General features: G+C 62.3%; 208 protein-coding genes and 2 pseudogenes (2 of these 210 cut by a window edge). 111 read left to right on the top strand and 99 right to left on the bottom strand.

The features are described from left to right. From ACZ1JV_RS02390 to ACZ1JV_RS02425, 8 genes are all read right to left on the bottom strand, one after another. Nucleotides 1–189 carry the beginning of a MaoC family dehydratase gene (locus tag ACZ1JV_RS02390; protein ID WP_465149452.1) on the bottom strand. Its footprint begins 201 nt before the window's first position, so the window shows 189 of its 390 coding nt (coding positions 1–189); the start codon lies at nucleotides 187–189; the stop codon falls past the left edge of the window. After that, a complete protein-coding gene (locus ACZ1JV_RS02395; RefSeq protein WP_465138714.1) occupies nucleotides 186–644 on the bottom strand; it encodes a hypothetical protein in 459 nt (152 codons plus the stop codon). The genes ACZ1JV_RS02390 and ACZ1JV_RS02395 overlap by 4 nt, the downstream gene beginning before the upstream one ends. An 11-nt stretch (nucleotides 645–655) precedes the next feature. Continuing rightward, nucleotides 656–1,819, bottom strand: coding sequence for an acyl-CoA dehydrogenase family protein (locus ACZ1JV_RS02400; RefSeq protein ID WP_465138713.1), 1,164 nt, complete (start codon nucleotides 1,817–1,819; stop codon nucleotides 656–658). A 63-nt stretch (nucleotides 1,820–1,882) separates the two neighbouring features. Further along, nucleotides 1,883–2,437: an NADPH-dependent FMN reductase gene (locus ACZ1JV_RS02405; protein ID WP_465149453.1), complete on the bottom strand. Its 555-nt coding sequence runs from the start codon at nucleotides 2,435–2,437 to the stop codon at nucleotides 1,883–1,885. Nucleotide 2,438: 1 nt separating this feature from the next. Next, complete coding sequence (locus ACZ1JV_RS02410) at nucleotides 2,439–3,215, bottom strand: SDR family oxidoreductase (protein WP_465149454.1); 777 nt, start codon at nucleotides 3,213–3,215, stop codon at nucleotides 2,439–2,441. Then, on the bottom strand, nucleotides 3,212–3,919 hold the full coding sequence (locus ACZ1JV_RS02415; protein WP_465149455.1) for an alpha/beta fold hydrolase: 708 nt from the start codon (nucleotides 3,917–3,919) through the stop codon (nucleotides 3,212–3,214). Before ACZ1JV_RS02415 ends, ACZ1JV_RS02410 begins: the two co-directional genes overlap by 4 nt. 38 nt (nucleotides 3,920–3,957) lie before the next feature. After that, on the bottom strand, nucleotides 3,958–4,914 hold the full coding sequence (locus ACZ1JV_RS02420; RefSeq protein ID WP_465138709.1) for a VOC family protein: 957 nt from the start codon (nucleotides 4,912–4,914) through the stop codon (nucleotides 3,958–3,960). A gap of 52 nt (nucleotides 4,915–4,966) precedes the next feature. After that, complete coding sequence (locus tag ACZ1JV_RS02425; RefSeq protein WP_133085045.1) at nucleotides 4,967–5,818, bottom strand: fumarylacetoacetate hydrolase family protein; 852 nt, start codon at nucleotides 5,816–5,818, stop codon at nucleotides 4,967–4,969. 130 nt (nucleotides 5,819–5,948) lie between these two features. Here ACZ1JV_RS02425 and ACZ1JV_RS02430 point away from each other — a divergent pair, with 130 nt between their 5' ends. Then, entirely contained in the window at nucleotides 5,949–6,656 is a 708-nt protein-coding gene (locus tag ACZ1JV_RS02430; protein WP_465138708.1) for a GntR family transcriptional regulator, read from the top strand. 7 nt (nucleotides 6,657–6,663) lie between these two features. Here ACZ1JV_RS02430 and ACZ1JV_RS02435 read toward each other — a convergent pair whose 3' ends face one another. Together ACZ1JV_RS02435 and ACZ1JV_RS02440 are read right to left on the bottom strand one after the other, a co-directional pair. Further along, a complete protein-coding gene (locus tag ACZ1JV_RS02435) occupies nucleotides 6,664–7,446 on the bottom strand; it encodes an SDR family NAD(P)-dependent oxidoreductase (protein WP_465138707.1) in 783 nt (260 codons plus the stop codon). A 29-nt stretch (nucleotides 7,447–7,475) separates the two neighbouring features. Then, nucleotides 7,476–9,140 (bottom strand): class I adenylate-forming enzyme family protein, encoded by a 1,665-nt coding sequence (locus ACZ1JV_RS02440; RefSeq protein ID WP_465138706.1) that lies wholly within the window; start codon nucleotides 9,138–9,140, stop codon nucleotides 7,476–7,478. 157 nt (nucleotides 9,141–9,297) lie between these two features. Here ACZ1JV_RS02440 and ACZ1JV_RS02445 point away from each other — a divergent pair, with 157 nt between their 5' ends. From ACZ1JV_RS02445 to ACZ1JV_RS02465, 5 genes are read left to right on the top strand one after another with little or no spacing between them, the layout of a single operon-like run. Further along, entirely contained in the window at nucleotides 9,298–10,500 is a 1,203-nt protein-coding gene (locus ACZ1JV_RS02445) for an acetyl-CoA C-acetyltransferase (protein WP_465138705.1), read from the top strand. A gap of 47 nt (nucleotides 10,501–10,547) precedes the next feature. Next, on the top strand, nucleotides 10,548–12,707 hold the full coding sequence (locus tag ACZ1JV_RS02450) for a 3-hydroxyacyl-CoA dehydrogenase NAD-binding domain-containing protein (RefSeq protein WP_465149763.1): 2,160 nt from the start codon (nucleotides 10,548–10,550) through the stop codon (nucleotides 12,705–12,707). Beyond that, on the top strand, nucleotides 12,704–13,861 hold the full coding sequence (locus ACZ1JV_RS02455) for an acyl-CoA dehydrogenase family protein (RefSeq protein ID WP_465149456.1): 1,158 nt from the start codon (nucleotides 12,704–12,706) through the stop codon (nucleotides 13,859–13,861). Before ACZ1JV_RS02450 ends, ACZ1JV_RS02455 begins: the two co-directional genes overlap by 4 nt. A 17-nt stretch (nucleotides 13,862–13,878) precedes the next feature. After that, nucleotides 13,879–14,757, top strand: a complete 879-nt coding sequence (locus ACZ1JV_RS02460; protein WP_465138703.1) for a MaoC family dehydratase — start codon at nucleotides 13,879–13,881, stop codon at nucleotides 14,755–14,757. Next, on the top strand, nucleotides 14,754–15,581 hold the full coding sequence (locus tag ACZ1JV_RS02465) for an SDR family NAD(P)-dependent oxidoreductase (RefSeq protein WP_465138702.1): 828 nt from the start codon (nucleotides 14,754–14,756) through the stop codon (nucleotides 15,579–15,581). The genes ACZ1JV_RS02460 and ACZ1JV_RS02465 overlap by 4 nt, the downstream gene beginning before the upstream one ends. 131 nt (nucleotides 15,582–15,712) lie before the next feature. Here the strand turns inward: ACZ1JV_RS02465 and ACZ1JV_RS02470 are convergent, their stop codons facing one another. Together ACZ1JV_RS02470 and ACZ1JV_RS02475 are read right to left on the bottom strand one after the other, a co-directional pair. Beyond that, nucleotides 15,713–16,489 (bottom strand): SDR family oxidoreductase, encoded by a 777-nt coding sequence (locus ACZ1JV_RS02470; protein WP_465149457.1) that lies wholly within the window; start codon nucleotides 16,487–16,489, stop codon nucleotides 15,713–15,715. Further along, the gene (locus ACZ1JV_RS02475; protein ID WP_465149458.1) at nucleotides 16,486–17,487 is read right to left on the bottom strand and encodes a zinc-binding dehydrogenase; all 1,002 of its coding nucleotides are present in this window, start codon (nucleotides 17,485–17,487) and stop codon (nucleotides 16,486–16,488) included. The genes ACZ1JV_RS02470 and ACZ1JV_RS02475 overlap by 4 nt, the downstream gene beginning before the upstream one ends. A gap of 228 nt (nucleotides 17,488–17,715) precedes the next feature. Here ACZ1JV_RS02475 and ACZ1JV_RS02480 point away from each other — a divergent pair, with 228 nt between their 5' ends. From ACZ1JV_RS02480 to ACZ1JV_RS02530, 11 genes are all read left to right on the top strand, one after another. Next, complete coding sequence (locus ACZ1JV_RS02480; protein ID WP_465149459.1) at nucleotides 17,716–20,397, top strand: LuxR C-terminal-related transcriptional regulator; 2,682 nt, start codon at nucleotides 17,716–17,718, stop codon at nucleotides 20,395–20,397. 81 nt (nucleotides 20,398–20,478) lie between these two features. Next, on the top strand, nucleotides 20,479–21,408 hold the full coding sequence (gene kce, locus ACZ1JV_RS02485) for a 3,5-dioxohexanoate:acetyl-CoA acetone transferase (protein WP_465149460.1): 930 nt from the start codon (nucleotides 20,479–20,481) through the stop codon (nucleotides 21,406–21,408). After that, a complete protein-coding gene (locus ACZ1JV_RS02490; protein WP_465138698.1) occupies nucleotides 21,408–22,520 on the top strand; it encodes a CaiB/BaiF CoA transferase family protein in 1,113 nt (370 codons plus the stop codon). The genes kce and ACZ1JV_RS02490 overlap by 1 nt, the downstream gene beginning before the upstream one ends. Nucleotides 22,521–22,710: 190 nt before the next feature. Continuing rightward, nucleotides 22,711–23,088, top strand: a complete 378-nt coding sequence (locus ACZ1JV_RS02495; protein WP_465138697.1) for a hypothetical protein — start codon at nucleotides 22,711–22,713, stop codon at nucleotides 23,086–23,088. 34 nt (nucleotides 23,089–23,122) lie between these two features. Beyond that, complete coding sequence (gene cofH / locus ACZ1JV_RS02500; protein ID WP_465138696.1) at nucleotides 23,123–25,459, top strand: 5-amino-6-(D-ribitylamino)uracil--L-tyrosine 4-hydroxyphenyl transferase CofH; 2,337 nt, start codon at nucleotides 23,123–23,125, stop codon at nucleotides 25,457–25,459. After that, complete coding sequence (locus ACZ1JV_RS02505) at nucleotides 25,456–26,286, top strand: SDR family NAD(P)-dependent oxidoreductase (protein ID WP_465138695.1); 831 nt, start codon at nucleotides 25,456–25,458, stop codon at nucleotides 26,284–26,286. Before cofH ends, ACZ1JV_RS02505 begins: the two co-directional genes overlap by 4 nt. Next, on the top strand, nucleotides 26,283–26,942 hold the full coding sequence (npdG, locus tag ACZ1JV_RS02510; RefSeq protein ID WP_465149461.1) for an NADPH-dependent F420 reductase: 660 nt from the start codon (nucleotides 26,283–26,285) through the stop codon (nucleotides 26,940–26,942). The genes ACZ1JV_RS02505 and npdG overlap by 4 nt, the downstream gene beginning before the upstream one ends. A 9-nt stretch (nucleotides 26,943–26,951) precedes the next feature. Further along, nucleotides 26,952–27,689: a coenzyme F420-0:L-glutamate ligase gene (gene cofE, locus ACZ1JV_RS02515; protein WP_465138693.1), complete on the top strand. Its 738-nt coding sequence runs from the start codon at nucleotides 26,952–26,954 to the stop codon at nucleotides 27,687–27,689. A 58-nt stretch (nucleotides 27,690–27,747) separates the two neighbouring features. After that, the gene (cofC, locus tag ACZ1JV_RS02520; RefSeq protein WP_465138692.1) at nucleotides 27,748–28,323 is read left to right on the top strand and encodes a 2-phospho-L-lactate guanylyltransferase; all 576 of its coding nucleotides are present in this window, start codon (nucleotides 27,748–27,750) and stop codon (nucleotides 28,321–28,323) included. 88 nt (nucleotides 28,324–28,411) lie between these two features. Continuing rightward, nucleotides 28,412–29,332, top strand: coding sequence for a TIGR03619 family F420-dependent LLM class oxidoreductase (locus ACZ1JV_RS02525; protein ID WP_465138691.1), 921 nt, complete (start codon nucleotides 28,412–28,414; stop codon nucleotides 29,330–29,332). Between the two features lie 68 nt (nucleotides 29,333–29,400). After that, on the top strand, nucleotides 29,401–31,059 hold the full coding sequence (locus tag ACZ1JV_RS02530; protein ID WP_465138690.1) for an FAD-dependent oxidoreductase: 1,659 nt from the start codon (nucleotides 29,401–29,403) through the stop codon (nucleotides 31,057–31,059). A gap of 175 nt (nucleotides 31,060–31,234) precedes the next feature. On the opposite strand, the gene ACZ1JV_RS02535 is transcribed toward ACZ1JV_RS02530, so the two are convergent. Then, entirely contained in the window at nucleotides 31,235–31,678 is a 444-nt protein-coding gene (locus tag ACZ1JV_RS02535) for a nuclear transport factor 2 family protein (protein ID WP_465138689.1), read from the bottom strand. A gap of 281 nt (nucleotides 31,679–31,959) precedes the next feature. On the opposite strand from ACZ1JV_RS02535, the gene ACZ1JV_RS02540 reads away from it, so the two are divergent. After that, entirely contained in the window at nucleotides 31,960–33,114 is a 1,155-nt protein-coding gene (locus ACZ1JV_RS02540) for an oxidoreductase family protein (protein WP_465138688.1), read from the top strand. Nucleotides 33,115–33,116: 2 nt separating this feature from the next. Next, on the top strand, nucleotides 33,117–33,932 hold the full coding sequence (locus ACZ1JV_RS02545; RefSeq protein WP_465149462.1) for an SDR family NAD(P)-dependent oxidoreductase: 816 nt from the start codon (nucleotides 33,117–33,119) through the stop codon (nucleotides 33,930–33,932). An 83-nt stretch (nucleotides 33,933–34,015) separates the two neighbouring features. Here the strand turns inward: ACZ1JV_RS02545 and ACZ1JV_RS02550 are convergent, their stop codons facing one another. Then, complete coding sequence (locus ACZ1JV_RS02550; RefSeq protein WP_465149463.1) at nucleotides 34,016–36,454, bottom strand: TonB-dependent receptor; 2,439 nt, start codon at nucleotides 36,452–36,454, stop codon at nucleotides 34,016–34,018. 387 nt (nucleotides 36,455–36,841) lie between these two features. On the opposite strand from ACZ1JV_RS02550, the gene ACZ1JV_RS02555 reads away from it, so the two are divergent. The 3 genes from ACZ1JV_RS02555 to ACZ1JV_RS02565 are packed head-to-tail and all read left to right on the top strand — an operon-like array spanning nucleotide 36,842 to nucleotide 39,189. Then, complete coding sequence (locus ACZ1JV_RS02555; RefSeq protein WP_465138685.1) at nucleotides 36,842–38,083, top strand: acyl-CoA dehydrogenase family protein; 1,242 nt, start codon at nucleotides 36,842–36,844, stop codon at nucleotides 38,081–38,083. A 26-nt stretch (nucleotides 38,084–38,109) separates the two neighbouring features. After that, nucleotides 38,110–38,475 (top strand): hypothetical protein, encoded by a 366-nt coding sequence (locus tag ACZ1JV_RS02560; protein WP_465138684.1) that lies wholly within the window; start codon nucleotides 38,110–38,112, stop codon nucleotides 38,473–38,475. 6 nt (nucleotides 38,476–38,481) lie between these two features. Beyond that, nucleotides 38,482–39,189 (top strand): TetR/AcrR family transcriptional regulator, encoded by a 708-nt coding sequence (locus ACZ1JV_RS02565; RefSeq protein WP_465149464.1) that lies wholly within the window; start codon nucleotides 38,482–38,484, stop codon nucleotides 39,187–39,189. Between the two features lie 336 nt (nucleotides 39,190–39,525). On the opposite strand, the gene ACZ1JV_RS02570 is transcribed toward ACZ1JV_RS02565, so the two are convergent. Genes ACZ1JV_RS02570 through ACZ1JV_RS02580 form a run of 3 tightly spaced genes read right to left on the bottom strand, consistent with a single transcriptional unit; the run spans nucleotide 39,526 to nucleotide 42,698 of the window. Then, complete coding sequence (locus tag ACZ1JV_RS02570) at nucleotides 39,526–40,605, bottom strand: LLM class flavin-dependent oxidoreductase (protein ID WP_465138682.1); 1,080 nt, start codon at nucleotides 40,603–40,605, stop codon at nucleotides 39,526–39,528. A gap of 60 nt (nucleotides 40,606–40,665) precedes the next feature. Further along, nucleotides 40,666–41,745 (bottom strand): aromatic ring-hydroxylating dioxygenase subunit alpha, encoded by a 1,080-nt coding sequence (locus tag ACZ1JV_RS02575; protein ID WP_465138681.1) that lies wholly within the window; start codon nucleotides 41,743–41,745, stop codon nucleotides 40,666–40,668. Between the two features lie 14 nt (nucleotides 41,746–41,759). Further along, nucleotides 41,760–42,698: a Rieske 2Fe-2S domain-containing protein gene (locus ACZ1JV_RS02580; RefSeq protein WP_465149465.1), complete on the bottom strand. Its 939-nt coding sequence runs from the start codon at nucleotides 42,696–42,698 to the stop codon at nucleotides 41,760–41,762. Between the two features lie 68 nt (nucleotides 42,699–42,766). Here ACZ1JV_RS02580 and ACZ1JV_RS02585 point away from each other — a divergent pair, with 68 nt between their 5' ends. Then, the gene (locus ACZ1JV_RS02585; protein ID WP_465138679.1) at nucleotides 42,767–43,432 is read left to right on the top strand and encodes a TetR/AcrR family transcriptional regulator; all 666 of its coding nucleotides are present in this window, start codon (nucleotides 42,767–42,769) and stop codon (nucleotides 43,430–43,432) included. 25 nt (nucleotides 43,433–43,457) lie between these two features. Here the strand turns inward: ACZ1JV_RS02585 and ACZ1JV_RS02590 are convergent, their stop codons facing one another. From ACZ1JV_RS02590 to ACZ1JV_RS02600, 3 genes are all read right to left on the bottom strand, one after another. Further along, nucleotides 43,458–43,961: an ester cyclase gene (locus ACZ1JV_RS02590; protein WP_465138678.1), complete on the bottom strand. Its 504-nt coding sequence runs from the start codon at nucleotides 43,959–43,961 to the stop codon at nucleotides 43,458–43,460. Nucleotides 43,962–43,995: 34 nt separating this feature from the next. Then, nucleotides 43,996–44,313, bottom strand: coding sequence for a 2Fe-2S iron-sulfur cluster-binding protein (locus tag ACZ1JV_RS02595; protein WP_465138677.1), 318 nt, complete (start codon nucleotides 44,311–44,313; stop codon nucleotides 43,996–43,998). A gap of 90 nt (nucleotides 44,314–44,403) precedes the next feature. Further along, complete coding sequence (locus tag ACZ1JV_RS02600) at nucleotides 44,404–45,693, bottom strand: sulfotransferase family protein (RefSeq protein WP_465138676.1); 1,290 nt, start codon at nucleotides 45,691–45,693, stop codon at nucleotides 44,404–44,406. Between the two features lie 148 nt (nucleotides 45,694–45,841). Here ACZ1JV_RS02600 and ACZ1JV_RS02605 point away from each other — a divergent pair, with 148 nt between their 5' ends. The 12 genes from ACZ1JV_RS02605 (at nucleotide 45,842) to ACZ1JV_RS02660 (ending at nucleotide 56,862) form a co-directional block, all read left to right on the top strand. Beyond that, a complete protein-coding gene (locus ACZ1JV_RS02605) occupies nucleotides 45,842–46,711 on the top strand; it encodes a helix-turn-helix transcriptional regulator (RefSeq protein ID WP_465149466.1) in 870 nt (289 codons plus the stop codon). Between the two features lie 119 nt (nucleotides 46,712–46,830). Beyond that, nucleotides 46,831–47,616: an SDR family NAD(P)-dependent oxidoreductase gene (locus tag ACZ1JV_RS02610; protein WP_465149467.1), complete on the top strand. Its 786-nt coding sequence runs from the start codon at nucleotides 46,831–46,833 to the stop codon at nucleotides 47,614–47,616. A 63-nt stretch (nucleotides 47,617–47,679) separates the two neighbouring features. Further along, entirely contained in the window at nucleotides 47,680–48,192 is a 513-nt protein-coding gene (locus ACZ1JV_RS02615) for a VOC family protein (protein WP_465138673.1), read from the top strand. 4 nt (nucleotides 48,193–48,196) lie between these two features. After that, a complete protein-coding gene (locus tag ACZ1JV_RS02620; protein WP_465138672.1) occupies nucleotides 48,197–48,961 on the top strand; it encodes a tyrosine-protein phosphatase in 765 nt (254 codons plus the stop codon). A 109-nt stretch (nucleotides 48,962–49,070) separates the two neighbouring features. After that, nucleotides 49,071–50,264, top strand: coding sequence for a DUF1214 domain-containing protein (locus ACZ1JV_RS02625; protein WP_465149468.1), 1,194 nt, complete (start codon nucleotides 49,071–49,073; stop codon nucleotides 50,262–50,264). Between the two features lie 12 nt (nucleotides 50,265–50,276). Continuing rightward, entirely contained in the window at nucleotides 50,277–50,732 is a 456-nt protein-coding gene (locus ACZ1JV_RS02630) for a nuclear transport factor 2 family protein (RefSeq protein WP_465138670.1), read from the top strand. 62 nt (nucleotides 50,733–50,794) lie between these two features. Beyond that, the gene (locus ACZ1JV_RS02635) at nucleotides 50,795–51,877 is read left to right on the top strand and encodes a TIGR03857 family LLM class F420-dependent oxidoreductase (protein ID WP_465149469.1); all 1,083 of its coding nucleotides are present in this window, start codon (nucleotides 50,795–50,797) and stop codon (nucleotides 51,875–51,877) included. A 2-nt stretch (nucleotides 51,878–51,879) separates the two neighbouring features. Then, nucleotides 51,880–53,007, top strand: coding sequence for a phosphotransferase family protein (locus ACZ1JV_RS02640; protein WP_465149470.1), 1,128 nt, complete (start codon nucleotides 51,880–51,882; stop codon nucleotides 53,005–53,007). 181 nt (nucleotides 53,008–53,188) lie between these two features. Beyond that, nucleotides 53,189–54,271 carry a sulfotransferase family protein gene (locus tag ACZ1JV_RS02645; RefSeq protein ID WP_465149471.1) on the top strand — a complete coding sequence of 361 codons (1,083 nt, stop codon included), beginning with the start codon at nucleotides 53,189–53,191 and terminating at the stop codon, nucleotides 54,269–54,271. Between the two features lie 22 nt (nucleotides 54,272–54,293). After that, a complete protein-coding gene (locus ACZ1JV_RS02650) occupies nucleotides 54,294–55,070 on the top strand; it encodes an SDR family NAD(P)-dependent oxidoreductase (protein WP_465138666.1) in 777 nt (258 codons plus the stop codon). Further along, entirely contained in the window at nucleotides 55,067–56,332 is a 1,266-nt protein-coding gene (locus ACZ1JV_RS02655; RefSeq protein WP_465138665.1) for a hypothetical protein, read from the top strand. Before ACZ1JV_RS02650 ends, ACZ1JV_RS02655 begins: the two co-directional genes overlap by 4 nt. Beyond that, the gene (locus ACZ1JV_RS02660) at nucleotides 56,332–56,862 is read left to right on the top strand and encodes a VOC family protein (protein WP_465149472.1); all 531 of its coding nucleotides are present in this window, start codon (nucleotides 56,332–56,334) and stop codon (nucleotides 56,860–56,862) included. The genes ACZ1JV_RS02655 and ACZ1JV_RS02660 overlap by 1 nt, the downstream gene beginning before the upstream one ends. A gap of 74 nt (nucleotides 56,863–56,936) precedes the next feature. Here the strand turns inward: ACZ1JV_RS02660 and ACZ1JV_RS02665 are convergent, their stop codons facing one another. Continuing rightward, nucleotides 56,937–57,209, bottom strand: coding sequence for a PRC-barrel domain-containing protein (locus tag ACZ1JV_RS02665; RefSeq protein WP_133085085.1), 273 nt, complete (start codon nucleotides 57,207–57,209; stop codon nucleotides 56,937–56,939). Between the two features lie 146 nt (nucleotides 57,210–57,355). Here ACZ1JV_RS02665 and ACZ1JV_RS02670 point away from each other — a divergent pair, with 146 nt between their 5' ends. The 3 genes from ACZ1JV_RS02670 (at nucleotide 57,356) to ACZ1JV_RS02680 (ending at nucleotide 60,041) form a co-directional block, all read left to right on the top strand. Continuing rightward, nucleotides 57,356–58,675 carry an MFS transporter gene (locus tag ACZ1JV_RS02670; protein WP_465149473.1) on the top strand — a complete coding sequence of 440 codons (1,320 nt, stop codon included), beginning with the start codon at nucleotides 57,356–57,358 and terminating at the stop codon, nucleotides 58,673–58,675. Nucleotides 58,676–58,824: 149 nt separating this feature from the next. Continuing rightward, nucleotides 58,825–59,649 (top strand): NAD(P)-dependent oxidoreductase, encoded by an 825-nt coding sequence (locus ACZ1JV_RS02675; protein WP_465149474.1) that lies wholly within the window; start codon nucleotides 58,825–58,827, stop codon nucleotides 59,647–59,649. Further along, complete coding sequence (locus ACZ1JV_RS02680) at nucleotides 59,646–60,041, top strand: carboxymuconolactone decarboxylase family protein (protein ID WP_133085088.1); 396 nt, start codon at nucleotides 59,646–59,648, stop codon at nucleotides 60,039–60,041. The genes ACZ1JV_RS02675 and ACZ1JV_RS02680 overlap by 4 nt, the downstream gene beginning before the upstream one ends. A 60-nt stretch (nucleotides 60,042–60,101) precedes the next feature. Here the strand turns inward: ACZ1JV_RS02680 and ACZ1JV_RS02685 are convergent, their stop codons facing one another. Continuing rightward, a complete protein-coding gene (locus tag ACZ1JV_RS02685) occupies nucleotides 60,102–61,394 on the bottom strand; it encodes a spinster family MFS transporter (RefSeq protein ID WP_465149475.1) in 1,293 nt (430 codons plus the stop codon). Between the two features lie 333 nt (nucleotides 61,395–61,727). On the opposite strand from ACZ1JV_RS02685, the gene ACZ1JV_RS02690 reads away from it, so the two are divergent. From ACZ1JV_RS02690 to ACZ1JV_RS02700, 3 genes are all read left to right on the top strand, one after another. Next, complete coding sequence (locus ACZ1JV_RS02690; RefSeq protein WP_465148495.1) at nucleotides 61,728–62,528, top strand: helix-turn-helix domain-containing protein; 801 nt, start codon at nucleotides 61,728–61,730, stop codon at nucleotides 62,526–62,528. Between the two features lie 159 nt (nucleotides 62,529–62,687). Beyond that, on the top strand, nucleotides 62,688–65,081 hold the full coding sequence (locus ACZ1JV_RS02695; protein ID WP_465149476.1) for a TonB-dependent receptor: 2,394 nt from the start codon (nucleotides 62,688–62,690) through the stop codon (nucleotides 65,079–65,081). 80 nt (nucleotides 65,082–65,161) lie between these two features. Further along, nucleotides 65,162–65,962 (top strand): SDR family NAD(P)-dependent oxidoreductase, encoded by an 801-nt coding sequence (locus tag ACZ1JV_RS02700; RefSeq protein WP_465138660.1) that lies wholly within the window; start codon nucleotides 65,162–65,164, stop codon nucleotides 65,960–65,962. A 36-nt stretch (nucleotides 65,963–65,998) separates the two neighbouring features. Here the strand turns inward: ACZ1JV_RS02700 and ACZ1JV_RS02705 are convergent, their stop codons facing one another. Further along, nucleotides 65,999–66,364: a hypothetical protein gene (locus ACZ1JV_RS02705; RefSeq protein ID WP_465138659.1), complete on the bottom strand. Its 366-nt coding sequence runs from the start codon at nucleotides 66,362–66,364 to the stop codon at nucleotides 65,999–66,001. A gap of 117 nt (nucleotides 66,365–66,481) precedes the next feature. On the opposite strand from ACZ1JV_RS02705, the gene ACZ1JV_RS02710 reads away from it, so the two are divergent. Next, the gene (locus tag ACZ1JV_RS02710) at nucleotides 66,482–67,714 is read left to right on the top strand and encodes a cytochrome P450 (RefSeq protein ID WP_465149477.1); all 1,233 of its coding nucleotides are present in this window, start codon (nucleotides 66,482–66,484) and stop codon (nucleotides 67,712–67,714) included. A gap of 200 nt (nucleotides 67,715–67,914) precedes the next feature. Here ACZ1JV_RS02710 and ACZ1JV_RS02715 read toward each other — a convergent pair whose 3' ends face one another. From ACZ1JV_RS02715 to ACZ1JV_RS02735, 5 genes are all read right to left on the bottom strand, one after another. Next, entirely contained in the window at nucleotides 67,915–69,405 is a 1,491-nt protein-coding gene (locus ACZ1JV_RS02715) for an aldehyde dehydrogenase family protein (RefSeq protein WP_465149478.1), read from the bottom strand. Next, nucleotides 69,402–71,264 carry a GMC family oxidoreductase gene (locus ACZ1JV_RS02720; protein WP_465149479.1) on the bottom strand — a complete coding sequence of 621 codons (1,863 nt, stop codon included), beginning with the start codon at nucleotides 71,262–71,264 and terminating at the stop codon, nucleotides 69,402–69,404. The genes ACZ1JV_RS02715 and ACZ1JV_RS02720 overlap by 4 nt, the downstream gene beginning before the upstream one ends. A gap of 201 nt (nucleotides 71,265–71,465) precedes the next feature. After that, the gene (locus tag ACZ1JV_RS02725; RefSeq protein WP_465149480.1) at nucleotides 71,466–72,689 is read right to left on the bottom strand and encodes a cytochrome P450; all 1,224 of its coding nucleotides are present in this window, start codon (nucleotides 72,687–72,689) and stop codon (nucleotides 71,466–71,468) included. A gap of 480 nt (nucleotides 72,690–73,169) precedes the next feature. Then, on the bottom strand, nucleotides 73,170–74,033 hold the full coding sequence (locus ACZ1JV_RS02730; RefSeq protein ID WP_465138654.1) for an NAD(P)-dependent oxidoreductase: 864 nt from the start codon (nucleotides 74,031–74,033) through the stop codon (nucleotides 73,170–73,172). 117 nt (nucleotides 74,034–74,150) lie between these two features. Further along, nucleotides 74,151–76,670: a TonB-dependent receptor gene (locus ACZ1JV_RS02735; RefSeq protein ID WP_465149481.1), complete on the bottom strand. Its 2,520-nt coding sequence runs from the start codon at nucleotides 76,668–76,670 to the stop codon at nucleotides 74,151–74,153. A gap of 481 nt (nucleotides 76,671–77,151) precedes the next feature. Between ACZ1JV_RS02735 and ACZ1JV_RS02740 the strand changes: the two genes are divergently transcribed. Genes ACZ1JV_RS02740 through ACZ1JV_RS02750 form a run of 3 tightly spaced genes read left to right on the top strand, consistent with a single transcriptional unit; the run spans nucleotide 77,152 to nucleotide 78,709 of the window. After that, on the top strand, nucleotides 77,152–77,853 hold the full coding sequence (locus ACZ1JV_RS02740; RefSeq protein WP_465138652.1) for a hypothetical protein: 702 nt from the start codon (nucleotides 77,152–77,154) through the stop codon (nucleotides 77,851–77,853). Then, on the top strand, nucleotides 77,850–78,440 hold the full coding sequence (locus ACZ1JV_RS02745; RefSeq protein ID WP_465138651.1) for a cytochrome c oxidase subunit 3: 591 nt from the start codon (nucleotides 77,850–77,852) through the stop codon (nucleotides 78,438–78,440). Before ACZ1JV_RS02740 ends, ACZ1JV_RS02745 begins: the two co-directional genes overlap by 4 nt. 11 nt (nucleotides 78,441–78,451) lie before the next feature. After that, nucleotides 78,452–78,709 carry a cytochrome C oxidase subunit IV family protein gene (locus ACZ1JV_RS02750; RefSeq protein ID WP_465138650.1) on the top strand — a complete coding sequence of 86 codons (258 nt, stop codon included), beginning with the start codon at nucleotides 78,452–78,454 and terminating at the stop codon, nucleotides 78,707–78,709. Between the two features lie 403 nt (nucleotides 78,710–79,112). Here the strand turns inward: ACZ1JV_RS02750 and ACZ1JV_RS02755 are convergent, their stop codons facing one another. Next, nucleotides 79,113–79,340 carry a hypothetical protein gene (locus ACZ1JV_RS02755; protein ID WP_465148548.1) on the bottom strand — a complete coding sequence of 76 codons (228 nt, stop codon included), beginning with the start codon at nucleotides 79,338–79,340 and terminating at the stop codon, nucleotides 79,113–79,115. Nucleotides 79,341–79,415: 75 nt separating this feature from the next. Here ACZ1JV_RS02755 and ACZ1JV_RS02760 point away from each other — a divergent pair. The 5 genes and pseudogenes from ACZ1JV_RS02760 to ACZ1JV_RS02780 all read left to right on the top strand — a co-directional run bounded on the left by ACZ1JV_RS02760 (nucleotide 79,416) and on the right by ACZ1JV_RS02780 (nucleotide 87,199). Further along, a pseudogene (locus ACZ1JV_RS02760) lies at nucleotides 79,416–80,233 on the top strand (IS5 family transposase). Nucleotides 80,234–80,891: 658 nt separating this feature from the next. Further along, on the top strand, nucleotides 80,892–81,467 hold the full coding sequence (locus ACZ1JV_RS02765; RefSeq protein WP_465138649.1) for an RNA polymerase sigma factor: 576 nt from the start codon (nucleotides 80,892–80,894) through the stop codon (nucleotides 81,465–81,467). After that, on the top strand, nucleotides 81,442–82,455 hold the full coding sequence (locus tag ACZ1JV_RS02770; RefSeq protein ID WP_465138648.1) for a FecR family protein: 1,014 nt from the start codon (nucleotides 81,442–81,444) through the stop codon (nucleotides 82,453–82,455). The genes ACZ1JV_RS02765 and ACZ1JV_RS02770 overlap by 26 nt, the downstream gene beginning before the upstream one ends. A 38-nt stretch (nucleotides 82,456–82,493) precedes the next feature. Then, nucleotides 82,494–85,103 (top strand): TonB-dependent receptor domain-containing protein, encoded by a 2,610-nt coding sequence (locus tag ACZ1JV_RS02775; protein WP_465149482.1) that lies wholly within the window; start codon nucleotides 82,494–82,496, stop codon nucleotides 85,101–85,103. Further along, nucleotides 85,097–87,199, top strand: coding sequence for an Atxe2 family lasso peptide isopeptidase (locus ACZ1JV_RS02780; RefSeq protein WP_465149483.1), 2,103 nt, complete (start codon nucleotides 85,097–85,099; stop codon nucleotides 87,197–87,199). Before ACZ1JV_RS02775 ends, ACZ1JV_RS02780 begins: the two co-directional genes overlap by 7 nt. A 132-nt stretch (nucleotides 87,200–87,331) precedes the next feature. Here the strand turns inward: ACZ1JV_RS02780 and ACZ1JV_RS02785 are convergent, their stop codons facing one another. The 7 genes from ACZ1JV_RS02785 to ACZ1JV_RS02815 all read right to left on the bottom strand — a co-directional run bounded on the left by ACZ1JV_RS02785 (nucleotide 87,332) and on the right by ACZ1JV_RS02815 (nucleotide 92,938). Then, complete coding sequence (locus ACZ1JV_RS02785; RefSeq protein WP_465149484.1) at nucleotides 87,332–89,086, bottom strand: asparagine synthase-related protein; 1,755 nt, start codon at nucleotides 89,084–89,086, stop codon at nucleotides 87,332–87,334. Then, a complete protein-coding gene (locus tag ACZ1JV_RS02790; RefSeq protein ID WP_465149485.1) occupies nucleotides 89,083–89,700 on the bottom strand; it encodes a lasso peptide biosynthesis B2 protein in 618 nt (205 codons plus the stop codon). The genes ACZ1JV_RS02785 and ACZ1JV_RS02790 overlap by 4 nt, the downstream gene beginning before the upstream one ends. Nucleotides 89,701–89,814: 114 nt before the next feature. Continuing rightward, nucleotides 89,815–89,934, bottom strand: a complete 120-nt coding sequence (locus ACZ1JV_RS02795; protein ID WP_465140244.1) for a benenodin family lasso peptide — start codon at nucleotides 89,932–89,934, stop codon at nucleotides 89,815–89,817. A 97-nt stretch (nucleotides 89,935–90,031) separates the two neighbouring features. Next, nucleotides 90,032–90,631, bottom strand: a complete 600-nt coding sequence (locus ACZ1JV_RS02800) for a GntR family transcriptional regulator (RefSeq protein WP_465140243.1) — start codon at nucleotides 90,629–90,631, stop codon at nucleotides 90,032–90,034. Beyond that, the gene (locus ACZ1JV_RS02805) at nucleotides 90,628–91,506 is read right to left on the bottom strand and encodes a phytanoyl-CoA dioxygenase family protein (RefSeq protein ID WP_465149486.1); all 879 of its coding nucleotides are present in this window, start codon (nucleotides 91,504–91,506) and stop codon (nucleotides 90,628–90,630) included. Before ACZ1JV_RS02805 ends, ACZ1JV_RS02800 begins: the two co-directional genes overlap by 4 nt. Next, nucleotides 91,496–92,110 carry an acyl-homoserine-lactone synthase gene (locus ACZ1JV_RS02810; RefSeq protein ID WP_465140241.1) on the bottom strand — a complete coding sequence of 205 codons (615 nt, stop codon included), beginning with the start codon at nucleotides 92,108–92,110 and terminating at the stop codon, nucleotides 91,496–91,498. The genes ACZ1JV_RS02805 and ACZ1JV_RS02810 overlap by 11 nt, the downstream gene beginning before the upstream one ends. A 75-nt stretch (nucleotides 92,111–92,185) precedes the next feature. Next, nucleotides 92,186–92,938 (bottom strand): LuxR family transcriptional regulator, encoded by a 753-nt coding sequence (locus ACZ1JV_RS02815; protein WP_465149487.1) that lies wholly within the window; start codon nucleotides 92,936–92,938, stop codon nucleotides 92,186–92,188. Nucleotides 92,939–93,240: 302 nt separating this feature from the next. Between ACZ1JV_RS02815 and ACZ1JV_RS02820 the strand changes: the two genes are divergently transcribed. Continuing rightward, nucleotides 93,241–93,435 carry a transcriptional regulator domain-containing protein gene (locus ACZ1JV_RS02820; RefSeq protein ID WP_465149764.1) on the top strand — a complete coding sequence of 65 codons (195 nt, stop codon included), beginning with the start codon at nucleotides 93,241–93,243 and terminating at the stop codon, nucleotides 93,433–93,435. Nucleotides 93,436–93,571: 136 nt separating this feature from the next. Next, nucleotides 93,572–93,940 carry a DNA -binding domain-containing protein gene (locus ACZ1JV_RS02825; protein ID WP_465149488.1) on the top strand — a complete coding sequence of 123 codons (369 nt, stop codon included), beginning with the start codon at nucleotides 93,572–93,574 and terminating at the stop codon, nucleotides 93,938–93,940. 35 nt (nucleotides 93,941–93,975) lie between these two features. Here the strand turns inward: ACZ1JV_RS02825 and ACZ1JV_RS02830 are convergent, their stop codons facing one another. The 4 genes from ACZ1JV_RS02830 to ACZ1JV_RS02845 all read right to left on the bottom strand — a co-directional run bounded on the left by ACZ1JV_RS02830 (nucleotide 93,976) and on the right by ACZ1JV_RS02845 (nucleotide 96,784). Then, entirely contained in the window at nucleotides 93,976–94,524 is a 549-nt protein-coding gene (locus ACZ1JV_RS02830) for a Ros/MucR family transcriptional regulator (protein WP_465149489.1), read from the bottom strand. 232 nt (nucleotides 94,525–94,756) lie between these two features. Further along, a complete protein-coding gene (locus ACZ1JV_RS02835; protein ID WP_465140236.1) occupies nucleotides 94,757–95,275 on the bottom strand; it encodes a lipocalin family protein in 519 nt (172 codons plus the stop codon). Between the two features lie 363 nt (nucleotides 95,276–95,638). Then, nucleotides 95,639–96,040: a hypothetical protein gene (locus ACZ1JV_RS02840; RefSeq protein ID WP_465140235.1), complete on the bottom strand. Its 402-nt coding sequence runs from the start codon at nucleotides 96,038–96,040 to the stop codon at nucleotides 95,639–95,641. Between the two features lie 66 nt (nucleotides 96,041–96,106). Next, on the bottom strand, nucleotides 96,107–96,784 hold the full coding sequence (locus ACZ1JV_RS02845; protein WP_465140234.1) for a heavy metal-binding domain-containing protein: 678 nt from the start codon (nucleotides 96,782–96,784) through the stop codon (nucleotides 96,107–96,109). A 97-nt stretch (nucleotides 96,785–96,881) separates the two neighbouring features. Between ACZ1JV_RS02845 and ACZ1JV_RS02850 the strand changes: the two genes are divergently transcribed. Further along, nucleotides 96,882–97,073 (top strand): DUF6771 family protein, encoded by a 192-nt coding sequence (locus tag ACZ1JV_RS02850; protein WP_465140233.1) that lies wholly within the window; start codon nucleotides 96,882–96,884, stop codon nucleotides 97,071–97,073. 603 nt (nucleotides 97,074–97,676) lie between these two features. On the opposite strand, the gene ACZ1JV_RS02855 is transcribed toward ACZ1JV_RS02850, so the two are convergent. Both ACZ1JV_RS02855 and ACZ1JV_RS02860 read right to left on the bottom strand, forming a co-directional pair. Beyond that, on the bottom strand, nucleotides 97,677–97,955 hold the full coding sequence (locus ACZ1JV_RS02855) for a hypothetical protein (RefSeq protein WP_465140232.1): 279 nt from the start codon (nucleotides 97,953–97,955) through the stop codon (nucleotides 97,677–97,679). A 214-nt stretch (nucleotides 97,956–98,169) separates the two neighbouring features. Beyond that, the gene (locus ACZ1JV_RS02860) at nucleotides 98,170–98,583 is read right to left on the bottom strand and encodes a hypothetical protein (protein ID WP_465140231.1); all 414 of its coding nucleotides are present in this window, start codon (nucleotides 98,581–98,583) and stop codon (nucleotides 98,170–98,172) included. Between the two features lie 588 nt (nucleotides 98,584–99,171). Between ACZ1JV_RS02860 and ACZ1JV_RS02865 the strand changes: the two genes are divergently transcribed. The 4 genes from ACZ1JV_RS02865 to ACZ1JV_RS02880 all read left to right on the top strand — a co-directional run bounded on the left by ACZ1JV_RS02865 (nucleotide 99,172) and on the right by ACZ1JV_RS02880 (nucleotide 103,002). Next, on the top strand, nucleotides 99,172–100,200 hold the full coding sequence (locus ACZ1JV_RS02865) for an ArdC family protein (RefSeq protein ID WP_465149765.1): 1,029 nt from the start codon (nucleotides 99,172–99,174) through the stop codon (nucleotides 100,198–100,200). Beyond that, nucleotides 100,197–100,601: a DUF2958 domain-containing protein gene (locus ACZ1JV_RS02870; protein ID WP_465149490.1), complete on the top strand. Its 405-nt coding sequence runs from the start codon at nucleotides 100,197–100,199 to the stop codon at nucleotides 100,599–100,601. Before ACZ1JV_RS02865 ends, ACZ1JV_RS02870 begins: the two co-directional genes overlap by 4 nt. 101 nt (nucleotides 100,602–100,702) lie before the next feature. Then, on the top strand, nucleotides 100,703–102,610 hold the full coding sequence (locus ACZ1JV_RS02875; protein ID WP_465149491.1) for a ParB/RepB/Spo0J family partition protein: 1,908 nt from the start codon (nucleotides 100,703–100,705) through the stop codon (nucleotides 102,608–102,610). A gap of 167 nt (nucleotides 102,611–102,777) precedes the next feature. Beyond that, nucleotides 102,778–103,002, top strand: coding sequence for a hypothetical protein (locus tag ACZ1JV_RS02880; RefSeq protein WP_465140227.1), 225 nt, complete (start codon nucleotides 102,778–102,780; stop codon nucleotides 103,000–103,002). Between the two features lie 72 nt (nucleotides 103,003–103,074). Here the strand turns inward: ACZ1JV_RS02880 and ACZ1JV_RS02885 are convergent, their stop codons facing one another. Further along, the gene (locus ACZ1JV_RS02885) at nucleotides 103,075–103,296 is read right to left on the bottom strand and encodes a hypothetical protein (RefSeq protein ID WP_465140226.1); all 222 of its coding nucleotides are present in this window, start codon (nucleotides 103,294–103,296) and stop codon (nucleotides 103,075–103,077) included. A gap of 112 nt (nucleotides 103,297–103,408) precedes the next feature. Then, nucleotides 103,409–103,609, bottom strand: coding sequence for a hypothetical protein (locus ACZ1JV_RS02890; RefSeq protein WP_465140225.1), 201 nt, complete (start codon nucleotides 103,607–103,609; stop codon nucleotides 103,409–103,411). 546 nt (nucleotides 103,610–104,155) lie between these two features. Between ACZ1JV_RS02890 and ACZ1JV_RS02895 the strand changes: the two genes are divergently transcribed. From ACZ1JV_RS02895 to ACZ1JV_RS02910, 4 genes are all read left to right on the top strand, one after another. After that, nucleotides 104,156–104,476 carry a DUF736 domain-containing protein gene (locus ACZ1JV_RS02895; RefSeq protein ID WP_465140224.1) on the top strand — a complete coding sequence of 107 codons (321 nt, stop codon included), beginning with the start codon at nucleotides 104,156–104,158 and terminating at the stop codon, nucleotides 104,474–104,476. Nucleotides 104,477–104,573: 97 nt separating this feature from the next. Next, nucleotides 104,574–105,479, top strand: coding sequence for a HEPN domain-containing protein (locus ACZ1JV_RS02900; RefSeq protein WP_465140223.1), 906 nt, complete (start codon nucleotides 104,574–104,576; stop codon nucleotides 105,477–105,479). A gap of 71 nt (nucleotides 105,480–105,550) precedes the next feature. Next, nucleotides 105,551–106,450, top strand: a complete 900-nt coding sequence (locus tag ACZ1JV_RS02905) for a nucleotidyltransferase and HEPN domain-containing protein (RefSeq protein ID WP_465149492.1) — start codon at nucleotides 105,551–105,553, stop codon at nucleotides 106,448–106,450. Between the two features lie 47 nt (nucleotides 106,451–106,497). Continuing rightward, entirely contained in the window at nucleotides 106,498–106,785 is a 288-nt protein-coding gene (locus ACZ1JV_RS02910; RefSeq protein WP_465149493.1) for a cold shock domain-containing protein, read from the top strand. Here ACZ1JV_RS02910 and ACZ1JV_RS02915 read toward each other — a convergent pair. Continuing rightward, nucleotides 106,757–107,428, bottom strand: coding sequence for a hypothetical protein (locus tag ACZ1JV_RS02915; RefSeq protein ID WP_465149494.1), 672 nt, complete (start codon nucleotides 107,426–107,428; stop codon nucleotides 106,757–106,759). The two genes, ACZ1JV_RS02910 and ACZ1JV_RS02915, sit on opposite strands and share 29 nt — an antisense overlap. 66 nt (nucleotides 107,429–107,494) lie before the next feature. On the opposite strand from ACZ1JV_RS02915, the gene ACZ1JV_RS02920 reads away from it, so the two are divergent. The 4 genes from ACZ1JV_RS02920 to ACZ1JV_RS02935 all read left to right on the top strand — a co-directional run bounded on the left by ACZ1JV_RS02920 (nucleotide 107,495) and on the right by ACZ1JV_RS02935 (nucleotide 109,540). Then, nucleotides 107,495–107,725, top strand: coding sequence for a helix-turn-helix domain-containing protein (locus ACZ1JV_RS02920; RefSeq protein ID WP_465140219.1), 231 nt, complete (start codon nucleotides 107,495–107,497; stop codon nucleotides 107,723–107,725). Next, nucleotides 107,722–108,306 (top strand): S26 family signal peptidase, encoded by a 585-nt coding sequence (locus ACZ1JV_RS02925; RefSeq protein WP_465149495.1) that lies wholly within the window; start codon nucleotides 107,722–107,724, stop codon nucleotides 108,304–108,306. The genes ACZ1JV_RS02920 and ACZ1JV_RS02925 overlap by 4 nt, the downstream gene beginning before the upstream one ends. A gap of 5 nt (nucleotides 108,307–108,311) precedes the next feature. Further along, the gene (locus ACZ1JV_RS02930; RefSeq protein ID WP_465149496.1) at nucleotides 108,312–108,944 is read left to right on the top strand and encodes a lytic transglycosylase domain-containing protein; all 633 of its coding nucleotides are present in this window, start codon (nucleotides 108,312–108,314) and stop codon (nucleotides 108,942–108,944) included. 233 nt (nucleotides 108,945–109,177) lie between these two features. Then, the gene (locus ACZ1JV_RS02935; RefSeq protein WP_465149497.1) at nucleotides 109,178–109,540 is read left to right on the top strand and encodes a hypothetical protein; all 363 of its coding nucleotides are present in this window, start codon (nucleotides 109,178–109,180) and stop codon (nucleotides 109,538–109,540) included. Nucleotides 109,541–109,692: 152 nt separating this feature from the next. Here the strand turns inward: ACZ1JV_RS02935 and ACZ1JV_RS02940 are convergent. From ACZ1JV_RS02940 to tnpA, 5 genes and pseudogenes are all read right to left on the bottom strand, one after another. Beyond that, nucleotides 109,693–110,103 (bottom strand): annotated as a pseudogene (locus ACZ1JV_RS02940) (IS66 family transposase); the annotation flags it as partial. Between the two features lie 88 nt (nucleotides 110,104–110,191). After that, nucleotides 110,192–111,394: an IS256 family transposase gene (locus tag ACZ1JV_RS02945; protein ID WP_465149753.1), complete on the bottom strand. Its 1,203-nt coding sequence runs from the start codon at nucleotides 111,392–111,394 to the stop codon at nucleotides 110,192–110,194. Nucleotides 111,395–111,470: 76 nt separating this feature from the next. Further along, nucleotides 111,471–112,601, bottom strand: coding sequence for an IS66 family transposase (tnpC, locus tag ACZ1JV_RS02950; RefSeq protein WP_465149498.1), 1,131 nt, complete (start codon nucleotides 112,599–112,601; stop codon nucleotides 111,471–111,473). A gap of 60 nt (nucleotides 112,602–112,661) precedes the next feature. Next, complete coding sequence (tnpB, locus tag ACZ1JV_RS02955) at nucleotides 112,662–113,015, bottom strand: IS66 family insertion sequence element accessory protein TnpB (protein WP_465149499.1); 354 nt, start codon at nucleotides 113,013–113,015, stop codon at nucleotides 112,662–112,664. Further along, nucleotides 113,012–113,881 carry an IS66 family insertion sequence element accessory protein TnpA gene (gene tnpA / locus ACZ1JV_RS02960; RefSeq protein WP_465149500.1) on the bottom strand — a complete coding sequence of 290 codons (870 nt, stop codon included), beginning with the start codon at nucleotides 113,879–113,881 and terminating at the stop codon, nucleotides 113,012–113,014. The genes tnpB and tnpA overlap by 4 nt, the downstream gene beginning before the upstream one ends. A 229-nt stretch (nucleotides 113,882–114,110) precedes the next feature. Here tnpA and rlxS point away from each other — a divergent pair, with 229 nt between their 5' ends. Next, complete coding sequence (rlxS, locus tag ACZ1JV_RS02965; protein ID WP_465149501.1) at nucleotides 114,111–116,078, top strand: relaxase/mobilization nuclease RlxS; 1,968 nt, start codon at nucleotides 114,111–114,113, stop codon at nucleotides 116,076–116,078. A 114-nt stretch (nucleotides 116,079–116,192) separates the two neighbouring features. On the opposite strand, the gene ACZ1JV_RS02970 is transcribed toward rlxS, so the two are convergent. Then, nucleotides 116,193–117,335, bottom strand: coding sequence for a Ros/MucR family transcriptional regulator (locus ACZ1JV_RS02970; protein WP_465149502.1), 1,143 nt, complete (start codon nucleotides 117,333–117,335; stop codon nucleotides 116,193–116,195). Nucleotides 117,336–118,018: 683 nt separating this feature from the next. Between ACZ1JV_RS02970 and ACZ1JV_RS02975 the strand changes: the two genes are divergently transcribed. The 12 genes from ACZ1JV_RS02975 (at nucleotide 118,019) to ACZ1JV_RS03030 (ending at nucleotide 129,937) form a co-directional block, all read left to right on the top strand. Further along, entirely contained in the window at nucleotides 118,019–120,085 is a 2,067-nt protein-coding gene (locus tag ACZ1JV_RS02975) for a conjugal transfer protein TraG (protein ID WP_465149503.1), read from the top strand. 2 nt (nucleotides 120,086–120,087) lie between these two features. Then, nucleotides 120,088–120,486, top strand: a complete 399-nt coding sequence (locus ACZ1JV_RS02980) for a CopG family transcriptional regulator (RefSeq protein WP_465149504.1) — start codon at nucleotides 120,088–120,090, stop codon at nucleotides 120,484–120,486. Then, a complete protein-coding gene (gene trbB / locus ACZ1JV_RS02985; protein WP_465149505.1) occupies nucleotides 120,483–121,484 on the top strand; it encodes a P-type conjugative transfer ATPase TrbB in 1,002 nt (333 codons plus the stop codon). Before ACZ1JV_RS02980 ends, trbB begins: the two co-directional genes overlap by 4 nt. A 76-nt stretch (nucleotides 121,485–121,560) precedes the next feature. Continuing rightward, nucleotides 121,561–121,842: a TrbC/VirB2 family type IV secretion system protein gene (locus ACZ1JV_RS02990; protein WP_465149766.1), complete on the top strand. Its 282-nt coding sequence runs from the start codon at nucleotides 121,561–121,563 to the stop codon at nucleotides 121,840–121,842. Continuing rightward, complete coding sequence (locus ACZ1JV_RS02995) at nucleotides 121,839–122,111, top strand: VirB3 family type IV secretion system protein (RefSeq protein WP_465149506.1); 273 nt, start codon at nucleotides 121,839–121,841, stop codon at nucleotides 122,109–122,111. Before ACZ1JV_RS02990 ends, ACZ1JV_RS02995 begins: the two co-directional genes overlap by 4 nt. Next, entirely contained in the window at nucleotides 122,105–124,543 is a 2,439-nt protein-coding gene (trbE, locus tag ACZ1JV_RS03000; protein ID WP_465149507.1) for a conjugal transfer protein TrbE, read from the top strand. Before ACZ1JV_RS02995 ends, trbE begins: the two co-directional genes overlap by 7 nt. Nucleotides 124,544–124,566: 23 nt before the next feature. After that, nucleotides 124,567–125,337, top strand: coding sequence for a P-type conjugative transfer protein TrbJ (trbJ, locus tag ACZ1JV_RS03005; RefSeq protein ID WP_465149508.1), 771 nt, complete (start codon nucleotides 124,567–124,569; stop codon nucleotides 125,335–125,337). 196 nt (nucleotides 125,338–125,533) lie between these two features. Beyond that, nucleotides 125,534–126,841, top strand: a complete 1,308-nt coding sequence (trbL, locus tag ACZ1JV_RS03010) for a P-type conjugative transfer protein TrbL (protein WP_465149509.1) — start codon at nucleotides 125,534–125,536, stop codon at nucleotides 126,839–126,841. 3 nt (nucleotides 126,842–126,844) lie between these two features. Then, a complete protein-coding gene (gene trbF, locus ACZ1JV_RS03015; protein WP_465149510.1) occupies nucleotides 126,845–127,648 on the top strand; it encodes a conjugal transfer protein TrbF in 804 nt (267 codons plus the stop codon). Then, a complete protein-coding gene (gene trbG, locus ACZ1JV_RS03020) occupies nucleotides 127,645–128,463 on the top strand; it encodes a P-type conjugative transfer protein TrbG (protein WP_465138138.1) in 819 nt (272 codons plus the stop codon). The genes trbF and trbG overlap by 4 nt, the downstream gene beginning before the upstream one ends. Continuing rightward, nucleotides 128,460–129,731 carry a TraB/TrbI/VirB10 family type IV secretion system protein gene (locus ACZ1JV_RS03025; protein ID WP_465149511.1) on the top strand — a complete coding sequence of 424 codons (1,272 nt, stop codon included), beginning with the start codon at nucleotides 128,460–128,462 and terminating at the stop codon, nucleotides 129,729–129,731. The genes trbG and ACZ1JV_RS03025 overlap by 4 nt, the downstream gene beginning before the upstream one ends. After that, on the top strand, nucleotides 129,728–129,937 hold the full coding sequence (locus tag ACZ1JV_RS03030) for a DUF2274 domain-containing protein (RefSeq protein ID WP_465149512.1): 210 nt from the start codon (nucleotides 129,728–129,730) through the stop codon (nucleotides 129,935–129,937). Before ACZ1JV_RS03025 ends, ACZ1JV_RS03030 begins: the two co-directional genes overlap by 4 nt. 788 nt (nucleotides 129,938–130,725) lie before the next feature. Here the strand turns inward: ACZ1JV_RS03030 and qatD are convergent. Genes qatD through ACZ1JV_RS03050 form a run of 4 tightly spaced genes read right to left on the bottom strand, consistent with a single transcriptional unit; the run spans nucleotide 130,726 to nucleotide 135,339 of the window. Beyond that, the gene (qatD, locus tag ACZ1JV_RS03035) at nucleotides 130,726–131,499 is read right to left on the bottom strand and encodes a Qat anti-phage system TatD family nuclease QatD (protein WP_207905100.1); all 774 of its coding nucleotides are present in this window, start codon (nucleotides 131,497–131,499) and stop codon (nucleotides 130,726–130,728) included. Then, a complete protein-coding gene (gene qatC, locus ACZ1JV_RS03040) occupies nucleotides 131,490–132,752 on the bottom strand; it encodes a Qat anti-phage system QueC-like protein QatC (RefSeq protein WP_465149513.1) in 1,263 nt (420 codons plus the stop codon). Before qatC ends, qatD begins: the two co-directional genes overlap by 10 nt. Beyond that, nucleotides 132,746–133,576 (bottom strand): hypothetical protein, encoded by an 831-nt coding sequence (locus ACZ1JV_RS03045; protein WP_132392835.1) that lies wholly within the window; start codon nucleotides 133,574–133,576, stop codon nucleotides 132,746–132,748. The genes qatC and ACZ1JV_RS03045 overlap by 7 nt, the downstream gene beginning before the upstream one ends. Then, nucleotides 133,576–135,339: a KAP family P-loop NTPase fold protein gene (locus ACZ1JV_RS03050; protein ID WP_465149514.1), complete on the bottom strand. Its 1,764-nt coding sequence runs from the start codon at nucleotides 135,337–135,339 to the stop codon at nucleotides 133,576–133,578. Before ACZ1JV_RS03050 ends, ACZ1JV_RS03045 begins: the two co-directional genes overlap by 1 nt. Before the next feature lie 555 nt (nucleotides 135,340–135,894). Between ACZ1JV_RS03050 and ACZ1JV_RS03055 the strand changes: the two genes are divergently transcribed. Further along, nucleotides 135,895–136,245: a hypothetical protein gene (locus ACZ1JV_RS03055; RefSeq protein WP_465149515.1), complete on the top strand. Its 351-nt coding sequence runs from the start codon at nucleotides 135,895–135,897 to the stop codon at nucleotides 136,243–136,245. Next, nucleotides 136,242–136,604 (top strand): hypothetical protein, encoded by a 363-nt coding sequence (locus ACZ1JV_RS03060; protein ID WP_465149516.1) that lies wholly within the window; start codon nucleotides 136,242–136,244, stop codon nucleotides 136,602–136,604. Before ACZ1JV_RS03055 ends, ACZ1JV_RS03060 begins: the two co-directional genes overlap by 4 nt. 104 nt (nucleotides 136,605–136,708) lie before the next feature. Here the strand turns inward: ACZ1JV_RS03060 and ACZ1JV_RS03065 are convergent, their stop codons facing one another. The 7 genes from ACZ1JV_RS03065 to ACZ1JV_RS03095 all read right to left on the bottom strand — a co-directional run bounded on the left by ACZ1JV_RS03065 (nucleotide 136,709) and on the right by ACZ1JV_RS03095 (nucleotide 145,023). Beyond that, a complete protein-coding gene (locus ACZ1JV_RS03065) occupies nucleotides 136,709–137,593 on the bottom strand; it encodes an SMODS domain-containing nucleotidyltransferase (RefSeq protein WP_465149517.1) in 885 nt (294 codons plus the stop codon). Between the two features lie 11 nt (nucleotides 137,594–137,604). Continuing rightward, entirely contained in the window at nucleotides 137,605–139,140 is a 1,536-nt protein-coding gene (locus tag ACZ1JV_RS03070; RefSeq protein ID WP_465149518.1) for a nucleotide-binding domain-containing protein, read from the bottom strand. A gap of 5 nt (nucleotides 139,141–139,145) precedes the next feature. Next, nucleotides 139,146–139,700 carry an SLATT domain-containing protein gene (locus ACZ1JV_RS03075; protein ID WP_465149519.1) on the bottom strand — a complete coding sequence of 185 codons (555 nt, stop codon included), beginning with the start codon at nucleotides 139,698–139,700 and terminating at the stop codon, nucleotides 139,146–139,148. 627 nt (nucleotides 139,701–140,327) lie between these two features. Next, on the bottom strand, nucleotides 140,328–141,368 hold the full coding sequence (locus tag ACZ1JV_RS03080; RefSeq protein ID WP_465149520.1) for an IS110 family RNA-guided transposase: 1,041 nt from the start codon (nucleotides 141,366–141,368) through the stop codon (nucleotides 140,328–140,330). Nucleotides 141,369–141,619: 251 nt separating this feature from the next. Next, nucleotides 141,620–143,269: an electron transfer flavoprotein-ubiquinone oxidoreductase gene (locus ACZ1JV_RS03085; RefSeq protein WP_465149521.1), complete on the bottom strand. Its 1,650-nt coding sequence runs from the start codon at nucleotides 143,267–143,269 to the stop codon at nucleotides 141,620–141,622. Nucleotides 143,270–143,306: 37 nt separating this feature from the next. Next, nucleotides 143,307–144,236 carry an electron transfer flavoprotein subunit alpha/FixB family protein gene (locus ACZ1JV_RS03090; RefSeq protein WP_465149522.1) on the bottom strand — a complete coding sequence of 310 codons (930 nt, stop codon included), beginning with the start codon at nucleotides 144,234–144,236 and terminating at the stop codon, nucleotides 143,307–143,309. 28 nt (nucleotides 144,237–144,264) lie between these two features. Then, entirely contained in the window at nucleotides 144,265–145,023 is a 759-nt protein-coding gene (locus tag ACZ1JV_RS03095; protein WP_465149523.1) for an electron transfer flavoprotein subunit beta/FixA family protein, read from the bottom strand. An 85-nt stretch (nucleotides 145,024–145,108) separates the two neighbouring features. Here ACZ1JV_RS03095 and ACZ1JV_RS03100 point away from each other — a divergent pair, with 85 nt between their 5' ends. Then, nucleotides 145,109–145,921 (top strand): FadR/GntR family transcriptional regulator, encoded by an 813-nt coding sequence (locus ACZ1JV_RS03100; RefSeq protein WP_465149767.1) that lies wholly within the window; start codon nucleotides 145,109–145,111, stop codon nucleotides 145,919–145,921. Nucleotides 145,922–145,990: 69 nt separating this feature from the next. Then, nucleotides 145,991–147,181, top strand: coding sequence for a CaiB/BaiF CoA transferase family protein (locus ACZ1JV_RS03105; protein WP_465149524.1), 1,191 nt, complete (start codon nucleotides 145,991–145,993; stop codon nucleotides 147,179–147,181). Nucleotides 147,182–147,228: 47 nt separating this feature from the next. On the opposite strand, the gene ACZ1JV_RS03110 is transcribed toward ACZ1JV_RS03105, so the two are convergent. Further along, the gene (locus tag ACZ1JV_RS03110; RefSeq protein ID WP_465149525.1) at nucleotides 147,229–148,368 is read right to left on the bottom strand and encodes an acyl-CoA dehydrogenase family protein; all 1,140 of its coding nucleotides are present in this window, start codon (nucleotides 148,366–148,368) and stop codon (nucleotides 147,229–147,231) included. Nucleotides 148,369–148,511: 143 nt separating this feature from the next. On the opposite strand from ACZ1JV_RS03110, the gene ACZ1JV_RS03115 reads away from it, so the two are divergent. Then, a complete protein-coding gene (locus tag ACZ1JV_RS03115) occupies nucleotides 148,512–149,744 on the top strand; it encodes a LysR family transcriptional regulator (RefSeq protein ID WP_395397922.1) in 1,233 nt (410 codons plus the stop codon). A 6-nt stretch (nucleotides 149,745–149,750) separates the two neighbouring features. Here the strand turns inward: ACZ1JV_RS03115 and ACZ1JV_RS03120 are convergent, their stop codons facing one another. The 5 genes from ACZ1JV_RS03120 to ACZ1JV_RS03140 form a co-directional block, all read right to left on the bottom strand. Continuing rightward, nucleotides 149,751–151,235, bottom strand: a complete 1,485-nt coding sequence (locus tag ACZ1JV_RS03120) for an aldehyde dehydrogenase family protein (protein ID WP_465149526.1) — start codon at nucleotides 151,233–151,235, stop codon at nucleotides 149,751–149,753. Nucleotides 151,236–151,263: 28 nt separating this feature from the next. Then, complete coding sequence (locus ACZ1JV_RS03125; protein WP_465149527.1) at nucleotides 151,264–152,892, bottom strand: GMC family oxidoreductase; 1,629 nt, start codon at nucleotides 152,890–152,892, stop codon at nucleotides 151,264–151,266. After that, nucleotides 152,889–154,244: an MFS transporter gene (locus tag ACZ1JV_RS03130; protein WP_465149528.1), complete on the bottom strand. Its 1,356-nt coding sequence runs from the start codon at nucleotides 154,242–154,244 to the stop codon at nucleotides 152,889–152,891. The genes ACZ1JV_RS03125 and ACZ1JV_RS03130 overlap by 4 nt, the downstream gene beginning before the upstream one ends. A gap of 78 nt (nucleotides 154,245–154,322) precedes the next feature. Beyond that, entirely contained in the window at nucleotides 154,323–155,255 is a 933-nt protein-coding gene (locus ACZ1JV_RS03135) for a PDR/VanB family oxidoreductase (protein ID WP_465149529.1), read from the bottom strand. 149 nt (nucleotides 155,256–155,404) lie between these two features. After that, on the bottom strand, nucleotides 155,405–156,718 hold the full coding sequence (locus ACZ1JV_RS03140; protein WP_465140185.1) for a Rieske 2Fe-2S domain-containing protein: 1,314 nt from the start codon (nucleotides 156,716–156,718) through the stop codon (nucleotides 155,405–155,407). 249 nt (nucleotides 156,719–156,967) lie between these two features. Here ACZ1JV_RS03140 and ACZ1JV_RS03145 point away from each other — a divergent pair, with 249 nt between their 5' ends. From ACZ1JV_RS03145 to ACZ1JV_RS03165, 5 genes are all read left to right on the top strand, one after another. After that, the gene (locus tag ACZ1JV_RS03145; protein ID WP_465149530.1) at nucleotides 156,968–159,283 is read left to right on the top strand and encodes a TonB-dependent receptor; all 2,316 of its coding nucleotides are present in this window, start codon (nucleotides 156,968–156,970) and stop codon (nucleotides 159,281–159,283) included. A 71-nt stretch (nucleotides 159,284–159,354) separates the two neighbouring features. Next, a complete protein-coding gene (locus tag ACZ1JV_RS03150; protein ID WP_465149531.1) occupies nucleotides 159,355–160,134 on the top strand; it encodes an SDR family NAD(P)-dependent oxidoreductase in 780 nt (259 codons plus the stop codon). A 138-nt stretch (nucleotides 160,135–160,272) separates the two neighbouring features. Then, on the top strand, nucleotides 160,273–161,319 hold the full coding sequence (locus ACZ1JV_RS03155) for a Rieske 2Fe-2S domain-containing protein (RefSeq protein ID WP_465149532.1): 1,047 nt from the start codon (nucleotides 160,273–160,275) through the stop codon (nucleotides 161,317–161,319). Further along, nucleotides 161,319–162,557, top strand: a complete 1,239-nt coding sequence (locus ACZ1JV_RS03160; protein ID WP_465149533.1) for a Bcr/CflA family efflux MFS transporter — start codon at nucleotides 161,319–161,321, stop codon at nucleotides 162,555–162,557. Before ACZ1JV_RS03155 ends, ACZ1JV_RS03160 begins: the two co-directional genes overlap by 1 nt. Continuing rightward, nucleotides 162,544–163,245: a MerR family transcriptional regulator gene (locus ACZ1JV_RS03165; RefSeq protein WP_465149534.1), complete on the top strand. Its 702-nt coding sequence runs from the start codon at nucleotides 162,544–162,546 to the stop codon at nucleotides 163,243–163,245. The genes ACZ1JV_RS03160 and ACZ1JV_RS03165 overlap by 14 nt, the downstream gene beginning before the upstream one ends. A gap of 34 nt (nucleotides 163,246–163,279) precedes the next feature. Here ACZ1JV_RS03165 and ACZ1JV_RS03170 read toward each other — a convergent pair whose 3' ends face one another. Beyond that, nucleotides 163,280–164,380 (bottom strand): NAD(P)-dependent alcohol dehydrogenase, encoded by a 1,101-nt coding sequence (locus ACZ1JV_RS03170; protein ID WP_465149535.1) that lies wholly within the window; start codon nucleotides 164,378–164,380, stop codon nucleotides 163,280–163,282. Nucleotides 164,381–164,594: 214 nt separating this feature from the next. Here ACZ1JV_RS03170 and ACZ1JV_RS03175 point away from each other — a divergent pair, with 214 nt between their 5' ends. The 3 genes from ACZ1JV_RS03175 (at nucleotide 164,595) to ACZ1JV_RS03185 (ending at nucleotide 169,913) form a co-directional block, all read left to right on the top strand. After that, on the top strand, nucleotides 164,595–165,896 hold the full coding sequence (locus ACZ1JV_RS03175; RefSeq protein WP_465149536.1) for a cytochrome P450: 1,302 nt from the start codon (nucleotides 164,595–164,597) through the stop codon (nucleotides 165,894–165,896). 83 nt (nucleotides 165,897–165,979) lie between these two features. Beyond that, entirely contained in the window at nucleotides 165,980–168,328 is a 2,349-nt protein-coding gene (locus tag ACZ1JV_RS03180) for a TonB-dependent receptor (protein WP_465149537.1), read from the top strand. 76 nt (nucleotides 168,329–168,404) lie between these two features. Next, nucleotides 168,405–169,913: an aldehyde dehydrogenase family protein gene (locus tag ACZ1JV_RS03185; RefSeq protein ID WP_465149538.1), complete on the top strand. Its 1,509-nt coding sequence runs from the start codon at nucleotides 168,405–168,407 to the stop codon at nucleotides 169,911–169,913. A 354-nt stretch (nucleotides 169,914–170,267) separates the two neighbouring features. Here ACZ1JV_RS03185 and ACZ1JV_RS03190 read toward each other — a convergent pair whose 3' ends face one another. Continuing rightward, nucleotides 170,268–171,158, bottom strand: a complete 891-nt coding sequence (locus ACZ1JV_RS03190; protein WP_465149539.1) for a LysR family transcriptional regulator — start codon at nucleotides 171,156–171,158, stop codon at nucleotides 170,268–170,270. A gap of 85 nt (nucleotides 171,159–171,243) precedes the next feature. Here ACZ1JV_RS03190 and ACZ1JV_RS03195 point away from each other — a divergent pair, with 85 nt between their 5' ends. Further along, nucleotides 171,244–172,206 carry an NAD(P)H-binding protein gene (locus ACZ1JV_RS03195; protein WP_465149540.1) on the top strand — a complete coding sequence of 321 codons (963 nt, stop codon included), beginning with the start codon at nucleotides 171,244–171,246 and terminating at the stop codon, nucleotides 172,204–172,206. Nucleotides 172,207–172,356: 150 nt separating this feature from the next. Here ACZ1JV_RS03195 and ACZ1JV_RS03200 read toward each other — a convergent pair whose 3' ends face one another. The 4 genes from ACZ1JV_RS03200 to ACZ1JV_RS03215 all read right to left on the bottom strand — a co-directional run bounded on the left by ACZ1JV_RS03200 (nucleotide 172,357) and on the right by ACZ1JV_RS03215 (nucleotide 177,519). After that, on the bottom strand, nucleotides 172,357–172,560 hold the full coding sequence (locus ACZ1JV_RS03200) for a helix-turn-helix domain-containing protein (RefSeq protein WP_465149541.1): 204 nt from the start codon (nucleotides 172,558–172,560) through the stop codon (nucleotides 172,357–172,359). Nucleotides 172,561–172,913: 353 nt separating this feature from the next. Then, complete coding sequence (locus ACZ1JV_RS03205; RefSeq protein WP_465149542.1) at nucleotides 172,914–174,635, bottom strand: TonB-dependent receptor; 1,722 nt, start codon at nucleotides 174,633–174,635, stop codon at nucleotides 172,914–172,916. Between the two features lie 188 nt (nucleotides 174,636–174,823). Beyond that, nucleotides 174,824–175,699, bottom strand: a complete 876-nt coding sequence (locus ACZ1JV_RS03210; protein WP_465149543.1) for a Coq4 family protein — start codon at nucleotides 175,697–175,699, stop codon at nucleotides 174,824–174,826. Nucleotides 175,700–175,773: 74 nt separating this feature from the next. Then, nucleotides 175,774–177,519 (bottom strand): N-acyl-D-amino-acid deacylase family protein, encoded by a 1,746-nt coding sequence (locus ACZ1JV_RS03215; protein ID WP_465149544.1) that lies wholly within the window; start codon nucleotides 177,517–177,519, stop codon nucleotides 175,774–175,776. 149 nt (nucleotides 177,520–177,668) lie between these two features. On the opposite strand from ACZ1JV_RS03215, the gene ACZ1JV_RS03220 reads away from it, so the two are divergent. Beyond that, a complete protein-coding gene (locus tag ACZ1JV_RS03220) occupies nucleotides 177,669–178,418 on the top strand; it encodes a helix-turn-helix domain-containing protein (RefSeq protein WP_465149545.1) in 750 nt (249 codons plus the stop codon). Nucleotides 178,419–178,424: 6 nt separating this feature from the next. Here ACZ1JV_RS03220 and ACZ1JV_RS03225 read toward each other — a convergent pair whose 3' ends face one another. The 9 genes from ACZ1JV_RS03225 to ACZ1JV_RS03265 form a co-directional block, all read right to left on the bottom strand. Continuing rightward, nucleotides 178,425–179,615, bottom strand: a complete 1,191-nt coding sequence (locus ACZ1JV_RS03225) for an MFS transporter (RefSeq protein ID WP_465149546.1) — start codon at nucleotides 179,613–179,615, stop codon at nucleotides 178,425–178,427. Beyond that, nucleotides 179,612–180,436, bottom strand: a complete 825-nt coding sequence (locus ACZ1JV_RS03230) for an SDR family NAD(P)-dependent oxidoreductase (RefSeq protein WP_465149547.1) — start codon at nucleotides 180,434–180,436, stop codon at nucleotides 179,612–179,614. Before ACZ1JV_RS03230 ends, ACZ1JV_RS03225 begins: the two co-directional genes overlap by 4 nt. A 5-nt stretch (nucleotides 180,437–180,441) precedes the next feature. Further along, nucleotides 180,442–180,894 (bottom strand): nuclear transport factor 2 family protein, encoded by a 453-nt coding sequence (locus ACZ1JV_RS03235; RefSeq protein ID WP_465149548.1) that lies wholly within the window; start codon nucleotides 180,892–180,894, stop codon nucleotides 180,442–180,444. A gap of 20 nt (nucleotides 180,895–180,914) precedes the next feature. Beyond that, on the bottom strand, nucleotides 180,915–181,988 hold the full coding sequence (locus ACZ1JV_RS03240; RefSeq protein ID WP_465149549.1) for an alkene reductase: 1,074 nt from the start codon (nucleotides 181,986–181,988) through the stop codon (nucleotides 180,915–180,917). A gap of 8 nt (nucleotides 181,989–181,996) precedes the next feature. After that, nucleotides 181,997–182,629 carry a nuclear transport factor 2 family protein gene (locus ACZ1JV_RS03245; protein ID WP_465140165.1) on the bottom strand — a complete coding sequence of 211 codons (633 nt, stop codon included), beginning with the start codon at nucleotides 182,627–182,629 and terminating at the stop codon, nucleotides 181,997–181,999. 25 nt (nucleotides 182,630–182,654) lie between these two features. Then, nucleotides 182,655–183,212 (bottom strand): flavin reductase family protein, encoded by a 558-nt coding sequence (locus tag ACZ1JV_RS03250; RefSeq protein WP_465149550.1) that lies wholly within the window; start codon nucleotides 183,210–183,212, stop codon nucleotides 182,655–182,657. 146 nt (nucleotides 183,213–183,358) lie between these two features. After that, entirely contained in the window at nucleotides 183,359–183,847 is a 489-nt protein-coding gene (locus ACZ1JV_RS03255) for an Lrp/AsnC family transcriptional regulator (RefSeq protein ID WP_465149551.1), read from the bottom strand. Between the two features lie 3 nt (nucleotides 183,848–183,850). After that, on the bottom strand, nucleotides 183,851–184,327 hold the full coding sequence (locus ACZ1JV_RS03260) for an Lrp/AsnC family transcriptional regulator (RefSeq protein WP_465149552.1): 477 nt from the start codon (nucleotides 184,325–184,327) through the stop codon (nucleotides 183,851–183,853). Nucleotides 184,328–184,574: 247 nt separating this feature from the next. Continuing rightward, complete coding sequence (locus ACZ1JV_RS03265) at nucleotides 184,575–186,719, bottom strand: oxidoreductase (RefSeq protein ID WP_465149553.1); 2,145 nt, start codon at nucleotides 186,717–186,719, stop codon at nucleotides 184,575–184,577. 189 nt (nucleotides 186,720–186,908) lie between these two features. On the opposite strand from ACZ1JV_RS03265, the gene ACZ1JV_RS03270 reads away from it, so the two are divergent. The 3 genes from ACZ1JV_RS03270 to ACZ1JV_RS03280 all read left to right on the top strand — a co-directional run bounded on the left by ACZ1JV_RS03270 (nucleotide 186,909) and on the right by ACZ1JV_RS03280 (nucleotide 189,751). Beyond that, nucleotides 186,909–187,727 carry an SDR family NAD(P)-dependent oxidoreductase gene (locus ACZ1JV_RS03270; protein ID WP_465149554.1) on the top strand — a complete coding sequence of 273 codons (819 nt, stop codon included), beginning with the start codon at nucleotides 186,909–186,911 and terminating at the stop codon, nucleotides 187,725–187,727. An 80-nt stretch (nucleotides 187,728–187,807) separates the two neighbouring features. After that, nucleotides 187,808–189,328, top strand: coding sequence for a flavin-containing monooxygenase (locus ACZ1JV_RS03275; protein WP_465149555.1), 1,521 nt, complete (start codon nucleotides 187,808–187,810; stop codon nucleotides 189,326–189,328). Between the two features lie 27 nt (nucleotides 189,329–189,355). Then, nucleotides 189,356–189,751: a VOC family protein gene (locus tag ACZ1JV_RS03280; RefSeq protein ID WP_465149556.1), complete on the top strand. Its 396-nt coding sequence runs from the start codon at nucleotides 189,356–189,358 to the stop codon at nucleotides 189,749–189,751. A gap of 47 nt (nucleotides 189,752–189,798) precedes the next feature. On the opposite strand, the gene ACZ1JV_RS03285 is transcribed toward ACZ1JV_RS03280, so the two are convergent. Continuing rightward, nucleotides 189,799–190,443, bottom strand: a complete 645-nt coding sequence (locus ACZ1JV_RS03285; RefSeq protein WP_465149557.1) for a TetR/AcrR family transcriptional regulator — start codon at nucleotides 190,441–190,443, stop codon at nucleotides 189,799–189,801. 211 nt (nucleotides 190,444–190,654) lie between these two features. Between ACZ1JV_RS03285 and ACZ1JV_RS03290 the strand changes: the two genes are divergently transcribed. Further along, complete coding sequence (locus ACZ1JV_RS03290) at nucleotides 190,655–191,599, top strand: alpha/beta hydrolase (protein ID WP_465149558.1); 945 nt, start codon at nucleotides 190,655–190,657, stop codon at nucleotides 191,597–191,599. A 33-nt stretch (nucleotides 191,600–191,632) separates the two neighbouring features. Then, entirely contained in the window at nucleotides 191,633–192,487 is an 855-nt protein-coding gene (locus tag ACZ1JV_RS03295; protein WP_465149559.1) for an SDR family NAD(P)-dependent oxidoreductase, read from the top strand. Nucleotides 192,488–192,608: 121 nt separating this feature from the next. Here the strand turns inward: ACZ1JV_RS03295 and ACZ1JV_RS03300 are convergent, their stop codons facing one another. Genes ACZ1JV_RS03300 through ACZ1JV_RS03315 form a run of 4 tightly spaced genes read right to left on the bottom strand, consistent with a single transcriptional unit; the run spans nucleotide 192,609 to nucleotide 197,023 of the window. After that, the gene (locus tag ACZ1JV_RS03300; protein ID WP_465149560.1) at nucleotides 192,609–193,508 is read right to left on the bottom strand and encodes an NAD(P)-dependent oxidoreductase; all 900 of its coding nucleotides are present in this window, start codon (nucleotides 193,506–193,508) and stop codon (nucleotides 192,609–192,611) included. A gap of 25 nt (nucleotides 193,509–193,533) precedes the next feature. Then, nucleotides 193,534–194,970, bottom strand: coding sequence for an aldehyde dehydrogenase family protein (locus ACZ1JV_RS03305; RefSeq protein WP_465149561.1), 1,437 nt, complete (start codon nucleotides 194,968–194,970; stop codon nucleotides 193,534–193,536). Continuing rightward, nucleotides 194,967–196,220: a CaiB/BaiF CoA transferase family protein gene (locus ACZ1JV_RS03310; RefSeq protein ID WP_465149562.1), complete on the bottom strand. Its 1,254-nt coding sequence runs from the start codon at nucleotides 196,218–196,220 to the stop codon at nucleotides 194,967–194,969. The genes ACZ1JV_RS03305 and ACZ1JV_RS03310 overlap by 4 nt, the downstream gene beginning before the upstream one ends. Beyond that, a complete protein-coding gene (locus tag ACZ1JV_RS03315; protein WP_465149563.1) occupies nucleotides 196,217–197,023 on the bottom strand; it encodes a crotonase/enoyl-CoA hydratase family protein in 807 nt (268 codons plus the stop codon). The genes ACZ1JV_RS03310 and ACZ1JV_RS03315 overlap by 4 nt, the downstream gene beginning before the upstream one ends. A 111-nt stretch (nucleotides 197,024–197,134) precedes the next feature. On the opposite strand from ACZ1JV_RS03315, the gene ACZ1JV_RS03320 reads away from it, so the two are divergent. The 3 genes from ACZ1JV_RS03320 to ACZ1JV_RS03330 all read left to right on the top strand — a co-directional run bounded on the left by ACZ1JV_RS03320 (nucleotide 197,135) and on the right by ACZ1JV_RS03330 (nucleotide 200,171). Beyond that, nucleotides 197,135–198,022, top strand: coding sequence for a LysR substrate-binding domain-containing protein (locus tag ACZ1JV_RS03320; RefSeq protein WP_465149564.1), 888 nt, complete (start codon nucleotides 197,135–197,137; stop codon nucleotides 198,020–198,022). 74 nt (nucleotides 198,023–198,096) lie between these two features. Next, nucleotides 198,097–199,251: an acyl-CoA dehydrogenase family protein gene (locus tag ACZ1JV_RS03325; protein ID WP_465149565.1), complete on the top strand. Its 1,155-nt coding sequence runs from the start codon at nucleotides 198,097–198,099 to the stop codon at nucleotides 199,249–199,251. Then, nucleotides 199,248–200,171, top strand: coding sequence for an acyl-CoA dehydrogenase family protein (locus ACZ1JV_RS03330; protein ID WP_465149566.1), 924 nt, complete (start codon nucleotides 199,248–199,250; stop codon nucleotides 200,169–200,171). The genes ACZ1JV_RS03325 and ACZ1JV_RS03330 overlap by 4 nt, the downstream gene beginning before the upstream one ends. Here ACZ1JV_RS03330 and ACZ1JV_RS03335 read toward each other — a convergent pair. Genes ACZ1JV_RS03335 through ACZ1JV_RS03345 form a run of 3 tightly spaced genes read right to left on the bottom strand, consistent with a single transcriptional unit; the run spans nucleotide 200,159 to nucleotide 206,551 of the window. Beyond that, nucleotides 200,159–201,208 carry a nucleoside hydrolase gene (locus ACZ1JV_RS03335; protein WP_465149567.1) on the bottom strand — a complete coding sequence of 350 codons (1,050 nt, stop codon included), beginning with the start codon at nucleotides 201,206–201,208 and terminating at the stop codon, nucleotides 200,159–200,161. The genes ACZ1JV_RS03330 and ACZ1JV_RS03335 overlap by 13 nt on opposite strands. After that, a complete protein-coding gene (locus tag ACZ1JV_RS03340; protein ID WP_465149568.1) occupies nucleotides 201,208–204,309 on the bottom strand; it encodes a family 78 glycoside hydrolase catalytic domain in 3,102 nt (1,033 codons plus the stop codon). The genes ACZ1JV_RS03335 and ACZ1JV_RS03340 overlap by 1 nt, the downstream gene beginning before the upstream one ends. Nucleotides 204,310–204,331: 22 nt before the next feature. Then, a complete protein-coding gene (locus ACZ1JV_RS03345) occupies nucleotides 204,332–206,551 on the bottom strand; it encodes a glycoside hydrolase family 3 C-terminal domain-containing protein (RefSeq protein WP_465149569.1) in 2,220 nt (739 codons plus the stop codon). Between the two features lie 123 nt (nucleotides 206,552–206,674). Here ACZ1JV_RS03345 and ACZ1JV_RS03350 point away from each other — a divergent pair, with 123 nt between their 5' ends. Both ACZ1JV_RS03350 and ACZ1JV_RS03355 read left to right on the top strand, forming a co-directional pair. Then, nucleotides 206,675–207,358 carry a TetR/AcrR family transcriptional regulator gene (locus ACZ1JV_RS03350; RefSeq protein ID WP_465149570.1) on the top strand — a complete coding sequence of 228 codons (684 nt, stop codon included), beginning with the start codon at nucleotides 206,675–206,677 and terminating at the stop codon, nucleotides 207,356–207,358. A 75-nt stretch (nucleotides 207,359–207,433) separates the two neighbouring features. Continuing rightward, the gene (locus ACZ1JV_RS03355; RefSeq protein ID WP_465149571.1) at nucleotides 207,434–207,775 is read left to right on the top strand and encodes a hypothetical protein; all 342 of its coding nucleotides are present in this window, start codon (nucleotides 207,434–207,436) and stop codon (nucleotides 207,773–207,775) included. Between the two features lie 54 nt (nucleotides 207,776–207,829). Here the strand turns inward: ACZ1JV_RS03355 and ACZ1JV_RS03360 are convergent, their stop codons facing one another. Then, nucleotides 207,830–208,711 carry a crotonase/enoyl-CoA hydratase family protein gene (locus ACZ1JV_RS03360; protein WP_465149572.1) on the bottom strand — a complete coding sequence of 294 codons (882 nt, stop codon included), beginning with the start codon at nucleotides 208,709–208,711 and terminating at the stop codon, nucleotides 207,830–207,832. A gap of 127 nt (nucleotides 208,712–208,838) precedes the next feature. Between ACZ1JV_RS03360 and ACZ1JV_RS03365 the strand changes: the two genes are divergently transcribed. Beyond that, entirely contained in the window at nucleotides 208,839–209,345 is a 507-nt protein-coding gene (locus ACZ1JV_RS03365; protein WP_465149573.1) for a nuclear transport factor 2 family protein, read from the top strand. A 37-nt stretch (nucleotides 209,346–209,382) separates the two neighbouring features. Continuing rightward, nucleotides 209,383–210,138 (top strand): glucose 1-dehydrogenase, encoded by a 756-nt coding sequence (locus ACZ1JV_RS03370; RefSeq protein ID WP_465149574.1) that lies wholly within the window; start codon nucleotides 209,383–209,385, stop codon nucleotides 210,136–210,138. A 24-nt stretch (nucleotides 210,139–210,162) separates the two neighbouring features. Here ACZ1JV_RS03370 and estDL136 read toward each other — a convergent pair whose 3' ends face one another. The 4 genes from estDL136 to ACZ1JV_RS03390 form a co-directional block, all read right to left on the bottom strand. After that, nucleotides 210,163–211,104 carry a chloramphenicol hydrolase gene (gene estDL136 / locus ACZ1JV_RS03375; RefSeq protein WP_465149575.1) on the bottom strand — a complete coding sequence of 314 codons (942 nt, stop codon included), beginning with the start codon at nucleotides 211,102–211,104 and terminating at the stop codon, nucleotides 210,163–210,165. A gap of 83 nt (nucleotides 211,105–211,187) precedes the next feature. After that, the gene (locus tag ACZ1JV_RS03380) at nucleotides 211,188–212,066 is read right to left on the bottom strand and encodes an SDR family NAD(P)-dependent oxidoreductase (protein WP_465149576.1); all 879 of its coding nucleotides are present in this window, start codon (nucleotides 212,064–212,066) and stop codon (nucleotides 211,188–211,190) included. Between the two features lie 29 nt (nucleotides 212,067–212,095). Next, nucleotides 212,096–212,803 carry an EthD domain-containing protein gene (locus tag ACZ1JV_RS03385; RefSeq protein ID WP_465149577.1) on the bottom strand — a complete coding sequence of 236 codons (708 nt, stop codon included), beginning with the start codon at nucleotides 212,801–212,803 and terminating at the stop codon, nucleotides 212,096–212,098. Between the two features lie 13 nt (nucleotides 212,804–212,816). Then, nucleotides 212,817–213,578 carry an SDR family NAD(P)-dependent oxidoreductase gene (locus ACZ1JV_RS03390; protein WP_465149578.1) on the bottom strand — a complete coding sequence of 254 codons (762 nt, stop codon included), beginning with the start codon at nucleotides 213,576–213,578 and terminating at the stop codon, nucleotides 212,817–212,819. A gap of 135 nt (nucleotides 213,579–213,713) precedes the next feature. On the opposite strand from ACZ1JV_RS03390, the gene ACZ1JV_RS03395 reads away from it, so the two are divergent. Continuing rightward, on the top strand, nucleotides 213,714–215,429 hold the full coding sequence (locus ACZ1JV_RS03395) for an FAD-dependent oxidoreductase (protein WP_465149579.1): 1,716 nt from the start codon (nucleotides 213,714–213,716) through the stop codon (nucleotides 215,427–215,429). 24 nt (nucleotides 215,430–215,453) lie between these two features. Here the strand turns inward: ACZ1JV_RS03395 and ACZ1JV_RS03400 are convergent, their stop codons facing one another. After that, the gene (locus ACZ1JV_RS03400; protein ID WP_465149580.1) at nucleotides 215,454–216,620 is read right to left on the bottom strand and encodes a sulfotransferase family protein; all 1,167 of its coding nucleotides are present in this window, start codon (nucleotides 216,618–216,620) and stop codon (nucleotides 215,454–215,456) included. A 57-nt stretch (nucleotides 216,621–216,677) separates the two neighbouring features. Further along, a complete protein-coding gene (locus tag ACZ1JV_RS03405; RefSeq protein ID WP_465149581.1) occupies nucleotides 216,678–217,049 on the bottom strand; it encodes a steroid Delta-isomerase in 372 nt (123 codons plus the stop codon). 123 nt (nucleotides 217,050–217,172) lie between these two features. On the opposite strand from ACZ1JV_RS03405, the gene ACZ1JV_RS03410 reads away from it, so the two are divergent. Beyond that, a complete protein-coding gene (locus ACZ1JV_RS03410; protein ID WP_465149582.1) occupies nucleotides 217,173–217,700 on the top strand; it encodes a nuclear transport factor 2 family protein in 528 nt (175 codons plus the stop codon). On the opposite strand, the gene ACZ1JV_RS03415 is transcribed toward ACZ1JV_RS03410, so the two are convergent. Continuing rightward, nucleotides 217,666–218,532 (bottom strand): LysR family transcriptional regulator, encoded by an 867-nt coding sequence (locus tag ACZ1JV_RS03415; protein WP_465149583.1) that lies wholly within the window; start codon nucleotides 218,530–218,532, stop codon nucleotides 217,666–217,668. The genes ACZ1JV_RS03410 and ACZ1JV_RS03415 overlap by 35 nt on opposite strands. A gap of 122 nt (nucleotides 218,533–218,654) precedes the next feature. Between ACZ1JV_RS03415 and ACZ1JV_RS03420 the strand changes: the two genes are divergently transcribed. The 4 genes from ACZ1JV_RS03420 to ACZ1JV_RS03435 form a co-directional block, all read left to right on the top strand. Then, complete coding sequence (locus ACZ1JV_RS03420; protein WP_465149584.1) at nucleotides 218,655–219,734, top strand: Rieske 2Fe-2S domain-containing protein; 1,080 nt, start codon at nucleotides 218,655–218,657, stop codon at nucleotides 219,732–219,734. A gap of 61 nt (nucleotides 219,735–219,795) precedes the next feature. Continuing rightward, on the top strand, nucleotides 219,796–220,563 hold the full coding sequence (locus tag ACZ1JV_RS03425; protein ID WP_465149585.1) for an SDR family NAD(P)-dependent oxidoreductase: 768 nt from the start codon (nucleotides 219,796–219,798) through the stop codon (nucleotides 220,561–220,563). 437 nt (nucleotides 220,564–221,000) lie between these two features. Then, nucleotides 221,001–223,589, top strand: coding sequence for a TonB-dependent receptor (locus ACZ1JV_RS03430; protein WP_465149586.1), 2,589 nt, complete (start codon nucleotides 221,001–221,003; stop codon nucleotides 223,587–223,589). Nucleotides 223,590–223,674: 85 nt separating this feature from the next. Continuing rightward, nucleotides 223,675–223,741, top strand: partial view of an EthD domain-containing protein gene (locus ACZ1JV_RS03435; protein ID WP_465149587.1) — the 5' end (the start) only. It continues 551 nt past the right edge of the window; only the first 67 of its 618 coding nucleotides appear in the window; it begins with the start codon at nucleotides 223,675–223,677; its stop codon lies off the right edge, out of view.

Below are 223,741 nucleotides of genomic sequence, written 5' to 3' on the forward strand. Positions count from 1 at the left end.
CATCATGTAGGCCACATTGATTGGCCCCTGGTTGATCACGCGGTTGCCCAGGCCCTTTGCCTTCACGGCTTCGACGTCGAGATGGATCGGATTGGGATCTGCGAGAAAGACCGCCCACTGCTTCATTGCATCGGAGCTGACGCGCTCGATGGTGAAGGAAGGCAGTTCGTCTCCAACGTCATATGTCATGCGGCAAACTCCTTGCGGGGCAGTACCCAGACGTTGTCGGTCTCAAGCACTTTGGTGCCGTCCAGCAGGTGCAAGCGGAGCCGGTAGGTCAGTACGTCCATGACGCCGAGCTTGCGGCTGCGCTTGCGGACGAGATCGAGGATTTCACCGGTGACCCTGTAGCTTTCGCCCACCTTCAGGGGGGCGTCGAACGTTACGCCGCTCGAGCCCATCATCGGACCGTCCTCGACGTCGAATTCGCAGGCCTCGCATACGCCGGCCACCGTCTTGCCCATCGCGACCTGGGTCGCGATGTAGTAGTAGATCGGATGCGCAGTGCCGTCAGGCGCCGGCTCGATGCCGGTTGAACGGCACAGCGCAGCGTTTTCCTCGGCACTGATCTTGAAGACCGCGCTGCCGTCCAGAGACGTGCCGGCAGCGTGTGGGGCAGGGGGCAGATCGTCGAGATCGCTCATGGCCATTTCCTTCAGAAAGAGCGGGGCAGCCCGAGGCTTTCGGCAATCGAGTTACGAACCATCTCGTTGCTGATTGGCGTCATTCTCAGGATCCGGTGATCCCGCCAGTAGCGTTGCATGTCGGTCTCTGCGGAATAGCCCATGCCGCCTAGGATCTGGATGCCGAGATCGGCCGCTTTTACTGCATTTTCAGTCGCGACCATCTTGAGCATGTTCGCCTCGACACCGCAGGGCATGCCGTTGGCCTGCATCCATGCGACGTTGTTGAGCAGCAATTCGGTCGTTTTTTGCCAGGTGGCGATATCCGCGACGTAGTGCTGAAGGATCTGAAAGCGACCGATGATGCCCCCGAACGCCTTGCGCTGCTTCATGTAGTCGAGCGCGTCTTCAAGTACGCCGTCTATCGCACCGAGGCACTGCGCGCCGACCATTATCCGCTCGTTGTTGAGCGTCGGCAGCATTGCGTACCACGCCTGCCCCGGTTCCCCGAGCACGTCCTCATCCGGGACGAAGACATCGTCGTAATGGACTTCGCAAGAACCCATCGCCCGCATGCCAAGCTTGGGCAGCAGCGAGCAGGTAATGCCGGGAGATTTGGCATCGACGAAGAACATCGTGAGGCCGTGATGCTTCTTTTCGACATTGCGATCCGTCCGCGCGAGGACAAGAAGCCGGTCAGCCGCCTTGGCGGCCGTCGTCCACATCTTGGCCCCCTTCAGCTTCCAGCCACCCTCGACCTTGTCCGCGTAAGTCTTCATCGCGCCCAGGACATCGGTTCCGCCATCGGGTTCGGTCATCGACAGCGAGACGCGAAGCTTGCCCTGGGCCATCGGCCTCAGCCAGCGATTCTTCTGCTCTTCGGTTCCCACCGCACCGATCGTCTTGGCGCCTCCGAACGAGGTAAGGCCCCACACCCAGAGCAATCCCCCTGCCGTGCGGGCAAACTCGCGGGCGAAGATCATCTGCATCATGACGTCGCCGCCCAGCCCGTCATATTCTTCCGGGATGCCGATGCCGAAAAAGCCTTGCTCTGCCAGCTTGTCCCAAAGCGCGTAAGGGTAGTTTTCCTCGTCGGCTTCGAGCGTGCGCATCCAGTCCTTCGGGGCTTCTGCGTCGACCCAGCGGCGCACAACGTCACGGAAGGCCTGCTGCTCGTCGGTGAGCGAAAAATCCATTGTACTTCCTGTTCTCTTGCGCCCCCAATTGGCACCCATCCGGTGCGCTCAGAACCTATCGTCCTATAGGGTCGGCCCTTCGTGGAAGCGAAACATCTGGTCTATCATCATGGTAAGCTGGCTGGTGACGGGCGCCTGTTCGATGGGATCGCCCTCGGTTCCGACCGTGTTGATCGCAACCCCCAGAGGTGTCGGCCAACCGCGCAGGGCATGGGTTATGCTGCGAAGCTGCTGGAGCGTTCCAACCGCAGCCTGCCAGCCAGCAGCCGTGGCGATTGCGCCGACCGGCAGGCCGTCGAAGTAGCAGCGACTGTCCCGGTTCGTATCCTCGACATAATCGAGCGCGTTCTTGACGAAGCCCGATATCGCACCGTGATAGCCCGGCGAACCGATGATGATGCCATCGGCGGTCCGAAGCAGTTCAATGTAACGCCGTGCTGCGTCGGAACGCTCCTGATTTTCCGGTGCATACGGGGGGAAATTGATGTCTTCGCCCGAAAGGATGGTAGTGCGTGCGCCGCGCTCCTGCGCGATTGCTAGCGCTTTACGCAGGGCGCGTTCGGTCGATGACATGGCGCGCATGGTGCCGCCGATGGCGATGAAATGGGGCTGGGTCATATCAGATCGACAATCCACCTTCGACCGGAATGACCGATCCTGTCACGTAGGCTCCGGCACGAGAGGCCAGATAGATGGCAGCGCCCGCCAGGTCTTCCGCAGTACCGGTGCGCCCGCGCGGCACCATGCCTTCGACCATTTTTCTCATCTCGTCGGACGTGATGACGGTCATCTCCGTCTCGAAGAAGCCGGGCGCGATGACATTGGCCGTGATGTGGTCGCGGCCCAGTCGTTTCGCGAGACCCTTTGCCAGCCAGTGGATCGCACCTTTGGATGCCTGGTAGGCGTAGTTCTCCTTGGGACCGACCTTGAGAGCGCCTACCGAGCCGATGTTGATGAGGGATGCCGGCCGTTCCTTTGTCCCGCCGGCGCGCAGAAGAGGGAGAAATTTCTGAAGCAGGAAGAACGGTGCCTTCAGGTTGAGATCTATGACCTGGTCCCAATCCTGCTCGCTGTAATCGTCGATAGGAGCCTCGGCCATCGCACCGGCATTGTTGACCAGGATATGAAGCGCATTCTCGGCTTCACTCACGCGGGCGACGAGAGCGTCCACTCCCTCCAGGGATGAGACATCAGCGGTTAGCCCGATGCACTGACCCCCGGTCGAGGTGCTGATTTCCCGGGCGGTATCGAGCACTTTGGCCTCGGTCCGCGCGCAGATATAAACTTTGGCGCCGGCGGCGGCGAAGCCAGTCGCTATATGGCGCCCGATGCCGCCGGAGCCGCCCGTCACGACGGCGATGCGGTCCTTCACCGAGAACAGTTCTGCGGGGTTCATGCGTCCACCTTCAATCCGGCGATTTTGAGGATCAGGCCGGTGGTACCTTCGGGATCGCCCACCAGCAGAGCATGGTCGCCTGGATGTTCGTGAATGTTCCAACCGAGCGCGCGCGCGCGCTCGTGCATCGCTGTCATCACGGTGACGGCGGCGGCGATATAGTCCACCGGTCTTGCGATGGTTTCGCTGCCCTTGGCGATGGCGCCCGCTGTCGCCTTCATCGGCTGGTCAGAAAGGTTGTCGAGCAGCCACTTTTCCCGTGCGGGATCCATGAGGTGCGGATGCTCCTTGGCGGCCGCACGCTGCATCTCGTCGACGCCCGAGCCGATCGGTCCCTCGCCGGCTTCAAGCAATGCATCGAGCTGTGCGACTTGTTCTTCGGGTACATAACCCATCAGCGAGGCGATGCGCTCGCCCGAATGGGCGATGATGGCGTCGAGGTAGATGATGCTGGCGATGCGGTCGCCCACCTCTGCTATGATACCCGGCGCCACGGTGCCGGCATAGCTGTGCGCTACCAGCACGACGTCATTCAGATCCTCGAATTTGAACACGTTGACGATGTCGCGCACGTGGGTCTCGTTGCCCACATCGCGGCCGATGAGATGGCTGCGCTCGCCAAAGCCGGTGAAGGTCGGTGTGTAGACCGTGTGCCCTTGCGCTTCGAGAATTTCCCGGACGTATTTCCAGGTCCAGCCGCCCATGCCGCCGCCGTGAAGAAGAACGAATGTGGTCATGGCAATCAGGCCTCCGCTGGTTCGGTGTTCTGGATAAATTCGGGGAACGGGTCGGGTCCCCATAGGAACATGCTGTCGTCAGGGGCGTGGTTGGCCGAGGGCCAGTCCACATCCGCAGGAATGAAATCGATGTCCGCGGAATACTCGCTGAAGCTGCCCCAGGGATCGCGCACGTAGTAGAAGTAGTTCGCGCCCAGCACATGCTGGCCGAGGCCCCAGTTGGGTCCATAGCCGGCGCGCGCCATGCTTGCGCCGCCGAGACCCACTTCCATGACGGAACCCACGTCCCAGCTGTTGTGATGCATACCGCGGCGGTCGGAGAGCACGAGTGCGAGCAAGTGGTGATCGCTCCCATGGACACCATGGAGAAAGGCAACAGCGGGCTCGCTCTTGTCGGAGAGCCGCAGGCCAAGCGTCCGCTCATAAAAGTCGATCGCGGCGTTCACGTCGGTGGTGAAGATCGCAAAGTGCGAAAGACGGCGGGGGTGGACCTTGGGTGCCTTGCTGTTGGGAATTGCGCCGGACTTGCCGGGTTCTGAACTTGTGAAGCTGAAGCGGCTTTTTTCGGCAGGCGTCGCCTTCTCCGCAACGCGGACGTTGACAGGAAGGCCGTCGAACCCTCTGAACCAGATACCCTTGGCTTCTGCGTTGTCAGGAGCCGCGATGAATTCGACACCGGCGCGCTCGAGGTGGCCGCGAAACGTCTCCTCCTCATCCGCGAATATCCCGAAGCTGAGATAACGCAGTCGCTTGGCATCGCCTGCCTGGCTGAGCACTGCCCACCTGTGCGGATGACCCTGTGCATAGAGTTCGAGCCCGCCATCCGCCTCGCGCACGTCCAGACCGAAGAGCGTGTAGAAGCGTCGTGCCTCGTCGAGGTCGGGCACTTCCACCGCAAAGTGATCGATCGAATGTACACCAAGCACATTGGCGCGGCGACTGGCGATGCTTTTCTCGTTCATCCTGTCCTCCATGGCGGCCGAGCGATGTTCTGGCGCATCGCTCGGCCCGAAATCACGCTGCCTTGATGGGATTGACCAGCAAGCCGATTTTTTCGATCTCCACTTCGCATACGTCCCCGTCCTTCATGAAGAGCGGGGGATTGCGGGCAAGTCCGATGCCCGACGGCGTGCCCATGACCAGCACGTCGCCTGCTTCCAGCGTGAAGCATGTGGAAAGCAAGGACACCGTATCGACAACATCGAAGACCATGTCGGAGGTATTGGCGCTCTGAACGACCTGCCCGTTCAGCCTGGTCTCGATCTTGAGCCCAGCGCCGCCCGCAGGCAGTTCATCGGCCGTGACCAGCCATGGGCCGAAGGCACCGGTATCGTCGAAATTCTTGCCCACGGTCCATTGCGGCGTCTTGAGCTGATAGTCGCGCACGGAGCCGTCATTGAACACCGAGTAAGCGACGATGTGGGACAGCGCGTCTTCCTTTCCGATGTTCTTTCCGCCCTTGCCGACGATTGCGACCATTTCAGCCTCGTAATCGAGCTGGTCCGATGTGGCCGGCTTGATGATTGGCGCGCCGTGGCCGATCAGGCTCGAATTGAACCGTCCGAAAACTGTCGGGAATTCCGGAACCTGAAAGCCGCCTTCGGCAGCGTGATCCTTGTAGTTGAGACCAAGGCACAGGATTTTCGGCGCCTTGATAAGCGGAGGCAGGAATTCAAGGTCGTCTTGCGCGACGCTCTCTCCCTGGGCCAGGACTTTGCCGCCCGCCTTTGCGAGCGCTTCGCCGCCCTGAGCGACAAGGTCGTCCAGATCGTAGAGTGCCGCGTCGCCGAAAATCGCCTTGATGCCGGAGCCAGTGTCCACCGCAACGCCGATGCGACCGTCCTTCGAAACTTTTGCCAAGCGCATGATTCGATCCTTTTCCAAACTCGGGCACCGTGGGGTGGCTCGGTCGGCTCGTCAATCTGAAATATATTCTAAGTGCTAAAATATACCTCTAGCGTTTACCTTGCATTTCGTTGCTGCTATGGGGACTGGGATGACAAAAAAGCTCAGCCTCACCGAGCAGGCCTATCGCCGGCTGCGGGACAATCTCCTGACCTGCCGCCTTGTGCCGGGGGAGCGGATCAACATCAAAGACGTGTCGGACAACCTGGGGTTCAGTCTCGGTGCAGTCCGAGAGGCCTTGTCGCGCCTGACGTCTGAAGGGTTCGTCGTGCTTGACGATGCGCGAGGCTTTCGGGCAGCGCCGATTTCCATCGCCGATCTGACCGACCTCGTCATGGTGAGGAGTGACATCGAGGGACAGTGCCTTCGCCGCGCCATCGAACGCGGCGGCCTCGATTGGGAATCGACGATCGTGAGTGCTGCCCACCGTCTCAGCAAGACGCCGACACGCGATCCCGCCATGCCGGAGCGGCTCAATGAGGACTACGCCGAGGCCCATGGCGACTTCCATCATGCCCTCGTCGATGCTTGCGACAGCCCATGGTTGCTGCGCATGCGCGAATGGCTCTACGCTCAATCCGAACGATATCGCTACCTCACCGTTCCGCTCGCAACCGGCGAGCGGGATCTGGTGCATGAGCATGCCGAGATCGTCGAAGCCACGCTTGCCAGGGACGCGGATCGGGCCGTCGCTCTCCTCAGGAGCCATCTCGAGGCAACAGCCAGGCTTCTGATCGATGGGCAGGGCGACCCGGCGGGTGAGGCGAGCCTGCGTTTCCTGGATGACAAGGCCGCCTGACACCATTTCAGCGTTGCCTTTGCTGGCCCGTGCCGCCCCCGCTGGCCGGCATCAGCATGTTGCTCATGCCCCCGTCGACAAGCACATCGATACCGCTGATGTGGCTGGCCTGCGGACTGGCGAGGAACAGGATGGCGTTGGCGACATCCTCGGCCACGCCGAGTTTACGCAAAGGTATACTGGCTTCCCGCTCTTCCCGGCGCGTCTTGTCACCGTAGCCGGCGGCCGTCATCGGCGTGTAGGTAGGGCCGGGAGAGACGGTATTGCAACGGATGCCATCGGGACCCCATTCAATGCAGAGTTGCCGGATCAGCATCAAAAGCGCCGCCTTGCTGCATGAATAAAATCCGAGCCCCGGCGTAGGCTGGGTGCCCGACATCGAGCCCGTTGCAATGAAGGCACCTTTGCTGGCTCGCAGGTGAGGATGCGCGGCCTTTGCTAGCAGCCAGGTAGAGCGAGTGTTTATCGCGAAGATCCGGTCGAAGTCGGCAAGCGGCTGGTCGACAAGAGCGCCGCCCATGATGATGCCCGCATTGCTGATGACTGCATCGATACCGCCCATGTGGGCGAGTGCAGCCTCGACGATGCGATCGCCGCTGTCGGGCTCGGCAAGGTCAACGACGAAGCCCCCTGTCGCCCCCCCAATTTTGCCCGTCACCGCTCCAAGATTGGCCTCGTCCCTGTCGGCGAGGAGCATTGAGTGCACGCCGGGCAAAACTTGTCCTGCCGCCAGTAGTTCAGCGCAGGCGCGGCCGATGCCGCTGGCTGCACCAGTAATGACCACACGCATTCCATTCTCCCTTTGCGCGCAGCGCCTGATCAGTCCTTGAGACCAAGCTCGTCCATCAACGCGCTGCGCAGCTTGAACTTCTGTATCTTCGATGCCGACATCGGCCATTCGTCGATGAAACGGATGTGCCGGGGCACCTTGAACGAGGCAAGGCGCGCCTTGGTAAAGGCGATCAATTCCTCCGGCTCGACGATCACGTCGCCGTCTCGCTCGATGTAGGCTGCCGGGATTTCGGCCAGCCGCTCGTCCGGCAGGCCAACGACCTGGGCAAGACGAACAGCCGGATGCGCGGCCAGGACCGCTTCGACTTCTGCCGCCGCGACGTTCTCGCCGCCCACCTTGAGCATGTCCTTGAACCGGCCGTGGAACATCACATGGCCGTGCGCATCGATCGAGCCGATGTCGGCGCTGTGATACCAGCCCTCGCTGTCCAGCGCCTGGGCCGTCTTCTCAGGATCTTTGTAGTATCCGTCGAACAGATTGTAACCGCGGATCAATATCTCGCCCCGTTCGTCGACGGCTTTCTCCAAGCCTGTCTCAGGGTCGATGATTTTCATTTCGATGCCGGCGAGCGGATAACCGAGCTTTCTGAAGCCCATTTCCGGCTCCATCCCGTAGCCGCCGGTGGTCACGATTCCTGTAGCCTCCGTCATGCCCATGGTCCCCACCTGCAACATACCGGGAGCCTTCTCCCGGTACGCCTGACCGACCCGGTCGGGCATGAAGGCAAAGCAGCTGTTCTGGAGCCTGACCGAGGAAAGATCTGACGTTTCCCAATCGGGGTGCGCGATCATTGCCTGATGGAATGTGACGAAGGGCAGGAACATCATCGTCACGCGCTCCTGCTCGATCTGGCGCAGGCTTTCTCCGGCGTCGAAATGCGGCTGTCCGATGAAGGTACCCCCAACCTCCATCGCGCCGAGCATGCAGAGCATTGCGGCGATATGGAAAAGCGGCAGCGGCGACCATGCTCGCTCGCCGGGCTGGAAGGCCCAGCGATAGTGCGCCAGGTTGTTCGCCTCGCGCGTCACGGCTTCATGGCTTAGCAGACAGCCCTTGGGATTGGCCGAAGTGCCGGAGGTGTACAGAATCATCGCGGTATCACGCACGCGAACAGTGAGGCGCGCCGCATGGATCTCGTCTTCGCTGACCTGTTCGGCGGCTTCATCGAACATCGCCTGGTCGATGAAGCCGGGAACCGAACGACCGCCAAGCATGATGATGCGGGAAAGCTTCGGTGCCGCGGCAAGTGACAGGCGAGCAGGATTGTCGGCACTCGCCAGGTCTGCAAATGCCTCGTAAAGCCGCGCACCGAAGTCGACGTGTTCAGAGACAAGATCGTTTGTGACGATGGCTGCAAGGTCGGCGTTCTCCGACACGTACGCCATCTCTGGTGCCTTGTAGCGGGCATTCATGAGAACCGAGACGGCACCGCACATCGCATTTGCGAAAAGCGTTTCGACGAATTCGATGCTGGACGGCAGCAAGATGCCGACATGGTCGCCCCGTCGAATCCCGAGCGCCCTTAGCCCCCTCGCGCGGCGCAGAACACTGGCCACGACTTCGTCATAACTCTTGCGTTCGCCCGGGAAAACCAGCGCCTCCCTGTCCTTGCCCTTGTCCCACCCCGCCAAGAGGTGATCACCCAACGTCGTCGCGGTGATGCGAATTGCGGCGTCGTCTTCACCCGTCATGCTCACAAAAGCTCGTCCTCAAAGTTCGTCCCTGCGCGATGAGTGCGAGATTGCAGCGAACCCGCGATCCTGCGCCTTTCGTTGGATAGGTGCGGACAGGCTGGCCAGACCCAAGAGCAGGATCACGAAAACACCGATCACTGGCCGGGAAATGACGATGGAAGCCTATATCTACGATCATGTTCGCACGCCGCGCGGCAAGGGCCGGCCCGATGGCGCGCTGCATGAGATCACTTCGGTCGAAATGGCGACACAGCTGCTCAAGGCCTTGCAGGAGCGCAACGCACTCGACACCGCCTTGCTCGATGACGTTATCATTGGCATGGCGCAGCCGGTCGGCGAGCAGGGCGGTGTCCTGGCGCGCGCGGCGGTTCTTCAAGCCGGCTATGCGCAATCGGTGGCTGGCCAGCAGATTCACCGATTTTGCGCGACTGGCCTCGATGCTGTCAGTCTCATCGCGGCCCAGGTCCATTCCGGCATGATCCAGGCCGGCATCGGGGGCGGCGTTGAATCCATGAGCCGAACGGTCATGGGCTATGATTCCGGTGCCTGGACGTCGGACCCGGCAGTTGCATTCGGCAACTATTATGCGCCGCAGGGCATCGGCGCGGACATCATCGCGACGCTCGACGGCTACACCCGCGAGGATGTCGACCGTTTCGCGGTCGAGAGCCAGCGCAAGGCGGCCCGAGCCTGGGAAAACGGCTATTTTCGAAATTCCATCGTGTCGGTGAAGGACGTGCTGGGCGAGGTCGTGCTCGATCATGACGAGCACATGCGTCCGGGCACCACGCTGGAGAGCCTGGCAAAGCTCAAGCCCGCATTCGAAGGCTTCGGGAAAGCCGGTTTCGAAGCTGTCGCGAAAGCCCGGTACCCCGAGATCGAGGACCTCGACTATGTCCATCACGGCGGCAACAGCTCCGGTATTGTCGACGGTTCCGGGCTCGTCCTGGTCGGCTCACGGGCGTTCGGTGAGAAAGCGGGCCTCAAACCCCGCGGGCGCGTCCGTTCCTATGCCAATATCGGTTCTGAACCGACGATCATGCTGACGGCCCCTGCGGAGGTCTCGCGCAAGGCTTTGCGGGCCGGAGGAATGATGCCCAAGGACATCGACCTCTGGGAGCTCAACGAGGCCTTCGCCAGCGTAGTTATGCGCTTTCAGCGCGACATGGACATTCCCGACGACCGGATCAACGTGAACGGCGGCGCGATCGCCATGGGACATCCGCTCGGCGCCACCGGCGCGATGATCCTCGGCACCGTGCTCGACGAATTGGAACGCCGCGACGCCGAAACAGGCCTCATCACGCTGTGCGCGGCCAATGGTCTTGGGACCGCCGCTATCATCGAGCGCGTCTGAACGCTGCTCCATTCCTAGAAAAAGATCGGGACACACCCATGAAGACAATGCGACTGGAGAAGGCCGAAGACGGCTTCGCGATCCTGACTCTCGATGCCGAAGGTCCGATGAACGTCGTCAACGACGGCTTCATTGCGGACATGACGCAGGCCACCAGGCAGATCGCGCAGGACAACGCCATCAAGGGCGTTATCCTGACCTCGGGCAAGAAGTCGTTCATGGCCGGCGCGGATCTCAAGCAGCTGGTCAGTGGCTTCGATACGCTCACACCGCTCGAGGCCTATGCGTTCTCGAAGCGGGCGACCGACATGCACCGCGCGATCGAGCAGTCGGGTAAGCCGTGGGTTGCAGTGATCAACGGTTTGGCGCTGGGCGGAGGTTTCGAACTTGCGCTGGCCTGCCATCATCGCATCCTCGTCGATGATGCAAAGGCCACTGTCGGCCTGCCCGAAGTTACTGTCGGTCTCCTTCCCGGATCTGGAGGCACGGTTCGGCTCGGTATCATCGCCGGCATGAAAACGGCGCTCGACCTGCTTCTGACCGGCCGCGCCGTCGCGCCTGCCGAAGCGCTCAAACTGGGCATCGTGGATCAGGTGGTTCCCGAAGCGGATCTTCTCGATACCGCCCGGGCGTGGCTGGCGAGCGGGCCCGACCCTGTCAAGCCGTGGGACGTCAAGGGCTGGGTTCCGCCTCAGAAGAAAGGGCTTACGGTACCGGAAGATTCCGCCGCGTACATGATGGCGACGGGAGGCCTGGCAAAGAGCGGCTATAATCAGCCGGCTCCGCTCGCAATTCTCAATTCGCTGTTTCAGGCATTGCAGTTGCCGTTCGACAAGGCGCTCGCAGTAGAGGGCAAATACTTTGCTAAGCTGCTCACCGATCCGGTCGCCCGCAACATCATTCGCACGACCTTCATCTCGAAGCTGGCAGCAGAAAAGGGCGCTCGCCGCCCCGCAGGCTATCCCAGGTTCGAAGCGCGAAAGGTCGGCGTGCTGGGCGCGGGGATGATGGGTGCAGGAATTGCCTACGTTGCGGCCAATGCCGGCATCGACGTCGTCTTGATCGACCGCGATGTGCCGACGGCGCAAAAGGGCAAGGACTATTCAGCCAAGGTACTCGGTAAGCTGGTCGAAAAAGGCAAGGTGACGCGGGACAAGGCCGATGCGGTTCTTGCCCGCATTGTCCCGACCGACGATTTCGGCATGCTCCAGGGCTGCGATCTGGTCGTCGAAGCCGTGTTCGAGGATACCGCGATCAAGGCGGAGACCACGAAGAAGGCAGAGGCTGTGCTGCCGCCCGAAGCTATTTTTGCTTCTAACACGTCGACCCTTCCGATTTCGCAGTTGGCGCTGGCTTCGAGAAGCCCGGATCAGTTCATCGGTCTGCATTTCTTCTCGCCGGTCGATCGAATGGGCCTGGTCGAGGTCATCATGGGCAAGCAGACCAGCAAGGAAACGCTGGCCAAGGGTCTCGATTTCATCGCGCAGCTCCGCAAGACGCCGATTGTCGTCAATGACAGCCGCGGCTTTTATACCAGCCGCGTGTTCCAGATGCTGATCCACGAAGGTGCGGCCATGCTGGCGGAAGGCGTGCCACCGGCAGTGATCGAGAATGCCGCCAAGGCAGTTGGCATGCCGGTCGGTCCGCTCGCGCTGCTGGACGAACTCACGCTGGATCTGCCGCTCAAGATCGTCGACCAGGCGATCGCGGAAGAGGGCGAGGGCTATACTCCGCCGGCCGGAGTTGCCGTCATGCGCAAGATGAAGGACGAGATCGGACGCTCCAGCCGCAAGACCGGAGGAGCCTTCTACGACTACCCTGAAGGCGGCAAGAAGCACTTGTGGAAGGGGCTCGCCGAGCACTTCCCTGTCAATGACAGTTGGGACATCGAGGAACTCAAGAAGCGCTTTCTATTTGCCCAGGCGATGGAGACTGCGCGCTGCCTGGAAGAGGGCGTGTTGGAAACACCGCAGGACGCCGATCTCGGCGCGATCTATGGGTGGGGTTTCCCGACGTGGACCGGCGGAACGATCAGCTACATCGATACGATCGGCATCGGCTCGTTCGTCGGGGAAGCGGATATCCTTGCCCAGCGATATGGGCCCCGTTTCCTGCCTTCCGCGTGGCTGCGTGAGAAGGCATCGCGCGGCGAGACCTTCTACACTGCCGAAAGCGCCGACGAGGCCAAGGAGCCCATGCCAGCATGAAGCGCCTGATCTTCGAGCCGGAGCACGAGCAGTTTCGCGACAGCGTCGTCAAGTTCATGAGCGCCAACGTCGGCGCCCATGCCGAACGCTTTCGCGAACAGGGCATGGTCGATCGCGATCTTTACCTCAAGGCAGGCGAGCAGGGATTGCTTTGCACCTGGGCCGAGGAACGGTACGGGGGTGCGGGAATCGACGATTTTCGTTTCGAGCAGATCATCATTGAGGAGAATATGCGCCACGGCGACGTAGGCTTCTACATCAATCTCCATAACGATTTGGTCGCGCCCTACATCGCCAAGCTCGGCACGCAGGAGCAAAAGGAGCGATGGATGCCCGGCATCGTCAGCGGCGAGACTATTCTTGCCGTGGCGATGACCGAACCATCTACGGGCAGCGACCTTGCAGGAATGCGTACGAGCGCGGTCGAGCGTGACGATCACTGGGTGCTCAACGGCGCCAAGACATACATTTCCAACGGGATTTTGGGCGATCTGGTTGTTGTCGCGGCACGGACCGATCCGGCCAGCCGCCATGGGCTTGGCCTGTTTGTGGTGGAGCGCGGCTTCGAAGGCTTCGAGCGCGGGCGCAAGCTCGCCAAGATGGGCATGAAGGCGCAGGATACCGCTGAGCTGTTCTTCAGCGATGTCAAAGTGCCCAAGCAAAACGTGCTGGGCGATCCGACGCAGGGCTTCAAGTATCTTGCGCGCTTCCTGGCACAGGAGCGCCTCGTGGCAGCGATCGGTTTCATGGCCACTGCCCAGACTGCCTTCGACCTTACGCTGGACTACGTGAAAGAGCGCAAGGCCTTCGGAAAGCCGATCGGCGCGTTTCAGAATACGCGCTTCAAGATGGCTTCCATGCGCGCGGAGCTCGATGCGATCCAGACGTACGTGGATCAATGCGTGATCCTGCTCAACGCAGGCGAACTCACTGCCGAAGATGCCTCCGCTGCCAAGTTGCTCACGAGCGAACTGGAGGGCCGGGTGATGGACGAATGCGTCCAGCTCCACGGCGGGGCAGGGTACATGGACGAGTACCGGATCAGCCGGATGTACACCGATGCACGCGTCAGCCGCATATTCGCCGGCACCAGCGAGATCATGCGCGAGATAATCGGGCGCGGGCTCGGGCTCGACGAGCGCAAGCTGACCTGACCTAAGGGAAACTCGCTATGCTGAACCTTGAGCGCATGCGCGGTTACCAGGTCCCGACCGCGCAGGACGTTTGCGATCCGCGTTCCGCCATCCTCTACGCCCTGGGCGTGGGAGCGGGGCTCGCCGCCATCGATGAGAGCCGCTTCCTCTTTGAGCGTGACCTAACCGTTTTGCCGACCATGGCGCTTGTGCTTGGCACGCCGGGGTTCTGGCCGATGGCTGCGGAACTCGGGTGGGACTGGCCGCGAATTCTGCACGGCGAGCAGAGCTTGCGTCTGCATCGACCGTTGCAACTGGGCCAGGTCATTCATGGCCGGATCGAGATCGGAGAGGTCGCCGACAAGGGACCGGGCAAGCCCGCTCTCGTTCGGGCGAAGCGGATACTGACGACGCCGACAGACCAGCTGATTGCGGAGGCAGAGGAAATCTGGGTCCTACGGGGCGAAGGTGGTTTCGGGGGAGACCGTTCTCTCGTTCCGCTTGCGAATGGGCAATGTCCCGATTTCCCGCCGGATGCAGTGCTTGACCTGCCTACGGCTGCTAACCAGGCAATGCTCTACCGGCTGACCGGCGATCGCAATCCGTTGCACATCGATGCCGGAACGGCGGCGGCGGCGGGTTTCGAGCGCCCGATCCTCCACGGACTGGCGACCATGGGCCTCGTTGGCCGCGCATTGATCCATTTGTGCTGCGACGGCGACGCGTCGTTGCTGACACGCATGCATGTCCGTTTCACCGCGCCTGTGTTCCCCGGTGAAACCATTCGGACCGAGATCTGGCGCGATGGAGATGAGATTCGCTTTCGCGCGTCTGTGAGAGAACGCGGCGTGGTGGTGCTCGATGCAGGCAGTGCCTGCGTTCGGGGATTTGTAACAGAACGGGAAGAGGTCACGTGAAAATACTGGATGGTAAGGTCGCTCTGGTTTCGGGATCAGGGCGGGGCATCGGCAAGGCAATCGCGCTCAAATTGGCTAGCGCGGGCGCAAATGTCGTGGTCAATGACCTTGATGAAGACGTGGCCCGCGCCACCGCGGCCGAGATCGAGGAACTTGGGGTTCGCGCCGTCATTTGCGTTGGCGATGTGACCGATCCGACCTTTGGCGATACCTTCGTGGCTGCGGCAGTGGCGGCTTTCGGAACGATCGATATCATCATCAACAATGCCGGCTATGCCTGGGATTCGGTGCTTCAGAAGACCAGCGACGAGCAATGGATCGCGATGCTCGATGTCCACTTGAGCGCACCTTTCCGGATTCTTCGAGCCGCCCAGCCGATCATATCGTCAGCAGCCAAGGCAGAGATCGAACAGTACGGGCGCGCCAAACGAAGGACGGTCGTAAACATTTCCTCAGTTTCGGGTCTCGGCGGAAACCCGGGCCAGGCCGGTTATGCTGCCGGCAAGGCTGGAATTGTCGGCCTCACGAAGACTGTGATGAAGGAGTGGGGGAGATACAACACCACGGTCAATGCCGTCGCCTTCGGCGCGATCATGACGCGTATGACAGCCGGCGAGGCTGGCAGTTCGACCATCGATATCAAGGGCAAGAAGATCAAGGCCGGGGTCAGCGACGAGATCCTTGAGGCCATGGAGAAAGGAATTCCCCTCGGGCGCGCAGGCACTCCGGAAGAAGCAGCAGGAGCCGTCTATCTCCTGTGCATGCCGGAGGCCGACTACATCACAGGTCAGGTCATAGTCGCGGGGGGCGGCTGGCAGCTCTGACCTGTGGAGCGAGGGAGGACCTATATCCTCCCTCGCTCAAGTTTTGCCGCTGCCAGAGGAATGAGGTCCTCGGAGGATACAGCATCAGGGATGAGCCTGGCTGGACGCTCGTCCCTCTGCCGACACCAAGATCACCCGCAGCCGACTACGCCGCCATCGACCGGGATTTGCGCGCCAGTAACATAGGCTCCTGCCCGCGAGCAAAGGAACACTACGATTCCGGCGATGTCGTCGGCGCGGCCCAGCCTGCGCAGCGGGATATGGCTGAGCAGTTTCGGGTCGACTGCATCTTCGTCGCGCATGTGAGCGGTCATTTTGGTTGGGAAGAAGCCCGGTATCACGGCATTGACCGTGATGTTCCGGTCGGCAAGGTCGCAGGCGAGATCCCGCGTCATCATGTGGACCGCCGCCTTACTGGCAGCGTAACTGTAGGCATTGAGCCGTTCGGCCTTCATGCCTGCCACCGAACCGATGTTGATGACCCGCGATGGATCATCGGCCGTGCCCGCCGCGACCAGTTCGGGAAGGAGTTCGCGCACAAGAGTGAAAGGCGTCTGCACATTGACTGCCATCACGCTTGGCCAGGCCTGGTCGGGAAAGGTATCTATAGGGCCGCCCCAGGTCTTGCCGGCGTTGTTGACCAGAATGTCGCATCGGCCCAGCGCGCTGCGATACCCTGCTGCAAGCTCCACCGCAGCTTCCGGCGTAGACAGGTCTGCGGCAAGCGGCAGGCATGACCCGAGGCGCGACATTTGCGCGGCGGCGTTCTCGCACACATCGGCCTTGCGCGAGGTGATTGCCACGCTGGCGCCTGCGCGCAGAAGGCCTTCAGCGATCATTCGCCCCAACCCCTGTGCGCCGCCGGTGACGAGGGCTCTCTTGCCGTGGAGGCTGAACAGGTCGCTCACATCGTCACCACGACTTTGCCGAACTTGTGCTGGTCGCGAAGGTGGAGAAGAGCCTCCTTCGCCTGTGCCAGAGGGTACGCAGCCTCTATGACCGGCTTGATCCGATGCTCGCCGGCGAACGCTAGCATTTCCCGGAAGTCTTGCGGATCGCCGACCTGGCTGCCGACGATGCTGGCGCTCTTGAGGAAGATATCCGTCGCATTGAACTTGACCTCGTTCCCGGCGGTCGATCCGTAGATGACTATGCGCGCGCCCGGGTTGATGGCGCGGACATAGTTGGCAAAGCTGGGGGACGGCGCACCGTCGAGAACTACGTCAACCCCGCCGGTCAGTTTGCCGACCTGCTTTCGCCAATCCGGATCGGTATAGAGCAGGCCGCCCTTGGCACCCATCTCGATCGCCCGGTCGAGGACTTCCTGGTTCTCACCGGTCACATAGACGTTCGCTCCCTTGGCGACGGCGAATGCGAGGCCGAACGTGGCGACTCCGCCGCCGACCCCGCTGATCAGCACAGTTTCTCCGGCCTGAAGCCGGCCCTTGAACATCAACGCCCGCCACGATGTCAGCGCGGTGAGCGGCATCGCGCCGGCTTCCTCAAAGCTCATGAACGAAGGTTTGGGAGCCAGGTTCTCGGCTGGGATACAGATGTATTCGGCGATCGTCCCGGCAAATGGCATGCCCAGCAAACCGAAGTCCGCAGCGGGCGCATGGCGATTGGGGCCCCAATTGCGGGCCGGATAGAGAACGACTTCTGAGCCCACATCCACTCCGCTAACGTCGGCGCCGACCTTGTCGACAATGCCTGCGCCGTCGCAGCCCAGCGTTACCGGCATCACCATGCCGGGATATTGTCCGTGAGAAATGAACAGTTCTCGGTGGTTGATCGAGGCGGCTTTGAGTGCGACTCGAACTTCACCGGGACCGGGTTCCGGCGTTTCGACGTCGGTAACGCGGGTAGATTCAGGTCCCTCGGCTTTTTCGAGATACAGGGCCTTCATGGTCAACCTTTCCTAGATTTTGGCCCCGGCAGCTTCGGGTGGCCTGCTTGTTTCGGGTGTAAAGACGGCAATTTACGAAAATTTCCGGCCATCCGGAGCAGGACAATATCTTCGGCTCGCGAGGACCTATCTGCGGATAGGAAAAAGGATTGCGTTTAGGATTTCACACGTCAGAATATATTTCGGATCAAAAAACAAATTGCCACAAGGCATGTCCAGGAGAGAGCCATGAAAGTCATTCCGACGAGCGCTTTGCCGCATCGGATAACGCCGACATTGATTGAGCGCGCTGCCATGAGAGACCTGACGGCCAAGGTCCGCGATTCCCGATTGACGATGGTGTCGGCGCCCGCTGGAAGCGGAAAGACCACCTCGATGCTCTACTGGGCGGACCTGCTACGCGCGCAAGGCCACCCGCTCCTTTGGGTGGCGACACGTGCGGGAATCTTCAACAAGGCTTCTTTCCTCGCAGCCCTCAAGGCAGCAGGCGTTGCGGCCGGCCTTCCTTGGGAGCGACTTACCCTGGATGGCGACGATACGCACTGGCTCGATGCGTTATCGGTGACGGTCGACCCGCGGCCCGTCCTTGTCATTGACGATGCCCATCTGCTCGATCAAGCCGCTCTCGATTTTATCGCGCAGCTATCGGCGTCAGCTCGGGATGCCCTGTGCATCATCGTTTCTGCCCGCGGCGCGATCGGGCTTCCGCTGGCGCGTATGCGCGCATTGGGCTTCCTCAATGAAGTGGGAAATGCCGATCTCTCACTCACAATCGCGGAAGCGGCTCAGCTGGTAACCCAGAGCATCGGAACGCCGATCGACTCCAAGGATCTTCAGGATATCGTGCGGGACACGCAAGGCTGGGTATCCGGCGTTGTGATCGCCTGCGACTTGTATCGCCGCGGCAAACAGGGGGCCGGCAGTCCCAGGTTGACGGGCTTGCGCCCGGAATTTGCGGAATACTTCCATGAAGAGGTGCTCAGCCGTCAGCCAGAGGACGTTCGCCGCTTCCTTGTCGATACGTCGATCCTGGATGAACTGACCCCTTCAGCCTGCGCCGCGGTCACCGGCGACGAAGATTCGCGCGCGATGCTTGACCATGTGTTTCGCCAGGGGCTCTTCCTGAACGCTATCGATCAGGAACACAGTCGATACGCCTATCACCGCCTGTTTCGTGAGATGGTCCTTGGACGCCTGATGGACAGGGCGCCCGCACGGGCGGCCCTGATGCATTGCCGTGCCAGCGACTACTTCGCCGCCAACGGTCAGGCCGTCCTGGCCATCGAGCATGCGCGACTGAGCGGCGATCAGGCATTTCTGGCCCGCCAGCTCGACCAATTGGCGGAACAGCTGACTTATACCGGCTATCTCTACCGCATCGACGAGTTGGGCTCCGCCTTGCCATGGGCGGAACTGGCCCGGCACCCTTATCTGTTGTTGGCTCTGGCATGGCGGCGCATTCGGCAATTGTCTTTCGCCGCCGCCCAGCGGTTTATCGACGCAGCGCGCGCTATACTCGAGACCCAGGTGGCCGAGGGAAGGGTCTCTGCGCACGATGCGGATCAGATCGATCTGATGATCCGTCATCGCCTGGTCATGCTGGCTTCCGCGCGCGACGACATGATCAAGGTTGAAGCGGACGCGGAGCCCCTTTTGGTCGAGATGGCCGAAAGCCATGCCTATCTCAGCTGTACGTTGCTTGCCCAGCTCATGTCGGCGCGGCGCGAACTCTATCACTTTCAGGACATGCTTAAGCTGGAAGCGGAAACGCGGCGAGCGCTTTCCCGACCAGGTTCGGATTTTGCCTCGATCGCGCTCAAGGCCTCCGTTGCCCCGACATTGATGGCACAAGGCAAGACGCCTCTTGCCCAGCGCTTCCTCGAAGAAGCCTTTACGCTTGCGAAAGGGTTACATGGCGAGGGCTCGGGGCTGGCTGCCTTGCCAGCACTCCCGCTTGCGGAGCTTCTTTACGACGCCGGCGATCTGGATCGTGCGGCTGACCTGGTTGAACGGCACTTGCCCGTCGTGCGACAGTGGGGATTTGCCGACCAGATGGCCTCCGGTTACCTCGTCGATGCTCGCCTTCGCGCCGCGCGCGGCGACCTGTCCGGCGCGCTTGCCACTCTCAATGACGCGCATCTCGTTGCGATAGAATGCGGTCTTGATCGCATGCGCGCCTTCATTGTTGCCGAAGAGGTCCGTCTGCTCGTCAAGGCGGGCCAAATCGAGGAGGCCGAGCGGCACTTCCTGGCCGGCGATCCGCAGATCGACGGCGAGCCCATACCGACGCTGCGGCCGACGCGTCGTAACGAGTGCAATGCGATCGCCTGGTTGCGCATCGAAATGCAGCATCACCGATTGACCCGGGCGCGCAAGGTGGCCCATCGCTGGCTGGAGTTCGTAAAGCGCGCCGGGGCCGTTCGCTCGGCCGTAACCTTCGAATTGCTCCTTGCCGAAATCGCGGTGCTACAGGGCAATCGCTCCGAGGCTCGCCGCGCTGTGCGCGCGGCGGTGGAAATGGCGGAACCTGCCGGTTGGGTGCGCACGTTTATCGACGAGGGCGAAGTCATTTCGGCTCTTCTTACGGAGGCCTATTCCCACGGCCCCGAACTCGAAACACCTGCCGACCGGTTTGCGGTCCACCTGGTTTCCCTGATGCGGAATGGCCCGCAGATCGAGACCGACGAGGACGAGGACGAGGATTTCGGGCTGACCGGACGCCTTGCCAACCGGGAGGTGGACATTCTCACCATGGTGAGCGGCGGTCTCCGCAACCGGGAAATCGGCGATCGGCTGGGACTGACCGAGGGTACGGTCAAGTGGTACATGCAGCAGATCTACGACAAGCTCGGTGTTCGCCGGCGCCCGCAGGCGGTTCTGCGCGCCCGCCAACTTGGAATCCTTCCCTGACGCCCCCCTCGCTGCCTATCGAAGGATAGATTGCGGGCGGCGAGGCGGCTGTCATCGAGCGGCTGCGGGAAAGGAATCATCATGGCCAAACGTAAAGTCATCATCAGTTGCGCAATTACCGGAGCGATCCACACACCATCGATGTCTCCCTATCTTCCAGTGACAGCTGACGAGATTGCGGAATCAGCGATTGGCGCGGCCGAAGCAGGTGCGGCAATCATCCACCTTCACGCCCGCAATCCTACCGACGGTCGCCCTGATCAGGATCCGACGCTCTTCGAACCGTTCCTCAAGATCATCCGACAGCGCAGCGATGCGGTGCTGAACCTGACTACCGGGGGACATCCGTCGATGACGGTGAAGGAACGCATCCGTCCCGCCCAGACTTTCGCGCCGGAAGTGGCCAGTCTCAATATGGGCACGATGGGTTTTGGACTGTTCCCGATGCTGGACCGCTTCAAGGAATTCAAGCACGCTTGGGAGCCGGCGGCGCTGGAAGCATCGCGGGACCTGGTCTTCAAGAACACATACGCGGACATCGAGCATCTGCTCGGCACGCTCTCCCCTCTCGGCACGCGTTTCGAGTTCGAGTGCTACGACACCAGTCATCTCTATAACCTGAAGTATTTCCTGGATCAGGGGCTGGTGAAGGCGCCGCTCTTCATACAGACATGCTTTGGCATTCTGGGCGGGATCGGCAGTCATCCCGAGGATATCATGCACATGAAACGTACCGCCGATCGGCTGTTCGGCGATCAGTACGAGTGGTCTGTGCTCGGCGCGGGTGCCCGCCAGATGAGTGTCGTCGCGATGGCAGCGTCGATGGGAGGAAACGTGCGCGTCGGATTGGAAGATTCTTTGTGGGGTGGCCCCGGGCGTCTGGCAGAGACCAATGCCGAGCAGGTGCGCACCGCGCGCCAGATCATCGAGGGCATGGGGCTGGAGGTGGCAAGTCCGGACGAAGCCCGTGCCATTCTTGACCTGAAGGGCGCGGACCGGACGAATATCTGATGCAGGCGCGCTCGGGGCCGCTGGTCGGCGTACGTATCGTCGAGATCGATGCGATCGGCCCGGTGCCGCTGGCAGCGATGCTGCTGGCCGACATGGGGGCGGACATCGTGCGGGTTGCGCGGCCTCCCTCCGCTGGCCCCGGTGACTGGGAGGACGTGGGCGGTGATATCCTTCATCGTAGCCGAACCGTCACCTATCTCGATCTTAAAAACGAAAGGGATCGCAGCAGTCTCCTCGACCTCATCGAGCATGCAGACGGTCTGATCGAAGGCTATCGGCCAGGAGTGATGGAGCGGCTGGGCGTCGGACCGGATGTCTGTCTTGCCCGTAACCCGAGCCTGGTGTTCGGGAGGATGACCGGCTGGGGGCAGAGCGGGCCCATGGCCATGCGCGCGGGACATGACATCAACTATCTCGCCATCACAGGAGCGCTGCACGCCATGGGCAAGACCGGCGAGCCTCCCCCCGTCCCTCTCAATCTCGTCGGTGATTACGGCGGCGGCGCGATGTTCCTCATCTTCGGAATGTTGAGCGCCTTGATCTCGGCTCGGCAGACAGGAGCGGGACAAGTGGTTGACGCTTGCATCACGGACGGCGTCGCGTCGCTCATGAGCCTGTTCTACGCTTGGGAGCCGAAGGGCCTTTGGCATGATGCACCCGCATCCAATCTTCTTGACGGCGGTGCGCCATTCTATCGATGCTACGCTTGTGCCGACGGCAAATTCGTGGCCGTGGGCTGTCTGGAACCCAAGTTCTTTGCCCAGATGCTCGAAGGTTTGGGCCTTGCCGGACGCGGATACGATCAAGATGATCGGGCGGGGTGGCCTCGTATGGAGGCCGATTTCGAAGCGGCCTTCCGGACGCGGACGCGCGACGAGTGGGGGGAGACCTTCGCGTTGACCGATGCCTGCGTGACACCGGTCCTGAGCATGGCCGAGGCTCCGACGAGCCCTCACAACGACGCCCGAAATACTTTCGTCACCCTGGGCGGTGTAACGCAGCCAGCGCCATCGCCCCGTCTGGCGGGAACCGTCCCTGCCATCACCACAAGGCATTCGGCCGCTATCTCGGATCTCGTCCGGGCTTGGGCACCGCGATCTGAAAACGGGTAATGAACATGTCCCTCATCGTTAGCAGGGCCGCCTATCGGCGGAGTCGGAGCTGCCTGGCAGTCAAAACTGAACAGTTTTCCCCTCTTTTGTATCGTTCCCTCTCCGAAGATAGGTGGTGAAAGGCCGTAAATAGCGGCCTTTCAGAATACTTTGAAAGGCCTGCGAAGAGACAGGCGGCGGGAGAGAGTTGATGAAATCGCGTTTGCCGAGAATGGCGCTATCGTCGGCAGGTACGACGTTTGCCGTCCCGGCGTGGGCGCAGGATGACAACGCTTCCGCGCATCAATTGGAATGTGCGGCGATGGGTGACATCATTGTCGGCGCACGCCGCCGCGAAGATTGCCTGCACGATGTATCTGCCTCCAATTCAGCGTTTTACGCTAAAGCGCGGGAGCGAAGCATTGTCCTGACAATGGGCGATGTGCAGACGATCACGTCAAGGTTCGCCTACTCGGCGGCGAGCGTGTCGATCCCCTCCGTCCCGAGCCGGTCTGTTTGTGCCGGCGGCTCCGGACCTTGGGGTGCATCGGCAAGATACACGTTCCAGAGCGGCCTGAGCGACCGGTAGAAATCGGCCTCGAACTATCACGGAGACTATTGTGATGCTCGACCAAATGCACCTCAGTCACGATGACGCAAATCGGGTTTACACCGCTCTCAGTTCGGCTTCCCTCGACGAATTAATGGCCACGGCGGAGGCGATGACGCTCGCCGCTCATGGTCCGCGCGTGACATATTCGCGCAAAGTCTTCATCCCTCTGACCAAGCTGTGCCGCGATGTTTGCCACTATTGTACTTTCGCTACTACGCCGGGCCGGATCGACAAAGCCTATCTGGCTGCGGAGGACGTCCTCGAGATAGCGCGGGCCGGTGTGGCCGCAGGATGCCGCGAGGCGCTTTTCACGCTCGGGGACAGACCAGAATTGCGCTATGGTGCAGCACGTGATGCCTTGACCCGTTTGGGGCACGAGACGACCCTTTCCTACCTTGGCGAAATGGCAGCCCTCGTCCTCAAGGAAACGGGGCTGCTTCCGCACCTCAATCCCGGCCTGATGGAGGCTGCCGACTACGTCTCGTTGCGTCCGCACTCAGCCTCGATGGGCTTGATGCTTGAGAGCAGTGCGCAGCGCCTGTGCGAGAAGGGCGGGCCGCATTTCGGATCGCCCGATAAAGAGCCGATGCGACGCCTTGAGTCGATCGCTCAGGCAGGACTTGCCAAGGTCCCATTCACGACCGGTTTGTTGATTGGCATCGGCGAAACGCGCAGCGAGCAGGTCGATGCACTCGTCGCCATCCGCGACTTGCATCGCCAATATGGGCACATACAGGAAGTCATAATCCAGAACTTCCGCGCCAAGCCAGGCACCCGGATGGTAGATTTTCCCGAGCCGACACTGGATGACCATCTATGGGCTATTGTGGCTGCTCGTATCATCCTTGGCCCGGAGATGACGATCCAGGTTCCCCCGAACCTTCAGGAGAGCGATAATCTTGCCGCGCTGGTTCGCGCCGGCGTCAATGATTGGGGAGGGGTCTCCCCGGTAACCCCGGACCATGTCAATCCGGAGGCGCCCTGGCCGCACCTCGAGGTTCTCGAACGCGCTACCATTGCCGCCGGACGGACATTGCACCAGCGTCTTGCCATCGCGCCCCGGTACGCGGCAACTGCCAGACAATGGGCGGCGCCCGTTGTCGCGGCACATGTCCTGCGGGCAATCGATGCTCGCGGATTGCCTAAAGTAGACGATTGGGCCGCGGGCAGGGGCGATGCTGCGCCGGAGCAGACAACGGTTCGCTCGCACGAGATGTCCTCGCACATGTCGCTCTTGCTTGACAGCGTGCAAGCCGGGCACGTGCCGAACGAGGCGGAAATCGTGTCGATGTTCGATGCTGAAGGAGCCGACTTTACAGCAGTGGTGAACTTCGCCGATCGCCTTCGTAGGGATGTGGTGGGTGAAACGCTGACTTATGCGGTCAATCGCAACATCAACTACACTAATATCTGCCTTTACAAATGCGGCTTCTGCGCGTTTTCCAAGGGCAGTACCAAAGCCATGCGCGGGCCGGCTTATCGGCTCGATTTCGCCGAGATTGGCCGGCGATCAGTGGAAGCATGGGATCGCGGGGCCACCGAAGTCTGCCTGCAAGGCGGTATCCACCCGGATTACGACGGCAATACCTATCTCGATGTCCTTCGTGCCGTTCGGGAGGCGGCGCCCGATATTCATATCCATGCCTTCTCCCCGCTTGAGGTGACCCACGGCGCAAGAACGCTGGGACTGCCGCTCGAAGACTTTCTGGCACGGTTGAAAGCGGCAGGGTTGTCCACGCTGCCCGGCACCGCCGCCGAAATCCTCGATCCGGAAATCCGCGACATCATCTGCCCGGACAAGGTTACCGCGGACGAGTGGATCGAGGTCATGCGTGTCGCCCACAGCGTTGGACTGCGCAGCACGGCCACGATCATGTTCGGTCATGTCGAGGGATATAGTCACTGGGCCCGCCACCTCCTGTCGATTCGATCGCTTCAGGGCGAAACAGGCGGGTTTACCGAATTCGTCCCGCTGCCCTTCGTCCATATGGAAGCGCCGATCTGGCGAAAAGGGCTGGCCCGTTCGGGGCCGAGCTACCGCGAGGCTGTGCTGATGCATGCCGTTGCCCGGATCGTCCTCCATCCGGTAATTGCCAATATTCAGGTCTCGTGGGTCAAGATGGGGCCTGAGGGCGCAGCTGCTATCCTGCAGGCAGGTGCCAACGATATGGGTGGCACACTGATGGACGAGTCCATCACCCGCGCTGCCGGCGGCGTCAACGGACAGGAATTCGGGCCCATGCAAATGCGGGCGCTTGCCGCTTCCGTCAACCGGCCCGTGCGCCAGCGAACCACCCTGTATGAAGATCCGCCGCTCCGTTACGGCCATTGCATGGAGACGTTATGATCGATCTTTCCTTTCCGCTGCGCGATAAGGTGGCGCTCGTCACCGGCGGCGGAAGCGGCATCGGGCGCGCTACCGCCCGCATGTTCGCCCAGCGCGGCGCCATGGTCGCCGTCGCTGGCCTCGACGAGCCGCCGTTGCTTCAGGTTGCCGGGGAAATTGCCGCCGCCGGTGGGCAGGCATTGCCGATTGTCATGGACGTGACGAGCGAAGACGCGATCGCAGGGGGCGTTGCGCGCCTCGCGGATCGGTTCGGCAGGCTGGATATTCTTCACAGCAATGCGGCGCAGACCGGCGAACTGCGGGAGGATGGCCTCATTGCTGCGATGGACGCAGATTTCTGGGACCGCACGTTCTCGATAAACCTGCGCGGATCGATGCTTTGCGCCAAGCATACCATTCCGCTTCTGCTAGCCAGCGGGGGCGGCTCCATCATTTTCACAGGTTCGGGCAAGGGGCTTGCCGGCGATCTCGATTATCCGGCCTACGGTACGACAAAGGCGGCCTTGCTGGGACTATCGCGCTACATTGCGACTCAATACGGTAAGCAGGGCATTCGTTCCAATGTCGTTGTCGTAGGCCTCGCCATGACTGAGGCACTTGATAGGAACATGCCCGAGGCGGCGCAGAAGCTGATGACCGAACATAACTTGGTGGACCACCTGGGTAGGCCTGAGGACATCGCTGAAGTGGTTGCATTTCTCGCCTCCGAGCAATCCCGCTACATCACGGGTGCAGCGATCGTCGCCGACGGCGGCTTCACATCCCACTCGGCCGTTTATGCGGACATGCTGCGTTTTGCGGCGACGGATACCGGAGTACAGGCATGATGCAGCCCTCTATTGCCGTCGTTGGCGGAACGGGAAACCTTGGCGCGGCTATCGCCTGGCGGCTGGCCCGGGCGGGCTATGAGGTCGTGATCGGATCGCGAAGTGCTCAAAGTGCGCAAGACGTCGCATCGGGGTTGGGCCATGGACTTCGCGGCGCGAACAATGTCGAAGCCGCGGCTGGAGCCGATATCGTGATCGTCACGGTTCCCTTCAACGCGCAGCAGTCGACGCTTGCCGACATTGCGCCTCATGTCGCAGGAAAGCTGGTTGTCGATACCACGGTTCCGCTTGTTCCGCCCAAGGTCATGCGCGTGCAGTTGCCCGAGGAAGGATCGGCAGCATTGAGAGCGCAGGCCGCACTCGGTGCCAGTGCTGTTGTGGTCTCGGCATTCCATAACGTCGCAGCCCACAAGCTCGCCCAGGACGTCGATGTCGGCTGCGACGTCCTTGTGTTCAGCGATGACAAGGAAGCGCGCGGGCGGATTGTGGACCTTGCCGATGCCATGGGGCTTCGCGGCCTTCATGGCGGTGCGCTTGTCAATTCCGCCGCAGCCGAGGCGCTGACATCAATCCTCATTTTCATGAACAAGACATACCATGTCGACGGGGCCGGTATTCGAATTACGGGTGAACTGATCCCGCCAGATCAGCAATAGGCTGCGATAATGATCGAAATAGTGGAACTAGGCGGTATTGGCGAAATCGGGGTTGGCGACGACCTAGCTGCGATACTTGGGGACGCCATCGAACGATGCGCATCGCCGCTGCGCGATGGGGACGTACTCGTGGTAACGCAGAAGATTGTCTCGAAGGCTGAGGGACGGCAGGTCAATCTGGAGGAAGTCGAACCGGGCGAGCCGGCCCGCGAATTGTCCCAATTGACGCGCAAGGATCCGCGCATGGTTCAACTCGTGCTCGACGAATCGAGTGAGATTGTGCGAGCGGTTCCCGAAGTGCTGATCACGCGGCACAAATTGGGTCACGTCATGGCCAATGCGGGGATCGATCGTTCCAACATCGGGCCTTCGCAGGGAGCTCGAGCGTTGTTGCTTCCCCTGGACCCTGACGCAACAGCGGCGAATTTGCACAGCGCGCTCGGTGTTCCCGTAGTGATCTCGGATAGCTTCGGAAGGCCTTGGCGCCTTGGCGTGGTCTGTGTCGCCATCGGCGCAGCGGGCCTGCCGGCCCTCCACGACCGTCGCGGCGAACTCGATCGCGACGACCGTCCTTTGGAAGTCACTCAGGTGGCTCTGGCGGACATGATAGCCAGTGCCGCTGGCCTGGTGTCGGGTGAAGGGGCGGAAGGCATACCAGCTGTTCTCGTCCGTGGATGCCGTCTTGACGGGACGCCGCGCAAAGCCGCCGAACTGGTACGCCCTAGGCGGGAAGACCTGTTTGCATGAGCGGGACAACTCCGCGCTCCTTGGTGATTGAAATCGGCTCCGCCGCAGGACGTGTTCGATGAGAAACTGGATCGCTGTGGTTCCCTGGAAACAAGGTGCGGAGACGAAGTCGCGACTGGCAGACAGCTTGAGTTCGACAAAGCGGCAGGCGTTGGCCTGTACAATGGCGGCGCACGTCGTCGGCTGCCTGTCCGGGATAGAGGCAATCGGATCCACTTTCGTGCTGGCTCCTGTCGGCCTGGATGATTGGCCTGTGCAATGGCTGCGTGATGGCGGTCTTGGCCTTAATGGCGAACTCAACAGGATCCGCGAACATTTTGATCGCCGGCCGCTTCTCGTTATCCACGCCGATCTGCCTGCCTTGGTCGCCGCAGATGTGGAGGCTTTGGTTGCCGCGGCGCAAGAGTCGGGACGCGCATTCGCCCCCGATAGGCATGGCAGAGGCACCAATGCAATCGCCCTTGCGGACCGCGGTTCTTTCACTTTCGCCTTTGGTCCTGGCAGTCTCGCACGCCACCGGGCACAATTTCCCGGGGCCGCGATCGTCGAAACCGGCGGGCTGGGATTCGATCTCGATACGACGGCCGATCTCCAAGACGCAGTGTCCCGAAGGCTCATAGCGTTAGCCGCGTGAACATTCGTCGCGCGCTCTCCTTCCTAAGGAAAGGTGCGAGCACGCTGCCGCGCTTCACTATCCGCCCGACATCGTGAGAGGACAGCAGATGAAACTGAACGTCAGTGTGCCCAACAGCATGCACGTGGCTGCGATGACCCAGCCCTGGGAGCATGCCCTGACCGGTGACGATATAGGGCATGCGCTGAAAATTGCGGACGATCTCGGCTTCAACAAGTGCATGCTGGGCGAGCATTTCATAATTCCCCGTGAGCACATAGAACTGTCCGGCGACCATTACGTTCATGGGACAGTGGCTCTCGCATTCCTTGCCGGCCGAACCTCACGGATGAAAGTCAGCTCTTCAGTCACAATCCTGCCCCTCCAAAACCCGATCGTCCAGGCCAAGGCATGGTCTACGCTCGACTGGTTGAGCGGTGGGCGGGCGACCGCGCTCTTCGGCGTGGGATGGCTAAAGGAAGAGTTCGACATGCTGGGAGTGGATTTCCATAACCGGGGACGAATGGCCGACGAGTACGTGGCTGCGATCATCGAGCTGTGGACCGCTGACAATCCGGAATTCGACGGCGAGTTCGTGAAATTCAGCAATGTCGGGTTCGCGCCGAAACCGGTCCAAAAGCCGGGCCTGCCGATCTGGTTTGGCGGCGACGCAGAAGCTGTTCTCAAGCGCGTGGCCAAGTTTGGCGACGGTTGGTCTCCATTCAGGACGCCGCCCGAAAAATTCCCGGAGTGCCTGGATTTCATCCGGTCCCAGCCTGAATATGACGGACGGCCTATCGATTTGTTCTTCGCGCTCGAAATGCTCAATGTCGGTGCACATCACGAAATCATGGATGATCCGCGCGCGCCCGGAACCCGCGACGCGCAGAAGATCATCGACCAGATCGGATGGCTCCACGACCTGGGCGTCAATGAAACGATCGTTCCCCTGCCGCCAGGGATCGGTGGGATGGATGAATACATCGAGCGGCTGCAATGGGTCGCGCAGGAAATCATGCCGAAAATCTGAACTGCGCCGTGGGAACGACGAGTATTGTGAACCGCCGTTCCATCCAAATTGAAAAGCGGGAGGTAGCAATGACCCAGTACGATGTGGTCGTAGTCGGATCGGGCGCCGCGGGCTTGACAGCCGCGCTGCGTGCGGCCGCGGCCGGAAAGTCGGTGATTGTTCTCGAGAAGGCATCGCATTTTGGGGGCACGACCTCGATCTCGGGCGGCGGTATCTGGGTTCCGGCAAGCCCGCAGGCGCGGGCTGCGGGCGTCGACGACAGCAAGGACAGGGCGCGGCAATATGTCCTGAATGTTATAGGTCCCTCGGCCGAGCCGGCACTCATCGATGCCTACCTCGATGCAGGGCCGCGGATGGTGGAGTGGCTGGAAAAAAACAGCAGGGTGGAATTTCTGCTGTCGCCGCCCAGCAGCGATTGGTATCCCGAAGTGCGCGGCGCAGCCGATCACGGTCGTTTGCTCGCTCCAAAGGAATATGACGGCAAGAAACTGGGCGAACACTTCGCGCAGCTGAGGCCCGCGCGGGAAGAGTTCAACGCGCCGGGAGGATTCATGATCGACCTGTTCGATCTGCCCTATCTTGCGCAAATGCCTTCGGCGAAATCGCTTGTGCACTTCGGCAAGCTGGCTGCCAAATTCGGGTTGGACAAGCTTCGCCGCTATCCTCGCGGAACACGTCTCACGATGGGCAATGCACTGGCAGCCCGCCTTCTTCGCTCGGCGCTCGACGCAGGGATTACGCTGCGAAAAGATGCAGCGGTCGATCAATTGTTGGTCCAATCCGGCCGGGTGACCGGTGTTCGTGTAGGAGAGGAAGAGATCGAGGCAAGGTTGGGAGTTCTGCTGGCATCGGGCGGATTTTCCGCCAGCGAGCAGCTTCGTAAGGCCTATATCCCCTTTGCCGAACACCATGTCTCGATCCTCCCTTACGAAAACACGGGCGACGGCATGAACATGGGATTGGAGGCAGGCGCCGCGCTCGCCGGGGAAAATCTGGTCAATGCGGTATGGGCCGTGGTCTCGATGCTCACGCGGCCCGACGGATATGTGGCACGCTATGCCCACCTCATCGACATGTCGAAGCCGGGATGCATCGCGGTCAATGCCAAGGGCGAGCGCTTCGGTAATGAAGCATCGGTGCATTTCGTCGAAGCGATGCACCGTGACGGAGCGGTTCCGGCCCACATCATCTGTGATGCCGATTTCATCAAGAAGTACGGTATGGGCATGGTCTATCCCGGTGGCGGCGGTCTCAAGAGGCTTATCGCGGCGGGCTATGTCACCGAGGGGCGCAGTCTCCGCGAACTCGCGGAGAAAATCGGCGTAAACCCTGATGGCCTTGTCGCCAGTGTGGCCAAGATCAACCGCTATGCGGAAACTGGTCATGACACCGACTTCGGAAAGGGAGAGACGCAGATCGACATCGAGATCGGCGATCCCCGGAACAAGCCCAATCCTTGCCTGGGGCGCGTCGAGCGGGCTCCGTTCTATGCGATCAAGATCTACCCCGGTGATGGCTCCACGACCGTAGGTCTCAAGGTCGACGACCAGTTTCGCGTGGTGGGGGCAGATGGGGAACCTGTTCCCGGTCTTTATGCAGCCGGGTTGGATGCAAATTCGATCTGGCGCGGCAAGTCGCCTGCACATGGGTGCAATGTCGGTCCTGCCATGGTGACCGGCTTTATAGCCGGCAATGCGATGGCGCAGGAGCTGGCGCTCGCATCGTAGGTGTCAAGTCTGGTACGCGGCATATCCCGTTCGGGCGGGGACCGCGTCCTTTGCGTTGCCGGGGGTAAATCGGTAGAGCAGGCTGCTCCTCCGCGCCGTATCGGCTGGCTGACGGTATTCACGGCTATCCTGGGTGAGTGCGCAGCAACGCGATGACGTGCGTCCGCTGAACACCCTAACGGGCAAGACCGGAAAGTTCGGCGCACAGGTTCTGCGGCATCGACGCACCGTGCATGCCCAACCGGGTCCTACAGTTGAGAATGTCCCGATATTCACGCCAGAACCAGATCCGCCCCTTGTCGTCCAGATCGAACACCGCCACCACATGCGTTGTCGTGCGCTGTCCATCCGCAATAATGCGGGCTGTATCGATACTTTCCATGAAGACGGTGGTCCCGTTCGTGGCGACTTCGCGGATATCACTGTCGCACTCGTCGTAGAGCGCGTTTCGATCTACCAGTTCCGCGCATATCGCATCCACACCCCGGCGCAGCGGCATAGCCGGTAAGACCGATTGAAAGGTAGCGCCGGCGGCGAGAGCTGCGCGCAAAGCGGACAAGTCGAGATTGGTCGCATGGAGGAGCGCCTGAAAAGCGCGAACCCTGGTCTCTGAATCCATTGTCTTGCTCCGTGCCGGCCGGGAGCGCCCATGCATCGCGATCGAGGGGCGTTCTTCCTCTGAACCGAAACTGCGGAAAGTGCTGCCAAAAAGCCCTTTCCAAAGTGTCCGTCGAAGGCTGGTGTCGCCCCTCTCTTCGGGCAGGTTGCGTTGCAGGTGTGCCTGCGATGCTGGGTATCCCCAGTGCAACGCAATATCGATCCGCAATGCCGGCACACCCCCTCGAGGATTTTCGCCGGATTGCGCGACGCTGTAACACCAAAACACACCAGGAGAGTTCGATGGACCCACAAGCCCAACCGCAATATCGCAGTGCGACCGTCGATCCTGATTGCGTCCCTCGTCCCTATCCCTCGCGAACCGGTCATCTGCCGATCTCTATGGAGGGGATCGATGCCGCGTGGCTGGGATCGATCATGGCCAACAAGTATCCCGGCGTCGCGGCACGCAGTATGGAAACGGTCCAACTGCTGAACAGTCACACGACCAAGTGGCGCGTGAAAGTAGATTGGAACGAGGCGGGGCTGGCAGCTGGGCTTCCCGCGAACCTGTGCCTGAAGGCCAACTGGTCGGGCAGCTTCGACAATGTCGATATCCATGCCGTCGAAGCCCGTTTCTATCATTTCCTCGCAAAGGAAATGAAGGTTCCCACCGCGGAATGCTATTACGCCGATTGGGACGATGACGGGAGCGCCCACGGCCTGCTCGTTCTGGAAGATCTCAACGATCGCGGCGGTCACTTCGGTCACAGCACGCAGCACTCTGGCGTCGACATGATCGCCTCCAATCTCGAGGGCCTTGCTCGCCTTCATGCCAGTCTCTGGGGAAGCGAGAAGATCTCCAAGGCCGAGGCGCCCTGGTTGCAGACCCAGATGGATACTCCGGTCGACAGCGACCAGGTCCGCATCATGTGGCAGTGGATCGACGACAACCTGAAAGATCCGAATTTCCGCGCGATCGCGCCAAAGCATTACCTTGATGATCCGCGCCGCGTCGAGCGCGCCTTCGACCGTCTGGGCGAGCTTGAGCGCGCCTACGACGCGCCCTATTGCATCGCGCTGGGGGACTGCCACCAGGGTAACACCTATATTCTTCCCGGCGGGGAAAGGCTGTGGTTGGATTGGCAACTTGTCAGGCGTGGACGTCCCTGGCGCGATCTAACCTATTTCCTTGTCGGATCGTTGACCATCGATGAGCGGCGCGTCCATCACAAGGATCTGCTAAAGCAATATCTATCATATCTGACCGCGACCGGCGTCTCCGGGATTCCCCGCTTCGAGGAGGTCTGGGAGCAGACACGCCTGTGGGTGATGTATGGAATTCAGGCGTGGGTCGCCAACCACGACTCCTGGGGACAGAACGGATTGCCCATGAACGAACGGTTCTTCGTTGCGGGCGAGGAACTTGGGACCTGGAAGATCCTGCTGGGAGAGTGAGGATGGGACTGGTTCAGGGAAAAATCGCTGTCGTTACCGGTTCGGGATCCAATATCGGGGAAGCATGCGCTCGCAAGCTCGCCTCCGAAGGCGCCAAAGTGATTCTGGCAGACATTAATCTGGCGGGAGCAGAGCGCGTGGCGAAGAGCATCCGCGCCGCCGGTGGGGAGGCAATGGCATGTCCACTCGATCTTGCAGAAGAGGCGAGTATCGCTGCATTGGTCTACGCAGTGATCACTGCTCATGGACGGATCGATGTCCTGCACAACAATGCCGCCAACACCGCCGTCAACCAGATGGCGGCCGACGGCGCTTTGGTTGATATGGACGCAGCGGTTTGGGACGCAGCGTTTCGTGTCAACACGCGCGGCACGATGCTGATGATCAAGCACGTCGCACCTCACATGATCGCCGCGGGCGGTGGGTCGATCATCAATACAAGCACAGGCGTTTCCATCCTGGGGGATGTCTTCAACCCGGCCTATTCTTCTTCGAAAGGAGCGGTGAACAGTCTTACGCGTAACACTGCCGTCCAGTTGGGCCGCCAGAACATTCGCTGCAACGCAGTGATGCCCGGTTTGGTTCTTACACCGCAGGCGCGCGAGATGATGCCTGCAGAACAACTGCGCATGATCCAGCGGCATGTGCTGCTGCCGCGAGAAAGCGTGCCCGACGATGTCGCCGGGGCCGTGCTGTTCCTTGCCTCGGATCTTTCGGCATTCGTCACGGGCCAAGTCTTCTCGGTCGATGGCGGAATCTGCCACCACACTCCATATTTCGGCGATGTGATGGATATGCAAGCGACCGCACACCAATGAAAACGGAGCGGCCAGTCGCAGACTGACCGCTCCGTACTAGAATGCCCGATCGGCTCCGCGGTTAACGCGGAGCCGGTTTGAATTCAGAACTGGACCTTGGCAACGACCCCGTAAGTGCGCGGATCGCCTACAGCTACCGAATTGACCGGGAAGCTCTTGAGCAGGACATCCGCAGCCGCGAAATATCGCTCCTTGGTCAGATTGCGGACGAAGAAGCTGAGATCGACGCCAGTGTGAGCGATGTTCTCCCAGTCCAGGCGCATGTTGACGAGATTGTAGCCTGGCAGCTTTTCGCCGTATTGACCACCGAAGTCCGCAGTCATGAACAGGTCGCCGCTCAACACCATATCGCCGTCCGCCGGACGGACAGGTAAAGTCCAGTTCGCGCTGAAAGTTCCCGAAAAGGTGGGGGCATACTTGTTTACGTCCGAGGAGCTGAAGGAAATTCCCTCCACGTCGGGCAGCGTGAGCTTGTCGACCCTCATATGCGTGTAGGTGCCGTTGAAGGCTACCGTCAGATTTCTGCTGGGGCTGACGGCAGCATCCAGTTCCACGCCATAAATCGACAGGTCTGCCGCATTCACGCCGAACGAGCCGTTAGTCGGACTGTCCGGGGCGGAAGCGGGAATCAGTGTTTGTGCATTCAGAAATTGCAACGCGTTCTTGTACTTGCTGTAATAGGCAGCCGTATTGATATGGCCGTGGGCACCGGCGATGTTGAAAGTCCATTTCTCGCCGATCTCGATATCGGTAAGTGTTTCTTTTCCGGTTTTCTGGAATGGCCGCAAATCGACGCACTGACCCGAGCCGGACCCGCAAGCAGGGTCGGTTCCCCCTGTCGTGAAGCGCGTTTCGAATAGAGGCGTGTTGACATTGACACCGCGGTAGCCGCGACGGCTCACCACATACAGCAGAAGATCAGGCGAGGCCTTCCAATCCGCGCCAATGGTCCAGCTTGGGGCGGAGCCGCGATTGGAGACCACGCCAATGCCGTCCGGAAGATTGAGCTCTGCAAGCGACCGGCAGGTTGAATCCTCCGCATAAGAAGTTCCGATGGCGCCCCCGCAAGCCGACACCCGGTCCCAGCTGTAGCGCAGGCCGGCGTTGAGCGTAACGGTGTTCGTCAGTTTGTAGGAGATTTGCCCGAACGCTGCATAGTTCGTGTTCCTGACGTTGGCGGTGACCACGGCAGCCGGTGTTCCTGGCGTGGTGAATGCGGCGAATGTCGATCCCGAGGGACCATCGGGCGTGTCATGGCTGTAGAAGCCGCCGACAATGAAATTGAACCTGTCGAAGTTGCCTAGGAACTGCACCTCGTCGGTCAGATACTGGCGCTGAATCAACGCAGCCGCATGGAATACCGTGAACGGGACGTCATTCGGACTGCCCAGTGCCGCGCCCGGCAGATACATCGGTCCGAGTGCAGCCGTGTTGATCAACTGGTCGCTGCGATTCTTGCGATAACCGAAAATGTTTCGCAGCGTGAATTGGCCGAAAATTGCGGACGTGTCGTTTGAAATGCCCCAGTTGCGACGATTGGCACGGCCGGATCCCGAATCGTCGGCGAAAGCGCCGTAGAAGTTCTGCTTCTGCAGTGCGAGATACTGCGCTGTCTGGGCATCGAGAGAACCGCCGATCAGTGCCCCTGCTGCTGGGCCGACGGACGGGGCGAACAGGTCTGTAAAGCTGAAGTTCTGGCGGAGCAAATAATACCCCGAAGCTGATTCCCTGGCTTTGAAGTAGTCGAAAATCGTTGTGCTCTTCAGCCAGTCAGCGGGGGTAAACAGAACCGAAGCGCGCGCACTGTCCTGGTGAACGTCGTTGAACCCGTCGCCGCTGTTGATTGAATAAATCATCGGATCGCGTCTTCTGAGCTGTCCTGCAACGCGGATGGCAAGGACATTCTCGATGACCGGGACATTCAGGGCGCCCTGAATCTCGCGATAATCGTAGTTGCCGTAAGTCCCCTGCAGATACCCACCAAAGTCCTGGCCAGGAGATTGCGGGGAAATCAGTACCGCGCCGCCAAGGGTGTTGCGGCCGAACAAGGTGCCCTGCGGTCCCTTGAGGACCTGGATGTTGCCGATATCAAAGGTCGGCACGTTCGAGCCGAGAGAGGCAAGGGGCACATTCGCGAAATAGGTCACCACACCGGGCGTGACTTCGCCGGTCGGAATCTGCCCGATCCCGCGCAGTGACACCGAAGTGTTGTCCTTACCGCCTTCCGAACTGAACGTAAGACCTGGCGAGATAGTTCGAATATCGGCAATCGTTTGGACGCTGCTGCGTTCTAGGGCAGTGTTGGAGAAGGCTACGACCGACACAGGCACGTCCTGGAGCCGTTCGTCACGCCGCCGCGCCGTCACGACGATTTCGCCGGTTAGCGACGGGGCGATAGAAGGCTGCGCCTCGGCGGACTGTTCGGGCGAGGGCGGGGTATCGGCGGCCCAAGCGTGAACAGGAACAACGTTCATCGCACATAGGCCGGTCCCCGCAACGATGCGGACTAGTGTACTCTGCATGTATCGCCTCCCACTTGCGTCCGGCATACTTGCGCGGCGCGTAGATATTTCCCGCTGCGAAGAGCGGGCAGACTGCGGGAGCTATAGAGATCAATCCTGTTTCGATCCCTATCTTCGGAGGGGGCGAAGCCCATAATGGTCTCGGTTTCAGTTCGCACCATCTTATTCCGAAACAAGCAGATTGTAATCAGTGACCAACACCCGGCAGAGCTTCGCTTTGCCCCGCTTTCGACCGGTTGCGGCACTGGTCCTTCGCGTTTGATCGAATGTCTTTCTTCTCCTCGTCATAGTCATGCAGGTGATAATTTTGAGCCCCCTCATGAGAAGGCAGTTTGCAAATCGTCCGCCAATCAAATAATGACGAAAATGTCATTATAGGAGGCGAAGATGAGGATCGGCACATTTGGTGAGGGCAAATCGAGTGTTGCCCGCGTCGAGAATCCTGTAATCGCTGCTCGCGCATTACGCCCATTGCTCGCAGCGCATGCCGCCCAATGCGAAAAGGAACGCCGGATCGTCGCACCCGTAATGGAGGCTTTGCGCGCCTCCGGCTTGTTTCACATTACTGCACCCCGGCGAGCCGGAGGGCCGGGGCATAAACTGATCACCCATATTGAAACGGTGGCGGAGCTCGCTCGCGCCTGCCCGGGCACCGGCTGGGCCTACGGTTTGCTGAGCGGCATAACCGGTACTGCTCTTGGATTGGGGCCGTCGATGACAGAGCTGCTCTTTCGTCATGGGGGTGAACTGTTCTGCAGCGCATCGGCGCCCAGTGGCAAGGCGACGGCGGTCCCCGGGGGATATCGCGTCTCGGGGCAGTGGGGATACGGTTCCGGATGCCTTCACGCCGATTGGGCGCTGAACGGCGTCATGCTTGATACGCCGGGTGGCGCGCAGCCAGCCATGGCCTTCCTGGACCTTAATGATCCGGCATGTTCCATCGAGGACAATTGGCATGTTGCAGGTATGGCCGGCTCGGGGAGCAACATGATCGTTGCAGAAAACCTGTTCGTGCCGGAAGAGTTGATGCTGAATCCCAGGGATTCGCCTCCAGCAGAAGTGTTGCTCGCGATGGAAGGTCTCGAAGCGCGGGACCGTTGGCCGATGGAGCCATTGTTCCCGTTGGGCGTGTTGGCGCCGATGCTCGGCGCAGCAATGGCGATGCTGGAGCATGTGGTTGAGGAGATGGACCGGCGGCCGGTCGTAGGCTGGACGTTTACCACTCAGACTGCCTCCGAAGCCCTGATCGGAATGACAGGACGGGCGGCAATGGAAATAGACTCGGCGTGGCTGCATGTCCGTCAAGCTGCCGCGATGCTTGACGAGGCGGCACAGCAACGGGTCCTGACAGGATACGACAAGGCGCGGATCCAGGCGGACTGTGGTTATGCCATGGAACTGCTGCGTGGCGCAGGCGAGCGGCTGATGGACGTCGCCGGACCGGGTGCCTTCGCGTTGTCCAATCCGTTGCAGCGCTTCTGGCGCGACCTCAGCGTGGGCACACGTCACAACGCGCTCAATAGCCATTTGTCCCTCGAGCTTTACGGGCGGGCAATCACGGGCCGTGCGTCGAACATCCGCCTCATTCCCGACATCGGGCCGGTGCCTGTCCTTTCAAACGACCGATAATTCCGCTTACTACAGGAGAGAAAACGATGCCCATTCCAACACCGCAGGCAATCGCGAACTTCCTCAAAGAGCAGGCTGAAATGTTCAACGCCGGGCGGCTTGATGACTTTTTGTCGGCCTTCAGGGCTATCGCGCCCGGAGGATTCAAGGTGCAGGATCCCGCCACAGGTCCAATCCAGGAAGGATGGGACAAGCTGGAAGCGCTATGCCGTGAATATGCGGGTTGGAAATTGTTCGTGGAGGATGTGAAGGTCAGCGGAAACGAAGCCGTAATCTACGTCCGCAACGAAGGGGAATATCAGGGGCACGCCGTCACCGCATACAGCATCGAGCAGTATGTGTTCGGTGATGATGGCAGCCTGCTTGCGCGCTATTTCCACCCCATGCAATAGGACGGCATGTCCTCCGTTGTCACCCACCTTCAAGAGCCGGATCCGCGCAGCAAGGCAGCAGCGCTGCGGCGCGAGCGGATGCGGCAGAGGCTGCTTGAAGCGGTACTTGAACTCTACCAGCCAGGCCAGGCCGCGCAGCATGTCCTCATCGATGACGTGATCAAGCTGGCGGATGTCTCGCGGGGGAGTTTCTACAAGTATTTCGATTCCGTCGATGCGGTGGTCGCGGAATTGGCAGAGGCGATGACGGTGGGCATGATCGCCGATTATCGCCGCCTGTTCTGGGATGTTACTGATCCACTGGTGCGGGCGGTGGGCGGTGCAATGATGGTGCTGCTCCGGGCGCTCCACGATCCGCGGTGGGGGGGCTTTACCTGCCGCATCGACTTTGTGGATTATTTTGCGCGCGAGCGGGCCTTTGACCTCATGGTTCGCGATGCGCTTGAGGCTGCGAGGGATGGCGGGCAGATTATGTTCACGTCGGCGGATGCCGCTGTAGACCTCATCGTCGGTATGACTGTCGAAGCCCGGCGGCGCCTCGTTCGCGGAATAAGCGATCCGCATGCCTATATGGACGAGATGATCCGATGCACATTCGGCGGGTTGTCAGCAGCCCACGACGAGGTGACCCTCGCATGCAAGCAGGTACGATTTCGCCTGTCCGAGGAGGCGACCAAGCTGGACTGGTGGTCGAGTTCGATCGAACGGGGGTGATCTGTCTTAATCTGGTCGCTGTCGGTCATGTTTGAAAGAGGCATTGGCAGGCGGGATACCCATTCCGATTGTTAGCATCGAAAGTACGCTTTGCGTCCCTAAAATCCCCCGGTTCGCCGCGGCCGGAAAACGGCAATCCGCGCTCGATCTTGACGAAACGGGCCGATCTGACGCTCTGGATTGAGAAGAAGGTGATGGCAGGGAGGCAGCGCCGCATCCTTACGTACTACGAGTGGTTTTATCACTGCCTGCACGGGCGTGCGTGGATGCTGTCCTTCCTCCCCACGCGAACCCTTGGCATTCTTTATTGGAAAATGGTGCAATTCGCTGACCCGATCAGGCTGGCGCGGGAATGGCCGTGCCAGCACGTGCCTTCGCGGCTGCGACCAATTGAAAGAGACCCGAATTATACTCGGTCAACTGCTCCAATGTGAGATCCCGATAAGGCGTCATCGGGCAAAGCGAGTCGACCACCTCCCAGAAAGGCTCAATCTTTTCAAGAACCTCGTCGATCGGCCCGCAGCTGACGAAAGCTTCGACCATCTCGTCTGACACATTGCCGACTACTTTTGCAATGTCTCCATGTTCGCCGAGGCTGAGTTGGCAGGCCCGTGCCTGATCTCCAAAGCCGATTGCCTCGAAGAACGGCTCATATTCCTTGTAGCCGGAATAAGCGGCAACAGTAGCCCGGCTGTCGTCGATCGCCTGCTGTTTGTTTGCGTTGACCGCGATCCATGGCCACGCGTTAATCTCGACATCCAGGCGGCTGCGCCCGTGCTTTGCCAGTATTTCATTTATGAAGGGCAGCTTGCTCTTGGTGTAGGCCGCAGACCAAAGGGCGTGCACCATGAGCCCGTCGCCGACTTCGAGAGCCAGCGCGGTCATCTTGTCCTGGAGCGCGGCTATCCAGATCGGAATTCGCTCGCGGACAGGCGGGGGGGTTAGCATCATTTCTTCGAAATCTGCGGTGAAGTATTCGCCATTGATCGGATCTAGGCCTTTATGCGCATTGGCGATCACGTAGCGGATGACGCCGACGCTCTCGCGCAGGTGCGTCAACAACTTACGTTCCGGCTCTCCGTACATGCCGGTCACGCAGCTCTTGATGCTGGAGCCAAGGCCCAGCACGAAGCGCCCTTCGGAGATTCGGTCAACGTCCATCGCCGCATAGGCCGTTTCGAGCGGACTGCGCGTGCCAACGATAGCCACGCCAGTGCCGACCTTGAGGCTACTGGTTAGTGCGGCAGTCGCCGTCATCGGAATGAACGGTGGGCCGTAGATCTGCAGAGAGAAGCAGCCTTCGAAGCCGACCTGCTCCATTTGCTGACCAATGCCAGCCATGATCGGGGCGGAAAGAGTGGGCATGACACCCCACCAGCGGCGCTCCGCGCCGACGGCATTGACAAGCTCGGGCATGATTACTCCGAAGATAAAAAAAGGGCGGACATTGCTGTCCGCCCAAGGGGAGAGGTCAGGTCAGAACCGGAATAGTTCTTTGCGAAGTCCGATGATCTCGCTGCAATCCGCGCTGACGTTGTCGCGATAGGCGAAATCGCCGTTGGCTTGCCGATCGGCCAACTCCATCATCGCCATGCGGTAGCGCTGGCCAGCCTGATCGAACTTGCTGTGGAGGTCCTTGCGGTCCGTATGACGCATGTAGCGCGGACTTTGGGGAGAGGTCATGTAGCTGTCTTGGCGCGAAACCTTGTAGCCGGCTTTCGGCATGACATGCCGGAACATGAGCCCGGCATTGGTCGTGTTCATCACCATTTCCATGCGCGTGCGATCCCGCGTTTCGGGCGTACAGGGATGGAACAAAGGCACATCGTCGCCTGGGCTGAACCGGCCATAGGCGATCGCACAGTGCGAACGCAGGTAGATGCGGATGACCTGACGTACGTTTTGCGTCGGTTGCCTGATGCCGCTGAAAAACTTCATGACCGGTGCGACCGATTTATTCACGCAGGTGCGAACCATGGTGACCGTTTCGCTGTCGTAGAAGGTTTCCACCGTCTCGCTGTCCGAACGCTCATCCCCCACGACGTCGGCATGCAGGAAATCGGCGTGCGTCAGATCGATCAGGTTTTCGAGGCTGATCGGTGCAGCGCTTTCAAAGCGTACCGTCGCGGTCATGTGCCGGGGAAGTCCGCCGTCCGGCGGCAGGAACGGCAGGCTTGGAAGGTGTACCGGATCGGCTGCGAGCGGATTGCCGAACCAGACCCAAACGACGCCATAGTGCTCCATCACCGGATAGCACCCGCGGGCGTCGGTATATTCGCTCTTGTCGCGCGCTATCCGCTCGTTCGGATGGAATTCACTGGCGATGACAGAGCCATTTTCGCGCCAGAGAAACACCGGATGCGAGTAGACCGCGCGTCGGACGGGCTTTGCCGTCACGGAATAATTGTGCGCGACTGGAAACCACGTGTCGCGCATGACAATATTGTGCGGCACCCAGCGGTTGATCGCATTCAGCGCGATCTGGCCGTTACCGGCGCCGGGGGCGGAAGGGGGACTTCCGTCGTGTTCGGCGGAACGATCAGCGACTTCAAGCATCTCCAGTTTCTCCTTCAGGCCGCTTCCGTCTTGTCGCGTACGAGCGGTGTCGGTTCGAGCATTGCGCTACGCAGGTCCTCGCCGTGCAGCGAGGCAGTGGGTTTCGTCGCGCGCAGCCTGGATCCGTCGACCGACGACAGCACCGAAAGCGGATTGATTCCGCGCAGAATTGCACCGTGAAGGCCAGGTTGCCGCACACCCAGTGCAGATCTCCAGCGTATAGCCGTAACGCCCCGTGCCGAGGGAACGGGACAAAGCACCGCGCGCATTAGCTCGTTGAATTGATCGTCGCGCAGGATGAGTGTGGTTTGGCCGGTCTGCGGATGAGTCCGCGTGAGCAGTGTCAACGGAAACTCTGCCACAAAGTGGGATGGCCAGTGCGGCGTGCTCCACTGACAATTGCGCTCCATCACCAGCATGCCGTCCTCTTCATGGAGTTCCGACATGAGATAGGGGGTGAAGCGGACGCCCCTGATCTTGAGGATCAGGCTGGGATCGTCATAGAGGGCGTTGAGATATTCCTGATGGCTGCAGCTCACGTTTGCAGTGCCGCAGTAGTTATACTTGTCCTCGGCTATCAGTGGAACCGTCGCCTTCGGGTTCAGGCACACGCGCACAAAGCCGCCCTGTTCATACACGCCGAACGCGTTGGCCTTGTAGACCGGCGGAAACTTCTGCTGGTCCTTCATGTTCGGGATTTCCTTCAGGCGCCCGGTCTCGCCATCATAGCTCCATCCGTGATAGCCGCATTGAATCCAGCCATTGTCGCGGATGCACCCGAGCGAGAGGGGAGCCCTGCGGTGCGGGCAGCGATCCTCGAGCGCGCGCGCAATGCCCTGATTATCCCGCCACAGTACGAGCGGCTGATCGCCAATATCGACCGACAGCGGCTTCTGGGAGTTCACTTCCTCGGACCGGGCCACCGCCCACCAGAGATCATTCTCGAGACTCATAGTGTCTATCCACTCTCCCTTTTGATTAAATTGACGCGTGACAATTTATAAGTCAATGACTTTTGAATATGGCCTTTCAGATGCTCGATAGACCTCAGCGCGCCCGCGGCCGTCCCGCCCAGAATGCCGACCAGGCTCTGGACGAGGACAAGCTTCTGGGGCTTGCGTTTGCCACCTTTGCAGAGCGCGGATACGAGGCAACGACGTTGCGCGACCTCTCGAAGCGACTCGGCGTCAGCCACAATCTCTTGAATGTCCGTTTCGGCCGAAAGGAGGATCTGTGGGTTCGTGCGGTTGATTGGCGGATGGCTCAGGCCTCTCCTTTCGTTGAAATTGCTTTCGACGAACAGGCCGACGCCGAAGTGCGTCTGCGGCATCTTGTGGAGCGGTTCTGCTTGTGGGCGGCGCGAAACGGGGACATCGTCGCCCTTACCAATGTCGAAGGTTGCCGCTCAACCTGGCGACTGGACCACATCGTCGAGCACTTCGTGAGACCCTTCCAGCGCAGGCTGGACGATCTTCTCGATGCTGTGCGCCGCCAACGGCCCGTTCACGGACTTTCGACGGCTGCCCTTATGGCTCTGCTTGTGCAGGGGGTGGGATACTATTTCTGCGCGGTGCCGATGCAGCAACGACTGGGCGCCGGGCAGGAGGTTGATGCAGACCACGCAGATCAGCAGGCAGCCCATTTGGCGACGTTTCTGCTGGCGGCCTTGCTCCCGCCGGTCGCCTGAACGACACGCCGGGAGCAAGCGCAAATCACTTGTAAGGGTCTACTGGCTGCGGCACGTCGATCACGCCAATGTCCTTGAGCATCGAAAGGACGTCTGAAATACTAAAGATGCTGACAATCTTTTCGTCCTTGAACTTGACGATCGAGAACCAGTTCACCTGAAACTCGTTGCCGGTCGGTTGCACGCCCATGTACGGACCGCCAACGTGCTTGCAGTAGTGGGTAGCATAGATCCAGATCTCGTCATCGCCTTTGCCCACCGCGTCGATGGTCTTGTAGGCGGCGGGGAAGAAGGTCTTGTACAATGCAACCGGCGAGGTCTTCCACTGATCGTAAGTGCCAAGATCCGGCCGGTTGGGGTTTCCATACCGAAAGTCGGCATGGAAAAAGCGATCCATGCCATCGAAATCGCCCGCGTTCAGGGTTTCCTGAAGGTCGGTCCAATGCTTGACCATCTTCTTCTGGGCATCGGTGAGCAACGGGGATGCGGACACGTCCAGTTGTTCGCGAATTGATTCTTTCCAGGCCACGTCTTTCCTCTCTCTATTCGGTCTAAGGATTTTATCAGTCCTCGGGTGCGATTGTCACGGTAAGACCGGACAATGCATCCGTCATCATGAGTTGACACGACAGTCGTGAACTGTCGTTGCGATGCGGAGAGCCATCCAGCAAGTCGCTTTCGTCCTCGGTCACCGGCGGCAGCGTCGCTGCAAACGACGGATCGACATAGACATGGCATGTTGCGCAGGAACAGCAGCCGCCGCACAGGGCCAGAAGTTCGTCGAGGCCGGAATCGCGAATGGCTTCCATTACCGATGCATTTGCGGAAGCCGCGATCGTCTGCTGCGCGCCGTCACGGGTAATGACATTCAATTCAGGCATGTGGTTCCTCTGCGGAAGTCTGGTCGATGTATGACTGTTAGCGAGCCAGCCCCGTCTCTCGACCTGCCGAAAGACAGGTCGCGGAGGAAGTCATGCCACTTCAGCGGTGACATCGAAGCGGTCGAAATAGAACCCGAACGGCCGGCGCAGTTCTTCGGCTGTGACAAGGAAATCTCGTTCCAGATCGTAGACGATCTTTCCTTTGGATTGTTCCCCGTGCTCGGCGTGATAGCGATGGAGCTCAGCCAGCGCTTCATCCGTCAGCTCAACGCCTGCGATGCGATAAATCTCCTTGAGTATCCGATCCGGTGCTTTCGTCCATTCATCGAAATAGACATCGATTGTCTGGTCCGCTGGCAGGACATCGCGGTCCCTGACGCAGGCCTGTAGCAACCTCTGGTATCGATCTGGCCAATAGCTGAGCGGTTCCGCGATATCGACGGTCTTGCGCAGCATGCGGGCAGCGTAAGTGTACATCGTGAGCTGCGAACGGATCGAGCCGACGGGATCGCGGTGGGTGAGCACAAAGGTCGCGTCCGGGAATGTCTTGTAGAGGGCCGGCAACTGCTCCATGTGCTGCGGACACTTGATGACCCACCGATCGGGCCCCTTGAGGAACGTCAAGACTTGGAGGCATTTGCGCAAATAGGCGTATGTTCCGGATTGATCGTGACTGAGATAGTAGTCGCGCCAGCGTGGCACGAGGGCAAGCCATTCTATGAGGTAGGAGGAGAAATCGACAGCCTGCAGCTCGATGTCCTCGCTGATGTGATCGGGCGAGAACTCGTGCATGATAGCCATGTAAGGCAGGATGGATTCCATCGTTCGCCAGCCTTCTTCGGCCTTTGTCCAGCGCGGGTTGGAATCGTGGGGCGTGGGCGTTTCATCGGGCGCTGCTACGGGCGCGATTGCTTCCCACCAGGGCAGGGAACGGAACCGGCGATCTGCCGCAAGCAGCCCCAGCAAGTGCGTCGTACCGGACCTTGGAAGGCCGGCAACAATGATCGGCCTCTCGATCGGTATTTCGAGAATCTCGGGGTGTCGCTTCACGATATCCTCGACGCGCAGACGTGTTGCTGCATAGCGGATCATCATCTGGAACAGATTTGCCCGTGTCACGGCAGAGGCGTTTTCGTCCTCGTCGATGGACTGGCACCAGACCGCCAGACGTTCCTGAAAGTCCTGGGCGCCGAAATCCGAAAGGCCCGTCTGCGCCATGGCGGCTGCCAGAATGACCTGCGGCTCGAACACAATATGCGCAGCGGCAGCTTCGGCGCCGGCGAGCACCTGCTTCTGGATTTCGTCGAGCACGGGGTGATGAAGGTCGGCGATATCTATAAAGTTGGGGTGCGTTGCCCTCTTCTGAGCGGAATCGACCATGTCACTCTCCCTTGGCCTTTGCCGCATTTAAGGAGATGGACCCTGTCCTAGGCAAGGTGATCGGGCATCGCAGCTCTGCCAAATCCTGCTTCATAACGCCAATCGCCGTGCGCGGCGGATTTCGGGAAAGGGCGCCTGGGAGAGTTTGATGGACACTGTTTCACAAATCTACGACCTGCCAGCCACTCCGGAGATGGAGTGCAGGATCGAAGGACGCATCGAACTTCCTGGCGTGGTGATGGAACTCCATCGCTACCGTTTTTTCGGGCGGCAGGAAGGCATCTTCACTTCGCATCGCGGGTTTCTGGATCTTGCCTTGTCGCCGCGGCCAGGCCGTCCGCGTGGCGGCTTTGAAAGCGGCGGGGAGGGAGCGCTGGGCGAAATTATCTTCGTTCCTGAGGGAAGCAGGTTGCATACGCGCTGGGGTGACGGTGAACAGAAATCCATCTGTTGCGGATTTGACGGAGCCGGTTTCGATCTCGCGGACGCGCGCCGTCCAACAGCCGATGTGGGTTTGGCATTGCTCGATGTTCGCAGCGCGGCGGTGCGCGCAGCTCTGAGGCGTATTGCGGGCGAAATTGCACAGCCCGGGTTTTGCAGCGAATTGCTGGTGCAGGCAATGTGGCTCGAGGCGGCTATAGAGTTGCAGCGGTATTTGCGGCTGAATTCGGGGGATCGAAGCGCGCGCAGCGCACTCTCGCGCCGTCAAATGGAGCGAATTAACGAGCGGATCGAAATGCCCGGAAAGCCGCCCTCAATTGCCGAAATGGCAAAAGATTGCGGTCTTTCCACGCGTCACTTCTTCCGATCGTTCCGAGCTGCCACGGGCGAAACGCTCACCAGCTACGTCACCGAGCGCAAAATCTTCAGAGCCAAGGAGCGGCTCAGCCAGACCGAGTTGGCTATCAAGGTCATCGCGTGGGAATGCGGTTTCGATAGTCCCGCGGCGTTCTCCGCCGCATTTCGCAAGGCGACCGGAGTGACCCCGCGGCAGTTCCGGGATGGTCTGATGCACTAAGGCCGTTTGGCGATGGCTTTGGCAGGGCTACGAAAGTTCCGATTGTTGATGTGAAGGCCGCAACGGGCAATCTTTCGCCGAGCGGGCCAGACTTCAAAGCGGTCACTGGGAGATAGAGCGTGCCGGAGAACCTGTTCGACCTCAGCGGCAAAGTGGCACTGGTCACAGGGGCAAATTCCGGCCTTGGCTTCGGCTTCGCGCGGGGGCTTGCCCGTGCAGGCAGCGACATCGTGATCTGGGGACGCCGGCAAGACAAGAACGAGGAGGCGGCTGCGGCCCTGCGCGCCTACGGTGTCCGGGTCTTTGCGGACAGTGTGGATGTTGCCAGCGAGCCGGCCATCGTTTCCGGATTCTCACGCGCCCTCGAAGCCATGGGGCGGATCGACACGCTCGTCGCCAATGCAGGTGTCGCAACCCAGGTGCCTTTCACCCAGATGGACGTCACACGGTATCGCCAGCTCATCGACATCAATCTCGACGGCGCTGTCTTCACGCTGCGCGAAGGCGCACGCCACATGCAGGCTCGCGCCGAGGCCGGTGACCCCGGGGGCTCCCTGATCATTTGCGGAAGCGGCTCGATCTTCCAGGGTGTGCCGACAATGGCGCACTACGGCATTGCGAAGGGGGCGCTCAACGCGCTTGCCAAGGCGCTGGCAGCGGAACTGGGCCACTTCGGTGTGCGCTGCAATGTCATAGCGCCCGGCTTCATCGAAACGGAAATGACGTTCGCGGACCCGGAGATCGGCCGAAGGATCGCCGATATCGTCGCATCCAAAGCGCCGATCGGAAGGGCTGGAACCCCGGCCGACCTGGAAGGCGCCGTGGTCTATCTGGCGAGCGACATGGCAGCATACCACACCGGTGACACGCTCGTCGTCGATGGCGGGAAGATGTCGGCTAACTGACCGGACGGCAGGTGCGAGAGGGCATTTCGCCGCCAGTCTGGAGCCTAACATCAGGAGGATTGCATGTTCGCCCGGCCAAACAGCCTGCACAGTCAGGTCGCCTACGTCACCAATGACCTGCCCGCCGCCATGGCGAGGCTCAAGCAGGAATACGGTACGCCCGGCTTCTTCGAGATGTGCAACATCCAGCCAGGGGAAGATCCCACAGGCAAGCCGGTGCTCAAGATCGCCATTGCGGTCGTGGGGGGCGTCGAAATCGAACTGATCGAGCCAGTGGGCGACACTGCGCCGCTGTTCAGGGATTTCCTGCCGCAAGGGGATGAGCTTGCTATCCGCTTCCATCATATCGCGACCCGGATCGGCGGGCCAATGGCGAATTGGGAAGCGCATCTGGGCTCGATCGATCAGGATCGCCACCCGGTGGTGTTCGAAGGCGCGGTCGGAGACATGCTGCGCTATATCTATACCGACGAGCGCCCAACGCTCGGGCATTTCGTTGAACATGTCTGGATGTCTCCAGAATTGCTTGCACAAATGCGAACGCTGATCCCGAGCTTCCCTCCGGTGGAGGGCTGAGACGATGACCCTCGCGCTATCCCGCCTGAACTTTCGCGATATCGGCGGAACGCCTACCTCAGACGGCCGAAGGGTTCGGCACGGCATTCTTTTCCGGTCCGAGGGGCCGGCCAGTTTCTTGGAAGATCACCGCGAAGAACTGGTGAGGCTTGGTTTTCGCAGCGTTGCGGATCTGCGCTCGGACATTGAACGCCAATCGGCACCCCACGATTGGTGCGGACCGGATTGCAGGCTTCTCAATCTCGACATGAATACCGACCTGCGCGCGCACGGGGAGGATATGTGGGCATCGCTCGGGCAGGAGCCGAGTGCCTCGCGCGCGTCGGAAGTAATGGCGCATAACTATGGCCTGATGCCTCAGGCTTTCCTGCGTCATTTGCCGACAATGGTTGAGGCACTTCTTTCCCGCGAAACACCGATGCTGGTTCATTGTACGGCCGGCAAGGACCGGACCGGGGTCGTCGTGGGACTACTCTTGGAACTGCTGGGCGTTCCGCGAGCGGTGATTGCCGAAGATTACCGCAAGTCCGATGTCTTCGGGGAAAATCTGCGCATGTCGGATCATCTCAAGCGTGACCTTGAAAAGACGTTCGGCTTCGTGCCGCCCGCCGAAATGGTCGCAGTGCTCATCGGAGTTCAGGACAGTTTCCTCGCGCGCGCCTTTGACGAGATGGAGAGCCGGTGGGGCGGCGTCGACGGTTATTTTGCCGCTGCCGGAATCGATGACGAACAGCGCGCGGCGCTGCGCGCGCTGCTCGTCACCGACTAGGCGCGAGGTTCGTGCGGGCATGACGACAATCGCGGCCTTGACGATGATGCCGGGAAGCGGAGCGACCCAAGGTGCAGCATGGATCGGTCGCAGAAAGGTGGAGAGCGATATGAGCGATAACGGCGTATTCGAATGGGAAGACCTTGTCGACCAGCTTCGTCCGCTGGGTCAGCAGATGCGCGATCGCATTCCCGAGCGTCTCCGCAGCGATCCGCATGTCATGCAGGAATCGATGCGGCTCTTGCTCTCCGGAGTGCTCAGGACCGCGAACGATGCGATCATGCACGATCGTAGTCATCCGATCTTCGTCCCCGAACTCAATATCTGTCAGAACATCTTCCAGCCCAACGCAGACACCATTTACAAGGCAGCGCTGATCGAGAAAGGTGGTTCCTACCGCATTCGGGGTGATCGCGGCACCACGCGAATGATGATCCTGGCTCAGCTCGGCCCCGACACGCTCCGCACGGGGAAGCATCATCCCGCACAGGACGCGAATGACTTCGATGAGCTGAAGATTGCGTCTGACGGCGGCTTCGACGTCATTCTCTCGCCGCAGCGTCCCGCCGATTACGACGGCGATTGGTGGGAGCTCAAGCCCGAGACCGAAAAGCTGATGGTGAGGATCGTGGCTTGCGACTGGGGTTGTGAGCGCGAGCCTCGCTTCGGCATCGTCCGCCTGGATGCCGAACATGCCGCCAAGGGAAGACCAAGCCTCGCCCAGCTCGCGCACCGGTTCGCCGAGATTCCCGTGACGGCGGCGGTATGTGCGATGGCATTTCCCGATAAGGTCCAGAAGCTGCGGGACGAAGGGCTGATCAACACTCTGAAAGTGGCTGATTTCTCGCAGATGACGGGTCTTGCTCGGCAGTCGTACTACGAAGGCGCTTACGAACTCGCCGAGGACGAGGCCCTCATAACCGAAGTGCGGATCCCGAAGGAGGTCGGGTACTGGTCCTTGATCCTGACCAACGAGCTCTACGAAACGACTGACTGGTATCACAATCAGTCCAGCCTCAATGCTGCGCAGGCCGTGGTCGACGTCGACGGCGTCTTTCGGGCCGTTATCTCCGCGCGAGACCCGGGCGTGCACAACTGGCTCGATACCTCGGGCTATTCCAGCGGAGCGGTGCAGGGACGGTGGTTCAACACTGACGAGCGTCCAACCCCCAGCATGAAGAAGGTGAAGTTGAACGAGGTCCGCCAGTATTTGCCGGCAGGCACCGTTTTGGTGGCACCGCACGAACGCGCCGAGGCAATCCGCGAGCGGGCGCTGCGAGCGCATACCCGCATCATCTGGTGAAGGACGGACGCGATGAACGATGCACTCTCGATGCTGCTCGATTACGAAGCGATCCGCAACGTCAAGGCGCGCTACTGCCGCATGCTCGATACCAAGGACTGGGAGGGGTTCATCGACCTTTTCACCAGTGACGCGGTGATGGACGTACAGGAGGATACCGGACACGCGCCGATCACCGGCCATGAGGCGATACTCGACCAGGTGCGGTTTGCAGTGGCGGATGCCCGGTCGGCCCATCAGGTTCATTCCTCGGAGATCGATCTCAAAGGGGATGAGGCGAGCGTCGTGACTGCTATGCAGGACCGCGTCGTCTGGGCGCCGGGCAAGAGCCCAATTCCCGGCGCGCAATCCATCACCGGGTTTGGTCATTACACCGAGCGTTATGTCCGCCAGGCCGGGTCATGGAAGATCGCCTCGCTCAAGCTGACACGTCTTTATGTCGAGGTTCATCCCGAGCCTGTCTTTTGACAGGTTGCCAATGGACGTCGCGGACGCAAACCTGCGGCGCATAACGAACTGAGAGGATTTCAATGACGCTGGCGGTGGAACCGGGAGCACAGGCGCTTTTCGACAGGTTCGGCACGTATATTCTGCCGGGGCGTGTCAACGACCCACGGCGCGGCATCGAAGAAGCCCGGGAAGCCGAGCGGATCGGCCTGGGGTGCGTGTGGATCTCCGAACGCTATGCGCTCAAGGAACCGGCTGTGCTCGCAGGCGCTGTGGCTGAGGCCACATCGAAGATCCGCATAACGGGAACCATGTATGCGACGATGCGCCATCCGCTGGTGACTGCAAGCGTGGCGGACATGATGCAGGCGATGAGCGGGGAACGGTTCCGCCTCATGTTCGCCCGCGCTGTACCGGCCTATATGAAGATGCTCGGATCCCCTCCCATCACTATGGAGCGGCTTGCCGATCTGATCACGATCTGTCGCCGGCTCTGGGCCGGCGAAAAGGTCGATTACGACGGCATACTTGGCAAGTTTCCGGCCATCAACCTGACCGATCGCCACGGAGGAACGCCCCCGCCGATCATTTTCACGGCGATCGGGCCTAAAAGCCTCGAATTTGCAGGTGAGCACTGCGACGGCGTGCTGCTTCATCCCTTCGTTTCGGCGCAGGGCGTGAAGAACAGCACCAGGATCGTCCGCGAGGCCGCGGAAAAGGCAGGGCGCGACCCGATGTCGGTGCGCATCTACCATAATATCATTGTCGCTCCCGACCTGCCTAAGGACGAGGAAGAGGCCGTGGTCGGCGGGCGCGCGATCACCTATTTCGAACTCCCCGGTTTTGGAGACCTGATCGTCGATATCAATGGTTGGGACAAGCAGGTGCTCGGCGACATTCGCGCCCACCCCAAGATTGCAGGGCTTAATGGAAAGCCCGCCGACCAGGCCTATACCCGTCAGGAGCTCGTCGATGTTAGCCGCCTCATTCCCCAGCAGTGGCTGGACGAGGGGGCTGCTGTGGGAACGGCAGCGCAGTGCGCCGATCAGCTGATGTCGTTCCTTGATGCTGGCGCCGACGAAATCCTACTGCACGGCTCCTCCCCCAAGGACATGGGTCCTCTCACGAGCGAACTGAAGCGCGCATTGGCTGCAAAGGGACTGTGATCATGGATGTGCTGACCCCCGATCGCATTACCGTCCAGTTGCAGGATTGGCTGGCCGGGCAGAAACCGCAATGGCGCCAGATCCATGTTCGCCCCCTCGATGTGACATTGGGGGCGGGCTTCTCTGCCGACATCTTCTTCGTGGAGGTCGACTATGTCGACGAGGCAGGCCCCCAGGCGCAGACACTTGTGGTGCGCCGCCAACCGATGGACCTGGAAGTCGTCTTCGGCAGCAGTCTGGCCCTTCAGGGGAAGATGATGGCCGCGCTCGATGCACGCGGAGATGTCCCCGTCCCGCCATGGATCGGGATGCACCTCGATCCCGAGATTCTCGGCCTGCCTTTCCTTGTGATGGGCAAAGTCGCCGGTGAATGCGCCAAGCAGACGCCGAACTACAATCTTGAAGGCTGGCTGGTCGAGATGGCTCCGGAGCAAAGGCGCACGGCCTTCACCAATGCCATTTCGGCCTTCGCCAGTCTGGCGAGTATCAACTGGCGCGACGGGTTCGAGTTCCTGGCTCAACCTGAAAACGGTGAGCCGGGCCTCGATCAATACGTTGGTGCATTGGAAGCGTGGCACAAGGCTGCAGGACGCGGGCGGCCAATGCCCATTGTCGATACGGCGATGGCTTATGTGCGCGGCAACATGCCGCAAGATGCGGCCGTCAATGTTCTATGGGGCGATCCCACACCGTCCAACGTCATGTTTGCGCCCGATGGCCGCGTCAACGCGCTGATCGATTGGGAACTGGCGGCGTTGGGACCGGCCGAGCTCGACCTCGCTTGGTGGCTTTACTTCGACGATCTGTTCGGTCGCCGGTTCGGCATTACCCGGCTTGAAGGGCTGCCCAGCAAGCAAGAAACGATCGCGATCTGGGAGGAGACTACCGGGCAGACGGCGAGAAACCTTGGATACTACGATATCGTCGTCGCACTGCGCATGGCGCTGGTGGCGATCGGCGCGTTCGACCGCCAGGTTGGAATCGGCAATATCCCTGAGACCAACAAGTCGCTGAACGACAACTTCATGACGCTCTACCTCGCGGAACGTCTGGGTTTGCCAATCCCGGAATTGGGTCCGGATTTCGTTGCTTTCATGAAGAACCTGACACCGGTCGAAGACAAGGCCTGAGCGGCCGGATTCCATACCGGCTCGCGGCACCTGGGAGAAGTACGGCAATGGCGCAGCACCGTGAAAAGCGGCCTGCATGAACGCGGGCTCTTGTGAACCGGCGGTTTTGGAACCGCAAACCCTGATCGCGCGCGCCCGCGGTCTTACGGGCCTTACGGATTTCGGAAGCGACCTTTCGTTCATGGCCGGCTTTCACCGTCTGGTCGAAGCGGTCGAGACGATGGATCCGCCAGCGCAACTGCGCCAGACAGCAAGCGAGAAGATTGTCGGCCTGCTGGCGACCCGGCTGCGCTACATCGAGGATGAGAAACGCCACCCGGAGATTACGCAGCAGAATCTCGGCGACCCTCTCATAGTCTGCGGTCTGCCGCGCACGGGGACAACGATCACCTACGATCTGCTCTGTCTCGATCCGTCCGCGAGGGCGCCGCGCGAGTGGGAATGGTATATTCCCTGGCCCGCTCCCGAAGAAGCAAGTTTCGAGAGTGATCCGCGTATCGGCCAGGTCCAGGCGATCTACGAGAATTGGCTTAAGCATGCCCCGCAACTGGCCGATATCCAACGCATGGATTGTACCCAGCCCGGTGAATGCAATCACGGGATGATGCTGCATTTCGCCAGCACCAATTTTCCGGCCGAACTCGGTGTTCCCGATTTTGCGCGCTGGCTGCAGGAAACCGTGCCCGAGGGGCAATATCGCACGCACCGGAGAATGCTGCAGCAATTCCAGTGGAAAGGTCCGAAGGGACGGTGGACGCTGAAGTCGCCGCAGCATCTGATGGACCTGCCGGGCCTGCTGCAGGCCTATCCCGGCGCGATGCTGGTCTGGACCCACCGCGATCCGGTTCTCACCTTCTCCTCGCTCTCGAGCATGATTGCAGGTTTCCTTGCTGCTGTGGGCGGCGCGAACGACCTGGCGGCAATCGGGCGATCGGTCGTCGACACCTGGTGTGCGGCGATGGCGCGCGCGACAGAGGCGCGGACGGGCGATCCGGCGTTGGAAGGGCGCATCCTTGACCTTGCTCACCGCGATGTCGTCAGCGATCCAATGGCTGCAATCGAACACATCTACAGCCGGTTCGATCTGCCATTTTCGGTGCAGCACCGCGATCGCATCGCCCGCTTTCTTGCCGAGAATCCTGCAGCGAACCGGTTGGGGAGGCATCGGCACAGTCCGGAGCAGTTCGGGATTGATCCGGCCGAGGTACACGCGCGCCTTGCCGGATACTACACGCGCTACGGCCATCTTTTCGACCATTCATAGGCCTGACCTGGGGAACGAGACCATGGGCATTCTCGACCGTTTCCGCCTTGACGGGCGCACTGCAATCCTGACCGGCGTTGGTCCGGGAGTGGGGGAACATGTTGCGCGGGCTTACGCCGAACTGGGGGCGAATGTGGTGATCTCCGCCCGTTCGGGGGATCGTCTCGAACGGCTGGCAGGAGAGATCAATGCGGCCGGCGGCGGCCGCGCTGCCGCCATTGTAGCGGACGCCGGGAAAAGGAGTGATCTTGAGCGGCTCGTGGCCTGCGCACGCGAAGCCTTCGGTCCGATCCACATCATCTTCAACAATGCTGCAGCCGGGGTCGTATATGCCACCGATGGCGGGCTTTGGGCGAACACCGACGAAGTGTGGCGCACCGCATTCGACGTCAACGTCATGGCGACCTGGTGGCTGGCTGAACTGACCGAAGCCGACATGAAGGCACATGGGAAGGGTAGTATTATCTCGGTGCAAAGCTGCGGCGGTTTCACGCCCATCCCGCCGGCTGTCGCCTATGGAGTATCGAAAGCAGCGCTCCACTTTCTGGTGCGGGAACTCGCCAAGTCGCAGGCCCCGCACACGCGCGTGAACTGTCTGTGCGTCGGTTCCATGAGCCCCGATGGGCAGGAAGCGGAAATCCACAAGGGTCTGGGGCTGGCAGAGCGGAACGCCATCAAGCGCTTCGGTGCCGCGGACGAAGCTGTCGGGGCGGCCATCCTGCTTGCTAGCGATGCCTCCAGCTACACTACGGGAAGCACGATCTTCGCTGAAGGCGGTAGGGTGGGAACGATATCATGACGGTCAATCCGCTATGGACGGAAGATCAGGCTTCAGCCGAGCGGCTGGCCCTGCGCCTCATCGAACGGCCTGACGTTCGCGCTGCGCGCGAAAGCGCACGGCAGATTCTGCTTGGCGATCCGCTATCAAAGACGCTCGATGGACGAATTGGCCTCGATCGTGCGCTGGATCAATGGGTCCTCGGCCTTGCTATGCGGGAAGCCAACGGCGATCCCGCCGATCCCAAGGTCGTGTGGAATATCAGCAATGCCCCTCGGGATTGGTTCGGTCACATATTTCCCGGCGCCGCCGTCGCGATCGATAATCCGGATAATATCAATCGCGAGATTCCGATCGACGGCGATGGCGGGTACGCGGTTCAAATCCGCTTCTCCGCCGATCCGCCCCAATTCAGCATCGTTGCGGAGGTCGAGCCCGAACACCATGCCGGCCTCGGTCGAAATCTCGGTGCGCTCACTCTTCAAGACCTGTTGCCGCTCTGCGATTCAAGTCGGCGCGTGACGGTCACGGTGGGCCCTGGGGACGGCGGGCCGGCCCATCTGAAAACCGAGAGTGGTGCGCGCATCCAGGTCTACACGCGCGACAGTCAATGCGGCTGGGAACAGGTACCCGCCGAAGTCAGGGTCAGTCGTCTCGACCAATTGCATGCATCGATGCCACGCAGCGAGGAGGATATCGCCCGCGCCATCGTTGCCGACATGCCAGCCTGGGTGACATTCTGGTCGCGCTTCAAGGACGACTTTCTCGGGTATCCGCAGCCCAATCGGCTAGTCGGACCTCAGGGGCGGGATGGTGGCTGGGGTTATCTTGCAGGGGGTCGTTTCGCGCTCGGGGACGGCGAGGGGCTGCTCATCACCATTGATCCGGCAGGAAGCCGTTACACGGGTATCCAGGTTGCCGACCCCTGGACAATATCGCCCGATCCAATGCTGCGCACGGTAAGTCTTGCTGGCTCACAGGTTGCGCCCTCCGCCGACGGCACGATCACTTATGTCCTCGCCGGCGTGGATGCCGGTATCGCCAACTGGATCGACACCGCAGGGCTTGGGGAAGGCTGGGTATTGCTGCGCTGGCAAGGCGTGCCGGAGGGAAGCGATCCTGCGGCATTCATCCGCGACGTGCGCGTCGTCGATCTTGCGACGCTTGGGGATGGTGAAGGACGGCTGCCGCCCTCGGATATCGCGCTGCGGCGCAGGCAATTGGTTGACCGGGCCCGCAGTCACGGGCTGCGGACCGCCGCAGCGAAGTGGAGTAAGGGCTGATGCAACCCAATGGCTCGATTCTCGAACTATGCCAGGTCGTACGCGACATGGACCGTGCGCTCGACCACTGGACGAGGGGCATCAAGGCAGGACCTTTTTTTGTCTTCGACGTGCCGGTGTTACCGGGCCAGATCTATCGAGGCGAGCCAACGCAAGTTGCACTGAAGGTCGCCTTCGGATTTTCCGGCGGCCTGCTGATCGAACTTCTTCAGCAGACGAACGAGAGACCATCCGTCTTCACCGAGATGCTGGATCGCAGCGGAGAGGGCTACCATCACGTCATGCTGCGGATTCCCTACGAGGAGGGCGTTCAGCGGCTCTCGGCCGAAGGTCATGAAATCGCTTTCAGCGGCACGATGCCTTCGGGTGAGCGCTTTGCATTGTTCGATACCCTGGCCGCCAACGGGGGGTTCATCGAATTGATGGAACTGTCGGGAGCCATGGAAGCATCGCTTCAGAGGATGCATGCAGCCCATCTCGAATGGGACGGCATCAGCCGGCCCATTCGCGCCATCGCCGATCTTGCGTGAACCTGCTGGCAAGAGCCTCGGCCCGTTCGCCTCAAAAAGTCATGGCTCGCGGCGAGACCGACCGGTAAATCCGCCTAGAGCTTCTTGATGTCGTCGGTCGACATGCTCGTTGTGACGCCCTTTTCACCGGCGGTCAGCGTGGCGACAGGGATCGTGATGAACTTGCCGCGGAAGATGATGCGCACAGCGGTCGCGGTGCCGTCGCTATCCGTCAGGACCCGCTCAACTTTGCCGATCCGTGTGCCGTTCGCGGAATAGACCGCGTCGTTCCGTTTTACCGCTGCTCCGTCGGCAAGCGCAGGAACGGACAGTCCAAGTGCCATGAGTGCGATGATTATCTTCTTCATGCAATAAGATCCCCCCAATCAAGGTTGGCGGCGTGGTGGCGCAGGTCTTGCCGTCGATCAAGTGAAAAATGATACACTTGAGAGAAAAAGTGTTCTACTTGTCTCATGCGAGGCAAAAAGTCCGCCTAGGGAGAGCTGCCAAACCTATGCCCAGTTTCACGATGCGTGACCGTTGGTTTCTGCTGCTTCTGGGCGGAATCTACATGCTCAATTTCATCGATCGCACCATTATCGCGGTGGTTGGCGAGGCGATCCGCCGCGATCTCAAGCTCACCGATCTCCAGCTTGGAATGCTTGGAGGATTGGCGTTCTCGCTCTTCTACGCAGTCCTCGGAATTCCACTTGCCCGTCTTGCCGAGCGGTATAGCAGAGTGAAGATCATCGCGGCCGTCACTGTCATCTGGTCGCTGATGACGGCTCTTTCCGGCATGGCGGGGAGCTACGTTCAGCTCCTGATCTGCCGCATGGGAGTAGGGGTAGGAGAGGCAGGATTCACGCCGGCCCTCGTTTCCATGATTTCCGACAGGTTTGAGGCCAGCCGCAGGGCGGTCGTGTTCTCGCTCATTGCGCTGGGGGTCCCTATCGGCGGCGCGGTTGCCGCAATTGCGGGAGGGGCGGTCGCCCAGACATTTGGCTGGCGCCTTGCCCTGGTCTGCGTTGGATTGCCCGGGATTCTTCTGGCGGGCATGCTGATAACGACGATCCCTGAGCCCGCTCGGATTGATGCCGGCAAGAGCGCCGATACGCCAAAATTCGGCGCTGTACTGCGCAGGCTGGGCCGTTCGCCCGCTTTCCTCTTCCTTACCGCCGGGAGCGGATTTGTAGGAATGGTCGGCTTCGGTACCAATCTCTTCCTGATTCCGCTGCTTGTAAGGCGATATGAATTGTCCTTGTCGCAAGCCGGGCTCGTCTTTGCATTGTCGTTCAGCCTTGCCACGATGGTGGGACAGGCAAGCGGCGGATATGTCATCGCGAGCCTTCTTCGCCGCGACCTGCGTTGGGGAGGCTGGGCACCGGCGGCGGCCGTTGCTCTAGCCTTTCCACTCTATCTGCTCGCTATCTACCAGGACGACTGGCGCTGGCTCGTGGGCTTCCTGTTTGGTGCGACGGCCCTGCTTTATGCCTTCACGCCCGCAATCATGACAATAACCCAATCCCTCGTCGAACCCAGGATGCGCGCTTCGGCAGCGGCACTTCATTCCTTCGGCCAGACCGTGGCGGGGCTTGGACTGGGGTCGGTGCTCCTGGGCTATCTCAGCGATCACCTTGCCGCCTGGCGCTATGGGGCCGGTTACGCGAGCGATTGCGTGGGCGCCGCGGGAGGTTCGATGACTCGAGCCTGCCTTCAGGCTGCGGCCGGCGGGTTGCAGTTCAGCATGGCGGCAACAGCATTTGTGCTGGTTTTGGCGGTCTTTCTATATTTGCGCGCCGCAACAAATCTCCCCGCCGAAGCAAATGCATCGTGAGAAGCTGTAAATTTGTCGCGTTTCGGCCAACGGGCAGCTGTCAGGATGACGTCGACGGCCCAGCTATGCCACGATTTGAAACATGTCGATCAAGTGGCCAAGGCGCCGCGCATGAGAGGTAGAAAATGGGACAAGCAGGAGTCATCGGGTTGGGTCAGATCGGTGCCGGCGTTGCCGTATGCCTGGCACGATCTAACCAACTCGCGGCAGTCTACGACATCCGGCGGGATGCATCCGATACGCTGGACGGCGTGCCCGCGGTAGAGAGCTCCCCTGCCGCTGTTGCCGAGCAGGCCGACGTGATCGTCATCGCTGTCGTCGATGCAAAGCAGACGATCAGCGTGCTCACCGGCCCCGATGGAGTGCTTGCGCGGGCGCGTCCGGGCATGACCGTCGTTCTCGTGGCGACCGTCTCGATCGAGGACTTGAACGCCATCCGCAGGCTTACGGAGCAAGCCGGAGTGGAGTTGGTGGATTGCGGCGTGACCGGCGGCCCGAAATCGCGCGAACACGGGCTCGTCTGTCTGGTGGGCGGCAGCGATCAAGTGATTGACCGGGTTCGGCCGGTGCTTGACGGCTTTGCCAAGCACGTTGCCCATATGGGCGGTCCAGGTTCCGGCATGGCTGCAAAGATTGCACGAAACGTCATTGTCTTTGGGGGACTTCGCGCAGGATACGAAGCGTCGATATTGTGCCGCAACGCCGGCGTCGACATCCGCCAGCTCAACGAGGTGATCGAGGCCAGTTCCGACAGTGTAGGGGGGCCGCTGATGCTGGCCATTCGCGACGACCCGTCGTCGAGCAAGAGCGAAGCGGCGGTGCGCGAATATACCCGCTCACTGATGGTGAAGGATCTCGACGCCGCGATCGACCTTGCGCAGAGCTACGGGATTTCGCTTCCGCTTATCGAACTGACCCGCCGCACCGACTTGGCGGTTGTCGGCCTTGAAGCAGTATTGGGAGAAAAGGCATGAGTATCGACGAAACACAGTGGCAAAAGGGTCTCGAAACCTTTGATCAGGTTTATGGGCCGGGTTCCTCGGACATGGTACTGCCATTCCGGAACTCATCGTTCAACCAGGAGATCGTCGGTAATCAGTTCGCCAACCTTTGGGCAAGCGATGTCCTGTCGATGCGCGAGAAGCGTCTGCTCGTGCTCGGTGCAACAGCCATGCTCGGCCGCACTGATCTCGTGGAAATTCAGATGAACGGCGCCTTGATCAACGGGGAGTTCACTGACGAAGAGCTCGATTTCATTCCCCTTTTCACGCTGTTCTATGCTGGCGCAGGCAATACCACGGCGCTCTTTAGGGGGATCGAGGCCGCCAAGGCTCGGCGCCGCGATCGCGTCGAAGCGGCCCAATAGGGAACAGAGATTTCAAGTTTTCGGGAATGGCCCGGCTCGCACGAGCCGGGCCATAATTCTTTAGGCGATCTGTTTCTTCTGCGTGCGGCGAATGGACCGCGATGCCAGCAACAGCACCAGTCCACCGGCAAACGTGAACAGCATAGCCGTCCCTATGCCCCATGCGACTCCCTCGGTCCCGCCCACGAAGTCGCTGACAGCCCCGATCAGATAGGTCCCGGCGCCAACACCGATCAGATTTGCGCCAAGTTGCACAAGCGATACGGCAAGACCGCGCAGGCGCGGGCCGGCTATCGTGACGATCACCGCATAGATCGGGCCGTTGTAGGAGGCGCTCAGGAAGCCGCAGGCCATGAGGAGCGCTTGCATGGGACCAGTTTGTGAAACGACCACCGTGCCGATCCCGGTCAGGGCAGTAAGAATGGGGATCACCGCGCCGAAGAGGGCGGTTCTTGCCGGATCGAAGCCGCCGCGCCGGCGATTTATCTGATCGATTGCCCACCCGGCAAGGAAACCGCCCACCGAGCCGAGGCCGCCGTAGGCAATGGCGATGGTGATGCCCGCGCGCGAGATCGGCATGCCATGAACGCGAATGAGGAACGTCGTAAGCCAGGTGCTCATCCCGTAGATGCCGGCCGCGATCAGAATGATGGCGGCTATGCACAAGAACAGTCCCGGCCGCGCGGCGAGTTGAAGGATGCGTTCGGCAAGACCGGGCTGGCCCTCGGCTGGCCGTGCAGGCACCGGATCGTCGTAGGCGCCTCGCTGCGGCTCACGAACGGTCAGGAACAGGATCGGCGCCAAAACAAGGCCGGGCAGTCCAGCTGCGGCAAAAGCCCATCGCCACCCACCGACCTGAACGATGGCCCCTCCAATCAGGAAGGCGAGGGCAAGACCGATGCCCGAACTCAGGTACCATATGCCGATAGCCGTCGCCCGCCGTTCCTCGCCGAAATAGTCGCTAAGGAGTGACATTCCGGTGGGAGAGCCGGCAGCTTCTGCGGTGCCGACCGCGGCCCTGCCGAGAAGGAGCGTCCAGAAACCGGATGCCAGACCGCATAGCGCTGTTGCGCCGCTCCAAAGCGCCAGTGCGATCGCCATCAGGTTGCGCCGGTTCAGGCTGTCCACCGCGATGCCGAAAGGCAGCGCGGCCAATGCGAAGAATATCCCGTATGCAAACCCGGCCAGAATGCCAAGCTGACCGTCGGTGAGTGAGAATTCCTTGCCTACCGGTGCGAGCACTAGACCGATGATCGCGCGATCGATCCCATGGCAAGTCTGCGATAGTGTCAAGATGCCAAGCACATACCAAGGGTAGCGATCGGCGGATTTGACTGGGTCCGGAGCTCTCATCGCACGGACCCGCTTTTGACCGAAAGGTTATGCATAGGTCTCCCCGTTGTGACGAGAACAGCCTAGCCCCCGGAAAACGTTCCGCCATCCACGGCCAATGCCGTCACTCGGCCAGATCGTGTCGCGCATGGGCCAACGGGATAAATTGCCGACAGCACTTTCGGGCATCTTGACGACCTACCCGAAGATAGAGGAACTGGAGGCGGCACAGGTATCTGATGCCCTCATAAAAAAAGAGAAGAGGCAGAGGTAACGATGTTTCGTCCGGAGAGCGATTGGACCGGCCAGGACAGGTTCGGCGTCGATGATTTCTACATCGAAGCGTTGGCATCGGTGAACGATGCCCGCGTCGATATCCGGCACTTCAATTGGGTGCGGCCCTGCAGCGGCGTGTTCAGCCCTGAAAAGCATTACCTCGACTATTCCCTCAATACCCAGCCTCGTCGCAGCATGCTTTCGATGGGGCGTTCGGACGGGTTCGTGGCGAGTGGCGACATGCTCTACATGCCGCCTCACCGTCAGTACGTGGGTGAGCCGGCCCTGCAGGAACGTCATCTCGTTTGCGTCGCGCTCGGCGAGGCATTCCTCGAAGAACTTTTCGATGGCGAACGCCCCTTCCACGGGCTGGAACCTTGTGCCGATGTTCAAAATATCGCGATGCGGCGCTTTTTCGAGGGGCTGGCGGCAGAGCTTCGTGTACCCGGATTCGCAAGCCAGGCATTGATCGAATCCATGCTCATGGGACTTGCCGTGGAACTGGTTCGGCATGTGAGTACACAGGAATTCGGCGCCGGCAGCCCACGTAGTACACGGCAAGTGCGCCATATCGTCGACTATGTGATGGATAATCTGGCGGCGCCGCTCGGAGTTGCTGACATCGCTCGCGGTTGCAATATGAGCGTGCGGCACGTGGCGCGCGTGTTCAAGGACGGTACCGGCGTAAGTCTGGGGGAATTCGTTGCGCGCAGTCGGATTGCTCTCGCCAAGGAACTGCTGCGCGGCGACGGCACGCGGATCAAGGAGATCAGCTGGCGCTGCGGCTTCAGCAGCACCTCGGCTTTTTCGGCCGCGTTCCGTGTGGCGACCGGCCAAACGCCCAAGGACTTTCGCTGCCAGCCGCGGCAGGTTCACTGACAGACGCCTGAACATATCGAGCGACGGCCAAAACATGTCGCGCCGCAGTCATTAACTCCGCAACCACTATGGAGGAAAATCTCCCGCGCTTAGGCTCCTCCCCGCGTCAACGTGCCGAAACAGGCACGGAGCAAAACAAAAACGACGTGGGAGGAACGGATGACCAAGGCTGTCATACTGGCGACTATAGCGACAGGCGCGTTGATTGCTGCGTGGGGGCAACCCGCACACGCGCAGCAAACACAATCAAACGAAACTACCGGGATCCAGGACATCATCGTTACGGCTCGCCGGATCGAGGAGAGTCTTCAGACCACGCCGATTGCCGTAACGGCGCTCAGTTCCCAGGCACTGACGACTGCCAAAGTCGAAAACGTCGTGGATCTTCAACGTACGGCGCCCGGCCTGGTGATCGGCCGCGGTTCGGCGGGCGGCGATGGCATCGTGTTCGTGGCCATTCGCGGACAAGGAAACCTTCAACCGATCCTCGCCAACGATCCGGCAGTGGCGACATACGTCGACGGTGTCTACATTCCGCGCCCTTCGACCGGCATGACCGACATCCAGGATGTCGAGCGCCTTGAGGTGCTGCGTGGACCTCAGGGCACGCTCTTCGGGCGGAACACGACCGGCGGGGCTATCAACATCATCACCAAGGATCCAACCGACCAACGCGAAGGCAGATTCAAGGCGGAGTTCGGAAACTACAATAACCTCGGTGTTCAGTCCACGATCAACCTCCCCTTGGCCGAAGGGCTGGCGATCCGCGTCAGCGGCGCGATCAACGATCGCGATGGCTACGGGAACAATCCACTTACAGGTCGGGATTTTGCTGACAACAACAGCAAATTCCTGCGCGGTAAACTCAAGTACATTGGCAATGGCTGGGACGTCACTCTCTCCGGCGACTGGAACCGCCAGAGAAACAGCGGGCAGCAGATTGCTCTTTGGACCTTCAATCCCGCAATTGTCCCAGCTCCCTTTCAGGCGGGTCTAACTGCAGGTCTGCTGACCAAGGACAACTGGTGGGACAATACCGCTACCGGTACCTCGGTGCCGGCAGGGATTGGCAGGCTCACCCCGCAGGCACAGGCTCTCTATGGGGTACAGCCATTCAACACTCTGGAAGTATACGGTTTTTCCGGCACTGTTAATGTCGAACTGGGCCAACTCAATCTGAAATCCATTACCGGCTATCGTCATTCGATGAACTACGGCCTGAGCGATACCGATGGTACGGCGGTTCCCTTGCTTGGGACGTTCGCCGGATCGGGGTCCTATTACGTTTCCCAGGAACTTCAGGTTTCGGGTAACGTGACGGATGGGCTCAGCTTCATCGCCGGTGCCTACGCCGGGAAAGAAAGCGGCTACGAGTTCAGTCGATCGCAGATCTTCGGCGGCCTCATTCGCGATTCCAATGCGGACGTTAACAACAAGACGTTCGGCTTGTTTGCGCAAGCCTACCTGGAGCTGGCCTCGAGCCTGCGCGCCGTCGGTGGCTTCCGCTATACGTGGGACACCAGGGACAGTGTTTTGCACAATGCCCAGGTTTACGGCCTGCCCTATGACGTGCCGGTCGCAGGCACGCCCACCGGCATCAATTGCACGGTCACTCCCACTGAACCGGTCACGGCCACGACCTGTAATCAGGATCAGAATGCCAAGTTCCACTATCCTGCATGGAACCTCGGTCTGGACTGGCAGGCAACGGACGATCTCTTCCTGTATGTCGCGACACGCGGCGCGGCGAAGGCCGGCGGCTGGAACCTGCGGGCAGGCGGGCTACCGGCATTCTCGCCGGAAAAAGTGAAGGATGTCGAAGGAGGTCTGAAGGTGGATCTCTTCGATCGGCATCTGCGCTTCAATACGGCGGTCTTCCATACTTGGAAGAGCGACAACCAGGCGATCGTCAACAGCTTCGTTCCCGGGATTGGCGTTACGCAGTATATCCAGAACAACGGCAAGGTGCGGATCTGGGGTGTCGAGGCCGAAGCAACTGCGGTTCCCTGGAAGGGTATGACCGTCAGCCTCAACGGGTCGCTTCAGGACGGCAAGTACGTCAAGGGCACATTTAACGAAATTCAGGTTGTCCCGGGCAGTGGCTGTACCAACGGATCGGGCGTGACAAACGGCTGTGTTGTCGACCTGAGCGGATTGCCGCTGCTGCAGCTGCCCAAGGAGCAGCTCAACGTCAGCGCGACCCAGAAAGTTCCGCTGGGTGCGGGCAGCTTCGCTGTTACGGGCGCCTATTCCTATATTGGGGCTCAGCATTTCGACGCGGTGAGGGCGGCCGATCAGGCATCCGCTGCGACCAAGGCCGCCTACGACACTGAGAACAGCCTCGGACGCGTGCCGGGATATGGTGTCTTCAACGGCCGGATCGCCTACCAGTTCGACAACCCCGACATCGAAATAGCCGTCTACGGACGGAACATCACCAACAACAAGTATCTGCTGCGAAGATTCCCGGATCTCTATCGAACCCTTGGAATTGTCGCAGCCTATGTCGGGCAACCGGCGACCTATGGGGTGGAATTGACGCTTAACTACTGATCGGCCGCGTCGAGGCGAACTATTGAGTAAGCGAGGGGACAACTTGGTCCCCTCGTACACGTCCGGGAGAATTGTGAGAGATGAAACGGCTAGAAAACAAGGTCGCAATTGTGACTGGCGGCGGCGGCGGCATCGGTACGGGTGTTGCGCGGCGGTTCGTTGAGGAAGGCGCGCTGGTCGTCGTCGCAGATGTTTCCGAAGAGGCCGCGGCGCGCACTGCTGCATCTTTGGGAGAAAGGGCACTCGCCCTGCAGTTCGATGCGGCCGCGCCGAAGTCGGTCAAGGCCATGGTCGACAAGACAGTCGCGCACTTTGGCAAGTTGGACATACTTCACAATAATGCGGCCATGACGGATCCGGTCAAAAGCCCGCAGGATACGACCGCAGTCGATATCCCGATCGAGATATGGCGCGAGATCCTCGACATCAATCTCACTGGCTACCTGCTCGGATGCAAATACGCGATTCCGCACATGGTGGCTGGTGGCGGCGGCTCGATCATCAATACCGCCTCGAATTCAGGCTCGGCAGGAGATCTGGCCCGTATCGCCTACGGTTCATCCAAAGCCGGTATCATTGGGCTGACGCGGTACATCGCGACGCAGCACGGACGCGACAACATTCGCTGCAACAGCGTGGCCCCCGGTGTCGTACTGACCGAAGCGCTGGAAAAGACGGTGCCGGGTCTCAAGGAGATCATCCAGCGGCATATATTGACGCCCAATTTCGGAACACCGGAAGACATCGCTGCGCTTGTGGCGTTCCTGGCGTCCGACGAGGCTCGGTACATTACCGGTGAGAACATCTCCATTTCTGGCGGCGGCCTTGTCCATCAGCCGCATTATGCGGATCTGCTTGCCTTCATGCAGGCAGCGGACTGATCGATGCCAAAAACCCGCATTCGGACCAGGAAGCTTCTACAGGGCAGTCCGATGGAAGTATCTGATAGCCAACCGGCCGCCGGCAACTTTGTAGGTCTCGAGGCTGGTCAATCTGACCGTGCCGCTATCGGTCTGAAGGTGATTGGCGACATAGGCGGCGCCTTCCGTTCCATTGACTATCACATCAAGAAGTTCGGTGGTGCATTTGCCCCCGTATTCCTTCCACATGGCGGCCATCGCGGTGGGGCCGTCGACTGCGGAGGATCCGACATATTCGATCGTGAAACCTTGGGGCCCGAGCGAGCGAAAAAGCGCATCGAGCTCTTCGCGCTTGCCTTCGTTCCACAACCGGTAGTTGTCCCTGATCGCCTGCTCAAGATCCGGAGTGATTGCGTCGCCCATTTTCGTGGCCTCCATTGGCTGCGGATATTCCGCCCCGCCGCATTCGCATCCGTGCAGCGGGCGACGCACCCATCTTTGGCAAGGGTTGCCACTTTCCGTTGAGCTCTGGAGAATACCATGACTTCACTCGCCAAATCCTCGCTCCCCGCCCATGTTCCGGCCGAATTGGCGTTCACGCTGCCTCTCTTTGCGCGCAAGGTCGTCTATGAAAATCCGCAGGAAGTTCTGATCCCGGCAATGCACGCCGAGCTTCCGCCCGTCTCTTACGTCACTAACATTTTTCCGGGGGATCAACCCGGCTGGCTGCTGAAAAACGCCGAAGATGTTCAGGCGATGCTCCGCGATCCGGACAACTTCACCAAAAACGGCATGGGAAAATGGGCTCAGAATATTGGTGAAGACTGGCTCGTGATCCCAACGGAAGCCGATCCGCCGATCCATACCCAGTACCGCAAGGCGCTGAACGGCCATTTCGCGCCGCAGAAGATGTTTGCAATGAAGGAACAGGTCCGTGAACGCGCGCGGTCTCTCATCGGCGCCTTGCGAGAGCGGGGACAATGCGACTTCATTGCCGACTTCTCGGAGAAGTTTCCCATCTACATCGTCCTCGACCTTTTGGGCCTGCCGCAGGGACGAATGACCGAGTTCCTGAAATGGGAAAAGGAACTGCTCCATTCCAACGACTGGGAAGTGCGCGGAAATGCCGTGCGAAAGGTAAAGGCCTACCTGCTCGAGGAAATCGCAGCGAGGCGCGAGCAGCCACGCGACGATTACATCACCAAGGTGCTCGACTTCGAAGTAGACGGGCGGCCCTGGAATGATGACGAGGTCTTGGGGCACTGCTTCAATCTCTACATCGGCGGCCTCGATACGGTCACGTCCCTGCTGGGCAACATCTTCAACTATCTGGCATCGCATCCGGAAAAGCAGAACGAACTCCGAACCGATCCTTCGCTCATCGTTTTGGCTGTTGAGGAGTTCCTGCGCGCCTTCGCACCTGTCACCGTGTTTCGCATCGCGACCAAGGAGATCGAAATTCACGGCCAAAAGATCATGCCTGGAGACTATGTGGCCTTCAGTTCGCCGGTCGTGGGTCGCGATCCGGTATTTTACGATGAACCGCAGGAAATCCGGTTCGACCGCAAGGCGGCGCACATGTCATTGGGAAGCGGCATCCACAAATGCCTGGGCATGCATCTCGCCCGGCTGGAGTTGCAGATAGCAGTGGAGGAGTTTGTGACGACGCTGCCCGAATTCAGAATCAAGGACGGCTTCAAAGTCCCCTATTACGTCGGCAACATCTTGCACGTGCCCGATCTTCATCTTCAATGGGATAGCGCATCGGCATGACAGCTGAGCGTCCGGGAAGCCTTGTTGGGCCACCCGGATGCTCAGGAGTATCAGCCATAAAGCCTAATACTCTGCGCGTTCCGATAGCGAATTTTCCAGCCTAGAGCGGTTGATCCGACTGCATCGGATCAACCGCTCTAAACTTCTGGTTTGGCGCGTTTTCCGAGTCATCAGGTGGTTCCACCGGATTAGAAAACGCTCTAGCGACCGATTGGGTAGAACACGGATTTCTGGTTCTGGTATTCGTGAAGCCAATCCGGACCATACTCACGGCCGATACCTGACCTTTTGTAACCCCCGATCGGCGCATAAGTCATCCGCCCGGTCCCGCCATTCAGCATGACGCTGCCTGCGCGAAACTGCATTGCCATCTCATACCCTTTGGCAGCGTCAGCCGTCTCGATGCCGCCGTTGAGACCGTATCTGGAATCGTTGGCGATGCGGATGGCCTCGTCATCACTGTCGAAACCGATCACGCAGCCGACGGGCCCGAAGACTTCCTCCTGCGCGATGTTCATCTGGTTGTCGACATCGTCGAAGATCGTGATCTCCGTAAAATAGCCCTTGTCGAGCCCCGCCGGCCGTCCGCCGCCGTGAACGAGCCTTGCGCCTTGATCGCGGGCCTGGGCGATCATGCGTTCGACCTTGCTACGCTGGCTCTCGCGGATCAGCGGGCCCATCGTCACCGTTGGATCGCTGGGGTCGCCGATCCTGAACTGGCGCACGACAGCGCAGACGGCCTCGACGAATTTGGCCCGCACACTGTTGTGCACCAGAAGCCGCGTGAGCAGAGCGCATCCTTGTCCAGCATTGACCGACAAGACAGCGGCGGCCATTGCCGCGGTTCGGGCAATATCGGCATCATGTCTGACGATCAGCGCCGACTTGCCGCCGAGTTCCAGATGAACGCGCTTCAAGGTCGGGGCCGCCTGCGCCATGATCGCAGCGCCCACGGTTTCTGATCCCGTGAAACTGACAAGATCGACGCGCGGGTCGGTAGTCAACAGCGATCCCACATCCGGTCCACCGGTAACGATATTCAGCACGCCCTTTGGCAACCCGATTTCTTGCGCGATCTCACCGAACAGGAGAGCGGAAAAGGGCGTAAATGGGGACGGCTTGAGCACCAGCGTGTTGCCCGCCAGCAAGGCAGGTACGATTTTCGCCAGGTTGAGCAGGAAAGGGAAATTGTAGCCGGTAATACCTGCAACGACGCCAACCGGTTCGCGGACTACCGTCGTGCCGCCGATTTTCTTTGGGCCCTGGGGATCAAATGGATCGGCGGTCACGTCGATCGGCAACCGGACACTATCGTCCCGTGTAGAGTGGTTCAGGGCGGCAAGCAAATGGTCGAGTGGATTGCCGACCTGCATCGTATGGGTGACGCCTTGCGAACAGCCGACCTCTGCCACGATTAGCGTCGCGATCTGGGCTCGACGACCATCCAGTGCGGCATGCATCTTGCGAAGGTATTCCGCCCGCTCGGCCATCGCCATGCGGGGCCATACACCGTTATCGAATGCATCTCGCGCCGCGGCGATGGCTGCGTGTGCCGCGATGCTATCGCCCACGGGTGCACGGCCGATTACCGCCTCGGTTGCCGGATTGAGGATGTCGTCCCGATCGCCGGCGGCTTCGGCCCAGGCGCCGTCGATGTAGAGACCATCGAAACTGGTGAAGGGAATAGTCAAAGTCCATCATCCTGCTGGGGCCGCAAAATCATTTCCGCGGCGTTGAGAGCGATCGCCATGGCCGGCGCGTTGGTATTGCCCGACACAATGGTTGGCATGATCGATGTGTCCACGACCCGTAGACCGGTGACGCCGCGAACGCGCAGCTGCGGGTCGAGCACTGCACCCGTATCGCTTCCCATCCGGCAGGTCCCGCAGATGTGGAACGATGTGCCACCAAGCCCGATTGCATTCGCGAGGATGTCCTCGTCGGTTTCGAGGCCCGCCGTGGCGCCGGTTTCCTCGATAATCCAGTCCCGCAAGGCCGGCTGCCGGGCAAGGTTGCGCAGCCACCTGAACAGAGCCAGGAACCGCTCACGATCATTGGCGCTCGCAAGGTGATTGGCATCGATGGCAGGCGCAGCATCGGGATCTGCCGAGGTAATTCTCACTTCGCCCAGACTGTCGGGCCTCATGTAGTATGCGATCACCGTCAGGCCGGGAAATGGGTCAAGAACGACCGCGCCTTTTTCATCGGTATGAAACGAATAGAGCCCCATGCCCACTTGTGCGTCGGGTCGCTCGAGCTGCGCTTCTGTCTTGATGAAGCCGCCAACTTCGTGCGCTGAATGGGTGAGGGGACCGCTCGAGGCAAACAGGTAGCGAAGGAACGATGCGACCAGACCAGCGCCCGACAGTCGCTGATTCAGACTTTGGCCGCGAACCCGGAAAGTGAAACCCAGATATCGGTGCTCCTGCAGATTGGCGCCCACCCCCGGTGCATCGACCAGGACCGGAATACCCAGCCCCTCCAGCAGGCGGCGTGGGCCGATGCCCGAGAGCTGCAGAAGTTTCGGACTCTGGATCGCACCCGCACATACGATTACTTCGCGCCGTGCTTGCACCTCGAAAGTCTGGCCGGCCTTGCGCGCGACAATGCCGCAGGCCCGTTTGCCTTCGAACAGGATGCGCAGGACATCGGTGCCGGGCGTAACGTCGAGATTGGCTCTCCCACGCACGGGTTTCAGAAATGCGCGCGCAGCTGAAAAGCGTTTGCCATTATGCGTCGTGGTCGGCTGGTAGCCCATACCGCCTTCGGTGACCGAAGGGATGTCGTTCATGTCTGCGACCCGAGGAATTCCGGCTTGCTCACCGGCCTTCAGAAACGCTTCGCAAAGCGGATCGCCGGCGGGATGAACACTGACCTTCAGTGGACCGCCGGCGCCGCGCCATTCATTGGCACCAAGCGTGTGGTCTTCGAGTTCGACGAAATGCCGGCCCATTTCCGTCCAACCCCAGCCATGACAGCCCGCCCGTTCCCACGCATCGTAGTCGGCCGGAGCGCCCCGGACATAGACCATACCGTTGACGGAACTTGAACCGCCAACCGCTCGGCCCTTGAGCCACACTTCGTGTGACGCGTTCCCGCCCGGGGATACCTGATAGTCCCAGACATGCGGGTTTCCCGGGGCAAGCAGTTTGCCGATGCCGCGCGGCATCTTGATCAGAGGACTCTTGTCGTCAGGGCCCGCCTCGACCAGCAGCACCGAAACGTCGGGATCGGCAGACAGCCGGTTTGCCAGAACGCAGCCGGAGGATCCGGCGCCGACAATGATGTAATCATAGATTTTTTGCTGCATGGCGCGGAGTGAACATGCTGGCACGCTATGCCCACCTGTCTGAAGGAAGGTCGGCGTACCTTCTGTCCAAGAAGCGGAAGATTTGCGGGCCAATTTTTTGGCAGTCGCCATATCGAGGCGGCAGCATTGGCGTAAGCCGCCTCCCGCCGCGAAAGAGGAGAGGGCTGGGCCGGGCAACATGTTCCAGGCCACAATCCTGCGTTGGTATTCGCGGAAAATCTGACGAAATGGGGTGCGCACCGATTCCTTGCGCCGGTGCGCAGGTCACGGTGTGAATGATCCAAGTGGCTGGTGTAAACCGGCTGTCAAACACTGACCGGAATGGCACAATAGGCCATTCCGGTTTGCTGCAGTTCGCGTGAGTTGCGTCAGCTTGAGGTGGGCTGCTCAATTGGAACGGCTTCCACGCCCCGGCAGTGCGTCAAGGACGCACAGCGTCTCTTAGTCCCACTGAAGTTCGAGGCGGGGCACGAAAGTGATATTGCCCACGAAATATTTCGGTTCGAAACCGTCTTTGAACCGAAATTGCGGAATTTCTTTCAGAAACAGTTCCAGGGCAGTCTGGAGTTCGAGCCGGGCGAGATGCATGCCGAGGCACTTGTGGATACCCCCGCCGAGCGCCACATGCGCGGCCTTGCGATTGAAACGGACCTCCGCCGGGTCTTCATGGATCTTCGGATCTTGGTTCACGACGGGTGTGCTGACCGACACATATTCGCCCGGCAGGATCTTCTGTCCGTGAATCTCGATTTCGCGCGAAGCGATACGGAATGCCGTAACCGGCCCGTAGACCCGAAGAAACTCCTCTACCGCCAGGACCATCCGGTCAGGATTGTCGCGCAGTTCCTGCTGCTGATCGGGATGCCGTGCGAGATGTGCGAAGATATTGCCCAGCATGGTCGTGACCGTGTCGAGACCGCCGAGAAAAAGATTGAAGCAATGGCCGAGGACCTCTTCGTTATTCCACTTGCGACCGTCTTCGGCTTCGAAATCGAATATCTTGGTGATGTAGTCGTCCTGAGGATTACGGCGGCGAGCATCGATCTCGGACTGCAGATATGCCACGACCTGGCGCACCGCGTTGCTGCGCACCTGCCAGTCATTGGTGTGCAACATCTCCTTTTCCCAGATCAGGAACTCTGCCATCCGTTCCTGCGGAAGTCCCAGGAGGTCGAGAACGATGAAGATTGGGTAGCGTTCGGAAAATTCGTTCACGAAATCGCAGTGGCCGCGGTCTTTGAATGCCCCGATGAGATCGCTAGCGCGTCGCCGCAGCTCGTCTTTCATCGCGGCCATCTTCTGCGGCGAGAATTGGGGGTTCAGGGCCTTGCGGTAGAAACTGTGCATGGGAGGGTCAACCTCCGTGGGCACGACCAACCAGTCTGCGCCGATGCTCTGGGACCACTGGCCCATGCCGTTCTTGGTGAAATTGTCGGGATCGCGCAGCATGGCCATGGTGTCATCATAGCCGGTGAGCAGCCAGCCGGGCTTGTCTCCGGGGAAGATGTTGGTGACATACGTAATGGGTCCCAGGGTGCGGTGCATCTCGGGAATGAGCGTTTCCTGAGGGCACTCCTTCACTTCCTCACGAGCGAAATAGGGCAACCACTTTGCCATCTCGGCCGGTACGTGGGGCGGAATTTCTTGTGTGGGTGCGCTCGCCATCAAATCTTCTCCGAAATCGTCTTTGCCCCGTCGGCCAGACCGCTCATCTGAGCGCGGCCATTCTGGTTTACCGAAGCGCCTAGTCCTGTGTCGCGCCGCGATCAGATGACGGGAAATGCGTCAATGCTTGGTGCGCGCAACCTTCCATAAGATAGGCGAAGGACCCCTGTTCGCTGCAAACCGGAGCTTGGCGCGTTGCAGCTAGGTCAGTAGGCGTTTGCCAGTTCTTGAGTAAAATCAGCAGCGTGCATAAACGAGCACAGAGTTTGAATGGCTCTCATTCGCCCTGCTGCTGGGCGCTGGATATTCCTGCACGGCGGAGCCGGCGATGGGGACGGAATTTTGATAGGTTTCCCCGCGTCGCTTCCTGGCGCCTTGTATTTCAGCGCTTCGGCTGCTCCGGTCAGACCGCGTGACGAATATGGCGAATGCGCAATGCTACATCCGCCAGGTTGCCCGCGGCCTGGTTAGGGGCGTATATCAGGCGTCGATTGGTTGGCCGAGTGGATATTCCAGTCCCGATGTGGAAGCAGCGTTCTCCCGGATCAGTTCTACCATGGGAAGACGGACGCCGAAGCGAGCAGCCTCTGCAATTGCGACCTCCAGATCCTTTATCATGAGCATCTGGAAATATTCGCGCAGCTTTGTCTCGTCGGCATTGCCGGCTGCTTCAGGACGTTTTGCCATGGAAAGGGCGCCCTCGAGCCCGCCGCCAGCGGTCGGGTCGCCTGACAGGGCGAGAGTGAGCTGATCGAGGCTGACGCCGTAGTTGCGCGCGATAACCGCCCCTTCGTAACCCGCCCTCATGCAGCCGAAATAGGTGGTGTTGCGAGCGATCTTGGCAGCCATACCGGCTCCCGGCCCGCCCATGTGAAGGACTTGTTGCGCGAATCCGTCAAATACGGGTTTGGCCGCCGCAAGATGGTCGTCTTCGCCGCCGGCCATGCAAATGAGGCCGTTTTCGGCAGACTTTGGTCCGTTCGTGACCCCGCAGTCGATGAGTACAACGCCGGCATCCTTGCACATCGCCTGCGCGCTGGCGAGATCTGCCATGTTGATCGTTGACAGAAGAATGACAGTCTGGCCGGGTTTGTTCGCCGCAAGGACGCCGTCCGGTCCGGACAGGACTGCAAGGGTCTGCTCGCCGTTGAGGACTGCAATCAGTACGCAATCGCAAGCCTCGGCCAAGATGCGGGGGCTCGGAGAAATTGCGGGCGCCCCCTTTACGCGATCCGCGGCTGCCGCCTGAACGTCATAGATCGCTGCAAGCTGCCCGGATCGCTGAAGGCATATGGCAACTCCTCCGCCTATCGATCCCAACCCGATTACGCCACCGGTCTTCATCGCCACTCTCCTGTATCGGAATAATACTTTTGCTGCCGAGAAGGTCCCGGCGCCTGCAGGTCAATTCAAAGGCAAAAGGGGCGGATCGCATCCGCCCCTTCGTAGTCGTTCTGGCTATCAGAACCTGTAGCTCGCTTCGACGCCCCAGGTGCGCGGCGGCCCGAGGTAGAGGCTGTTGTAAGGAGCATTCGGCAGAATGACCGAAACGCCTGCCTGGTACTGAACGTCAAACAGGTTCTTGACATAAAAGCCCAGATCGAGCCCTGTGCCGGCAATTCCCTTGACGTCGATACGACCATTGGCGAGGGAGTAGCCCTTCAGCTGATAGCCTTGTTGGCCGCCGTAATCAGCAGTCATATACAGATCACCGCTGACGACGACATCGGCGCTTGCCGGATGGATCGGCGTTATCCAGCTTGCCGTGACCGTTCCGGAGAAAGTCGGCGTCAGCTTGTTGATTTGATCTGCGCCGAATGATCCGACGTTTGGCCCGAGTTCGCCATTCGTATTGATCGGCAGCAGCTTCGCCACGTCCGTCTTCGTTATGGCTCCGTTGAAGCCCAGAGTCAGGTTGCGGTCCGGGGACACGCTGGCGTCGATCTCCACACCATAGATGTTGAGATCGGCCGCATTGATGATGATCGAGGAAGGCGGCGCGTCCAGGGTTCCGCGAGGAAACAGGAAGTTGCCGGAATTCGACAGGAACTGCGTGGCGTTGTCGTAACGCGAATAGAAAGCTGCGACATTGAGCCGCCCTTGTGCGCCGGCCACATTGAAGCTCAGCTTCTCACCGATTTCGACGTCCGTGACCCGTTCCTGCTTGATTGTCTGGTAGCCACGCAGATCCACGCAGGACATCGAGTAGGCCTTGGATGGGCAGGTGACCGGAGCAGATTCGAACAGGGGGAAATTGAGATTCTTGGGGCGAACGCCGCGGCGGCTGGTGATATAGACCATGAAATCAGGGCTGATCTTGTAGTCAAATCCGACAGTCCATGTAGGATAGTTGTCCTTGACCGCTGCCCGACCAAAGCCGTCGCTGAATTCTGTCGGCGTACCCACGCGATCGGCTATATTCTGCTTGCACTGCGAGAAATCGACCGAGGCGAACGTCGCTGTATTGCCCGGATTGTAGCAGAATTGCGACTTGTCCCAACTGTAGCGGCCGCCAACGTTGAAATTCAGCTTATCGGTCAGCGGGATGCCAAACTGGCCGTACACCGCGAGACTTTGATTCTTCACGTGAGTAGTCGTTGGCGGAACGCGGCCAAGGGAAGAGAATACGGTGAATTGGTCGCCCGATGGTCCCGCAGGGCCGTCCACACTATAGTAGACGCCGAGAATCCCGTTCAGTCCGCCGGTGCCCTTATAGATAAGTTGGAAATCGTTGTCGATATAGTCACGAACATACCGTTGTTCTGCATAATAGGTAATAAACGGCTGTGTGACCAGTCCGCCTAGGAACGGGTTTGCAAATCCGCCCTGATCCAGAACCGGGACAGCGGCGGTATTGATCGACTGATTGTTGGTATTCTTGCGATAACCGAAGATGTTTCGAAGAGAGAAGCTGTCGCTCAGCTCAACGTCGGTTGTGTTGACGACCGCGATCGACTTTCGGTAAGCGCGACCTCCGTCGATCCCTCCGTCGAATGCGCCTCGAGGGTGCGCCTGTGCGTAAGTTTCGGCGAGGCTGGCAAGCTGAACTGCCGTGGCAGCCCGACTGGCGCTGCCCATGAGCGGCAGGAAAGCGGAGGACTGGAGAGGCGCGAAATCTGCTTTGTATAAGTAGAGACCCGATGCCAGTTCGTCGGCCTTGAAATATTCTGCAACCGTCGTGTTCGTGATCCCCTCGGTGGGGGCAATCGTAAGCGATACGCGAACGCTGTCGTTCTTGATGTTCTCGAAGCCTGGATAGCTGTTAGCTTTCGGATCTGTTGCGCCCAGAGCCTTCACTTCAGGCAGAGCGAAGAAGTCTGCGTCCAGCGAGCGGATCCTGGGGTCCTGACGCCGGATCTGGCCGGCAACCCGCAATGCGATCTTTTCCGACACGATCGGGATGTTGACCGCTCCCTCGATCGCCCAGTAATTCCAGCGGCCATACGTGCCTTTCACGTAGCCCCCGAAATCATACAGGTCCGGCTGAACGGTATTGACGAGGATCGCGCCACCGAGCGTCGATTTGCCGAACAGTGTGCCTTGCGGACCCTTGAGAACCTGCACGTTTGCGATGTCGTACGTGGGGATGCTCGACCCGAGGCTGGGAATCGCGATGTTATTGAAATAGGTCACTACGCCCGGCGTGGTAAGCCCAACTGGAAGCTGCCCTACACCGCGCAAACTCACGTTGGTGGTGCTTTTCCCACCTTCCGAATTGAAGTTCAGGCCCGAGGCGATTGTCCGGACATCCGATAGTTCCTGCACGGTCGAGCGTTGGAGGGCGGTGCTGTCAAACGCCGCGACTGCAACCGGAACGTCCTGCAATCGCTCGGAGGTCCGTCGAGCCGTGACGATAATCTCCCCCGAGCCGAGTGCGCCAGGGGTATTCGCCGGAGCATTATCCTCTTCCGCCCAGGCCTGTCCCGAACAGATCATCAAGGCGCTCGAACCGAGCAATACCCTGCAAATCGCCTTTTTCATTTCCATCTCCCTGCCGACTCCAATTTTCTTGCAGTCTACTGACGGTCTGCCGCAGGGCTACCTATCGAAGGGTGGGGCAGTCTCGTTTCCATTGGGTTGGGCAAGGTTTCCGCTGCGAGAAATGCGAACTGGGTGAGAGGTCGCAAGATTGCAGCGATGCGTTTAGGGGCGCGTTACATGGTGCACATTTTCGCTGTTACAGCGGGCTAGCCGTCCGATTTTCAGTCGCTTCTACGACCCCGTGCGGACTTGCAGGATGTAAGTGTCCAAGGGGCCGCTCGTGCGAACGGTTGAAAGGAGGGCGGATGCGATAGAGCGGATCGTGGCGCGGATGCATCAAATAGATGGCCATTTGAAGGACTTCTTAGGAGAAGCCCTTCCCCGAGGGTAAGTTTCCTGAGCCGACACACCCTATCCTCGGGCGGGTGATTTTCGCACCGGTACTTCCCATGATCAACTGCAAGAAATCCGGGGAGGCGTGATGGGCAGCCAGGGCACCACAATGAAACTGTGCACTTACATGGGGGCGATTGCCGGGACAATGATGTTCCTGGGTATCTGGCCGGTTGCACACTTGTTCCCTCCACTGGCGCCAGCCATGCCTTACGCACAAGTTGCGCAATACTATCGTGATCATCAGACAGGGATATTGGTCGGCGGCATACTCATAACCTCGTCTTCGGTCCTGTTCTTCCCATTTCTCGGCGCGGTGGCGACATTCATGAAAAGGATAGAGGGGCCGGTGTCTCCGCTAACCTGGTCGTTCGTGATGATCGTTGCCTATGGTTTTGTAACCCTGTTCTTTGCAGGGCTTTTCTTCACAGTAGCCGCTTACCGGCCGGATCGGCCCGACGCCGAAATCGCCTTGTTGAGCGACATCGCCTTCTTTTTGTTCGTTATGCCCGCCGTCCCGGCGTTCGTGCAGAACATTGTCACTGGTGTCGTGATCTTGCAGGATCGGAAGTCGCAGCCGACCCTTCCGCGATGGCTGGGCTACGTGAATCTCTGGACTGGTGTTTTGTTGCTGCCAGGTCTTGCGGTCGGTTTGTTCAAATCGGGCCCCTTTGCTTGGAATGGCGTTCTTGCCTTTTGGCTTCCGGCGGTCGTTTTCGGCATTTGGTTCAACGTCATGATCTTAGCCATGCTGGCGGCGATCAAACGCGGCGCATTGGACGGCGAATGACGGACAAACGAAAGACAATACCAGAGACAGGGTTTTCTGGTGGCCGTATACCGGGCGAAGAAGGAGTTTGGGTATTTATTGCTGGTGACCTCATAGTTTTTGCAGTGTTTTTTTTAACCTATGCCGTCGCCCACCGGCAGGAACCTGCTCTCTTCGAAGCATCCCAGCGATTGCTCAATCGCCAACTCGGCTTGCTCAACACGCTACTCCTCTTGACCAGCAGCCTTTGCGTGGTTCGGGCCGTTGCGGCTGTTCGCAAAGGCGATCGGCGCGCACGCCGCTTTCTGCTTGGCGCGATTGCGCTGGGAACAGGTTTTGTCGTGGTGAAGGCCGTCGAGTACTCGTCTAAAATAGCGGAGGGCTTCACTCTCAATACCAACGCATTCTCGATATATTACTATATGTTTACCGGTATTCATTTGGTTCATGTCTTGATCGGCATCGGTGTTCTGTGTTTTGCGGCATCGCAGATCGACTCGTCCGGTCAGTTACGCGGCAGCATAGCGCTCATCGAAGGCGGCGGCGTTTTCTGGCATATGGTCGATCTTTTGTGGATCGTTCTCTTTGCGTTGCTGTACTTGCTGTGAGGTGAGTCTTGATGGCTTCAATTCTGTACAATCGCGCAATCCTTGTATGGACGATTTTGGTCGCAGCCACCTTCTTGTCGTTTGAAACGATGATCGTTGGCCGTGATGGCACCGCTCGCTGTGTGATCCTAATTGTCGCGTTTGCTAAGGTGACTGTGGTCGGGCGTGAGTTCATGGAGTTGCGGCACGCACCGAAGTATCTCCTTTGGCCGTTTCAAGCATGGGTTGTCGCTCTCGCCACTGCGCTTACCGTGTTGACCTTTGCGTAACCTAAATTGCCGGAATTTTGAAATTAAGTGAAGTGTATGAAATTTATGATTGAAGGGGCATTTTACTGACGTCGAATATTGCATATTTGGAATTATGTGTTTGATAGAAAAATATTAGATAAATAATCTTAAGAATGACATTGTATGTTGAAAGGGTAAAATATAAACTGGAGGGCGAATTATGTTCATGGCGCGATTTGCCATAATTATGTCGTTAACAAGTGCAATTCCGGCTTCGACGTCGGTCGAACGTTTCGACCTTGCCCAGTCCTCGCTTACGCCGCAGTCATTGCAGCCAGCTTACGCGGCGTACGCGCCCAATTGCACGGGGCAATGCGGTTGGGCGGCATTGCCATTCACTCGCTAGGCGGCGTTGACAAATTAAGGGTGCGAGGCTCGGCGTTTATCTGGGTTGATCGCCCGTCGCAAATTGCACGACGAAGAACAGCACTGCGCACCCGCACCAAAAGATCGCCCATGCCGTGAAGGCCCTGCGGAACGTCGATGGGTATTCCGGTTTTTGGATGAACCAGACAAAGATATAGGGGCACCAGAGCGTCAGAAAGCCCATGACCGCCAGCTTCAATGTCGATGCCTTGGGCACAGCTTCGTCTATTGGCGTGGCTATCATAGGCACCTTATCTCGGAAAGCAGCGGCTTTCGCAATCGAACCGCTGGAAAGGCGCGCAGCGATTGACGTAAGGCGATGAAGTTGATTCAAGGCTGCTTTTTGGAGGCAGGCTTGAGCAGGGGCGATCTTACCGAGGCGGAATGGCGCATCCTAAAGGACTTGCTGCCGATCGAGTCCGAGAACCGTGGCAGAGGCAGGCCGCCCGAGCAGAACCGATCGATCATCAACGGTATTCTTTGGCGGCTTCGCTGCGGTGCTCCGTGGCGCGACGTGCCGCCCAAATACGGCAGTTGGAACACGATCTATCGCCGGTTCCGGCGCTGGAGCGAAGCCGGGGTTTGGGAAATCGTGGCGGTGACGCTGGCCGAGATTATGGCGGACAGCGGCCACTACAGCATCGACAGCACAACAGTCCGCGCCCACGTCTCGGCAGCGGGCGGAAAAGGGGGACTCATCGACGCGCTCTTGGCCGCTCGCGGGGCGGGTTCACCAGTAAGCTTCACTGCCTGGCTGATGCCCTCGGGCGACCGCTTGCCTTCCACCTGACGGTCGGGGAAGCGGCAGACTGCAAGGCGTATGATGCGCTCATAGCTTTGCCCGAGCGCACGCCCGACGCCCTGCTCGCCGACAAGGGCTACGACGCCGATTCCATCCGTGCCGATCTCGCCAAGCGGAAAATCGAGGCCGTCATTCCTGGCCGGTCAAACCGCCGCGTGAAAATCGAACATGACCGGGCGCTCTACGTGCAGCGCAACCGCATTGAGCGCATGTTCGGCCACCTCAAGATCAATCGCGCCATCGCCACCCGCTACGACCAGCTTGCCAACAGCTTCCTCGGCATGGTTCATATCGCTACCGCCAGATACTGGCTCAAATTTGTCCACGCCGCCTAGGCTGCATTCAGCATTCACTGTTATGAAAATGAAGAGGCGCCCGAAAAACCAAGCGCTACTCAATTCAGCAGTGCAAATGCATGACGGCGTTTCCTGCGAGGGGCTTCAAAAATTTAATTCTGTGTTCTCCGTCTTGAGTGGCATGGTATTGTTGGTCGGGGCGGCGATCCAAGCTCAAAAATGTTGACGGCGTTTTGTGTCGCACAAGGTGGCAACGGAAGCTGACATCAGAATTGATAGCGTCGCCGAACGGTCTGGAATTGTCCGGGTGGCCGGGACGTATGTTCAGGTCTTGCTGTGACTAAAGGTCTTGGCCCATTGTCTCAAGACAGTGGTAATCCCTCACGCCCGGCATTTTTCATCAAAACTGCGGCTTGCCTTGGTGCGTGCCATACGTATGATTGCAAATGCGCCTTCAGAGGGCGTGAAGGCGAACCAACAGCCTTGTAGGAAAAATCGCTCGGTGCGTGCATCCGGGCCGCTGGCGCGAATGTCCAGGCCTCAGGCTAAAGGCGCCGGTAATCGATTCCAAATGTTGGCCCCGCCCGGCGTTCGCCGTGCGGTCTCCGGCTGGAGAGCTGCCCGTGGATTTGGGCAAGATGAGCGCGCCCTTGATGCGCGCGGTCGAAACCTGTTTCGTGACAGGTGGGGCGATCATATGCGCCTGAATATCGATGAGGATTGCCCGCCAAGGATCGCGGACGGTGACCCTCTGCCACCTGAAGATCGGGTTCAATTCCCGAAAGGAAACTGGATCGACCGGCTCTACCGTTCCCATTGCGCTAAGCTTGTGCGCTTTGCCATGCGTCACACCCAGCCTGATCGTGCTCCGGACATCGTCCAGCAGCTCTTCGCACGGCTCGCGGCCAGGGGGCAGGCAAATCCGTTGGAAGTAGAGGCGCCCGACGCATATTTGCGTCAGGCGACGATCAATCTGATCCGGAGCGAGGCGCGTTACGACCGGCGTCGCTGTGCAAACCTCCGTGTGTGTTCGGATGACATCCCGATCGCCGACGTTGATGGCGTCGCCTCATCCGAGGCTCGTGACATGCTTGCCCGGCTGGAGGCGATCATGGCGGAACTGGCGCCGCGTACGCGCGAAATCTTCCTCGCTCACCGCTTCGACGGCTTTACCTACGGAGAGATTGCGGCGCGGACGGGGCTGAGCGTAAAGACCGTCGAGAAGCACATGAGCCGGGCGATCGGGCATGTCACTCGAAGGCTCGAGCCATGATGCCGGGCAGGAAAACAATGGGGGTGGAATGAGCCTCGAGCAGGAAGCCGACGACTGGTTCATTCGGATGCGGCGATCGGACGCAGAAAGCTTCCGTGCCGAGTTCGATGAATGGCGTGCTTTTCCCGCGCATGCTGAAGCGTATGAGCGCAGGGTGCGGTCATTCGACACGACCATGTTTCTTGCCAGCACAGGGACTGTCAGGAACAGGGATCTCGGTATCGCAAAGCCATGGCTGCTGCGAACTTCGCTCCGCAAATATGCAGCTGCTGCGGCCGGCCTCATACTGCTGGGGGTGCTCGTTCCCATTCTCATGCATCGCAGTTGGGACGTGCCGGACGCGGTCTCCCGGATGGAAGTGGCATCGCTGGAGGAGCCCCCACGGCATGTATCTCTTCCGGACGGGTCGACGATAATCCTGGATCGGGGCGCGCGGATGCAGATTTCCTTCGATGGGCAGCAGCGGCGGTTGCGGTTGCTTGCCGGGAGGGCGCGCTTCTCCGTGGCACACGAAAAGGCGCGGCCGTTCGTGGTCGAGGCAGGGGCGGCGAGGGTGATTGCGCACGGAACCCTCTTTGACGTCGAACTGGCGCAGACGTTTGTGAGGGTCGCTCTGTTACAGGGCGCTGTCGAAGTGAGAGATGCCAGCGGAGGGCATGGTCGCAAGCGACAAGAACTGACCGCGGGCCGGAAAATCGCGATCGAACGTGGTTCTGTCGGAGATCCCACGCCGATCGTTGCTGCCGACAGCCAGTGGCCCAACGACATGCTTGTTCTCGACGGCGTGGAAATCGGTCAGGCCGTTGCTGTCTTCAACCGGACTGCTCCCACTCCTGTCCTCTACGAGGCATCATCGACGCGTCCCATGAAAGTCACCGGCGCCTTCAGGCGATCGGATCCGGAAAGCTTCGCTCGGCAGGTAGCAGGCACCTTCGGTCTTGGCTTCGAAACGCGCGCGGACGGCAGTTTTGCGATTGTGTATCGCTGAGGCTGCAGCTTTCGAAAAATATTTCCGCTGAGCGTAGGGTGTTTTTTCAAGGACGGCGCTTCGCCTTCCGAAGGGTTCTGCTGAGAGCAGGCCTCGGGGACGGAGGTACACAAGTGCGTTATCACCTACTGGCGTGCTGCAGCATGACTGCGGCCGCAACGATGATCTGTGCGCCGGCTGCTGCGAAAGCCGATACGAGGGTCGAGGTCCATCTTCCTGCGCAGTCGCTTTCCGCATCACTGCGGGACATGGGGCGCATTTTCGGCCGCAATGTCAGCGTCGATGATGCGGTGGTCAACGATCGGCTTGCAGGCGCCGTTGATGGCAAGCTGACCTTTGAGGAAGCGATTGCCTCTGTCCTTGCCGGCACCGGGCTGAAGTTCAGTCCATCTGGCGGCGGAGTAATCGTCAGCACGCGCGCCGAAAGCGACGCCGATGATAGCGGCATCGTCGTCACGGGATCGCGCATCCGCGGCGCCCCAGTGGCATCGGTGCAGCTGACTTACGGTCGCGAGCAAATGCGCAATGCCGGGCAGTCGAGCGCGGACGACGTGATCCGCGCCATTCCGCAAAACTTCTCGGGTGGTCAAAATCCTGGGGTCGGCGCGAACCTCCCTGGCGGAAAGAATATTGACGTTGGGGGTGGGGCCTCGATCAATCTGCGCGGGTTGGGAAGCGATGCAACGCTGACCTTGCTCGACGGTCGCCGGCTCAGCTTCGATGCTGCGCTACAGAGTGTCGACGTCTCAGCCATCCCTTTCGGAGCAATCGAACGCATCGACATCGTGCCAGACGGTTCCTCAGCCCTATTCGGCTCCGATGCCGTCGCAGGCGTTGCCAATATCATCCTGCGGCGAAACTTCGACGGGCTGGAAACGACGGCGCGCGTCGGCGGCTCGACCGATGGGGGCAATTTTCAGCAGCAATATGGCGCAACGCTCGGCAAAGTCTGGTCTTCCGGCAGCGCCATGGTTTCGGCCGAATATGGGAGCAACTCGGCAATCAAGTCGAGCCAGCGCTCCTACCTGAGGAATACCTCTCCGGGGCTCGAAGTCTATCCTGCCATGCATCACTACAATGCAGCGTTGACGCTTCGGCAGGATCTTGCCTCCAACCTGACGTTCGATCTCGATGGTATCTACAACAAGCGGCGGCGCGAGCAGGTAATGCCGCTCGATGCGACCGGCGACCTGTCAGTGAGCCGATACGATACGCTGCAGAAAGCGGAATCCTGGGCACTGGCCCCTAGCGTGACGCTGTCACTTCCCGCGCAGTGGGAAGTCACCCTCGCTGGCAGTTACGGATGGAACAAGGTCTACTATGAGGGGACGGTTACTTACGGTGCGACCTCGGCAAGCGTGGGCAATGGCTACTATCGCAACGCCACCGCCAATGTCGAAGTGAGCGGGAACGGCAAGCTTTTCGATCTGCCTGTCGGCGCGATCAAGGCGGCTTTCGGGACTGGCTACCGGCGCGACGAATTCCACCGCCAGACGACCCTTGGGCCCAGCCAATTCGTCGATAAATCCCGCGACAGTTATTATGCTTTCGGGGAGCTGAGCATTCCGCTCATCGCACCCGACCAGAACTCGGCCTTGGGGAGAAGCCTCAATCTGAGTGCTGCCGCGCGCTACGAGAAGTATCCCGGTATCGCATCGGTCGCGACCCCGAAACTGGGGCTGATATACGATCCGACCAAGGATTTCACGATTCTGAGCAGCTGGGGCAAATCCTTCCGGGCCGCGACCTTCTACGAGCAATATACCGCCAATCCCGGCTACCTCGAGGACTCCTACTACTTCGGGGGTACGAACGGGACCGTGATCGATTTCCAGGGTGGGAATCCCGATCTCAAACCCGAGCGATCCACCAACTGGTCGGCTACCCTGGCGCTTCATCCGACAGCGCTTGACGGCGCCGAACTGGAGGTGAGCTACTTCGACATTCGCTACCGCAACCGGATCGTCACGCCGATTACCTATACCAGAGAGGCGCTGACCAATCCGCTCTACGCTCCCTATGTCACGCTCGATCCCACGGTCGACCAACAGAACGACGTCATTTCGCGGCTCATCACTTTCACGAACCTCACCAGTGGTGCCTATGACCCCGCAAGCGTGGTTGCGATCGTCGACAACTCCAACGTCAATGCCGGGCGCCAGAACATCCATGGTGTCGACATCCTCGGCCGCTACAGTTTCGATCTTGGCGAAGGACGGCTGAGTGCCTCGCTCAATGCAAGCTATCTCGACAGCAAGCAGCAGCTCGGAGCCGGCCAGGATTGGACGCAGCTGGCCGGTACGCTGTTCAATCCGCCGCACGTTCGCGGACGAGGGGAACTGAGCTGGGCCGGTGCCGACCTGACGCTTACAGCGGCGGTCAATTACATCGGTCCGGTTCGCGACATCCGTTCGACGCCGTCAATCAAGGTTTCCGGCATGGTACCGGTCGATTTCACGTTGCGGTTCCATCCCAAGGGCCTGCATGGGCCGCTCGGTGGAATCGACGTCACTGCTTCAATCCAGAATGTTTTCAATGACAAGCCGGATACGATCGCGACCAGTTCGTTTCTGGATACGCCCTACGACAGCACGAATTACTCGCCGTTCGGGCGCGTGGTCAGCCTGACGGTGACCAAGAAATGGTAAATCGTTTTCCGGTCATGCTCGCGGCCCTCGCCGCGGGCATGGTCTCGCCTCGCGCGTACGCCACTTGCGATGACCTTATGCCGCTGGTGACTGCAGTGCATGGGAAAAGGGAGATTACCACCCTCGATGTCGCGCGCTTGCGCGACATCGGGTTTCCGGAAGTCATGGGTGGGGCCGCCAGTCCACTCGCTCTCTCTCCTGATGGTAGGACCCTTGCCTTCGTCATTACTCGCGGCGATCCGCAAACCAATTCAATCTGCTCGGCGCTGGTGACGGTCGCGGCCGATGGCCGCTCGCCTGCCAAAGTGCTCGACAGAGGAGGTCAGCTTCCCAAGCTGGCAGGCGTCTTCAGGGGTGTGTTCATCACCACTGGCCTGCCCGACCTCATTACGCCGGTCTGGGCGCCTGACGGCAAGTCGCTTGCATACCGGAAGTTGGTCGGAGGTGTTGTCCAGATCGTGCGAGTTGGAGCCGATGGCAACGGCACGCAGGCCGTGACGCAGTCTCCCGTAGATATCGAAGATTTCTCCTGGTCGCCCGACGGGTCGCACATAACTTACCTCGCCAGACCAGGGCAGCTCGGGTCGAAGCGCAAGACGGAGGCAGATGGGCTTTCCGGCTGGCGCTACGACTCGAGCATACTTCCCCAGCAATCGTGGGAGCCGCAACCCTGGGCGCGCGATATCCCGCAGCGCGCGTTCATTGTGGATCTCGAGAGCGGATCGGTTCGCGTGGCGGCCGAAGAGGAGCGGATCAGGTCTTGGCCGTCGCCCGGGCCGGATACTCACGGCGGTTCGGCTGTGTGGGCGAGGAATGGTGCGATTGCCTGGACCGCCGGGACAACCGGTCATCCCGAAGCGCCGTTGCGGCTCTGGGCGCAAATGCCCGGCGGCAAGGAACAGCCGTGCGGTCTGGAGCAATGCGTGGGGCGGATATTGCGTGTGTTCTGGGAAAGTGGAGGGCGTTCGATAGTCTTCCTCCGTCGCGAAGGCTGGAACGGCGAAGACTGGACGCTCTATCGCTGGATGCCCGTATCCGGACGCATCTCGCTCGTCTTGCGCACGCGCGATGCGTTTACCGGTTGCATCCAGGCTGCCAGCGAACTCATCTGTGGCCGTGAAAATGCGACCACGCCTCGGCGCATTGCTGCCCTGGATCTGCAATCGGGACGGTTCAGGACCATCTTTGATCCAAATCCGGAATTTGCCGGTTTGAGGCTAGGGACGGTCCGCAGGTTGCGCTGGGCCAACGACCGGGGCCTTCCTGCCTGGGGCGATCTTGTCTTGCCGCCGGGATATGACGGCCATTCGAAACTCCCCATGGTGATCGTTCAGTACCACAGCACAGGCTTCTTGCGCGGCGGTATCGGCGATGATTACCCAATCTATCCCATGGCGGCTCACGGGCTGGCCGTGTTGAGCTTCGAGCGCCCGCCATCTTCGTCCTCGATCATTCCCGGCTTGAAGAGCTGGGAAGAGACGCTGGCCGCGGACCACAACGGCTGGAACGAGCGCAGGAGCCTGATGTCTTCTCTCGATCGCGGGATCGACACGGCAGTCGCGACAGGCTTCATCGACCCCGACCGGATTGGCATCACCGGGCTCAGTGATGGCGCCTCCAGCGTCCAGTTTGCGATGGTAAATTCGCGCCGGTTCGCTGCAGCAGCCATGAGCTCTTGCTGCGACGATGTGCTGAGTTCGCTCGCATTGGGAGGCTTCGCCTGGGCTGATGAGAACCGGAAAACCGGCTTGCCACCTTTTGTCGACGATGATCGGGAGTTCTGGAAGCCGCTGTCCCTGACCGTCAATGCGCGCCGGATCGACACGCCGATACTCATGCAGCTTGCTGACCGCGAGACGCTGCTGGCGCTGCCTTCATTTACGGCGCTTCGCGAAGCTGAAAAGCCCGTCGAGCTGTTTGTTTATCCTGATGAGTTTCACGACAAGTGGCAGCCAGCTCATCGGCTGGCAACTTACGATCGGTCTATCGACTGGTTCGAATTCTGGCTCGGGGGACGCGAGGACGAGGCCCCGTCGAAGCGTCTGCAATACGAGAGGTGGGAGGCGATGCGATCGGCTGGGGTGAAAGTGCATTGAACTGCGCTGCGGGGGGGACTGTCACAGGCAACTGAACGATCAGGTTCTGCCGCGCATGATCTTCGGCTCCGGCGACGTCAATGCCTCCGATATCGGGTGTTTAACAGTTCTTCAGGCGGAAGCGACCAGAGCCTAGGAGCGTTCAAGGATTCCTCTTGCCCAGCACTGTGCATCGAAGATTTGCAGGATGCGGTTGTAGTCGGTTCCCGTGATCGGGCGCGGGTCGTCTATGGTCTTGAGTACGGCACGCATGTCGAGGATGCCGGACTGGGAAAGCACGCCCGACGTAAGTTCGTCGCGGATGACTTGGCGGTTTCTTGCGAACATGGCGATTGCGGCGCTGTCCGGCGCGCCCTTTGACCGGCGCCATGCGACATCGTGCGGTAAGTGGCTTTCGAAAGCGCGCCGGGCTGCGGCACGGTTGCAGCCGTTCTCGAACCAGTACCAGCTCGGAATGGCGAGGCAGTGTTCGACGAGCGGCTGCGCGAGCAGGGGGGATACTGCATTGATGCGGGCGCCGTAGGGACCATCTTCGGCCACGCATTGGGCCGCCACGATCATGGCGATGTGCGCCGCCCGGCCGGGAAGGGCAACGCTGTGGGCATCGATCCAGGGATGGCGCGCTGCCTCGTCGGCGAGCGCGGCGGCATCCTTGCTCAGGAACAGGGTTTCGATCGGCCAGCGGAACGGCCTCGTCGCCGAGTAGGCGCGTCGCCGCGCTTTCCATGCGATTTTCCAACGCGGCGCCTGTACGATGCTGGCGATATCGCTGCAAACCCTTCTGAAATCGCCGGCGCCGGCAGGATCCAGCAGACAATCGGCGGCTGGCGACGCGGACATCAAGGCTCCAAACACATTGTCGCCGGCGCCCCCGTCTATCACGCCGTCGCAGCCGGCAGTTTGGGCGAAGCGTCCGGCCTGACGGAAAAGAAGCTGCTCGAAACCGCGTGCCGCCGGCTGCGGTAGCCTGTTCCTTGCGAACTCCCTGATGTCTTCCGGATCCTCACCCATTGTGCGTTCGGCAAGTTCCAGCCCGAGATGAGTGGCAACCATTCGCGCATACTCGGTCTCGTTGCCGGCATTATCGTGCGCGGTTGCGAGGTTGAGGCAAATAAAGGGGCGTTCCGTGGCGGCGAGGCAGGCCGCTGTAACCGAGGAATCCAGGCCGCCCGAAAGCATGAGCAAGGGACGCTCCAAATGCTCGGTCAGTCTGGCGACGCAGGCCATGGCAGTATGCCTGAGGCGCCTTGATCCGTCGTCGCGATCGAAGATGGTCCGCCTGCTCTGCACGAACTTCCAAGGCGTCCATACCTGATCGTGGCGGACAGCTGCCCGATGGTCGAAGGAAATCCGGTCCCCGCCGCGCAGATCCTCAATCCCTTCAAGGCACGTCCAGGAATGCCGCATGCTGCCGGCGATCAGCTGCCTGGCAATGGCCGCGTAGTCGATCGTTGGCGCCTTGCCTGCCAGGGTAAGGAGATCGTCGAGATGCGATCCCGCGAATAGGCCATGCTCTGTTCTGACGTAGTGGCATGCGAGACGTCCGAACGGACTGCGAACGAGCGCGGTCTCCCCGTCTCCTCGCACAATCGCGACATAGTCCCCCCAGAACGCCTCGACGAGACGCTGTCCCCTTGAGGATCGGACCGTTACGATGGTGTCGGTGTCGATCGCTTCCAGCCGGTGCCGGATGCCCGAGGCATAGACGGCACCGATTACCGCACCGGCATCCCCAAGTTCAATGATGCGTGCCTCTGCACTCACGGCGAGAAGAATGCCGGGCTCGTCTATCACGGGGGCGAGACCGAGTTCGGAAATGCGGGATCGTGCGCATTCCCTGGCGTTCTCGTGGGCGTCCAGGACAAGGACGAAGCGATCCTCGATCATACGACGAGGATCGGAGTGAACGCGCGCGTTGCATCGATGCGTTCATTGACGAGAAGATCGTTCCACTGCACCCAGGCATGGGCATGAAACGGGTTCAGCCGCACCCCCACGACAAGGTGGGCCGGAAGGCCGAGATCCAACATGCGATGCGCGGCGGCCAGCGAACGGGGCAAGCATTTGTCCCTGCTGCCGACGAGTTTGTCGCAGGCATCGAAAGCAGCGGCGACGCGGAGCGCGACGAGACTGTCTCCATCAGAACTGTTCGCGAGCGGCGATGCGCCGCGCTTGCTATCCTTGCGTATGGCGAGACCCGCGACAGCGGCAAGGAACCCTCGCCATTTGAGCGAAGCGGAAGCGAGTGCCAACCGCGTGATCGCGGGCAGAATGGCTCTTGTTTCCGGCAACGCAGCATCGAGCAGGCTGGAGGTAGGCGGCGCAAGCGCAGGGCACGCACCGAGGTCCGGGGAGTTGGCCCGCTCGATAAGGCGGGTCTCGCGCAGGTAGGCCATTATCGCGCCATCCGCGTTTTCGCCTTTGCTGAGCGCAATGAAACAGGCCTCAATCGCGGGAGGCAGGCAGAGGTAACGATCCGAGGCCAGATCGAGGAACAGCAATCTCTCACCGATCCGGCAATACGAGACCCCGCGGCACAGGGCATAGGGCATGGCAGGAACTCCGCAAGGGAACGCAAGATGCGCGACCCCTTGCGGGGCCGCGCATCCAGATGGTCAGTCGTCGGTGAGCATGGTCTGGGGCTGAAGCAGCACCCCGTCCTGCTTGGCACCGATACTGCCGCGGGTCTCGATGCTGGCAGTGCCCAGCTCGATGACGGTCAGTTCTCGATTCATGGTATACTCCTCATTGAAACCGCACCATTGCGGCGCCAACAAGTGTATTGCGATTGAAGTCTGATCTGAAATCTATATCTAAAATATAGATCGATTGTTATTTGGGCTGCGGGGCGCGTTGATTTATTGCCTTTATTATCTCAGGTAAATGTAACAATCTTCGTTTGTGGTAGTTCTGAATTGATGTTTTTGTCTCACTGGAAGACTGTGTGAACTGGCGCCAAATCTCCGAAACCTCTGCTGCGACGCCTGCAAGAATGGTCGATTCGGCGTGTCGCGCAGTCGCCAGCATGGCATTGGCGGAAGCGACGTGCATGGTGATCGGACTGCTTCGCGTTGCCTCGCCGATCGCCGCAAAGACACTTGCCGCATCGCCGGATTGGACTTCGCCGCCACTGCCGGGCGGGGATCGCCTTCGGTGTCGTAGGGCAATCCTCAAGAGTTCGTTGTTCCAGCGATAGAGGTCACCAAGTAAGACTTCGTTGAGCGGCGGCAGGTGAAAGCCGTCGCTGGTACGCATATCGACGAGATTTTCGCCGGCAAGGCGGTGGAGTGCATCGCGGACAGGGGTCGCGCTGCTGGTAAGGCGAGCCGCGAGACGGGCAGGCTCCAGCCGAGCGCCGGGCCGGATGGACCCGGACAGAATGATGTCCTTGAGTTCCTGGTAGACCCGCTCGGCCGTCATGCCCGCGTTCATGCGTGCGGTTCCTGGTGGGCCGAGAAGGCCGCCAGAGCTGCGCACTCCCAAGAGGGCAGGGTGTCGGTGGCCCCTGTCGGTTCGCTGGGGTGAGGCGCGAGCAGCAGGGATGGGCATTGCCCTTCGTGCCAACCGAGATTGGGCCTGTGGCGCCGATAGCCAACGAGGTCTGCAAGTTCAGAAGAGAAGCGCCGGGCAATCGCCGGTGGATAGGCAAGCCACTGGTTCTCCTCGGGTTTGAGCCAGCCGAGGCAATATCCGATCTTGACTGCGCGGCGGATTCCATCGGATCGATTGGCCGCGCTTCCATGCAACGTGGACCCCAGGACCATGAGCGCATCGCCTGGAACCATCTCGATCGCAACTCCGGGGTCCTTGGGTGGCGGGAAAGTGACGCCCCGCTTGTGATTGCCCGGCCAGACGAGGGTTGAACCCGTTTCGGCCATGTGCGCCGTCAGGGGCCAGATTACGTTGACCAGCAGTTCATAGCGCTCGCTGCCCGCCATCCAGACATGTTCGGCCCGGTGAGGCAACTGGTCGGCTTCGCCCGGGTGCACGGCAATCCCCTGCGTGACACTGAGCTGCATGCTATCGCATCCCAGCGCCAGGACGTTCTCCGTCATGGCCTTGATTGTTTCGTGAAAGACAAAGCGTTCCGTTCGCGTGGAGCGCAGCAGCAGGCGCCCGAAACGTTGCGTTTTCTCGCCGGAGAACTTGCCTCTGCACAGAGGCGTCGTCTCGAAAGCGGGAGCAAGATCGCGGTCCAGCGCTTCGACCTCGTCAGCCGGAACGGCACCTTTGATCAGGCAGTAGCCCGTGTCCATGAGGGCGGCCCAGTCGCGCCGCGCGCGACCGGCCAGGTCGTTAATGCGCATGGCAGACCTCCCGCTGGTCGTCCGCAGCCAGAAGGCCGGCGCGTTCCAGCAGCGCCGGTGTGTCTTCGTCGATCTCAATCGACAGGGCGCCAAGGCGACGGCCGCCGATCGTCTTGGGCGCCCCAAGCGGTCTGCAGCGCCAGCCGAAGGCGAATATCTGGCGCAGCCAGGGCAGGTCGGCCACGCCCGTATAGCGTTCGATGCCGTTCTCGAGGGCATGGCGCACGAGCGCATGAACCAGTTCGTCACGGGACTTTCGGCGCTGCGCGGCGCTGGAACGGCGCTCGAGGCAGAAGCGTGTGATTTCCATGGTGGTGGGCCCGCGCGGAATGGCTTCCTCGCACAGCTCGGGAAACAGGCTGTCGAGAATGTGCGGCTGCGTCGTCGGGAGCAGCCGGGCCGAAGCGCGATGGGCTCCGTTGTTGTCCGAGAGCACAATGTAGATGGCCCGCTCGTTGTCGAACTGGTCGAGTTCGAAACGACCGCCAAGGACCGGCAGGTCCCAATTCAGCAGGTCGATGAAGACGCGCTTGCGCGCCTCGAACATGGCGCGAAGGACGGCGTGCTCCCCGTTGGCCGGTGGACGCGAAAGGCAGTGGATCATGGCGAACCTCCATTGAAAAGGTTCGTATTTCTGCCTGCGGAAATTCAGTCAGCGTTATCCCCGGAAAGGGGGATATCAGCGAAACGGCACCTCTGAAATGCTGATCGCTCCGTTCCGCAACGCGAGGAACAGCAACAATGTGCGCTTCTTTATTCCCATGCGGTTGCAGGCGTCGCTGATATGCTGCTTCACCGTCTCTTCGCTGATCCCCAGGATGATCGCGGTTTCCCAGTCGGACTTGCCGGCTGCGATCCAGAGCAGGCAATCACGCTGGCGCTGCGTCAGTTGGGCCGTCTTCATGTGTCCGATAAGCTGCGCCATTCCAATCAGCTTGCGGGCCGCATGAAAGATGTCTGGTGCGATCAATCTCGCCAGATAGACGCCGTCTTCGTTGAGATGCCGGCCCGGCGCGACCGCGAAAGTGCAAGGCCCCTGGAACTCGCCGGGAATATTGGAGGGCACCGTGATGCCGTCGCCAAGCCCGTTACGCTGGGCAAGCGCCATGAACCGCTCGTCGTTCCCCGTTACCTCGATGAAATCAGAAGTCTCGCGCCACAGAAACGGCTTTTGAGTGCGGCCCGACGCCCGTTGAACGGGATCCCGCCCCCAGCAATTGTTGCTGTCGTAAAAGTCTACCCAGTGAGAAGGGTAGTTCTGAAGCCGAAAGGCGTGGGGCTTGGCTGGGCCCCAATCGACGTGGTGGCCGATCGCGTAGAAGTCGCAGCCCATCGCCTGGGTAATGCTTGCCATGGCGAGGTTGAGCTGCTGCAGATTCTCTGCCGCCGAAATGAGTTTCTCGAATTTCTTGTGTGCGCTGATTACGCCCATGCGTCGTACCGGCTCTCCGCGGCGTCTCAAGCCGCCAGGACGCGTCGAGCCGTCCTTTCCGCTTACGGGCGAAAACGCATCGGGCCCTCATTCCCTCAGCGATCCGCGATTGTACGTAGCGTGCAACTTATCGTCTTGGTGGCAGGTCGCAATGTGATTTGCGTCACACAACTGTCATACGCGCGGGAAGCGGGCGTGCCGGCCCCATGACCGGGGGCTGCGGCAATGCGCCGGCTTCGGAATCGAATTGGCGCGATGGCACGCAATATCGCCATCTCATCAGGCTTGATCGCGCTGCAATGATGTGGGAATGGCTTCGGCGCGATCCCCGGTATATCGAGTGGTACGTCCGCGCGAGCGAAGCGACCCGTGGCGGAGGCGATGGGGAGGTGACCCGAAAATGGGGACTTCACTTTCGCCGAGAACCCCGCAGTCGGCGCCTGCGGGGCAAAGCTCATCTGGAGTGCGGCGTTCGACCCCGGAGCAATCCCGGTTGAGGCGCAGCTTGCACGCCCCAGCGATCCTGACGCCATCGACCCTCTCTGGTTCCGTTGCTGGTTCAGTTCCGTTGTGGGGCCAGGAGGCTGCGAGCACGTTGCGCTGACGGACGGCAGGTGCCGGATAAGGCTGGATGTGCTTGCCGGGACCCTCCAGGATGGGCCAGTCGTTTTACAGTACAGGTTGGCGGGCTTGGCTTCCCTGCGGCCCCGGATCCAGCCTCTCAGGCGTCTGCTGGCCCTGTGCGCTCATAGGCGCTTCGTGACTTCGCTGTTCCCGCCGGATCCCAGGATGGAGCGCTTCGCAGCGGCCCTGCGCGTTGCCGACGCGCTCGCCGACGGGGCAAGCATCGCGCAGATGGCGGAAGCCCTTTACGGAACGCAGTGGGCCGGTCCGAACGGCGGATCGGATTCCCTCAAGTCGCGGATCCGCCGCCTCGTCCGCGATGCGCGGTCGATGGCGGCGGGGGAGTACCGTTCATTGATGGGCATGGAAATCGCTTGAACGGCCAGGACCGCCGGCTCGCTCTCCGATCGCCTTCAACCGGCCTTGATGCCAAGCTTGCGTTTGGTCTTGGCCGCAGTCGGCGCGTGTATTTCGGCATTCTCGACGGGTGCCTTGGGCGCCTCGACCTTCTTTTTCCGGCCGCCCTTGCTGCCAAGCCCAATGCTGTGCGCCATCTGGGAGCGCGTGGCCGCGTAGTCGGACGCTACCAGCGGATAGTCGGAAGCTAGCTTCCAGCGCGCGCGGTATTCATCGGGCGAAAGGCCGTGCTGCGCCATCAGGTGACGCTTCAGCGTCTTTTGCTTCGCGCCGCATTCCAGGCAAGCTATGGCATCGGCCTTGACGGAAGACCTGATCGGGACCGCAGGAACGCGTTCTTCCTCGATTGGCTCCGCCGGCTGCCCGAGCCTGTCGAGCGACCCGTAGACTGCTGCGATGATCTGCGGCAGCTGGTCGGCGGAAACGGTATTGTTCGTGACATGCGCAGCGACAATGTCGCTCGTCAGCTCCAGTAGGACGTCCTTCATCATTTTAATTTGCCACCCGCGTGAAAATGTGAATCGCACCGGTCCCGTGGCAACCATCAATGCGTTCGAAACGCAAGTTGGAATCGATAATTGAGGTCATTTTCAAAAGTATAATGCCGCCCTCTCTATCCGCCCTTGCAGTTCCTTTGTCGGTCTCGCGGTTCTATTGATGGCCGAAACCGCATTTCTCATCTGTCTTGATCGGCTGCATCAAGGTTGCCATGCGGCACCGGTGCGTGCCCATCCGAGCAGCGACAGTCAGGCGCCTGCCAGTGGTTGAACTGTTTGGTTAGTCCGCGAATGCACTGGCAGGGACCGGCACGCCGCTTTGCTCGGTCCAGATCAGTTTGGACAAGTCGAAGCCCATGGCGGTGGCTGTCTTGAGCATGCCTTCAACGGTTTCCGGGAGCGGATGCGGTGTACGCGACAGAACCCAGAGATGATCACGGTCGGGCGTGCCGACGAGCGCCGTCTCGTAATCGGGCGTGATTGCGAGCACCCAGTAATCGCCCTTGGTGAAGGGAATCCAGCGCAGATAGTCGGGCAGGAAACTGACCTTGAGCTTTGCGTTGCTAGCGTCCGTCGCCTCGGCTTTTCCGATCGCCCGGTCGGGTTTTCCAGTCTCGTCGAGGAGCCGGTTCTCGACGCGGACTGAGCCGTCCTCGTTGAGGGCGTAATTGGCGGTAATATCGGTTGCCTTGGCATCCTCGTATTTGAGGGGAAGGCGGCAGATTTCGAACCAGGTCCCGAGATATCGCTCGAGGTCGAGTTCGGAAACGGCGCGGACTTCGGCATTTTGCTCGGACATGAAAAAAGACCTCCTGTGCCGCAACCGGCGAATGCGGGGAAGGGTTCCATGTGCGCAGTCGCGCTGATGTCGGGACGGATTGGACCGCGAAGCGGCGGGGTAAGGGGCGGCGGCGGTTCGGGGGGCGAATGAACTGCCGCCGTTGCTGGGGTCGGGTCGCACCTTCCAGCCCCCTTCTCCCTTTTGGGGAGGAGAGCACTATGACCGGTCGCGGCCCGCGTGCAACCATCAAAAGTGATTATTGGTCAGTATTTTATGGGTTTCTTTTTGCGGATCTGCACGTATTGGGCGGACCGGGATTCCTCATGCATGCATGCTGGCTGGAGCCAGACCGGCGCTTTCTCCCTCTCGCGGGGGCTGGTCTCAATAGACGCAAATTTTCCGGTCGCTGCCCTGGACCCAGCAGGCCGGATCGCGCTTGCTGCGCGTGAACGAGCCTTGCGGAACCATCCGGGCGCCGTTGTCGTAATCGACGATGACCTCGCTCGGCGAGACCTTGTCCGCATAATAGGCCATCCCCTCCACATCGATGGCGAAGCTGCCATCGCGATTGCGAGGGTAGAACGTACAGACCTGCGGCGCATCTCTGTCCAGCACGCATTTGGCCGGGCGGCCGGCGCTGATCGTGCCGCCATCGTAATCCGGGGCCGGTTTGGCGGGCAGACCGACGCGCAGCGCATTGCCGTGGCTGTCCTTCACCTGCGCCGAGGCCGGCGAAATCACGAGGCCAAGCGAGGCGAGGGCGGCAATATGAACGGGGCGCATGGGACGATTTCTCGCAGTTCTGGAGGTTTTTGAGGAGCGCGGGGGAGTGGGCAGGCGTGCCAGATCTTACGCGGGCACGCTGTCAGGTGTGAGATCGCCGGCCAGCCAGCGGCTGATTTCCTGGGCGCGCGCCAGCGATGCCTCGAATTGGCTGAATTTTTCCAGCACGTCCTCGTCGAGGATCGCATCGAGATTGCGGATGATGACGGCCGTTCCCTGCATGTTGACCGTGGCTGCATTGTTGGCGGTCGTGCCGTAGTCGACGTCGACGCCGATGATGCAGTTGGCGCCCATCGCCACCGCCTTGGTGACCAGTATCGAGCGGGCTGTGGCTTCGCCGCTGTTGACCTTCAGCGCCATGCCCGAATTCACATTGGTCGCGCCGAACATGTCGGAAAAGCCCTGGCTGAGCTCGCTGAACATGCCCGTGCCGACGGTCACGTTCGCGGTCACCATGGATTTGATCTTGCAATCGGCGCCGGGCGGGATTTGCGAGATCGTCATCATCGGAAAATCGACGACGTTCGCTTTCATGTAATCCTGGCATGCCTGCCGCTCGGTCTTGAGGCTCAGGATTGCGTTCTCGTATTCCTGCTTGCCGCACTTCTCGCAGATTTCTGCGTACTGCGTACCCGTCACGAAATTGAGGATCTCGGCCTGCTTGGCGCTGTACCGGCGGTTGGGGCCCTTGATGATCCCGCCGCTGGTGATTTCCGCGCCGCAATTCCCGCATGTGTCGCTCATGTAACCCCCTGATTTTGCCAGAAGTGCACATGTCGCCTGGAGTGATGGCGCGCAAGGGGACTTGTGCTTTGTTCTTTATTTGTTCCAACCTCGTGTCATGGAGAGACTCGATCCACAGCAGCTATCGGAGGCCATCCTCACCGCGCCGGCATGGGCGCGGGTCGGGATCACCATGCGCGATGAGCGCATGCGACTCAAAGCTGCCGACGAACTTGCCCAGTCGATCGTCGAACGGCTTTCCGACTATCCTGCAATTCCGGATCCCGATCAGCTCAAGCTGTTCCCTTGATGAATGATGGGGCTGGGCGTGCGTGCGGTCGTGGGCCTGACGCATGACTGGCTTTTAGCCGGGCACCCGGTGCCTGGGCTGTGCGGAAAGCACCGAAAGCGCAAGGTCTGCCTGGGCGATCTGGGTTAGCAGCGACCACGAGAGGACAGGCGGCTCGAGCAGAAAACTGCACGTCGCGGTAGAGCTGTCTGGTCGATGCCATCGATAGGCGGCGGTATTTGCCGGGCGCTTCCGGCGAGGCGACGATCCTTGCTCTTCCGATGAGTTCCATCAGGTAGTCGCGGACTGCCGGTTCTATCCCGGCCATGGCGACGGCCCCGGCAATTGCCTCGATTGTCCTGCACTGGCGATCCAGTGCTTCCCGCCTGCCCATCATGCATCCCCCGCCAGTCCTGGGAAATTTATAGAAAGGAGGCGGCCAGGACTGACCGACTATAAGGGCGATCAGACCATTGGATGAGACGCTGTCGATTGGTTGAGGGGTCGGGAGTGGTGGATATGCCGACGTCCGGGCGGCGGGGGCCCTTGATGGGTGGAAGCTGCCAATCAGGGGGCGGTTTCTACTATGCGAATGCGCTTCTTGGTGCAGATGGCGGCGTCCTGCTAGTCATTCTGCGCGATCATGATCGGCCGCCAGTCGCCCGTCTCTTCATAGGCCTCGCCGGCCCATCCTTCCGTGAGAAAGCCGTCACTGAAATGGGGCAGATCGTGATCGGCGCACTCGTCTACCTCGTGAAGCGCCACCGTGCCTCCGAAAATGAAGCCGCCCGCCGGCAGAGGCTTGAACTCGCAGGCACCCGGGTCGCAGGCTTCATCCACCAGGAGCGGCAATTCGTAGAGCGAACATGCGAAGATGCCGACCGAAACCTTGTTGTGCTTCACGCGAACCATCCATGTTCCGTTAGCCAATCGCCTGCTCCATCTGCATCCGGTTATCTCGGCTTGAATGTCAGATGCCTTTCTGGAAGGCGATTGCAAAGTTGCGGCCTGGCCATGTGGCGCGGGCGGGCCGAGGCCGGCTTCGATGCGCTCAGTCCTCGATATCGCGGTACCCTCCTGCTACGAAACCAGCGTCGTCGGGGAGTGTCTGTTTGAACTACACGCCCTTCGTCAGAATTTGGCGCAGGCGATGCGTCATCCCCGCCAGCTTTCCGTGTAAGGCTTTGCGGCTGTCTAGCGCTACGTAACCATCATCGGCACCGATCTCGGCAGACAGGCTGGCGTGCCTGCGGTTAAGTCGTTTCAGGCGCAAAATCTGGAATCCCATCACCAGCAAGCCAAAACCGATGATTTTGCCCATCCTCCAGAGTTCGTCCTGGCTAGCCGGGGTGAAGCCCAGCGTGTTGAGGTGGAGAAAGGTGACGACCTCTCGATAAAACAGTGTCGCGGCGGAAAGCAGACAGGTGCCGGTAATGGTCCAGTAGCTGCCTTCGACCGCGCCCAGCGCTTGTGCGCGATGGAGGTCGGCTTGGGTGAATTGCTTTGCCTGCAGCATGATTGTTCCGGTCACAGTGTCTCCGTTTTCACTTTGTCTTTCCGTTATATGATAAGAATTTTGCCACATCCTTTTGTTTTAACGACATTTTTCGGCGCCTCGCGCCTGAAGCGCGACCGCGCTCCATGCCGCGCGCGGGCTGGCAGCGTGCCCGCGTGCAGGGCACCGAGCCCTTTCGGTCTCGGCCATTCGGTGAGGATCGCTGGCGCAGGGCTCGGTCCATCAAGATGGACCGGTGACGCAGACGCGCGCTTTCGCGCGCGGCGTTTTTTTGTGGGCCTCCCTCTCGGAGCGCGGGTGGGCTCGGCGCCCGTCTAGGCCCGCCGGCACCGCCTGCAAGCCGCATGAATGCGGCTCCTCCGACTTCGCTCCGGCCCTTGCCACCCCGATCCTGTTGGATCGGGGCCCCGGCTGCGCGTGCAGGCGCTGCCCTGCAGCGGGCCTTGCGGTCGCCCGTGCCGCCCACCCCCGCTCCGTCGGGGGAGGCCATGGTGGTTTTGGGGCGGGGTATGGAGGTGAGGCATGCGCCGCAATCGCAAGGTTCCGTCATGCGCGGGGTCGCAATCGGGAAATACCCTGAGGGTGGCCGGGGGTAATCCCGAGATCGGCAACACGGGGGCCGCAATTCGTGCCACTGCCCCTAGGGGTTCCGACAGGGCCTCGCTCTACGACGAGGTTACGGCCCGGATCATCGCAGAACTCGAACAGGGGCGGGTGCCGTGGGTGCAACCGTGGAGCAGTGAGACCGCCGGTGGGAATGGTGGGGGACCGGTAGCAGGGCTTCCGCTCAATGCCCTGACCCGTCGCGGGTACTCGGGAATAAACGTGCTGATCCTGTGGGGCGCGGTCATTGCGGGCGGTTGGGCCTCGCAGGGCTGGCTGACTTTCCGGCAGGCTCTCAGTGCAGGCGGCAATGTCCGCAAGGGCGAGCGCGGAACGCAAGTCGTCTATGCCGACCGCTTCACGCCTGAGGCCGAAAAGGCCAAGGCGCGCGAAACTGGCGGGGATGCCCGTTCGGTTGCTTTCCTGAAAAGGTTCACGGTCTTCAATGTCGCGCAGTGCGAGGGATTGCCGGACGATTTCTTGGCCGGACCAGTGGCACTGCCCGAACGCGAGATCGTGCCGGTGGCCGAGGCCGTCATTGCCGCGAGCGGGATCGATTTCCGGATCGGCGGGGACAAGGCGTTCTATTCTCCGGGGCAGGATTTCGTACAAGTGCCGCCGCAGCAGGCATTTCACGATCAGGTGAACTTCTACCGGACGGCGCTGCACGAATTGACCCATGGAGTCGGCCATAGTTCACGGCTGAATCGCAATCTGACAGGTGCGTTCGGCTCCAAGGACTACGCGCGTGAGGAAATGGTGGCCGAAATGGGCTCGGCATTCCTGTGCGCCTCGCTCGGAATCGTTCCTACTGTCCGGCATGCCGATTACATCGGGGCATGGCTCGAAGTCCTGCGCGAGGACAACCGGGCAATCTTCCGCGCGGCCAGCATGGCGAGCAAGGCGGCGGACTGGGTGCTTTCCCGCTACGAGGCAAGCCTGCCCGAAAGCGAGAAACCCGGCCACACGGACGCCCCCGATGACGGCCACGATGATGGCCACGATGACGAGGGGAGGGCGCTGGCATGACCCTCCTTTGCCGCTCCATCCGCTCGATCCTCTCAGCCAATTTCGAGCATTGCATGCAAAACCCCAAGTTCGATCCGCTGCCGCTGGTCCGCCTGTTCAATCCGATGGGGCGTGCGGTCTGGCTGGTGACCGAAATCTATGCCGACGACGACACCTTGTTCGGGCTGGCGGACCTTGGCTTCGGATGCCCCGAACTCGGCATTTCATCGCTTCGCGAGATCGAGGCGATCCGCCTGCCGATGGGGCTCACCATCGAACGCGACATGGGCTTTTGCACCCGGCACCGGCTCTCCGTCTGGACGGAGGCCGCGCGTCTCGCTGGATCAATCCCCGATGCCGCTTTGCTTCTGGACCGGCTCACGCGCGAGGACCCGTCCGCCATCAGGCTTTCGCCCCGCTGAGGGGAGAAGACGCAGACGGTCGTCCACCGTCAAAACTAAGCCGGTCCGCCCGACTATTCCACCTGAAGGACGGACCGGCACTCTCAATCCGGAGTACACCCATGAAACTCGAATTCATCGCTCTGAGCAACCTTTCCGTTAGCAAGGCGAACATGCGCTATGCACGCAAGGCTCCCGATGTGTCGGATATCCTGCCGACCGTCCGGGCGCGCGGCGTGATCCAGCCGGTGATCGTTCGGCCCAATTGTGAAGGCGTTGAGGGGGCCGGGCACTACGAGATCATTGCGGGATGCCGCCGCTTCCATGCCGCGCAGATCGTCGCCGCCGAGCGGCTCGCTGTCTGCACCGAGGCGGGCGAGCCGGACCCCGAAGCGGCGATGCTGCCTTGCGCGGTGCTGGACGATGCCGACGATGCCAGCGCCGTCGAGGCCTCGCTGATCGAGAACATTGCGCGGCTCGATCCAGACGAAGTTTCGCGCTGGACCTGCTTCACCCGGCTTATCAAGCAAGGGCGAAGCGTCGAGGATATCGGCCTGACCTTCGGTCTGCCAAACCTTTCGGTGAAGCGCATTCTTGCGCTCGGCAATCTTCTGCCCCGCATCCGCGAGATGTACCGGGCCGAAGAGATCGACGCGGCGACCATCCGCTATCTCACCATGGCGTCGAAATCGCAGCAGAAGGCATGGCTGGCCCTTGCCGAGGACCCCGAAAGCTACGCGCCGCGCGGCTTTCAGCTGAAGTCGTTCCTGTTCGGCGGAACCTCCGTTCCGACCGGCCATGCGCTGTTCGATGTCGAGGCGAGCGGGCTTGCCACGGTTTCGGACCTCTTCGGAGAAGACGCGTATTTTGCCGAGACGGACGCATTCTGGGACCTCCAGAATGCCGCCATCGAGGCCAAGCGCGCGGGCTTCATCGAGGCGGGCTGGACCGATGCCGTCATCCTCCCTCCCGAAACCCATTTCCATTCGTGGGAGTATGACAAGACCCCGAAGCGCAAGGGCGGGCGCGTCTATCTGGACGTTCGCGGCAATGGCGAAGTGGTCATCCACGAAGGCTATCTTTCGGGCAAGGGAGCGGCGCGGCTCGCCAAGGCGGGGCTGTCGGAAGAGGGTGGAGCAAGCCCCAAGGCCGTTCGCCCCGAACTGACCTCGATCACCCAGACCTATATCGATCTTCACCGCCATGCCGCCGTGCGCACCGAACTGCTGGGACGGCCGAGCATTGCCCTGCGGCTCATGGTTGCCCACGCCATCGCCGGGTCTGCCCTATGGCGGATCGTGGTCGAACCGCAGGCTTCCAAGAACGACGCGGTGAAGGAAAGCGTCGAGAATTGCCGGGCCGAGGCTGTGTTCGATGCGCGGCGGCGCGAAGTTCTGGCGCTTCTGGGCTTGCCGGATGACGAACCGACGGTGATCGGCGGGACCGGTTACGGTATGCGGGGCGGGCTGCGCGCGCTTTGCGGCCTGTTCGCTCGATTGACCGAACTTGCCGATGCGCAGGTCTTGGACGTGCTGGCGCTCGTCATGGGCGAGGCGCTGGAGGCCGGGAGCCCTTCGGTGGAAGCGGTGGGGCTCGCCATCGGTGTTCCCATGGCGGATTGGTGGGAGGCCGACGAAGCCTTTCTCGAAACGCTGCGTGACCGCGAGATTCTGCTCGCCATGGTCGGAGAGGTGGCCGGAAAGCTGGTGGCCGAGGCCAATGCCAAGGAGAAGGCCAAGACCTTGCGCGCCATAATCCGCGACCATCTGGCGGGCAGCGGCGGGCGCGAGAAGCGGGAGGGCTGGGTGCCCCGCTGGATGGTTTTCCCGCCATCCGCCTATACCGAGCGGGGCGGAGTCGGCACGGTCGAGGCGCACGACCGCGCGGCCATGCAAGCCGACAGACAACCGGCGGAAGAGGAGGGCGGCGAGGCTTGGGGCGAAACCTATGATTCGCGCTCAACCGAAGGGGCGGGGCCCGAGGACCTCACGGAGGATGCCGGACCGCAAGGCGACCGGCTGGCGGCCTGAAAAATGATCGGAGGCGGAACAATCCGCCTCCGATCCAACTTGTTGCGGCGAGAGAAAATTCCGGCCGCGGACCCGCGCCCTGATAGGCGCGGGTCCGCGGCTGACACCAAAACTTCGTTGCCGTGGTCCTATCCCGGTGGCACGCAATCGGTGACAGGAAAAAGACCATGACTGCAATTCAGACCGACGCGCTTCACGCCATCGAAAAGCTTGTTTCCCGGCTCTCTCCCGATCCGATCTGCGATGAATGCATCAACCAGACGCTCGGACTCTCGCCGCTTGATCACGCCGATCAGCTTGTGCGCGAACTGGCAGGGACTAACGGATTCGAACGCAACAAGGATGCCTGCAGCCTTTGCGGCGAAACCCGCCTCGTGACGCGCCGTCGCTGAACTGATCCCGGGCACCATCGAACCGACGGACGCACCAAAGGGCGGCCGTCGACAGTGACCGCTTGCGAAGGTTCAGGCCATCTGGCGGCGCTGCGAAAAGACAGGGACTTCATTCTCGTTCGCTTCGCGCCGAATGGTGCAGAGCTTGGTTGCTCCTTCCCAAAGTTCAGCCGTCCTTCGATTCGCCTCGCGATGGGCAATGATAAGCGCGGCGGTGAGGTCCTCGGCCTTGAATTCGATGCGCCTGGCGAGACCCTCGCCATCGTCCGAAAAGCGCAGCGTGTAGATTTTCATGTCTCTCCTCCATCGTTCTTCCGGACGCTTGCGGACTGACAAACTGCAACAGCCGCTGAAGAGTTCCCGGCCGGCCAAGGCCGTTCGGCGCCGGGGCGCGACGACCGGCGGATCACGCCTTGAGTTCCCACACACCGCTACCGCTCTGCGTGAGCGTGCAGATCTTTCGCGAACCGTTCCACAATTCGGCGGGGCGCTCGGGTGCTTCTTTCTGGGCAAACAGGAGGGCGGCGCCTGGGTCGGTCGCTTCGAACCGGATATCCTTGGCAGGGCCGTGGCGGTCTTCATGGAACTTGAGCGTGTAGATCGTCATAGCGTTCTCCATGCGCGGGCAATGCCCCGCTTCACTAAACGACCTGCGAATTCTCCAATCGACGGGCGCCGCGATCCATATGGGCTGCGATAAATCGACGCGCTTCTGCGGCAAGCTGCGAGCTCGAGTGGGGGGCATAACGTTCAACCCGCGCTTCGGGAGTGTCGACGGATGGACACAGAGTCGCCCTTCGGATCGGCTCGGTTTCAGACAGAGCAAGGCAGGTTCCATCGAGGCGAGATCGGTGCCTTTTGCGTTTCCAACTGCGGCTTTGACAGCGTTCCCGTATCGGTCGTCAGGTCCATTCCGGGTGCGAGGCAGTGACCTGGAACAGTCGCGGTCCCGCGCAAACCATCGCCGAACGGCTTCTTTCCCCGCCCGCCAAAGGCGGGCTCCTCGCGGTCGCGGACGCTCCAAACAAGCCGCCGGCTCCGGTCCTTCGCTGACGCTGCGGCCTCACGGTTCGCGGGCGCCGCTGTGACTGTCCCTTCGGTCTGCCCATCGCCCGGGAATGGTTCTCGCGGCGACAGATCAAGGAGAATTATCATGCCCGCAATCGGATACGTCACGCGCGATGGTCGCAGCTTCAAGGGTCAGCTTCGCACACTCTCTATCCGCGCCGAGATCGAGATCGCGCCCAATACCCGCAAGACCGCCGACACCCAGCCGGATTTCCGGGTCACGTCTTCCGGCGTCGAGGTGGGTGCCGGATGGCTGCGCCGCAGCGAGGCCTCGGGCAATGACTACATCTCGCTGACGCTGGCGGCGCCGGAATTCGGGCCGCGCCGCATCTACGCGAACCTGGGTCGCGCTGCCGGCAAGGACGATGAAGACAGCTACGCGATCATCTGGAATCCCGCCGACTGACAGCCGGTCCCCGCGCCGAAAACGGCGCGGGGATTTCCTGTGCGTGCAGCAAAACGTGTGTTGTCCTTCCCCCGAACTCGTCTAGAATCAGGCGATTATGAAGACGGATCTCGATCACCTTCCCGAAGAAAAGCGCCGTGACCTGAAGCGCGTGGTGGAGATCGTCTTTGCCGAATTCGAGGACGTTCTCGGGCTCGCGACGCAGGGCTGGAAGAAGCAAGGGCGGATCATGAAAGTGATCCTCTACGGCTCGCATGCGCGCGGCGATTGGGTCGCCGATCCCGTCGGCCGGTACTATTCCGACTACGACATCCTTGTCGTGGTGAATGACGAGCGTCTGGCCGACGAGGCCGAGTATTGGGGCAAGGCCAAAGATCACCTCAACCGGGCCTACGACATCATGAACTTGATCTCGGCGCCGGTCGGTCTGACCGTCCATTCAATGGCGGACGCGAACTTCCAGCTATCGCGCAGCAGACCGTTTTTCATCGACGTCGTGCGCGAGGGCATCGTGCTTTACGAGCTCGAAGCGCAGCAGTTCGAACTGCCCAAGCCGCTCGACAGTGCGGTGGCGCACATCGAGGCCGAGAACCATTATCGGCAGTGGTTCGATAGCGCGAGCGCGTTCCTGCGCGCCGGGAAATTTCTTATCTCAGACGGCTCTGGCAACCAAGCCGCATTCCTGCTCCACCAGGCTACAGAGAACTTCTACCACACCGTTTTGCTGGTCCTGAAACTCTACAGCCCCAAGTCGCACAACCTGAAGTATCTGCGCGGCCGGGCGGAAGACATCGCGCGCGATCTTATCCCGGTCTGGCCGCGTGATACCAAGTTCGGCAATCGCTGCTGGGAGCTGCTCTATCAGGCCTACGTGAAGGGCCGGTATTCGCCGCACTACGTCATCCGCGATGTCGAGCTCGAGTGGCTGGTCGAGCGCATCAAACTGCTCGAGGCGGAAGTGAAAACGATCTGCGAGAAGCATCTGGGCAAGCCGCTGGATTAAAGAGAAGTCCCGCTGAGGGTGTTTTCGATAATCGGCGTCTCTGGACCGGACTTTTCCAATTCCGGGGGACTATGAAGACCGATCTCGACCACTTGCCCGAACAGCATCAGCGCGACCTCGAGCGGGTTGTGCAGATCATATTTTCCGAGTTCGAAGACGCCATTGCGCGCGCAACACAGCCGTGGAAACGACGGGGCCGGATCCTGAGTGTCATTCTCTACGGCGCCTATGCGCGCGCCGACTGGGAGGCTCATCACCTGGACGGCCACGCGTGGGATTACGATATCCTGGTCATCGTCAACCACGAGCGTCTGGCGAACGAAGTCGAAAATTGGAACAAGGCGAAGGACGCGCTGGCGCGCGAATATTCGATGGCGAGGCGCATATCGGCGCTGCCAAATCTGGTTGTCCATTCTCTGGATGACTTCACCAGGCAACTTGGTCACGGACGCCCGTTTTTCGTGGACCTCCTGCGCAAGGGGATAGCGCTCTATCAATGCGGCTCGACACAGTTCGAGATGCCGAAGAGGCTCCCCCGAGAGGAACTTCGCCAGCAGACACATCAGCTTTTCCATCAATGGTTCGATAACGCCAGGATCTTCCTCGATACGGCGGATTTTGCGCTGTCGCGGGGAGCGAATAGTCATGCCGCGTTCCAGCTTCATCAGGCCGCCGAGCAATCCTATCAGGCAGTTTTAGCGGTAAAGACCCTCCATTGCCCGGGGACGCATCACCTCAAGTTCCTGCGCAGCCGGGCCGAGGAGGTCGCGCGCGAACTGATCCCGATCTGGCCGCGCGAGGACAAGTTTTCCCGGCGATGTTTTGAACTTCTCCATCAGGCATATATCAAGGGGCGATATTCTCCCGAATACTCTATCGGCGATGCCGAATTGGACTGGGCTTTCGAGCGGGTGCAGGAACTCCAGACTGCTGTTCAAAGCATCGCCGAGAAGCGGCTTTCCAGCATCTGACGCCCGAAATCCGTCCCGGTTTGTAACACCCTTTCGATACGCAGCCGATGTGTTCACTTGTGCAATTTCTGGTCTCGCCCGCACAGTGCACAACGCCCGTATCGTGGGGGGCAGGGGCGAATGCCGAGCGGGCGGATCAAGTTTTTCGATGCGAAGAGGGCTATGGCTTCATAGCGCCCGATGACGGGGGACCCGATCTGTTCGTCCACGTGTCCGTGGTTATCGCCGCCGGAATTTGGAATCTCGAGGTCGGCCACGCCATCAAGTATGACGTCCTGGTGGCCCGGAACGGCAAGGTCTCGGCGATCAACTTGCGCGGCATTTCACGCGGTTGAGCGTGTAGCTGGCAAACGCTTCTTCGCCCTTTTTCGGATCCTGGGAGACAATCTGCCAGGTGAGCTTGTCGCCATTGAAACGCCAGCGATTGAGGAAGGCGCCGTCCTCATATTGATAGCTCATGTCGAAGCCGTCGGGCCTGGTCGATCCGGATCCCGAAGCGGTCATCGCGCCGCCGAAGCTGTCCGCCCAATAGCCGACCAGATCCGGCGCGCTTCCCGGCAGGACCATTGCTCCGCCGAGCACCAGATGCGCTGAATACCGGTCGGCGGGATCGGCAACGGTATGGCTCTCCGCATCCACCGTCAGGATCGCGCCAAGAGCGACCGATTTGCCGACGAGCACGATCGTCACCGGCTTTTTCATCACTTCGCCGGTGCCTTCCCAGCATCCTTGGAGAGGCGAAATTGCAGTCGGAATTGCCGGCGGCGCAGGTTCGGCGGCATGGGCTGCCCCCGTGCTTGCCAACACCGCCAAGCCCGCAAAAACCGATAGTCCGCGCATAGATAACCCCCGTAGACAAGCCTGCGTGGCGGTGTGGCAAGTCCGGTGCTTCGGCGCAATTGCAAAGAGCGATCTGTGCGCCGTCCCGGCAAGGGAGTCGAATTTGCCTATAGCCGAATCCGACTCTGCCCGGGCCATGGATTGTCCCTCATTTGAGTGTCCCCGAGGGCGACTGGGTGTCGCCCGATGCACGGAAGGGACACCATGGAAAACTCCGACGAGATCGACCGCGCCCGGGCTGCCAAGCGCGGCTCGCCGTTTCTCAACACGCCCCAGGCGGCAGCCTATCTCGGCATCTCGATCCGCCTGCTCCTGAAGTTTCGGCGCAATGGCGGCGGCCCCATCTTCCGCCGCCATTGCCGCTTCATCCAGTACCACATTGATGACCTCAATGCCTGGAGCGAAGCCAACTCCGGCCGGGCGTTCCGTCGATGAGCGCGCCCGATATTCCGGGCGGCGAGGCCTCGCCCATGCCCTTTGTCGAGGCCCGGCAGACCAGATCGGACCGTTATCGCAGAGTGAAGTCTTTGGCGTTTGGCGTCGCTGTCGCGGCGAGCCTGCTGGGGACAACCTTGGCCTTTCCGCCTGCGCCGCGCCTTCTCTGGAATGCCAGTCCCAGCGCGCCGATGGGCCTCTACCTGGTATCGCCGGGAAGCGATCCCCTGCCGGGCGATATGGTGATTGCCCGCATGCCGCGCCCGTGGCGCGACCTTGCCGCCTCGCGCCGCTATATTCCCTCGAACGTACCTCTGGTGAAACGCGTCGTCGGCTATCCGGGGCGTGAAGTCTGTGCGCTCGGAAATGAGATATTTCTCGACGGCGTGCCGCTGGTCGTGCGCAAGGCACACGATGGAAAAGGTCGGCCCATGCCGTGGTGGGAAGGGTGCCGCGTGCTTGCTCGCGGCGAGTATTTCCTGCTCATGACGGCCAGCCCGGATTCCTTCGACGGGCGGTATTTCGGGATAAGCCGCAGTTCCGACATCATCGGTCAAGCGTACCTGCTATGGGAGCGCTGAAAGCGATGATCGTCGCCGCGACGATCATCGCGGCAAGCCCTGTCCGCGCCCAGGATCTGGAGCGCTGGCAGCCCCATATCGAAGAGGCCTCGTCGCGTTTCGGCGTGCCGTCCGCCTGGATCAGGAAGGTGATCTGGGCCGAGAGCCGGGGCCGTACGCAAATCGGCGATGCACCGATCCGCAGTCCCAAAGGCGCCATCGGGCTCATGCAGCTCATGCCCGGTACCTGGGCGGATATGCGCTCCCGTCTGTCGCTTGGTTCCGATCCGGACAACCCGCGCGACAACATCCTTGCTGGGACGTTTTACCTCAGACTGCTTTACGACCGCTTCGGATATCCTGGGCTGTTTGCGGCCTACAATGCAGGTCCGGCGCGCTACGAAAAGTACCTGTCCGGCATACCGCTTCCCTCTGAAACCGTGGCCTATCTTGCGGGAATAGCCGGCAGCGACACCTCCGTTCTGCCGCAGGCGCCGCCGCTGTTTGTCGGGAGAACGCAGGCTGTCCAAAGCTCTGTGGAGAACCCGGAGGACAAGTCGGGGCAAACAAGTGGGGAAGTGGTGGATCGGGGAGGCAAAACGCCCGTTCGGCCGCCTGTACGGGACCCGTTGTTCGCAGTCCGTAACGATGCCCACTGAGAGGCCCTGCCCAGACGAGAGGTAAGAATGCTCGTCTGAGATGATGCAGTGTGACTGGCGCCGAACAGTCTATCAAGGCCCGTGGGTACCCCCCAATTTGCTGCGCAAATCGGTTCCCCCCACGTCCGCTTCGCGGCGCAGGGCTAAAGCCCTGCGGCCCTGACAGACCGCCCGGCACCCGTCTTCGAATGGTCGTTCTCAGTCACGGGAACGGTCACGCGAGGAGCTTCATCATGCAGATCGATCGCACCATTTCAGCTAGCCACACCGACGTATTCGCAAGTCTGGTTCACGGGCTCGAAATCGAGTTCGGAGAAGGCGCAGGACGCGCCCTGGCACAGCGTTTCCTTGAAGCGGAGGAAAGCGATTTCCTCTGGGAAGCACGTATCTCGGAGCGTTGGCTTGGGCGCTATGAAGGCCTTGGCGAGGACGATGGGGTCGATCTCGATCGGGTCGCGGTCCTGGGCCGCCTGGGGCGCCGGTGGTTCGCTGCCACGCTCATCATCGATGGCGATGGTGATCCGGTCGGCCTCATTGCGCGGCGCGATTTTGCGAAGCGTGCGGCCGCCGAGAAGGCGAGTGCGCAGGCCCACTAGAGGTTCGCTCAATCGATGGGGCAGAGCCGGACGGTGCTGCCCCGTCGATTTGCCTGTGACCGACCTGCGCCCGGCAACCGGATTGCACCGGTGGGAGGCTGATTTGAGAGGTCTGGTCTGGGGGAGGGGCGTATGCGTCCGGTAGAAGCACATCAGGCGGCAGCGGGATGATTGGCCGCCCAGTTCCACGGCAGAAGTTCGTCGAGTCGGCTGGCCGGATGGCCTTCGACCATGCGGGTGAGCACGTCGCTCAGCCATGCATATGGCTCGACGCCGTTGAGCTTGGCCGTCTCGATCATCGAGCAGATCACCGCCCAGCGATGGCCACCGCCATCACTGCCGGCGAACAGATGGTTCTTCCGTCCGATGGCCACGGGTCGGATTGCCCGCTCGACCGGATTGGTGTCGAGTTCGATGCGGCCATCATCCAGGAACCGGCTAAGTCCCTGCCAACGGGCGAGTGCGTAGCGGATGGCTTCAGCGAGCGTGCTGCGCGCTGGAATGAGGGCAAGCTGAGCTTCCAGCCAGAGCTTCAGGGACTGGAGATGTGGGCGCGAGAACGACTCGCGCCACGCCATTCGCTGGATCGTGTCCCCAGAGGTGGTGTAGCTTTTCTGGACCACCTTGCTTTTCGGCTTCAGCCTGAGCCGATCATGAGCCAGGTACTGCCGACAGCATGACAATAGGATTGTCGCTGAGCGGGGCCATCGTTTCAAGCGTCATGTAACGTGCGCGCTGGACGGCCCATTCGTCGGACTGTTCCATGAGGATGGCTCCGACGAGACGGGTGATGGCGGCTTCGTTTGGGAAGATCCCAACGACCTCGGTCCGCCGTTTGATTTCGCCATTGAGGCGCTCGATGGGGTTTGTGCTGTGTAGTTTGGCGCGATGCTCGCGCGGGAATGTCATGTAGGCCAACACATCGGGCTCAGCGTCGTCCATCAGCGTGGCTAGCTTGGGCAGTTTGGGCCGCACTTGGTCGGCGATCGAGCGCCACTGCTGGCTCGCAGCTTCTGGGGTTTCCTGGGCGAAGGCGGTGGCGATGAACGCGGAGACCACGCGCCTGCCGCTCTTGCCGGCATGGGCGAGTGCATTGCGCATGAAGTGGACGCGGCAGCGCTGCCAGGTCGCGCACAGCAGCTTGGAGACCGCCGCCTTAATGCCTTCGTGCGCATCGGAGATGACCAGCTTGACGCCACGCAGTCCTCGGCGCGTCAGTTTGCGCAGGAAAGCGGTCCAGAACGGCTCGGCCTCGGAAGGACCGATATCCATACCTAGCACCTCGCGGCGGCCATCGCTGTTGACGCCCACCGCGACGATCACCGCCACCGAGACGATACGCCCGTTCTGCCGCACTTTCACGTAGGTGGCGTCAATCCATAGGTACGGCCAGTCGCCTTCGATTGGGCGTTCGAGGAAGGCACCGACTTTCTCGTCGAGTTCCTCGCAAAGCCGGCTGACCTGGCTTTTCGAGATCCCATCCATACCCAGCGCCTTCACCAGGTCATCTACCGAGCGGGTGGAGATGCCCTGGATATACGCTTCCTGGATCACCGCGGTCAGCGCCCGCTCGGCCATGCGACGGGGTTCGAGGAAGCCGGGGAAGTAGCTTCCCTTCCTGAGCTTGGGGATGCGCAGTTCGACCGTCCCTGCTCGCGTCTGCCAGTCGCGCTCGCGGTAGCCGTTGCGCTGGACCAGCCTCGCCGCAGATTTCTCGCCATGGCCGGCACCGGTCAGGTTGCCGACTTCCATCTCCATCAGCCGCTCGGCGGCAAACGAGATCATCTCGCGCAGAATATCTGCATCCGGGGTCTTCTCTACCAGCGAACGCAAGTGCATCATCGGATCGGTCATCGTGATTCCTTCCGTCAAGTTTGAGCTTCGCAACCCAAACCTACCCGAAAATCACGGTGACCACCTCAGCCTTCAGCTACACCACGTCCTGGGACACGATCCTTCGCTGTGCCGGCGATTGTCCTCGAGCCTTCTTTTCGACCTCATAAAGCGTCGCGATGCGCTGCAACGCTTCGGCCGCGATCGGGGAACCGGTTTGTTGTTCGACGTCGTAGAACTTGCGCCGGGTATGCGCCCAGCAAGCGGCCAGCCTCACGCCATCGCGTGCTGCCACACGCTCGAACCCGGCATAGCCATCGACGTGCAGCACGCCTTTGAAGTGCTGGAGATGCGCCACCGGGCGCTCGGCTTTTCGGTCCGGCGCAAACAGGTAGACGGCAGCTGGAGGTGCCGGCCCGTTCCAGCCCCTTTGTTCGCGGGCATAGACCCACAATCGGCCTGTTTTTGTCTTTCCCCGGCCCGGATCAAGTACTGGAACGGGGGTGTCGTCGGCGAAGAGATGGTTGCTGGCGAACACGTCGGCGCACAGCCTTTCGTGCAGGGCCTCGAGCCACCAGCACGCTCCGCCGACCCAACCCGCGAGCGTGGAACGGGCCAGATCTACGCCATGCCGCGCGAAGATCTGCGATTGCCGATAGAGGGGAGTGTGGTCGCAATACTTGCTGACGAGCACTTGCGCGAGCAGCGCCGGCGTCGCCAGACCACCTGCGATCGGACGCTCCGGTGCGGGCGCCTGAGCTACTGTGCCGCATGTCCGGCAGGCGTATTTGGGACGAGTGATCCGTACCACGCGAAGCTGTGCAGGAACCCAGTCCAGCATCTCGCTGACGCTCTCGCCGATACCGTGCAGTGCGCCGCCGCAGCCCGCACAGGCATCGTGCGCAGTGTCGATCAGCACATCCTCACGCGGCAGGTGATCGGGCAGCGGTTTGCGGTGCGGTCGTGGTTCGGCAGTCGCGCCGATGATGACCGGACGGCTTGCCTCGATACGCCCAATGTCGGCGTCGAGGTCTTCCAGACCAAGTGCGAGTTGGTCGGGATCAAGCCGTTCGGATCTACGACCGAACTGCATCCGCTGGAGCTTCTTGATGATGGCCTGAAGCCGCTCGATCTCGCCTTCGCGGTGTTCGACGACGGCCGCCATATCGCGCACCAGCTGGTGCAGCAGGGCCGTGTCGGACGGCAGATTATCGAGATCGAGCCGCATGCCCGATACTACCAGAATCTACGTGCCGGACCAACTATTATTGGCGGATTTCTGCCGATTCTAGCCCGCCTTTTTAGGCTGCCAGACCCGTTCGGGATGTCGCCAATCGATGCCTTCGAGCAACATCGCAAGCTGGGCCGGAGACAAAGGGATCGTCTCGCCCGGTACGGTCATTCTCGGCCAGACGAAGCGCCCTTGGTCTATCCTTTTGGTGAACAGGCACAGGCCCGTGCCGTCCCAGAACAGCAGCTTCACCATGTTCGATCGTCCGCCTCGGAAGGCGAAGATGTGCCCGCAGAACGGATCCTTCTTCAGGGTCTCCTGTACCAGTGTCGACAGACCATCGAGGCCTTTGCGCATGTCGGTCACGCCAAGCGCCATGTGCACTTTCACGTTCGAAGGTACGATCATCATGAGCGTTTCTCCTGCTCCAGAACTATGCGGCGCACATCATCGGGATCGGCCTCGATGGGCGCGAACACACGTCGTCCATCGGCCAGTTCGACCTCTTTCATGTCTTCGGGGCAGGGAAGGAGCCCGGCCAACAGCGAAGCTTCACGTCGCCCGGGTTTGGTTCTGTCCTCGACCACCTGCACCGTTGCCAGCGTCATGGGCTTCTCGCGTCCCAGCCCGAACTGGTCGCGCCACCGGAACAGCACGCTGGTCGATATTCCATGGCGTCGACTGACAGAGGAGATCGTCTCGTTATGACGTTCGGCCTCCAGCAACAGCGCGATCTTTTCTTCGGTCGAGAAGTGTCTGCGCCGCGCTTTTTTGAGCGGCTCAGCGGCGGCTTCAATCTCGGCTGTCAAGGCCTGAACGCGCTCGGTTTCCTTAGTCCTAGTGCTTCGTTTGGTGCTTATGAGGGGCCTCGACGACGGATGCAAAAGTGCTCGCCAGTCGATCGTGACCTGCTCGGCCTCGATCAGATTGCGCCATCGTCTAAGGCTGTGGGACGACAGCCGCAGCGTCGAGCAATAGTCGCGCAATGGCAGACCCGACCATTGCCAGGCTTCCACATGCATCGCCCAAAACGCCTGCGTCGCTCGTTGTCTGCTGTCCTGCGATACTCGTGCATATCGCAGCTTAAAGCGCCGTCTAGCCTCGGCTTTCTGCGCTTCCCACTCTTCTATCTCGACGTGCCAAGCCTTGAATTCGCTGCGGGTCAGATCCTGCTGACGACAATAGGCGGCAACCGAAAGTCCGCTCTCGCGCCATGCCTTGATGTGCACAGACCACCAGGCCCGCTTCCCCCTGTTCCTGAATATTCGGCGCGACATCGAGCCACCTCCCCTTCGGAAAGCAAATCAAATGGGACATCGATATGGCTCGGAACAATGTGCGAACTTCGGACGGTTACGGAGGGGCTGAGGGGGAAAAGTGGCGGACGACAAGATTGAAGGCGTGTCTCGTGACACGCTTAAGTTTCTGTCTGCACATCGTTTTTCTGCGAGACTGGAGGGTTGGTGACGAGACTGTAGCGAGACGTGCCTTTTCGGGAGGCTTTGCATGGATTTCGACGACGATTTCGAGCCGCGCCTTGGCCGGCAGCGCGATGCGGCCGCAAGAAAAGGCGGCAGGAAAGCGATCAAATACGCGACCCGCGTTGCTGTCGCAGCGGGGCTGATCGGCACCGGGAAGAAGGGCGGCAAGTTCGTTGGTAGCCGCATCGGTCGGGGCGCGGCGCTCGGGCGCGCGCTTGCGGGGCGAGACCGACTGGCGGGATATCGGGCCCGCCGTGTTGTCGTGAAGACGAGGCTGGTGAAGGTTCGCAGCGCCAGCGCCAGCGCCCTCAAAGCCCACCTCCATTACATCCAGCGCGATGGCGTGACGAAGGAGGGCGAGCGGGGCCTGCTTTACGGCCCTGATAACGACCGCATGGACGGCGCCGAATTCCTCGAACGCTCGAAGGATGACCGGCACCAATTCCGCTTCATCGTCTCGGCCGAAGATGGCGACCAATATGGGGACCTGAAGCCCTACATCCGCCGGCTCATGAACCAGGTCGAGGAGGACATTGGAACCAGGCTGGAATGGGTTGGCGTCGATCACCACAACACCGGCCACCCCCACACGCATATCGTGCTTCGCGGGATCGACGATCAGGGCAAGGATCTCGTCATTGCCCGCGATTATATTACCCATGGTTTCCGCGAGCGGGCCGTTGAACTCATGTCGCTCGATCTCGGGCCGCGCGCAGACCACGAAATCGAGGCGCGGCTGCGTCAGGAAATGGGGCAGGAGCGCCTCACCGGCCTGGACCGCCGCCTCATCGGACGGACGGATCCCGATCGATGCGTCTCGCCGCACGATCGCGATCCGTTTTTCCAGGCACTGGAGACGGGACGCCTGCAGGCTTTGAAGCGGATGGATCTTGCCACCGAATTGGGGGACGGGCGCTGGCAGCTTGCCGACAGGCTCGATGAAACCCTCAGCGCCATGGGTGAGCGCGGCGACATCATCCGCCTGATGCAGCGTGAGGTCACGCGCGCCAGACTGGAGCGACAGGACCAGCGCATCTATTCGCTGGACGTCGGTCCGCTTGTCGGCAAGGTCATCTGCCGCGGGCTCGCGGACGAGCATCGCGATCGTCATTTCCTGCTGGTCGACGGCATCGATGGACGTTCGCATTACATCGACATTGGATATTCGACAGCCGTCGAGCCGCTGCCGCGCGATGCGGTGGTACGGGTCAGCCCTCGAATAGCTGCGGTTCGGGATATCGATCGCAATATTCTGGAAGTGTCGCAGGCGAATGAGGGGCGGTATTCGATCGCGCGGCATTTACGCTACGATCGCTCCGTCACCCAGGCTTTCGCCGAGACCCATGTGCGCAGGCTTGAAGCGATGCGACGAGCACGGTCCGATGTCACGCGTGAGGCCGATGGAAGCTGGCGTATTTCGTCCGAACATCTCGAAGTCGCAGAACGCTTCGTGCAGCGAGATGTCGCTTCCCGGCCCGTCGCTATCGAGGTCCTGGGGGCGGGGTCAATGGAGCGGATGGCCGGGATGGAAGGGGCGACCTGGCTCGATCGCGAACTTGCCTCACCCTCTGGACTGGCCATGCGTGATACGGGTTTCGGACGGGAAGTTCGTGCGGGTCTGGATCAGCGGCGTCAATGGTTGGTAGAGCAGGAGCTGGCCGATGTCTCGCCAAGCGGTGTCAGGCTCCGGCAGAACGCCCTCGCATTGCTGCAGAGACGCGAGTTGCTCCGGATCGCCGAGCGTCTTTCAGGAGAGCTTGGGAAGGACTTTTCCGAGGCGAAGACCGGAGATTGGATCGAAGGCAAGGTGAGCCGCAGGATCGATGGTATTTCGGGGCGTTTCGCGCTTATCGAGCGAAGCCACGAATTCACGCTGGTTCCATGGCGACCGGTGCTCGAAAGGCAACTTGGACAGCAGGCCGGCGGGATCATGCGCGAAGCTGGCATCAACTGGCAGTTTGGACGAGGTCGTGCCGGGCCGGAAATTTCTTGATCCGTCGGACGATGAGCGTGCAGGGGCCCAGATGCAAACCGGGCGACCATCTCGTTCAGGATGGCCGCCCGTCTAAGCTCTCAAGTTTGCAATCGGAACCGGATAGCGAGGCCTTCAGGCCTTGGCTTCTACAGTGCTCTGCTCCGCCGGTACGTCGAGAGCGGGGTTCGTCGGCGACGACACTGCGGCCGTCGAAGCCGCATTCTCCACAGCGGGCACCGCGATTCCAAGCTTTGCTCGGCTCTTCTTCGGCGCCGGCGACTTGGCGGTCGCTGCAGTCTTGGCCTTCGGCTTCACTGCTACGGGCTTTGCCGTCTTTGCGGCAGGCACTGCGGTTTTCGGTTCGGGACTGGCAACCGCGGCAGTCGCAGGCTTCGTGACCGTGGGTGCCGGAGCGGCAGCCTTCTTCCCTGTCTTCACAACCTTCTTGGGCGCCGCTGCTGGCTTCGCGGAGCCTGTCGCACTTGCTTCGACGGCAGCCTTACCTGGCGTCCGGGCCATCCGGCGGGCCGGCTTGCTGGCAGATGCGGTAACGGCCGCCGGCACACTCTTCACTGCGGCAGCCTTCTTGGCTTCCGGCTTCGCTTCCGTGGCTACGGCTGCGTTGCCAGAAGCCTTGGGCACAGGCTTGCTGACTGATTTCGCCGCTGCCTTTGTGGCATTCTTCGGCTTCGCATTGGCAGCCTTGGGTGCTGGCGTCGTTGCGGAAGAGGGTGCTGCAGGAACCTGCGACGCCTTGCTAGACAGCTTGGCGGCCACTGCGATCTTCGGAGTTGCCTTCTTCGCAGCTGCCTTGGTAGCTTTCGCGGCTACCGGAGAAGCAGCTTTGGCGGGCACAGCTGCGGCGGTGCTGGCACCCGCTCTGCTGCCGCCAAGTCCTGCCGCTTTAGCGAAGGCCCGGCGCTGCTCGGAATAGGTCGCTGAAACCATCGGGTAAGTGGTCGGAAGATTGTACCGCGCGCGGTACTCCTCGGGAGTCAGGCCATTATTAGCCAGGTGCCGCTTCAGTGCCTTGTAAGGCTTCCCATCGATCAGGCTGAGAATGTGATCGTGAGAGGCAAGGCTTTCTTCAACCGACACAGCCGGCTTGAACTCCGGTTCTTCGATCTGCCCCTTCCCGGTGTCTCCTGCGAGCGCGCTGCGCGTCGCCTCGATCAGGGCGGGAAGCGCATCGCTGGAGATGGTGTTGTTGGAGACAAAGGCGCTGAGCAGTTCAACTGTCAGGCGGGCGAGCTCTGGTTGCTCGGTGTCGGGCATGGAAGATCCCTCTTGGGAGGTTTATTGGAGGAGGCCTTTGTCTTCCCAATTGCTATCCAAGTAAAGGCGATTTTCTGGGGCCACAAGGCGCACCTAATCGGGCGTCGACGTCATCGTTACAATACAGTGGTCCATTCGGCCCGGAATGGATCAGATGATCGCCTGCTCCTCAAGCTGTCCTTCATGGTTTCGATCTCGGGCGAGACGCTGGCTCCCCGATACGCGAGCGAGGTCTCGCGCCGAACGAATGCACCTTCGCGCGCCGCGCTCAGCCAATTGAACGACCGACACCATAGACATTGTTGTCGGCCATCACGATCTTGCTGTGCACGTCCTTGACTTCGACGACAATGGCACCTGCGCCTTCAAGGTCTGCTTTGCCGTCGCAAAGCTCTCGACGGGGCTCTTGTTCTGTTTTTGACGTCATTCGTTGAGAGCACGGCCGGTATAGACTGTGACCGAACCGCCGGAGTTCGCAGCCGTCTCGTTGAGCGGAAAGATTCTGGCACCCTGCGGTCCACGATCCGTCAGCCACGGTGTGACGATGTGAATGTCGCTTCGGCGTTCTGAAGTGCACTCGAAAGACACCTGGGCGCACCAGACAGGCACTGTGATCTCTCGTGGATTTCCGGGAGTCTTGCCCCCACGCCAACGGATACGATCCGCGGCGTGCGGAGGCTTTCATGACACCGACGAAACTCCTCATCGGACAGATGATGGTCGTGTTCGCGATCGTCCTTGCCGGTGTCTGGCTGGCGACCCAGTGGGCCGCGACGCAGCTTGCATACCAGCCCGAACTGGGGAGCCCCTGGTTCGTGCTGCTAGGACGTCGGATTTATGCGCCCTGGGCGATCTTCATGTGGTGGTTCGAATTCGATGCCTATGCGCCGGTCGTGTTCGACGAGGCTGGCGGCATTGCGGCATCGAGCGGGCTCGTCGGCTGCGCAGCGGCTATCGCCGGTTCGGTATGGCGCGCACGGCAGCGTAGCAATGTCACCACCTACGGATCAGCGCGCTGGGCCAATCGCAAGGATATCCGCAAGGCCGGGCTCCTGGCGGACGAGGGCGTGTTCCTCGGTCGGGTCGGTGCCGACTATCTGCGCCACGATGGCCCCGAACATGTCATGGCCTTTGCGCCCACGCGGTCGGGCAAAGGCATCGGCCTTGTCATTCCGACCCTGCTGGGTTGGTCGGGTTCCGCCGTCATCCACGACATCAAGGGCGAGAACTGGCAACTGACCGCTGGCTGGCGCGCACGCTTTTCGCATTGCCTGCTGTTCAACCCCACCGATGCGCGTTCGGCGCGCTACAACCCATTGCTGGAAGTGCGCCGCGGCATCCACGAAGTGCGCGATGTCCAGAACATCGCCGATATCCTCGTCGATCCCGAAGGTGCCCTCGAACGCCGCAGCCACTGGGAGAAAACCAGCCATTCTCTCCTGGTCGGCGCAATCCTCCACGTGCTCTATGCCGAGGAAGAGAAGACGCTCGCGCGCGTCGCCACCTTTCTCTCCGACCCCGCACGAAGCTTTGCCAACACGCTCCACGCGATGATGTCGACGAACCACCTTGGTACCGAGAAGGCGCCGCAGGTTCATCCGGTCGTGGCATCGGCAGCGCGTGAAGTGCTCAACAAGTCGGTCAACGAGCGCTCCGGCGTGCTCTCGACGGCCATGTCGTTTCTGGGTTTGTATCGTGACCCGACCGTCTCGGCGGTAACGGCAGCTTCCGACTGGCGCATCGCCGACCTCGTCGATGGGAAATACCCGGCCTCGCTCTATCTGGTCGTTCCGCCCTCGGACATTAGCCGTACCAAGCCGCTGATCCGTCTGATCCTCAACCAGATCGGTCGGCGGCTTACCGAGGAACTGCGCTTCGAGCATGGGGCGGACCACAAGGGCGGCCGCCGGCACCGGCTGCTCATGATGCTCGACGAGTTTCCCGCGCTCGGCCGCCTCGACTTCTTCGAAACCAGCCTCGCATTCCTTGCCGGCTATGGCGTTCGCGCCTTCCTGATCGCGCAGAGCCTCAACCAGATCGAGAAGGCCTACGGCGAGCACAACTCCATCTTGGACAACTGCCATGTGCGGGTCGCGTTCGCGACCAACGACGAGCGTACCGCCAAGCGTCTTTCCGATGCCCTCGGGACCGCGACCGAGCAGCGCGCCATGCGCAACTACGCTGGCCACCGCCTCGCGCCCTGGCTCTCGCATGTCATGGTCAGTCGCCAGGAAACGGCACGCGCACTGCTGACGCCGGGCGAAGTCATGCAGCTCGATCCGCGCGAGGAACTCGTGCTTGCCTCCGGCACGCCGCCGATCCGGGCCAGCAAGCTGCGCTATTTCGAGGAACCCGCCTTTGCGCGGCGGGTCATTGCCCCACCGCAGCTCAGCACCAAGGGCTATGCCGATACCCCGCCTGCACGAAAGGACGACTGGTCCGGACAGGTTCGCGACATTGATGAGCGACTGTCGCCGCCTGCCAGCGAGTTTGCGGATCAAGAGCCGCAAGGCGAGAAGGCTGTCCATGGGACGATTGACCAGGCGCCCGCCGTTGAAGCCGGCCCGGAAATCGACGGTCCTTCTCAGGAATTGCAAGTCGTCACCGACCCGCTGGGCCTGACCGCCGATGACGATGATCCCGCTTCGGACAAGCGTGTCCTCGACCAGGCTGCCCAGCAGCGGCTCGTACGCGTCACTTATGCGCTTGGCTCCGCCGAACGCGCCGACCAGTTCGACCTGGAGCTCTGAACATGACGAACAAGGTCCGCTATCAACTGTTCCTGCCCGAGCCGCTCAGTGCCCGTCTCGTCGAGGAAGCAAACCGGCCGGGTGTCACCAAGTCGGCTATTCTGGTCCACGCTCTGACGGCGTGGTTCGACAAGCGGGGGACGAAAGAACTCGACGATCGTTTCGGCCGGCGTCTCGATCGCATCGCCGAACTGCTCGAGCGCCTCTTGCGCGACAGTCACATCGAACTTGAAACGCTGGCACTTTTCATCCGCTATGAGCTCGCGATCAATCCACCGCTCGCGGAAAACGATGCCGCCGGCCGCGCAGCGGCTTCGCTGCGATTTGACGCTTTCCTGTCCCAGGTTGCGCGGGAAGTAGGGCGGGGCAAGCGCACGCTTGACCAGGAGGGCGGGCGATGAGCGGCGAAGAAACCGTCGCGCGCCGCCGCGCGATGCTGCGCACGGCCATGGGTCCGGCGATCGAGGCGGCCCTCAGCGATCCGAAGGTCATCGAAATCATGGTCAATCCCGACGGCGCGCTGCGCGTCGATGTGCTCGGCGAGGGCAGGGTGGACACAGACGTGCGGATCGCGCCCGAACAGGTCGAGCGGATCATCCGCCTTGTCGCCAGCCATGCCCGCGCCGAAGTCCACGCCGACAGGCCGATCGTATCGGCGGAACTTCCGCCGCACGGTGAAGGCGCGGGCGAACGCTTCGAAGGTGTGCTGCCGCCGGTCTCGTTGGCACCATGCTTTTCCATCCGCAAGCCGGCCGCGCGCATCCATACGCTCGCCGACTACGTCGCGGATGGCATCATGCCGGTGGAAGCCGCAGAAATGCTGCGCGCCGCCGTCCTGGACCGCCGCAACGTGCTGGTCGTCGGCGGGACCAGCTCGGGCAAGACCACGCTCGCCAATGCCCTGCTTGCCGAGATGGCCGCGCTCGATGAGCGCGTAGTGCTGATCGAGGACACGCGCGAGCTGCAAAGCCCGGCACCTGATACGGTTGCACTGCGCACGCGGCAGGGCGTCGCCACCATCGCCGACCTCGTCCGTTCGACCCTGCGCTTGCGGCCTGACCGTATCATCGTCGGGGAAGTGCGCGGGCCAGAGGCGCTCGACATGCTCAAGGCCTGGAATACCGGCCATCCCGGCGGGATCGCCACGATCCATGCCAATGGAGCATCGGCTGCGCTGCACCGGCTCGAGGGGCTGGTGCAGGAGGCGGTCGTCACGGTGCCACGCCATCTCATTGCCGAGGCCATCGACCTCATCGTTGTGATTTCCGGGCGCGGCCTGGCTCGACGGATTTCGGCCATCGCCAGCCTGGAAGGCTTCGATCCCGTCCGCGGCGAATACCGCCTGCACGAGCTCTGCTTCCCGTCCGTCCGCTTCCCTTCCACCAAGCAAGGAGAATGACCCCATGAAGACGTCACCACTTCAGCGCTTCGGCATGCGCCCCGATCCACGGGCCGCCGTGCTCGCGGCCGCTGCGATGGCAGCGTCGCTCACCGTTACTGCGCAGACCTGGGCTGCTGGTTCCGGCATGCCCTGGGAGGAACCGCTCGAACAGATCCTCGAATCCGTACAGGGCCCGGTCGCCAAGATCGTAGCGGTCATCATCATCATCGTCACCGGCCTGACCTTGGCCTTTGGCGAGACTTCGGGCGGCTTTCGCCGGCTGATCCAGATCGTCTTCGGTCTCTCGATCGCCTTTGCCGCATCGAGCTTCTTCCTCTCGTTCTTCAGCTTCGGCGGCGGAGCGCTGATCGCATGAATGCGGCCGGCCAGCACATCGAGGGCTTCGAGGTCCCGATCCATGTGAGCCTTGGCGCTCCGATCCTCCTCGGCGGTGCGCCGCGCGGGATCGCGATCCTCAACGGCACGCTCGCCATGGCGGTCGGCCTGGGACTCCAACAGTGGCTGGCCGGCCTCTTCATCTGGGCAGCGGGACACAGCCTCGCCGTGCTTGCTGCCCGGCGCGATCCCGATTTCGCGCCCGTGCTGCTGCGCCACTTGCGCCAGAAAGGATTTCTCGCGTGCTGAATCTCGCCGAATATCGCAGCAAGGCAGGGCGCCTTGCCGACCATCTACCCTGGGCCGCGCTGGTCGCGCCGGGCGTGGTGCTCAACAAGGACGGCAGCTTCCTGCGCGTCCTCGAATTCCGCGGGCCCGATCTGGAATCGGCAACCGAGGCTGAGCTGGTCTCGATCGCGGCGCGGGCTAACAATGTTCTGCGCCGTTTCGGGTCAGGCTGGGCCCTGTTCTTCGAAGCCGAACGGCGCGATGCCGCCCGCTATCCAGACGACGCGTTCCCGGATGCAGCGAGCTGGCTTGTCGACCGCGAGCGCCGCGCTGCATTCGTTGCGGAGCGCAAGCATTACGAGAGCGCCTATTATCTCACGCTCACCTGGCTCCCACCTGCCGACAGCGAAGATGCCGCCGGCCGCCAACTGATCGAACGCGCCGACGACGAGAAGGGCCGCGACTGGCGTGCCTCGCTCGATGGCTTCATCGCAGAGACCGATCGGGCCCTCGATCTCTTCGACGGATTCATGCCTGAGATCCGTGCGCTGGCTAGCCAGGAATTGCTGACCTATCTGCACACGACGATTTCGGATCGTGGCCATCCGGTGCGTGTTCCTGAAACCCCGATGTATCTCGATGGCCTGCTCGTCGACACGCCGCTGGTAGGCGGTCTCGAACCGATGCTGGGCGACCGGCACATTCGCACGATCTCGGTCCTCGGCTTTCCGAACGTGAGCCGCCCCGGCATTCTCGATGCGCTCAACCACCAGGACTTCGCGTACCGCTGGGTCACGCGCTTCATTGCGCTCGACAAATCAGAGGCGACCAAGGTCCTGACCAGCCTGCGCCGGCAATGGTTCAACAAGCGCAAGTCGCTGACAGCTATGCTGCGCGAGGTGATGTACAATACGCCGACGCAGCTCCTCGACAGCGATGCCGACAACAAGGTCGCCGATGCCGATCTCGCGCTTCAGGCGCTCGGCGGCGATCATGTCGCATTCGGGTACCTCACCACCACGATCACCGTCAGCGACACCGACCGCAGCGCGGTTGATGCCAAGATGCGGCAGGTCGAACGCGTGCTGGGCGGGCTCGGCTTCACCACGATCCGCGAGCGCGTCAACGCGGTCGAAGCCTGGCTCTCGTCAATACCGGGACACGTCTACGCAAATGTCCGCCAGCCGCTGTTCCACACCCTGAACCTGGCTCACCTGATGCCGCTCTCGGCTGTCTGGGCGGGTCCGGCGCGCAATGATCATCTGGGGGGCTCGGTGCTCCTCCATGCCAAGACTTCGGGCTCCACGCCGTTTCGGCTGTCGACGCATGTCGGCGACGTGGGCCACATGTTCGTCGCCGGCCCGACCGGCGCGGGCAAGTCGGTGCTGTTGGCGTTGATGATCCTGCAGTTCCGCCGCTATCCGAGCGCGCAGGTCTATGTCTTCGACAAGGGGCTGTCTGCGCGGGCTGCGGTGCTGGCCTGCGGCGGCGCGCACCATGCGCTCGGGCTTGGCGGCGAGACCGGTTCGCTGGCCTTCCAGCCCCTGCGCGACATCGACGATCCCGCGCAGCGCGCCTGGGCAGCGGAATGGATTGGCGCGATCCTGGCGCAGGAAAACGTGACCGTCACTCCGGAGGTGAAGGATCAGGTCTGGCTGGCGCTTGGAAGCCTTGCGAGCGCGCCGCCGGCCGAACGGACGATCACAGGTCTTACTCTCTTGCTGCAATCGAAGGCGCTGCGCACCGCGCTGGGCCCTTACACGATCGACGGGCCCTATGGCGGCCTGCTCGATGCGTCGGAGAGCACGCTGCACCTCGCCGACCTTCAGTGTTTCGAGACCGAGGCGCTGATGGGACACGGCTCCGTTGTCGGTCCGGTGCTGACCTATCTGTTCCATCGGCTCGAGGAGCGCTTCGATGGTCGTCCGACCTTGCTGGTGCTCGACGAGGCCTGGATCTTCCTCGACCATCCGCTCTTCGCTGCGCGCATCCGCGAATGGCTGAAGGTTCTGCGAAAGCGCAATGTCTCGGTGCTGTTTGCGACGCAGAGCCTCGCCGACATTGCCGGCTCGCCGATCGCGCCCGCGCTGATCGAAAGCTGCCCGCAGCGCATTCTGCTACCCAACGACCGGGCGGTCGAGCCGCAGAGCCGTGAGATCTACGAGCGCTTCGGGCTCAGTGAGCGGCAGATCGAGCTCATCGCGCGTTCGACGCCCAAGCGCCACTACTACCTGCAATCGGCCCGCGGAAACCGGCTGTTCGAGCTCGGCCTCAGCGATGTGGCGTTGGCGCTGTGCGGCAGCTCTGATCCCATGACTCAGGCGCGGATTGATGCCGTGCTCGCCGAAAATGGCCAAGGCGAGTTCTTCGCGCGCTTTCTCGCCGGAACGCACGCTGCCTGGGCGGCCGATCTCATCGGCACCTACCCCGGTCCTCGCGCCGAGCACTTCTAACCTCAGACCCAAGGAGAAAGTTGATGAAGCTCTCGTCTCGCCCCCACGCTCCAAAGTCGGCCCCCAAGCTCGGTGCTGGCATCAGCGCGCTCGCGCTGGTCGCCGCCAGTGGCGTCCTTTTCGAAGCAATGATCGCCAGTCCGCCGGCTCATGCGCTGGTCGTCTATGATCCGACCAACTATGCGCAAAACGTGCTGACGGCAGCGCGCGCTCTGCAGCAGGTCAACAACCAGATCAAATCGCTGCAGAACGAGGCGCAGAGCCTGGCCAATCAGGCGAAGAACCTCTCGACCGTGAGCTTTCCCGAGCTTCAGGCGCTGACCCAGACGCTCCAGAAAATCGATACGCTGATGGGACAGGCCCAAAACATTCAGTTCAAGGTCGCGAGCGTCGACCAGCAGTTCAGCAAGCTCTATCCCGATGCGTTCAGTCAGTCGCTAAAGCTCGACGATCAGGTGACCGCCGCGCGTTCGCGGCTCGATACGCAGGTCGCCGCCTATCGCCAGAGCGTGACGATGCAGGCGCAGATCGCCGAGAACGTCGATGCCGACGCCACGACCATGAATGCGCTCGTGCAGCGCAGCCAAGGGGCCGAGGGCACTTTGCAGGCGCTGCAGGTAACCAACCAGCTTCTCGCGCTGACCGCCAAGCAGCAGTTCCAGGTCCAGCAGATGCTGGCCACCCAGTTTCGTGCGCAGGCCGTGAGCGACGCCAACCGCGCCCAGTCCGAGAGCGAAGCTGACGCGACGACCAGGAAGTTCCTGGGTACCGGCTCGGCCTACACGCCGAACTAGGCCGCCGCTTTCCCATTCCGACAGCGGCGCCGGACTGCCTCTCCCGTCGCCGCGTCGCGGGGCACGCGCTCCATCCCCGGCCGTGCCCCGCGACACCCTCGACCTCAGTGCAGAGCTGAGTGCGCTCCCGCGCGCCTGCCGGCCTCGTGGTTGGTCCTCCTCCCTTGGCAAGCGCCACCAGACAGGATGCCCGACGATGACTGACCTCAACATCATCGATCAGTTCATGACCGCCTTCATCCGCTACATCGACAGCGGCTTCGGCTTGCTCGGCGGCGATGTGCGGTTCCTGACCGCAACGCTGATCGCGATCGATGTGACGCTGGCCGGGCTGTTCTGGACGCTTGCCGGCGAGGATAACGTGCTCGCCCGCTTCATCCGCAAGGTCCTCTACGTCGGAGCGTTCGCGTTCATCATCAACAGCTTCTCTACGCTGGCCGACATCATCTTCCGCTCCTTCGCGCAAGCCGGGATCACCGCTGGCGGCGGATCACTGACGACTGATGATTTGCTGCGGCCTGGGCGTCTGGCCGGTACCGGGTTCACGGCAGCATGGCCGCTGCTGGAGCAAGCGGCGAAGCTTTTGGGCGTGACCAGCTTCTTCCAGAACTTCCTGACGATAGCTGTGCTGCTGATCGCCTGGCTGCTGGTGATCCTCGCCTTCTTCATTCTCGCGGTGCAGATGTTCGTCTGCATCATCGAGTTCAAATTGGTGGGACTTGCCGGCTTCATCCTGGTGCCGTTCGCCCTGTGGAATCGGACAAGCTTCCTCGCCGAACGCGTGCTGGGACATGTCGTGAGTTCGGGCATCAAGGTCATGGTGCTCGCGGTCATCGTTGGCATCGGCTCGAACTTTTTCGACCAGTTTACGCAGGCGCTGCAAGGGCAGGAACCCGACATCGGTCAGGCCATGAGCCTGGTGCTGGCAAGCCTGGCGCTCTTCGGCCTCGGCATCTTTGCACCATCGGTTGCCAGCGGCCTGGCATCGGGTGCGCCGCAGCTCGGAGCAGGTGCGGCGGCTGGTACGGTGCTCGGCGCCGGCGGCATTGCCATGCTGGCGGGAGGCGGGGCGGTCGCTGGCGCACGTCTTGCCGGAACTGCGCTGGGCGGCATTCGCGCAGGGACTTCGATGGGCAGCAGTGCGGCCGCCGCGAGTTCGGCCGGCCATGGTGGCGAAGCTCATACTGCGTCAGCGACAACCCATTCAGCAGCCTCTGGCGCGGCCGGCGGTCGCGCCGGCCCTTCGGCTCCTGGGCCGTCCGACTCCCCACCTACCTCCAGCAGCGCAGCACCGTCGGCCCAATCCGATAGTTCGACTGGTTCTTCGCCTGCCTCAACTACGACCACAGGCGCCGAAGGCGGGGAAGGGGCACCCGCTTGGGCCAAAGCCCTGCGCGCCGAGCAGGCCGCCCGTCATCGCCGCGATGTCGCCATCCACACTGTCCAGCAGGGCGATCGCGGCGGCGGCGCCACCACTCCCGACATCAGCGAAAGGAATGACTGACCCATGCGCTTCAAACGCAGCGTCCAGCTCTATGGGCGGACCCCGCTTCCCGAAACGCCCTTCCGGCGGGCCGCGCAGCTTTGGGACGAACGGATTGGCTCCGCCCGTGTCCAGGCCCGGAACTGGCGGATCATGGCCTTCGGTTGCTTCGGCCTTTCCTGTGGGATGGCGGCAGGCCTCATCTGGCAGTCGCTCCAGAGCAGGGTGGTGCCTTATGTCGTCGCGGTGGATAGGCTTGGTGAGCCCCACGCTGTCAGTAAAGCCGAGGCTGGTTATCAGCCGACCGATCCGCAGATAGCCTGGGCCTTGTCCAAGTTCATCGGACATGTGCGCGGGCTCTCGCTCGATCCGGTGATCATGCGCGATGGCTGGCTTGAAGCCTATGACTTCTCGACCCAGCGCGGCAGTCGGTTCCTCAGCGAATACGCGAGGGGCTCAGGCGCGCTAACGGGGCTCGGCGAGCGGACAGTCTCGGTCCAGGTCACCAGCGTGGTTCGGGCCTCGGACAAGAGCTTCCAGGTCAAATGGATCGAGAACGCGTTCGAGCGCGGCAGCGCGGCCGGCACCAGCCACTGGACCGCGATCCTGACCATCGTCCAGCAGGCACCGCGCGACAGCGAGACCCTGCGGAAGAACCCGCTCGGTATCTATGTCGATGCCATCGACTGGAGCCGGGAGCTCGATGTGCCTGGTCCTGGCGCCGCAGCGACACCGGCAAGCTCTGTCCGAGAGGAGGCTGCTGCCGCCCCATCCGTTCTTGCCGATCCCAATCCCAATCCGGAACAAGTCAAGGAGGTACTGCCATGAAGACTTCGCTACTGGCTGCGGCTGCCTTTGCCGTGGGCGTCCATCCGGCGGACTTGCCGGCGCGGGCGAAAGCGCCGACGAGTGCCATGAGCCGCTTCAGCGCCGAACCGTCGCCAACTGCCTGGGTCAATGCCCGCCAAGTCTACCTCTGGTCCGACGGCACCGTGTACCATGCCTATACGCAGCCCGGTATGATCACCGACATCGCGTTGCAGGCGGGCGAGGGGCTGATCGCGGTCGCCGCCGGCGACACTGCGCGCTGGGTGATCGGCGATACCTCCAGCGGAAGCGGCGAGGACAAGCGCACGCATGTCCTGGTGAAACCGTTCAGCACGGGCCTCGCGACCAACATCGTCATCACCACCGATCGGCGCACCTACCATTTGCTGCTGACTAGCCGCCCGAGCGCGGGCATGTCCGCGCTCTCGTGGAATTACCCGCTCGATGAACTGGTTGCCGTGAAGGCTGCGCAAGCCGCATCCGAGGCGGCGAAGCCGGTTGCCGCGGGGCTTGGCGTTGAGCAGCTCTACTTCGGCTACGTGATCACCGGCGATGCGCCGACCTGGGGGCCAATCAGGGCTTTCGATGATGGTCGGCAGACCTTCATTGAGTTTCCGTCGTCAATCGGTGTCGACGAAGCTCCGCCGCTGTTCCTGATTGCCGCCGACGGTACGGCCGAACTGGTCAACTACCGCATGAAGGGACGCTTTTATGTGGTGGATCGCATCTTCAACGTCGCCGAGCTTCGGCTTGGAACGAAGAAGCAACAGATAGTGCGCATCACTCGAGGCGGCGAAGGGAGGGCGAGGCGATGAGCGAGGAAATGGAAGCAGGCGATGCCGTACAGGTTCCGCGTTCCGTAGCGATCTCGCAGGAGGTGCAAGCCGAGCCGGGTGAAGTTCCGACGTCGGCGCCGAAAGTCGATCCCGAGACGCTGGCAGTACGCGCCCGCACGCCGCGTGTTACCCGCTTCCGCAAGGAAGTGATCATCGGCGGGAGCGTTCTGGCTGCGATCGCAATTGTCGGGGTGGCGTGGATTGCGTTGAAGCCCAGGATCATGGGGCAAGCCGTGGCGGACAACATGATGTCACAGCCGGATCGGAAGCCTCCGGACGACACGCTGGCCGGGCTCCCCAAAAGCTATGGGGATGTGCCGAAGCTTGGTCCGCCGCTTCCGGGCGATTTGGGGCGGCCGATCCTGAAGGCACAGCAACGCCAATTGGCGGGCGCTGGTATGGCGCCGATTGCCGCTTCACGCGTCGACGAAGCTCAGCAACGACAGGCTGCAGAGCTCAAGGCAGCGAGGCAATCATCGCTGCTCATTCAGGGCGCGCGCACAGCCACCGGCACACAAGGTTTGGCCGCTGCAACTGCGCCGGAGACGTCGATCGGTCCGGGGCTGGCAGCGAATGGCGATGCATCGGGTTCGGCGGCGGACCGCAAAACCCAATTCGCGGAGAAGCTCGACGAGCGTGGCGATGTGAACCCGCACAGTCTGGCGGTTCCAGCTTCGCCCTACATGCTGATGGCGGGCAGTGTTATCGCGGCCAGTCTCATCACGGGCGTGAATTCTGATGTGCCAGGCATGGTTGTTGCGCAAGTCACGCAGAACGTCTTCGACAGCGCGAGCGGTCAGACCTTGCTCATTCCGCAGGGTGCAAGGCTGATCGGCAAGTACGACAGTGTCGTGGCCTATGGGCAGAGCCGGGCACTTGTCATCTGGCAGCGCCTGGTAATGCCCGATGGCAAGTCAGTTCGGCTCGATAACATGCCGGCGGCTGATCCATCGGGCTACTCGGGCCTGTCGGACCGGGTGAACTACCATACGGGACGACTGCTCAAGGGCGTCGCGATCGCTACGCTTCTTGGCATTGGCACGGAACTTTCGATAACCGGCGAGAGCGATCTGGTTCAGGCGATCCGGGAGTCAGCACAGACCAGCGTTTCTCGCGCGGGGGATCAGATCACCCAGCGCAATCTCGATGTCCCGCCGACCATCGATATCCGGCCGGGCGCGCCGGTGCGACTTGTGGTGCGGCAGGATTTGGTGCTGGCGCCTGGGAATGGAGAGGGACCGCAATGAACACCGTCAAGCTGCCGAAACTGCCGGACACGACGCCGGTTAAACTGACGATCTACCTGGTTCCGGACCTTCTCGTGAGGCTCAATGAATATGCTGCGGCCTATGAGGAAAGCTACAAGCAAAAGGTTGTAACGTCAGAACTCATTCCAGCGATGCTGGATGCATACCTCCAGAGCGATCGCAACTTCTCAAAGCGAAAGAAATGATCATGATTGATCGGCGAACTCAATCGAAGATCGTGGCAACGCCCCATCCCGAGCTGGTCACCGTTCGAGAATTTGCTGACATCGCTCGATTGTCTCGGCGGCAAATTGACCGGTTGCGTGCACGGCGGCCGACCGGATTTCCTACAGAATATGAATTGGCAAGCACTCCAAGCAAGTATCGCCGGTCTCCACGTTTCAAGCGGTCAGATGTTCTCGCCTGGATCGAAACGCGAGCACTATGGTGACAATCTAAGCAACTCCGTATGGAGTTGTTACGATTTAGGCGACTGCTAGGCGCTTCCGGGGGGGGCAGTTGGCTGGAGCGGACGATCGTTCAGGCTTTAGCGCGCTTGCTTTGGGAGCAGGATGTCGAGGCGGCTGCGTTGGACGATCCGGTTATTCCGCTTCCGGGACGGCAGCTGGCAGGAGCGGACGTTCGTTCAGGCTTTAGCGCGCTCGCTTTGGAGCAGGGTGTCGCGTCGGCCATCATTTCGCGTGATCGGCAGTCGCCGTTGACTGTAAGGTCTGAAATCTCGGGCTGCGCCTATCACGTGGAGATCGCCCGAAGATGGCATTCGCCAAAATCGCCTCGGTGGCCGGAAGCGACTTTAATCCGAGGTGTCGCAGAGTGCTAAGTATTAAGATTTACCATGCAATTAAGATATTCGTGAGGCATCGGCTGGCGCTTTTTTAGATACTATTATTCCGTCACTTCCGTTGATCTCAATTGGGGTGGCAAACGTCCTCGGCGTCCGGCCGTCTTGGCTCCGGAGCCGTTAAGCTTTGGGTTATGTATTTGATGGCAATCGTTCCTGCGAGTTCCGCTGGCTAGCCTCCACAAGGCGCCGGAAGTTTCGGGTCATGGTAGCCTCCACCTCGGCAGAGCCGCAACCCCAGAGCTCAGCCACGGCCTGGTAAACTCGCCCTTGATCGCCAGGCTCGCGGACTATTCCGTTATGCATTGCAAAAGGGCCGTCCGTCTCCGGAAGGATGCGGTCCCGCGGCATGGCGGAAACTGCCTCGCGTCCAGATTTGCTCAAGAGCATAGACGACCCTACAGAAAACCAACACCCAAGGCGCGATGCTCTCTCAATTGTCATTTGTCCTGTAGAGAACCAGTGAAGCACAAATCGTCCGGCGCGCGGCTCAAACTCGAGCATATCTAGCAACATCTCGGAGGCGCCTCGGCTGTGAAGAGATATGGTGCGTCCCCCTGATGCAGCGCACAAGTCAAGTATCTCGTGGAGCACCTCCGCCTGAATATTTAGCGTGCTCTTATGCGGTTTAGAGCCATCCAGGCCGACTTCGCCGACGTAGTCCACTTTTGGAAGAAGCTCTTTGAAGAGAACCAGTTCGTGACGGCGGAGAGCTGCGAGCTCAGGATGAAGACCGAGAGCGGTTCGGATTCTGCTACCGGGTCTCGCAAGCGCGGCAGTCCCGACGAAGGCTGTGGGAGTTGTGGTAACAGAGAGTACGTAAACGCCTTCGTCGTCCGCCTTTTGCGCCGTCGCGGCTGGGTCGGGGTAGAGATCAAGGTGACAGTGGAAGTCGATCAGAGCCATTTGATCGTTTTGAACAGTTCTCCGAGTTCCGCCAACCCCCTACCTACGGCATCAATAGTCGCATCCCGAGTCTGCTTGTCCGCCGGCAACGGCCCCGCTTTTCGGATCCAACGCGCGAGATCGTCGCGTGAGGCACGGTTGAACTGGGCGACCGCCTGCCTCGCCGCGAGCACATCGTCGTTTCGCGAGGCGAGGGCGAGATCGTTCAGATAGTTGGTATCATCTTGGACACCTGCAAAAACGAACGAGGCTCTGCGAATTAGGCAGGGCACGCATCGACCACATTGGCCGTTCAGTCGCTTTCCCTTTCCGCATGAGTACGATGCACTTGCCAGTCGGGAGAGGTTTGTATGGTTCGCACTTGCTAGCATCTCGCCTTTAGTCAAGTGAAAGAATGGATTTTGGAGCGTTACTTCGACGCCAGCATCAGCCCAAATGCTATTCAACTCTGCAATCAAATGTGGGTGTGTTGTGCGCGTGCTAAGTGAACCCATTCGGCGCCGAGTGAACGGTGGATTAATCGCGATGAGGGCGTTTTCCGGTACCAAGAGCTCCCGCAAGTTAGCAGCGGTTGCAGCGACAACGCCGTAGCCAAAGAACAAGATAGAACGGGCTCGCGTGGACCCTTCATAAGGCTGGCGCCAACGTTCGGACACTCGCCCCTCAAATCGATGATGGGTAAGGCCTAGCTCCTGCGCAAGTGTAACCTGAGGATGGATTTCTTTTGGCGATCCCTGGCTGACAAGAAAGGGCTTACGCCTGCCGGTGTTTAGCCATAGCGCACCCAGAAAACTGTCCAATCCCCCCGAGAAAAGCGACACCACATGCCGATCGTGCTGCTTTGGCGTCACATTAGGAACAGGGCAGCCGCCGTCAGTGAACGACACATGCCAGATGTCGCCAGTTAGGAATCGCAGGACGGTGGATATGCGTAGCGCGAGCGGGTGCCACGGCGCCGGGTCCACTAAAGCGACCTTTAGACCAATTACGCGGGTCCAGCTGTTTGCTGAGCTCGCCCTAACGACGAAGCGATCGGCGGCGAATGCACTGAGAGCAATCGCGAGGAAATCCCAAGCAGCAGTGCTTGGCCGGCCAAGAAGCCCTCGCTCCATTAGGCGCGGGAGCTGCGCGCCCAAGCCGGGGAGCGCCGGCGTTCCCATGCCGAAAAGTGTGACGCCTATAGCGTCCGGTCCCAGATGTGCCGCGGCGGCTACTGCAGGGTCCGGCGTTGCGTGCACCGTCAGGTTTACCATTGTGCCATCTCCCCTTCCACGGCGGCGGTGATTTGTGAAATAATCCCGCTCAGGCGTTCTGTATTCAGCGCAGCGCCAGCATGTTGGATGATGGGAGTAGCGATCTGATCAGAAACTTCCCTCACAAGATCACGCAGCCCGTTCTCCCGTTGTATCGCGAGATCCGGCGACACGTTGTTTGCCGCCTGCCCTTGCTCTATGGCCATTGCGGCAAACACGATCTCCGCGACGAAGCAAGATGTTGCCACGACAACTACGCGGTCCGTAATCTTCGCGATCTCAAAGGTTTCGTCGCCACCGAGGGCCTCGAAGAGGGCATCTCCTACTGCCGCCCGGATCACGTCCTCATCTAATATCCCTGGCGGGCAAAACCGGTCGACTATCTCACCTATCGCTTCTTCCAAGGGCCGTCCGGTAAGTGTGCCAAGGTCAAAGCCGTGGATAACGACCGACTCGCCGCCGGCATTCGCTACGGCCGCCAGCGCCGCGATTGCTCCGGCGCCGGTTCGAGCCGCGCGGGCGTGACGAGTCGCACCGCGGCCGCTTCCGATAGCGCGCGCATACCGGCCGAGGGCCTGCCGGCCGCTCGCGCGGTCGCCGGTGCTGAGATAGTCGCGCATGGCGCGTTTCATCGGCCCAAACGGCGAAGGCGGCAGAACCGGCCCAATCGCACGCGGATACTCAGGCGGGCCTTCGTTGTCCTGTCCGTCCTGGTCGTCCTGACCATCAGGTTCATGGTTTGGTGGGACCGGATCTTGATCCGCCCAGCTGGGCACGAGAGGTGAGCCGCCGCGCGTTCCCGGCTTCGATTGCGAAGTACCCATTAGCCCTCTCCGAGATACTTTTTCTGCCGCAGTGCATAACGTAGCCCGGTGTGGATTTCGGTCGATGCGATGTCGGTTACGAGTGCCTGGAGCACGCGGCGCGCCTCTGCGGAAGCGTCACCAAGAAGAAGGGCGCCGTGAACGCCGCCAAGCTTCGTTGTCCAGTCGCCTTCTCTCAGGCGTGAGACAATGCCCTGCATGACAGCGACACGCTCGTCATTACCGAGGCTGCCTATTATCCTTGTAGCGGTTGGTGAGTTGAGGCTAGTGACACCAAGCAGGCCATTGACCGCTTGTGCAACTGCGTCTGTTTTGTTCCGGCGATGCGAAGGGGCCATTACGTCTCGACTAAGGAACAGCGCTGGATGTAGAAGGTCTGGATCCCTGAAGCGTGGTTCTAAGGAACGCCACTGTTCTATGAATGCCTCGTGCGCCTTCCAAGAGGTGGGGGACTGCGGGCGTTGGAACCCTTCGTCGAATTCCTCGCTGGCGGCGATGAGACGTTCGGCGTCCGTACCTCCGGCCATGACCATGGAGTACAGCGCCTGTGTGGCCTCCGCATCCGTGCCCCTCTCGAAGATTGCAAGTTTGGCAAGCGTAGCCAAATCAACATTCATTTTTCGGGACTGAGCGAGTGCCCTGCGCATCACTACAGCGTTTAGCAAGCGCTTGATGATGCGGGGATTACCCTCGATGCGAGGCGCGGTCGCAAGGATCCCTGCCAGGCGATCCGCAGTTCCGAGCATTTCAAGGAGACCAACGGGCTTGCCTGCAATCTCCTCGATTTCGTTGGCGGCGAAGGTTTCGCCCTTCCAGCCGCGTTGAAGCGCTGTCAGCAGGCGCTCTTGGACCCGCGACAGCGCATCCGGCGCAATCTGCTGGACGAAGAGCGAGTACATGTAGGCGCGCACATCTTCGACACCCACACGGGGCACGTGGAACGGGACCTGAATGACCTTATCCAGATAGTCTCGGACATGGGGGCCGTTTGGGTCGTGAAAGTGCTTGGCGACTGAATGCCGGATCATGTCTTCGTCAGCCGCGACGACGAACGCGGTCCGCGGCATGAACAGGAAGAGGCGGACTGCCTCTAGCGTGCCGATGGCCACATCCGGCAGGCATCGGTCGAGATTGTCGATAAAAAGGACGAGCGTCCGGTCGAGTTTTTCTAGAATTTCCGCGAACTCTTTGCGGAATGCTTCGATTTCTTTCGGGGGCGTCTTGGCCTTCTCCGGCTTGATGAGCTTGGACCAGCCCTCCGCAGCCTCTTTTCCGATCTCCTTCAACTCGTCCGCGTTGCCCGGCTTCGCATGACCGGACACGATTGACGATATGGCATTTCCGGCTTTGGTCAGGAGGCCTGGCGGGACGCCGAATGCCATGCCGACCCCGAAATCGGCGACCATGCCAATGGCACGGAAGTAGTTCACGCGAGCGGCAAAGGCCTTAACTTTATCCAGCAAGTCTTTGTCTTGCGCTGCGGCCGTGAGAAGTCGATCAGCAACGACCTCCATCAAGGCAGCCTTGGCATCGTCGAAGCCCTGATAAAGCCACGCGTCGAACTCTATGACCAGGGGCGGAGCGTCTTCTATTTCGAGCCTTGCCTTAACGAGCTTTAGGACAGTCGATTTGCCTGTGCCCCAGGTTCCAAATACGCCTATTGATACTGGAAGCATGTCACGACGTGAAGTTAACGTCGCGACCTGGTCAGCAATCTCTGTGAAATTCAGGAAATCCTCATTGCTTTCGCGGTCACTCCACATTGTTGCTTCTCAGATTCGACAGCATTCCGCCCCCTAAGTCTCAATTTCGGGTTGTTCATAGGGGGGGGGCGCCCCGGCAATGCGTGATAACGATCACACTCAGGAGGTTGGACAAAAAAGCCCATCGCGGAGGCGTTCGTCGTTGAATTCAAGACATTGTTGTCCATTCGGCTTCTGAATTTCCAGGCGGATTCCTTGACGCGATAATTGCGAAGTGATGTGTCCCGTATTCACGCTAACTATCAACAGCGCCGGATTTATCGGAAGCATGAAACTTGGAGAGCCTCCTTGACGGAGCCCTCGTTTTAAGAATACCGCTCTGTTCACTGAATGCCTGATGCTGGCGGTTCCGGCCCAGCTTGCCGCCGGCGAATGGCAGCATTTCAATATTTTAATGTGAAAGGGCCGTTCCGGAGCCGTCAACTTTACGGACATTTCAAATGAGACGCGCTTTCGATCTTCACTCAGTAGGTGTCATGCATAGCACAGCGCGGCTTTTTGATAGCAGACGTCGCACTTGCCGATTATGGGGCAGTGAGTTTCGTAGGAGAGCTTATGAATGACCGGGTTGCTGCGAGGGTTCTCGTCAAAGGTGGGGAGCTTTTGCTCGGTCCGAGTGACCGTGAGTGCACTCTTTCTGTTCAGGACTTGTCATTTGTGATCGCCTTTGCGCCAGCTGAAGGCGAACCAAAAATATCGTGGCAGCAGAGCGGTCCGACTGGGCTCAGCCTGCTTGTCCGCGGCGACACCACCTCGGCTCTCGGCACAATGTTCTGGCTCAATAACGTCGGAACCCTGAACGGACAAACCCTCAATCTAACGCTGCTAGTTCGCGGCATCGGTCAGGATCTGAACTTTCACGGCAAGTCCGTAGCTTTTAACTTCACCTTGGGGGCAAACGGATGATGGCCGCTAATACCGCTCACTCTCCTAGTGATATGGATGTTCAGATCATACAGGGTGAGGCTCCAACAATTTACATCTATCGAGTTGATGCGGGTGAGTTGGAGCGCCTGACAAATGCCTCGAACCCGATACCTCTGGCAATATGCGGTATAGGCATCGGCGCCTTCTTTAGCTTGCTGCCAACCGTCGTGGGCGGCCTTGGCAATTTGGGAACTACGTCTTTCGGAAAGTCAGACCTAGCTTATACAATTGCAATTGTTATTGCCCTCCTTGTTGGTGTGATTGCGGGGACAATTGCGCTCAAAAATGACAGCGTCGTTAAGGCAGTTCTAGCGGATATCAAGCGTCGCGCCACCTGACAAAATCCTAACTTTCACATCCGAGAAGACACATTCTCGGGGATTCGTTCGACGGGCGTAGTCCTTCGCATCTGCTTTCTGAGCCACGAGACACGCTCTGACTATCAGTTTGGAAACAGCGGGCCGAAAATCTCGCGCCATTTCTGATTGCGGGACCAAGTCATGTTCTTGTCATCGTAGTTGATGGCCTCCAAGGCCAGCCCGTGCGCTTTCCTCGCCTTTGCCTCGAATGGCCCTTTACGAAATACGGTGGAGCCACTGCCAGGCGCACGCCAAGTCAGTTGGGCGGTGTTCTGACCAGCCAGATACGCGAAGAAATCTCTCGCCATAAAGTCGTGATAGAGAAAGGATTTATCGCGATGCTGCCACGTTGCGATAAACTGATAGGCGAGCGTGTCGATGAGCATTCCGCTCATGGCCACAGAGTGTCTATCTCGCCATACGCGCATCATGCGACAGAGGTATTTCAGGTTCCGGTTGGTCTCCGCGCTGCGCTTCTCGACTGCCCCTATCTCGGCGCGCGGGTTGCAAACCTTCCAGCTTCCGCCTCCATTGGCGTTAGGGTACGTCCAACTGGTCGCATTTTTGTTCTCGAAGGCTGGCAATACCTCAAACGTTACGCCGTCGTCGAAGCGGATCACAACGACCTGTCCATCGCCGAAGCTATCGGTTGTCCGGTAGGTTTTCTGAATAGATTTCTTCACCGCTTGGAGAAGCGCGGATTGTCCGTTGCCGACATAGGCATTGTACTGGTGGTACACCGCGTTCGGCAGTACGAAACCGATGTCCAAATCGCTGAGGCCATGTGCTGCGGTGTCACGCCCATAGGATCCCACGTAGAGGCTGTGGGCGGTATCCGAGGTGGTGCTCCAGAAATCTGAGTTGAGCTGCTTCGTGATCCGCCTGTACCGGTACGAGATGCTTGTCATCTTCTCGAAGCTGATATTGTAACCGTCCTTGAATGTCGCGAAGGCGTCGCCGATTCCCATGTCGGTTCCTATCAGTCTATATTTACTACAAACGGGCCGCTGCTGGCGACGCAGTAGCCGTTCTTGACGACGAAGCATTCGATGCTGTGAGCACCGGGATATTTTGTGGTTTCCGTGCGGACGAGCCAGCCACGAGAGATCGTGGCCTCCTCGAAATTGCCCCTAAGGTCTTTGGCCTCGGCCGCGGCGGAGCCGGTGTTCACGATCTGCCAAAAGACGTTGTAGGGGGTGGGCACATCGGTCACCGCTTCGAACCGGATCGATCCACCTCGAGGTAATGCCTCGCCGTCGGATGCGATGTGAGCATCGCGGAACCCGTCGCGACTGAAGACGGCGGAGCGAACGGCGACCTGTCCGGTCTTGACGATTGGCCAGGAGGCGGGACGCTTATGAGGGGCGTCCAATATACGCCGAAGCGAGCGGCTCATGCGTGAAATGGTGCTCGCGCGATCTGTCATCTGCCGTCCGGACCGGTTTATAGCCGCATCCATGAGTTCGCGGCCGAGGCGTGGCGAGAGGAGTTCGACGATCGCCTGGGGGTCATTCTCCTCGGCCGCCCGCCGGAAATCGGTGCGAGCGGTCTCCAGCCAGTCGTCGAACGCCGCCTTTCGATCCGGTACGTCATTCCAGGAATCTGCGAAGTTCTCGCGCGGGTCGGATGGGTTGGCGATCCACCACAGGCCGTTGCGATTTTCGACGAATGCCTCCATCCGGCTCAGGATACTCAGTAGCGCTCCGGAGATGTCCGCTTCCTGCTGATAAGCGTGCGCAGCCAGTGTCGTGATGACGATTGACGATGGACGCTTTATCTTTTCCTCGGAGAAGCGCACGTCGCGATGCCGCTTGAGGATTTGGATGGCGCTCTGCAGCGGCGTCTTGACCATGAAATGCGGGATCTCGGCGACCTCGGCCCTCATGTCGGAAAGAGCGATCCCCTTGCGTAGCGTCTCGAACACAGCCTTCATGCGTTCGTAGAACCAGTCCGCGTAGCCATTTGGGTTGCTAGCCGGCCAGTCATCCGAGATCCGATCGAAGTTCCTGTGCTTGGAGTCGGTGATCGCCACGGCCTTCTCGACGAAGTCCATCGAGATGGTTTGGTCGAGCCGCAACTGGCGCTGCGTCTGTGAGTCCGGCAGGCATGGCAGAACGTCCATGTGAAAGCGTGCCTCATCCGCATAATTGAGTGTCCAGACCCGGTCCCATGGCGAGGGGGCATCCATGCCGTGCTCCCTGGCGTAATCGACGAGTTCATGACCTAGGTCGGCGTGCAGAGCTTTCTGAGTCTTGTGCGCCTTCGAAACGGCGAATTCACAGACCACGTCTAGATCATAATGTTCGTCGGCACCTATGGGACGGATCGCCGTGCCCAGGCGGAAGGAGCCTTGCACATAAACGTCGGTGTGGATTTCGCAGAACCGCGAATGCTCGCGCTCCAGCCAGCGGGCCAGAGACTTGTAACTACGGTCGGTGGATTCGTAACGGCTGATCGGAACTTCGAGGCTTTTAGCAAGATCCTCGATCAGTGCTTCCGCGATGCGTGTGGCCACGGGCGTCAACTACCCTTCTTCAGCCCAGCGGGAACGAATGCGTCGATCTCCGCGTCGGAGAAGGTATAGTCCTGATACTTCTTGAGGGCCGTCTGTGCGGCGGAATAGGCCTTTCCGTTCGTCTGCGGCGCGCCCTTATAGATTGCCGCGAGCTCTGCCTGAAGGTCGTCGCGCCGCTTCGCGCCCTCGTCGTCGGTGATCCGCTTCATACGCAAATCGGTGAGCAGAGAGAGATAGGATTCCCGGATTGGCCAGATGCTCGCCGCCGCGTCTCGGTGCTTCTGCGCCGTTCCGCCCGGATCGAAGCTCTTCATGTAGATCGATATCCAAGCGCTCGCGATCGCAGAGAGGGCAGCGACGACTTTCAGCGCGCAGCCGGGGAGAAAGACCGCCAACGAAGCTCCGGCTGCACTGATGACCGAGGTGGCGATCTGCGCCATTTTGTACCAGCGAAGCGTGTCGGCGCATCGGTCGGCCATTTTCTCATGAGTTTTGTGCGTGTAGACGCACCGACCGAAACATTCTCGAACCTGATCCTCGAGTACGGTGAAATCAACCATGGAACCCCCTCAATCCAGAGGTTTCTAGCTAACCGGATGCCGTTCGTCTCGCGAAATCTGTTCACTTTCTGATCACGGCAAAATTTGTCATCCGCCCTGGGCGGCAACTCCTTCCGTGCCTCTGTACGGCAGCTTGTCTCCGCTGGTTCCTCGAGAGCGGTCGGAGCACTAAGTCTAACATGACTGCCGTTCAAGCTTGCGTGCAACTCGCTGAACGGAGGGCAGCTTCCAAGGTGCCCTGATGGGGCACTGAACGGCGGCTCTGTCGGCGATTTTGGATGGGGAATACAGGGCAGGCGGCGGCAGCGACGCGCTGCATTCCGGACGCCCAAAGGCCGAATTGCCGATCCGGAATCCAGACAGTCATCTGTGGATGGCTCCCGCGTTGCAAGTGTAAAGTGATGATCTGGCCTTTGGTCGGGCGCAGTCGTCTGTCCGGCCGGTTGATGCAGTCGGTGTAGACTGCTGGCCCTGATGGTGTCCGCAAACAAGGTCCGATCGGCTTTGCAGGCTATGACGCCTATGACTGTCCTTGGGTTGTCCTTGCTTCCGGTCCGACCGGTTTTGCCATCACATCCTTCGCTCTCACAACCTCGTAAAGCTGATCTTCTCAGCCAAGCTCCTGATCTATGCTGCCGCCAGCATAGGCGCATGCCCGCGTTCGAAGACGCCGCTACGCGCCATGACCGCCCATGCAATCCGCGCCATCTTGTTAGCGATGGCGACTGAGGCGACGCGCGCAGGCTTTCTGGCGAGCAGAGCGACAAAGCGCGGATCGACCGTGCCGGGTTTCTCCTTGGCGTATCGGACCAGCGCGGTTGCGCCGACGACAAGGAGCTGCCGGAGATATCTGTCGCCCATCTTGGTAATGCGCCCTAAGCGGTCCTTGCCGCCACTCGAGCTCTGCCGCGGGGTCAGTCCTAGCCAAGCAGCGAACTGACGTCCTGACGAGAACTGGCTTGGATCGGTCACCGACGCGGAGAGCGCGGTCGTGCCGATCGGCCCGATACCAGGGATCGTGGCCAGACGCCGGGCCCGCTCGTCGCTCCGCTGCAGAGCGACGAGACGCAGGTCGAGCTTGCGCAACTGGGCGTGAAGCTGAAGAAGCTGCTCTGCCAGCATGGCGACGACGTTCGTCGCCTCGGCCGGCAGATCGAGTTCGGCCTCACCGTCAACGATCTCCCGCGCCATCTGCAGTGCCTTCACGATCCCGACCGGGATGGCGATACCCTGCTCGGCGAGCACGCTGCGCATCATGTTGACGAGCTGTGTGCGCTGTTTAATCAACAGGCTGCGCACACGGTGTAGCGACAACGCCGCCTGCTGTTCGCGTGACTTGATAGGCACGAAGCGCATCGTCTGACGTGTGACCGCTTCGCAGATCGCTTCGGCGTCGGCAGCATCGTTCTTACCGCGTTTCATATATGGCTTTACGTAAGCTGCCGGCATCAGCCGCACCTCATGCCCCAGCCTGGTCAATTCGCGCGCCCAATGATGCGATGTCCCACAGGCCTCGGCGCCCACCAGGCACGGCGGAAGCTTCTTAAAGAACGGCAGCATCTGCGATCGCCGCAGCGCCTTGCGAAGTAGAACCTCACCGGTCGCGCTGATACCGTGAACCTGAAAAACGTTCTTGGCCAAATCCAGGCCGATCGTGATAATCTCCATGGCGGGTGGCTCCTTGCTGGGGTTGCATTGACAGCAAACCCATCTTGGCACTCAGATGCCGTGAGCGGGAGCCATCCACCTCATCCGCTTGGAACGAAGCAGCCTAACGAAAGGTCGCAATGGCGAAATGGCTGGCTGGTCCTGAATGGCTTCGATGTCGGCGATCGAGGCCTGTGATCCACAGCCAGAATTGCGCAACAGAGGGGGTACGCGAGTTCGGCACTGTTATCGGCGGTGCGTAGTGAAGATGGCTACATATTGGGATAGTTCGGACCGCCGCCGCCTTCGGGCGTGACCCATTCGATATTCTGAGTCGGGTCCTTGATGTCGCAGGTCTTGCAGTGGACGCAGTTCTGCGCGTTGATCTGCAGTTTCATGCCTGAACCGTCCGGATCGACGAATTCGTAGACGCCCGCCGGGCAATAGCGCGCCTCTGGCCCGGCATAGACCGGCAGGTTGATCGCGGTCGGAACCGTGGGGTCTTTCAGCTTCAGGTGGACCGGCTGGTCTTCCTCGTGATTGGTGAACGAGTAGGACACGCTGGTCAGACGGTCGAAGCTGATCACGCCGTCCGGCTTGGGATAGGCGATCGGCTTATAGAGATCGGCGCGCTGCGTGCACGAGGCATCGGTGTGATGCTTCATCGGCTTGGCCAGGCCGAAGCCGAACAGCGTGCGCAGCCACATGTCGGCTCCCGCCAGGATCGTGCCCAGCTCGCCGCCCCACTTCGCCACCATCGGCTCGGCATTCTGGACGAGCTTCAGTTCCTTGGCGATCCAGCTTTCGCGCACGGCCGTGTCGTATTCGGTCAGCGCATCCTGCTCACGGCCAGCCTTGATCGCCGCGGCAATCGCCTCGGCCGCCAGCATGCCGCTCTTCATCGCGGTATGCGTGCCCTTGATGCGCGGCACGTTGACGAAACCGGCCGAGCAACCCGCCAGCACGCCGCCCGGGAAGGCCAACTGCGGCACCGACTGCCAGCCACCCTCGTTGATCGCGCGCGCACCGTAGGCGACGCGCTTGCCGCCTTCCAGAATCGCACGGATTTCCGGGTGCTGCTTCCAGCGCTGGAATTCTTCGAACGGATAGACGTAGGGATTCTTGTAATCGAGCGCGGTAACGAAGCCGAGCGCGACCTGATTGTTCGCCTGATGATAGAGGAAACCGCCACCCCAGGCATTGTTCTCGCTGAGCGGCCAGCCCTGCGTGTGGATCACGCGGCCGGGAACGTGCTTGGCGGGATCGATGTCCCACAGTTCCTTGATGCCCAGGCCGTAGATCTGCGGCTGGCAATTCGCCTCAAGGTCGTACTTTTCCTTGAGCCGCTTGGTCAGGTGGCCGCGCGCGCCTTCGCAGAACACGGTGTACTTGCCCAGCAGGTTCATGCCCGGCTGGAAGTCACCCTTCGGATTGCCTTCACGGTCGACCCCCATGTCGCCGGTCTGCACCCCGATGACGGCACCGTTGTCGTCGTAGAGGATCTCGGCCGCCGGGAAGCCCGGGAAAATCTCGATCTCCAGCGCCTCGGCCTGTTCGGCCAGCCAGCGGCAGAGGTTGCCCAGCGATCCGGTGTAGTTGCCGTCGTTCGACATGAAAGGCGGCTGGATGAAGTGCGGCAGCGCGAACTTCTTCTTCTTGGTCAGGTGCCAGTGCAGATTGTCCGTCACCGGCGTTTCGGCCAGCGGGCAACCGTCTTCGCGCCAGGTGGGCAGCAGTTCGTCGAGCGCCTTGGGATCGATAGTCGCACCCGAAAGGATGTGCGCGCCAATCTCCGAGCCCTTTTCCAGCACGCAAACAGCCAGTTCGGGATCGACCTGCTTGAGCCGGATCGCCGTGGACAGGCCGGCAGGCCCACCGCCGACGATCACCACGTCGTAAGGCATCTCTTCACGTTCAATCATGCTGCTGTGCCTCGAAAAGGGATCGGAGCAATATAGCTCAGAGCTTGCCGGTCAGTTCCGGCACGGCGCTGAACAGATCCGCCACGAGGCCGACATCGGCGACCTGGAAAATCGGCGCGTCCTCGTCCTTGTTGATGGCGATGATGGTCTTGGAGTCCTTCATGCCCGCAAGGTGCTGGATCGCGCCCGAGATGCCGACCGCGATGTAGACTTCGGGAGCCACGATCTTGCCGGTCTGGCCGACCTGGTAGTCGTTGGGCACGTAGCCCGCGTCGACAGCCGCGCGCGAGGCACCGACGGCGGCGCCGAGCTTGTCGGCAAGCGGCATGATGACCTGTTCGAAGGTTTCCGAATCCTTCAGCGCGCGGCCGCCCGAGACGATGACCTTGGCGCTGGTCAGTTCCGGACGTTCCGACTTGGCGAGTTCGGCGCCCACGAAGCTGGAGAGGCCCGCGTCACCGGCACCGGCGACGTCTTCGATCGCAGCCGAACCACCCTCGGCAGCGGCCTTTTCGAAGGCCGTGCCGCGCACGGTGATCACCAGCTTGGCATCGCTCGATTCGACGGTGGCGATGGCGTTGCCGGCGTAGATCGGACGGGTGAAGGTCTTCTCACCCTCAACCGAGAGGATGTCCGACAGCTGCATCACGTCGAGCAGCGCGGCCACGCGCGGGGCGACGTTCTTGCCGGTGGTGGTGGCGGGCGCCAGGAACGCGTCGTGGTGGCCCATCAGTTCCACGATCAGCGGCGCGACATTTTCGGCCAGCGCGTGTTCGTAGGCGGCGTTGTCGGCCACGTGGACCTTGGCGACACCGGCGATCTTCGCGGCGGCTTCGGCGGCGGCGCGGCAGCCTGACCCTGCGACCAGCAGGTGAACTTCACCCAGCTTGGCGGCAGCGGTGACGGTGTGGAGCGTTGCGTCCTTGACCGACGCGTTGTCGTGTTCGACCCAAACGAGCGTCTTCATCGTTCTAAATCCTTCCCGGGCTGTGCCCTCAGGCTACACCCAGTTCCTTGAGCTTGACGACGAGCGCATCGACGTCGGCAACCTTGACGCCTGCGACACGGACCGGCGGTTCAGAGACCTTGAGGGTCTTGAGGCGCGGGGCGATGTCGACGCCGTAATCGGCGGCGGTCTTCACATCGAGTTGCTTCTTCTTCGCCTTCATGATGTTCGGCAGCGAAGCGTAGCGCGGCTCGTTGAGGCGCAGGTCGGTGGTGACGATCGCGGGCAGGGCCAGCTTCACGGTCTCCAGACCGCCATCGACTTCGCGGGTCACGGCAACGTGGTCGCCCCCCACATCACCGCCCAACTCGACCTTGCTGGCGAAAGTGCCCTGCGGGCGGCCCAGCAGCGCGGCGAGCATCTGGCCGGTCTGGTTCGAATCGTCGTCGATCGCCTGCTTGCCCAAGATCACGAGGCCGGGATTCTCTTCGGCGACTACGCCCGCGAGGATCTTGGCGACGGCCAGCGGTTCAACCTCTGCGTCGGTCTCGATCAGGATCGCGCGGTCGGCGCCCATGGCGAGTGCGGTGCGCAGCGTGTCCTGCGCCTTGGCCGAGCCGACCGAGACGGCGACGATCTCTTCAGCCTTGCCCGCTTCCTTGATGCGGATAGCTTCTTCGACCGCGATCTCGTCGAACGGGTTCATGCTCATCTTGACGTTGGCCAGGTCAACACCCGTGCCATCCGCCTTCACGCGCGGCTTTACGTTATAGTCGATCACCCGCTTTACGGGCACGAGGATCTTCATCTCTCCACTCCTTGTATAATGGTTGGACCATTAATGTTTTGTATCTGTCTGTCAACCAAGTGGTCCGGGCATTGCGCAATTGGCGATGATCGGAGTACGCTTATTCATCGCCGAAGAGAGAAGAGCAGTGGCCACAGCAAGTACCGAAAAGCCTGCGTTCGCGCCGATCAAAACGCAGCGCGCGTTCGAAGTGATCTGCGAGCAGATACGTGGCCAGCTTGCGGCCGGAACGCTTAAGGCGGGAGACAAGCTCCCCTCCGAGCGTGAATTGGCAGCCCAATTCCAGGTCAGCCGAGGTGCCCTGCGTGAGGCTCTGCGCAGTTTGGAAGTTGCAGGGATTATTCGCAACCTCAAAGGCGTGAAGGGCGGGGCAGTTATCCAGTCGGCCGAACCTGACCGAATTGTCCAGGCCATGCAGGATTACGTCCACTTGGGCGATATCTCACTCGATGAGTTGACCGAGGCGCGCATCGCCATCCAGGATATCGTCGTGCGCCTTGCCTGCGAGCGGGGAACCGAGGAGCATTTTGCCGAACTGGAAGCGATCGCGGAGCGTACGCGAGAGGAAACCTCGGTGGAGGCGCGCTACGAATGTGCTGCTGCCTATTACGACGTGCTTGCCCGCGCGACGGGCAATCGCATGTTCGGAATCTTCGTCGATTCCCTTTCCGGCATCCTTCACGAATTCGTGCGCGGGCCCGGTTACGAAACCTTGCAGGAAACCCTGATCGAATCCCGCTTCAAGCTGATCCGCTTCCTGCGGGCTCGCGATGCCGAAGCTGCGGCGGAGGAAATGCGCAAGCATCTGGAGCGCGTCTATCGACACGTTCGCAAGAACATCAAGGCGCAGGGGAGCGCTCCGCGAAAGCGCGCCAAAGGCGCGTCATCCAGCGAATGATTGACCCCGTCTCGACTCCAGTGCAAAAGGTAGGACCATTAAATATTATGTCCTATTGGAGTGGCGAGGATGGATCGAAACCCGAAGCAGGAGGGTGGCGACGCGCTTGCGGGCGTGCGTGTACTGGATTTCACATCGGTTATGGCAGGGCCGTTCGCCACGCGGATGCTGGCTGATCTGGGCGCGGATGTGCTCAAGATCGAGTCGCTGGAAGGCGATCAGGTGCGCGCAAGGCCGCCGTTGCGCGAAGGTCGTTCTGCCTATTTTGGCCATCTCAATGCCGGCAAGCGCAGTCTGGCGTGTAATCTCAAATCGCCCGAAATCCGTGATCTCATCCACCGTCTGGCGGCAGATTACGACGTGGTGGTCGAGAATTTCCGGCCCGGCGTGATGAAGCGGTTCGGGCTCGATTACGAGACACTCGCGCAGATCAATCCACGCCTGATCTATTGCTCGATCTCCGGGTATGGCCAGCAGGGCCCCAAGGCGAACTTTCCGGCCTATGCGCCGGTGATTCACGCGGCCAGCGGCTTCGACATGGTCAATCTGCACTATCAGGACGATGCCAACCGGCCCGCCACATCGGGCATTTTCGTGGCTGACGTTTTGGGCGGAACGCATGCGTTCGGCGCGATACAGACAGCGCTCTATCAACGCGAACGCGCCGGTGTGGGCCAGTACATCGACCTTTCGATGCTGGAAGCAATGGTGGGCATGCTCGTATTCGAGACGCAGGAAGCGCAATTTCCGGGCGGTCCCAGACGACCGCTCTACACGCCGCTCAGAACGCAAGATGGTTTCGTTATGGTGGCGCCGACCAGCCCCAAGAACTTCGAGCAATTGACCGAGGCGGTGGGCCACCCGGAATGGCGCGAAGATCCGCGCTTCCTGACCAATGCCGATCGCAATGCGAACTGGACAACCATGCTTTCGCTCGTGGAGGAATGGACCACCGGGCGCTCGTCGGCGGAGGCCGAGGACGTTCTCTCGCGCCACGGAGTTCCTTGCGGGCGATATCGCGAGATGGACGAAGTTCTTGCCGATCCTCAACTTGCTGCGCGCGGTGCCATGTCGAGGGTTGAAGATGCGGCCGGTAGCTACCTCGTTCCCAATCCGCCCTTCACTATGAGTGCAAGCCGGGCGCAGGCGCGTTCACTGGTTTCCGGATTGGGGGAGCACGGCGAAGCGGTGCTATGTGGGGAGCTTGGGTTGGACCAACAGGCGATTGCCGCTTTGCGCGCCAACGGCCAGATCATTTAGGACGAGATGGAGGAAGGGCAGGGACCGGTTCCCTGCCCTTTGACTTGTCAGCGAAGCAGTTCCTTCGCGATGGTATTGCGCTGAATTTCCGAAGAACCCTCGTAGATCCGCGTAATGCGAATGTCGCGGTAGAGGCGCTCCACCGCGAAGCCGCGGCAGTAGCCGGTGCCGCCGAAGATCTGGACGGCCGTATCGACCGTGCGGCTGCCCGCCTCGGTCGCGAACAGCTTGGCCATCGAGGCGAGTTCACGGCGCTTGTCGCCCTGGTCATAGCGCCAAGCGGCATCGAGCAGGATCAGCCGCGCGGCGCGCATGTCGGTCGCCATGGTCGCGATGTAGTGGCGGATCGCCTGGAAGTCCGAGATCACGCCGCCAAAGGCAGGGCGCTGCTTCGATTCCTCGATGGCGAGTTGGAGCGCGAATTCGCCCATGCCCACCGCCGTCGCGCCGACGTTCATGCGGCCTTCGTTGAGACCTTCCAGCGCATAGCGGAAGCCCTGGCCCTCTTCGCCGAGCAAGGCATCGGCGGGGACCTGGCAATTGTCGAAGCTCAGTTCGAACACGCCCGGCGTGGCCGTGCCCATCAGTTCGATCGTGCCGGTTACCGAGAACCCCGGCGTATCGGCGGGCATGAGAAAGGCCGAGATACCGCCGCGCGAACCTGCCGACTTGTCGGTATAGGCATAGACGATGACGTACTTGGCCTTCTTCCCGTTTGAAATGAAAGTCTTGCTGCCGTTGATCACCCAACCGTCGGCGTTGCGGACGGCGGTCGTTCGCATGGAGCCCGGGTCGGAGCCGGAGTTCGGCTCGGTCAGCGCAAAGGCGATGCCGATTTCGCCGGTGGCCATGCCGGGCAGGAGGTGTTCGCGCTGGGCTTCACTGGCGTGATAGATGATGTTCTTGGCGCCTGGGCCCATCAGCGGGCGCAATTCGGTCCAGAACTGGGGAGGCAGGTGCGCCAACTCGATCTGCACTGCCGCTTGCGCCAGTGCGCCAAGGCCGAGACCGCCGTATTCTTCCGGCAGGGCCATGCCGAAATAGCCATTATCGATCAGCGTCTGGCGCACGATCGGCGGAACTTCGCCGGTCTCCACGAACTGCTGTTCCAGCGGCAACAGGTCGCGAACGATGTCGCGGGTAACGTCACAGATGTTCCGGACGTCTTCGGGAAGTTCGAAATCCACGGAAAGCCTCTCCTCTTGGCATGAACGGGCAATACCCATCGCGAGTCATTGACCTAATGGTCGTACCATTCAATATATAGGCCGTCCATGCGATTTTTCCTGGCTTGGAGCCGGGGCCCCCATGGCGTAGACCAAGGAAGTCCATGACGACCGATCCGTTCGACCTGAACCTGCGGCATCTGCGAGCCCTTCTCGCGATCCGCGAACACGGCAGCATCACCGCTGCGGCCGATGTCGTCAGCCTTTCACAACCGGCGTTGACTCAGGGCCTTGCCAAGTTGGAGCAGCAGTTCGGGTACACGCTGTTCGAGCGCCGCTCGGGAGGCATGGTCGTGACGCCGATGGGCGAGATCGTTATCGAGCGTGCCACTTTGGCGCTCGATCACCTTTCTACGGCGGCCAAGGGGCTTTCTGCGGTTTTCGCGCATCCCGAACGGCTGATGACGATGACTCAGCTGCGCGCTTTCATGGCCCTAGCCGAAGCGGGGAGTTTTTCCGCGGCCGCACAGACCACCGGCCTGTCGCAGACGGCCGTGCATCGCGCGGTCGGCGATCTGGAGCATATGATCGGCGGCAAGCTGCTTGAACGCAGGGGGCGGGTGGTCTGGCTCAATCCGGCGGGAAAGAAGCTGGCGCGCGGAGCCCGTCTTGCCAGTGCCGAAATTGCCGCCGCCATTGCCGACCTGGGGCTGGACAGCCGCAGCGGCAGCGAATTGATCGCATTCGGCGCGCTGCCGCTGGCGCGGCCCTATCTCGCCCCGGCCGCCATGGCCGGGCTCGCCCGCGAAGAACCGCGCGCGGCGTTCAAGGTGCTGGAAGGCAGTTGGCGCGAACTGGTGGAGCCGCTGCGCGACGGCGTGATCGACATGGTCGTGGGGGCGCTGCGGCCTTACGAGATTGCCGACCTTTACCAGATGCCGCTGGTGGAAGATCGCCTGGTGATTGCGGCCGGAAGCCAGCACCCGCTCGCGGGCGTGGAGCGGCCGACGATGGAGCAGCTTTCGGCGTTTCCGTGGATCGTGGCACCGGCCAATTCCCCGCTGCGTGAGCAGTGGCAGGAACTGTTCGAGGGAAGGGCGCTGCCGCCCACTCCCATCGAATGCGGTTCGGTGATGATCATCGGCCGCCTGCTGACCGACGGCGATTTCCTGACGCTGCTCTCTCCCGATCAGGTTGCGCTGCAGATCCGCAGCGGGCTTCTGACGCAGATCGGCGCACCGCTCGAACACAGTCGCCGCGTTGTCGGCATTACCACCCGGCGCAGTTGGCGGCCCACCGCGATTCAGCGGCGTTTCCTGGAATTGCTCAAGGAAAGCGCCGCACAGATCCGATCCGACTTCACCCAGCCCGACTTGCGCGCATCGGGCTGGGTCTGACCGGGATCAGTCGAGGTTGATCCACACCGCCTTGGTTTCGAGATATTCCTCGATGTGATGCGGGCCGGACTCGCGGCCAAAGCCGCTGACCCCGAACCCGCCGAAGGGCACGCCGGGGTCGAGCATCTGGTAGCAGTTCACCCAGACCGAACCGGCGCGGATGCCGCGTGCCATGCGGTGCGCGGTCGCAAGATCCCGCGTCCAGACGCCGCTGCCGAGGCCGAAGGGCGTGGCGTTGGCACGTTCCAGCACTTCGTCGACCGTGTCGAAGCTGAAGGCTGATAGCACCGGGCCGAAGATCTCCTCCTGCGCGATGGTCATGCTGTCCTGAACGTCGGTGAAGATGGTGGGCGCGATGAAGTAGCCATCGTCATAGCCGGGACCGGCGAGGCGCGCACCGCCGACCAGCGCTTGCGCGCCCTCGCTGCGTGCTCCGTCGATGTAGCCGAGAATCTTGTCCATCTGCGGCGCCGAGACGACCGGGCCGATCTGCGTCTGCGGATCGAGGGGATCGCCGACCCGGATCGTGCGGGTGAAGGCGGCGAGGCGTTCCATGAACTCCTCGCGGATGGATGATTGGACGAACAACCGGGTGCCTGCGCTGCAAATCTGGCCGGAGTTGGCGAAAACGGCCATGGCGGCGGCAGGAACTGCCTTGTCCAGATCGGCATCGGCGAAGACGATGTTGGGCGATTTACCGCCAAGTTCGACCGTCACGCGCTTCATCGTCGGCGCCGCGGCCCTGATGATCTTCTCGCCCACGCCGGTCGATCCGGTGAAGGCGATCTTGTCTACGCCCGGATGTGCCGAGAGCGCGGCGCCTGCATCTCCAAGCCCGGTAACGACGTTGACGACGCCTTCAGGCACGCCGGCTTCCAGGCACAGTTCGGCAAAGCGCAGCGCCGAAAGCGGGGTCTGCTCGGCGGGTTTCATCACCAGCGTACAGCCACTCGCCAGCACCGGGCCGGTCTTCCACACTGCCATGCCGACCGGGCCGTTCCATGGATTGATCGCAGCGACCACGCCGACTGGCTCCTTCAGGGTGTGCGACAGCACATCGCCTGGCGCGGAATTGTTGAGCGTATCGCCCGCGATCAGCGTCGCCTGCCCGGAGTAGTAACGCAGCAGCGCAGCGGCGCGCGTCTTGCCTAGCACGGTGCGCGATAGCGGCGCGCCTAAGTCGAGCGTATCGAGCATGGCCAGTTCGTCGTAATGGGCTTCGACGAGGTCGGCGAGGCGCAGCATGATCCGCTGGCGTTCGGCGGGCTTCATGCGCCGCCACGGGCCCTCCAGCGCCGCGCGCGCCGCCTTGACGGCGCGGTCGACATCCTCGGCATCTCCTTGCGCGACCATGGCGAGCAGGTCGCCGGTCGCGGGATTGCGGGTCTCGAACCGTTTGCCCGAGGCGGCGGCTACGCGCTGGCCACCGATCAGCATGTCCTGCTCCATCGTTTCGAGCAGGGCGGGGCGGGCTATTGAGGTCAGTTCCATGTCGAACTCCTTGGAAATGGGGGGCCTGTCAGGCGGCGATGTTCGAGGCGGCGGCGTCCTCAAGGATGAAGCGTGCGGCGCGTTCGGCGATCATCATGGTTGGGGCGCTGGTGTTGCCGCTGATGATCTCTGGCATGACGGAGGCATCCACGACGCGCAGGCCGGAGACTCCGCGTACGCGCAGACGGCCGTCGACTACCGCCATCGGATCGGAGTCCGGGCCCATCTTGCAGGTGCCCGTTGGATGGTAGGCGGTATTGACGATCTTGCGCAGAGCCGCATCGATTTCCGCGTCGGTCTGATGCTGCACGCCGGGCTCGATCTCGGCGCCGGTGAGGGGGGCAAGTGCGGGTTGGGCGAAGATGTGCCGCGCTTCACGGAAACCCGCGATCAGCGTCTTCATGTCGTAGGGATCGGCGAAGAAGTTGGGATCGATTACCGGCTTGTCCTCGGCCCGATTGCTGGCAAGACGCACTGATCCGGCGCTGCGCGGGCGGAGCAATTGGACGAGCCCCATGTAGCCATGGCGGCGCGGAATGGCGCGGGCGTCGAGCTTCAGGCCGACGAGGAACGTGATCTGGATGTCCGGCCGGCCGCTGCTATCCGTACAAAGAAAACCCCCGCATTCCGCTACGTTGGACGCCAGCATGCCGGTGCGGCTGACAAGATATTGCAACGGGCTGGCAAGGAGGCGCGGCAACGACTTGGCCGAGACGGCGTAGGATTCCCCGCTTGGGTTCTCCATCGCGACATGGACCGTGGGATGGTCTTGAAGATGCGCGCCGACGCCCGGAAGGTCGTGGAGCGGCTCAATGCCCACTTCGCGCAGATGGTCCGCCGGGCCGATGCCGGAGAGCATCAGCAATTGCGGCGAATTGGTCGCGCCTGCGCAGAGCACGATCTCGCGCCGGGCATTGAGCAAGCTGCGAACGCCTTCGCGCTCGATCTCGATCCCGGTTGCGCGGCCCCGGTCGAACACGATGCGGCGGACGAGGGTCTCGTCGAGCACGGTCAGATTGGGGCGCCCAAGCGCAGGGTGCAAAAAGGCGCGCGCGCTGGAAAGGCGGGTGCCCTTGCGCTGGTTGAGGTCGTAGCGGCCGAAGCCGTCCTTGCGCTCTCCGGCGAAGTCGTCGTTACGATAGTGTCCGGCCTGTTCGGCGGCGTCGAGTATGGCGCCGGTGACCGGATTGTAAGAACGCGGCTTTTGCACATCGAGTTCGCCGCCCTTGCCGTGCCACGGCTTGTCCGGCCCGGCATAGTTCTCGACCGCTCTGAACGCAGGCAGCACGTCCTCGTAGGACCAGCCCTGGTTTCCGGCGGCCTCCCAGGCGTCGTAGTCTTCCTTCTGGCCGCGGATGTAGACGCCGCCGTTGATCGCGCTGCATCCGCCCAGGAGTTTGCCGCGCGGGAAGTTGATCGTCCGATTGCCGACGGCCGCATTGCCCTTCAGGGACTGCTTCCAGTTGGTCTGATCGCTTGGCAGCAGGAAGATGTTGCCGACCGGCATGACGGTCTTGAAGTTTACTGGCCATTTCCGGTCGGATGGTCCCGCCTCGATCAGGGCGACGCGATTGCCGGGATCGGCGGAGAGGCGATTGGCCATCAAGCTTCCGGCCGAGCCGGAGCCGATCACGATATAGTCGAAGCTGTCGTTCACGCGGTCATTTCCTTGCGGCCGAGTGCGGAGCGGCCGAGCGGCGGGACATGCCCGCGCACGGCGATGAAACCCAAGGCATTGACCAGCATGAGTGCGGCCAGAATGCCGAAGAACAGGAAATTGCCGCCGCCGATCAGGCTCGCACCGGCCACTGAACTGACGATGGCCCCGGCGCGACCGGCGGCGCCCATCAGGCCCAGGCCGCGTGCGCGCACCGCTGTCGGGAATGCATGGGCGCCCACCGCGAACATCGCCGACTGTGCGGCACTGGCGAAGAGGCCCAGCGCACCGAGGCCCGCCAGCATGGCGGTCTCGTTGCTGCCCCCGCTGGTCTTAAGGAAGGCGAGGAAGAGGCATGCCGTCACACCGACCAGCGCCATCAGGATGAGCGTTGGGCGTGAGCCGAAGCGCATGATCGCCACCGAAGCGCCGATCGCACCCAGCGTGCCGCCGAGGTTGAAGCTGGTGAGGCCCAGGCTGGCCGAGGCCAGGCTGAAGCCGGAGGAGAACAGCAACGTCGGTGACCAGTTGAACATGAGGTAGATCATGAACATGCCGGAGAACATCGCTAGCGAAAGGGCGAGGCTGTCGCGCAGCAGACGCCCTTGCAGGAGCTCGGTAAACGGCACGTTCTCTGCCATTTCCATGGTGGCGTGGCCACCCCGTAGGGGCGCGTGGCCGATCCGGCGCATCAGCTGCTCGTATTGAGCCCGCCGTTCGGGACGGCTTTCGAGAAAACGCGGCGATTCCGGTAGGATGAAGTGGAGCAACACGGTAAAGGCGATGGTCGCAATGCCGGCGAGGTAGAACAGCCAGCGCCAGCCCAGCACCGGCAGCACGGCTGCCGCGGCGATCCCGCCGAGGATGCCGCCGATCGAGACGCAGACGACCCCGAACGTCACCGCCACGCTGCGCCAGCGGGTCGGCGTGAATTCGGCGATCATCGCGCTGGCCGTCCCGGGCACGCCGCCGAGGCCGACGCCGGCCAGCGTCTTGAGGAGAGCGATGTGCCAGAGGCTGGTACTCGTGCCGGTCAGCAGCGTTGCCACGCCGAACAGGACGACGCCTGCTAAGAGGGCGCCGCGGCGGCCGAAGCGGTCGCCGATGTAGCCGGCCGCCAGGGTTCCAATCGCCATGCCCACGAAGCCCATCGCGAAGACCACGCCAAGCGCGTCACGCCCGATCGCCCACTCCTTGAGCAGCGACGGGGCGGCGAGCCCCAGCATCTGGTTGTCGAGACCGTCCAGTACGACGGTCGCCGCTATCATCAGGACCGTCCATACCTGGAAGGACGACATCGGTGCGTCGTCCAGCAAGCCCTTCGCGTCCCGGTCTGTCGCGATGATCGCCACAGCTTCTCCTCTTCATGGGGTCTTTGCCCCTTTTTGTTCTCGCCGGGATGGCCAATCCCGCTGTCGATGGCCGAGCTTTCAGATGTCGAGGACGAGGTTGGCCGTCTTCGCGCCCGAGCAGCAGACCATGATCGAGCGATTGGCGGCCTTTTCGTCTTCGCTCAGGAAGTGGTCGCGGTGGTCGGGAATGCCGCCCAGAACCTTGACCTCGCAAGTGCCGCAGACGCCTTCCGAGCAGGCGAAGCCAACGTCGACCCCGGCACCGAGCAGGGCATCCAGCATGGTCTCGCCTTCGCACACCATCAGCGTCTTGCCGCTGCGCGCGAGTTCGAGCGTGTAGCCGCCCTCGGTCGCCAGTTCGGTCTCGGCCGAGAAGTACTCGATATGGGCATGGCCCTTGGGCCGCGCGGCATTGGTCGCGACGAAAGCATCGAGCATGCCGTTCGGGCCGCAGCAATAAAGATGCGCGTCGGCCGGTGCGGCGGCGCAGATCGCGGCAAGGTCGAGCCGCTGCGCGCCGGGCAGTCCGTCATAGACGACGTTGACGCGGTCGTGGTCCTCGATCCGCTCGACATAGGCGGCGCGTTCGGGCGTGGCGGCGACGTAATGCAGTTCCCAGGTCCGGCCCAGCTTTTCGAGGCGGGCGATCATCGGCAGCATCGGGGTGATGCCGATGCCGCCCGCGATCAGCACGGTATGCGATGCATCCTCGACCATCGGGAAGTTGTTCTTTGGTTCCGAGATCTCCACGCGGTCGCCCACGCGCCATTCCTGGTGGATGTGCTTCGAGCCGCCGCGGCTGTCGATCGCGTGATGGACGGCGATCTCGTAGTAGCCGCGAATGGCGGGATCGTTGACCAGCGAGTAGCTGCGGGCAAGGCCCGGCTTCAGTTGAACGTCGATATGCGCGCCCGGTTCGAAAGCAGGCAGCAGGCCGCCGCCGACGGGTTCGAGCACGTAGGAATTGATGCCTTCCGCTTCCCAGCGGATGGTCCGAATGAATGCCTGCATCACACTCTCCTTGAGGCACGATGCGTCCGGTGGTCGCCCCGGTGCGCGATGGATCGGCGCCCGTGGGAGACCCTCATGCGTCTCGTCACCCTCTGTCCTTTTCTTTCTGGCGGGACGGTGCATGGATCGCACTATCCCGCCGGTTTCCATTACTCTGCCGCTTCAACGGTTTCGGGCCAGCGAACGGCCCTTGCAAGCGCGGACTCATACGCGTTCTGCAGGCTGTCCTGCGGATCGTGCAGGAACGATCCGGCGCGCGCGCGGTAGAAGATCGAAGGATCTTCGACACCCGGCGGCACCACGCCCTTGTTGACGAAGGCGCGAGCGGCGATCAGGGCGCGGCGGCGGACGCGGGCGATCATCTGGTCGGTCGGGGCCAGGTTCTCGAAGCTGTGATCGGTGATCGGGCCCATGCTCTCGGTCACGGCCTGGTCCTGCATCGTGATATTGGCGATGCCGGTGAACTGGGTGCCGTTGCGTTGGGATTCGCGGTCGATCGCCCAGTCGTTGGCCTCGCTGTCGGGTGAGCGCCAGCGGCCGAACCAGTCGGTGGTCTGGGGGGCATATTCCAGCGGGCCGAACAGCGGGGTGCCGTCCTTGAGCGTGGAGGTATAGGCCGGGTTGCCGGCGTCGACGCCGCAGGTGATGTCGAACAGCATCGAATGCTCGTCGTCCATCGGCACCCAGGCGCGGGCGATGGCGCGCGTAGTGAAGCGGTTATTGGGCGTCTGCGTCCAGAACGGGAACATGTAGTGCGCCACACGCCATGACATCTGGCCATCGTCGTTGGGGCGATAGCCGCCGTACATGACGCCCCAGTCCGACTGGAGCACTTCGTACTCCGGCGCGCGGTTCAGCACGGTCGGGCGCATCGGGTGATCTTCGTCGAGATCGTCCGCCTCGATCGAGCCGACGTGGAGGAAGCCGACGTGGCTGGTATCGATGTCGCCTTCCAGCGCCTGAAGCCAGTTGCAGTCGCGCTGGAGGCACCAGATCTCCGCATCGGGGTGCATGGTCGCCTCGATATCGGGAAGCGGCGGCGGGCTGGCCTGGTTCTCACCCATGTAGACCCAGATGAGGCCATTGGCCTCGTGGGTCTTGTAGGCCTTGGCGTGGACCTTTTCCTTGAAATCCATCCGGGCGGGCACCGAGGGCATGTCCACGCACTTGCCGTCCACGTCGAACTTCCAGCCATGATAGACGCAGCGGATGCCGTTCTGCTCGTTGCGGCCCACGAAGAGCGAGGCGCAGCGGTGCGGGCAGCGGTGGTCCATGATGCCGACGCGGCCGGAGCTGTCGCGGAAGGCGATCAGCTTTTCGCACAGGATCATCAGGCGCACGGGATCGCCATCTGCCTTCACTTCGGAGGAGAGGCAGGCAGGCATCCAGTACTGGCGCATGAACGATCCCATGACCGTTCCGGGGCCAACGCGGGTGAGGTCGGTGCTGTCTTGTGGCTGCATGGTTCAGGCTCTTCCTTGGTCGTCTTCGATCGCCTCGACCCTCCTCTTGAAGCCTGTCCTTCAGGTGCGGGGGTGGCGGTTCTCGTTTGCCCTTTCGAGCTACCCGCAGATTTCCGCCAACCCCAATCGGAATATGGTCTTACCATTCGAAAACCGGGATGAAACTATTGCCAGCGATATCGTTTGCGGCTTCTCCCTGGTCTCAAGGTGGCAGCTAAGCCGCAACAAAACCCTTGGGGAGAGCCTTCCATGACATTCAAGTATATGACTTCCGTTGCCGCCTGCGCGCTTTCCGTCGTGGCGTTTATGCCCGCGCATGCACAGACTTCCGCGGCTGCGGACTCCTCCGGAACGGCCGGGCCGGATGCTGCCGGCGCAGCCGAGGCTTCACCACCTACCGATTCTCCGTCCGAAGCGCGCTCGGGCGGCGGTAGCGGCGTGCAGGACATCATTGTTACTGCCCAGCGCCGCGCGTCCACCGTGCGCGAGGTGCCTTTCTCGATTGCGGCCTTCGGCGGCGAAGCATTGCGCACGGAACAGGTCTTCAGCCCCACGGCCCTGACGCAGCAGATGCCGGGCATCACGATCAATACAGCGGACAAGTCCCTGTCGATCGTGGCGATTCGCGGCAACGTGTCCACGTTCCGCACGGCAACGCTGGATACGCCGGTCGCCTATTTCATGGATGACATCTACTACGTCTTCAACAACGACCTGAACGCGAACTTCTACGATATCGACCGTGTGGAAGTGCTGCGCGGCCCGCAGGGCACGCTGTTCGGCCGCAACGTGGTGGGCGGCGCCATCGCCGTCATCAGCAAGAACCCCGAATTCAAGGACGACTACTTCTTCCAGGCGACCGGCGGGAACGCCGGCTACTTCCGTAGCGAGGGCATGCTGAACACCTCGCTGGTGGAGGACAAGATCGCCGCGCGCTTCGCGTTCAGCACCGAAACGTCGGACGGCCAGATCGATACGCCCAACCAGTCTGGCAGCTACGGCAAGACCGATGGTTACGCCGCACGCGGCAAGCTGCTGTTCCAGCCTACCGACACGCTGAAGATCGTGCTTTCGGGCGACTACAGCTACACCAAGGGCAATGGCGGCGCGATCGGCCTAGGGATCGGCGGCAATCAGGTAGTGCCGGACACGTTCGGAGACTTCACCAATGGCAAATGGGTGAACAACGACTTCGCCGCATCGCCCTATCGTCAGCGCCTGCGTGGTGGCTATCTGCGCGGGGACCTGGATCTCCTTGGCGGCACGCTTACCGCGATCACCGGTTATCGCATGAACGACAGCCGCGCGACCAATGACGACGTGCCGGTGGGAACCGAGGTTCCGGTGTTCGACCGCCGCCAGGTGGTGCGCAACCGCAGCTTTACGCAGGAAGTGCGCTTTGCCTCGGCACCGGGCGTATTTTCCTACGTCGTCGGCGCCTATTACCTCTCGGCCGACGTTTCGACGGAGAACATCTTCAATTACAGCCCGCTGCCGGGCTCTGCCGTTCCCGCGAGCATCCGCCGCAACCCGGATATCACCAATATCACGCGCGTTCAGGACGGCAACGTTCGCAGCATCGCGGTATTCGGGGAAGCGACGTTGAAACTGACCGATCAGCTGTCGGTCGTGGCGGGTGGTCGCTATACCTCTGATCGCAAGACGATCGATTACCACGCCTATTCGACCACCGACGCCGGCGCGATCCCGGGCTTCGGGTTCCCCGGCGAAGTGATCGCGTCGGGCGGCAAGACCTGGGGCGCCTTCACGCCGCGTTTCACGCTGAAGTACCAGCCCACCGACAAGATCAACCTCTATGCGACCTACGCCAAGGGCTTCAAATCGGGCGGCTTCGTAGACAACGCCTACCTCAATCCCACCATCCCGCTGGCGCCGGAACATGCCGAAAACTACGAAGTCGGCGCAAAGACGCGGTTGTTCGACAACATGCTCGATTTCAACGTCGCCCTGTTCCACCAGAAGACCAAGGATCTCCAGAACTTCTCAGGCGCGGGCGGCATTGCCCACACCTACAACGGCACGCTGAAGATGAAGGGCTGGGAAATCGAATCCGTCCTGCGTCCGATGGACGGCCTGCGCCTGACGGGCAACTATACGCACCTGATCGGCAAGTATACCTCGCTCGAAGATCCGCTGGTCGGCCTCGACTACTCGGGCAATCCCGCCAAGTTCGCGCCGCGCGATGCCTTTACCATTGGCGCCAGCTATGATGCGCAGCTGGGTAACGGTGCGACGCTGACGCCGCAGATGGACTTCAGCTATTCGTCCCGCATCTCGACCGACGATGCCAATACGCTGCGGCTTTACGAGAACCTCTACAACGACACGCGCGGCCGCACGCTGAACGCACGCTTGAACTACGAATCCTCGGACGGCCGCTGGACGGTCGGTATCTGGGGCAAGAACCTCACCAACAATTATCAGATCGTCAATGCCGACGACATCACCGCGTTCCTTGCGGTGCCCGGCAATGGCACCACCTATTGGAAGATCTTCACCAATACGCCGCGCACTTATGGCGTGACGATCTCCCTGCGCCGCTGACGGCCTGGTGGGGAGCGGGCGTGCCGTTCCCCGCCTTTTTTAACGGAAATTCAGGAACCAAGGAACTCGCGATGACCACGCCTACCCAGCTTCCCCAGAACGGCAGCTTTTCCTTCGCGGGGCGCACGGCCCTCGTTACCGGCGGTGGACGCGGGGTGGGTGAGGCCGTCGCGCGGGAGATTCACGCTGGCGGGGGCAAAGTAGCCGTCAGCGATCTGGATCTCACCGCCGCCGAAGCGGTGGCGTGCTCGCTCGACCCGTCGGGCACGACTGCCATGGCCATCGCGCTCGACGTTCGCAGCAAGGACGATTTCCTTGCCGCGCGTGACCGGATCGCCGGTGAATGGGGGCGGGTGGATATCGTGGTCAATAACGCAGGCCTGGCGCGGCGGACGCCGACCCAGGATATCAGCCCCGATGAATTCGACGAGATCGTCGCCATCAACATGCGCAGCGTATTCCTGAGCTGCCAGATATTCTCCGAGCATATGAAGGCGAACGGTTATGGCCGCATCGTCAACGTCACCTCGCTGGCGGGCCAGAACGGCGGCACGGTCGCCTCACCGCACTACGCCGCTTCGAAAGCGGGGGCGATCATGCTTTCCAAGTATTTCGCGCGTTATCTCGCTGGAACCGGTGTGACGGTGAATGCCATCGCACCCGGCCCGATCGACACCGCCAAGGGCCGCCTTTCGGAAGAGCAGATCGCGCGCGTGGAGGCGGAAGTGCCGGTCGGCCGGTTCATGGAAGTGGGTGAGATCGCCGCCGCTGTTGCGCTCGTCGCGTCGGATAGAGGCGGGTTCTTCGTGGGCGCCACGCTTGATATGAACGGCGGGCTCTACTTGCGCTGACACGCGTGGCTCGGTGGTCATCCCGCTTTTCCAATGGCTTTATTCAAATGCGATTGGAGGCGGGATTTCCGCGCGGATAGCGTATGCCCACAAAGCATTCTGACCGGCGACAAGACCGGAATGGACAAGGAGAGTTGCATGTTCGTCCACAACACCTGGTATGTCGCGGCCTTCGCTGCTGAGGTCGAGTCCGGCAAGACGCTGGCCCGGCGGTTTCTGAATGAGGCGGTCGTGTTGTTCCGCACCGCAGATGGCCAGATCGCTGCACTGGAGGATCGCTGCAGCCACCGCGCCATGCCGCTCAGCGCAGGGCATGTCGAAGGCGACATCATCCGCTGCTGCTATCACGGTGTGGAGTTCAACCGGCTGGGCGCCTGCACGCGCATTCCCAACCAGACCCGCATTCCGCCGTCGGCAAATGTGCGCCACTACCCGGTGGTCGAGAAGGATCACCTGATCTGGATCTGGATGGGCGATGCGGCGCTGGCCGATCCGTCGATCGTGATCGACAGCCCCGAGCATAACGATCCTGCCTGGACCTGGCGCCCTTACAACTTCCATGTGAAGGCCGACTGGCAGCTGATCATCGACAACATCATGGACCTGACGCACGTGCCGTACATCCATGCGCGCACGATAGGCGGCAACCCGGAACAACATTATGGGGCCGACACCAAGGTGGAGTTCGACGGGAACAAGGTCACCCTGCTGCGCAAGATGCCCAACTCGGTTCCGCCGCGCTCCTACGTCGATGCAGGTGGCTTCAAGGGCCGGGTCGATCGCTGGCAGGAGGTGCGTTTCGAACCCCGCCTGGGCATGACCTGCCGCGTGAACGCCGGCGGCTGCGATGCCGGAACCGGCGCTTACGAAGGCAAGCGTGACAACGGTTTCATGCTGGCCAACAACCACTTCATCACGCCGGAAACCGACAAGACCAGCCACTACCTCTGGACGATCTGCACCACCGCATCGAAGGAGAGCGGCGTGCCGGACGTGCTGTTCGACCAGTTCTTCGACACGATCACCGAGGACGAGGAAACGCTGCAAGCCCAGCAGCTTCGCATCGATGACAATCCCGGCCGTCCCTTCGTGGGCATTGCCAGCGATGGCGCGGTCAACCAGGCGCGACGCGTCCTCAGCAACATGTTCGAGGCGGAGCAGGGCGAACTCGTCGCTGCCGAGTAATGCCGGCCAGCGTTGGCGAGGCACGGATCGGCACCCGCGCAAGGGTGCCGGTCTGGCTTCTCGGCTCGATGACGCTGAGCGGGACGCTCGGCATTCATATTTTCGCGCCCGCGCTGATCGTTGCGGCGCACGCCTTAGGTGCCGGCACAGCCGAACTGCAAATCGGGATCAGCCTCTACATATGGGGTCTTGCCTTCGGGCAACTGATGCATGGACCGTTGGCGGACCGCTTCGGGCGGCGTCCGATCCTGATCTGCGGCAGTGCCGTCTTCACGCTGGCGAGTCTTGTCGCCGCGACGGCCTTTTCGGCGAGTTTCTTCAACTTGTGCCGTTTCGCCCAGGCATTGGGCGGCAGCGCGGGCATGGTCATCGCCCGGACTATCGTGCGCGACGTGTCCACGGAGGAAGGATCAACCGGCAGCCTGGCCAGGCTCAACCTGATGATCCTGGTGGGACCGGGACTGGGACCGATGATCGGCGGCTTTCTCGTGGCCCATGCCGGTTGGCAGGCCATCCTGATCCTGCTCGGGCTGATGGGGGCGCTCAACACTTTCGCGATCGTCTCGCACCTGCCGGAAACCGGCACACCGCGCGCCTCCACGACGCGCGGTGTGCTGGGCAATTATGCGCGGTTAATTACGTCAGGACACTTCGCGGCCTATGCGATCGGCGGCGGCTGCGTCACCACGGGTTGGTACGCCTTTCTCAGCGTCGCTCCACTCATCTATCAGCAGCGCTTCGGACTGCCCCCTGACGCCAGCGGCGTGCATCTGGGCGTGGTGGTAGCAGGAGCGTGGGTCGGCAGCTTCACCGCATCGCGGCGAAGCCACCGCTGGGCAGCACCTCGGATGTTGGCGTTGGGATGCCGGTTGTCGCTGGGCGCGGCCCTCGGACTGCTGGCAGCATTCCTTTCGGGCCTCGCCAGCCCGCTTCTGGTGACGGGCCTTATGTTCCTTTTCACATGCGGCGTGGGCCTTGCGGGACCGGCAGCGCTGGCGCTGGCCACTTCCGTCGATCCTGCGGCGTTCGGGTCGGCTTCGGGGCTCTATGGGGCGATCCAGATGGCCGTCGGCGCGCTGGCAGCGGCGGGCCCCAGCTTCGGACGCGAAGGAGCGATGACGGCCATCGGGATCCTGATCGGCTGCCAGATCTCCGCGCTGTGCCTTTTCGGAAGCCGGGCGCGCCGGATTGCGAAGGGGCCCGTCTCATGCTCTAGACGTCCCGATGAAGATGCGTGAGCTTGAACAGCGCACCGGGGTGCACCGTGAGGTTATCCGCCTCTATCTGCGCAGCGGCGTCATTCCGGAGCCCGATCGGCCCAAGCGCACGGTTGCGATCTACCGTGAGGATCACGTTCAGGCGATCGCCACGGTTCGCAAGCTCCAGCACGAAAGCCGCCTGACCCTGCCGCAGATCAAGGCGTTGATGGAGGGCGGCGGGGCGCAGCCACGCGTCGATACCAGCGCTCTGGATCAGCTTGAACAATTGGTGGCGCACCGGTCCGGACAGGATCAGGGGCCGGTCATGATCGCGTCGCTGCTAGAAACCTATCCCTCCGCCGCAGAGGACGCGCGGATCCTGGCCGGGATAGGCGTTCTCACGCTTATCGAGACGCCGGACGGCGATGCGCTGTCCATTTCAGACGCGCAGATGGTCCGCATCTGGGGGGACATGCGCAAGGCCGGTTTCGACGCGCATCTGGACTACACGCCCGAAGTGCTGGGCTTCTACGTCGAGGCGGCGGACTTCGTTGGCAAGTGGGAGGCCACGACTTTCCTCGAACGCGTGACCGGGCGTGTGGAAGTGGACGAGGCGGCCGATCTCGTCGAGCAAGCCTTGCCGCTTATGCTCGATTTCTTCGGCGTCCTGCGCCAGCGCGCATTCTTTCGCCACTTCGACGCGATCAGGGGTCGATCCGAGGGGTGAGGCCGGACAGTCGTTAGGCTGCCCGGCCAGAATGTTACATCGTCAGCACGGCCTTGACGCAGCGACCCGCGTGCTGGTCTGCGACCGCTTCGTTGATCCGGTCGAGCGGATACGTGCGGATCATGCGGTCAAACGGGAACCTTCCGGCGGCATGGAGTTCGATCAGTCTGGGCAGGAAATCCTGCGGATCCGCATTGCCTTCGGTCACGCCGCAGACCTTCATGCCGAGCGAGAGCATGTGCAGCAGGTTGAGCGAGATCGCGGCATCGGCGCTGCGCGGCACGCCGACCATGGCGAGGCGTCCGAGTACTGCCATGGCACCCAGGCCATCCTCGATCACCGCCGGTACGCCCGATGTATCGAGCATGGCGGCGATCCCGCCCGGAACTATGGTGCGCACTCGTTCCGCCAGCGGGCCATCGGCGGGATCGAGAGCATGGGTCGCACCGAGGTCGAGCGCCATCTCACGGCGCGAGGCAAGCGGGTCGGAGACAATGATCGTGCTCGCCCCGACTGATGCGGCGGCCATGACTCCGCTTAGGCCCACCGGTCCTGCGCCCGTCACCAGCAGGCTCTCCCCTGCTTTGACCTCAAGGGCGTTGAGCACTGCACCGGCGCCGGTCATGATCCCGCAGCCTAGCGGGCCGAGGAGGGCAAGCGGCGCTTCCTTCGGCACTTTCACCAGATTGCGGGCGGCGGCGATCGCGTGCGTTGCGAACGAGGATTGCCCGAAGAAGTGGCTGCTGACGTCGTGCTCGCCGTCATGCAGGCATGTGCTGCCGTCCATCCGATGGCCACCGAAGTTCAGCGCGGCGAAGTCGCGGCAATAGGCAGGTTCGCCAGCGTCGCACTGCGGGCATTGCCGGCATGCAGCGAAGCCCAGGATCACGCTGTCGCCAGGCTGGAGCGAGGTCACTTGCGATCCGACTTCTTCTACGATTCCGGCGCCTTCGTGGCCGAGAACAGCGGGTAAAGGAACCGGCAGGATCTGGTCGCGCACGACGAGATCGGTGTGGCACAGGCCGGTCGCTACGATCTTTACTCGTACCTCGTCCGGCTGCAGTTTCGAGAGAGTGAGGGTCTCGACGACAAATTCCTGTCCCGGCTGACGAACCACAGCAGCACGAATTTCCATAACGCATCTCTCCTATTCGATCTTTGCCTAGCCATTCGATTTGCGGGACGGTCACGCGTTCCATTCAGGTCGGGAATGGCGGAAATCTAACGTTTCATTGATCTGATCGCTCGAATGGTCGGACCTATGACTACGATTGACGTATCGGGCTGTCTATAGTTACGTGTGGCAAACACGCAATTTGCGGCGGATCCAACCGCCCGAGGGAGAGACCATGACCGTTTCGCTCGATACCGAGAGCTGCCCCGTCATTCCCGACGACATCGCACGCACCGTGATTTCGCCGAAATCCTATACCGACGATGAGTTGATCTACGGCACCTTCCGCTGGCTGCGTGAGAACATGCCGCTGGCCAAGGCCCATGTGCCGGGCTTCGATCCGATCTGGATCGTCACCAAGCATGCAGATATTCGGGAAGCCGAGCGTAATTCCAAACTGTTCCGCAACGCCGATTTCAACCCTGTGCTGAACGACCAGGCTTCGGACGAGTTCACTCGATCGATCAACGGCGGCTCGACCAAGATCATCTCGTCGCTGACCTACATGGACGGCAAGGAGCACGCTTCCTACCGCAACCTCACATCGAACTGGTTCCTGCCCGGCCGGGTCAGTCAGTTGGAGGAGCAGGTGCGGCGCCTTGCGCGGCAGTCGGTCGAGAACCTGCTGAGCTTCGACGGCGAATGCGATTTCGTGCGCGACTTCGCGCTGCACTATCCGCTGCGGGTCATTATGACGCTGTTCGGCGTTCCGGCCGAGGACGAGCCGCGCATGCTCAAGCTGACGCAGGAGTTCTTCGGAGTCCATGACCCGGAGGAACAGCGTCCGGAGATGGTCGCCGATCCCGTGGCAGGGGCGAAAATGTGGGCGGCCGCGCTGGAGGATTTCTACGAATACTTCGACGATCTCAGTGCCAAGCGCCGCGCCGAGCCGACCGACGACCTGCTTTCGCTGATTGCCAATTCCCGCATCAATGGTCTGCCGATCCCGCGCGCGGAGGCCAATGGATATTACGTCGCCATCGCGACCGCCGGACATGACACCACCTCGTCCTCGACGGCGGGGGGGCTGCACGGCATGATCGTGAACCCGGAGAACTTCGCCAAGGTGAAGGAAGATCCCGGCCTGATCCCCGGACTGGTGGACGAGGCGATCCGCTGGACCAGCCCGGTCAAGCACTTCATGCGCAATGCGGCGGAAGATACCGTGCTGCGCGGGCAGTCGATCAAGGCGATGGACCGCCTGATGATGTGTTACCCCTCGGGCAATCGCGATACTGATGTCTTCGTCGATCCCGACCGGTTCGACATTACCCGCTCGCCGAACCAGCACGTCGCCTTCGGGTTCGGACCGCACATGTGCCTCGGCCAACATCTCGCCAAGCTGGAGATGCGTGTGCTGTTCCAAGAGCTGCTGCCGCATCTGAAATCGATCGAACTCGCGGGCGAGCCGCGCATGGTCGAGACCAATTTCGTGGGCGGCTACAAGTCGCTGCCGATCCGCTTCACCAAAAATTGAGGAGTAAGGGCCCGGCATGCGACCGGGCCGAAGCAAGAACAGTCTGGCGCAAAAGCGCAGACATTAAGGGAGAGGCCAATACCATGAACCGCAATATCTTGCTGATGGCGGGAGCATCGTCGCTCGCCATGTCGACACAAGTCCATGCCCAGGAGACGACACCTGCGACGGGCATCCAGGAAATTGTCGTCACCGCACAGAAGCGGTCCGAGGCGATCAACGACGTGCCTCTGTCCATTACAGCGGCATCGGGCGACAAATTGCGGGATCAGGGCATCACCGATGTCGGCGATCTCGTGAAGATCGTGCCGGGCTTCAACTATACCGAAAGTGCCTATGCGACGCCCGTCTACACGCTGCGCGGAGTGGGCTTCTACGACACCAGCCTTGCCGCAAAGCCGACGGTGAGCGTCTATCAGGACCAGGTGCCGCTGCCTTTTTCGATTATGACGCGCGGAGCGACCCTCGATCTGGAGCGGGTCGAAGTGCTCAAAGGCCCGCAAGGCACCCTTTTCGGATCGAACGCGACCGGTGGCGCCATCAACTACATCGCCGCCAAGCCCACTTCGACCTTCCATGCGGGGCTCGATGCGGGAATCCAGAATTTCGGCGAAATCTCGGCCGGCGGGTATGTCAGCGGCCCGATCATGGACACTTTAAAGGCCCGTGTCGCGGTACGGACCGAGCAGGGCGGTGCGTGGCAACGCAGCTATACACGAGACGACAAGCTTGGCGATCGCAACTTCACAAGCGGCCGCCTGCTTATCGACTTCCAGCCGGCAGACTCAGTCCGCTTCGAGCTGAATCTCAATGGCTTCATCGACAAGAGCGACGGACAGGCGGCACAACTGATCGGTGTGGTGCCGCTTGGCAATCCCGCGCGTTTGGGCGACCTTGCCACATATCCGCTGGCGCCCGCCAACAATCGGGCTGCCGACTGGACCCCGGAGCAGGCACCCAAGCGCGACGACTGGTTCTACCAAGCTTCGCTGCGCGGCGATGTTGATCTAACCGACGATATCACGCTGACTTCGATCACGGCCTGGTCAAAGTACCACAACGATGCCGATATCGATCCGGATGGCGTGGCGCTGCGAGACTATTTCTACAACACCACAGGCAAGATTACCGCGCTCTCCGAAGAACTTCGGTTGCAGGGCAAGTCCGGTGGTCTGACCTGGATCATCGGCGCCAATTACGCGCGAGAGAAGACCTATCAGCAGGATGATGCGGGGCCATACGACCAGTCGACGTCGGCCTACAACTTTGTCGATGCGGGATTGGGCGTTCCGTTTTACGTCTACAGCCAGTATGCCCGGCAGAAGTTCGTCAACAAGGCGGTCTTCGCCAACCTCGATTACGACATCGGTGACAAGATCACCCTGCATGGCGGCATTCGCTACACGGATACCAAGATCGACTTCGCCGGTTGCACGGCCGATCGCGGTTTTGCGCTCGGACAGGGCATTCAGAACCTGCTCAACGCAATCCGCGGCGGCGCAGGGCTCGATCCGATCTCTATTGCGCCCGATGCATGCGTGACGATTGACGCCGCCACTTTGACGGCGGGTGAGGTGCAGGACAGTCTGGACGAAAACAATGTGTCGTGGCGCGCGGGCATCGACTTCAAGCCTTCGAGGGATGCGCTGCTCTATGCGTCGGTCAGTAAGGGCTACAAATCGGGCAGTTTCCCGCTGCTCTCAGCCAGCGACGCCAATCAGTTCGCCCCGGTCAAGCAGGAGTCCGTCCTGACGTACGAAATCGGCGCCAAGTTGACGTTGCTGGATAGAACAGCGCAGGTCAACGGCGCGGTGTTCTACTACGATTACAGCAACAAGCAGTTCAAGGGCCGGGTGGTCGCCGATCCCGATATCTTCGGGCCGCTGGAGGCGCTGGTGAACGTGCCCAAGTCTCGCGTGCAGGGTGCAGAGATCCAGCTCGATCTTGCACCAACCGATGGGCTGCGCGTTTCGATTGGTGCGACCTACCTTGATACGAAGATCAAGGGTAGTTTCGTCAACTACGATTCCTACGGCAATCAGGTCGACTTCGGTGGATCATCGTTCCCTTACACGCCCAAATACCAGATAGTCATCGACGGCCAGTACGATTGGACTCTCAGCCAAACCGTCGGTGCATTCGTTGGCGGCAATCTCAGCTTCCAGAGCGATACCAAGGCGGTGCTGGGCGATGCCCGCGATACGCCGTCTGAAGAACTGACCCGTATGGGCGGTTTGACGATTGCCGATTACACCCTGATCGACTTGCGTGCGGGTCTCAGTCTTCACGACAAGCGGTACAAGTTGACCGCCTTCGTTCGCAACCTAACCAACAAATATTACTGGTCCAACGCGACCCGCATTACCGACACGACCGTGCGCTTTGCCGGGCGACCCCGCACGTACGGCCTGACCTTATCGGCCAACTTCTGAAGCTCCTCCCCATGGACCGCGCCGGAATATTGGGCCGGCGCGGTCCCTTTTTCCCGTTTTTACCGGAGAAACAGAGATGAATGCACCCTCGACCTTCGTTTCGAACCGCCACGGCGAGCCCGGTCACGAGGTTAACCTGCCGGACACGCGGATGTTGGTCGGCGGCGAACGATTTGAAGCGGAAGGCGGTGGGCGGATAGATGTGGAAGACCCCGCTACCGGCAAAGTCTTCGCTAGCGTCCCCGCCGGCGGCGCAGCAGATGTCGACCGCGCAGTCACGCGGGCGCGCAAGGCGTTCGAGAGTGCGGAATGGTCCCGCATGCGCCCGCTCGATCGGGGGCGTATCATCGAGGCGATCGCGCGCAAGATCGAGGACCATGCTGACGAGCTGGCCCTGCTCGAGAGCTACGACAACGGAAAGACCGTCCACCACGCTCTGGCCGTGGATGTGCCCTCTGCCGTAGATATCTTCCGCTACATGGCCGGCTGGGCCTCGAAGATCGGCGGGCAGGTCAACCCGTTCTCCGGTGACGGGCGGCAGTACCATTCTTACACCGTGCGCGAACCGATAGGGGTCGTCGGCCAGATCGTGCCGTGGAACTATCCGCTGGCGATGGCGGCCTGGAAGATCGCCCCGGCACTCGCTGCCGGCTGCACCATCGTTCTGAAGCCATCTGAAGTGACCCCGCTCACTGCGTTGCGGCTTGCTGAACTGGCGTTGGAAGCTGGTCTGCCGGAAGGGGTGCTCAATGTTGTCACCGGCTATGGCCATGAAGCGGGGCAGGCGCTGGTCGAGCATCCCGGTATCGACAAGATCGCCTTCACCGGGTCGACGCGAGTGGGCAAGCAAATCGTCCGGACCGCCGCGCAAGACCTGAAGCGCGTGACTCTCGAACTGGGCGGCAAGTCTCCTTCACTGGTCTTTGCCGATGCCGATCTTGATGCCGCGGCGATGGGCGCTGCGCTGGCGATCTTCTTCAATTCCGGCCAAGTCTGCCTCGCCGCGTCTCGCCTCTATGTCGAGCGGTCGGTATTTGACCGGGTGGTCGAAGGCGTGGCGAAGGTGGCTGCGGGTTTCAAGCTCGGCCATGGCCGAGATCCCGATGCCATGCTCGGACCGCTCGTGTCTCGTGCCCAGCAGAGCCGCGTGCTGGGCTACATCGAACAGGGCAAGCAGGCTGGCGCGGAGCTGGTCAGCGGAGGCACCACAGGCGGACGCGACGGCTACTTTGTCGAGCCCACGATCTTTGCCAATCCTGATCCCGACGCCAGCATTGTGCGTGAGGAAATCTTCGGTCCGGTGCTGGTCGCGACGCCTTTCGATGACGTCGACGACGTGGTGCGGGCCGCAAACGATACTCGTTACGGGCTAGCGGCAAATATCTGGACGCGGGACATTTCACGTGCCCACCTGACGGCGCGTCAACTTCAGGCGGGCGTCGTTTGGGTCAACACTCACGGAATGAATGACCCTTCCGCGCCATTTGGTGGCGTGAAGGAGTCTGGATGGGGACGAGAGGTCGGTGAAGAGGGCGTTCTTCACTACACGGAGAGCAAGACAGTAACGGTCTTGCTGGATTCCTGAGCACTCACGATTTCGTCAAGGGAAATGCGGGCGTCCCAACATTTCCCTTGGTGGCCATTTAAGAACGACTTCGGCGTGATGTGGACGCTGTTTGGGGTGGAGACAATCCAGGAGACTCAAGGAGTGGGGAGGTCTTGCTTCTAGCCGCCTCGAGGCTTACCTTGCTCCACATAGGAGATTTGTGCCCAAAGTGGTAGTTCGCCTGTTCGCGCCTTGAGCGCCCGTCGGCGGTAGTTCCGCGACTTGCAGGTTTGCATACCCCGGATCGTTGAGGTCCATCCCATTGATGGGTGAACGTAGGACAGGTTTGAAAGCTCAGACTTGGCCCCGCGAATGACTGCTTAATCGGCGGATTTACGCTTTCCCGTAGTTTTCGAATTCGGCAATCAAATGATCAAATACCGTCCGAACGCGGGGAGTATCGCGCAAATCCTCATGGATAACCACCCATGTGTCGAGCGCACCGATAGCAACATCCGAAAGAACAGCGCTCAACGTTGGGTCGCTATCGCCGACGGCACGCTGTATGACGCCGATTCCGATACCGGCTCGTACCGCCGCAAGCTGCCCCGGATGGCTGTCCATCCTCAAAATGAACCGACTTTGATCAAGATCTGGAAGCAAGCGCGTAATCGCATCTAAATCCTGCGGGGATCTGTCCGGACCCACCAGATCGTGCTGGTTCAGATCCGCGAGTGTAACCGGCAGCCCGTGCGCGGCTAGGTAATCGACATGGGCGTAGAAGCCGAGTGCGATCGATGGCACTTTGCGCGCGACCAGTGAGGTCTGCCGGGGCGGCGTCATACGCACTGCTACATCGACCTCCTGTTCCAGCAGGTTGGCGGAAAGGTTGCTCGTTTCGACCTCGAGGATCAGCGCAGGATGGCGTCGGCGCAACCTGGCGAGCATCGGGGGCAAGACCGCGACACCGACGAAATCGGACACACTCAGGCGCACCACGCCAGCGATTGCGCCGGGAAGTGCACTGGCGCCTCGCTCAAAGGCCTGCGACGCGCGGGCCATGGCGCGGGCTGCCTCGCCTAACACCCTTGCTTGAGCAGTGGGCACGAGACCGCGCACCGAGCGAGTGAACAATCGGCTGCCGAGCGCACGTTCGAGCGCTTCGAGCCGTGCGCGGACGGTTGGCTGCGTAACCTTCAGCCGGCGTGCTGCCGCGGAAAGACTGCCCTCTTCAAGCACCGCGAGAAACGCGCGCTGATCTTCCCAGTTTAACGATTGGCTCATAGTTTATGCACTAGCAGATCGAAGTAATTATGTAATTATCTTTCATTTGCTGGCGGTCCAGATCTCTCCTGTCACGAGGAGAAGCATGATGAGCAAGACAAGGACGGTTCTGATTCTGGGCGCAACGGGCGGCATCGGCGGGGCAGTGGCGAGGGCGATGCTGGCACATGGCTGGTCGGTGAAGGCGATGCGCCGCGGGGCTAGCCCAATCGGGGGCGATCAGTCCGCAGGCATCCGCTGGATCGAAGGCGATGCGATGAATGCGGCAGACGTGCTCCGTGCGGCGCAAGGCGCTCAGGTCGTTTTCCACGGTGTGAACCCTCCGGGCTATCGCAATTGGGGGCACCTGGTCCTGCCGATGATCGACAATAGCATTGCGGCGGCGAGGGCCGCGGGCGCACGCCTTGTCCTGCCCGGCACGATCTACAATTACGGTCCCGACGCCTTTCCCGATCTCGATGAGCGCGCTCCCCAAAATCCCCTCACGAGCAAAGGCGCTATCCGTGTCGAGCTTGAACGACGGCTCGCGAAGGCAGCTGAGAATGGGGTGCCGGTGCTGATCCTTCGGTTTGGTGATTTCTTCGGCCCAGGGAGTGGAAACAACTGGTTCTCGCAAGGACTGGTCAAGCCGGGTACGCGGCTCAGGACCATAACCTATCCGGGTCGCGAGGGAATCGGTCACGCCTGGGCTTATTTGCCTGACGCTGGTGAGGCCGTCGCGCGGCTGCTCGATCGGACCGATGCGCTTGATCGTTTCGAGCGCTTTCATTTCGAAGGGCACTGGGATTTCGATGGCGCCCAGATGGTAAGGGCGATTATCTCTGCGCTGGGGCGTCCAAACATCGCGGTCAGGCGGTTTCCCTGGTTACTTCTTCGAGCGGCTGGTTGGTTTCAGGAGACGCCGCGCGAAATCGTCGACATGCGCTATCTCTGGCAGCAACCGATCCGTCTGGACAATAGCCGCTTGACGAGTTTCCTCGGAGCAGAGCCACATACTCCGCTTGGTGAGGCTGTTCGCGATACGCTCGCTTGGCTGAAGGTGTGTTGAAGCGCTGCCCATGAGTGCCAAGCATTGCAGGTGCAGGCTCAGCAGAAGTGATGTAAAAGTTGATCGCAACTCGCGATTTACGATCGTGCCCCACGGCGGGGTGTAGCTGAGGCCGAAGCGCGGCCCGATTTCGCTCGGCGAACTGAAGTTTCAGTGGACTTGGCTCGTATTGTCAAATGATCGATCATTCGCCCATGCTTCAAGGTCGGAAAATGCATAGACGACACGTCGCCCGAATTTCCGAAAGGGTGGGCCACCGCCGACAACCCGCAGCTTTTCGAGCGTACGCGGTGAAAGGCGCAAATATTCGGCGGCCTCGGAATTTGTCAGATGCACGCCAGTTGGCTTGGTCATAGTTTAAGACCCTTATTCCGCGAAACAGTTTTGGACCATTAAGCTGTCACCGGAAAAGCACTTGGGAAATATACGTTCGAGTGCACCATGCTGGCTTTCTGATGCACCCAGGCGGCAGGATCGGGATTTCTGCATGCTCAGGCGGGCAGTGAGTGAGGTGAGCCCAAAGCCCGCGCCGGCAGAATCGGCGGGTGGGAATAGGAGAAAAAGTTGTATTCATCGGGCCGGAGCCAAGGATGCGCGCCAAGTAGGTATCTTTATGCTTTGCGCGGGAGCACGCCTCAGCTTTCCTCCGCGTGGCTCCTATGTGGCTCCTAGTCGAACTGACGCCGAGATTATGTGCGTCGCGCGTTCTAAGAAAATGGCGGAAATGCGCCAGAAAATCGCCCTGCCGCATCTTGGGAACGCTTTGGCGCAATGACACTGGTGACGTATTTGGCATAGAGCAGCAGGTCGCGCGAAGGCTTGTAGGTCACGTTCGCGAGGTAGCTGAAATTGCCCTTCGAGTATGTGTAGGTCGATCCCGGCTCGCCCGCCGAAGTATCGAAGAAGGTCTTGTCGTCCTGCGTATAGCGGATGCCGCCCGTCACATCGATCTGGTCGGTGGCGTGCCAGGTCGCCTGTCCATAACCGGCGACTTGCCGGACCTTGAAATAGAAGCTGCGGTCAAAATCGGTGATCGGCGTGCCGGGATGGGCGTTGCCGGGGAAGACCTGGAAGGTATCGACAACCGGCAAGCCGAACGGATTCTCTCCCGGCGGTGTACGGCGGTTGTAGTAGAACAGGCCCGCGGTCGCCGCGACCGGCGTGGTGTCCACGTTGAACTGCAGCTCGTTGCTGAACTGACGCAGCTGGTTGCAGCAGCGCACCGACAGCGGAGAGAGCGGCGCGAAGGCGACGGGTGAACCGTCCGGCCCATAGGCGATCGGCACCGTCAGCGTGCCGGTTCCGTCCAGGTTCGAGGTGAAGGCATTGCGATCGAGCGAACGCCAGCTGGTGGTGTTCTTGATCGTCAGGTGCTCATTCGCGCGATAGGTGCCGACGATCAGGTGAGAGGTCGTCTTCGTCACGCTCTTGGTCGTCGTGTCGTTGAACACCACGTTGCCGCGCTTGGTCTGGATATAGTCGTCCAGCGTCGGCCCGCCGAAATAGACTTGCGAGGCCACCAGTTGATAGGCCGCGATCCCGCCCGGCGTATCGGGGAAGCCCAGCAGATAGACCGGCGGGGGAGAGAATTCCTGCCGTGACCAGTCGAACTTGTAGTCGATCGTCAGGTCGTCCAGCGGTTTCCAGCGCACCGCCGCGTGGACGGCATCGGTGGTGCTTTCTCCCAGCCGCTTCACCGACGTGAGCTTGCCCACTTCACCCGAAGTCTCGTTCGAATAGTCGAGCGTGATCTGGTCGTAATTGCGCACGTTGTTGCGCTTTTCATTGTGGAGGTAGCTGACCGCCGCACTGATCCCGTGCCATTCGGGCAGGTCGATCCGCGTCTTGCTGCGGAACGATCCGAAGCGGGCATAGCTGAAATCCTGCTTGGCCGCGAAGACGCCGCGCGGGCCGGACGTGATGTAGTTGATCGCGCCGCCGGTGGAATTGGTGCCGAACAGCGTTCCGGCCGGGCCGCGGATCACCTCGATCCGCTCGATATCGGCCACGTCGAAGATGATGCCGCTGAGCGAGCCGAGATAGACTCCGTCGATGTAGTAGGAGATGCCGTTGTCCACCGTCGGGTTGGACGCCGCGCCGGAAACCTGCCCGCGCATCATGGTGGAGGGGATCGCGTTGCCGCCCGGTTGGGTGACGACGTAGAGATTGGGGGCGACCGAGCGCAAGTCGGCGATGTTCTCGATCCGCGAATTCGCGATCTGGTCGGCGGTGATCGCCGTGACGGCGACCGGCACGCTTTGCAGGTTCTCGGATCGCTTCTGGGCGGTGACGATGATTTCCTGAATGGTGGTCACCGGCTGCGGGGCCCCGTCAGGCGCGGTCTGCGCCGACGCTGGCGTGGCCGTTACGGCCAGCCCCATGGCCAGCGCCGAGCAGCCCGCGAAACGCGCGAGGTTCAGGTTCTTCATGCAAGTGCCTCCCCAATTTTTTGTGGTTCTGTTCTGTCGTTCCGGTCGGTTTATCGCCTGTTGTTGGGATTTCGCTGCGGCTGCATCACGCTTTAGGCGTGCCGCAGCCGCTCCGGTCCGCGCGATGCCGCGCGCCACCGGGTCGGCCGGCCCCGCAGGACGCGGGACCGGCCTGGGAGGAGGCCGCCTTACTCGGCGGCCTGGAGAGCCGGTTGGTAGTCGGGATCATCCTCGTTGCAGAGGCGATTGGTATCGAGCCAGAGGCCTTCCTCTGCCGGCGTGATCCCCAGCTCGCGGCGGATGTCGACGATCTGCTGGTCCACCCGCGCGCGCCAGTCCACCAGCATCAGCGGCATGGTCCAGTTCCGCCCCTGCTCGGCACCGCGAAATTCGGCTTCCAGATTGACGACCATCGCCTCAGGATAGTGCAGCCCGTCCTTCAGGATCGTCTTGGCCTTCAGGTAGAAGGCGATGCGCGAGAAGAAGGCGGAAAGCTCCGGATGGAAATAGCGCGCCTTGGCATGCATGTTCGCGGTCAGCAGCGCGATCTCGCCGCCGTGGTTGGGGCCGAAGCCGGTCACCATATGCTCGATATCGTGCGTCAGCGCGGTTTGGCGCAAGTAATAGGTGAAGTCGTTCACCACCTGCACTTCCTGGAAGAACAGGTCCAGCTGATAGCCCGAGTTCACCATGAAATCGCGGATCGCCGCGCCCAGCGTGCCAGGGGTGCAGTGTTCCAGTTCGGCGATGGTGAAGTCCGCCAGTCGCCTTTCCTCCAGCCAACGGCTGAATTCGGGCAGGCGGGCCTTCTCCATCTCGAACAGCTGGATGATGCGGGGCATGTCCTCCAGCTCGTGGAAGATCTGCGCGACTTCGGGGATATAGGCGGTGTTGGGCAGGTCCGGCCCGTTCCGGCGGAGCATCTCCTGCGCGATCAGCGCGCGCAGCGGCGCGTGATTGAGGTAGCGGGAGGAGCTGACCAGCACAGAGCTTTGCGTGGTGATCGCCTTGATCGCGCCGTTGAAATAGGCGCGGTCGGCATCGCCGATCGTGGCTTCGTTCATCGGGACATCCTTTCCTTTTGGGGCGCGCTTCTCTTCTGCGAAAGCGCTGCCCCGGTTGGTGTCATCAGGTCATTTCATTCGGCAGCTTCCGCGAAATTGCCCAGTGGCTGGATTGCGGGGGAGAGGAACTGGCCCGGCTTGGCACCGGTATAGGCCCCGTTCTCGAACGTGGGCACGCCGTTCACCAGCGTCAGCCGCGTCGGCATCGCCTTGCGGGTGAAGCGCCAGGAATGGCCGCCGCGCCCGTCCGGCACGTCATGCGCCTTCTCCATCTCGCGCCGTTCCACTTCGGCAAGGTCGAACACGGCGATGTCCGCCCGCTTGCCTTGTGCGATCACGCCCCGGTCGTTGAGGTTGAAGTGGCCCGCGAGCTTGCCGGTCATGACGTGGACCGCCTCTTCGATGGAGAGCGAGCCTTCCTCACGCACGTACTGCGTCAGCAGCAGCGCATTCTCGCCGCCGCCGCAGAGCATCTGCAAGTGGGCCCCGGCGTCGGAGATGTTGCCCACCGTCTTGGGATCGCGCATCAGTTCGATCGTCAGGGCCTCATCCTTGGGGAACGGCGCCATGTGCACGGTGGAGCGGGTGCCGTTGGCGAGAATCCACTCCGCCATCGCGTCGGATCGATGCAGCCCGCGCTCGTCGGCATAGGCCTTGAGCGTCACGTTGACCGGGCCGGTGCCGTTCTCGCTGTCGATCAGGTTCAGCGCCTGCGGGTTCTTCAGCGGCGAATGGTCCCAGGCGTTCTCGTCCCAGCTCTTGCGCGCGCGTGCTCGCCAGTCCGGATCGGCCAGCAGCCGCGCCTTTTCGCCATGATCCTCGGCCATGACGACTTCGTGCCAGACATAGTCGTTGGACTGCGCGAAGATCAGCGACTTGACGATGGAAAGCACATTGGTGGGCGAAACGTGCGCGAAGCCGGGCCAGATATCGACATCCGCCTCGCGCATCGTGCGCAGGCTTTCCTGCATAGCGGGCAGGATCGCCTTCTGGAAATCCAGCGTCGGCACCGCCCCCGCAATCTGCACGCGGATCTTGCGCCCGCCCAGCAGCTTCGCCAGCCGCTCAAGGTCGGCCGGGCCGGTCATGCGCATGAAGGTATCGACGATCACCTGATAGCAGCAGTTGGGATAGCGCTCCATCACGTCGAACAGTGCGGCGAATTCCGCATCGTTGGCCTTCAGTGTGGGCACCGGGCGGTCCTGCCCGTCGTGATCGTGCAGATTGTCCGACATGCCGAGGGCCCCTGCCGCCAGCGCATCGTCCAGCAATTCGCACATCCGCGCGATTTCCTCGGGCGTCGCCTCGCGGTCCCACGCTTCCACGCCCATCGCGGCAAGGCGGATGGCGATATGGCCGACATAGGCGGCATAGTTCAGCGGCACCGTCACGTTCCGCTCCACCGATGCGCGGTATTCGGACCATGTGTTCCAGTCCCACGGCAAGTGCTGCAGGAACGGGCCTTCGGGAATATCCTCGAAGAACGAGAAGATGCCGATCATCTCCTTCTGCGCGGGCATGTAGCGATGGAGCGGCGCGGTGGAAAAGCCGCAGTTGCCCAGAATCATCGTCGTCGCGCCATAGCCGGGCAGGGGATCGAGATCGGGCTGCCACCACATGGTGCCGTCGTAATGCGTGTGGCTTTCGATGAAGCCGGGGGTGACGTAGCAGCCTGTGGCATCCACCACACGCTCGCCGCGCGGCTCAAGGCTGGGGCCGACTTCGGCGATGGTGCCGCCGGTCACGCGCACATCGGCCGCGTAGGCCGGGGCGCCGGTACCGTCGACCACGGTGCCGTTCCTGATCAGGATATCTTCCATTTTCGGGCATCTCCCACGCTGTTTTTGTCCCGGCCCTCCAAGTGGCCGCCGGGCGATCGTTGTCGCGAGGAAGATGATAGAATGAGGGGGCGTGGGGCCGAAGAAACGGCTTGAAAATCGTGTCATAATCTGCACCCATGCGTATCGAAATGCGATACGATTCCACAAGCGATGCGATGCTGGGCGTGCTGCGCCGCCACTTGCGGCAGGAGGGGTGGACGGCGCCCCGTCTGGCCGAAACGCTGGGCGTTTCGGAGGCGACGGCAAAGCGCTGGATCGTCGGCAAGGGACTCACGCTGGACCGGCTGGAACGCATGGCCGAACTGTGCGGAACCACCATCTCCGAACTCGCGCGGGAGGCGGAGCAGGCGCGCACAGGCCTCGCCCGCGAACTGACTTTGGCGCAGGAGCGGGCGCTCTCTGCCGATGTGTTTCTCTCCACCCTGTTCATGGCACTGCTGGCCGGGGCGAGCCCGCGCGAGATCGGGGAGGATTTCGGTCTTCCGCGTGCCACGCTGGATGCGGCTCTGTTGAAGCTGGAGCGGTTGGCGCTGATCGACCGCCTGCGCGGAGACCGCGTGCGCCCACGCGTCGACCGGGCGCTGATCTTCCGCAAGCTGCCGCTGCGCAAGCTGTTTGAAACGCACCTGAAACAGCAGTTCATGGCGATGGATTTCGGCGCACCCGATGCGGTCTACACATCCGAATTGATCAAGCTGTCCGAAGCAGGGGCGGGGCAATTGGCCGAACTGATCGAGCGATTGCGCCGCGACGTGCAGGCACTGGGCGACCGCGACCGGGAAACGAGCCTGCGACCGGGCCGCTGGCTCACCTTGCTCTGCGCGCTCCGGCCTTTCGACACCAGCGGCATTGCCGATGCCGCCGCTGGCCTGAGCTGACGACGATCAGGCCAGTTTCGGCCGGCGGCCCAGCCAGCGCGCTGCGAACCACAACGCCAGCACGGCGCCCGATGCCGACAGGATCGCCAGCGCGGCAGATGCTCCGGCGTGGAGGCGGACCGGATCGAGCGCGAACTGCACCAGGAACGGGCCGCCGAAAATCGCCCCTTTCATCAGGCCGATCACGCGCCCGCGATTGCTTTCGTCCGACAGGCCGATGGCATAGACCATCAGGCTGGGCATCAGCATGCCGATGCCCACGCCCTCTATCGCCATGCCCAGTGCGACCATCGGCGCGGTGGGGGCATAGGCCATGATCAGCAAGCCGAAGCCGCTGCACGCCGCGCCGAAAACGAACGCCAGATCCAGCGAGATCAGCCGCCGGATCCGGCCATAGGCGAAGCCGGTGAGCACCACCGTCGCCGCACCGGACAGCGCGACGATCGCCCGGCCCGAACTGGTGGCTACGCCCACATCGACCAGCCGGTGCGGCAGATAGGCCGACGTGCCGGTGGCGATGCTGCCGACGATCAGCCCGAAGCCGAGGATCGAGGGCAGCAGCCTTGCCGGAATGCCCGATGCCGCAGTCGCTCGCCCGCGCGCGGTGGCGGCCGGTTTTTCGGGAATGCCCGCCAGCGCCAGCGCCGCCGCGACGAAGCCCACGGCATAGATCAGGAACGAGGTGCGCCACGCCGTATCCGCCAGCGAGCCAGCGACGATCGACAGCGCCATGCCCGCCAGCGCACCGACCGAGGGGATCACGCCGGACCAGAAATTGCGCCCCGCCTCGTCCCAATAATCGCCGATGACCGAGAACGCCGCCGCGCCCATCGATCCCAGTGCGATGCCGACGATCAGGCGGCCGAGAACCGCCTGTTCCAGCGTCGCCGCGAACAGGATGCCGCAGCCGGCAAGGCCGTAGAGCAGACCGGAAACGAACATCACCCGCCGGTGCCCCAGCCGATCTCCCAGCCAGCCACCCAATGGCGATCCGATCAGGACACCCAGCCCCAATACGGTCAGCACCACGGTCACGGTGACATGGCCGCTGGCTGCGCCGAACTCACGCTCGATCTGCGGCAGGATGGGGGAGAGCGTGCTGTTGGCGACGCCGCTCATCGTCGCGAAAGCGACCAGCGCGGCGCGGCCGGTCAGGCCCAGCCGGGAGGGAGTGAGGGATGCGGGGGACATGCTCATGCCGCCACTTCCGGCCGCCAGGACACGCCGTTGATATGCCCGCCGCCGTCCACGAACAGCGTGTTGCCGGTCATGTAGCCGCCGCCCTCGCTGGCCAGAAACACGGCGACGGGGCCGACGTCCTTTGTGGCATCGCCGAAGCGGCCCACCGGCACTTGCGACAGGATTTCCTCCGCCATGGCGGGGTTGGCTTCGAAATAGTCGCGCGCCTGCGGGCTGGTGGCGGAGGGGCAGATCACGTTGCAAGTGATCCCGTGCGGGCCCCATTCGACCGCCGCCGTGCGGGTCAGCGCGCGCACGGCTTCCTTGCTGGCATTGTAGGCGGCGGTGAACATGTGCGCATTGACGCCGTTCAGCGAGCCGAGGTTGATCACCCGGCCATAGCCCTGCGCCTTCATCACCGGAAACGCAGCGCGCATGGCGCGGAATACGGCCCAATAATTGAGGTCGAAACTCGCCGCCATGTCCGCATCGCTGTGGCTTTCCAGTCGCTTGGGAAAGCTGGCCCCGGCATTGTTGACCAGCACGTCGAGCCGGCCGAGATGTTCGACGGTTTCCGCCACCATGCGCTCGATCTGTTCGGGGAGGGTCACGTCGATCTGCATCGCCAAGGCACGTACACCGTGGGTTCGGCGCAGCCATTCAGCCTCGATCTCGGCTTCGTCCAGACGGCGCTGGGCAATGACCACATCGGCCCCGGCTTCGGTCAAGGCCCGCGCGATGCCTTGGCCCACGCCCTGTCCACCACCGGTGATCAGCGCCGCGCGTCCTGCCAGCAGCCGGGTTCCCTGTGCCATCGCGGTCATCGTGTCGTCCTTCATCGGCCTTATCCCAGCCCTGCGCTTTCGGCGGAAATAACGGCGGGATCGCCCGCGTGGAGGAACCAGAGCGCATCGCGCCGCACGATGCGCCAGCCTTCGGCCTGCCTTTGCCAGCGATCGACATATTCGCCGGTGGAATCGAATATCCGGCCGAGCGGATCGTCCTGCCGCTGGTGCCGTGCCTGCACATAGGCGCGGCTTGTGGCGTGATCGCCCTCGATATCGACGATAATGCTGCCGATCAGATGTTGCGTGGGGCCGCACCGGTCGAGATAGCGGCGCATGTTGCGTTCCAGGGCATCGATGCCGATTTCCTCACCCAATCCGTAGTTGAAGGTCAGGTCGTGGGCGAAGACATCCGAAAGCTCGCTCCACTTCTTCCGGTCAAGCACGCGGGCGAAGCGGGAAAGTCCCCGCACGATCTGCCGCTCGTCGAGCAAAGTCTGGATTTCACTCATCGCTGCATCCCTGTCGTGCTTTAGTCGGCAAGCGCGGGGTAGTCGGTATAGCCGCGCCGGTCGTCGCCCATGCCGGTGTAGAAGGTCGTGCGGTCCGCCTTGGCGAGCGGCGCGCCCACGCGCAGCCGCTTTGCAAGATCGGGGTTGGCGATGTAGGCGAAGCCGAAAGAGACGGCATCGGCCTTGCCCTCGGCCAGCACGGCGCGCGCTTTTTCGGGCGTCAGCGCACAGTTTTCGATTACCGGGCCAGACCAGTGTGCGCGTACCAGTTCCAGCGCGTCGAACCCGGTATTGGGGATATGGATCAGATGGCAATAGGCCAGCCCCAGCGGGTCGATGGCATCCAGCAGCGCCGCGTAAGTCTCGGCCGGGTCGGCATCGGCCATGCCGTTGAAGGTGACGCCGGGGCAGATGCGCAGGCCCACGCGGTCCGCGCCGATGGCCTTCGCCAGCGATTCCAGCACTTCCACCACGAAGCGCACGCGGTTCTGTGCCGAGCCGCCGTAACGGTCCGTGCGCTGGTTGCTGTTGGAGGACAGGAACTGCATCGGCAGGTAGCCGCTGGCGCAGTGGAGTTCGACGCCGTCGATCCCCGCCGCGCGGGCATTGCGCGCCGCTGCCACGTATTCGGCGATGACGCCGTCGATCTCGGCGGTTTCCAGTGCGCGCGGCATTTCGGTGGGCACCGGCACGCCGTCCGGACCGGGGATCGGGTCCGGGCAGGGCAGCGCGGAAGGGGCGACGGTTTCGGCGTCGGCGGCCTTGTTCGCGCGCACCGATGCGCGACCGACATGCATCAGTTGCACGACGATGCGCCCGCCTTCGCCGTGAACCGCCTCCGCCACCTTGCGCCAGCCTTCGACTTGCGCAGGCGAATGGATGCCCGGCGTGCGCCAGTAGCCTTTGCCGGTGGGGGAGGGCTGCGTGCCTTCGGTAACGATCAGCCCGGCCGATGCGCGCTGGCGGTAGTATTCCACCATCAGGTCGGTCGGCTCGTCCTGCGGCCCGGCGCGGTCGCGCGTCATCGGGGCCATGACCACACGGTTGGCCAGCTCGATGGTGCCAAGACGGACGGGTGTGAAAAGCGGATCCATCGGACGCCTCAGCTACGCACACGCGGACGGGGCAGCGGGGCGCCGCGCCGCATCGTTTCGATGAATTTTTCCAGCGGCGCGGGCGCGTCTACCGGGCCGTCGTGTGCCATGCCATGGCGATCCCAGTAGGTTTTCCAGCTTGGGAACAGGTCGTGGAAGCTGCCTTCGTACGGCGGCTCACCCGGCCAGCGCATCTTGCGCTCGCCGATGGGCGGGCGGTTCAGGTCGCTGGCGTACCAGTAGAGCGGCAGGCGGCGACGGAAGAACCAGCGGCCGTCGATCCGCTCATACCGGTCGAAATACATCATCTGCATGACCACCCAGTCGCCGCCGGCCTCATGCTCGTTCTTGGAATAGACGACGCCCTGCGCATTGTCGGCATCGTCGAAGTCGATCACATGGCCGCCGATGTGGTGCGATGTGCCGGTGAACTGGCGCGAATGCGTCTCGTCGAACCAGTCGCGCAGCGCCTTGCGACCAGACTGGCCGCCGCCGACTTTAACGTCTGCGGGAAACAGGTTCACCCAGGCATCGCTGTCACGCATGTCGAGCGCGAGGGCGTACTTGGCGGGAAGCTGGCGGATGGCGTCCAGCGATTCAAGGCGGTCTATCCGCGCCAGCAAGGCGTCGTTTTCGGGCATTGCACTCTCTTGCAAAAGGGTGGGGTCAGGCGGCGAGCGGCGCCAGACGGCCAAGGCAGCCATTGGCCCAGCCCAGAATGTCCTCGCCCCCGGTGGAGACGAGTTCGTCGACTTCGCCGATCAGCAGATCATGCGTGCCGTAGGCCACGCGCTCACGGATGTGGCAGAAGATGTTGGCGGGCGCGCCCTCGATGAACCAGACGCGGCCCCGGCGCTGCCATTCGGGCTGGGTGAAGCGCAGCGCGCGCGCTTCCGGCCGGGCGAACGGCTCCATGTGGCCGTGGCGCGCGCTATCCAGAAGGTTAATGCAGAATTCGCCGCTGCGCACCAGCGCATCGTGGCTGGAACCCGAACGGTTGACCGCGATCGCCATCGAGCATGGCTCCAGCGAAACGGGCATGATCGCCGACATCGCAAGGCCCACCGGATCGCCCGTTTCCGGATCGAAGCTGGTGACCACGCCCACCGGCGCGGGAAGGTGGCGCAGCACGTGCTTCAGCCGCGCATCCAGCGCCGGTTGCTGCTGGGGGTGCTCCCCGGAATGCATGAGGGTGCGGTCCGGTGCCGCCCGGTTCTCGCTCATATGCCTGCTCCCGTTGGCCGTCGGGAGCTGCGCAAGCAAGGGCGACTCACCGATGACGCTTTAGATTTGCGTCATCGTATATCTATTGAATTACGCAAATGCAAACCGGAACGGGCTCCATTCGATCAATTCGCGAAATCTGGCGCTCAATCCTCGTCGGCAATGTGGTCCGGCGGGGTGATCTTGGCCATGCGCGCCTCGTACTTTACGGTGCTGACCGCGATCGAGGTTTCGACATGGTGCACACCGTCGATCATCAGCACGAGTTCGGAGGCGATGTGCTGCAGCGTCTCCAACTCGTCGAACAGGCAGAGCGCGGCGATGTTGAACTGGCCCATCGTCACCAGCACGGCGTTGATTTCGGGCAGCGCGCCGATGGCTTCCGCCACTTCGCGCACGCGGTGCACGTCGGCCTGTACGTTGATGAAGGCCAGGCGCGATTTCTTGCCCATTTCGAAGCCGGTGATCGCGGTAAAGGCGATCAGGCCGTCCTGCTGCAGCCGCTTGATGCGGCCGCGCACGGTGCCTTCGGTAACGCCCAGTTCCGCCGCGATCTTGCGGTTGGAAACGCGCGCGTCACGCGCAAGCAGGTCGATCAGCTGATGGTCGAGGGCGTCGAGCACGGGGGAGGACATTGTTCAGCGATCCCTTGCTTCGATCGGCGCGACGTCGAACTGGTACTTGATGATATCGACGACCACGGCGGGCGTCAGCGAGCGGATGCCGCATACGGTGGAAAGATCGTCGAGCAGGAAGCCGGACAGATCCTCGAACCCCTGCAGCGCCACCAGCATGTCGATATCGTACCGGCCGGTGACGAGATGCACGGCGAAGACTTCGGGCAGCGCGGCCAGATCGTGCGCCACGTCGTTCACCGGGCGGCCGTCCACTTCCACTGCGATCTTCAGCAGGACGTTGTAGCCGTGGGCGGAAAAGTCCGACACGGCAACGACGCGCAGCTGGTTGGCGTCTTCCAGCCGCTTGATGCGGGTGGAAACGGTGGTGGCGGTCAGCCCCAGCGTCTCGGCAATCTGCTGGTTGTTGGCGCGGCCGTTGAGGCGCAGCAACTCGACGATCTTGGCGTCGGTCGCATCGAACTGGAACGTCTGGGTCATGTCTTCCGGCAACCTGCTTCCCGAACGGAGCGTGGAACGAGCGGCCGGTTTGCGCATGGAGCGCTTGCTCGTCAACCTCATAGTGACCGCTGGAAACGCGCGGCAGGGCCGAAAACCGAAGCGCCAAAGCCGCTTACTTGTGGCGACGATGGTGTGTATGCGTAGAATTCAGATTGTGTATCTACGCGACGTAAATCGGCCGTTTCCATCGTTCGCCCCCTTTTTCCTTGATCGCGTTCGTCCGGCCTCAGGCCGGTTGCGGATGGCGCGCCGCAGCGATTTCCCGCACCGCTTCGGCCGCGCCACGCATCGCCCCCTCGATGTAGCCGACGCCGTTGGCATCGCCCACGACATGCACGGTGAAGCCCGCCGCCTCCATCGCCTGCGCCAGCGACAGGTCGCCTTCCGCCCCGCGCGCGACGATCACATTGTCCGCCGCCACGCTCTGCACGTGGCCCTCGTTGTCAGTGAAAGTCACCGCGTCCGCGCCGATGGCGATGCCGCTGGCACCGCCGTGCAGGCCGACGCCGTGCTCGGCGAGTTCGGCCAGGATGCGCATCCGGCGCACCAGCATCAATCCGCGGCCGAGCCGGGGGCCTTCCTCGATCACATGGACGGTGCGGCCGCGTTCGCTGAGGAATTCGGCCAGTTCCAACCCGACCAGTTCGCCGCCGACGATGACCACGCGGTCCCCCAGCGGCATCCAGGTATGCGTGGCCTTGCGCACCAGCGACAGGTTGGCAGTGGCGCCGGTGGCCGCGCCGACTTTGGTGGCGAGGCGGGTGAACAGCCCGGTCTTGCGCTTCAACTCATCCGAACTTTCGCCCAGCATCATCCGGCGCATGTCGTCGCCGGAGAACACGTGCGGCAGATCGCCGCCGGGGATCGGCGGCATCCCGCGCACCGCGCCGGTGGCGACGATCACGTCCTCCACGCCGAGGTCGCGGAGCAGTTCGGGCGTCGCCACGGTCGAGAGCCGCACATCCACACCCGCTTCGCGCACTTCGCGGCGCAGCCAGTCGAGAATGCGTTCGTTGGGCTCATAGGCCAGGCTGGCGAAGCGCAGCGTGCCGCCCAGCCGGTCCGACTTTTCGATCAGCGTCACCTTGTGGCCCAGTGCCGCCAGCCGGCGCGCCGATTCCATACCGCCGGGGCCGCCGCCGACTACCGCGATGGGGCGCGGCGACCCGGCTTCCGGCTCGCCCTGATATTCGCGGCCGAGCGCGGGATTGACCGCGCAGCGCACCGCTTCGCCCATGTAGATCGCGCTGATGCAGGTGTAGCAATAGATGCAGGGGCGCACGGTGTCCGGCGTGCCTTCGGTCAGCTTGCGGGGCAGGTGCGGATCGGCCAGCAGCTTGCGGCCCATGGCGACGACGTCCAGTTCGCCGCGCCCGATCGCCCGGTCCGCCACATCGGGCCCGACCCGGCCAGACCCGAGCACCGGAACCGACACCACCTCGCGAATGGCGGCCACGGATTCCAGGTTCCAGCCGGGCGTCTGCGGCGTGTGCGATTCCGAATGGAGCTTGCCCTGATCGGTATCGTGATAGGCGGTAACGGTGATCGCGTCCGCCCCGGCGGCCTCCACCAGCTTTGCCAGATCGCGCGCAAGGTCGATGGTGATCCCGCCCGGCTTGCCCACGTCGCGCGAATCGATTTTGATCCACACCGGGAAATCGGGCCCGACTTCGGCGCGCACGGCCTTCAGCACGTCCAGCGCCAGCCGCGCGCGGTTCTCCAGCGGCCCACCGTAAGCGTCCGTGCGCGTGTTGGTATAGGGCGAGATGAAGGAGGAGAGCAGATAGCCGTGCCCGGCGTGGATCTCCACGCCGTCAAAGCCGGCCTCCTTCGCGCGGCGGGCACCGGCGGCGAACTGGAAGACGGCAATGTCGATGTCCGCCTGTTCTAGCGGCTTGATCGCGGGCGGGGTCATACGGGCCAGCGGTGCCAGTTCCTCCATCAGGAAGTATTCGGTGAAATTGCCCTTCGGCGGCTTGGGATAGGCCGGCGCCCAGAGCGGATGGCCCCAGCGCGCGTGGCTGTAATTGGCGACGAGGCCGCCGTGGTGCAGCTGCGCGGCGATCTTCGCGCCGTGCGCGTGGACCCGGTCGGTCAACTGGCGCAGGCCGGGAATGAAGCGGTCTTCCGAAATCGCGGTCTGACCCATCGACACCGCGCCGACCGGCCAGGCGACGCCCGCCACGCCGGAGATGATGAGCCCGGCGCCGCCGCGCGCCTGTTCCTCATGATAGGCGATCAGCCGTTCGCCCACGGTGCCGTCGTCTTCGGACAGACTCACCCCCATCGCGGTGACGGCGATGCGGTTGCGAATCTCCATCGCGCCGATCCGAAGCGGGGAAAGCAGGTGCGGATAGGTATTGGATGTCATGCGGCTGGCTCTCTCATTCCCCGGGGCGCTGTTGGGCGGCGGAAAAGCGGCAGACCGGCGATTGGCAGGGCCGTAACCCCGTGCAATATCGCATTTTGCCTCTCCCATCGCCTTTTGGCTTGTCATTGCGCAAATTATTGGCGATGATTTTACGATAATCAAGGCAAACTTGGTTCATGGCTTGACGATATGCGTCGCAGCGATGGAACCGGGGACGATGAACCAGACGGAGAGATGATGGCGGATCGGCTCGCAGGCAAGAGGCTTGTGGTGATCGGCGCGGGCACCGGCATCGGTGCCGCGACCGTGGAGCGCCTCTGCGCCGAAGGCGCGCGCGTCGCCGTACTGGATATCAATCTTCCTGCGGCGCAGGCGGTCGCGACGCGCATGGCAGGCAATGGCCACGATGCCTTCGCGCTGGCGGTGGACATTGTGGACGAGGCATCCGTCAATGCCGCGATAGCCGCAGCGGCGGACCGGCTGGGCGGGCTGGACGGCGCGCATGTCAACGCCGCTGACTTGCGGACGATCTTTGCGGACAGCGATGCGCTGGCGCTGGATCTGGCCGTATTCGACCGGACGATCGCGGTGAACTTGCGCGGCCATCTGCTGTGCACGCGCGCGGTGCTGCCGCACCTGCTTGCGGCGGGCGGCGGAGCGATCGTCTATACCAGCTCCGGCGCGAGCGACAGCGGAGAGCCGGAACGGCCCAGCTACGCGGCGTCGAAAAGCGGCCTCAATGCGCTGATGCGGCATGTCGCGTCGCGCTGGGGGAAGGAGGGGGTTACGGCCAACTGCATCGCCCCCGGCTTCGTGATGACGCCGGAGATGATCGCGGGCGGGCAGGTGCCCCCCGAATGGGCCGACCTTTGCCTGGCGCAGACCCGATCGACGCGGCTGGGCAAGGCGGAGGATATTGCCGGGGTGGCGGCCATGCTGCTGTCCGAAGACGGGCGCTGGATCAACGGGCAAGTCGTCCATGTGAATGGCGGCGCGCTGCTGAATTGAAATCATAGAACAGAGAATTGGCCGGATCCCCGCATGCTGACCACTGGCGGGACCGGCCACCGGATGGAGAGAGGAAGACTATGGCACAGGACAAGCAGACGACGCGCAAGTTGCGGTACGCGATCGTCGGCGCAGGCATGGCGGGGCTGCTCGCCGGGGTGAAGCTGCGGCAGAACGGGGAGGAGTTCACGCTCTTCGAAAAGGCCGAGAAGCTGGGCGGTACTTGGCGTGAAAACCGCTATCCCGGCCTTACCTGCGACGTGCCGGCCCATGCCTATACATATGCGTTCGAACCCTATCCCGAGTGGAAGGCCTATTACGCCGCCGGCCCCGAGATTCAGGCCTATTTCGAAATGGTGGCGGACAAGTACGACGTGCGCCGCTCGATCCGCTTCGGCTGCGAAGTGGCGGGGCTGGTGTGGGACGAGGCCGCCGCCGAATGGACGGTGACGCTGGCCAATGGCGAAAGCCACCGCTTCGACGTGGTGATCGCCGCCTCCGGCGTGCTGCACCACCCCAAGACCCCGCCGATCGAGGGGCTGGAGAGCTTTGCCGGCCATGCCTTCCACACCGCCCGCTGGGATGACGATGCCCCGATTGACGGCGCCCGCATCGGCCTGATCGGCTGCGGATCGACCGGCGTGCAGATCCTGACCGCGATCAACAAGCGGGTGGAGAAGCTGGTGCATTTCCAGCGCTCTCCGCAGTGGATCATGCCCGTGCCGCAGTTCCCTTATACTGACGAAGACCGCGCCGCCTTCCGCGCCGATCCCGCGCTGATGGACGCGATCCGCTATCACGAGGACTATATCGGCGCGATCCGGCGCTTCACCGATGGCATCACCGATATCGACGGCCCGGAAATGGCGGAGATCGAGGAGATCTGCCGCGTCAATCTGGAGAACTCGGTCCGCGATCCGCAGCTGCGCGAGAAGCTGCGCCCCGATTACCGCGCGGCCTGCAAGCGGCTGATCTATTCGTGGTGCTTCTATGAGGAAGTGCAGAACCCCTCCGTCTACGTCGAAACCGGCCGCATCGCGCGGGTGGAGCCTGAAGGCGTGCGCATGCAGGACGGCACGTTCCACCCGCTCGACACGCTGATCCTCGCCACCGGTTTCCACGCGGATCGCTTCATCCGCCCGGCGACGGTGACGGGTGAGGGCGGCCGTTCGCTGGACGAGGCCTGGGCCAAGCGGCCGACCGCCTACTACGCGCTCAGCGTGCCGCACTTCCCCAACTTGTTCCTGCTCAACGGGCCGACCGGGCCGGTCGGCAACTTCTCGCTGATCGACATTGCCGAACGGCAGTGGGACTACGTGGAGCAATTGCTGGATCGGTTGCGCACCGGCGAAGTGCGGCAGATCGCGCCGACAGCCGCCGCGCATGCGGACTATGAAGAACGCCGGATCGATGCGGCGAAGAAGACGATCTTCGGTTCGGGCTGCACCAGCTGGTATCTGGATGCAGAAGGCGTTCCGGCCAGCTGGCCGTGGAGCTACGACGCCTTTGCCGACGCCATGCGCACGCCGATCTTCGCGGATTACGGCCTTTCCGATGGATCGTCGGTTCAGGGGCAACTGGAAGAAGAAGCTCCCGCCTGATCCAGGCGGGGCACTAGGGAGAAAGTGATGACGCCGACCATGTTCACCAAGCTGATCGTGAAGGATGAGGAAGCACAGGCCGCCTATTACGGCGCGGTCTATGGCCTCAACCCCGTCTACCGCGCGGAAGGCACCAGCGACGGCGAACCTTATCGCGAAGTCATCCTTTCTCCCGGTGACGGCATGGCGGCGGGGTCGCTGGTGATGTTCAACTTCACCCAGCGCACCGGCGCGCGCGACCAGCAGGTGATCCTGGGCTTCGTGACCGAGGACATCGACGCGCTGGTCGGCCGGATCGAGGCCAATGGCGGCAAGCTGGTCGGCCCGGTGCGTGACGAGCCCGAACACGGCGTGCGCGTGGTCTTCGCCACCGATCCCGAAGGCGCATTGACCGAAAACGTGCAGATGCTGGCGCAGACCTGACGGGTGCCGAACGAAAATGCCCGGCAGGGCATTTTCCGAACAGCCTCTCAGGCATGAGTGAGGCAGCGTTCGATGGCCGCGTCGCTCATGCCGATCCCCCGGCAGCAGAACCAGGTGGCGTGGCGGGCGAGGTCTTCGCCGGCCACACCATAGGGCCGCGCGGTTTCGGGCAGGACCGAGATCGCCCCCATCATCGTGCCGACATGCTCGATGAACATGGAGGTGGTGGCCACGTCCAGCAGCTCCCCGGCAATGTCGCCATCCGCGCGTGCGGCTTCGTGCTCCTTCGCGATGGCCTTGCCGTTGCGGCGCTGGGAGCGGCGGTAGATCAGGCTGGCGTAGGATCCGTCGCCCGAAAGGCTGGCGAGCGTCAGGCGATAGCGGTCCAGCGCCTCCGGCGTCAGGTCGCCCTGCACCGCCAGCAGGAAGAACGAATGGATCACCGCCACCAGCCCCTCGGCCCCGTTGCGGTGGAAACCGAGCTGCTGCCAAGTCTGGTCCTGCTCAAGGAACACCTGCCGCAGCACCGCGCGATAGAGCGAGAGCTTGGAGGGGAAATGCCGGTAGACCAGCGCTTCCGACACATGCGCCTCACGCGCGATCTGCAGCGTCTTCGCGCCTTCGTATCCGTGGCGCGAAAAGATCCGCCGCGCGGCAGAGACGATCTGCGCGCGGCGTTCGTTGGCCGACATCCTCTTTCTGTTCATGGGCGATCACTTACTTGGCGAGAAGGGCGCATGGCAAGCCGGATGACTGCAAAATGCGCAGAAACGTCATGTCGATGTTTCGCATGAAATGACAGGTGGCGAGATTGACTCGAATTTTGCGAACTCTATAAAAAGTAAGTAAGCACTCAATCGAATGCATGGCAATGCCGATCCGAAGTGCAGACAGGAAGAGGGGATGCAGACTTTGTCCATCGATCCGCAGATCGCCCAGATGCTGGCGGCCATGCCCGAATGGCGTGGCGTGCGGCACGTTCCGCTGGACGTGCTGCGCCAGTCGGTGCGGGAAAGTTCGATCGCCATTCCGGCCGCCGTCGATGCCCCGGTTGCGCGCACCGAGGATCGCGCCATTCCCGGCGCCGACGGTACGATTCCGGTGCGGGTCTACTGGCCCGAAGGTGCGGGGCCCTTGCCGGTCACGGTCTATATGCATGGCGGCGGCTACGTCGTCGGCGATCTCGACACGCAGGACATGATCGCCCGCGCGCTCTGCGCGTGGGGGCAGAGCATCGTCGTCTCGGCCGACTACCGGCTGGCGCCCGAACACCGCTTTCCCGCCGCGCCACTGGACGCCTTCGCCGTGCTGCGCTGGGCGGCGGACCATGCCGCAGAACTGGGCGGCGATCCCGCACGCCTTGCGCTGGCGGGAGACAGCGCGGGTGGAAACCTTGCCTGCGCGGCGGCGCTGATGGCGCGCGAGGCCGGCGGTCCGGCACTGCGCGCCGTGATCAACATCTACGGTTCCTGCAACTATCCCGATGCCGACACGCCCTCCTCGCGCGAATATGCGCAAGGGCCGCTGCTGACGCAGGACGATGTGCTGTGGTTCTGGGAACAATACCTGAGCCACCCTGCCGATGCCGACGACTACCGCGCCTCCCCGCTGCGCACGGCCAGCCACGCCGGCCTGCCACCGCATTTCGTGGCGACGGCGGAGTGCGACCCCTCGCGCGACGATGCCGAAGCCTTTGCCGCAAAGTTGGCGGCGGCAGGCGTCACGGTGGAGGCCAAGCGCTATCCCGGCATGGTCCACGGCTTCGCGTCCTGGGTCGGCTTCCTGCCCGGCGCCCGCGAGGTGATGCAGGATGCCGCCGCTTTCCTGAAGGCGCACTGCGCGGCCTGAACCCGACAACGATACCAAAAGGGAGAATTTGCCATGGCGCGTGACGCCGAAGTTTTCGCAGGCGGCGTGGCCGTCATCACCGGGGCCGGATCAGGCATCGGCGCGGGCCTTGCCCGCCGCGCGGGCGCATTGGGCATGACCGTGGTGGTTGCCGACATCAATCACGCCGCCGCGCAGGCGGTGGCGGACGCCATCCAATCCGCCGGCGGCAAGGCCGAGCCCGTGCGCGTGGACGTATCGAAGCCCGAGGAACTCGACCGGCTGGCCGACCATGTCTTCGCCAAACACGGCGACGTGCGCCTGCTGGTGAACAATGCCGGGATCGAGACGGTGGGCTTCACCTGGGAAATCCCCGTCGCCCGCTGGGAAGCCACGCTGGACATCAATATCCACGGCGTGATCCACGGCGTGCGCGCCTTCGTGCCGCGCATGCTGGAAAGCGGCAAGGAGGCATGGATCGCCAACTTGTCCTCGATCGGCGGCTTCTCGGTCATGCCGGCGCAGACCGCCTACATCGTCACCAAGCACGCGGTGCAGGCCTTCAGCGAGTGCCTCTATCTGGAAATGGAGCTGAAGCAGGCGCCGATCCACGTCTCCTCGATCATTCCGGGCATGCTCAAGACCAATATCTTCAATGCCGAAGCTGGCGCGGGTGAGCCCGAAGCCGCCGCCAGCCATCGCCGCAAGATGGCCGAGATGATGAGCACCTATGGCATGGATCTGGACGAAGGCTGCCGCCTGTTCCTGGAACAGATCGCGGAGAACAAATTCTGGGTCCACAGCCAGCCCGAGATGAGCCGGCAAGTGCTGGAAGGGCGCATGGCCTTCTTCCAGAACGAAACCCCGCCTTTCATGCCGGACATCGCCCGCGAGATCGCCGCGGACTGACCCAGCTCCCTGAAAAAAGCCCCGGGAAGGCTGACCGCTTCCCGGGGCTCAGGTTTGGCCCTTTTTTGCGGAAAAGGGCCTGCGCACGGCTGACGGGGACGGAAATCCCCCCGGATTCCCGTCAGGCTTCCGTGCGCGGAGAGTCGATGGCGGCGTTGCGGCAGGCAAAGTCCAGCAGCGCCGAATAGTCTTGTCTGGCAAACTCGCCCGCCCGCGCCGCGCCGTAGACGGCGTGGGCGGCGGCCCCCACCGGCAGGCCCATACGCTGCTCGGCGGCGGCGGTCATCGCCAGGGTCATGTCCTTGAAGGCAAGGTCGATGGTGAAGCCGGGCGCGGTGTCGCCCTTCAGCACCTTGTTGACCATCAGCGTGTGAAGCTGCCCGTTCTGCGCAGTGGTGCCACCGGTCACCTTGAGGATCGTGTCGATATCGAGGCCAAGCTTGGTGCCCAGCGCCACCGCCTCTGCACAGACTTCGGCAATGGTCAGCAGCAGGAAGTTGTTCACCAGCTTCATGCGGCTGCCGGTGCCTGCCGGGCCGCAGCGGTAGATATCCTTGCCCATGGCGCGCAGCAGCGGCTCCACCCGCGCGAAGTCGGCATCGTCCGCGCCAACCATGAACAGCGATTCCCCGCGCTCGGCATGGAGGACGAGCCGGCCGATCGGGCTGTCCACGAAGGCCACGCCCTTTTGGGCACAGGCGCTGGCCACGCGGTCCGTGCCATTGGCGTCGATGGTCGACATTTCCAGCAACAGCGCACCCGGCGCGGCATGGGCCAGCACGCCATCGGGGCCGAGAACGACCGCCTCTACATGCGGCGTCGCCGGCAGGCAGGTGACGATCACGTCCGCGCCGCGCACCGCATCGGCCACCGTTTCGGCCCTGCCGCCACCCAGCGCGACGATGGCCTCGGCCCGGTTCGGGTCGATGTCGTAGGCCGTCACCGCATGGCCCGCATTCTGCAAGTGCCGTGCCAGCGGCAGGCCCATGGCGCCAAGGCCGATATAGCCGATTCTGGTCATGTCAGGCTCTCCCGATCGGCCGGCGTCATGCGGCGCCGTGGTGGATGTAGGACGTCTTGCTTTCGGTGAAGAATTCGGCGCTGGCCGATCCCGTCTCGCGCGCGCCGTAGCCGGAGGGCGCGCGGGCACCGAGCGGCACGTGGTATTCAAGGCCGGCGGTCGGCGCGTTGACCATCACCATCCCGGCCTGCGATGCCTTGCGGAAGCGTTCGGCGCTCTTGAGGCTGGTCGTCGCGATCCCGGCAGTCAGCTTGTAGTCGCAGGCATTGGCCGCCGCGATGGCGGCGTCGAGGTCGTCCACCTTGATGACCGAGGCGATCGGGCCGAAGGATTCGTGCTGGTTGCAGGCCCATTCGTTGCGCGTGCCGACCAGCAAGGTGGGCGCCATGTAATAACCACGCGTGCGCGCCTCCACGGCCGTGCCGCCCGCCGCTAGTTCGGCGCCTTCGCCCTGCGCCTGCTTCACGAAGTCCAGATTGGCCTCGAACTGCGACCGATTGGCGACCGGGCCGATCTGCGTTTCGGCATCGAGCGCGTGGCCGACGCGGTAGGCTTTGGCGGCCTTTTCCAGCCTTTCCACGAAAGCATCGTGGATGCCGCGCGTGACGATGAAGCGCTCGGTGCCGGTGCAGCGCTGCCCGGTCTGGATCCAGGCGCCATTGGCGGCGATTTCCACCGCCAGATCGAGATCGGCATCGTCCAGCACCACCAGCGGGTTCTTGCCGCCGAGTTCAAGCTGGCACTTGGTCATCGTTTCCGCCGCGCGGCGCAGCACCGTGCGGCCGGTTTCGGTGCCGCCGGTGAAAGTCAGCGCATCGGCGGCGTCGATCATCGCATTGCCGGCCGCGCGTCCGTCACCGATGACGAGGTTGAACACGCCTTTCGGCAGCCCCGCCTCGTGCAGCACTTCGGCCAGCATGACCGCGCAGCCCGGTACGAAGGTGGAGGGTTTCAGCACCACCGTGTTGCCATAGGCCAGCGCCGCCGCCACTTTCCACGAAGGCAGGGCGATGGGGAAGTTCCACGGCGTGATTGCCGCGACCACGCCCACCGGCTCGCGCGTCACCAGCACATTGTGCCCGTCGCGCATCGAATTGTACCACTGGCCCTGCGGCCTGACGACTTCGCCGGCGTAGAAGTGAAAGCACTGCGCGGCGCGCACGGTTTCGCCAATGCCTTCGGGCAACGTCTTGCCCTCTTCTCGCGCGAGCAGGGTGCCGATTTCCTGCTTGCGGGCCAGCAGCATGTCGCCGACGCGGTGGAGCAGATCGGCGCGGGCCTGCATGTTGAACCCGGCCCAGCCCGCCTGTGCGCGGCGGGCGGCGTCCATCGCTTCCGCGACCTCGCCGGGCTCCAGACGGCTATAGCGGCCGACCACTTCGTCTATATCGGACGGGTTGATCGTCTCGAACGTCGCCGCGCCTTCGCGCCATTGCCCATCGATGTAGCTACGCCCGATCATCCCAGCTTCTCCGCAATCACGCCGCCGGCTTCCAGCCGCTCAATCTCGTTATCAGTAAGTTCTAACTTATATTTCAGCGTTGCAAAGGTATCTTCGCCGGAACGTGGCGGCGCATGGCGGTAATCGGCCGGAGTTGCGCCGAATTTCGCAGGAAAACCGAGGAAGCGCACAGGTGTGCCGTCGCTGCGGGCGATCTGCCGCACCAGTCCGCGCGCGGCGATCTGCGGGTGTTCCAGCACTTCGGGAATGCTGTTCACTTTGCCGCCGGGCAGCTTGGCTTTCTCCATTGCCGCGATCAGATCGGCGGCTTGCCACTGCCCGATCGCGGGGCGCATTTCGCCCAGCAGCGCATCGCGATGGACACTGCGGCCGCCATTGCTGGCAAAGCGCGGGTCGTCGGGCAGGTCGGGCCGGCCTATCAACCCGCAGAAGGCGCGAAACTGCCGGTCGTTGCCCAGCGCCACCAGCACATCGCCATCGGCGCAGGCAAAGTCCTGATAGGGCACCGTATTGGGGTGCTGGTTGCCGAGCCGTCGCGGCGTGAGGCCGCCATTCATCCAGTTCGACGCCTGATTGGCTAGCAGCGCGACTTGCGTATCGAGCAGGGCCAGATCGATGTGCTGCCCTTCGCCCGTGCGCTGGCGGTGATGGAGTGCCGCAAGCACGGAGATCGCCGCATAGAGCCCGGTGGTCAGGTCGCTGATCGGGATGCCGACTTTCATAGGGCCCCCACCTGCTTTGCCGCTTTCTTCGGCATCGGGCAGGCCGGTCACGCTCATCAACCCACTCATGCCCTGCACAAGGAAGTCGTAGCCGCCATTATCCCTCAGCGGGCCGTCCTGCCCGAATCCGGTGATCGAGCAATAGACGATGTCCGGCCGGATTGCCTTGAGGCTCTGGTAGTCCAGCCCGTACTTCGCCAGCCCGCCGACGCGGAAATTCTCCAGCACGACATCGGCCTCGGCGGCGAGACGGCGGATCAGTGTTGCGCCTTCGGGATCGGCCATGTTGATCGCGACCGATCGCTTGTTGCGGTTGGCGCAGAGGTAATAGGCGGAATCGCCCGACCCATCTTCGAGGAACGGCGGCCCCCAGCGGCGGGTGTCGTCGCCATGGCCGGGCTGTTCGATCTTGGTCACTTCGGCGCCGAGATCGCCCAGGATCTGCGAGCACCACGGCCCTGCGAGCACGCGCGAAAGGTCCAGCACGCGGATGCCGGCCAGCGGCCCGGTGGAGATGGGTTCGCTCATTGCCCGGTGAACTCCGGCGCGCGCTTTTCCAGGAAGGCGGCCACCGCCTCGCGGTGGTCCTCGGTATGATGGGCCAGCGCCTGATAGGCGGCGGAAAGCTCCAGCAGCGGGGCCAGCTTCATGTCCTGCCCTTCGCGCAGCAGGCGTTTGGCCATGCGCGTGGCTTGCCCTGGATTGGCGGCGATCTGCCCCGCGATTTCCAGCGCGCGGGAGAGGAGGTTTTCGGGAGAGACCACTTCGGAAACTAGCCCGAATTCCAGCGCCCTTGCCGCGCCGATGGTCTCTCCGGTCAGCGTCAGCTGGCTGGCGCGCGCCATGCCGATCACGCGGGGCAGCAGCCATGCGCCGCCATCGCCCGGCACGATGCCCAGCTTCACGAAACTCTCCGCGAAGAGGGCGCCCTCCGCCGCGATCCGCACGTCGCACATGCAGGCAAGGTCCAGTCCGGCACCGATGGCCGGCCCGTTGATCGCGGCGACCACCGGCACTTCCAGCTCGTAAAGTGCCAGCGGGATCAACTGGATGCCGGTGCGATAAGCGTTGCGCAGGGGAAAAGGCGCGCCGGCGAACATGCCCTTGCGCTCATGCATGTGCTTGACGTTGCCGCCCGCGCAGAAGGCCTTGCCCGCCCCGGTCAGGACGATGGCGCGGACGGAGGCATCGCGGGTCATCGCCGCGCAGAAATCGGCGATTTCCTCGCTGTGTGCGGTTTCGGAGATGGCGTTGCGGCTGTCGGGGCGGTCGAGCGTGGCCATCACGATGGCGCCGTCGCGCTCCACGCGCAGAAAGGGCTGTTCGGCCATGTCTCGTCCTCTCCGCTCCGGGCTCTGGTGCCGGGTCCTTGAGGAGGGCTATGCCTTTGCGGCGATCTTGACTAATATTGATTTCTCACGAAACGATATTCGATCGGTATCATGGACCTTCGCCAGCTTCGCTACTTCACCGCGCTTGCCGATACGCTGAACTTCCACCGCGCGGCGGAGCGGCTGAACATGTCGCAGCCGCCGCTGACGGTGGCGATCCGCAAGCTGGAGGAGGACTTGGGCACGCCCCTGTTCGAGCGTGAGACGCGCGGCGTGCGGCTCACCGCGGCGGGGCAGGCCGCGCTGGGCCCCGCGCGCGCGGCGCTGGCGCAGGCGGAGCAGGTGCGCGAGGCGGTGCGGCAGGGCGCGGCGGGCCTGAGCGGCCGGCTGACCGTCGGCTTCATCGGCTCGGCCGTGGCGGGGCTGCTGCCGCGCATCGTATCGCCCTTTCGGCAGGCCTTTCCGCAAGTCGACCTCGTGCTGGAGGAGATGAACAGCGTGGAGATCGTGCGCGCCATTGCTGCGCGGCGCATCGATGCCGGATTGGTACGCCTGCCGGTGATGGACGCGGCGCCGGTGGCCATCGATGTGATCGAACGGGACGTGCTCCATGCGGCGCTGCCCACGGCGGATGTGCAAGGCCGCGATGCGGTCGCACTGGCCGAGTTCGCGAACCGTCCGCTGGTGATCTACAGCCCGGTCAGCGTGCTGCACGCGACGATCCGACTGGCCTGCCAACGCGCCGGAATCGCGCCGCGCATCGCGCAGGAGGCGATGCAGGTGCAGACGATCCTGGGGCTGGTGCAGGCGGGCCTCGGCTGGGCGCTGGTGCCCGCACGCACCGCCCGCTTCGTGCCGGAAGGCGTAACCTTGCTGCCGCTGACCGAACCCATCGCCATCGAGATGGGCATCGCCAGCGCGCAGGACGCCGGCCCGCTGGCGCGCAATTTCGTGAAGACTGCCATCGATATTCAATCGGTATCGATAGAGGGGCAATAAATATTTGAACGCAGTTGCGGGCAGGCGCATCGCGGACCGGCAAGGCGGGGCTCCACCGCCGGTCACGCAGGAGGATGCCCGACGTGTTCGATACGCTGACGCTGGCGTCGCTGCCGCCCGAGGATGAGGCGCTGCGGCCCCGCATTCGCGAATTCCTGCAAGGCCGTCTGGACCGCCTGCCGCTCGATCGCCGCGCGCGGTCGTGGCAGGGGTTCGACGCCGCTTTCAGCCGTGCGCTGGGCGAAGCAGGCTTTCTGGGCCTGACGCTGCCCAAGGCCTATGGCGGGCAGGAGCGCGGCCCCTTCGCCCGCTTCGTGGTGGTGGAGGAACTGCTGGCCGCCGGGGCCCCGGTCGCCGCACATTGGATCGCCGACCGCCAGAGCGCCCCGCTGATCCTCCACTATGGCACCGAGGCGCAGCGCCGACGCTACATCCCCGCGATCTGCCGGGGCGAGGCGCTGTTCTGCATCGGCATGAGCGAGCCCGGCTCCGGATCGGACCTTGCCAGCGTCCGCACCCGCGCCGAGCGGACGGCGAGCGGCTGGCGGCTCAGCGGCCAGAAGATCTGGACCACCAACGCCACGCATTCGCACTACATGATCGCGCTGGTCCGCACCTCCGGCGCGGCGGGAGACCGGCAGGCGGGGCTCTCGCAACTGATCGTCGACCTGTCGCTGCCCGGCGTGACCGTGCGGCCCATCGTCGACCTGACCGGCGACGCCCATTTCGCCGAAGTCTTCTTCGACAATGTCGAACTGGGTGACGACGCGCTGGTCGGGCAGGAGGGGGAGGGCTGGAAACAGGTCACCGCCGAACTCGCCTTCGAGCGCTCGGGGCCGGAACGTATCTATTCCAGCGTGGTGCTGCTGGACGCCTGGATCGCGCATATGCAGGCCGCCGGGCGCACCGATGCCGCGCCGCTGGTGGGGCAATTCATGGCCGAACTGGCCGCGCTGCGCGCCATGTCCATCGCCTGCACCGCCCGCCTTGCGCGGGGCGAAAGCCCGGTTGTCGAGGCCAGTCTGGTCAAGGACCGGGGCACCGGTTTCGAACAGGCGCTGCCGCTGGCCATCGGCGACGATCTGGCCGCGCATCCGGACGAAGCGGTGAGCGCGGAGCTGTATGGCACGCTGCTCTACGTCACGCATATCGCGCCCAGCTTTTCGCTGCGCGGCGGCACGCGGGAAATCCTGCGCGGCATCATCGCGCGCGGGATGGGCCTGCGATGAGGGAGGACGAGATGGACCTGCTGGAACCTTTTACCCGCATGCTGGCTTCCGCCTGCCCCCCTGCCGTGGTCCGCGCAGTAGAAGCGGGAAAGTCATGGCAGCCGCTCTGGGACGAGATCGCCGAATCCGGTTTTCTCGACGCGCTGGTCGCGGAAGAACAGGGCGGCGCGGGGCTGCCCTTGGCCGAAGTCGCGCCGCTGTTCGAAGCGCTGGGCGCCCATGCCGTGCCGCTGCCGGTGGGCGAGACGATGATCGCCCGCGCCCTGCTGTCGCGTGCCGGCATCGCGGTGCCGGATGGCCCTGTGGCCTTGGCGAATTCCGCCGTGCAGGCGCCGCCCTGCCTTTCGGTCGCCAGGCATGTGCTGATCGATGACGGCGAGCGGCTGCGACTGACCGATCCCGCGTCAATGATATCCGGCACGCCGCTTCCCCGTCCCGCGCACGGCCTGCGCCCGCTGGCGGCCGTGCTCCGCGCGGCGCAGATCGCCGGTGCGGCGGGGCGCCTGCTGGAAACGACCGTGGCCTATGCCAATGAGCGGGTGCAGTTCGGCAAGCCCATCGGCCGCCAGCAGGCGCTGCAGCAAAGTCTTGCGGTCATGGCCGAAGATGCCGTTGCCGCCCGCATCGCCGCCCGACTGGGGTGTGCAGGCGGGCTCGATCTCTCCGTGGAGGCGGCGGCGAGCGCCAAGTCGGTCGCCTCCACCGCCGCCGCACGCGTCGCCACTACCGCCCATGCGGTCCACGGCGCCATCGGCATCAGCGCGGAATGCGATCTGCAACTGCTGACCCGCCGCCTGCACGAATGGCGCCTGGCGGACGGATCGGAAGGATACTGGAACGCACGCCTTGGCCTTCTGCGGCTCGGCACGCGTGCGGGCTCGGTAGATTGGGTGCGCGGCGCGATCTTTCAGGCGGGGTAATTCATGCCAAGCTTAGCGAAGAAATCTCCGAACATCAGGCGCGTGTCGACGCTGCGATAGACGCGGATCGCTCGCCCGTCGCTGCGCGGCCCATAGCTTCCGTTGTCGTTCAGCAGCGGGGCGGGCCGCTCGTCGAAACGGCTGCCGCCGGTCGCTTCGCTGCGCGGCAGCGGGCGCATCGCGGTGGGCGGCCATGCCGTCAGCGCGGTCAGCAGCACCAGCGGACTATCGCCCAGAGTCCAGGTCTCCCCGGTGTTGAGGTGATAGCGCGAGCCGAAGTCCGCCGCCGCCGCCAGCATGCGCGCATAAAGCCATGCGCCGATCCGGCCATGCGGCGCCACCCGGGCCTGCAACTCGGTCAGAGAGATCTGGCAAGCGGCGTAGACATCGGATGGAACCTGCCAGATCGGCACGCCGGATGCGAAGACCTGCTGCGCGGCGATCCGGTCTATGGCGAAATTGTATTCGGCCCCGCCCTCCGGATAGGCGCCGCCGCCGATCCAGATCAGCGTCATGCGATTGGCGATGTCCGGTGCCAGTGCCAGCGCGCTGGCCAGTTCGGTAAGGCCGCCGCCCACCGCGACGTAAAGCGGCAGTTTGCTGTCGGTCCGCCGGGCTTCCGCGATCAAGGCCATGGTGCCTGCGGAACGGTCCGGCGCGCCCGAGGCTTGAAGCTTTTGCGCGGCGCCGGTCGCGACCGGAATCGTACCCTCCCGCCCCATCGCGGCGAGCATCTCATGCGCGAGTTCGGTGGCCCGCTGCGCTGTTTCGGTCTTTACGCCGGTGCCGGTGGTGACGATGGCGCGCAGGTCGATCGAGGGTGAGAGCACGGCATGGACGGCAGCGAACAGCCCGTCCACATCGCCGGCCAGATCGTTGACGAACATGACGCGCGCGCGGGGACCGACCGGCGGCGCGAACGGGGCTTTGTCCCCGGCCGCGCCGAACGCCAGCGCGGGCAGTATAGTTGCGCCCAGCGTCGCGGCAGACGCGGCGATCATGCTGCGGCGGTCGATCGGGAAACGCGGGCGATCCATCATAGGGTTCCGGAAAAGCGGGCGAGGCCCGAGGCTGCTTTCGCGGTGCGCCCGCCCGGCAGGCGCACTTCGCCCGCGACGCCGGGCGGCAGTTCTACATCAAGGCGGAAGCGGCCGTCCTTCGCGGTCCAGTCGGTGCGGATCGGCCCGCGCATGCTGCGATAAGTGGCGCCGCCCGAACCGAGGCGCGGGTCCATGATCGGGGCCACGGCCACTTTGGCGAAGCCCGGCTCCAGCGGGGCGATCCCGGCGATCCGGCGGAACAGGAAAGCGCCGATGGCCCCGAAGGCGTAGTGGTTGCGGCTGTTCATCCCCACGTCGCCCTCATCGCTGTTCCACCGCTCCCACATCGTCGTCGCGCCCTGCTCCACCATGTAGCCCCATGAGGGTTTCGAACGCTGCAGCAGCAATGTCACGGCCATGTCCTCCTGCCCGGACAGGGCCAGCGCGTCGAGAATGTGCGGCGTGCCGAGGAAGCCGGTGGAGAGGTGATTGCCGCGCCGAGCAATGTCTGCGGCAAGGCGCTTGCCCGCCTCTGCCGCGCCTTCGGGGGAGAGCAGGCCGAAGCGGATGGCAAGCACATGGCCGGTCTGGCTGCCATTGCCGACGCTGCCATCGGATTTGACATAGGCAGCGGCGAAAGCCTGCCGGATGGCATCGAACAGCGCGCGGTACTTCGCTGCGGCTGCGGCATGGCCCGTCGCCTCTGCCATGTCGGCCATCATCCGCGCATCTTCCGCCCAGAACGCGGTGCCGATCAGGTCCTTGGGCGTGGTGGCTTCGCCCGGATTGGCCGTGCTGGCATCGACCGCCAGCCAGTCGCCATAGTCCGCCCCGCGCCCCTTCACCCACAGGTGATCGGGATTGGTGGCGAGCAGCCAGTCCATGTAGCGTTCCATCGCCTGCCAGTTGGCCGCGATCACGCCGGTATCGCCATATTGCCGCCACGCCGTCCACGGCAGCACGATTCCCGCATCCGCCCAGCCGGGCGAGGACAGGCTGACCGTGGGCACGAAAGGCGGGATGCAATCGGGAAAGCCACCCTTGGCGGACTGGCTGTGGCGCACGTCCTCCATCACCCGCGCGGTATAGGCGGCGACATCCATGTTGAAGGCGGCGGCCGGCCAGAACACTTCGGCATCGCCCATCCAGCCAAGCCGCTCGTCGCGCTGGGGGCAGTCGGTGGGCAGGCCGAAGAAGTTCGACTTCTGGCTCCACACCGCGTTTTCCCAGAACTTCTGGACGACCGGATCGCCCACGCGCAGCTCTCCGGTAAGGTCCAGATCCTGATGGCCGACCAGCCCCTCGATCGACCAGCGCGCGGGATCGTCGGGCACGCCGCTCACTTCGATGTAGCGGAAACCGTGGTAGGTGAAGCGCGGCTCCCACACCTCACGTCCTTTCCCGGCCGCGATGTAGATGTCGCGCTGCCAGGCGGTGCGCAAGTTGGACTGGTCGGCGCTGCCGTCTGCAGCCACGAGTTCGGCAAAGCGCATCTCGATCTGCGTGCCGGCGGCGGCTTCGACGGAAAGGCGCGGCCAGCCGGCGAAGTTCTGCCCGAAATCGAGCACGTAGCGACCGGCGGAAAGGCGGCGCGTGGCGACCGGGCGGCGCACTTCGCCAACGCGGATCGGCGGGCAGCGCTGGGGTTCCACCGCCACGGACGGCGCTTCGATGATTTCGGCCGCCCGCCAGTCCGCGGGGTCGATACGGGCGTCGTGGACTTCGCCGTCGTAGATGCTGGCCGCGCGGACGGGGGCTTCGGCGATCTGCCAGCCGGGGCCGGTGGCGATCACTTCGCGGCGGCCGTCGGCATAGTCGATCTCAAGCTGCGCTTTCAGCCGGCACGGCGCGGGGCCGAAGCAGAAGCGGCCGTTCAGGCTGAACTTCGATCCGTACCAGCCGTCGGCCACGGTGAAGGCCAGCAGGTTGTCGCCATCGCGCAGCGCGGCCGTGACATCGTAAGTCTGGAATAACACGCGCTTGGAGGGATCGGTGAATTCCGGGGCCAGCTTGCGGTCGTCCACCGGCGCTCCGTTGATCCGGGCCTCATAGACCCCCAAGGCCGTGGCATGGAGGCGGGCGGCGCGGACTTTGCCGTTCAGCGCGAAGGATGTGCGCAGCAGGTTGGCGGGATAGATCGGCCAGGGGTCGCCGATCGGCAGCGAGCCGGTGGCAGGCTTGGCGTCGGTCCAGCCGCTGTCGTCGAACGCGGGCAAGTGCCAGCCTTCGGCGGCCTCGTTCGATACCTTCCAGCCGGGGGAGAGCGAGGTCAGCCGCTCGCCCATAGCGGGGCCATGGCGCAGCAGCGCGGCCAGCACCGGCGGGGCGACACCGAAGCCCAGTTCTCGCCGCACTTCAATGGCCACGACATTGCGGCCCTTGGCCAGCGTTATCGGATAGACCGCCATCTGCGCCCAGCGCACCGGCCCGTCCTGCGGCACGCCGCGCGGCGCGGGCAAGGGCTTGCCGTTCAGCCAGAGGCCGATGGTCTCATGCGCGGAAAGGCAGAGTTCGGCGGGGCCGCCGGAATGCTCCAGATTCCAGCGGAAATGGCGGCTGCCGCCAGCCTTGGGCATTTCGCTGCCGGCGATCCAGTGCAGCCCGGCCATTCGGTCGGCTCGGGCAACCGGCGTTTCGGAGGCAAGCCACTCGGCCTGCCAATCGCTGGGTGAGGCAAGGCCGGTTTCCCAGACGGCCGGTGCGCTTTTCAGCGAGCCATGGCCGGTCCACACCTCCACCTGCCAAACCGCGCGGGACCGTGAGGGCAAGGCAGGCCCGCCATAGGCGACATCGAGGCACTGGCCGGAAGACACCCGCCCGCTGTCCCACAACAGGTCGCGGCCGGCGGACAAGTCCTCGGCAGAGCGGGCGACGGTCACCCGCCAGGCGATTTGCCGCGCGCCCTTGGCGGGGTCGGCCAGCCGCCATGAGAAACGCGGGGGCAGGTCGCCAAGGGCGAGTGGATCGACCAGCCCGCACGTGCGCACGCCCTCGATCCGAGGTGTGGAATCGGGCTTGGCCCAGCTTTCCAGCGGGGCCAGTGCGATGCCGGCGCCGGCAAGGCCCGCGCCGATGGCTTCACGGCGGTTCAGGTGCATCTCGGGTGTCCTTAGGTGCCGTTCAGGGCTGCAGCGTCGAAGCGGTCAATTGGGCCGTTGCAGAGAGCGCCGGATCGGTGGCGGAGCGCGCAAGTTCGACCTTCACTTTGCTCGCCGAAACCGTCCAACCCGCGGCGGCAGTGTCGTAATCGGCCAGCAGGCGCGGATCGGCAGTCAGTGTGACGGTGCGCTTTTCGCCGGGCGCGAGGGTGATTTTCTCCCAGCCGATCAGCCGCTTCGCCTTGCCGGGCAAGGTGACGTAGACCTGCGGCACATCGGCCCCGGCGCGCTTGCCGGAATTGGCGACGGTGAAGCGCACCGTCAGCGTCTTGCCGCCTTTCACCGAGAGGCCGGAATAGGCGAAAGTCGTATAGGAAAGCCCGTAACCGAAGGCATAGGCGGGCTTCAGCGCCTTGCGGTCGAACCAGCGGTATCCGGCATCGGCGCCTTCCGGATAGTGGATGGTGAAGGCCGGCGAATTGGTGTTGAGGCCATACGTCAGACGGTCCTGCGCGGTCGGTGGCGGCAGGCCGGCGCCGGGCAGTGTGGGGTTGGGCAACTGGTCAAGCGCGGCCGGGAACGTCACCGGCAGGCGGCCCGATGGATTGACTTTGCCCGCAATCACGGCGGCAATCGCGTCGCCGCCGCGCTGCCCCGGGAACCACGCCGCCAGGATTGCGCCGGCCTTGTCGGCCCAGGGCATCAGCACGGCATTGCCCGTTTCCAGCACCACCACGCTGCGCGGATTGGCGGCGGTGACGGCATCGATCAGCGCATCCTGATCGCCGTCGAGCGCAAGGGTGTGCTGGTCCAGCGCCTCGGTCGCGAACTTTTCCCCGAAGACCACGGCGATGTCGGCCGCTTTGGCAGCGGCTGCCGCGGCTTGAGGATCGGCGCCGTCCACGAAAGTGACTTGCGCTTGCGGAAAAGCGGCGCGGATCGCGTCGAGCGGCGGCGTGCCTCCATAGCCCTTGCGCGCGAAGGCAGCGGCAGGGCCTTCGTTGATCGCCTCCAGCTTGCGGAAACCGCCCATCGGCGTGACCTGGCTCGATCCGCCGCCGGAAAGCACGCCCAGATCGGCATGGCCGCCGATTACCGCGATCGAGCGCGCCGATGCGGCCAGCGGCAGCAGTCCGTCGCGGTTGCGCAGCAGCACGATGCCTTCCTCCGCCGCGTGCTGGGCGACGCGGGCGTTCGCCTCCGCATCGATCGGCCCCCTGGCGGGAGGATGCGCGTCAAGGCCATGGGCATAGATCGACCGCAACACGCGGCGCGCGGCGGTATCGAGGGCGCTTGCCGGCATAGACCCATTCGCCAGCGCGGCAGTGAGTTCGGTGGAGAACCAGCGTTTGGCGTCGATCTGCTCGCCCTGTTGCTGGTCCAGCCCGGCCTGCAGCGATCCCAGCGAATGGACCGCGCCCCAGTCCGACATGACGAAGCCCTTGAAGCCCCATTCCTTGCGCAGCAATTGCGTCAGCAGGAAGGGATTTTCGCAGGCATAAGTACCGCCGACTTTGTTGTAGGCGCACATCACCGCGCCGGGCGCGCCATTCTCGATCCCGATTTCGAACGCCAGCAGGTCGCTTTCGCGCATGGCTTTCTCATCCATCTCCACCGATGCGCTGGAGCGGCCGGTCTCCTGATCGTTCAGCGCGAAATGCTTGATGGTGGAGATCATGTGGTTGGACTGGATGCCCTGGATCTGCGCCGCCACCAGCGTTCCCGCCAGCAGCGGATCCTCGCCCAGATATTCGAAATTACGCCCCCCGCGCGGATCGCGCACCAGATTGGCGCCGCCCGCCAGCATCACGTTGAAGCCCTTGGCCCGCGCTTCCGATCCGATCATGCGGCCGCCCTCGCGCACCAGCGCCGGGTTCCATGTCGCCGCCAGCGCCAGACCGGAAGGCAGCGCCGTGGCCGTATCGCCCTTGCGCATGTCCAGCAGGTTGGACACGCCAAGGCTGGCGTCCGTGGAGAGCTGGGGCGGCACGCCAAGCCGGGGCACCCCATCGACATAGCCGGCGCCCAGCGTCGCGCCGTCCGGGCGCTTGGCGGCCAGAACCATCATCAGCATGCGGCCGTGGATGAGGCTGATCTTCTCTTCCTGCGTCATCCGCGACAGCGTTTCTTCGGCCCGCCGATCGGCGTTTGTGGCAGCCTCATCCGTCTGGGCGGCGAGCGGCACCGCAAAGGCGATCGCAAGTGCGGAGCCTGCCAGCAGGCGCATGGCGATGGTGGGCATCGGTCCCTTTCTCCCAATATCCGTAACGGCGTCCGTCCGGGTTCTTCGCCATGGGTATGGGGCATCGCCGGGCCCTGTCAATAAAATGTTCGGTAGCGTTCGATTTAAGTTTGAAGAGGCGCTATGCTTGCCTGCACTCAGCCGCTGTGGAACAAGCCCGTGATGACCAGTAACTCCAAGAATTCCGCCGGATCGCGCCGTGGCCGTCCCAGCCTTGCGCGTGCATCGGCCATCGACCGGCTGGTCATCGACGTCGCGCGCGCGCGGTTTCTGGCGGACGGTTTCGACGCCGTGGCCATGGAGCAGATCGCGGCGGCGGCGGATATTTCGAAGGGCACGCTCTATGCGCGGCACCCCTCGAAGGAGGCACTGTTCATCGCCGTGATCGACGCTTCTGTGCGCGACTGGTCGGACGAGGCTTCGCGGCAGGACCATGAACTGACCGACGATATCGAGCAGCGCCTGCGCCATCACGCCCGCATGATCGCGAGGTTCCTGCAAACCCCTGAAGTGCTGGGACTACAGCGGTTGTTGCTGTCGGTACGCAGCCGGTTTCCCGAACTGGCCGCGACCATGCATGAGCGCGGCTATCGCTACATCGTCGACTTGCTGGTGCGCGATATCGAGGATGCGGGCCGGCGCGAGGGGCAGGCGCCGCGCGATGCGGAGGCGGTGGCCCGCATGCTGGTGGCCGGGCTTTCGGGTTTTCAGATCCAGGAAGACGGGCTGGCCGGAAGCGGCGAAAGCCTGCCTCTTTTCGCCGAAAGGCTGGTGGATGTGATCGTGGCCGGACGGGCCGCGTGGTGAGCGCTTGATATTCGAACGATGTCGTTCGATATATTCGATGCGAGGAATTGACCCTCGACTCGATGAGGATGACTGATGCGCAAGATTTCCATTGCTCTCGCTGCCGCAACGCTGGGCATGATCGGTTCGCCCGCCTTCGCGGCTGCACCGGCCAAGCCTGCGACTCCGGCTGCTCCTGCGACGCCCGCGCCGGCGGCTAAGGCCAAGTACACGACGACCGATACCGAGATCGGCACCCTGCTGGACGATCCGGCGGCCAAGGCCATCGTCGAGAAGCACATTCCCGGCTTCACCACCAACGATCAGGTGGAAATGGCGCGCGGCATGACGCTGAAGGTGGTGCAACAATATGCCTCGACCGACATCACCGATGCGCGGCTTGCGGCAATCGACGCCGATTTCGCCAAGCTGAAGTAGCCGATTACACCGGACGGACCCCCGCACGCTCCGGCGCGCGGGGGACCGTCCGGCTTAGTCCTGCTGCCACGGAAAGAACGGCGGCAGGGCGGATGCCGTGCCAGTGAAGTTCGGCGTGCGTTTCTCCAGAAAGGCGGCAACGCCTTCCTTCCCGTCCGCCATGCTGGTGTGGAACATCGCCAGCGATTCCACGTCATGCGCCGCGCGGGGATGGGGTGCGGCGCTGTTGCGCAGGACCATCTGACGGATCAGCGCCACGCTGACCGGCGACCGATCCCGCACCAGCGACCGCGCGAACGCGCAGGCCTCCTCAACCAGCACTTCCGGTGCGTGGATGGAGCGGACCAGCCCTTTGTCGAGCGCCTCCTGCGCGCCGAACGGTTCGGCGCGGTAGAACCATTCCAGCGCCTGCGTCATGCCGACGATGCGCGGCAGGAACCAGGTCGAGCAGGCTTCCGGCGTGATCCCCAGCCGGCCGAATACGAAGCCGATGCGGGCCTTTTCGGAGGCGAGGCGGAAGTCCATCGGCAGCGTCATCGTCGCGCCGATGCCCACGGCGGCGCCGTTGATGGCGCCGACGATCGGCTTGGTGCAGGCGAACATCGCCAGCGCCACGCGCCCGCCGGTGTCCCGCACGCCGCGCTCGATTTCCGGCGCGACAGGACGCATGGCCAGGCCGGCCAGCGTGGGGGACAGGTTTTCGTCCAGCCCGAAGACGTTTCCGCCCACCGAAAGGTCCATGCCCGCGCAGAACGCCCGGCCTTCCCCGGTGACGACGATGGCCCGCACGTCGTCGTCCCGGCTGGCGCGGGCATAGGCATCCACCAGTTCGTCGGCCATGGTGACGGTAAAGGCATTCAACGCCTCTGGCCGGTTCAGCGTCAGGCGCAGCAGGCCCTGGTCATGTTCGTATCGGATGGTGGAGTAACCGGCCATTCCTGATCCTCTTTCCCGATTCGCATCACTGCCGCCTACCGGTCAGTTTGATGTTGATTTGCGTAATTCAAAGTTCAATATAAAGCGCAATAAAGCAAATCAGACGATAAATTTCGGAGAGACGCGAATGCCCATCAGCCTGGAAGAGATCGCCGCGCGCCTTGCCGTGCTGGAGGATAAGGAGGCGATCCGTGCGCTCAAGGCCCGTTACCTGCGCGCCTGCGATCTCAAGGAGCCGGACGTGGTGCGAGACTGCTTCCTGCCAACCGGCGCGCGCATCGCTTACGAAGGATTCCCCGAATTTGCGGACCGCGATGCCTTCGTAGAGGTGTTCAGCCAGATGGCGTGCCAGCCCGGCGTGCATGACATTCACCACGCCACCAACTGGGAAATCGACCTTGTCGGGCCGGATGAGGCGCGCGGGCTCTGGTCGCTCAATTTCCGCACCATCCTGATGAGCGCCCAGCGCATCACCCGCCTCGCCGTGGAATATGACGATGTCTACCGCCGCCATCAGGGCCGCTGGTTCATTGCTGAAACGGTAAGCCGGGTGACGTCGATGATTACCGAGGAAATCGCCGAAGACGGTGCGCTGCGCGTCATCGCCTGCGGCGAAGTGCCAGTGGCTGCCTGAGCGGCTGCCTGAAAGAGATCTGAGAGAGGATATGGGAATGATCGATTACGGATTGGCCGGCAAGGTCGCGCTGGTCACCGGCGCAAGCGGCGGCATCGGCCGCGCCGCCGCGCTGGCCTTCGCCCGCTCCGGCGCCGGCGTGCTGGTCAGCGACGTCAACGAGGAAGGCGGCCGCGAAACCGTGTCGTTGATCGAGAAGGCCGGCGGCAAGGCCGTCTGGCAACGCTGCGACGTGAGCAAGGGGGATGAGGTGAAGTCGATGGTCGCCGCCGCAGTCTCCGCATTCGGCAGGCTCGACTATGCGTTCAATAATGCCGGGATCAACTCCATCGCTGCCAACGAATATGAGGATGAGGTCTGGGCGCGCAGCGTGGGCATCAACCTGACCGGCGTGATGCTGTGCATGCGCGAGGAAGCGGAAGTGATGCTGGCGCAAGGCGGCGGCGCCATCGTCAATACCGCCTCGATCAACGGCCTGGTCGGCAATCCCAGCCAGCCCGGCTACACTGCCACCAAGCACGGCGTCATCGGCCTTACCCGCCACGGCGCGCTGCGCTGGGCCAAGGCCGGCATTCGCGTCAATGCGGTGTGCCCCGGCGTGATCGAAACGCCGATGACCGCCCCGCTGGTCGCCGATCCGCAGATGAAGCAAGTGATCGAGGGGATGACCCCGATGGGCCGCATGGGCAAGGCTGAGGAGATTGCCGAGGCGGTCGTCTGGCTCTGCAGCGACGCGTCGGCTTTCGTCACCGGCCATCCCATGGTGATCGATGGCGGGGCGACCGCCATCTGATCGATAGGACGCTCGCCTGAACAGTCAGGCGAGCGCTTCGCGCAATCCCTTCCCGGCGCGCTCCATCCATGGCAGCGCGCCGGGCACCGCCTGGAACATCGACAGGAAGCCGTGGATCATCCCCGGCGCGACTGCGCTGTCGACTTTCACGCCCGCTTCGCCCAGCCGAGCGGCATAGGCCATGCCTTCATCGCGCAGCGGATCGTGCTCTGCCGTGATCACCGTGGCCGAAGGCAGCCCGGCAAGATCGGGCGTGCCCAGCACGCTGGCGAGTGGAACATGCCCGGTCGTGCCGCTGCCCAGATAGTGCTGCCAGAACCAGCGCATGGCATCGGTGGAGAGGAAATAGCTGCCGTCGCCATTCTCCGCGTAGGAGGCGTGGCCGAAGCTGTTGCAGGTCACCGGATAGGCCAGCGCCTGATGGCGCAGCGCCGGGCCGCCCTCGTCACGCGCGCGGATCGCGACTGCTGCGGCAAGATTGCCTCCGGCGCTGTCGCCCGCCACGGCCAGCCGCGTGGCATCGATACCCAACGTTTCGCCATGGGCCGCTGCCCAGACCAGCGCGTCGTAGCAATCGTCAAGCGGGGTGGGGAACGGATGCTCGGGCGCGAGGCGATAGCCCACCGAGAGCACTGCCGCGCCGCTTTCGCGCGCCAGTTGGCGGCAAGTGGCGTCATGCGTGTCCAGCGTGCCGATCACCCAGCCGCCGCCATGGTAGAAGACCACCAGCGGCGAGGTTTCATCTCCGGCTTCGCCCGCACTTTCGGGCAGGTAGAGCCGCGCCGGAATGTCGCGGCCGGGCAGGGGCAGGACCAGATCCTCCACCCGCGCCACTTCGGGCGGCGGGGCGAAGGCCATCGGCTGGTCGCTGGTCGCCCGCAGCGCTTCGGGCGTGATCGTGGCGTAATCGACTTTCGGGGCGGCGGAGAACATGTCCAGCAGCGCCTTGATATGGGGATCGAGCATCCTCAATGCGTTCCTCTCCTTGACCGGCGGGCGCGTTCGCCTCGCCGGTGCTTATCGTCAGTCTGGTCTGCGGGCGGTCTGCGTCAATAGACCGCCGCCGGGTTCTTCGGGCGCGGGCTGCCGAGCATCTCGCGGTGCGAGGGACGCTCCCGTCCGCGATCGGTAACGCCCAAGGTGCGGGCCACTTCGGCGGTGATCAGCGTCTGCCCGGAAAGCTCCTCGCGATCCGGTGCGTTCTGGATCGCTTCCAGCACATGCGCGGAAAATTCCGGGTTCTCCGCCATTTCCGCGAAAGCCTCATACTGTTCGGGATTGGTGCGGCGGGCGATCTCCGCCCGTTCGGTGACTTGCGGGCCGAGCCAGAGCGAGACGGCGATCACGCCGGTGCCCCGCAAGTCGTGCTCCATGTCGTGCGCCAGCTTGTCCAGGCCGGCTTTCTGCGCGCCATAGGCCGGGCCGTGCATGTAGCAGGAGGCGCCGAACGAAGAGGTCATGGCGATGCAGCCCGATCCCTGCGGCACCATCATCCGCGCCGCATGCCAGCTGGCGACATAGGCGGAGCGCAGACCGACATCGAGGATCTTCTGCGCGTCCAGCTCCTTCTCCCAGAACGGCATCTTGGCGATCAGCTGGTGATGCATATAGGCGGCATTGTTGACGAGCACGTCCAGCCGACCGGATTCCTGCCGGATCCGATCGAACAGCGCGGCGACTTGCGCATCGTCGGCATGGTCGCAGACCACCGGGATGCCGGTGCCGCCCAGTTCGTTCACGCGGGCGGCGGTTTCCGCCACCGTGCCCGGCAGCACCGATCCGTCCCACCCCTTGGCATCGCCCGGCACGGTCGTGCGGCCGGTGACGTAGACGGTGTAGCCCATTTCGCCGAAGCCGCGCGCAATGCCCGCGCCGGCGCCCCGGCTTGCGCCGGTGACGAGCGCGACCTTTCCGTTTCCTTGCGCCATTTTTCTCTCCCGTTGGTTCTATTGGTACGTCAGTCCGCGAACTGGAATTGGCTGGTCGGGATCACGTCGATCCGCGAAAAGTCGATGAAGCGCGTGCAACTGTCCATCATGATGCGGGCGTTCTCTTCGAACTTGGCGGGATCGCCGGCCGCGTCGAAGAACACTTCCGGTGCGGACATCGCCTCGGCCGGGAAGCATTCCTCCACGAAGGCATCGTATGCCGGCGCATCTGCCGTGAGCGGGCGCACCACGATGTTCTGCACGTATTCGAAGTTCGATTGCGTCTCGATGGCGACGCGGGTGTGTTCGCCCACCCAGTGCGCGAGCGCGGCATCGCGGCTCATGTCGCGGCGGAAGGCCAGGAAGGTGGACTGGCTCCAGCCCCAGGTCCGCGCATCGGGCCGTGGCGGATGCGCGTCGTTGGCGATGATGGTCGATTCGCAAACCAGCCATGCGGCAAAACGGTCCGAGTACTCCGCCAGCACGGCGTCTACCGCGCCGCGAAACCGGCTGTTGGCCGAATCCAGCCAGAACTGGACGATCGCATCCTGCTGCGGGGCCTGCCAGCGCTGGACCATCTGGTCGGCCGGCGAGACCGCTGCATCGCGCAAGTTCAGGCGCACGCGCCGCGCACCGGCCGCCTGCAGAGCGGCGGGCAAACCGGCCAGCAGCCGGTCCGCGTAGGCGGCTCGATTTTCGTCCTGGGGCGCCCAAAGGGCAGCGACGATCTTCTCCACTGTCTGCCGTCCCTCAGTCGAAATTGGCCTGCCCGCCGTCGAGCGGGATGGTGGCGCCGGTCAGATAGCCAAGGTCGGTGCCGCAAAGGGCCACCAACGCGCGGCCGATGTCTTCCTCCAGCCGGCCAATCCGGCCGAGCGGGATGGTGCGGAAGAACGCTTCGGCCTCGGCCGGATTGTGCTCGATCCAGCCCTTGAGGCCGGGCGATTCCCCATGCGGCGCGATGGTCAGCACGCGCACGCCGGCGCGGCCCCATTCGGCGGCAGCGGCGCGGGTCAGCGCGCGCGTGGCCTGCTTCACGGCGGCATAGGCGCCGTATCCGGTCATGTCCCAGCGGATCCCGGCCGAGGAGGCGAAGTTGAAGATCGTGCCGCCGCCGCGCGCCGCCATCACCGGATGCACGCGCTTCATCAGCCGGAAGGTGGCCAGCGGCCCGGATTCGAACCCGGCAATGAAAGCCTCGTCCGTCACGTTGTCCAGCTTTCCCAGCGGCACCTGCTGCGCGTTGTTGACCAGCACGTCGATCCCGCCGAACGCGGCGCAAGTGGCCTCTACCGCCGCGTCGATCTGCTCTGCATTGCAGACGTCGCAGGCCAGCGCCTGCGCCTCTCCGCCCTCCGCGACGATTGCCTGCGCCGCCTGCGCCACCTTGTCATAAGTGCGGCCTGCCAGCATGACTCGTGCCCCGGCCTGAGCCATCGCCCGCGCCACGCCAAGGCCGATCCCCTGTCCCGCGCCGGTAATCAGCGCCACTTTGCCGTCCATCTCCACCATTATGCTCTTTTACCCGAATGACTCGTAAAAAATGACGCATCATTTTACGCATGGAGTTGACAGGAGTGCAATATCAATCGCAACATGCGTCACAAGATCCTATAAAGAGGCCGGGCTACCGGCCGGGTGAGAGGCATGACCGGGAATTCGAGCGCGCAATGGGACAAGGTTGTCGATGTCGTCGTCGTCGGATCCGGGGCCGGGGGGATGCTGTCCGCGCTGGTCGCGGCGCATAACCGGGCCGATGTGCTGATCGTCGAAAAGGATCCGCTGTGGGGCGGCACTTCCGCCACATCGGGCGGCGGCATCTGGATTCCGGGCAGCGACCAGGCGCGCGAAGCCGGGTTTGTGGACGATCTGGACGATGCCTTCCGCTATGTGCGCGGGCTTTCGGCAGACAATGTGCCCGATGCCAACATCCGTGCCTACGTGGACAATGCCGCGCCCATGCTGCGCTGGGTCACCGCCAATACGCGCGTGCGCTATCAGGCGCAGCCCTATCCCGACTATCATGCGGAAAATCCGGGCGGTTCGCCCACCGGATTCCGCACCCATCTGCCATTGGAGTTCGACGGCAAGCTGCTGGGCGCCGCGATCCGCACGCAGCGCTTTCCTTCCCCGGCGGCCAGCCTGTTCGGCTATCTCCAGTGGACCTTCGCCGAGACCTACGAGCTGCTCTACCGGACCAAGGGCTGGTTCACGCACCTTGTCGCCAACATGGGCAAGTACTGGCTGGACCTGCCGTTCCGCTTCACCTCGCGCAAGGATCGCCGCCTGACTCTGGGCACGGCGCTGACCGGAGCGTTGCGGCTGGCGCTGGACGAGGCGGGCGTGCCGGTCTGGCTGGCGAGCCCGATGCGGGAGATCGTGCGCGAGGGTGAGCACGGGGACGGCCGCGTCACCGGCATCGTGGTGGAGCGCGAGGGCAAGCCCCTGCGGATCGGCGTGCGCAAGGGCGTGGTGCTGGCGGCGGGCGGGTTCGACAAGAACCAGCAGATGCGCGATGCCAATGCGCCGCTTTATCCGCAGGCGAAACTGTCCGGCGGCGTCACCAGCAATACCGGCGATTCCATCCGCGCGGGCGCGGCGATCGGGGCGGGCACGATGAACCTGCAATCGGCCTGGGCCGCGCCGGTCTTCTACGTTCCGGGTGAGGATCGCGGCAGGCTCTGCACGATCGAGCGGGCACTGCCGGGCTGCATCATGGTGAACCAGAAGGGCGAGCGCTATCTGAACGAGGCGGCGTCCTACCACGTGACCGGGCAGGAGATGGCGCGCCGCCAGCGCGACCATCGCGATGCCAGCCCCAGCTGGATGATCTTCGACAATCGCTACCGCCACCAGTTCCCGATGGGCCCGCTGCTGCCGCTGGTGCCCGACTGGCTGCAATCGCGCGGCGTGCGCCAGATCCTGCGCAAGGGGCAGAGCGTGGAGGACCTGGCGGCAAAGATCGGCATGGATCCGGCCGCGCTGGCCAGCACGGTGGCGGAGTTCAATCTCCATGCGGCGGAAGGTCGCGATCCCGCCTTCCATCGCGGGGAGGCGGCCTATGACAAGATGTACGGCGATTACCGCCACGGCCCGAACCCCTGCCTGCGTCCGCTGACCGAGGGACCGTTCTATGCCCTGCCGATCTATCCGGGCGACATCGGCACCAACGGCGGCCTGCGCACCAATGCGCGCGCGCAAGTGGTGGACGACAGCGGCGCGGCGATCCCTGGCCTCTACGCTGTGGGCAACAATGCCGCATCGGCCATGGGGGAGAGCTATCCGGGTGCCGGCGTCACCATCGGCCCGGCCATGACCTTCGGCTACATCGCTGCACGGGACCTGACCGGCGCGAACAGCTGATCGCGCCGATCTTTCCCGCTACCCTTACGACAGGTAGCGTGCGCGGTATCCGGCGAAGGCGTCGCGCACCGTTGCCATGTCTACCCCGAAGCGCTCCGGCGCGTAGTCGTGCGTTGGGCGTTGTTCGCGGCTGTTCCCGGCCATGAATTCGGCCAGCGCGGCTTCGTTCGGCGCCACGCCCATGCGCGCCAGCACCCGCTCCGCCTGCCCGATGGGATCGCGCGCCACGGCGCGGTAATCAATATCGACAAACCGATGCTCGCCGATGCGGGCGCGGGCCTGTTCGAACAGGGCCATCCATTCGGCCAGCCGGGCGGACCAGAACTGGCCGACCTCCCGGTCCTCCACCGTCGCCGCCAGCTTGTAGAGCGCGGCTTCCATGCTGACGTAGGAGGGCACGACTTCGGCCGGATCGCGGTGGGTCATGATCAGCAGGGCCTCCGGAAAGGCGCGCGCGGCCAGTTCGGCGTAAGGCAGGTTGGAGGGGCTTTTGAGGATCCACTTCGCCCCGCGCCGGGCCGGATCCTGCCATTGCAGGTACTTGAGGATGGTCTTCAGATCCTCATGCCCGCGTGACTGGTCGTACCCGTCCAGCCAGCGCGCGAAGGAGGGGACGAAGCTCATGCCCTCGATCATCGTCGAAACGAACATCTGGCCAAGGATCAGGATTTCCTCGTCCGGCGCCTCGGGATCGAGGGGGTGGATCGATACGAGTTCGGGCGATAGCTGCAGCCAGCCGTCGATCATGGCCTGCGCGTAGGCGCGCCGTTCGCGGGGATCGCCGGGCGTCTCATCCGGGAAAGGCGCGAAGTTCTGTGCTTCGTACCAGCGGATCGCGGTCATGCCCGGCGCGGCGGCCAGCAGGCGGTGGAAGATCGTGCTGCCGGTGCGCGGCAGACCCAGAATCACGCCGGCGACTTCGACCCGTTCTTCAAGGATTTTGGGCGCGCGGCGAATATGTTCGATCATCCGCAGCCGGCTGGTCAGCCCCTTCACCACGACTTCCCGCTGGGCGGCATAGCCGGCAGGCGTCAGCCGGGCTTCGCGGTGGACCGCCTCTACAAAGCGTTCCATCGGTTCCAGGAACCAGGTGTCTCCGAAATCGTTCAGCCCGGCGCGCTGCCTTGCAGCGTCCAGCAGAGCGTCGCACGTGAACGACGCCGCTTCGTCCGTGGGGGCGATCGTGGCCATAGGGGCAATTCCTCTCCTTCATGCCGTGCCGTCTTCGGCCTTGGCGTTATTTCTGCGTCACTCGCGACCAGGGGGAGGGCCAATATCGTCCGGCCCCCAATAGCCGCGCAGGTGGGTGATCCGGTTCTGCGCATCGAAGCTGCAGACATCGATCGAGCGAATGCGCAGGCGCGGGCTGCCCGGCGGGGTGAATTCCACATCGAAGGCTAGCGCCGCCTCCCGGCCATGCGATCCGCGCACGGGGCCGAGCGGATGGATGCGCGTTGCGAACGCCACCGTATCGGCAAACCACGCCCGGATTGCTGCACCCGTCTTCGGTTCGGCTCCCACCGGATCCTCGATCACCGCGTCCGGCGCGAAGAGCGCGAGAATGCCCTCAACGTCGCCCGCGTTGATGCGATCGACATAGGCATCTAGCGCCGCCTTCATCGCCGGCCGATTCGGCAATCCACCTGTCGAATTTGATTCGATCATGGATTTGCGTAATACATGAGGCGATAACATCTGAAAATCGAAAACAATGTGCCGGCATGGCGAAAGGATCAGGAGACGATGCCCGATTGGCAGGAGCAATGTGATCGCATGGCGATCATCGATCTGGTCGCGCGCTATTGCCGGGGGTGCGACCGGCGCGATTTCGCGCTGGTCCGCTCGCTCTATCATGACGATGCGGTGGACGATCACGGGTCGATGTTCCGCGGCGGGCCCGATGCTTTCGTCGCATGGTTGCCGCAGGCGATGGCGCCGTGGGAACTGACCATCCACGCGATCGCCAACAGCGTGGTGGTGATCGACGGCGACCGGGCGGAGGGCGAGCACCTCGTGCGGGCATGGCACCGCACGCATCCGCCTGAGCGGACCGAATATATCGTCCACGGCCGCTATCTCGACCGGTACGAGCGGCGGGACGGCGCATGGAAATTCCTCCACCGCCAACTCGTCTTCGATCACGGAGAGGTGCGCGCGGTGGACGAAGACGCGATGGCGAAACTGGGCGCGGAGGCCAGCCATGGCCGCGCCGACGGGGAGGACCCTTCGTGGGCGTTCAGCCTGCTGGCGGGCCTGTCACGCTCTCCCTGAGCGCGTCGGTCAGGAATGCGATCAAGGCGCTCAATCCCGCGCTGGGCGGCGCCTTGGCGCGATGGAGCAGCCATAGCGGGCAGTCGTGGCGCGGATCGGGCGGGGCCAGGCGTTCCAGATCGGGCTCGGCATCGGCCGCGAAGCACCACAGCGTCGCGCTGCCAAGCCCGGCCAGCACGGCCTGCTTCATCTGCGGCCAGGCGTTAAAGGTGGTCAGCCCGGCCTTTTCCGCCGCCTCGCCGGCCGGATTGCTGGCCGTCCACTGGCTGCCGGGCAGGGCGGCGTCGAGTTCGAAACCCCAACCCAGTTGCGCAGGCTGTGCCGCCCCGTCCCGCCGGGCGTAAGGGGCCTGCGCCAGCGTCGCCAGTTCCACGCCCCAGAGCCGCAGCGGCGGCTTGCGCACAAGCGCGATGGCCAGATCGGCGCGGCGGTAGGTCACCGCGTCGATCGGATCGAGTTCGCCCAGCAGTTCGATGGACACTTCCGGATGGCGGCGGCGGAATTCGGCGAATTCGGGCAGGAACTCGCTGACGATGCCCCCGCTGCCCGCCACGCGCACCGGGCCTTGGGCCAGATTGGGCAGCGCCAGATCGCTGCGCATCCGGGCGACTTCGCGCTCCATCACTTCGGCGGCGGCCAGCAGCCGCTTGCCCGCCCGGTTGGGCGCGGGGCCCAGCGGCCCTTCCTCGAACAGCGCGACGCCCAGCGCCGCTTCCAGCGCGTCCACCCGGCGGCCGACCGTCGTGCGGTTGATGCCCAGTTGGCGCCCTGCGGCGGTGTACGAACCGGCGCGCACGGCAGCCAGAAAGACCTGAAGATCGCTCCATTCCATAATGCGTGCATATTTGCACAACCTATGTGCAGGTCAATTCTCTTCGCAAATCGCCAATCGAACGGCTAAATGGACAAGGAATGCGCCGCCGTGAGCAGGCGCAGCATAAGGAGTCGATGCAAATGGCCACTACCAGCGACTATGGCCTTGGGCCTCACGCATTTCCGCGTGGCTGGTTCATGATCGGTGCGGCGGAGGAGGCGACGCGCACACCCGCCGCGATCCGCTATTTCGGCAAGGATCTGGTGCTTTATCGCGGCGAATCGGGCACGGCCTATGTCGTCGATGCCTATTGCCCGCACATGGGCGCGCATCTGGCGAAGAACAGCACGTCCTACATCGTGCGCGACGCCGAACACGTCGAAGGCGAATCGATCCGCTGCCCGTTCCACGGCTGGCGCTATGGCCCGGACGGCGCGTGCAATCACATCCCCTATTCGGACTTCGTGCCCAAGGCGGCGAAGCTGGGCACCTACAAGGTGGTCGAACGCGCCGGCATCCTGTGGATGTGGCACGACGAGGAAGGGCTGGAGCCCGACTACGACCTGCCCCAATTCGGCGGCCATTACGGCGAGCCGGGCTGGGTGGAATGGAAGATTGACTTCATGGGCGATCTGAACGTCCACGGTGTCGAGATCGTCGACAACATGGCGGATTACGGCCACTTCGTGCCGATCCACGGGGCCAAGGATTTCCAGTACTTCGCCAATGAGTTCCAGAACCACGTCGTCCACCAGTACTACAGCGCCGGGCACCGCACCTTGACCGCTTCCGCCGAGGATCAGCTGGTGCTGGATACCTGGTATGAAGGGCCGGGCTTCCTCCAGTCCGAAATGGCGGGCGCGTTCGACAGCTTCATCATGATCGCCAACACACCGATCGAGGACGGCCGTTCGCGCGCATGGCACGGGCTGATGGTGAAAGTGCACGACGGTTCGCGTGAGATTACCGACGAGGATCGCGCCAATGCCGCGATGTATCAGGAAGGCAGCCGCCTTGCCTTCGCGCAGGACGTGGAGATCTGGGCGAACAAGCGCGCCTGCCTCAATCCGATGGCCGTGCCGGCGGACGGGCCCTACGGCAAAGTGCGCAGCTGGTATCGCCAGTTCTTCAATCCCCGCGCCAAGGCTCCGGAAATCCAGGGCCGCGTGAACGGTCTGGTGGTGACGCTGGACAAGCGACCCGGCAGCGTGGCTGCCTGATCGGGGCGGCCTGTTTCGGCAGGCCGCTGCTTTACTTTACAACATCGAAGGGAGGGAACCCGTGGCGACATTTCCAGCGGGGTGTACGCTGCTGTTCGGCGGCAGCGGCGGAATTGGGCAAGGCGTGGGGCGGTGCTTCGCGGATGCGGGCAGCGACGTGGCGGTGGTCTATCGCAGCAAGCCCGATACGGCGAAAGCGGTCGCCGCTTATGCCGCGGCGCAGGCCCGCAAGGCGAGTGTCCATGCGGCCGACGTGACCGACGCGGCGCAAGTGCAGGATGCCATCGCCAGTGCCATTGCCGAACATGGCCGCATCCACACGGTGGTCTGGGGTGCCGGGCCGCTCGTCAACCAGCGCTATCTGGCCGAAACGCCGATGACGGAATGGCGCCATGCCTTCGATGTCGAAGTGCACGGCTTCTTCGCCGCCGCGCAGGCGGTGATCCCGCATATGCGCGAGCAGGGCGGTGGCAGCTTCGTGACGCTGGGGTCTGCCGGGCACGACTGGTGGCCGGCGCGCGATGGCATGTCGGTGGCGGTCAAGGCCGCGAACGAGCAACTGGTCAAGGGCATCGCCAAGGAAGAAGGGCGCTTCGGCATCCGCGCCAATTCGGTGCTGGTGGGCGTGATCGACGCCGGGCAGCTCCATGAATTGACCCAGCAGGGCCAGTTCGATCAGGCTTGGGTGGAAGAAACGCACAAGCTGCTCTGCCTGAAGCGTTGGGGCACGGCGGAAGAGATCGGCCATGCCTGCGTCTATTTCGCGAGCAACGAGGGTGGATATACCACCGGCCAGTCGATCTCGGTCTCGGGGGGATTCGGAGTCTGACTTCTTCCTGAGCAGCAGGTTTCGATCGTCGGGAGCCGGGGGCGTGCGGAATGGCACGCCTCCGGCTCTTTGCGTATGCGCGCCCTACAGGTGCGAGAGAGCGCGGAATTTCGCCGCTTTCGCAGCGATATTCGTTTGCTCATTTGCGGATTGAATCGCGTAAATCATGCGCAATCATCACATGAAATATGATCTTGATGGCGTTTTGCGTAAGTGTTAGGTCTAAAGAAAGAGCAAGATCATAAAGCGAAGGGAAAGGTGCCGCACGGGCTTCCTGCCGATTTCCGGCAGTGGATCCACTCGGCCATAGCACGAATTATCACACTCGCCGCGACATGACGTTTCGGCAGGCGACCGCTTTCGTGCCCTTTCCCCGGACCTGCGGCCCCCGCCGCACAAGAACACAAGAACGATGTCGAGTGGAGAGGGAGACAATCGTGACCAAGAAGAAGGAACTGGCATCCGCCGTGCGGATGCGGGCGAAGCATTGCTGGCTGTCGGGCGCGGCGCTGGCGGCATTGTTACCGATGACGGCACAGGCGCAGGACAGCGGGCAAACCGCGCCGGCCCCGGCTGCCGCACCACAGGCCCATGCCGCCACGGCGGGCATTACCGAGATCATCGTCACCGCCAACCGCCGTGCGGAGCGCGGGCAGGACGTGCCGATCGCGATCACCGCCATCTCGCCCGACCGGCTGGAAAAGCAGAGCATCGCCAAGGAGCAGGACCTTCAGGCCAGTGTGCCATCGCTGGTGGTGGGGCCCAACGGGCAGGGTTCGCGCGATTCCATGTCGTTCACCTTGCGCGGTCAGGGCGCGACCTTCCAGGCATCGCCCGGCGTGGTCGTCTACATGAACGAAGTGCCGCTCCCGGGGGCGCTGACGCTCAGCCAGCAGGGCGGGCCGGGCAATTTCCTGGATCTTGAGAGCATGCAGGTGCTGGCGGGGCCGCAGGGCACGCTGTTCGGCCGCAACACCACCGGCGGCGCGGTGCTGCTGGTGCCCAAGAAGCCCGGCGAACTGCTGGGCGGCTGGATCAAGGGCGAATTCGGCAATTACGACCGCACGTATCTGGAAGGCGCGGTGAACCTGCCGATCGTCGAAGAAAAAGTGCTGCTGCGCGTGGCCGGCGCCTATCACGACCGCGACGGCTTCACCCGCGACGTCACCTTCAACAAGGATCGCGATGACGAGCACTGGTACTCCGGCCGCATGGGCCTGACCCTGCGCCCGGTGGACGGTGTCGAGAACTACACCATGGCCTACTACTCGAAGTCCAGCAACAACGGCGCGGGGCTGGTCAATCGCGGCTTCAACATCGATGCGCTGAAGAGCCGGGGCTTCTGCGCCGATGCCCCGGACACGCCCGGCCCCATCGGCGTGCCCTGCGACGTCTACCGCGCCGTGACCGCCAATGCGGAAGCGCTGGGCCCGCGCAAGACCGCCTTCTCCACCGACGTGTTCCAGCGCACGGTGACCTGGGGCGTGACGAACACCACCGCGATCGACCTTTCGGACACGGTCACGCTGCGCAATATCGCCAGCTACCAGAAGCTGAAGTTGGGCTATCGCTATGACGGCGATGCCTCGATCCTGCAGCAGCACGATGCCGATCCCGGCGTGGTGCCCGCGCCTGGCGTAGTGACGATGCCGGTGCTGGGCTATCCGGTGACCTACACCAACGCGACGCTGGACACCGAAGAACCGCGCGACAACATGCGCCAGATCACCGAGGAACTGCAGCTTCAGGGCAAGACACTGGGCGGCCGGCTGGACTGGACCGTGGGTGGTTTCTACTACGACCAGAAGCCCGACGGCCCGCAGGGATCGCGTGCCATCGTCTATTGCCCGGCGCTCTACACCGGTTTCTGCGAGGCGGGATACAACACATACGGCACCAGCACGAAGTCCAAGGCTCTCTATGCGCAGGCGACGCTGGACCTTGGTGCGCTGACGCCGGCGCTGGACAATCTGCGCTTCACCGGCGGCTTCCGTTATACCTGGGACCATATCGATGGCTTCGCGTCCCAGTATCAGCGTTCCACCACCGATCCGACCAAGGCGGTCTGCGGATCGGACAGTTCGCTGGTCGATTTCGCGACGGCGGCGGCAACCTGCCGTCTGGAAGCCTCGCTACGGACCAAGGCACCGTCGTGGACGGCAGGGCTGGACTACAAGATCACGCCCAGCATCCTGATCTTCGGCAAAGTCAGCCACAGCTACAAGGCGGGCGGTTTCAACCAGTATGCGGTGTTCGAGAATACGCGCACGTTCAAGCCGGAGAAGGTCACCAGCTACGAAGCGGGCGTGAAGTCCGACTTCTTCCTGGGCGAAGTGCCGTTCCGCCTGAACACCTCGGTCTACCATGTCGACTACAAGGACATCCAGCGCGCGACGGGAGACTACAACCCGGCTACCAACGCCGGCGGCGCGCGCACCAACAATGCCGATGCGCGGATCAATGGTGTGGAAGTGGAAGCATCGATGCGCCCGTTCCCCGGCCTGGAGATCGGCGGCAACTTCAGCTATACCGACGCGAAGTACACCAAGTATCAGTTCGAGACGAACACGCCGATCATGGCCTGCAATGGCTATGTGCTGCCCAAGGCCTATGGCGGAACCGGTATAGCCGACAGTTCGTGCCTCGATTTCCAGTATACTGCGCCGTACATCTGGAGCATCCACGTGTCCGCCGATCACGACCTTGGCGGCGACTTGGGCACGCTGTCGCTTTTCGTGAACTATTCGCACACCTCGAGCCAGTATACCGAGGCGGTGCAACTGCCGCAGAACCAGCCGGGCGCCTATCTGGAGGCTTTCGGCCTGCTCAGTGCCTCGCTCGATTGGAAGGGCGTGGCGGGCACCAATTTCGACCTTGGCCTGTTCGGCACCAACCTGACCGACAACCTCTACCGGATCAGCAATTCCGACGTCTATCAGGACACCGGGCTGCTCTATCGTGCCACGCTCTATGGCGAGCCGCGCATGTACGGGGTGCGGCTGAAGTACCACTTCGGCGGCGAATGATTGCAGGGGTCTTCCATGACCCACGCGGGTCGACGCGGTCCGTCCCCCCGGCCGCGTCGGCTTTGCATCTTGGTGGAGGCAAGGCATGAAAAGCATCTGCGCGCTGGTGCACCGGCCGGATCGGGATCGGGCCTTTTTCCAGCGCTATTACG

The organism is Novosphingobium sp. BL-S-19 (genome assembly GCF_055521675.1).

Excerpts from the sequence above, each read along its gene's own strand:
- ACZ1JV_RS02395 (WP_465138714.1), bottom strand. The coding sequence starts at position 644 with ATGAGCGATCTCGACGATCTGCCCCCTGCCCCACACGCTGCCGGCACG.
- ACZ1JV_RS02400 (WP_465138713.1), bottom strand. The coding sequence starts at position 1,819 with ATGGATTTTTCGCTCACCGACGAGCAGCAGGCCTTCCGTGACGTTGTG.
- ACZ1JV_RS02405 (WP_465149453.1), bottom strand. The coding sequence starts at position 2,437 with ATGACCCAGCCCCATTTCATCGCCATCGGCGGCACCATGCGCGCCATG.
- ACZ1JV_RS02410 (WP_465149454.1), bottom strand. The coding sequence starts at position 3,215 with ATGAACCCCGCAGAACTGTTCTCGGTGAAGGACCGCATCGCCGTCGTG.
- ACZ1JV_RS02415 (WP_465149455.1), bottom strand. The coding sequence starts at position 3,919 with ATGGGCGGCTGGACCTGGAAATACGTCCGGGAAATTCTCGAAGCGCAA.
- ACZ1JV_RS02420 (WP_465138709.1), bottom strand. The coding sequence starts at position 4,914 with ATGAACGAGAAAAGCATCGCCAGTCGCCGCGCCAATGTGCTTGGTGTA.
- ACZ1JV_RS02425 (WP_133085045.1), bottom strand. The coding sequence starts at position 5,818 with ATGCGCTTGGCAAAAGTTTCGAAGGACGGTCGCATCGGCGTTGCGGTG.
- ACZ1JV_RS02430 (WP_465138708.1), top strand. The coding sequence starts at position 5,949 with ATGACAAAAAAGCTCAGCCTCACCGAGCAGGCCTATCGCCGGCTGCGG.
- ACZ1JV_RS02435 (WP_465138707.1), bottom strand. The coding sequence starts at position 7,446 with ATGCGTGTGGTCATTACTGGTGCAGCCAGCGGCATCGGCCGCGCCTGC.
- ACZ1JV_RS02440 (WP_465138706.1), bottom strand. The coding sequence starts at position 9,140 with ATGACGGGTGAAGACGACGCCGCAATTCGCATCACCGCGACGACGTTG.
- ACZ1JV_RS02445 (WP_465138705.1), top strand. The coding sequence starts at position 9,298 with ATGGAAGCCTATATCTACGATCATGTTCGCACGCCGCGCGGCAAGGGC.
- ACZ1JV_RS02450 (WP_465149763.1), top strand. The coding sequence starts at position 10,548 with ATGCGACTGGAGAAGGCCGAAGACGGCTTCGCGATCCTGACTCTCGAT.
- ACZ1JV_RS02455 (WP_465149456.1), top strand. The coding sequence starts at position 12,704 with ATGAAGCGCCTGATCTTCGAGCCGGAGCACGAGCAGTTTCGCGACAGC.
- ACZ1JV_RS02460 (WP_465138703.1), top strand. The coding sequence starts at position 13,879 with ATGCTGAACCTTGAGCGCATGCGCGGTTACCAGGTCCCGACCGCGCAG.
- ACZ1JV_RS02475 (WP_465149458.1), bottom strand. The coding sequence starts at position 17,487 with ATGAAGGCCCTGTATCTCGAAAAAGCCGAGGGACCTGAATCTACCCGC.
- ACZ1JV_RS02480 (WP_465149459.1), top strand. The coding sequence starts at position 17,716 with ATGAAAGTCATTCCGACGAGCGCTTTGCCGCATCGGATAACGCCGACA.
- kce (WP_465149460.1), top strand. The coding sequence starts at position 20,479 with ATGGCCAAACGTAAAGTCATCATCAGTTGCGCAATTACCGGAGCGATC.
- ACZ1JV_RS02490 (WP_465138698.1), top strand. The coding sequence starts at position 21,408 with ATGCAGGCGCGCTCGGGGCCGCTGGTCGGCGTACGTATCGTCGAGATC.
- ACZ1JV_RS02495 (WP_465138697.1), top strand. The coding sequence starts at position 22,711 with ATGAAATCGCGTTTGCCGAGAATGGCGCTATCGTCGGCAGGTACGACG.
- cofH (WP_465138696.1), top strand. The coding sequence starts at position 23,123 with ATGCTCGACCAAATGCACCTCAGTCACGATGACGCAAATCGGGTTTAC.
- ACZ1JV_RS02505 (WP_465138695.1), top strand. The coding sequence starts at position 25,456 with ATGATCGATCTTTCCTTTCCGCTGCGCGATAAGGTGGCGCTCGTCACC.
- npdG (WP_465149461.1), top strand. The coding sequence starts at position 26,283 with ATGATGCAGCCCTCTATTGCCGTCGTTGGCGGAACGGGAAACCTTGGC.
- cofE (WP_465138693.1), top strand. The coding sequence starts at position 26,952 with ATGATCGAAATAGTGGAACTAGGCGGTATTGGCGAAATCGGGGTTGGC.
- cofC (WP_465138692.1), top strand. The coding sequence starts at position 27,748 with ATGAGAAACTGGATCGCTGTGGTTCCCTGGAAACAAGGTGCGGAGACG.
- ACZ1JV_RS02525 (WP_465138691.1), top strand. The coding sequence starts at position 28,412 with ATGAAACTGAACGTCAGTGTGCCCAACAGCATGCACGTGGCTGCGATG.
- ACZ1JV_RS02530 (WP_465138690.1), top strand. The coding sequence starts at position 29,401 with ATGACCCAGTACGATGTGGTCGTAGTCGGATCGGGCGCCGCGGGCTTG.
- ACZ1JV_RS02535 (WP_465138689.1), bottom strand. The coding sequence starts at position 31,678 with ATGGATTCAGAGACCAGGGTTCGCGCTTTTCAGGCGCTCCTCCATGCG.
- ACZ1JV_RS02540 (WP_465138688.1), top strand. The coding sequence starts at position 31,960 with ATGGACCCACAAGCCCAACCGCAATATCGCAGTGCGACCGTCGATCCT.
- ACZ1JV_RS02545 (WP_465149462.1), top strand. The coding sequence starts at position 33,117 with ATGGGACTGGTTCAGGGAAAAATCGCTGTCGTTACCGGTTCGGGATCC.
- ACZ1JV_RS02550 (WP_465149463.1), bottom strand. The coding sequence starts at position 36,454 with ATGCAGAGTACACTAGTCCGCATCGTTGCGGGGACCGGCCTATGTGCG.
- ACZ1JV_RS02555 (WP_465138685.1), top strand. The coding sequence starts at position 36,842 with ATGAGGATCGGCACATTTGGTGAGGGCAAATCGAGTGTTGCCCGCGTC.
- ACZ1JV_RS02560 (WP_465138684.1), top strand. The coding sequence starts at position 38,110 with ATGCCCATTCCAACACCGCAGGCAATCGCGAACTTCCTCAAAGAGCAG.
- ACZ1JV_RS02565 (WP_465149464.1), top strand. The coding sequence starts at position 38,482 with ATGTCCTCCGTTGTCACCCACCTTCAAGAGCCGGATCCGCGCAGCAAG.
- ACZ1JV_RS02570 (WP_465138682.1), bottom strand. The coding sequence starts at position 40,605 with ATGCCCGAGCTTGTCAATGCCGTCGGCGCGGAGCGCCGCTGGTGGGGT.
- ACZ1JV_RS02575 (WP_465138681.1), bottom strand. The coding sequence starts at position 41,745 with ATGCTTGAAGTCGCTGATCGTTCCGCCGAACACGACGGAAGTCCCCCT.
- ACZ1JV_RS02580 (WP_465149465.1), bottom strand. The coding sequence starts at position 42,698 with ATGAGTCTCGAGAATGATCTCTGGTGGGCGGTGGCCCGGTCCGAGGAA.
- ACZ1JV_RS02585 (WP_465138679.1), top strand. The coding sequence starts at position 42,767 with ATGGCCTTTCAGATGCTCGATAGACCTCAGCGCGCCCGCGGCCGTCCC.
- ACZ1JV_RS02595 (WP_465138677.1), bottom strand. The coding sequence starts at position 44,313 with ATGCCTGAATTGAATGTCATTACCCGTGACGGCGCGCAGCAGACGATC.
- ACZ1JV_RS02600 (WP_465138676.1), bottom strand. The coding sequence starts at position 45,693 with ATGGTCGATTCCGCTCAGAAGAGGGCAACGCACCCCAACTTTATAGAT.
- ACZ1JV_RS02605 (WP_465149466.1), top strand. The coding sequence starts at position 45,842 with ATGGACACTGTTTCACAAATCTACGACCTGCCAGCCACTCCGGAGATG.
- ACZ1JV_RS02615 (WP_465138673.1), top strand. The coding sequence starts at position 47,680 with ATGTTCGCCCGGCCAAACAGCCTGCACAGTCAGGTCGCCTACGTCACC.
- ACZ1JV_RS02620 (WP_465138672.1), top strand. The coding sequence starts at position 48,197 with ATGACCCTCGCGCTATCCCGCCTGAACTTTCGCGATATCGGCGGAACG.
- ACZ1JV_RS02625 (WP_465149468.1), top strand. The coding sequence starts at position 49,071 with ATGAGCGATAACGGCGTATTCGAATGGGAAGACCTTGTCGACCAGCTT.
- ACZ1JV_RS02630 (WP_465138670.1), top strand. The coding sequence starts at position 50,277 with ATGAACGATGCACTCTCGATGCTGCTCGATTACGAAGCGATCCGCAAC.
- ACZ1JV_RS02635 (WP_465149469.1), top strand. The coding sequence starts at position 50,795 with ATGACGCTGGCGGTGGAACCGGGAGCACAGGCGCTTTTCGACAGGTTC.
- ACZ1JV_RS02640 (WP_465149470.1), top strand. The coding sequence starts at position 51,880 with ATGGATGTGCTGACCCCCGATCGCATTACCGTCCAGTTGCAGGATTGG.
- ACZ1JV_RS02645 (WP_465149471.1), top strand. The coding sequence starts at position 53,189 with ATGGCCGGCTTTCACCGTCTGGTCGAAGCGGTCGAGACGATGGATCCG.
- ACZ1JV_RS02650 (WP_465138666.1), top strand. The coding sequence starts at position 54,294 with ATGGGCATTCTCGACCGTTTCCGCCTTGACGGGCGCACTGCAATCCTG.
- ACZ1JV_RS02655 (WP_465138665.1), top strand. The coding sequence starts at position 55,067 with ATGACGGTCAATCCGCTATGGACGGAAGATCAGGCTTCAGCCGAGCGG.
- ACZ1JV_RS02660 (WP_465149472.1), top strand. The coding sequence starts at position 56,332 with ATGCAACCCAATGGCTCGATTCTCGAACTATGCCAGGTCGTACGCGAC.
- ACZ1JV_RS02665 (WP_133085085.1), bottom strand. The coding sequence starts at position 57,209 with ATGAAGAAGATAATCATCGCACTCATGGCACTTGGACTGTCCGTTCCT.
- ACZ1JV_RS02670 (WP_465149473.1), top strand. The coding sequence starts at position 57,356 with ATGCCCAGTTTCACGATGCGTGACCGTTGGTTTCTGCTGCTTCTGGGC.
- ACZ1JV_RS02680 (WP_133085088.1), top strand. The coding sequence starts at position 59,646 with ATGAGTATCGACGAAACACAGTGGCAAAAGGGTCTCGAAACCTTTGAT.
- ACZ1JV_RS02685 (WP_465149475.1), bottom strand. The coding sequence starts at position 61,394 with ATGAGAGCTCCGGACCCAGTCAAATCCGCCGATCGCTACCCTTGGTAT.
- ACZ1JV_RS02695 (WP_465149476.1), top strand. The coding sequence starts at position 62,688 with ATGACCAAGGCTGTCATACTGGCGACTATAGCGACAGGCGCGTTGATT.
- ACZ1JV_RS02700 (WP_465138660.1), top strand. The coding sequence starts at position 65,162 with ATGAAACGGCTAGAAAACAAGGTCGCAATTGTGACTGGCGGCGGCGGC.
- ACZ1JV_RS02705 (WP_465138659.1), bottom strand. The coding sequence starts at position 66,364 with ATGGGCGACGCAATCACTCCGGATCTTGAGCAGGCGATCAGGGACAAC.
- ACZ1JV_RS02710 (WP_465149477.1), top strand. The coding sequence starts at position 66,482 with ATGACTTCACTCGCCAAATCCTCGCTCCCCGCCCATGTTCCGGCCGAA.
- ACZ1JV_RS02725 (WP_465149480.1), bottom strand. The coding sequence starts at position 72,689 with ATGGCGAGCGCACCCACACAAGAAATTCCGCCCCACGTACCGGCCGAG.
- ACZ1JV_RS02730 (WP_465138654.1), bottom strand. The coding sequence starts at position 74,033 with ATGAAGACCGGTGGCGTAATCGGGTTGGGATCGATAGGCGGAGGAGTT.
- ACZ1JV_RS02735 (WP_465149481.1), bottom strand. The coding sequence starts at position 76,670 with ATGAAAAAGGCGATTTGCAGGGTATTGCTCGGTTCGAGCGCCTTGATG.
- ACZ1JV_RS02740 (WP_465138652.1), top strand. The coding sequence starts at position 77,152 with ATGGGCAGCCAGGGCACCACAATGAAACTGTGCACTTACATGGGGGCG.
- ACZ1JV_RS02745 (WP_465138651.1), top strand. The coding sequence starts at position 77,850 with ATGACGGACAAACGAAAGACAATACCAGAGACAGGGTTTTCTGGTGGC.
- ACZ1JV_RS02750 (WP_465138650.1), top strand. The coding sequence starts at position 78,452 with ATGGCTTCAATTCTGTACAATCGCGCAATCCTTGTATGGACGATTTTG.
- ACZ1JV_RS02755 (WP_465148548.1), bottom strand. The coding sequence starts at position 79,340 with ATGATAGCCACGCCAATAGACGAAGCTGTGCCCAAGGCATCGACATTG.
- ACZ1JV_RS02765 (WP_465138649.1), top strand. The coding sequence starts at position 80,892 with ATGCGCCTGAATATCGATGAGGATTGCCCGCCAAGGATCGCGGACGGT.
- ACZ1JV_RS02770 (WP_465138648.1), top strand. The coding sequence starts at position 81,442 with ATGTCACTCGAAGGCTCGAGCCATGATGCCGGGCAGGAAAACAATGGG.
- ACZ1JV_RS02780 (WP_465149483.1), top strand. The coding sequence starts at position 85,097 with ATGGTAAATCGTTTTCCGGTCATGCTCGCGGCCCTCGCCGCGGGCATG.
- ACZ1JV_RS02785 (WP_465149484.1), bottom strand. The coding sequence starts at position 89,086 with ATGATCGAGGATCGCTTCGTCCTTGTCCTGGACGCCCACGAGAACGCC.
- ACZ1JV_RS02795 (WP_465140244.1), bottom strand. The coding sequence starts at position 89,934 with ATGAATCGAGAACTGACCGTCATCGAGCTGGGCACTGCCAGCATCGAG.
- ACZ1JV_RS02800 (WP_465140243.1), bottom strand. The coding sequence starts at position 90,631 with ATGAACGCGGGCATGACGGCCGAGCGGGTCTACCAGGAACTCAAGGAC.
- ACZ1JV_RS02805 (WP_465149486.1), bottom strand. The coding sequence starts at position 91,506 with ATGCGCATTAACGACCTGGCCGGTCGCGCGCGGCGCGACTGGGCCGCC.
- ACZ1JV_RS02810 (WP_465140241.1), bottom strand. The coding sequence starts at position 92,110 with ATGATCCACTGCCTTTCGCGTCCACCGGCCAACGGGGAGCACGCCGTC.
- ACZ1JV_RS02815 (WP_465149487.1), bottom strand. The coding sequence starts at position 92,938 with ATGGGCGTAATCAGCGCACACAAGAAATTCGAGAAACTCATTTCGGCG.
- ACZ1JV_RS02820 (WP_465149764.1), top strand. The coding sequence starts at position 93,241 with ATGTGGGAATGGCTTCGGCGCGATCCCCGGTATATCGAGTGGTACGTC.
- ACZ1JV_RS02830 (WP_465149489.1), bottom strand. The coding sequence starts at position 94,524 with ATGGTTGCCACGGGACCGGTGCGATTCACATTTTCACGCGGGTGGCAA.
- ACZ1JV_RS02835 (WP_465140236.1), bottom strand. The coding sequence starts at position 95,275 with ATGTCCGAGCAAAATGCCGAAGTCCGCGCCGTTTCCGAACTCGACCTC.
- ACZ1JV_RS02840 (WP_465140235.1), bottom strand. The coding sequence starts at position 96,040 with ATGCGCCCCGTTCATATTGCCGCCCTCGCCTCGCTTGGCCTCGTGATT.
- ACZ1JV_RS02845 (WP_465140234.1), bottom strand. The coding sequence starts at position 96,784 with ATGAGCGACACATGCGGGAATTGCGGCGCGGAAATCACCAGCGGCGGG.
- ACZ1JV_RS02850 (WP_465140233.1), top strand. The coding sequence starts at position 96,882 with ATGGAGAGACTCGATCCACAGCAGCTATCGGAGGCCATCCTCACCGCG.
- ACZ1JV_RS02870 (WP_465149490.1), top strand. The coding sequence starts at position 100,197 with ATGACCCTCCTTTGCCGCTCCATCCGCTCGATCCTCTCAGCCAATTTC.
- ACZ1JV_RS02875 (WP_465149491.1), top strand. The coding sequence starts at position 100,703 with ATGAAACTCGAATTCATCGCTCTGAGCAACCTTTCCGTTAGCAAGGCG.
- ACZ1JV_RS02880 (WP_465140227.1), top strand. The coding sequence starts at position 102,778 with ATGACTGCAATTCAGACCGACGCGCTTCACGCCATCGAAAAGCTTGTT.
- ACZ1JV_RS02885 (WP_465140226.1), bottom strand. The coding sequence starts at position 103,296 with ATGAAAATCTACACGCTGCGCTTTTCGGACGATGGCGAGGGTCTCGCC.
- ACZ1JV_RS02890 (WP_465140225.1), bottom strand. The coding sequence starts at position 103,609 with ATGACGATCTACACGCTCAAGTTCCATGAAGACCGCCACGGCCCTGCC.
- ACZ1JV_RS02895 (WP_465140224.1), top strand. The coding sequence starts at position 104,156 with ATGCCCGCAATCGGATACGTCACGCGCGATGGTCGCAGCTTCAAGGGT.
- ACZ1JV_RS02900 (WP_465140223.1), top strand. The coding sequence starts at position 104,574 with ATGAAGACGGATCTCGATCACCTTCCCGAAGAAAAGCGCCGTGACCTG.
- ACZ1JV_RS02905 (WP_465149492.1), top strand. The coding sequence starts at position 105,551 with ATGAAGACCGATCTCGACCACTTGCCCGAACAGCATCAGCGCGACCTC.
- ACZ1JV_RS02910 (WP_465149493.1), top strand. The coding sequence starts at position 106,498 with ATGTGTTCACTTGTGCAATTTCTGGTCTCGCCCGCACAGTGCACAACG.
- ACZ1JV_RS02915 (WP_465149494.1), bottom strand. The coding sequence starts at position 107,428 with ATGGCCCGGGCAGAGTCGGATTCGGCTATAGGCAAATTCGACTCCCTT.
- ACZ1JV_RS02920 (WP_465140219.1), top strand. The coding sequence starts at position 107,495 with ATGGAAAACTCCGACGAGATCGACCGCGCCCGGGCTGCCAAGCGCGGC.
- ACZ1JV_RS02925 (WP_465149495.1), top strand. The coding sequence starts at position 107,722 with ATGAGCGCGCCCGATATTCCGGGCGGCGAGGCCTCGCCCATGCCCTTT.
- ACZ1JV_RS02930 (WP_465149496.1), top strand. The coding sequence starts at position 108,312 with ATGATCGTCGCCGCGACGATCATCGCGGCAAGCCCTGTCCGCGCCCAG.
- ACZ1JV_RS02935 (WP_465149497.1), top strand. The coding sequence starts at position 109,178 with ATGCAGATCGATCGCACCATTTCAGCTAGCCACACCGACGTATTCGCA.
- ACZ1JV_RS02945 (WP_465149753.1), bottom strand. The coding sequence starts at position 111,394 with ATGACCGATCCGATGATGCACTTGCGTTCGCTGGTAGAGAAGACCCCG.
- tnpC (WP_465149498.1), bottom strand. The coding sequence starts at position 112,601 with ATGCGGCTCGATCTCGATAATCTGCCGTCCGACACGGCCCTGCTGCAC.
- tnpB (WP_465149499.1), bottom strand. The coding sequence starts at position 113,015 with ATGATGATCGTACCTTCGAACGTGAAAGTGCACATGGCGCTTGGCGTG.
- tnpA (WP_465149500.1), bottom strand. The coding sequence starts at position 113,881 with ATGTCGCGCCGAATATTCAGGAACAGGGGGAAGCGGGCCTGGTGGTCT.
- rlxS (WP_465149501.1), top strand. The coding sequence starts at position 114,111 with ATGGATTTCGACGACGATTTCGAGCCGCGCCTTGGCCGGCAGCGCGAT.
- ACZ1JV_RS02970 (WP_465149502.1), bottom strand. The coding sequence starts at position 117,335 with ATGCCCGACACCGAGCAACCAGAGCTCGCCCGCCTGACAGTTGAACTG.
- ACZ1JV_RS02975 (WP_465149503.1), top strand. The coding sequence starts at position 118,019 with ATGACACCGACGAAACTCCTCATCGGACAGATGATGGTCGTGTTCGCG.
- ACZ1JV_RS02980 (WP_465149504.1), top strand. The coding sequence starts at position 120,088 with ATGACGAACAAGGTCCGCTATCAACTGTTCCTGCCCGAGCCGCTCAGT.
- trbB (WP_465149505.1), top strand. The coding sequence starts at position 120,483 with ATGAGCGGCGAAGAAACCGTCGCGCGCCGCCGCGCGATGCTGCGCACG.
- ACZ1JV_RS02990 (WP_465149766.1), top strand. The coding sequence starts at position 121,561 with ATGGCAGCGTCGCTCACCGTTACTGCGCAGACCTGGGCTGCTGGTTCC.
- ACZ1JV_RS02995 (WP_465149506.1), top strand. The coding sequence starts at position 121,839 with ATGAATGCGGCCGGCCAGCACATCGAGGGCTTCGAGGTCCCGATCCAT.
- trbJ (WP_465149508.1), top strand. The coding sequence starts at position 124,567 with ATGAAGCTCTCGTCTCGCCCCCACGCTCCAAAGTCGGCCCCCAAGCTC.
- trbL (WP_465149509.1), top strand. The coding sequence starts at position 125,534 with ATGACTGACCTCAACATCATCGATCAGTTCATGACCGCCTTCATCCGC.
- trbF (WP_465149510.1), top strand. The coding sequence starts at position 126,845 with ATGCGCTTCAAACGCAGCGTCCAGCTCTATGGGCGGACCCCGCTTCCC.
- trbG (WP_465138138.1), top strand. The coding sequence starts at position 127,645 with ATGAAGACTTCGCTACTGGCTGCGGCTGCCTTTGCCGTGGGCGTCCAT.
- ACZ1JV_RS03025 (WP_465149511.1), top strand. The coding sequence starts at position 128,460 with ATGAGCGAGGAAATGGAAGCAGGCGATGCCGTACAGGTTCCGCGTTCC.
- ACZ1JV_RS03030 (WP_465149512.1), top strand. The coding sequence starts at position 129,728 with ATGAACACCGTCAAGCTGCCGAAACTGCCGGACACGACGCCGGTTAAA.
- qatD (WP_207905100.1), bottom strand. The coding sequence starts at position 131,499 with ATGGCTCTGATCGACTTCCACTGTCACCTTGATCTCTACCCCGACCCA.
- qatC (WP_465149513.1), bottom strand. The coding sequence starts at position 132,752 with ATGGTAAACCTGACGGTGCACGCAACGCCGGACCCTGCAGTAGCCGCC.
- ACZ1JV_RS03045 (WP_132392835.1), bottom strand. The coding sequence starts at position 133,576 with ATGGGTACTTCGCAATCGAAGCCGGGAACGCGCGGCGGCTCACCTCTC.
- ACZ1JV_RS03050 (WP_465149514.1), bottom strand. The coding sequence starts at position 135,339 with ATGTGGAGTGACCGCGAAAGCAATGAGGATTTCCTGAATTTCACAGAG.
- ACZ1JV_RS03055 (WP_465149515.1), top strand. The coding sequence starts at position 135,895 with ATGAATGACCGGGTTGCTGCGAGGGTTCTCGTCAAAGGTGGGGAGCTT.
- ACZ1JV_RS03060 (WP_465149516.1), top strand. The coding sequence starts at position 136,242 with ATGATGGCCGCTAATACCGCTCACTCTCCTAGTGATATGGATGTTCAG.
- ACZ1JV_RS03065 (WP_465149517.1), bottom strand. The coding sequence starts at position 137,593 with ATGGGAATCGGCGACGCCTTCGCGACATTCAAGGACGGTTACAATATC.
- ACZ1JV_RS03075 (WP_465149519.1), bottom strand. The coding sequence starts at position 139,700 with ATGGTTGATTTCACCGTACTCGAGGATCAGGTTCGAGAATGTTTCGGT.
- ACZ1JV_RS03080 (WP_465149520.1), bottom strand. The coding sequence starts at position 141,368 with ATGGAGATTATCACGATCGGCCTGGATTTGGCCAAGAACGTTTTTCAG.
- ACZ1JV_RS03085 (WP_465149521.1), bottom strand. The coding sequence starts at position 143,269 with ATGATTGAACGTGAAGAGATGCCTTACGACGTGGTGATCGTCGGCGGT.
- ACZ1JV_RS03090 (WP_465149522.1), bottom strand. The coding sequence starts at position 144,236 with ATGAAGACGCTCGTTTGGGTCGAACACGACAACGCGTCGGTCAAGGAC.
- ACZ1JV_RS03095 (WP_465149523.1), bottom strand. The coding sequence starts at position 145,023 with ATGAAGATCCTCGTGCCCGTAAAGCGGGTGATCGACTATAACGTAAAG.
- ACZ1JV_RS03100 (WP_465149767.1), top strand. The coding sequence starts at position 145,109 with ATGATCGGAGTACGCTTATTCATCGCCGAAGAGAGAAGAGCAGTGGCC.
- ACZ1JV_RS03105 (WP_465149524.1), top strand. The coding sequence starts at position 145,991 with ATGGATCGAAACCCGAAGCAGGAGGGTGGCGACGCGCTTGCGGGCGTG.
- ACZ1JV_RS03115 (WP_395397922.1), top strand. The coding sequence starts at position 148,512 with ATGACGACCGATCCGTTCGACCTGAACCTGCGGCATCTGCGAGCCCTT.
- ACZ1JV_RS03120 (WP_465149526.1), bottom strand. The coding sequence starts at position 151,235 with ATGGAACTGACCTCAATAGCCCGCCCCGCCCTGCTCGAAACGATGGAG.
- ACZ1JV_RS03135 (WP_465149529.1), bottom strand. The coding sequence starts at position 155,255 with ATGCAGGCATTCATTCGGACCATCCGCTGGGAAGCGGAAGGCATCAAT.
- ACZ1JV_RS03140 (WP_465140185.1), bottom strand. The coding sequence starts at position 156,718 with ATGCAGCCACAAGACAGCACCGACCTCACCCGCGTTGGCCCCGGAACG.
- ACZ1JV_RS03145 (WP_465149530.1), top strand. The coding sequence starts at position 156,968 with ATGACATTCAAGTATATGACTTCCGTTGCCGCCTGCGCGCTTTCCGTC.
- ACZ1JV_RS03150 (WP_465149531.1), top strand. The coding sequence starts at position 159,355 with ATGACCACGCCTACCCAGCTTCCCCAGAACGGCAGCTTTTCCTTCGCG.
- ACZ1JV_RS03155 (WP_465149532.1), top strand. The coding sequence starts at position 160,273 with ATGTTCGTCCACAACACCTGGTATGTCGCGGCCTTCGCTGCTGAGGTC.
- ACZ1JV_RS03160 (WP_465149533.1), top strand. The coding sequence starts at position 161,319 with ATGCCGGCCAGCGTTGGCGAGGCACGGATCGGCACCCGCGCAAGGGTG.
- ACZ1JV_RS03165 (WP_465149534.1), top strand. The coding sequence starts at position 162,544 with ATGAAGATGCGTGAGCTTGAACAGCGCACCGGGGTGCACCGTGAGGTT.
- ACZ1JV_RS03170 (WP_465149535.1), bottom strand. The coding sequence starts at position 164,380 with ATGGAAATTCGTGCTGCTGTGGTTCGTCAGCCGGGACAGGAATTTGTC.
- ACZ1JV_RS03175 (WP_465149536.1), top strand. The coding sequence starts at position 164,595 with ATGACCGTTTCGCTCGATACCGAGAGCTGCCCCGTCATTCCCGACGAC.
- ACZ1JV_RS03180 (WP_465149537.1), top strand. The coding sequence starts at position 165,980 with ATGAACCGCAATATCTTGCTGATGGCGGGAGCATCGTCGCTCGCCATG.
- ACZ1JV_RS03185 (WP_465149538.1), top strand. The coding sequence starts at position 168,405 with ATGAATGCACCCTCGACCTTCGTTTCGAACCGCCACGGCGAGCCCGGT.
- ACZ1JV_RS03190 (WP_465149539.1), bottom strand. The coding sequence starts at position 171,158 with ATGAGCCAATCGTTAAACTGGGAAGATCAGCGCGCGTTTCTCGCGGTG.
- ACZ1JV_RS03195 (WP_465149540.1), top strand. The coding sequence starts at position 171,244 with ATGATGAGCAAGACAAGGACGGTTCTGATTCTGGGCGCAACGGGCGGC.
- ACZ1JV_RS03200 (WP_465149541.1), bottom strand. The coding sequence starts at position 172,560 with ATGACCAAGCCAACTGGCGTGCATCTGACAAATTCCGAGGCCGCCGAA.
- ACZ1JV_RS03205 (WP_465149542.1), bottom strand. The coding sequence starts at position 174,635 with ATGAAGAACCTGAACCTCGCGCGTTTCGCGGGCTGCTCGGCGCTGGCC.
- ACZ1JV_RS03210 (WP_465149543.1), bottom strand. The coding sequence starts at position 175,699 with ATGAACGAAGCCACGATCGGCGATGCCGACCGCGCCTATTTCAACGGC.
- ACZ1JV_RS03215 (WP_465149544.1), bottom strand. The coding sequence starts at position 177,519 with ATGGAAGATATCCTGATCAGGAACGGCACCGTGGTCGACGGTACCGGC.
- ACZ1JV_RS03220 (WP_465149545.1), top strand. The coding sequence starts at position 177,669 with ATGCGATACGATTCCACAAGCGATGCGATGCTGGGCGTGCTGCGCCGC.
- ACZ1JV_RS03225 (WP_465149546.1), bottom strand. The coding sequence starts at position 179,615 with ATGAGCATGTCCCCCGCATCCCTCACTCCCTCCCGGCTGGGCCTGACC.
- ACZ1JV_RS03230 (WP_465149547.1), bottom strand. The coding sequence starts at position 180,436 with ATGAAGGACGACACGATGACCGCGATGGCACAGGGAACCCGGCTGCTG.
- ACZ1JV_RS03235 (WP_465149548.1), bottom strand. The coding sequence starts at position 180,894 with ATGAGTGAAATCCAGACTTTGCTCGACGAGCGGCAGATCGTGCGGGGA.
- ACZ1JV_RS03240 (WP_465149549.1), bottom strand. The coding sequence starts at position 181,988 with ATGGATCCGCTTTTCACACCCGTCCGTCTTGGCACCATCGAGCTGGCC.
- ACZ1JV_RS03245 (WP_465140165.1), bottom strand. The coding sequence starts at position 182,629 with ATGCCCGAAAACGACGCCTTGCTGGCGCGGATAGACCGCCTTGAATCG.
- ACZ1JV_RS03250 (WP_465149550.1), bottom strand. The coding sequence starts at position 183,212 with ATGAGCGAGAACCGGGCGGCACCGGACCGCACCCTCATGCATTCCGGG.
- ACZ1JV_RS03255 (WP_465149551.1), bottom strand. The coding sequence starts at position 183,847 with ATGTCCTCCCCCGTGCTCGACGCCCTCGACCATCAGCTGATCGACCTG.
- ACZ1JV_RS03260 (WP_465149552.1), bottom strand. The coding sequence starts at position 184,327 with ATGACCCAGACGTTCCAGTTCGATGCGACCGACGCCAAGATCGTCGAG.
- ACZ1JV_RS03265 (WP_465149553.1), bottom strand. The coding sequence starts at position 186,719 with ATGACATCCAATACCTATCCGCACCTGCTTTCCCCGCTTCGGATCGGC.
- ACZ1JV_RS03270 (WP_465149554.1), top strand. The coding sequence starts at position 186,909 with ATGCGTCGCAGCGATGGAACCGGGGACGATGAACCAGACGGAGAGATG.
- ACZ1JV_RS03275 (WP_465149555.1), top strand. The coding sequence starts at position 187,808 with ATGGCACAGGACAAGCAGACGACGCGCAAGTTGCGGTACGCGATCGTC.
- ACZ1JV_RS03280 (WP_465149556.1), top strand. The coding sequence starts at position 189,356 with ATGACGCCGACCATGTTCACCAAGCTGATCGTGAAGGATGAGGAAGCA.
- ACZ1JV_RS03285 (WP_465149557.1), bottom strand. The coding sequence starts at position 190,443 with ATGTCGGCCAACGAACGCCGCGCGCAGATCGTCTCTGCCGCGCGGCGG.
- ACZ1JV_RS03290 (WP_465149558.1), top strand. The coding sequence starts at position 190,655 with ATGCAGACTTTGTCCATCGATCCGCAGATCGCCCAGATGCTGGCGGCC.
- ACZ1JV_RS03295 (WP_465149559.1), top strand. The coding sequence starts at position 191,633 with ATGGCGCGTGACGCCGAAGTTTTCGCAGGCGGCGTGGCCGTCATCACC.
- ACZ1JV_RS03300 (WP_465149560.1), bottom strand. The coding sequence starts at position 193,508 with ATGACCAGAATCGGCTATATCGGCCTTGGCGCCATGGGCCTGCCGCTG.
- ACZ1JV_RS03305 (WP_465149561.1), bottom strand. The coding sequence starts at position 194,970 with ATGATCGGGCGTAGCTACATCGATGGGCAATGGCGCGAAGGCGCGGCG.
- ACZ1JV_RS03310 (WP_465149562.1), bottom strand. The coding sequence starts at position 196,220 with ATGAGCGAACCCATCTCCACCGGGCCGCTGGCCGGCATCCGCGTGCTG.
- ACZ1JV_RS03315 (WP_465149563.1), bottom strand. The coding sequence starts at position 197,023 with ATGGCCGAACAGCCCTTTCTGCGCGTGGAGCGCGACGGCGCCATCGTG.
- ACZ1JV_RS03320 (WP_465149564.1), top strand. The coding sequence starts at position 197,135 with ATGGACCTTCGCCAGCTTCGCTACTTCACCGCGCTTGCCGATACGCTG.
- ACZ1JV_RS03325 (WP_465149565.1), top strand. The coding sequence starts at position 198,097 with ATGCCCGACGTGTTCGATACGCTGACGCTGGCGTCGCTGCCGCCCGAG.
- ACZ1JV_RS03330 (WP_465149566.1), top strand. The coding sequence starts at position 199,248 with ATGAGGGAGGACGAGATGGACCTGCTGGAACCTTTTACCCGCATGCTG.
- ACZ1JV_RS03335 (WP_465149567.1), bottom strand. The coding sequence starts at position 201,208 with ATGGATCGCCCGCGTTTCCCGATCGACCGCCGCAGCATGATCGCCGCG.
- ACZ1JV_RS03340 (WP_465149568.1), bottom strand. The coding sequence starts at position 204,309 with ATGCACCTGAACCGCCGTGAAGCCATCGGCGCGGGCCTTGCCGGCGCC.
- ACZ1JV_RS03345 (WP_465149569.1), bottom strand. The coding sequence starts at position 206,551 with ATGCCCACCATCGCCATGCGCCTGCTGGCAGGCTCCGCACTTGCGATC.
- ACZ1JV_RS03350 (WP_465149570.1), top strand. The coding sequence starts at position 206,675 with ATGCTTGCCTGCACTCAGCCGCTGTGGAACAAGCCCGTGATGACCAGT.
- ACZ1JV_RS03355 (WP_465149571.1), top strand. The coding sequence starts at position 207,434 with ATGCGCAAGATTTCCATTGCTCTCGCTGCCGCAACGCTGGGCATGATC.
- ACZ1JV_RS03360 (WP_465149572.1), bottom strand. The coding sequence starts at position 208,711 with ATGGCCGGTTACTCCACCATCCGATACGAACATGACCAGGGCCTGCTG.
- ACZ1JV_RS03365 (WP_465149573.1), top strand. The coding sequence starts at position 208,839 with ATGCCCATCAGCCTGGAAGAGATCGCCGCGCGCCTTGCCGTGCTGGAG.
- ACZ1JV_RS03370 (WP_465149574.1), top strand. The coding sequence starts at position 209,383 with ATGATCGATTACGGATTGGCCGGCAAGGTCGCGCTGGTCACCGGCGCA.
- estDL136 (WP_465149575.1), bottom strand. The coding sequence starts at position 211,104 with ATGCTCGATCCCCATATCAAGGCGCTGCTGGACATGTTCTCCGCCGCC.
- ACZ1JV_RS03380 (WP_465149576.1), bottom strand. The coding sequence starts at position 212,066 with ATGGCGCAAGGAAACGGAAAGGTCGCGCTCGTCACCGGCGCAAGCCGG.
- ACZ1JV_RS03390 (WP_465149578.1), bottom strand. The coding sequence starts at position 213,578 with ATGGTGGAGATGGACGGCAAAGTGGCGCTGATTACCGGCGCGGGACAG.
- ACZ1JV_RS03395 (WP_465149579.1), top strand. The coding sequence starts at position 213,714 with ATGACCGGGAATTCGAGCGCGCAATGGGACAAGGTTGTCGATGTCGTC.
- ACZ1JV_RS03400 (WP_465149580.1), bottom strand. The coding sequence starts at position 216,620 with ATGGCCACGATCGCCCCCACGGACGAAGCGGCGTCGTTCACGTGCGAC.
- ACZ1JV_RS03405 (WP_465149581.1), bottom strand. The coding sequence starts at position 217,049 with ATGAAGGCGGCGCTAGATGCCTATGTCGATCGCATCAACGCGGGCGAC.
- ACZ1JV_RS03410 (WP_465149582.1), top strand. The coding sequence starts at position 217,173 with ATGCCCGATTGGCAGGAGCAATGTGATCGCATGGCGATCATCGATCTG.
- ACZ1JV_RS03415 (WP_465149583.1), bottom strand. The coding sequence starts at position 218,532 with ATGGAATGGAGCGATCTTCAGGTCTTTCTGGCTGCCGTGCGCGCCGGT.
- ACZ1JV_RS03420 (WP_465149584.1), top strand. The coding sequence starts at position 218,655 with ATGGCCACTACCAGCGACTATGGCCTTGGGCCTCACGCATTTCCGCGT.